The sequence below is a fragment of the Streptomyces sp. NPDC086023 genome, assembly GCF_044540325.1.
Taxonomy (GTDB): Bacteria; Actinomycetota; Actinomycetes; order Streptomycetales; family Streptomycetaceae; genus Streptomyces.
The window spans coordinates 167,101-392,673 of sequence record NZ_JBITRX010000006.1; the positions used below are offsets into that span (position 1 = coordinate 167,101).

At 71.8% G+C, this 225,573-nt stretch carries 220 protein-coding genes and 2 pseudogenes (1 of these 222 only partly in view); 156 read left to right on the plus strand and 66 right to left on the minus strand.

What is annotated here, in order from left to right; genetic code table 11:
- The 5 genes from rplA to ACIF6F_RS14480 all read left to right on the plus strand — a co-directional run.
- Positions 1-80 carry the 3' portion of a 50S ribosomal protein L1 gene (gene rplA, locus ACIF6F_RS14460; protein ID WP_399945992.1) on the plus strand. Its footprint begins 649 nt before the window's first position, so only the last 80 of its 729 coding nucleotides appear in the window; its start codon lies beyond the left edge, outside the window; it ends in the stop codon at positions 78-80.
- A gap of 303 nt (positions 81-383) precedes the next feature.
- The gene (rplJ, locus tag ACIF6F_RS14465) at positions 384-914 is read left to right on the plus strand and encodes a 50S ribosomal protein L10 (RefSeq protein WP_399945995.1); all 531 of its coding nucleotides are present in this window, start codon (positions 384-386) and stop codon (positions 912-914) included.
- Positions 915-1,028: 114 nt separating this feature from the next.
- Positions 1,029-1,412, plus strand: coding sequence for a 50S ribosomal protein L7/L12 (gene rplL / locus ACIF6F_RS14470; RefSeq protein WP_399945999.1), 384 nt, complete (start codon positions 1,029-1,031; stop codon positions 1,410-1,412).
- 566 nt (positions 1,413-1,978) lie between these two features.
- The gene (gene rpoB / locus ACIF6F_RS14475) at positions 1,979-5,461 is read left to right on the plus strand and encodes a DNA-directed RNA polymerase subunit beta (protein ID WP_399946000.1); all 3,483 of its coding nucleotides are present in this window, start codon (positions 1,979-1,981) and stop codon (positions 5,459-5,461) included.
- A 99-nt stretch (positions 5,462-5,560) separates the two neighbouring features.
- Positions 5,561-9,460 (plus strand): DNA-directed RNA polymerase subunit beta', encoded by a 3,900-nt coding sequence (locus ACIF6F_RS14480; RefSeq protein ID WP_399946002.1) that lies wholly within the window; start codon positions 5,561-5,563, stop codon positions 9,458-9,460.
- Positions 9,461-9,551: 91 nt separating this feature from the next.
- Here the strand turns inward: ACIF6F_RS14480 and ACIF6F_RS14485 are convergent, their stop codons facing one another.
- Both ACIF6F_RS14485 and ACIF6F_RS14490 read right to left on the minus strand, forming a co-directional pair.
- Entirely contained in the window at positions 9,552-10,319 is a 768-nt protein-coding gene (locus ACIF6F_RS14485; protein WP_399946004.1) for a hypothetical protein, read from the minus strand.
- A 66-nt stretch (positions 10,320-10,385) separates the two neighbouring features.
- The gene (locus tag ACIF6F_RS14490) at positions 10,386-10,568 is read right to left on the minus strand and encodes a hypothetical protein (protein WP_399946007.1); all 183 of its coding nucleotides are present in this window, start codon (positions 10,566-10,568) and stop codon (positions 10,386-10,388) included.
- 390 nt (positions 10,569-10,958) lie between these two features.
- Between ACIF6F_RS14490 and rpsL the strand changes: the two genes are divergently transcribed.
- The 35 genes from rpsL to truA all read left to right on the plus strand — a co-directional run bounded on the left by rpsL (position 10,959) and on the right by truA (position 33,127).
- A complete protein-coding gene (rpsL, locus tag ACIF6F_RS14495; RefSeq protein WP_007265893.1) occupies positions 10,959-11,330 on the plus strand; it encodes a 30S ribosomal protein S12 in 372 nt (123 codons plus the stop codon).
- A 2-nt stretch (positions 11,331-11,332) separates the two neighbouring features.
- Positions 11,333-11,803: a 30S ribosomal protein S7 gene (gene rpsG / locus ACIF6F_RS14500; RefSeq protein ID WP_352193902.1), complete on the plus strand. Its 471-nt coding sequence runs from the start codon at positions 11,333-11,335 to the stop codon at positions 11,801-11,803.
- A gap of 39 nt (positions 11,804-11,842) precedes the next feature.
- Complete coding sequence (gene fusA / locus ACIF6F_RS14505; RefSeq protein WP_399946010.1) at positions 11,843-13,969, plus strand: elongation factor G; 2,127 nt, start codon at positions 11,843-11,845, stop codon at positions 13,967-13,969.
- Positions 13,970-14,117: 148 nt separating this feature from the next.
- A complete protein-coding gene (tuf, locus tag ACIF6F_RS14510; protein WP_399946013.1) occupies positions 14,118-15,311 on the plus strand; it encodes an elongation factor Tu in 1,194 nt (397 codons plus the stop codon).
- Between the two features lie 540 nt (positions 15,312-15,851).
- The gene (rpsJ, locus tag ACIF6F_RS14515; RefSeq protein WP_003948644.1) at positions 15,852-16,160 is read left to right on the plus strand and encodes a 30S ribosomal protein S10; all 309 of its coding nucleotides are present in this window, start codon (positions 15,852-15,854) and stop codon (positions 16,158-16,160) included.
- 14 nt (positions 16,161-16,174) lie between these two features.
- Positions 16,175-16,819 carry a 50S ribosomal protein L3 gene (rplC, locus tag ACIF6F_RS14520; RefSeq protein ID WP_365042074.1) on the plus strand — a complete coding sequence of 215 codons (645 nt, stop codon included), beginning with the start codon at positions 16,175-16,177 and terminating at the stop codon, positions 16,817-16,819.
- Positions 16,820-16,824: 5 nt separating this feature from the next.
- Entirely contained in the window at positions 16,825-17,475 is a 651-nt protein-coding gene (gene rplD / locus ACIF6F_RS14525) for a 50S ribosomal protein L4 (protein ID WP_399946016.1), read from the plus strand.
- Positions 17,475-17,798, plus strand: coding sequence for a 50S ribosomal protein L23 (rplW, locus tag ACIF6F_RS14530; RefSeq protein ID WP_399946019.1), 324 nt, complete (start codon positions 17,475-17,477; stop codon positions 17,796-17,798). The genes rplD and rplW overlap by 1 nt, the downstream gene beginning before the upstream one ends.
- A gap of 39 nt (positions 17,799-17,837) precedes the next feature.
- Positions 17,838-18,674 carry a 50S ribosomal protein L2 gene (rplB, locus tag ACIF6F_RS14535; RefSeq protein WP_399946022.1) on the plus strand — a complete coding sequence of 279 codons (837 nt, stop codon included), beginning with the start codon at positions 17,838-17,840 and terminating at the stop codon, positions 18,672-18,674.
- Positions 18,675-18,686: 12 nt separating this feature from the next.
- Positions 18,687-18,968 (plus strand): 30S ribosomal protein S19, encoded by a 282-nt coding sequence (gene rpsS, locus ACIF6F_RS14540; RefSeq protein WP_007265903.1) that lies wholly within the window; start codon positions 18,687-18,689, stop codon positions 18,966-18,968.
- A 43-nt stretch (positions 18,969-19,011) separates the two neighbouring features.
- A complete protein-coding gene (gene rplV, locus ACIF6F_RS14545; RefSeq protein WP_030201575.1) occupies positions 19,012-19,359 on the plus strand; it encodes a 50S ribosomal protein L22 in 348 nt (115 codons plus the stop codon).
- On the plus strand, positions 19,359-20,189 hold the full coding sequence (gene rpsC, locus ACIF6F_RS14550) for a 30S ribosomal protein S3 (RefSeq protein WP_399946025.1): 831 nt from the start codon (positions 19,359-19,361) through the stop codon (positions 20,187-20,189). The genes rplV and rpsC overlap by 1 nt, the downstream gene beginning before the upstream one ends.
- 5 nt (positions 20,190-20,194) lie before the next feature.
- Positions 20,195-20,614, plus strand: a complete 420-nt coding sequence (gene rplP / locus ACIF6F_RS14555; RefSeq protein WP_125540843.1) for a 50S ribosomal protein L16 — start codon at positions 20,195-20,197, stop codon at positions 20,612-20,614.
- Positions 20,614-20,838 (plus strand): 50S ribosomal protein L29, encoded by a 225-nt coding sequence (rpmC, locus tag ACIF6F_RS14560; RefSeq protein WP_114053741.1) that lies wholly within the window; start codon positions 20,614-20,616, stop codon positions 20,836-20,838. The genes rplP and rpmC overlap by 1 nt, the downstream gene beginning before the upstream one ends.
- The gene (rpsQ, locus tag ACIF6F_RS14565; RefSeq protein WP_399946030.1) at positions 20,838-21,119 is read left to right on the plus strand and encodes a 30S ribosomal protein S17; all 282 of its coding nucleotides are present in this window, start codon (positions 20,838-20,840) and stop codon (positions 21,117-21,119) included. The genes rpmC and rpsQ overlap by 1 nt, the downstream gene beginning before the upstream one ends.
- A gap of 127 nt (positions 21,120-21,246) precedes the next feature.
- A complete protein-coding gene (gene rplN / locus ACIF6F_RS14570; RefSeq protein ID WP_003956455.1) occupies positions 21,247-21,615 on the plus strand; it encodes a 50S ribosomal protein L14 in 369 nt (122 codons plus the stop codon).
- A 2-nt stretch (positions 21,616-21,617) separates the two neighbouring features.
- The gene (gene rplX / locus ACIF6F_RS14575; RefSeq protein WP_352193893.1) at positions 21,618-21,929 is read left to right on the plus strand and encodes a 50S ribosomal protein L24; all 312 of its coding nucleotides are present in this window, start codon (positions 21,618-21,620) and stop codon (positions 21,927-21,929) included.
- Positions 21,929-22,480, plus strand: a complete 552-nt coding sequence (rplE, locus tag ACIF6F_RS14580) for a 50S ribosomal protein L5 (protein ID WP_399946033.1) — start codon at positions 21,929-21,931, stop codon at positions 22,478-22,480. The genes rplX and rplE overlap by 1 nt, the downstream gene beginning before the upstream one ends.
- A 5-nt stretch (positions 22,481-22,485) precedes the next feature.
- Positions 22,486-22,671 (plus strand): type Z 30S ribosomal protein S14, encoded by a 186-nt coding sequence (locus tag ACIF6F_RS14585; RefSeq protein ID WP_003956452.1) that lies wholly within the window; start codon positions 22,486-22,488, stop codon positions 22,669-22,671.
- Between the two features lie 222 nt (positions 22,672-22,893).
- On the plus strand, positions 22,894-23,292 hold the full coding sequence (rpsH, locus tag ACIF6F_RS14590) for a 30S ribosomal protein S8 (RefSeq protein ID WP_079429302.1): 399 nt from the start codon (positions 22,894-22,896) through the stop codon (positions 23,290-23,292).
- Between the two features lie 20 nt (positions 23,293-23,312).
- Positions 23,313-23,852, plus strand: a complete 540-nt coding sequence (rplF, locus tag ACIF6F_RS14595; protein ID WP_399946036.1) for a 50S ribosomal protein L6 — start codon at positions 23,313-23,315, stop codon at positions 23,850-23,852.
- Between the two features lie 4 nt (positions 23,853-23,856).
- Positions 23,857-24,240, plus strand: a complete 384-nt coding sequence (gene rplR / locus ACIF6F_RS14600) for a 50S ribosomal protein L18 (RefSeq protein WP_399946039.1) — start codon at positions 23,857-23,859, stop codon at positions 24,238-24,240.
- A 45-nt stretch (positions 24,241-24,285) separates the two neighbouring features.
- A complete protein-coding gene (gene rpsE / locus ACIF6F_RS14605) occupies positions 24,286-24,891 on the plus strand; it encodes a 30S ribosomal protein S5 (RefSeq protein WP_030201551.1) in 606 nt (201 codons plus the stop codon).
- Positions 24,891-25,073: a 50S ribosomal protein L30 gene (gene rpmD / locus ACIF6F_RS14610; protein WP_005313525.1), complete on the plus strand. Its 183-nt coding sequence runs from the start codon at positions 24,891-24,893 to the stop codon at positions 25,071-25,073. The genes rpsE and rpmD overlap by 1 nt, the downstream gene beginning before the upstream one ends.
- 2 nt (positions 25,074-25,075) lie before the next feature.
- Entirely contained in the window at positions 25,076-25,531 is a 456-nt protein-coding gene (rplO, locus tag ACIF6F_RS14615; RefSeq protein WP_399946043.1) for a 50S ribosomal protein L15, read from the plus strand.
- A 339-nt stretch (positions 25,532-25,870) separates the two neighbouring features.
- On the plus strand, positions 25,871-27,184 hold the full coding sequence (gene secY / locus ACIF6F_RS14620) for a preprotein translocase subunit SecY (protein WP_399946046.1): 1,314 nt from the start codon (positions 25,871-25,873) through the stop codon (positions 27,182-27,184).
- Positions 27,184-27,843: an adenylate kinase gene (locus tag ACIF6F_RS14625; RefSeq protein WP_399946049.1), complete on the plus strand. Its 660-nt coding sequence runs from the start codon at positions 27,184-27,186 to the stop codon at positions 27,841-27,843. Before secY ends, ACIF6F_RS14625 begins: the two co-directional genes overlap by 1 nt.
- A gap of 105 nt (positions 27,844-27,948) precedes the next feature.
- Positions 27,949-28,800: a type I methionyl aminopeptidase gene (map, locus tag ACIF6F_RS14630; protein WP_399946052.1), complete on the plus strand. Its 852-nt coding sequence runs from the start codon at positions 27,949-27,951 to the stop codon at positions 28,798-28,800.
- 159 nt (positions 28,801-28,959) lie between these two features.
- Complete coding sequence (gene infA, locus ACIF6F_RS14635; protein ID WP_003956442.1) at positions 28,960-29,181, plus strand: translation initiation factor IF-1; 222 nt, start codon at positions 28,960-28,962, stop codon at positions 29,179-29,181.
- A gap of 72 nt (positions 29,182-29,253) precedes the next feature.
- Positions 29,254-29,367, plus strand: a complete 114-nt coding sequence (rpmJ, locus tag ACIF6F_RS14640) for a 50S ribosomal protein L36 (protein WP_003956441.1) — start codon at positions 29,254-29,256, stop codon at positions 29,365-29,367.
- A 187-nt stretch (positions 29,368-29,554) separates the two neighbouring features.
- Positions 29,555-29,935, plus strand: coding sequence for a 30S ribosomal protein S13 (gene rpsM / locus ACIF6F_RS14645; RefSeq protein ID WP_007265919.1), 381 nt, complete (start codon positions 29,555-29,557; stop codon positions 29,933-29,935).
- Positions 29,936-30,003: 68 nt separating this feature from the next.
- Positions 30,004-30,408 carry a 30S ribosomal protein S11 gene (gene rpsK / locus ACIF6F_RS14650; protein WP_003948617.1) on the plus strand — a complete coding sequence of 135 codons (405 nt, stop codon included), beginning with the start codon at positions 30,004-30,006 and terminating at the stop codon, positions 30,406-30,408.
- A gap of 165 nt (positions 30,409-30,573) precedes the next feature.
- On the plus strand, positions 30,574-31,596 hold the full coding sequence (locus tag ACIF6F_RS14655; RefSeq protein WP_010473911.1) for a DNA-directed RNA polymerase subunit alpha: 1,023 nt from the start codon (positions 30,574-30,576) through the stop codon (positions 31,594-31,596).
- Positions 31,597-31,713: 117 nt separating this feature from the next.
- On the plus strand, positions 31,714-32,178 hold the full coding sequence (gene rplQ / locus ACIF6F_RS14660) for a 50S ribosomal protein L17 (protein ID WP_399946055.1): 465 nt from the start codon (positions 31,714-31,716) through the stop codon (positions 32,176-32,178).
- A gap of 94 nt (positions 32,179-32,272) precedes the next feature.
- Positions 32,273-33,127, plus strand: coding sequence for a tRNA pseudouridine(38-40) synthase TruA (truA, locus tag ACIF6F_RS14665; protein WP_399946058.1), 855 nt, complete (start codon positions 32,273-32,275; stop codon positions 33,125-33,127).
- Positions 33,128-33,178: 51 nt separating this feature from the next.
- Here truA and ACIF6F_RS14670 read toward each other — a convergent pair whose 3' ends face one another.
- Positions 33,179-34,012 (minus strand): hypothetical protein, encoded by an 834-nt coding sequence (locus ACIF6F_RS14670; RefSeq protein ID WP_399946061.1) that lies wholly within the window; start codon positions 34,010-34,012, stop codon positions 33,179-33,181.
- A 79-nt stretch (positions 34,013-34,091) separates the two neighbouring features.
- On the opposite strand from ACIF6F_RS14670, the gene ACIF6F_RS14675 reads away from it, so the two are divergent.
- From ACIF6F_RS14675 to glmM, 5 genes are all read left to right on the plus strand, one after another.
- Positions 34,092-35,720 carry an ABC-F family ATP-binding cassette domain-containing protein gene (locus ACIF6F_RS14675; RefSeq protein WP_399946064.1) on the plus strand — a complete coding sequence of 543 codons (1,629 nt, stop codon included), beginning with the start codon at positions 34,092-34,094 and terminating at the stop codon, positions 35,718-35,720.
- A gap of 26 nt (positions 35,721-35,746) precedes the next feature.
- A complete protein-coding gene (locus ACIF6F_RS14680; RefSeq protein WP_399946067.1) occupies positions 35,747-36,997 on the plus strand; it encodes a glycosyltransferase family 87 protein in 1,251 nt (416 codons plus the stop codon).
- 243 nt (positions 36,998-37,240) lie between these two features.
- Positions 37,241-37,684 carry a 50S ribosomal protein L13 gene (gene rplM / locus ACIF6F_RS14685; protein ID WP_399946068.1) on the plus strand — a complete coding sequence of 148 codons (444 nt, stop codon included), beginning with the start codon at positions 37,241-37,243 and terminating at the stop codon, positions 37,682-37,684.
- 42 nt (positions 37,685-37,726) lie between these two features.
- On the plus strand, positions 37,727-38,242 hold the full coding sequence (gene rpsI, locus ACIF6F_RS14690; protein ID WP_399946071.1) for a 30S ribosomal protein S9: 516 nt from the start codon (positions 37,727-37,729) through the stop codon (positions 38,240-38,242).
- A 132-nt stretch (positions 38,243-38,374) separates the two neighbouring features.
- Complete coding sequence (gene glmM / locus ACIF6F_RS14695) at positions 38,375-39,733, plus strand: phosphoglucosamine mutase (protein ID WP_399946074.1); 1,359 nt, start codon at positions 38,375-38,377, stop codon at positions 39,731-39,733.
- 37 nt (positions 39,734-39,770) lie between these two features.
- On the opposite strand, the gene ACIF6F_RS14700 is transcribed toward glmM, so the two are convergent.
- Both ACIF6F_RS14700 and coaA read right to left on the minus strand, forming a co-directional pair.
- Positions 39,771-40,715 (minus strand): DUF389 domain-containing protein, encoded by a 945-nt coding sequence (locus ACIF6F_RS14700; protein WP_399946077.1) that lies wholly within the window; start codon positions 40,713-40,715, stop codon positions 39,771-39,773.
- A gap of 20 nt (positions 40,716-40,735) precedes the next feature.
- On the minus strand, positions 40,736-41,725 hold the full coding sequence (coaA, locus tag ACIF6F_RS14705; RefSeq protein WP_399946080.1) for a type I pantothenate kinase: 990 nt from the start codon (positions 41,723-41,725) through the stop codon (positions 40,736-40,738).
- A 241-nt stretch (positions 41,726-41,966) separates the two neighbouring features.
- On the opposite strand from coaA, the gene ACIF6F_RS14710 reads away from it, so the two are divergent.
- The 7 genes from ACIF6F_RS14710 (at position 41,967) to tsaE (ending at position 50,325) form a co-directional block, all read left to right on the plus strand.
- Complete coding sequence (locus ACIF6F_RS14710) at positions 41,967-42,737, plus strand: hypothetical protein (protein ID WP_399946082.1); 771 nt, start codon at positions 41,967-41,969, stop codon at positions 42,735-42,737.
- Between the two features lie 117 nt (positions 42,738-42,854).
- The gene (gene glmS / locus ACIF6F_RS14715; protein WP_399946085.1) at positions 42,855-44,702 is read left to right on the plus strand and encodes a glutamine--fructose-6-phosphate transaminase (isomerizing); all 1,848 of its coding nucleotides are present in this window, start codon (positions 42,855-42,857) and stop codon (positions 44,700-44,702) included.
- 156 nt (positions 44,703-44,858) lie between these two features.
- Complete coding sequence (locus ACIF6F_RS14720) at positions 44,859-45,227, plus strand: holo-ACP synthase (RefSeq protein ID WP_399946087.1); 369 nt, start codon at positions 44,859-44,861, stop codon at positions 45,225-45,227.
- A 151-nt stretch (positions 45,228-45,378) separates the two neighbouring features.
- Complete coding sequence (locus ACIF6F_RS14725; RefSeq protein ID WP_399946090.1) at positions 45,379-46,809, plus strand: NAD(P)H-hydrate dehydratase; 1,431 nt, start codon at positions 45,379-45,381, stop codon at positions 46,807-46,809.
- 709 nt (positions 46,810-47,518) lie between these two features.
- Entirely contained in the window at positions 47,519-48,655 is a 1,137-nt protein-coding gene (gene alr / locus ACIF6F_RS14730; RefSeq protein WP_399946092.1) for an alanine racemase, read from the plus strand.
- A gap of 16 nt (positions 48,656-48,671) precedes the next feature.
- Complete coding sequence (locus ACIF6F_RS14735; protein WP_399946094.1) at positions 48,672-49,820, plus strand: alpha/beta fold hydrolase; 1,149 nt, start codon at positions 48,672-48,674, stop codon at positions 49,818-49,820.
- Positions 49,792-50,325, plus strand: a complete 534-nt coding sequence (gene tsaE / locus ACIF6F_RS14740; protein ID WP_399946096.1) for a tRNA (adenosine(37)-N6)-threonylcarbamoyltransferase complex ATPase subunit type 1 TsaE — start codon at positions 49,792-49,794, stop codon at positions 50,323-50,325. The genes ACIF6F_RS14735 and tsaE overlap by 29 nt, the downstream gene beginning before the upstream one ends.
- A 32-nt stretch (positions 50,326-50,357) precedes the next feature.
- On the opposite strand, the gene ACIF6F_RS14745 is transcribed toward tsaE, so the two are convergent.
- Both ACIF6F_RS14745 and ACIF6F_RS14750 read right to left on the minus strand, forming a co-directional pair.
- A complete protein-coding gene (locus ACIF6F_RS14745; RefSeq protein ID WP_399946098.1) occupies positions 50,358-50,552 on the minus strand; it encodes a hypothetical protein in 195 nt (64 codons plus the stop codon).
- A gap of 197 nt (positions 50,553-50,749) precedes the next feature.
- Entirely contained in the window at positions 50,750-51,310 is a 561-nt protein-coding gene (locus ACIF6F_RS14750; protein ID WP_399946100.1) for a hypothetical protein, read from the minus strand.
- A gap of 111 nt (positions 51,311-51,421) precedes the next feature.
- Here ACIF6F_RS14750 and tsaB point away from each other — a divergent pair, with 111 nt between their 5' ends.
- From tsaB to ACIF6F_RS14775, 5 genes are all read left to right on the plus strand, one after another.
- On the plus strand, positions 51,422-52,084 hold the full coding sequence (gene tsaB, locus ACIF6F_RS14755; RefSeq protein ID WP_399946103.1) for a tRNA (adenosine(37)-N6)-threonylcarbamoyltransferase complex dimerization subunit type 1 TsaB: 663 nt from the start codon (positions 51,422-51,424) through the stop codon (positions 52,082-52,084).
- Positions 52,081-52,596 (plus strand): ribosomal protein S18-alanine N-acetyltransferase, encoded by a 516-nt coding sequence (gene rimI / locus ACIF6F_RS14760; RefSeq protein WP_399946105.1) that lies wholly within the window; start codon positions 52,081-52,083, stop codon positions 52,594-52,596. The genes tsaB and rimI overlap by 4 nt, the downstream gene beginning before the upstream one ends.
- A complete protein-coding gene (gene tsaD, locus ACIF6F_RS14765; RefSeq protein ID WP_399946108.1) occupies positions 52,580-53,704 on the plus strand; it encodes a tRNA (adenosine(37)-N6)-threonylcarbamoyltransferase complex transferase subunit TsaD in 1,125 nt (374 codons plus the stop codon). The genes rimI and tsaD overlap by 17 nt, the downstream gene beginning before the upstream one ends.
- A complete protein-coding gene (locus ACIF6F_RS14770) occupies positions 53,701-53,967 on the plus strand; it encodes a hypothetical protein (protein ID WP_399946111.1) in 267 nt (88 codons plus the stop codon). Before tsaD ends, ACIF6F_RS14770 begins: the two co-directional genes overlap by 4 nt.
- A 123-nt stretch (positions 53,968-54,090) precedes the next feature.
- The gene (locus ACIF6F_RS14775) at positions 54,091-54,840 is read left to right on the plus strand and encodes a hypothetical protein (RefSeq protein WP_399946114.1); all 750 of its coding nucleotides are present in this window, start codon (positions 54,091-54,093) and stop codon (positions 54,838-54,840) included.
- Here the strand turns inward: ACIF6F_RS14775 and ACIF6F_RS14780 are convergent.
- The gene (locus tag ACIF6F_RS14780) at positions 54,779-56,059 is read right to left on the minus strand and encodes a methyltransferase domain-containing protein (RefSeq protein ID WP_399946522.1); all 1,281 of its coding nucleotides are present in this window, start codon (positions 56,057-56,059) and stop codon (positions 54,779-54,781) included. The genes ACIF6F_RS14775 and ACIF6F_RS14780 overlap by 62 nt on opposite strands.
- A gap of 30 nt (positions 56,060-56,089) precedes the next feature.
- Between ACIF6F_RS14780 and ACIF6F_RS14785 the strand changes: the two genes are divergently transcribed.
- The 8 genes from ACIF6F_RS14785 (at position 56,090) to ACIF6F_RS14820 (ending at position 62,305) form a co-directional block, all read left to right on the plus strand.
- Positions 56,090-57,028: a polysaccharide deacetylase family protein gene (locus tag ACIF6F_RS14785; protein ID WP_399946116.1), complete on the plus strand. Its 939-nt coding sequence runs from the start codon at positions 56,090-56,092 to the stop codon at positions 57,026-57,028.
- Positions 57,025-57,924: a polysaccharide deacetylase family protein gene (locus ACIF6F_RS14790; protein ID WP_399946118.1), complete on the plus strand. Its 900-nt coding sequence runs from the start codon at positions 57,025-57,027 to the stop codon at positions 57,922-57,924. Before ACIF6F_RS14785 ends, ACIF6F_RS14790 begins: the two co-directional genes overlap by 4 nt.
- 109 nt (positions 57,925-58,033) lie before the next feature.
- Positions 58,034-58,429 (plus strand): WXG100 family type VII secretion target, encoded by a 396-nt coding sequence (locus ACIF6F_RS14795; protein ID WP_399946121.1) that lies wholly within the window; start codon positions 58,034-58,036, stop codon positions 58,427-58,429.
- 23 nt (positions 58,430-58,452) lie between these two features.
- Positions 58,453-58,758, plus strand: a complete 306-nt coding sequence (locus tag ACIF6F_RS14800) for a WXG100 family type VII secretion target (RefSeq protein ID WP_399946525.1) — start codon at positions 58,453-58,455, stop codon at positions 58,756-58,758.
- Positions 58,758-60,542 (plus strand): RNase A-like domain-containing protein, encoded by a 1,785-nt coding sequence (locus ACIF6F_RS14805; protein WP_399946124.1) that lies wholly within the window; start codon positions 58,758-58,760, stop codon positions 60,540-60,542. Before ACIF6F_RS14800 ends, ACIF6F_RS14805 begins: the two co-directional genes overlap by 1 nt.
- Positions 60,543-60,716: 174 nt before the next feature.
- Positions 60,717-61,289 (plus strand): hypothetical protein, encoded by a 573-nt coding sequence (locus ACIF6F_RS14810; protein ID WP_399946126.1) that lies wholly within the window; start codon positions 60,717-60,719, stop codon positions 61,287-61,289.
- Positions 61,290-61,326: 37 nt separating this feature from the next.
- Complete coding sequence (locus ACIF6F_RS14815; RefSeq protein ID WP_399946129.1) at positions 61,327-61,626, plus strand: RNase A-like domain-containing protein; 300 nt, start codon at positions 61,327-61,329, stop codon at positions 61,624-61,626.
- Between the two features lie 13 nt (positions 61,627-61,639).
- Positions 61,640-62,305, plus strand: coding sequence for a contact-dependent growth inhibition system immunity protein (locus tag ACIF6F_RS14820; protein ID WP_399946132.1), 666 nt, complete (start codon positions 61,640-61,642; stop codon positions 62,303-62,305).
- Positions 62,306-62,339: 34 nt separating this feature from the next.
- Here the strand turns inward: ACIF6F_RS14820 and ACIF6F_RS14825 are convergent, their stop codons facing one another.
- The 3 genes from ACIF6F_RS14825 to ACIF6F_RS14835 form a co-directional block, all read right to left on the minus strand.
- Positions 62,340-63,755: an FtsW/RodA/SpoVE family cell cycle protein gene (locus ACIF6F_RS14825; protein ID WP_399946135.1), complete on the minus strand. Its 1,416-nt coding sequence runs from the start codon at positions 63,753-63,755 to the stop codon at positions 62,340-62,342.
- Positions 63,743-65,332, minus strand: coding sequence for an LCP family protein (locus tag ACIF6F_RS14830; RefSeq protein WP_399946138.1), 1,590 nt, complete (start codon positions 65,330-65,332; stop codon positions 63,743-63,745). The genes ACIF6F_RS14825 and ACIF6F_RS14830 overlap by 13 nt, the downstream gene beginning before the upstream one ends.
- Positions 65,333-65,432: 100 nt before the next feature.
- The gene (locus ACIF6F_RS14835) at positions 65,433-66,113 is read right to left on the minus strand and encodes a response regulator transcription factor (RefSeq protein WP_399946141.1); all 681 of its coding nucleotides are present in this window, start codon (positions 66,111-66,113) and stop codon (positions 65,433-65,435) included.
- 658 nt (positions 66,114-66,771) lie between these two features.
- Between ACIF6F_RS14835 and groES the strand changes: the two genes are divergently transcribed.
- Both groES and groL read left to right on the plus strand, forming a co-directional pair.
- Entirely contained in the window at positions 66,772-67,080 is a 309-nt protein-coding gene (gene groES, locus ACIF6F_RS14840) for a co-chaperone GroES (RefSeq protein WP_030230757.1), read from the plus strand.
- A gap of 115 nt (positions 67,081-67,195) precedes the next feature.
- Positions 67,196-68,827 (plus strand): chaperonin GroEL, encoded by a 1,632-nt coding sequence (groL, locus tag ACIF6F_RS14845; protein WP_399946145.1) that lies wholly within the window; start codon positions 67,196-67,198, stop codon positions 68,825-68,827.
- A gap of 108 nt (positions 68,828-68,935) precedes the next feature.
- On the opposite strand, the gene ACIF6F_RS14850 is transcribed toward groL, so the two are convergent.
- The 3 genes from ACIF6F_RS14850 to ACIF6F_RS14860 all read right to left on the minus strand — a co-directional run bounded on the left by ACIF6F_RS14850 (position 68,936) and on the right by ACIF6F_RS14860 (position 71,241).
- Positions 68,936-69,667: an ester cyclase gene (locus ACIF6F_RS14850; RefSeq protein WP_399946148.1), complete on the minus strand. Its 732-nt coding sequence runs from the start codon at positions 69,665-69,667 to the stop codon at positions 68,936-68,938.
- Positions 69,668-69,764: 97 nt separating this feature from the next.
- Positions 69,765-70,538 carry an SDR family NAD(P)-dependent oxidoreductase gene (locus tag ACIF6F_RS14855; protein WP_399946150.1) on the minus strand — a complete coding sequence of 258 codons (774 nt, stop codon included), beginning with the start codon at positions 70,536-70,538 and terminating at the stop codon, positions 69,765-69,767.
- Positions 70,539-70,563: 25 nt separating this feature from the next.
- Positions 70,564-71,241 (minus strand): MOSC domain-containing protein, encoded by a 678-nt coding sequence (locus ACIF6F_RS14860; protein WP_399946152.1) that lies wholly within the window; start codon positions 71,239-71,241, stop codon positions 70,564-70,566.
- Between the two features lie 80 nt (positions 71,242-71,321).
- Between ACIF6F_RS14860 and ACIF6F_RS14865 the strand changes: the two genes are divergently transcribed.
- Positions 71,322-72,224, plus strand: a complete 903-nt coding sequence (locus ACIF6F_RS14865; protein ID WP_399946155.1) for a LysR family transcriptional regulator — start codon at positions 71,322-71,324, stop codon at positions 72,222-72,224.
- A gap of 121 nt (positions 72,225-72,345) precedes the next feature.
- Here ACIF6F_RS14865 and ACIF6F_RS14870 read toward each other — a convergent pair whose 3' ends face one another.
- Positions 72,346-72,669 (minus strand): WhiB family transcriptional regulator, encoded by a 324-nt coding sequence (locus ACIF6F_RS14870; protein ID WP_399946158.1) that lies wholly within the window; start codon positions 72,667-72,669, stop codon positions 72,346-72,348.
- A 379-nt stretch (positions 72,670-73,048) separates the two neighbouring features.
- Here ACIF6F_RS14870 and ACIF6F_RS14875 point away from each other — a divergent pair, with 379 nt between their 5' ends.
- From ACIF6F_RS14875 to ACIF6F_RS14890, 4 genes are all read left to right on the plus strand, one after another.
- On the plus strand, positions 73,049-73,660 hold the full coding sequence (locus ACIF6F_RS14875) for a response regulator transcription factor (RefSeq protein ID WP_003948568.1): 612 nt from the start codon (positions 73,049-73,051) through the stop codon (positions 73,658-73,660).
- Positions 73,661-73,970: 310 nt separating this feature from the next.
- A complete protein-coding gene (locus ACIF6F_RS14880; RefSeq protein WP_399946161.1) occupies positions 73,971-74,600 on the plus strand; it encodes a sigma-70 family RNA polymerase sigma factor in 630 nt (209 codons plus the stop codon).
- A gap of 194 nt (positions 74,601-74,794) precedes the next feature.
- A complete protein-coding gene (gene guaB, locus ACIF6F_RS14885; RefSeq protein WP_399946164.1) occupies positions 74,795-76,300 on the plus strand; it encodes an IMP dehydrogenase in 1,506 nt (501 codons plus the stop codon).
- A gap of 175 nt (positions 76,301-76,475) precedes the next feature.
- The gene (locus ACIF6F_RS14890; RefSeq protein ID WP_399946167.1) at positions 76,476-77,600 is read left to right on the plus strand and encodes a GuaB3 family IMP dehydrogenase-related protein; all 1,125 of its coding nucleotides are present in this window, start codon (positions 76,476-76,478) and stop codon (positions 77,598-77,600) included.
- 124 nt (positions 77,601-77,724) lie between these two features.
- On the opposite strand, the gene ACIF6F_RS14895 is transcribed toward ACIF6F_RS14890, so the two are convergent.
- A complete protein-coding gene (locus ACIF6F_RS14895; protein WP_399946170.1) occupies positions 77,725-78,324 on the minus strand; it encodes a hypothetical protein in 600 nt (199 codons plus the stop codon).
- A gap of 129 nt (positions 78,325-78,453) precedes the next feature.
- Positions 78,454-79,683, minus strand: a complete 1,230-nt coding sequence (locus ACIF6F_RS14900; protein ID WP_399946172.1) for a nucleotide sugar dehydrogenase — start codon at positions 79,681-79,683, stop codon at positions 78,454-78,456.
- Positions 79,684-79,904: 221 nt separating this feature from the next.
- On the opposite strand from ACIF6F_RS14900, the gene ACIF6F_RS14905 reads away from it, so the two are divergent.
- The 7 genes from ACIF6F_RS14905 to ACIF6F_RS14935 all read left to right on the plus strand — a co-directional run bounded on the left by ACIF6F_RS14905 (position 79,905) and on the right by ACIF6F_RS14935 (position 94,533).
- Entirely contained in the window at positions 79,905-81,611 is a 1,707-nt protein-coding gene (locus tag ACIF6F_RS14905; protein ID WP_399946175.1) for a glycerol-3-phosphate dehydrogenase/oxidase, read from the plus strand.
- A gap of 159 nt (positions 81,612-81,770) precedes the next feature.
- Positions 81,771-84,614: a protein kinase gene (locus ACIF6F_RS14910; RefSeq protein ID WP_399946178.1), complete on the plus strand. Its 2,844-nt coding sequence runs from the start codon at positions 81,771-81,773 to the stop codon at positions 84,612-84,614.
- Between the two features lie 148 nt (positions 84,615-84,762).
- Entirely contained in the window at positions 84,763-87,408 is a 2,646-nt protein-coding gene (locus ACIF6F_RS14915; protein WP_399946181.1) for a protein kinase, read from the plus strand.
- A 103-nt stretch (positions 87,409-87,511) separates the two neighbouring features.
- On the plus strand, positions 87,512-89,086 hold the full coding sequence (locus tag ACIF6F_RS14920; protein ID WP_399946184.1) for a serine/threonine-protein kinase: 1,575 nt from the start codon (positions 87,512-87,514) through the stop codon (positions 89,084-89,086).
- A gap of 115 nt (positions 89,087-89,201) precedes the next feature.
- Positions 89,202-90,815: a succinic semialdehyde dehydrogenase gene (locus tag ACIF6F_RS14925; RefSeq protein WP_399946187.1), complete on the plus strand. Its 1,614-nt coding sequence runs from the start codon at positions 89,202-89,204 to the stop codon at positions 90,813-90,815.
- Between the two features lie 128 nt (positions 90,816-90,943).
- Positions 90,944-92,695, plus strand: coding sequence for a GMC oxidoreductase (locus ACIF6F_RS14930; protein ID WP_399946528.1), 1,752 nt, complete (start codon positions 90,944-90,946; stop codon positions 92,693-92,695).
- A 221-nt stretch (positions 92,696-92,916) separates the two neighbouring features.
- Positions 92,917-94,533 carry a peptidase gene (locus ACIF6F_RS14935; RefSeq protein WP_399946190.1) on the plus strand — a complete coding sequence of 539 codons (1,617 nt, stop codon included), beginning with the start codon at positions 92,917-92,919 and terminating at the stop codon, positions 94,531-94,533.
- A gap of 602 nt (positions 94,534-95,135) precedes the next feature.
- Here ACIF6F_RS14935 and ACIF6F_RS14940 read toward each other — a convergent pair.
- On the minus strand, positions 95,136-95,441 hold the full coding sequence (locus tag ACIF6F_RS14940) for a chorismate mutase (RefSeq protein WP_399946193.1): 306 nt from the start codon (positions 95,439-95,441) through the stop codon (positions 95,136-95,138).
- 335 nt (positions 95,442-95,776) lie between these two features.
- Here ACIF6F_RS14940 and guaA point away from each other — a divergent pair, with 335 nt between their 5' ends.
- The 4 genes from guaA to ACIF6F_RS14960 all read left to right on the plus strand — a co-directional run bounded on the left by guaA (position 95,777) and on the right by ACIF6F_RS14960 (position 100,212).
- On the plus strand, positions 95,777-97,363 hold the full coding sequence (gene guaA / locus ACIF6F_RS14945) for a glutamine-hydrolyzing GMP synthase (protein ID WP_399946196.1): 1,587 nt from the start codon (positions 95,777-95,779) through the stop codon (positions 97,361-97,363).
- Positions 97,364-97,512: 149 nt separating this feature from the next.
- On the plus strand, positions 97,513-98,307 hold the full coding sequence (locus ACIF6F_RS14950; RefSeq protein ID WP_399946197.1) for a class II aldolase/adducin family protein: 795 nt from the start codon (positions 97,513-97,515) through the stop codon (positions 98,305-98,307).
- Between the two features lie 80 nt (positions 98,308-98,387).
- Complete coding sequence (locus ACIF6F_RS14955; protein ID WP_399946200.1) at positions 98,388-99,656, plus strand: hypothetical protein; 1,269 nt, start codon at positions 98,388-98,390, stop codon at positions 99,654-99,656.
- A gap of 19 nt (positions 99,657-99,675) precedes the next feature.
- Complete coding sequence (locus ACIF6F_RS14960; RefSeq protein WP_399946203.1) at positions 99,676-100,212, plus strand: TQO small subunit DoxD; 537 nt, start codon at positions 99,676-99,678, stop codon at positions 100,210-100,212.
- Here the strand turns inward: ACIF6F_RS14960 and ACIF6F_RS14965 are convergent.
- Positions 100,206-100,451: a hypothetical protein gene (locus ACIF6F_RS14965; RefSeq protein WP_399946206.1), complete on the minus strand. Its 246-nt coding sequence runs from the start codon at positions 100,449-100,451 to the stop codon at positions 100,206-100,208. The genes ACIF6F_RS14960 and ACIF6F_RS14965 overlap by 7 nt on opposite strands.
- A complete protein-coding gene (locus tag ACIF6F_RS14970; protein WP_399946209.1) occupies positions 100,438-101,802 on the minus strand; it encodes a PspC domain-containing protein in 1,365 nt (454 codons plus the stop codon). Before ACIF6F_RS14970 ends, ACIF6F_RS14965 begins: the two co-directional genes overlap by 14 nt.
- Positions 101,803-101,933: 131 nt before the next feature.
- Here ACIF6F_RS14970 and ACIF6F_RS14975 point away from each other — a divergent pair, with 131 nt between their 5' ends.
- Both ACIF6F_RS14975 and ACIF6F_RS14980 read left to right on the plus strand, forming a co-directional pair.
- Entirely contained in the window at positions 101,934-103,226 is a 1,293-nt protein-coding gene (locus ACIF6F_RS14975) for a PspC domain-containing protein (RefSeq protein ID WP_399946211.1), read from the plus strand.
- 14 nt (positions 103,227-103,240) lie between these two features.
- The gene (locus tag ACIF6F_RS14980) at positions 103,241-103,936 is read left to right on the plus strand and encodes a LuxR C-terminal-related transcriptional regulator (protein WP_399946531.1); all 696 of its coding nucleotides are present in this window, start codon (positions 103,241-103,243) and stop codon (positions 103,934-103,936) included.
- 21 nt (positions 103,937-103,957) lie between these two features.
- Here ACIF6F_RS14980 and ACIF6F_RS14985 read toward each other — a convergent pair whose 3' ends face one another.
- The gene (locus tag ACIF6F_RS14985; protein WP_399946214.1) at positions 103,958-104,440 is read right to left on the minus strand and encodes a MarR family winged helix-turn-helix transcriptional regulator; all 483 of its coding nucleotides are present in this window, start codon (positions 104,438-104,440) and stop codon (positions 103,958-103,960) included.
- A 123-nt stretch (positions 104,441-104,563) separates the two neighbouring features.
- On the opposite strand from ACIF6F_RS14985, the gene ACIF6F_RS14990 reads away from it, so the two are divergent.
- Complete coding sequence (locus tag ACIF6F_RS14990) at positions 104,564-105,127, plus strand: NADPH-dependent FMN reductase (protein WP_399946217.1); 564 nt, start codon at positions 104,564-104,566, stop codon at positions 105,125-105,127.
- Positions 105,128-105,160: 33 nt separating this feature from the next.
- Here the strand turns inward: ACIF6F_RS14990 and ACIF6F_RS14995 are convergent, their stop codons facing one another.
- Positions 105,161-106,243: an NlpC/P60 family protein gene (locus ACIF6F_RS14995; protein ID WP_399946220.1), complete on the minus strand. Its 1,083-nt coding sequence runs from the start codon at positions 106,241-106,243 to the stop codon at positions 105,161-105,163.
- Between the two features lie 192 nt (positions 106,244-106,435).
- Here ACIF6F_RS14995 and ACIF6F_RS15000 point away from each other — a divergent pair, with 192 nt between their 5' ends.
- Entirely contained in the window at positions 106,436-106,789 is a 354-nt protein-coding gene (locus ACIF6F_RS15000; RefSeq protein ID WP_399946223.1) for a hypothetical protein, read from the plus strand.
- A gap of 107 nt (positions 106,790-106,896) precedes the next feature.
- Here ACIF6F_RS15000 and ACIF6F_RS15005 read toward each other — a convergent pair whose 3' ends face one another.
- Positions 106,897-108,000, minus strand: a complete 1,104-nt coding sequence (locus tag ACIF6F_RS15005; RefSeq protein ID WP_399946226.1) for an NlpC/P60 family protein — start codon at positions 107,998-108,000, stop codon at positions 106,897-106,899.
- Between the two features lie 171 nt (positions 108,001-108,171).
- Between ACIF6F_RS15005 and pcrA the strand changes: the two genes are divergently transcribed.
- Positions 108,172-110,709 carry a DNA helicase PcrA gene (gene pcrA, locus ACIF6F_RS15010; RefSeq protein ID WP_399946228.1) on the plus strand — a complete coding sequence of 846 codons (2,538 nt, stop codon included), beginning with the start codon at positions 108,172-108,174 and terminating at the stop codon, positions 110,707-110,709.
- 123 nt (positions 110,710-110,832) lie between these two features.
- Here pcrA and ACIF6F_RS15015 read toward each other — a convergent pair whose 3' ends face one another.
- On the minus strand, positions 110,833-112,440 hold the full coding sequence (locus tag ACIF6F_RS15015) for a M23 family metallopeptidase (protein WP_399946231.1): 1,608 nt from the start codon (positions 112,438-112,440) through the stop codon (positions 110,833-110,835).
- 264 nt (positions 112,441-112,704) lie between these two features.
- On the minus strand, positions 112,705-113,520 hold the full coding sequence (locus tag ACIF6F_RS15020; RefSeq protein WP_399946234.1) for an esterase/lipase family protein: 816 nt from the start codon (positions 113,518-113,520) through the stop codon (positions 112,705-112,707).
- A gap of 222 nt (positions 113,521-113,742) precedes the next feature.
- On the opposite strand from ACIF6F_RS15020, the gene ACIF6F_RS15025 reads away from it, so the two are divergent.
- Positions 113,743-114,156 (plus strand): cobalamin B12-binding domain-containing protein, encoded by a 414-nt coding sequence (locus tag ACIF6F_RS15025; protein ID WP_399946236.1) that lies wholly within the window; start codon positions 113,743-113,745, stop codon positions 114,154-114,156.
- A gap of 532 nt (positions 114,157-114,688) precedes the next feature.
- Here the strand turns inward: ACIF6F_RS15025 and ACIF6F_RS15030 are convergent.
- Positions 114,689-116,263, minus strand: coding sequence for a DUF5691 domain-containing protein (locus ACIF6F_RS15030; protein WP_399946239.1), 1,575 nt, complete (start codon positions 116,261-116,263; stop codon positions 114,689-114,691).
- A gap of 89 nt (positions 116,264-116,352) precedes the next feature.
- Positions 116,353-117,699, minus strand: coding sequence for an SWIM zinc finger domain-containing protein (locus tag ACIF6F_RS15035; protein ID WP_399946241.1), 1,347 nt, complete (start codon positions 117,697-117,699; stop codon positions 116,353-116,355).
- 124 nt (positions 117,700-117,823) lie between these two features.
- On the opposite strand from ACIF6F_RS15035, the gene ACIF6F_RS15040 reads away from it, so the two are divergent.
- The 5 genes from ACIF6F_RS15040 to sucD all read left to right on the plus strand — a co-directional run bounded on the left by ACIF6F_RS15040 (position 117,824) and on the right by sucD (position 125,437).
- Positions 117,824-118,930, plus strand: coding sequence for an AAA family ATPase (locus tag ACIF6F_RS15040; RefSeq protein WP_399946244.1), 1,107 nt, complete (start codon positions 117,824-117,826; stop codon positions 118,928-118,930).
- Positions 118,927-121,200 carry a DUF5682 family protein gene (locus tag ACIF6F_RS15045; RefSeq protein WP_399946246.1) on the plus strand — a complete coding sequence of 758 codons (2,274 nt, stop codon included), beginning with the start codon at positions 118,927-118,929 and terminating at the stop codon, positions 121,198-121,200. The genes ACIF6F_RS15040 and ACIF6F_RS15045 overlap by 4 nt, the downstream gene beginning before the upstream one ends.
- Positions 121,201-121,846: 646 nt before the next feature.
- The gene (locus ACIF6F_RS15050) at positions 121,847-122,998 is read left to right on the plus strand and encodes a VWA domain-containing protein (protein WP_399946533.1); all 1,152 of its coding nucleotides are present in this window, start codon (positions 121,847-121,849) and stop codon (positions 122,996-122,998) included.
- A 351-nt stretch (positions 122,999-123,349) separates the two neighbouring features.
- On the plus strand, positions 123,350-124,528 hold the full coding sequence (gene sucC, locus ACIF6F_RS15055) for an ADP-forming succinate--CoA ligase subunit beta (protein WP_399946249.1): 1,179 nt from the start codon (positions 123,350-123,352) through the stop codon (positions 124,526-124,528).
- Positions 124,529-124,549: 21 nt separating this feature from the next.
- The gene (sucD, locus tag ACIF6F_RS15060) at positions 124,550-125,437 is read left to right on the plus strand and encodes a succinate--CoA ligase subunit alpha (RefSeq protein WP_399946252.1); all 888 of its coding nucleotides are present in this window, start codon (positions 124,550-124,552) and stop codon (positions 125,435-125,437) included.
- 136 nt (positions 125,438-125,573) lie between these two features.
- Here the strand turns inward: sucD and ACIF6F_RS15065 are convergent, their stop codons facing one another.
- Complete coding sequence (locus tag ACIF6F_RS15065; protein WP_399946254.1) at positions 125,574-127,178, minus strand: helix-turn-helix domain-containing protein; 1,605 nt, start codon at positions 127,176-127,178, stop codon at positions 125,574-125,576.
- Between the two features lie 125 nt (positions 127,179-127,303).
- Between ACIF6F_RS15065 and ACIF6F_RS15070 the strand changes: the two genes are divergently transcribed.
- Positions 127,304-128,998: a DUF6350 family protein gene (locus ACIF6F_RS15070; RefSeq protein WP_399946537.1), complete on the plus strand. Its 1,695-nt coding sequence runs from the start codon at positions 127,304-127,306 to the stop codon at positions 128,996-128,998.
- A 385-nt stretch (positions 128,999-129,383) separates the two neighbouring features.
- Here the strand turns inward: ACIF6F_RS15070 and ACIF6F_RS15075 are convergent, their stop codons facing one another.
- Positions 129,384-129,953, minus strand: coding sequence for a hypothetical protein (locus ACIF6F_RS15075; protein WP_399946257.1), 570 nt, complete (start codon positions 129,951-129,953; stop codon positions 129,384-129,386).
- A gap of 205 nt (positions 129,954-130,158) precedes the next feature.
- Here ACIF6F_RS15075 and purN point away from each other — a divergent pair, with 205 nt between their 5' ends.
- Positions 130,159-130,773 carry a phosphoribosylglycinamide formyltransferase gene (gene purN / locus ACIF6F_RS15080; RefSeq protein ID WP_399946260.1) on the plus strand — a complete coding sequence of 205 codons (615 nt, stop codon included), beginning with the start codon at positions 130,159-130,161 and terminating at the stop codon, positions 130,771-130,773.
- The gene (purH, locus tag ACIF6F_RS15085) at positions 130,770-132,338 is read left to right on the plus strand and encodes a bifunctional phosphoribosylaminoimidazolecarboxamide formyltransferase/IMP cyclohydrolase (RefSeq protein WP_399946263.1); all 1,569 of its coding nucleotides are present in this window, start codon (positions 130,770-130,772) and stop codon (positions 132,336-132,338) included. Before purN ends, purH begins: the two co-directional genes overlap by 4 nt.
- Positions 132,339-132,421: 83 nt before the next feature.
- On the opposite strand, the gene ACIF6F_RS15090 is transcribed toward purH, so the two are convergent.
- Entirely contained in the window at positions 132,422-133,150 is a 729-nt protein-coding gene (locus ACIF6F_RS15090) for an RDD family protein (protein WP_399946265.1), read from the minus strand.
- A 247-nt stretch (positions 133,151-133,397) separates the two neighbouring features.
- Here ACIF6F_RS15090 and ACIF6F_RS15095 point away from each other — a divergent pair, with 247 nt between their 5' ends.
- From ACIF6F_RS15095 to ACIF6F_RS15120, 6 genes are all read left to right on the plus strand, one after another.
- Positions 133,398-134,306 (plus strand): bifunctional methylenetetrahydrofolate dehydrogenase/methenyltetrahydrofolate cyclohydrolase, encoded by a 909-nt coding sequence (locus tag ACIF6F_RS15095; RefSeq protein ID WP_399946268.1) that lies wholly within the window; start codon positions 133,398-133,400, stop codon positions 134,304-134,306.
- Positions 134,296-134,724 carry a DUF3017 domain-containing protein gene (locus ACIF6F_RS15100; protein ID WP_399946271.1) on the plus strand — a complete coding sequence of 143 codons (429 nt, stop codon included), beginning with the start codon at positions 134,296-134,298 and terminating at the stop codon, positions 134,722-134,724. Before ACIF6F_RS15095 ends, ACIF6F_RS15100 begins: the two co-directional genes overlap by 11 nt.
- A 206-nt stretch (positions 134,725-134,930) precedes the next feature.
- Positions 134,931-135,920 carry a malate dehydrogenase gene (locus ACIF6F_RS15105; protein WP_399946274.1) on the plus strand — a complete coding sequence of 330 codons (990 nt, stop codon included), beginning with the start codon at positions 134,931-134,933 and terminating at the stop codon, positions 135,918-135,920.
- Between the two features lie 124 nt (positions 135,921-136,044).
- A complete protein-coding gene (locus ACIF6F_RS15110) occupies positions 136,045-137,829 on the plus strand; it encodes a hypothetical protein (protein WP_399946277.1) in 1,785 nt (594 codons plus the stop codon).
- Positions 137,816-138,208: a hypothetical protein gene (locus ACIF6F_RS15115; protein WP_399946279.1), complete on the plus strand. Its 393-nt coding sequence runs from the start codon at positions 137,816-137,818 to the stop codon at positions 138,206-138,208. The genes ACIF6F_RS15110 and ACIF6F_RS15115 overlap by 14 nt, the downstream gene beginning before the upstream one ends.
- A gap of 300 nt (positions 138,209-138,508) precedes the next feature.
- Complete coding sequence (locus tag ACIF6F_RS15120; RefSeq protein ID WP_399946281.1) at positions 138,509-139,372, plus strand: serine/arginine repetitive matrix protein 2; 864 nt, start codon at positions 138,509-138,511, stop codon at positions 139,370-139,372.
- 130 nt (positions 139,373-139,502) lie between these two features.
- Here ACIF6F_RS15120 and ACIF6F_RS15125 read toward each other — a convergent pair whose 3' ends face one another.
- Complete coding sequence (locus ACIF6F_RS15125) at positions 139,503-140,351, minus strand: DMT family transporter (RefSeq protein WP_399946284.1); 849 nt, start codon at positions 140,349-140,351, stop codon at positions 139,503-139,505.
- A gap of 108 nt (positions 140,352-140,459) precedes the next feature.
- Here ACIF6F_RS15125 and ACIF6F_RS15130 point away from each other — a divergent pair, with 108 nt between their 5' ends.
- Complete coding sequence (locus tag ACIF6F_RS15130; protein ID WP_399946286.1) at positions 140,460-140,768, plus strand: hypothetical protein; 309 nt, start codon at positions 140,460-140,462, stop codon at positions 140,766-140,768.
- Between the two features lie 8 nt (positions 140,769-140,776).
- Positions 140,777-141,961 (plus strand): glutathionylspermidine synthase family protein, encoded by a 1,185-nt coding sequence (locus tag ACIF6F_RS15135; protein ID WP_399946289.1) that lies wholly within the window; start codon positions 140,777-140,779, stop codon positions 141,959-141,961.
- A 77-nt stretch (positions 141,962-142,038) separates the two neighbouring features.
- Here the strand turns inward: ACIF6F_RS15135 and rocD are convergent, their stop codons facing one another.
- Positions 142,039-143,241 carry an ornithine--oxo-acid transaminase gene (rocD, locus tag ACIF6F_RS15140; RefSeq protein WP_399946292.1) on the minus strand — a complete coding sequence of 401 codons (1,203 nt, stop codon included), beginning with the start codon at positions 143,239-143,241 and terminating at the stop codon, positions 142,039-142,041.
- Between the two features lie 237 nt (positions 143,242-143,478).
- On the opposite strand from rocD, the gene glyA reads away from it, so the two are divergent.
- The 4 genes from glyA to ACIF6F_RS15160 all read left to right on the plus strand — a co-directional run bounded on the left by glyA (position 143,479) and on the right by ACIF6F_RS15160 (position 148,157).
- On the plus strand, positions 143,479-144,756 hold the full coding sequence (glyA, locus tag ACIF6F_RS15145) for a serine hydroxymethyltransferase (RefSeq protein WP_399946294.1): 1,278 nt from the start codon (positions 143,479-143,481) through the stop codon (positions 144,754-144,756).
- Positions 144,757-145,160: 404 nt separating this feature from the next.
- A complete protein-coding gene (gene trpS / locus ACIF6F_RS15150) occupies positions 145,161-146,174 on the plus strand; it encodes a tryptophan--tRNA ligase (protein WP_399946297.1) in 1,014 nt (337 codons plus the stop codon).
- Positions 146,175-146,310: 136 nt separating this feature from the next.
- A complete protein-coding gene (locus ACIF6F_RS15155) occupies positions 146,311-146,892 on the plus strand; it encodes a 2'-5' RNA ligase family protein (protein ID WP_399946300.1) in 582 nt (193 codons plus the stop codon).
- 185 nt (positions 146,893-147,077) lie between these two features.
- Positions 147,078-148,157, plus strand: a complete 1,080-nt coding sequence (locus tag ACIF6F_RS15160) for a YihY/virulence factor BrkB family protein (RefSeq protein WP_399946303.1) — start codon at positions 147,078-147,080, stop codon at positions 148,155-148,157.
- Here the strand turns inward: ACIF6F_RS15160 and ACIF6F_RS15165 are convergent.
- A complete protein-coding gene (locus ACIF6F_RS15165; protein ID WP_399946306.1) occupies positions 148,108-149,334 on the minus strand; it encodes a D-alanyl-D-alanine carboxypeptidase family protein in 1,227 nt (408 codons plus the stop codon). The two genes, ACIF6F_RS15160 and ACIF6F_RS15165, sit on opposite strands and share 50 nt — an antisense overlap.
- A 121-nt stretch (positions 149,335-149,455) precedes the next feature.
- Between ACIF6F_RS15165 and ACIF6F_RS15170 the strand changes: the two genes are divergently transcribed.
- The 3 genes from ACIF6F_RS15170 (at position 149,456) to ACIF6F_RS15180 (ending at position 152,691) form a co-directional block, all read left to right on the plus strand.
- Complete coding sequence (locus ACIF6F_RS15170) at positions 149,456-149,701, plus strand: SCO4848 family membrane protein (RefSeq protein WP_399946309.1); 246 nt, start codon at positions 149,456-149,458, stop codon at positions 149,699-149,701.
- Positions 149,698-151,011 (plus strand): metallophosphoesterase, encoded by a 1,314-nt coding sequence (locus ACIF6F_RS15175; protein WP_399946311.1) that lies wholly within the window; start codon positions 149,698-149,700, stop codon positions 151,009-151,011. The genes ACIF6F_RS15170 and ACIF6F_RS15175 overlap by 4 nt, the downstream gene beginning before the upstream one ends.
- A gap of 126 nt (positions 151,012-151,137) precedes the next feature.
- Positions 151,138-152,691: an ABC transporter substrate-binding protein gene (locus ACIF6F_RS15180; RefSeq protein WP_399946314.1), complete on the plus strand. Its 1,554-nt coding sequence runs from the start codon at positions 151,138-151,140 to the stop codon at positions 152,689-152,691.
- Positions 152,692-152,698: 7 nt separating this feature from the next.
- Here the strand turns inward: ACIF6F_RS15180 and ACIF6F_RS15185 are convergent, their stop codons facing one another.
- The 3 genes from ACIF6F_RS15185 to ACIF6F_RS15195 are packed head-to-tail and all read right to left on the minus strand — an operon-like array spanning position 152,699 to position 154,230.
- On the minus strand, positions 152,699-153,412 hold the full coding sequence (locus ACIF6F_RS15185) for a TetR family transcriptional regulator (protein WP_399946316.1): 714 nt from the start codon (positions 153,410-153,412) through the stop codon (positions 152,699-152,701).
- An 11-nt stretch (positions 153,413-153,423) separates the two neighbouring features.
- Complete coding sequence (locus ACIF6F_RS15190; RefSeq protein ID WP_399946319.1) at positions 153,424-153,807, minus strand: thiol-disulfide oxidoreductase DCC family protein; 384 nt, start codon at positions 153,805-153,807, stop codon at positions 153,424-153,426.
- Positions 153,808-153,825: 18 nt separating this feature from the next.
- Entirely contained in the window at positions 153,826-154,230 is a 405-nt protein-coding gene (locus ACIF6F_RS15195) for a hypothetical protein (protein WP_399946322.1), read from the minus strand.
- Between the two features lie 195 nt (positions 154,231-154,425).
- Here ACIF6F_RS15195 and ACIF6F_RS15200 point away from each other — a divergent pair, with 195 nt between their 5' ends.
- Positions 154,426-154,998, plus strand: coding sequence for a hypothetical protein (locus tag ACIF6F_RS15200; RefSeq protein ID WP_399946324.1), 573 nt, complete (start codon positions 154,426-154,428; stop codon positions 154,996-154,998).
- A 66-nt stretch (positions 154,999-155,064) separates the two neighbouring features.
- On the opposite strand, the gene ACIF6F_RS15205 is transcribed toward ACIF6F_RS15200, so the two are convergent.
- From ACIF6F_RS15205 to ACIF6F_RS15230, 6 genes are all read right to left on the minus strand, one after another.
- The gene (locus ACIF6F_RS15205) at positions 155,065-155,673 is read right to left on the minus strand and encodes a Uma2 family endonuclease (protein WP_399946326.1); all 609 of its coding nucleotides are present in this window, start codon (positions 155,671-155,673) and stop codon (positions 155,065-155,067) included.
- A 151-nt stretch (positions 155,674-155,824) separates the two neighbouring features.
- Positions 155,825-156,583, minus strand: a complete 759-nt coding sequence (locus ACIF6F_RS15210; RefSeq protein WP_399946329.1) for a succinate dehydrogenase iron-sulfur subunit — start codon at positions 156,581-156,583, stop codon at positions 155,825-155,827.
- On the minus strand, positions 156,583-158,337 hold the full coding sequence (gene sdhA, locus ACIF6F_RS15215; protein WP_399946331.1) for a succinate dehydrogenase flavoprotein subunit: 1,755 nt from the start codon (positions 158,335-158,337) through the stop codon (positions 156,583-156,585). The genes ACIF6F_RS15210 and sdhA overlap by 1 nt, the downstream gene beginning before the upstream one ends.
- A 26-nt stretch (positions 158,338-158,363) precedes the next feature.
- Positions 158,364-158,843: a succinate dehydrogenase hydrophobic membrane anchor subunit gene (locus ACIF6F_RS15220; RefSeq protein WP_399946334.1), complete on the minus strand. Its 480-nt coding sequence runs from the start codon at positions 158,841-158,843 to the stop codon at positions 158,364-158,366.
- Between the two features lie 5 nt (positions 158,844-158,848).
- Positions 158,849-159,229 carry a succinate dehydrogenase, cytochrome b556 subunit gene (sdhC, locus tag ACIF6F_RS15225; RefSeq protein WP_226737533.1) on the minus strand — a complete coding sequence of 127 codons (381 nt, stop codon included), beginning with the start codon at positions 159,227-159,229 and terminating at the stop codon, positions 158,849-158,851.
- A gap of 234 nt (positions 159,230-159,463) precedes the next feature.
- Entirely contained in the window at positions 159,464-159,991 is a 528-nt protein-coding gene (locus tag ACIF6F_RS15230) for a 2-oxo-4-hydroxy-4-carboxy-5-ureidoimidazoline decarboxylase (RefSeq protein ID WP_399946540.1), read from the minus strand.
- Between the two features lie 419 nt (positions 159,992-160,410).
- On the opposite strand from ACIF6F_RS15230, the gene ACIF6F_RS15235 reads away from it, so the two are divergent.
- Together ACIF6F_RS15235 and ACIF6F_RS15240 are read left to right on the plus strand one after the other, a co-directional pair.
- Entirely contained in the window at positions 160,411-161,076 is a 666-nt protein-coding gene (locus ACIF6F_RS15235) for an RNA polymerase sigma factor (RefSeq protein ID WP_399946336.1), read from the plus strand.
- Positions 161,076-162,173, plus strand: coding sequence for a hypothetical protein (locus ACIF6F_RS15240; RefSeq protein WP_399946338.1), 1,098 nt, complete (start codon positions 161,076-161,078; stop codon positions 162,171-162,173). The genes ACIF6F_RS15235 and ACIF6F_RS15240 overlap by 1 nt, the downstream gene beginning before the upstream one ends.
- Before the next feature lie 169 nt (positions 162,174-162,342).
- On the opposite strand, the gene ACIF6F_RS15245 is transcribed toward ACIF6F_RS15240, so the two are convergent.
- The gene (locus ACIF6F_RS15245; protein ID WP_399946340.1) at positions 162,343-163,206 is read right to left on the minus strand and encodes a peptidoglycan-binding protein; all 864 of its coding nucleotides are present in this window, start codon (positions 163,204-163,206) and stop codon (positions 162,343-162,345) included.
- Positions 163,207-163,336: 130 nt separating this feature from the next.
- Between ACIF6F_RS15245 and ACIF6F_RS15250 the strand changes: the two genes are divergently transcribed.
- The 3 genes from ACIF6F_RS15250 (at position 163,337) to ACIF6F_RS15260 (ending at position 166,386) form a co-directional block, all read left to right on the plus strand.
- Positions 163,337-164,917 carry a methylmalonyl-CoA mutase gene (locus ACIF6F_RS15250; RefSeq protein WP_399946343.1) on the plus strand — a complete coding sequence of 527 codons (1,581 nt, stop codon included), beginning with the start codon at positions 163,337-163,339 and terminating at the stop codon, positions 164,915-164,917.
- 120 nt (positions 164,918-165,037) lie between these two features.
- A complete protein-coding gene (leuE, locus tag ACIF6F_RS15255; RefSeq protein ID WP_399946345.1) occupies positions 165,038-165,685 on the plus strand; it encodes a leucine efflux protein LeuE in 648 nt (215 codons plus the stop codon).
- Positions 165,686-165,798: 113 nt separating this feature from the next.
- Positions 165,799-166,386, plus strand: coding sequence for a Uma2 family endonuclease (locus ACIF6F_RS15260; RefSeq protein ID WP_399946346.1), 588 nt, complete (start codon positions 165,799-165,801; stop codon positions 166,384-166,386).
- 1 nt (position 166,387) lies between these two features.
- On the opposite strand, the gene ACIF6F_RS15265 is transcribed toward ACIF6F_RS15260, so the two are convergent.
- From ACIF6F_RS15265 to ACIF6F_RS15275, 3 genes are read right to left on the minus strand one after another with little or no spacing between them, the layout of a single operon-like run.
- Positions 166,388-167,518: an acyltransferase family protein gene (locus ACIF6F_RS15265; protein ID WP_399946348.1), complete on the minus strand. Its 1,131-nt coding sequence runs from the start codon at positions 167,516-167,518 to the stop codon at positions 166,388-166,390.
- Positions 167,515-168,864, minus strand: a complete 1,350-nt coding sequence (locus tag ACIF6F_RS15270) for a polysialyltransferase family glycosyltransferase (protein WP_399946350.1) — start codon at positions 168,862-168,864, stop codon at positions 167,515-167,517. Before ACIF6F_RS15270 ends, ACIF6F_RS15265 begins: the two co-directional genes overlap by 4 nt.
- The gene (locus tag ACIF6F_RS15275; RefSeq protein ID WP_399946353.1) at positions 168,864-169,838 is read right to left on the minus strand and encodes a glycosyltransferase family 2 protein; all 975 of its coding nucleotides are present in this window, start codon (positions 169,836-169,838) and stop codon (positions 168,864-168,866) included. The genes ACIF6F_RS15270 and ACIF6F_RS15275 overlap by 1 nt, the downstream gene beginning before the upstream one ends.
- A 197-nt stretch (positions 169,839-170,035) precedes the next feature.
- On the opposite strand from ACIF6F_RS15275, the gene ACIF6F_RS15280 reads away from it, so the two are divergent.
- From ACIF6F_RS15280 to ACIF6F_RS15335, 12 genes and pseudogenes are all read left to right on the plus strand, one after another.
- A complete protein-coding gene (locus ACIF6F_RS15280) occupies positions 170,036-171,373 on the plus strand; it encodes a DUF6716 putative glycosyltransferase (protein WP_399946354.1) in 1,338 nt (445 codons plus the stop codon).
- Positions 171,370-172,104: pseudogene (locus tag ACIF6F_RS15285) on the plus strand (cytidylyltransferase domain-containing protein); the annotation flags it as partial. The gene ACIF6F_RS15280 and the pseudogene ACIF6F_RS15285, both read left to right, overlap by 4 nt.
- Before the next feature lie 118 nt (positions 172,105-172,222).
- Complete coding sequence (locus tag ACIF6F_RS15290) at positions 172,223-173,143, plus strand: N-acetylneuraminate synthase family protein (RefSeq protein WP_399946357.1); 921 nt, start codon at positions 172,223-172,225, stop codon at positions 173,141-173,143.
- A gap of 43 nt (positions 173,144-173,186) precedes the next feature.
- Positions 173,187-174,320 carry a hypothetical protein gene (locus ACIF6F_RS15295; protein WP_399946359.1) on the plus strand — a complete coding sequence of 378 codons (1,134 nt, stop codon included), beginning with the start codon at positions 173,187-173,189 and terminating at the stop codon, positions 174,318-174,320.
- Positions 174,321-174,478: 158 nt separating this feature from the next.
- The gene (locus tag ACIF6F_RS15300) at positions 174,479-175,723 is read left to right on the plus strand and encodes an amidohydrolase (protein WP_399946542.1); all 1,245 of its coding nucleotides are present in this window, start codon (positions 174,479-174,481) and stop codon (positions 175,721-175,723) included.
- Positions 175,724-175,940: 217 nt separating this feature from the next.
- Positions 175,941-176,999, plus strand: coding sequence for a BMP family protein (locus ACIF6F_RS15305; RefSeq protein WP_399946361.1), 1,059 nt, complete (start codon positions 175,941-175,943; stop codon positions 176,997-176,999).
- A 208-nt stretch (positions 177,000-177,207) separates the two neighbouring features.
- On the plus strand, positions 177,208-178,827 hold the full coding sequence (locus tag ACIF6F_RS15310; RefSeq protein WP_399946545.1) for an ABC transporter ATP-binding protein: 1,620 nt from the start codon (positions 177,208-177,210) through the stop codon (positions 178,825-178,827).
- Positions 178,824-179,939 carry an ABC transporter permease gene (locus tag ACIF6F_RS15315; protein ID WP_399946363.1) on the plus strand — a complete coding sequence of 372 codons (1,116 nt, stop codon included), beginning with the start codon at positions 178,824-178,826 and terminating at the stop codon, positions 179,937-179,939. The genes ACIF6F_RS15310 and ACIF6F_RS15315 overlap by 4 nt, the downstream gene beginning before the upstream one ends.
- Positions 179,936-181,201: an ABC transporter permease gene (locus ACIF6F_RS15320; protein ID WP_399946365.1), complete on the plus strand. Its 1,266-nt coding sequence runs from the start codon at positions 179,936-179,938 to the stop codon at positions 181,199-181,201. Before ACIF6F_RS15315 ends, ACIF6F_RS15320 begins: the two co-directional genes overlap by 4 nt.
- A gap of 5 nt (positions 181,202-181,206) precedes the next feature.
- Positions 181,207-181,599 carry a cytidine deaminase gene (locus tag ACIF6F_RS15325; protein ID WP_399946547.1) on the plus strand — a complete coding sequence of 131 codons (393 nt, stop codon included), beginning with the start codon at positions 181,207-181,209 and terminating at the stop codon, positions 181,597-181,599.
- Positions 181,600-181,721: 122 nt separating this feature from the next.
- Positions 181,722-182,999 carry a thymidine phosphorylase gene (locus ACIF6F_RS15330; protein WP_399946368.1) on the plus strand — a complete coding sequence of 426 codons (1,278 nt, stop codon included), beginning with the start codon at positions 181,722-181,724 and terminating at the stop codon, positions 182,997-182,999.
- Positions 183,000-183,111: 112 nt separating this feature from the next.
- Positions 183,112-183,456, plus strand: coding sequence for an STAS domain-containing protein (locus tag ACIF6F_RS15335; protein ID WP_399946371.1), 345 nt, complete (start codon positions 183,112-183,114; stop codon positions 183,454-183,456).
- On the opposite strand, the gene ACIF6F_RS15340 is transcribed toward ACIF6F_RS15335, so the two are convergent.
- From ACIF6F_RS15340 to ACIF6F_RS15350, 3 genes are all read right to left on the minus strand, one after another.
- On the minus strand, positions 183,370-184,347 hold the full coding sequence (locus ACIF6F_RS15340) for a sigma-70 family RNA polymerase sigma factor (protein WP_399946373.1): 978 nt from the start codon (positions 184,345-184,347) through the stop codon (positions 183,370-183,372). The genes ACIF6F_RS15335 and ACIF6F_RS15340 overlap by 87 nt on opposite strands.
- A gap of 73 nt (positions 184,348-184,420) precedes the next feature.
- Positions 184,421-185,158 carry a L,D-transpeptidase family protein gene (locus tag ACIF6F_RS15345; RefSeq protein ID WP_399946376.1) on the minus strand — a complete coding sequence of 246 codons (738 nt, stop codon included), beginning with the start codon at positions 185,156-185,158 and terminating at the stop codon, positions 184,421-184,423.
- Between the two features lie 100 nt (positions 185,159-185,258).
- A complete protein-coding gene (locus ACIF6F_RS15350) occupies positions 185,259-186,530 on the minus strand; it encodes an MFS transporter (protein ID WP_399946378.1) in 1,272 nt (423 codons plus the stop codon).
- Between the two features lie 134 nt (positions 186,531-186,664).
- Here ACIF6F_RS15350 and ACIF6F_RS15355 point away from each other — a divergent pair, with 134 nt between their 5' ends.
- A complete protein-coding gene (locus ACIF6F_RS15355; protein ID WP_399946550.1) occupies positions 186,665-187,570 on the plus strand; it encodes a LysR family transcriptional regulator in 906 nt (301 codons plus the stop codon).
- Between the two features lie 322 nt (positions 187,571-187,892).
- On the opposite strand, the gene ACIF6F_RS15360 is transcribed toward ACIF6F_RS15355, so the two are convergent.
- On the minus strand, positions 187,893-189,020 hold the full coding sequence (locus tag ACIF6F_RS15360) for a LuxR C-terminal-related transcriptional regulator (RefSeq protein ID WP_399946380.1): 1,128 nt from the start codon (positions 189,018-189,020) through the stop codon (positions 187,893-187,895).
- Positions 189,021-189,175: 155 nt separating this feature from the next.
- Between ACIF6F_RS15360 and ACIF6F_RS15365 the strand changes: the two genes are divergently transcribed.
- The 4 genes from ACIF6F_RS15365 (at position 189,176) to ACIF6F_RS15380 (ending at position 191,780) form a co-directional block, all read left to right on the plus strand.
- A complete protein-coding gene (locus ACIF6F_RS15365) occupies positions 189,176-189,865 on the plus strand; it encodes a hypothetical protein (protein ID WP_399946382.1) in 690 nt (229 codons plus the stop codon).
- The gene (locus tag ACIF6F_RS15370) at positions 189,862-191,037 is read left to right on the plus strand and encodes an RNA-guided endonuclease InsQ/TnpB family protein (protein WP_399946385.1); all 1,176 of its coding nucleotides are present in this window, start codon (positions 189,862-189,864) and stop codon (positions 191,035-191,037) included. Before ACIF6F_RS15365 ends, ACIF6F_RS15370 begins: the two co-directional genes overlap by 4 nt.
- Before the next feature lie 96 nt (positions 191,038-191,133).
- A complete protein-coding gene (locus ACIF6F_RS15375; protein WP_399946387.1) occupies positions 191,134-191,625 on the plus strand; it encodes an acetyl-CoA carboxylase biotin carboxylase subunit family protein in 492 nt (163 codons plus the stop codon).
- A complete protein-coding gene (locus ACIF6F_RS15380) occupies positions 191,622-191,780 on the plus strand; it encodes a hypothetical protein (protein WP_399946389.1) in 159 nt (52 codons plus the stop codon). The genes ACIF6F_RS15375 and ACIF6F_RS15380 overlap by 4 nt, the downstream gene beginning before the upstream one ends.
- 99 nt (positions 191,781-191,879) lie before the next feature.
- Here the strand turns inward: ACIF6F_RS15380 and ACIF6F_RS15385 are convergent, their stop codons facing one another.
- On the minus strand, positions 191,880-192,581 hold the full coding sequence (locus tag ACIF6F_RS15385; RefSeq protein ID WP_399946391.1) for an alpha/beta hydrolase: 702 nt from the start codon (positions 192,579-192,581) through the stop codon (positions 191,880-191,882).
- A gap of 436 nt (positions 192,582-193,017) precedes the next feature.
- Between ACIF6F_RS15385 and ACIF6F_RS15390 the strand changes: the two genes are divergently transcribed.
- The 3 genes from ACIF6F_RS15390 (at position 193,018) to ACIF6F_RS15400 (ending at position 195,427) form a co-directional block, all read left to right on the plus strand.
- Complete coding sequence (locus tag ACIF6F_RS15390) at positions 193,018-194,166, plus strand: adenosine deaminase (protein ID WP_399946393.1); 1,149 nt, start codon at positions 193,018-193,020, stop codon at positions 194,164-194,166.
- 139 nt (positions 194,167-194,305) lie between these two features.
- On the plus strand, positions 194,306-194,575 hold the full coding sequence (locus ACIF6F_RS15395; RefSeq protein WP_399946394.1) for a hypothetical protein: 270 nt from the start codon (positions 194,306-194,308) through the stop codon (positions 194,573-194,575).
- Positions 194,576-194,701: 126 nt separating this feature from the next.
- The gene (locus ACIF6F_RS15400; RefSeq protein ID WP_399946398.1) at positions 194,702-195,427 is read left to right on the plus strand and encodes a hypothetical protein; all 726 of its coding nucleotides are present in this window, start codon (positions 194,702-194,704) and stop codon (positions 195,425-195,427) included.
- A gap of 10 nt (positions 195,428-195,437) precedes the next feature.
- Here ACIF6F_RS15400 and ACIF6F_RS15405 read toward each other — a convergent pair whose 3' ends face one another.
- Genes ACIF6F_RS15405 through ACIF6F_RS15415 form a run of 3 tightly spaced genes read right to left on the minus strand, consistent with a single transcriptional unit; the run spans position 195,438 to position 196,940 of the window.
- Complete coding sequence (locus tag ACIF6F_RS15405; protein WP_399946401.1) at positions 195,438-195,641, minus strand: PspC domain-containing protein; 204 nt, start codon at positions 195,639-195,641, stop codon at positions 195,438-195,440.
- Positions 195,642-195,677: 36 nt separating this feature from the next.
- Positions 195,678-196,265 carry a VanZ family protein gene (locus tag ACIF6F_RS15410; RefSeq protein ID WP_399946404.1) on the minus strand — a complete coding sequence of 196 codons (588 nt, stop codon included), beginning with the start codon at positions 196,263-196,265 and terminating at the stop codon, positions 195,678-195,680.
- 51 nt (positions 196,266-196,316) lie between these two features.
- Complete coding sequence (locus ACIF6F_RS15415; protein ID WP_399946407.1) at positions 196,317-196,940, minus strand: PH domain-containing protein; 624 nt, start codon at positions 196,938-196,940, stop codon at positions 196,317-196,319.
- Between the two features lie 150 nt (positions 196,941-197,090).
- Here ACIF6F_RS15415 and deoC point away from each other — a divergent pair, with 150 nt between their 5' ends.
- The 3 genes from deoC to ACIF6F_RS15430 are packed head-to-tail and all read left to right on the plus strand — an operon-like array spanning position 197,091 to position 200,378.
- Entirely contained in the window at positions 197,091-198,050 is a 960-nt protein-coding gene (deoC, locus tag ACIF6F_RS15420; protein WP_399946553.1) for a deoxyribose-phosphate aldolase, read from the plus strand.
- A 5-nt stretch (positions 198,051-198,055) separates the two neighbouring features.
- Positions 198,056-199,492 carry an aldehyde dehydrogenase family protein gene (locus tag ACIF6F_RS15425; protein WP_399946409.1) on the plus strand — a complete coding sequence of 479 codons (1,437 nt, stop codon included), beginning with the start codon at positions 198,056-198,058 and terminating at the stop codon, positions 199,490-199,492.
- Entirely contained in the window at positions 199,485-200,378 is an 894-nt protein-coding gene (locus ACIF6F_RS15430) for an aldehyde dehydrogenase family protein (protein WP_399946412.1), read from the plus strand. The genes ACIF6F_RS15425 and ACIF6F_RS15430 overlap by 8 nt, the downstream gene beginning before the upstream one ends.
- Before the next feature lie 73 nt (positions 200,379-200,451).
- On the opposite strand, the gene ACIF6F_RS15435 is transcribed toward ACIF6F_RS15430, so the two are convergent.
- Positions 200,452-200,793, minus strand: a complete 342-nt coding sequence (locus tag ACIF6F_RS15435) for a hypothetical protein (RefSeq protein WP_399946415.1) — start codon at positions 200,791-200,793, stop codon at positions 200,452-200,454.
- A 53-nt stretch (positions 200,794-200,846) separates the two neighbouring features.
- On the opposite strand from ACIF6F_RS15435, the gene ACIF6F_RS15440 reads away from it, so the two are divergent.
- The gene (locus tag ACIF6F_RS15440; RefSeq protein ID WP_399946418.1) at positions 200,847-201,563 is read left to right on the plus strand and encodes a uridine kinase; all 717 of its coding nucleotides are present in this window, start codon (positions 200,847-200,849) and stop codon (positions 201,561-201,563) included.
- A 148-nt stretch (positions 201,564-201,711) separates the two neighbouring features.
- Here ACIF6F_RS15440 and ACIF6F_RS15445 read toward each other — a convergent pair whose 3' ends face one another.
- Positions 201,712-202,407 (minus strand): SigE family RNA polymerase sigma factor, encoded by a 696-nt coding sequence (locus ACIF6F_RS15445; protein ID WP_399946420.1) that lies wholly within the window; start codon positions 202,405-202,407, stop codon positions 201,712-201,714.
- 191 nt (positions 202,408-202,598) lie between these two features.
- On the opposite strand from ACIF6F_RS15445, the gene afsQ1 reads away from it, so the two are divergent.
- The 4 genes from afsQ1 to ACIF6F_RS15465 all read left to right on the plus strand — a co-directional run bounded on the left by afsQ1 (position 202,599) and on the right by ACIF6F_RS15465 (position 206,278).
- On the plus strand, positions 202,599-203,276 hold the full coding sequence (gene afsQ1, locus ACIF6F_RS15450; RefSeq protein WP_399946423.1) for a two-component system response regulator AfsQ1: 678 nt from the start codon (positions 202,599-202,601) through the stop codon (positions 203,274-203,276).
- Positions 203,273-204,763, plus strand: coding sequence for an ATP-binding protein (locus ACIF6F_RS15455; RefSeq protein ID WP_399946425.1), 1,491 nt, complete (start codon positions 203,273-203,275; stop codon positions 204,761-204,763). The genes afsQ1 and ACIF6F_RS15455 overlap by 4 nt, the downstream gene beginning before the upstream one ends.
- Positions 204,760-205,365 carry a hypothetical protein gene (locus tag ACIF6F_RS15460; protein WP_399946428.1) on the plus strand — a complete coding sequence of 202 codons (606 nt, stop codon included), beginning with the start codon at positions 204,760-204,762 and terminating at the stop codon, positions 205,363-205,365. Before ACIF6F_RS15455 ends, ACIF6F_RS15460 begins: the two co-directional genes overlap by 4 nt.
- A 121-nt stretch (positions 205,366-205,486) precedes the next feature.
- Positions 205,487-206,278 (plus strand): VOC family protein, encoded by a 792-nt coding sequence (locus tag ACIF6F_RS15465; RefSeq protein WP_399946431.1) that lies wholly within the window; start codon positions 205,487-205,489, stop codon positions 206,276-206,278.
- Between the two features lie 128 nt (positions 206,279-206,406).
- Here the strand turns inward: ACIF6F_RS15465 and ACIF6F_RS15470 are convergent, their stop codons facing one another.
- Entirely contained in the window at positions 206,407-206,844 is a 438-nt protein-coding gene (locus tag ACIF6F_RS15470; protein ID WP_399946433.1) for a CBS domain-containing protein, read from the minus strand.
- Between the two features lie 218 nt (positions 206,845-207,062).
- Here ACIF6F_RS15470 and ACIF6F_RS15475 point away from each other — a divergent pair, with 218 nt between their 5' ends.
- Positions 207,063-207,299 carry a hypothetical protein gene (locus ACIF6F_RS15475; RefSeq protein ID WP_399946561.1) on the plus strand — a complete coding sequence of 79 codons (237 nt, stop codon included), beginning with the start codon at positions 207,063-207,065 and terminating at the stop codon, positions 207,297-207,299.
- Positions 207,284-207,613, plus strand: a pseudogene (locus ACIF6F_RS15480) (transposase); the annotation flags it as partial. The gene ACIF6F_RS15475 and the pseudogene ACIF6F_RS15480, both read left to right, overlap by 16 nt.
- Before the next feature lie 58 nt (positions 207,614-207,671).
- Here ACIF6F_RS15480 and ACIF6F_RS15485 read toward each other — a convergent pair.
- The 3 genes from ACIF6F_RS15485 to ACIF6F_RS15495 form a co-directional block, all read right to left on the minus strand.
- The gene (locus ACIF6F_RS15485; protein ID WP_399946436.1) at positions 207,672-209,321 is read right to left on the minus strand and encodes a phospho-sugar mutase; all 1,650 of its coding nucleotides are present in this window, start codon (positions 209,319-209,321) and stop codon (positions 207,672-207,674) included.
- Positions 209,322-209,362: 41 nt separating this feature from the next.
- On the minus strand, positions 209,363-210,169 hold the full coding sequence (locus ACIF6F_RS15490; RefSeq protein WP_399946438.1) for a purine-nucleoside phosphorylase: 807 nt from the start codon (positions 210,167-210,169) through the stop codon (positions 209,363-209,365).
- Positions 210,170-210,326: 157 nt separating this feature from the next.
- Positions 210,327-210,764 carry a gamma-glutamylcyclotransferase gene (locus ACIF6F_RS15495; RefSeq protein ID WP_399946441.1) on the minus strand — a complete coding sequence of 146 codons (438 nt, stop codon included), beginning with the start codon at positions 210,762-210,764 and terminating at the stop codon, positions 210,327-210,329.
- A 209-nt stretch (positions 210,765-210,973) separates the two neighbouring features.
- Between ACIF6F_RS15495 and ACIF6F_RS15500 the strand changes: the two genes are divergently transcribed.
- The gene (locus ACIF6F_RS15500) at positions 210,974-212,413 is read left to right on the plus strand and encodes an NAD(P)H-quinone dehydrogenase (RefSeq protein ID WP_399946444.1); all 1,440 of its coding nucleotides are present in this window, start codon (positions 210,974-210,976) and stop codon (positions 212,411-212,413) included.
- A gap of 165 nt (positions 212,414-212,578) precedes the next feature.
- Positions 212,579-213,520 carry a DeoR/GlpR family DNA-binding transcription regulator gene (locus ACIF6F_RS15505; protein ID WP_399946447.1) on the plus strand — a complete coding sequence of 314 codons (942 nt, stop codon included), beginning with the start codon at positions 212,579-212,581 and terminating at the stop codon, positions 213,518-213,520.
- 67 nt (positions 213,521-213,587) lie between these two features.
- On the opposite strand, the gene ACIF6F_RS15510 is transcribed toward ACIF6F_RS15505, so the two are convergent.
- Complete coding sequence (locus tag ACIF6F_RS15510) at positions 213,588-215,351, minus strand: acetyl/propionyl/methylcrotonyl-CoA carboxylase subunit alpha (protein WP_399946448.1); 1,764 nt, start codon at positions 215,349-215,351, stop codon at positions 213,588-213,590.
- Positions 215,352-215,736: 385 nt separating this feature from the next.
- On the opposite strand from ACIF6F_RS15510, the gene ACIF6F_RS15515 reads away from it, so the two are divergent.
- On the plus strand, positions 215,737-216,177 hold the full coding sequence (locus ACIF6F_RS15515; RefSeq protein WP_399946451.1) for a hypothetical protein: 441 nt from the start codon (positions 215,737-215,739) through the stop codon (positions 216,175-216,177).
- A gap of 90 nt (positions 216,178-216,267) precedes the next feature.
- Here ACIF6F_RS15515 and ACIF6F_RS15520 read toward each other — a convergent pair whose 3' ends face one another.
- The 4 genes from ACIF6F_RS15520 to ACIF6F_RS15535 all read right to left on the minus strand — a co-directional run bounded on the left by ACIF6F_RS15520 (position 216,268) and on the right by ACIF6F_RS15535 (position 218,994).
- A complete protein-coding gene (locus tag ACIF6F_RS15520) occupies positions 216,268-216,879 on the minus strand; it encodes a Maf family protein (protein WP_399946454.1) in 612 nt (203 codons plus the stop codon).
- Positions 216,880-216,890: 11 nt separating this feature from the next.
- A complete protein-coding gene (gene mmpB, locus ACIF6F_RS15525; RefSeq protein WP_399946457.1) occupies positions 216,891-217,019 on the minus strand; it encodes a morphogenic membrane protein MmpB in 129 nt (42 codons plus the stop codon).
- Positions 217,020-217,168: 149 nt separating this feature from the next.
- Complete coding sequence (locus ACIF6F_RS15530; RefSeq protein WP_399946460.1) at positions 217,169-217,375, minus strand: acyl-CoA carboxylase epsilon subunit; 207 nt, start codon at positions 217,373-217,375, stop codon at positions 217,169-217,171.
- Positions 217,376-217,398: 23 nt separating this feature from the next.
- The gene (locus ACIF6F_RS15535) at positions 217,399-218,994 is read right to left on the minus strand and encodes an acyl-CoA carboxylase subunit beta (protein ID WP_399946465.1); all 1,596 of its coding nucleotides are present in this window, start codon (positions 218,992-218,994) and stop codon (positions 217,399-217,401) included.
- Between the two features lie 107 nt (positions 218,995-219,101).
- Between ACIF6F_RS15535 and ACIF6F_RS15540 the strand changes: the two genes are divergently transcribed.
- The 5 genes from ACIF6F_RS15540 to hutH all read left to right on the plus strand — a co-directional run bounded on the left by ACIF6F_RS15540 (position 219,102) and on the right by hutH (position 225,106).
- Positions 219,102-219,974 (plus strand): biotin--[acetyl-CoA-carboxylase] ligase, encoded by an 873-nt coding sequence (locus ACIF6F_RS15540; protein WP_399946468.1) that lies wholly within the window; start codon positions 219,102-219,104, stop codon positions 219,972-219,974.
- A gap of 167 nt (positions 219,975-220,141) precedes the next feature.
- Positions 220,142-221,308: an adenylate/guanylate cyclase domain-containing protein gene (locus ACIF6F_RS15545; protein ID WP_399946470.1), complete on the plus strand. Its 1,167-nt coding sequence runs from the start codon at positions 220,142-220,144 to the stop codon at positions 221,306-221,308.
- A 25-nt stretch (positions 221,309-221,333) separates the two neighbouring features.
- Complete coding sequence (locus tag ACIF6F_RS15550) at positions 221,334-222,149, plus strand: enoyl-CoA hydratase/isomerase family protein (protein ID WP_399946472.1); 816 nt, start codon at positions 221,334-221,336, stop codon at positions 222,147-222,149.
- Between the two features lie 214 nt (positions 222,150-222,363).
- The gene (locus ACIF6F_RS15555) at positions 222,364-223,479 is read left to right on the plus strand and encodes a diguanylate cyclase domain-containing protein (RefSeq protein ID WP_399946475.1); all 1,116 of its coding nucleotides are present in this window, start codon (positions 222,364-222,366) and stop codon (positions 223,477-223,479) included.
- Positions 223,480-223,531: 52 nt separating this feature from the next.
- On the plus strand, positions 223,532-225,106 hold the full coding sequence (gene hutH / locus ACIF6F_RS15560; RefSeq protein WP_399946556.1) for a histidine ammonia-lyase: 1,575 nt from the start codon (positions 223,532-223,534) through the stop codon (positions 225,104-225,106).
- 112 nt (positions 225,107-225,218) lie between these two features.
- On the opposite strand, the gene ACIF6F_RS15565 is transcribed toward hutH, so the two are convergent.
- Positions 225,219-225,500 (minus strand): hypothetical protein, encoded by a 282-nt coding sequence (locus tag ACIF6F_RS15565; RefSeq protein WP_399946478.1) that lies wholly within the window; start codon positions 225,498-225,500, stop codon positions 225,219-225,221.
- Between the last annotated feature and the right edge of the window lie 73 nt (positions 225,501-225,573).

Below are 225,573 nucleotides of genomic sequence, written 5' to 3' on the forward strand. Positions count from 1 at the left end.
CCACCATGGGCCCCGGCATCCAGCTGGACCCGAACCGCACCCGCAACCTCCTCGTCGAGGAGGACCCGGCCGCGGTCTGAGCCTGAGCGCTCGCAAAGTGGCAGTCGGGCCCCGCACCTCTCGGAGGTGCGGGGCCCGATTTGTATTTCCGCGCCCCCTTCCCGTACTCTTTCGAAGAAGCCAAAGACCGCTGGTCGTTGCTGTGCCCGACAGGGCGCGGCGGCCGAAGGATCCGTTGCATGACGGACGACCCGCGCAGGTGACAGTGGAGATGCTCCCGGACTCGTCTGGTCGAGCAAAGCCCCGTGCGCCTGCGCCGGGGCGTTTTGTTTGTTCAGCCCCTTCTGAGCGGTCCTCATCACCCGGAAGGAGGCCGACGCTCTATGGCAAGGCCCGACAAGGCTGCCGACGTAGCCGAGCTCAAGGACATGTTCCAGAGCTCGTCTGCCGCCGTGCTGACCGAGTACCGGGGTCTCACCGTGGCGCAGCTCAAGACGCTGCGTCGTTCGCTCGGTGAGAACGCCCAGTACGCCGTGGTGAAGAACACGCTGACCAAGATTGCGGCCAACGAGGCTGGGATCACCGCACTGGACGAGCACTTCGCTGGTCCGACCGCGGTCGCCTTCGTCACCGGGGACCCGGTGGAGTCGGCGAAGGCTCTGCGTGACTTCGCCAAGGAGAACCCGAACCTGATCATCAAGGCCGGTGTCCTTGATGGCAAGGCTCTCTCCGCCGACGACATCAAGAAGCTTGCGGACCTCGAGTCCCGCGAGGTTCTGCTCAGCAAGCTGGCCGGCGCGTTCAAGGGCAAGCAGTCTCAGGCTGCCTCGCTCTTCCAGGCGCTGCCGTCGAAGCTCGTCCGCACCGTGGACGCGCTTCGCGCCAAGCAGGCCGAGCAGGGCGGTGCCGAGTAATTCGGCTCGCGCATTGATCCGCGCCGCCTAGTGCGCGGGTCGTAGCGGGCCGTAAGTACGCCCGCCTTTCGATACATACGGCACCTGCCGGAATTAGTGGAAGGATCGCCCATCATGGCGAAGCTGTCTCAGGAAGACCTGCTCGCGCAGTTCGAGGAGATGACCCTCATCGAGCTCTCCGAGTTCGTGAAGGCGTTCGAGGAGAAGTTCGACGTCACCGCCGCCGCGGCCGTCGCCGTTGCCGCCCCGGGTGCCCCCGGCGCCCCGGTCGAGGCCGTCGAGGAGAAGGACGAGTTCGACGTCATCCTCACCGGCGCCGGCGACAAGAAGATCCAGGTCATCAAGGTCGTCCGCGAGCTGACCTCCCTGGGCCTCAAGGAGGCCAAGGACCTGGTCGACGGCACCCCGAAGCCGGTCCTCGAGAAGGTCAACAAGGAGGCCGCTGACAAGGCCGCCGAGGCCCTCAAGGCCGCCGGTGCCGCGGTTGAGGTCAAGTAAGACCGCTCCGCAGGTCCGCTGACCGCAGAGCGCCCCTGAGGGGCCGCTGCGGGAGCTGCTTGTGAACGAAGGGCGATCACCCGTAAGGGTGGTCGCCCTTCGGCGTTCCCGTGACGCTTGGCTTGCCGTGGGGCCTTTGGGGGGTATGGTGATCTTCGTTGCCCCGCGGCAGGGGTCCGGTGATGATCCGCACGGGGCCGGGGGCCTTGACGAACGGCACGCGGCGCGCAATTCTCAGGACGCGTCGCTACGTCGGTCCAGATTCGAGGCATGGATCGACTACGAAGAGGGCAGTATCGATACGCGCTCTGCACACGAGGGCCGCAGCGTTGAACAACAAGGGGAAGGCCTGTTGCCGGACTCCAGAAACCTGGTCTGGACATCAGTGAGCCAAGTGGCTACACTGACCCTTTGCGCTGCCTGTTAGCTGCCTCCTGCCCGTCGCCAGGGGCATGCCCACGCTTGAGCACACGTGATAGATCCTCCCTGACCTGGGGTTTCTCATCTTTGTGTCAGCTGGGACCGGTACGCGCGTAGTGAGTCCGAGCCCTCGGAAGGACCCCCTCTTGGCCGCCTCGCGCAACGCCTCGACCAATACGAACAACGGCGCCAGCACTGCCCCGCTGCGCATCTCCTTTGCAAAGATCAAGGAGCCCCTCGAGGTTCCGAACCTCCTGGCGCTGCAGACCGAGAGCTTTGACTGGCTGCTCGGCAACGCCGCCTGGAAGGCTCGCGTCGAGTCGGCTCTCGAGAGTGGACAGGACGTCCCCACCAAGTCCGGTCTGGAAGAGATCTTCGAGGAGATCTCGCCGATCGAGGACTTCTCCGGGTCGATGTCGCTGACCTTCCGCGACCACCGTTTCGAGCCGGCGAAGAACTCCGTCGACGAGTGCAAGGAGCGCGACTTCACGTACGCCGCGCCGCTCTTCGTCACCGCCGAGTTCACCAACAACGAGACCGGGGAGATCAAGTCCCAGACGGTCTTCATGGGCGACTTCCCGCTCATGACGAACAAGGGCACCTTCGTCATCAACGGCACCGAGCGTGTCGTGGTGTCGCAGCTCGTCCGTTCGCCCGGTGTCTACTTCGACTCCTCCATCGACAAGACGTCCGACAAGGACATCTTCTCCGCCAAGATCATCCCGTCCCGGGGTGCCTGGCTGGAGATGGAGGTCGACAAGCGCGACATGGTCGGTGTCCGTATCGACCGCAAGCGCAAGCAGTCCGTGACCGTACTCCTGAAGGCGCTCGGCTGGACCACCGAGCAGATCCTGGAGGAGTTCGGCGAGTACGAGTCCATGCGCGCCACCCTGGAGAAGGACCACACCCAGGGCCAGGACGACGCGCTGCTCGACATCTACCGCAAGCTGCGTCCGGGCGAGCCGCCGACCCGTGAGGCCGCGCAGACGCTGCTCGAGAACCTGTACTTCAACCCGAAGCGCTACGACCTCGCGAAGGTCGGCCGCTACAAGGTCAACAAGAAGCTCGGGGCCGACGAGCCGCTCGACGCCGGTGTGCTCACCACCGACGACATCATCGCCACGATCAAGTACCTCGTGAAGCTCCACGCGGGCGAGGTCGAGACCGTCGGCGAGAACGGGACGAACATCGTCGTCGAGGTCGATGACATCGACCACTTCGGCAACCGTCGTCTGCGCAACGTCGGCGAGCTCATCCAGAACCAGGTCCGCACGGGTCTGGCTCGTATGGAGCGCGTCGTCCGCGAGCGCATGACCACCCAGGACGTCGAGGCGATCACGCCGCAGACCCTGATCAACATCCGGCCGGTCGTCGCCTCCATCAAGGAGTTCTTCGGCACCAGCCAGCTGTCGCAGTTCATGGACCAGAACAACCCCCTGTCTGGTCTGACCCACAAGCGCCGTCTCTCCGCGCTCGGCCCCGGTGGTCTGAGCCGTGAGCGGGCCGGCTTCGAGGTCCGTGACGTGCACCCGTCCCACTACGGACGCATGTGCCCGATCGAGACCCCCGAAGGCCCGAACATCGGTCTGATCGGTTCGCTCGCCTCGTACGGCCGCGTCAACGCGTTCGGCTTCATCGAGACGCCGTACCGCAAGGTCGTCGACGGCCAGGTCACCGACGAGGTCGACTACGTCACCGCCGACGAGGAGGACCGCTTCGTCATCGCCCAGGCCAACGCGCGCCTGGACGACGAGCTGCGCTTCGCCGAGGGCCGCGTCCTCGTCCGCAAGCGTGGTGGCGAGGTCGACTACGTCGAGCCGTCCGACGTGGACTACATGGACGTCTCGCCGCGCCAGATGGTGTCCGTCGCGACCGCGATGATCCCCTTCCTCGAGCACGACGACGCCAACCGCGCCCTCATGGGCGCGAACATGATGCGCCAGGCCGTTCCGCTCATCAAGGCGGAGGCCCCGCTCGTCGGCACCGGCATGGAGTACCGCTGTGCCGTCGACGCCGGCGACAGCATCAAGGCGGAGAAGGACGGTGTCGTCCAGGAGGTCTCGGCCGACTACATCACCGTCGCCAACGACGACGGCACGTACACCACGTACCGCGTCGCGAAGTTCTCCCGCTCCAACCAGGGCACCTCGGTCAACCAGAAGGTCGTCGTCAACGAGGGCGACCGCGTGATCGAGGCTCAGGTCCTGGCCGACGGTCCGGCGACCGAAGAGGGCGAGATGGCCCTCGGCAAGAACCTGCTCGTGGCGTTCATGCCGTGGGAGGGTCACAACTACGAGGACGCGATCATCCTGTCGCAGCGCCTCGTGCAGGACGACGTCCTCTCCTCGATCCACATCGAGGAGCACGAGGTCGACGCCCGTGACACCAAGCTCGGCCCGGAGGAGATCACCCGGGACATCCCGAACGTCTCCGAGGAGGTCCTCGCCGACCTCGACGAGCGCGGCATCATCCGTATCGGTGCCGACGTCGTCGCCGGCGACATCCTGGTCGGCAAGGTCACCCCGAAGGGTGAGACCGAGCTGACCCCGGAGGAGCGCCTGCTCCGCGCGATCTTCGGTGAGAAGGCCCGTGAGGTCCGTGACACCTCGCTGAAGGTGCCCCACGGCGAGATCGGCAAGGTCATCGGCGTCCGCGTCTTCGACCGCGAGGAGGGGGACGAGCTTCCCCCGGGCGTGAACCAGCTGGTCCGCGTCTACGTCGCTCAGAAGCGCAAGATCACCGACGGTGACAAGCTCGCCGGACGCCACGGCAACAAGGGCGTCATCTCCAAGATCCTCCCGATCGAGGACATGCCCTTCCTTGAGGACGGCACCCCGGTCGACATCATCCTCAACCCGCTCGGTGTCCCGTCCCGAATGAACCCGGGACAGGTCCTGGAGATCCACCTCGGCTGGCTCGCCAGCCGCGGCTGGGACGTCTCCGGCCTCGCGGACGAGTGGGCCCAGCGTCTGCAGGCCATCGGCGCCGACAAGGTCGCCCCCGGCACCAACGTCGCCACCCCGGTGTTCGACGGTGCCCGTGAGGACGAGCTCGCCGGCCTCCTGCAGCACACGATCCCGAACCGCGACGGCGAGCGCATGGTGCTCCCGTCAGGCAAGGCGCGCCTGTTCGACGGCCGCTCCGGTGAGCCGTTCCCGGACCCGATCTCGGTCGGGTACATGTACATCCTCAAGCTCCACCACCTGGTCGACGACAAGCTCCACGCCCGTTCGACCGGTCCGTACTCGATGATCACGCAGCAGCCGCTGGGTGGTAAGGCGCAGTTCGGTGGCCAGCGCTTCGGTGAGATGGAGGTGTGGGCGCTCGAGGCTTACGGCGCCGCGTACGCCCTCCAGGAGCTCCTGACCATCAAGTCCGACGACGTGACCGGCCGCGTGAAGGTCTACGAGGCCATCGTCAAGGGCGAGAACATCCCCGAGCCGGGCATTCCCGAGTCCTTCAAGGTGCTCATCAAGGAAATGCAGTCGCTCTGCCTCAACGTGGAGGTGCTGTCCTCGGACGGCATGTCCATCGAGATGCGCGACACCGACGAGGACGTCTTCCGCGCGGCGGAGGAGCTCGGTATCGACCTGTCCCGGCGCGAGCCGAGCAGCGTCGAAGAGGTCTGACGGGCCTGACGGGGGCTCCCACAAGGAGCCCCCGTCACCCCCGGGACCGTTCAGACCACTGATCAAGAGACACGACCCCGAAAGAGGGATTGACGCACAGTGCTCGACGTCAACTTCTTCGACGAGCTGCGGATCGGCCTTGCCACCGCGGACGACATCCGAACCTGGTCGCACGGCGAGGTCAAGAAGCCGGAGACCATCAACTACCGCACCCTGAAGCCCGAGAAGGACGGACTCTTCTGCGAGAAGATCTTCGGTCCGACCCGGGACTGGGAGTGCTACTGCGGCAAGTACAAGCGTGTCCGCTTCAAGGGCATCATCTGTGAGCGCTGTGGCGTCGAGGTCACCCGCGCCAAGGTGCGCCGTGAGCGGATGGGCCACATTGAGCTGGCCGCTCCCGTCACCCACATCTGGTACTTCAAGGGCGTCCCGTCGCGCCTGGGCTACCTGCTGGACCTGGCGCCGAAGGACCTTGAGAAGGTCATCTACTTCGCCGCGTACATGATCACGTTCGTGGACGAGGAGCGTCGTACCCGCGACCTGCCGTCCCTGGAGGCCCACGTCTCCGTCGAGCGCCAGCAGATCGAGAACCGCCGTGACGCGGACCTCGAGGCCCGCGCCAAGAAGCTCGAGTCCGACCTGGGCGAGCTGGAGGCCGAGGGTGCCAAGGCCGACGTGCGCCGCAAGGTGCGCGAGGGTGCCGAGCGCGAGATGAAGCAGCTGCGCGACCGTGCGCAGCGCGAGATCGACCGCCTGGACGAGGTCTGGAACCGCTTCAAGAACCTCAAGGTCCAGGACCTTGAGGGCGACGAGCTCCTCTACCGCGAGCTGCGTGACCGCTTCGGCACGTACTTCGACGGCTCGATGGGTGCCGCGGCGCTGCAGAAGCGCCTGGAGTCCTTCGACCTGGAGGAGGAGGCCGAGCGCCTCCGCGAGATCATCCGCACCGGCAAGGGCCAGAAGAAGACCCGCGCGCTGAAGCGTCTGAAGGTCGTCTCCGCGTTCCTGCAGACCAGCAACAGCCCCAAGGGCATGGTCCTGGACTGCGTCCCGGTCATCCCGCCGGACCTGCGTCCGATGGTGCAGCTGGACGGTGGCCGCTTCGCGACCTCCGACCTGAACGACCTGTACCGCCGCGTCATCAACCGCAACAACCGTCTGAAGCGCCTGCTCGACCTCGGTGCCCCCGAGATCATCGTGAACAACGAGAAGCGGATGCTCCAGGAGGCGGTCGACGCCCTCTTCGACAACGGCCGCCGCGGCCGCCCGGTCACGGGCCCCGGCAACCGTCCGCTGAAGTCCCTCAGCGACATGCTGAAGGGCAAGCAGGGTCGATTCCGTCAGAACCTGCTCGGCAAGCGAGTCGACTACTCGGCGCGTTCCGTCATCGTCGTCGGCCCGCAGCTCAAGCTGCACCAGTGCGGTCTGCCCAAGGCCATGGCGCTGGAGCTCTTCAAGCCGTTCGTGATGAAGCGCCTGGTCGACCTGAACCACGCGCAGAACATCAAGTCGGCCAAGCGCATGGTCGAGCGCGGCCGCACCGTCGTGTACGACGTCCTCGAAGAGGTCATCGCCGAGCACCCGGTGCTGCTGAACCGTGCGCCCACGCTGCACCGCCTCGGCATCCAGGCCTTCGAGCCGCAGCTGGTCGAGGGCAAGGCCATCCAGATCCACCCGCTCGTCTGCACCGCGTTCAACGCGGACTTCGACGGTGACCAGATGGCCGTCCACCTGCCGCTCTCCGCGGAGGCGCAGGCCGAGGCCCGCATCCTGATGCTGTCCTCGAACAACATCCTCAAGCCCGCCGACGGCCGTCCGGTGACGATGCCGACCCAGGACATGGTCCTCGGTCTGTTCTTCCTCACCACCGACGGCGAGCTCCGCGACGTCAAGGGCGAGGGCCGCTCCTTCGGCTCCACCGCCGAGGCGATCATGGCGTTCGACGCCGGCGAGCTGTCGCTGCAGTCGGCCGTCGACATCCGCTTCCCGGTGGGCACCATCCCGCCGCGCGGCTGGGTCCCCCCGGTCGCCGAGGAGGGCGAGCAGGAGTTCCAGCCGGGCGACAGCTTCCGTCTGAAGACCACGCTGGGTCGTGCGCTCTTCAACGAGCTGCTGCCGGAGGACTACCCGTTCGTCGACTACTCGGTGGGCAAGAAGCAGCTCTCCGAGATCGTCAACGACCTGGCCGAGCGCTACCCCAAGGTCATCGTGGCGGCGACGCTCGACAACCTGAAGGCGGCCGGCTTCCACTGGGCGACCCGTTCCGGCGTCACCGTGGCCATCTCCGACGTCGTGGTCCCCGAGGCCAAGAAGGAGATCGTCGCGGGCTACGAGGCCCAGGACGAGAAGGTCCAGAAGCAGTACGAGCGCGGTCTGATCACCAAGGACGAGCGCACGCAGGAGCTCATCGCGATCTGGACCAAGGCGACCAACGAGGTCGCCGAGGCGATGAACGCGAACTTCCCCAAGACGAACCCCATCTTCATGATGGTTGACTCGGGTGCCCGAGGAAACATGATGCAGATGCGGCAGATCGCCGGTATGCGTGGTCTGGTGTCGAACGCGAAGAACGAGACCATCCCGCGTCCGATCAAGGCCTCGTTCCGCGAGGGCCTCTCCGTGCTGGAGTACTTCATCTCCACCCACGGTGCCCGTAAGGGTCTCGCGGACACCGCCCTGCGTACCGCCGACTCGGGTTACCTGACCCGTCGTCTGGTGGACGTCTCGCAGGACGTGATCATCCGCGAGGAGGACTGCGGCACCGAGCGCGGTCTGAAGCTGAAGATCGCGGTCCGTGGCGAGGACGGCGTCCTGCGCAAGGCCGACGACGTCGAGACCTCCGTGTACGCCCGCATGCTGGCCGAGGACGTCGTCATCGACGGCAAGGTCATCGCGCCGGCCAACGTGGACCTCGGCGACGTGCTGATCGACGCCCTCGTCGCCAACGGCGTCGAGGAGGTCAAGACCCGCTCGGTCCTGACCTGTGAGTCCGCCGTCGGCACCTGTGCCTTCTGCTACGGCCGCTCGCTGGCCACCGGCAAGCTGGTCGACATCGGTGAGGCGGTCGGCATCATCGCCGCCCAGTCCATCGGTGAGCCCGGTACCCAGCTGACGATGCGTACCTTCCACACCGGTGGTGTGGCCGGTGACGACATCACCCAGGGTCTGCCGCGTGTCGTCGAGCTCTTCGAGGCCCGTACCCCGAAGGGTGTCGCCCCGATCTCCGAGGCCGCCGGCCGCGTGCGGATCGAGGAGACCGAGAAGACCAAGAAGATCGTCATCACGCCGGACGACGGCTCCGACGAGACCGCCTTCCCGATCTCGAAGCGTGCGCGCGTCGAGGTCTCCGAGGGCGACCACGTCGAGGTCGGCCAGAAGCTGACCGCCGGTGCCACCAACCCGCACGACGTGCTGCGCATCCTCGGCCAGCGTGCGGTCCAGGTCCACCTGGTCGGCGAGGTCCAGAAGGTCTACAACTCGCAGGGCGTGTCGATCCACGACAAGCACATCGAGATCATCATCCGGCAGATGCTCCGCCGCGTGACGATCATCGAGTCCGGCGACGCCGAGCTGCTCCCGGGCGAGCTCGTCGAGCGCTCGCGCTTCGAGTCCGAGAACCGTCGTGTGGTCACCGAGGGCGGTCACCCCGCCTCCGGCCGTCCGCAGCTGATGGGTATCACCAAGGCCTCGCTGGCGACGGAGTCCTGGCTGTCGGCCGCCTCCTTCCAGGAGACGACCCGAGTCCTGACGGACGCGGCGATCAACGCCAAGTCCGACAGCCTCATCGGCCTCAAGGAGAACGTCATCATCGGTAAGCTCATCCCGGCCGGTACGGGCCTGTCCCGCTACCGCAACATCCGGGTGGAGCCCACCGAGGAGGCGAAGGCCGCGATGTACTCGGCCGTCGGCTACGACGACATCGACTACTCGCCCTTCGGCACCGGCTCCGGCCAGGCCGTCCCGCTCGAGGACTACGACTACGGCCCGTACAACGGCTAAGGGTCACCGAGAAGCCCCCCGCAGCTCCGAGAGGAGCGGCGGGGGGCTTCTCTGTTTCCGGGGTCCGGCGTGCGTTCATGCGTTCGGCGGGTTAGAGCCGGTGGATCCGGTCGACACCGTAGAACTCGGATACGCACCGCGCGGCCCAGTCGCTGCGGTACACCCGCGTGTAGAAGGGCTCGGCCAGGTTGCCGATCGGCAGCGGCCGGTACCCGACGTCCCGGGCACCGTCGGCCACCTGGGCGCGGATCCGGGCGTTCTGCCGGTCCCAGGCCAGGCCCCGGTCCACGGTGTCGGAGGTCAGCTGACGCAGGGCCGGCACCAGGGCCGCCAGGGTGACCAGCGCCACCGCGGGCCCGCCCGTACCCGCTGCGCAGCCCGAGAGCCACCAGGAACACGGAGGCCAGGACCAGGAGGGGCGGCAGCACGAACAGGGCCCGTCCGGCCCAGCGCGGGGCGGCGCCGAGGGTGCCCGGGCCCGAGGTGCCGCAGAGGGCGACGGCCAGTCCCAGCAGGAGGCCCAGGGCCACGGCGGCCAGGTAGGCCTCCTGGGTGGCGATGGTCCGCAGGATCCGCCCCGCGTCGCCCAGGGTCCCGGCCAGCTCCTCGGGGGAGAGCGGGAGGCCTTCTCGGGCTGCTGGGCGCGGCGCCAGCGGGCGCCGGGGGAGGTGTGGAGGATGGCCAGGCCCAGGGGCACCCCCAGGCACCAGGCCGTGCACCAGGCGAGCGGGTAGCGGTGCCGCGCCAGCCCGAACCGGGGGACCGCCAGTACCCCGGCGGTCGCCGCGAACGCCCAGACGACCAGGAGGGGCACGCCGCCGAAGCCGAGCAGGCGCAGGGCCTCGCGGAGCAGCAGCACCAGGCACAGGCCGAGGGCGAGGGCGAGGAGGGAGGGCAGCAGCCGGGGGCCGGTGAGCCCGTCGGCTTAGACGACCCCGGTGACGAGGGCGTTGGTGACCCGGCCGTTCTGGGTCAGGTAGAAGTCCTTGGCGAGGCCGAGAACGCCCAGGTCACGGGCCTTGTAAACGGGGCACCAGTCGTCCGACGTGGGCCGGACGTACAGCTGCAGGAAGATGCCCTCGGACAGCAGCGCGCCGGCTGCTGCCACCAGGACGGCACCGCAGCGGACGAGCAGCCGCCGAGCGGTGCCGGGGACGGAATCGCGGCTGATGCGTCGACTTCCTGGAGGGGGAGGAGACACCTGTCGTCCAGTACATTGACGGGTTCTTCCGCCGGAGCCGGGGACCTTGCCACCAGGACGGCCGGGCGTGGGCATTTGTTTTGACCGGAGTGGATGCGATAGGTACGCTCAGACCTTGTGCCTGGGGTGTGCCTGGGCTCCCGTGCGTGTCCATCACCGCACGCGAGCGCCATCGGTCACCGCAATCCGTACGTTTCCGCGTCTCGCGGAGGTCTGCCGGATTCGACACACCCGACCGCGTGGGTCGGAGTTGTTTCAGGTTAGTTTCACCAACGGCACACAGAAACCGGAGAAGTAGTGCCTACGATCCAGCAGCTGGTCCGTAAGGGCCGGCAGGACAAGGTCGAGAAGACGAAGACGCCCGCGCTTGAGGCCTCGCCCCAGCGCCGTGGCGTCTGCACGCGTGTGTTCACGACCACCCCGAAGAAGCCGAACTCGGCGCTCCGCAAGGTCGCGCGTGTGCGTCTGACCTCCGGCATCGAGGTCACCGCTTACATTCCGGGTGAGGGACACAACCTGCAGGAGCACTCGATCGTGCTCGTGCGTGGTGGCCGTGTGAAGGACCTGCCGGGTGTTCGTTACAAGATCATCCGCGGTGCGCTTGACACCCAGGCTGTCAAGAACCGCAAGCAGGCCCGCAGCCGCTACGGCGCCAAGAAGGAGAAGTAAGAATGCCTCGTAAGGGCCCCGCCCCGAAGCGCCCGGTCATCATCGACCCGGTCTACGGTTCTCCTCTGGTGACCTCGCTCATCAACAAGATCCTCCTGGACGGCAAGCGCTCCACCGCCGAGCGCATCGTCTACGGCGCCATGGAAGGCCTCCGCGAGAAGACCGGCAACGACCCGGTCATCACGCTGAAGCGCGCGCTGGAGAACGTCAAGCCCTCCCTCGAGGTCAAGTCCCGCCGTGTCGGTGGCGCGACCTACCAGGTCCCCGTCGAGGTCAAGCCGGGTCGTCAGTCGACCCTGGCCCTCCGCTGGCTCGTGGGCTACTCCCGCGCCCGCCGCGAGAAGACCATGACCGAGCGCCTGATGAACGAGCTGCTCGACGCCTCCAACGGCCTCGGTGCGGCCGTGAAGAAGCGCGAGGACACGCACAAGATGGCCGAGTCCAACAAGGCCTTCGCGCACTACCGCTGGTAGTCGCAACCCACATCGAGACCGAGAGAAGACTGAAGCCTTATGGCTACCACTTCGCTTGACCTGGCCAAGGTGCGCAACATCGGCATCATGGCCCACATCGACGCGGGCAAGACGACCACCACCGAGCGCATCCTGTTCTACACCGGTGTGTCTTACAAGATCGGTGAGGTCCACGACGGCGCCGCCACGATGGACTGGATGGAGCAGGAGCAGGAGCGCGGCATCACGATCACGTCCGCCGCGACGACCTGCCACTGGCCGCTCGAGGACGTCGACCACACGATCAACATCATCGACACCCCGGGTCACGTGGACTTCACGGTCGAGGTGGAGCGTTCGCTCCGCGTCCTCGACGGTGCCGTCACCGTGTTCGACGGCGTTGCCGGTGTTGAGCCGCAGTCCGAGACGGTGTGGCGCCAGGCCGACCGTTACGGCGTGCCCCGCATCTGCTTCGTGAACAAGCTCGACCGCACGGGCGCCGAGTTCCACCGCTGCGTCGACATGATCAAGGACCGCCTGGGTGCGGTTCCGATCGTCATGCAGCTCCCGATCGGTGCCGAGGCGGACTTCCAGGGCGTTGTCGACCTGGTCCGCATGAAGGCGCTCGTCTGGTCCGCCGAGGCGACCAAGGGCGAGATGTACGACGTCGTCGACATCCCGGCCTCCCACGCCGAGGCTGCCGAGGAGTGGCGCGGCAAGCTGGTCGAGACCGTCGCCGAGAACGACGACGAGATCATGGAGCTGTACCTGGGCGGCGAGGAGCCGACCGAGGAGCAGCTGCACGCCGCCGTCCGCCGCATCATCCTCGGCTCCGGCAAGGGCCAGGGCTCCACGGTCACCGCGGTGTTCTGTGGCACGGCGTTCAAGAACAAGGGTGTTCAGCCCCTGCTCGACGCCGTCGTCCGCTACCTGCCGTCGCCGCTCGACATCGAGGCCATCGAGGGCCACGACGTCAAGGACGCCGAGACCGTCGTGAAGCGCAAGCCGTCCGACGAGGAGCCCCTCTCGGCGCTGGCGTTCAAGATCATGAGCGACCCGCACCTCGGCAAGCTCACCTTCGTCCGGGTTTACTCGGGCCGCCTGGAGTCCGGCTCTTCGGTGCTGAACTCCGTCAAGGGCAAGAAGGAGCGCATCGGCAAGATCTACCGCATGCACGCGAACAAGCGTGAGGAGATCGACTCGGTGGGCGCCGGCGACATCGTCGCCGTCATGGGCCTGAAGCAGACCACCACCGGTGAGACGCTGTGCGACGAGAAGTCCCCGGTCATCCTGGAGTCCATGGACTTCCCGGCGCCGGTGATCCAGGTCGCCATCGAGCCCAAGTCCAAGGGTGACCAGGAGAAGCTGGGTGTCGCCATCCAGCGTCTCGCGGAGGAGGACCCCTCCTTCCAGGTCCACTCGGACGAGGAGACCGGCCAGACCATCATCGGCGGTATGGGCGAGCTGCACCTCGAGGTGCTGGTCGACCGCATGCGCCGTGAGTTCAAGGTCGAGGCCAACGTCGGCAAGCCGCAGGTGGCCTACCGCGAGACGATCCGCAAGGCCGTCGAGCGCGTCGACTACACGCACAAGAAGCAGACCGGTGGTACGGGTCAGTTCGCCAAGGTCCAGATCGGCATCGAGCCGATCGAGGGCGGCGACTCCTCGTACGAGTTCGTGAACAAGGTCACCGGTGGCCGCATCCCCAAGGAGTACATCCCCTCGGTGGACGCGGGTGCGCAGGAGGCCATGCAGTTCGGCATCCTGGCCGGCTACGAGATGACCGGCGTCCGCGTCATCCTCCACGACGGTGCGTACCACGAGGTCGACTCCTCCGAGCTCGCCTTCAAGATCGCCGGTTCGCAGGCCTTCAAGGAGGCCGCGCGCAAGGCCAGCCCCGTGCTGCTCGAGCCGATGATGGCCGTTGAGGTCACCACGCCCGAGGACTACATGGGTGAGGTCATCGGCGACATCAACTCCCGCCGTGGCCAGATCCAGGCCATGGAGGAGCGCCACGGTGCTCGCATCGTGAAGGGCCTCGTGCCGCTTTCGGAGATGTTCGGCTACGTCGGAGACCTCCGCAGCAAGACCTCGGGTCGCGCAAGCTACTCGATGCAGTTCGACTCCTACGCCGAGGTTCCGCGGAACGTCGCCGAGGAGATCATCGCGAAGGCCAAGGGCGAGTAACTCTCCCGAGTTCACGCTTTAGGCTTGTCACCGGATCCCTGGGGCAGTCGGGCAACCGCTTCGGTTGCCCCGGGGGGCCGGCATTCCAGCAAAGATCACCTGGCGCCGATGAGTAAGGCGTACAGAACCACTCCACAGGAGGACCCCAGTGGCGAAGGCGAAGTTCGAGCGGACTAAGCCGCACGTCAACATCGGCACCATCGGTCACATCGACCACGGTAAGACGACCCTCACGGCCGCCATTACCAAGGTGCTGCACGACGCGTACCCGGACCTGAACGAGGCCTCGGCCTTCGACCAGATCGACAAGGCTCCCGAGGAGCGCCAGCGCGGTATCACCATCTCCATCGCGCACGTCGAGTACCAGACCGAGGCGCGTCACTACGCCCACGTCGACTGCCCGGGTCACGCGGACTACATCAAGAACATGATCACCGGTGCCGCGCAGATGGACGGCGCCATCCTCGTGGTCGCCGCCACCGACGGCCCGATGCCGCAGACCAAGGAGCACGTGCTCCTGGCCCGCCAGGTCGGCGTTCCGTACATCGTCGTCGCCCTGAACAAGGCCGACATGGTGGACGACGAGGAGATCCTGGAGCTCGTCGAGCTCGAGGTCCGCGAGCTCCTCTCCGAGTACGACTTCCCGGGCGACGAGCTCCCCGTCGTGCAGGTCTCGGCGCTCAAGGCGCTCGAGGGCGACAAGGAGTGGGGCGAGAAGCTCCTCGGCCTCATGAAGGCCGTCGACGACTCGATCCCGACCCCGCCGCGTGAGACCGACAAGCCGTTCCTGATGCCGGTCGAGGACGTCTTCACGATCACCGGTCGTGGCACCGTCGTCACCGGTCGTATCGAGCGTGGTGTCCTGAAGGTCAACGAGACCGTCGACATCATCGGCATCCGCCCGGAGAAGACCACCACCACGGTCACCGGCATCGAGATGTTCCGCAAGCTGCTCGACGAGGGCCAGGCCGGCGAGAACGTCGGTCTGCTCCTCCGTGGCATCAAGCGCGAGGACGTCGAGCGCGGCCAGGTCATCATCAAGCCCGGTTCGGTCACGCCGCACACCGAGTTCGAGGCCACCGCGTACATCCTGTCGAAGGACGAGGGTGGCCGTCACACCCCGTTCTTCAACAACTACCGCCCGCAGTTCTACTTCCGTACCACGGACGTGACCGGCGTCGTGACCCTCCCCGAGGGCACCGAGATGGTCATGCCGGGCGACAACACCGACATGACCGTCGCGCTGATCCAGCCCGTCGCCATGGAGGAGGGCCTGAAGTTCGCCATCCGTGAGGGTGGCCGGACCGTCGGCGCCGGCCAGGTCACCAAGATCACGAAGTAATTCGTGTTCTGACCTGGTAGCTCTCCAGAGCTGCTGAGAAGGGCCCCGGCCCGCCGCGCGAGCGGTGGACCGGGGCCCTTCCGTCATGACTGCGGGGTTCGTCGCGCGTGGCGGATGCGCCTGCGAAATGTGAGATGGGGTACGCTCCCCGCTTGCGATTGGCGCCCTCTGCGTCATGTATGGCAGACTGTTCAAGTTGCTCGGTTGAGTACCGATGCTGCGCGCCTCCCGCCGGGAGGACCGGAAGCGAGTCCCACAGTACTCGTCGCCTTTATCTGCCCTTCGGGGCAGCAATGGGGCGGACGTACGGGAATCTTCCGGGAAGCGTCAGCGGGGTGCCGGCCAGGCACTCGGTGGGTGTTCTTCCCCCGAAGCGCGGTCTCGGACCGCACCCCCTCTGGCAGGGAATTTCCGTATGGGAATTTTCAGAAGCGGGAGTGCGACACGCCCGACCGCGTGGGTCGGAGGAGAGCGGCGCGGAAACGCGCAGCCGACCGAGTTCCAGAGCGTTCCACAGAGACAAAGGACTACGAAGTAGCCATGGCGGGACAGAAGATCCGCATCCGGCTCAAGGCCTACGACCACGAGGTCATCGACTCCTCGGCGAAGAAGATCGTCGAGACGGTGACGCGCACTGGTGCGTCGGTCGCGGGCCCGGTGCCGCTGCCCACTGAGAAGAACGTGTACTGCGTCATCAAGTCGCCGCACAAGTACAAGGACTCGCGCGAGCACTTCGAGATGCGCACGCACAAGCGCCTGATCGACATCCTCGACCCGACGCCCAAGACCGTTGACTCGCTGATGCGCCTGGACCTTCCGGCCGGCGTTGACATCGAGATCAAGCTCTGAGAGGCGCGGAGAAGATGGCTAAGCAGATCAAGGGCGTCCTGGGCGAGAAGCTCGGCATGACCCAGGTCTGGGACGAGAACAACCGTGTCGTCCCGGTTACCGTCGTCAAGGCCGGGCCCTGTGTCGTCACCCAGGTCCGCACCAACGACATCGACGGCTACGAGTCGGTCCAGATCGCCTTCGGCGAGATCGACCCGCGCAAGGTGAACAAGCCCCTCAAGGGCCACTTCGCCAAGGCCGACGTGACCCCGCGCCGCCACCTGGTGGAGCTCCGTACCTCCGACGCCAGCGAGTACACGCTCGGCCAGGAGATCACGGCCGAGGTGTTCGAGTCCGGCGTCAAGGTCGACGTCACGGGCACGAGCAAGGGCAAGGGCTTCGCCGGTGCCATGAAGCGCCACAACTTCCGTGGTGGCAAGGCGTCGCACGGTGCCCACCGTGTCCACCGCAAGCCGGGTTCGATCGGTGGCTGCGCCACCCCGGGCCGTGTCTTCAAGGGTATGAAGATGGCCGGCCGCATGGGTAACGACCGGGTCACCACCCAGAACCTGACCGTTCACGCCGTTGACGCGGAGAAGGGCCTGCTGCTCATCAAGGGCGCGGTTCCTGGTCCGAACGGCGGCCTCGTCCTGGTCCGCACCGCGGCCAAGGGGGCCTGAGGACTATGAGCACCATTGACATTCTGTCGCCCTCCGGCGACAAGACCGGGACCGTCGAGCTCCCGGCCGAGATCTTCGACGCCAAGGTCAGCGTTCCGCTGATCCACCAGGTCGTCGTCGCGCAGCTGGCCGCCGCCCGTCAGGGTACGCACAAGGTCAAGACGCGTGGCGAGGTCCGTGGTGGTGGCAAGAAGCCGTACCGCCAGAAGGGCACCGGCCGCGCCCGTCAGGGTTCGACCCGTGCGCCGCAGTTCGCCGGCGGTGGCGTCGTGCACGGCCCCGTGCCGCGTGACTACTCGCAGCGGACCCCCAAGAAGATGAAGGCCGCCGCCCTCCGCGGTGCCCTCACCGACCGGGCCCGTCACTCCCGCATCCACGTCGTCTCCGGCGTGGTCGAGGGTGCCGCCTCCACCAAGGCCGCCAAGACGCTGTTCGGCAAGATCTCGGAGCGCAAGAACCTGCTCCTGGTCGTCGAGCGCGCCGACGAGGCCGCGTGGCTGTCCGCCCGCAACCTGCCCCAGGTGCACATCCTGGAGCCGGGCCAGCTGAACACGTACGACGTGCTCGTCTCCGACGACGTGGTCTTCACCCAGGCCGCTCTCGAGTCTTTCGTGTCTGGCCCCAAGGCCGTTGAGACCGAAGGGAACGAGGCCTGATGTCTGAGGCAACCGTTACCAGCAAGACCTTCACGGACCCGCGCGACCTGCTGATCAAGCCGGTCGTCTCCGAGAAGAGCTACGCGCTGCTGGACGAGAACAAGTACACGTTCATCGTCGCGCCCACCGCCAACAAGACCCAGATCAAGCAGGCCGTCGAGGCGGTCTTCTCGGTCAAGGTCACCGGGGTCAACACGATCAACCGCCAGGGCAAGCGCAAGCGCACCCGCACCGGTTTCGGCAAGCGTGCCGACACCAAGCGCGCCATCGTGACCCTCGCTGAGGGCGACCGTATCGACATCTTCGGCGGCCCGGTCTCCTAAGGGAGTCCGTGTCGTCCGGAATCGGACGAGGACTGAGAAATGGGTATCCGCAAGTACAAGCCGACGACCCCGGGCCGTCGTGGCTCCAGCGTCGCCGACTTTGTCGAGATCACGCGGTCCACGCCGGAGAAGTCGCTGGTCCGCCCGCTGCACAGCAAGGGCGGCCGTAACAACGCCGGTCGTGTGACCGTTCGCCACCAGGGTGGTGGCCACAAGCGCGCCTACCGCGTGATCGACTTCCGTCGTCACGACAAGGACGGCGTGCCGGCCAAGGTCGCTCACATCGAGTACGACCCGAACCGCACCGCGCGCATCGCCCTTCTGCACTACGCGGACGGCGAGAAGCGCTACATCATCGCTCCGCGCGGCCTGAACCAGGGCGACCGGATCGAGAACGGCCCCGCGGCCGACATCAAGCCCGGTAACAACCTGGCGCTCCGCAACATCCCGGTCGGTACCACGATCCACGCGATCGAGCTCCGTCCCGGTGGCGGTGCCAAGTTCGCCCGTTCCGCGGGTGCCTCCGTGCAGCTGCTGGCGAAGGAAGGTGCCATGGCGCACCTCCGTATGCCGTCCGGTGAGATCCGTCTGGTCGACGTGCGCTGCCGCGCCACGATCGGCGAGGTCGGCAACGCCGAGCAGTCGAACATCAACTGGGGCAAGGCCGGCCGCATGCGCTGGAAGGGCGTCCGCCCGACCGTCCGCGGTGTCGCGATGAACCCGGTTGACCACCCGCACGGTGGTGGTGAGGGCAAGACCTCCGGTGGTCGCCACCCGGTCTCCCCGTGGGGTCAGAAGGAGGGTCGTACTCGTTCGCCGAAGAAGGCTTCGAACAAGTACATCGTCCGCCGCCGCAAGACGAACAAGAAGCGCTAGGAGCGGGTTTAGATGCCGCGCAGTCTCAAGAAGGGGCCCTTCGTCGACGACCACCTCGTAAAGAAGGTGGACGCCCAGAACGAAGCCGGCACCAAGAACGTCATCAAGACCTGGTCCCGTCGCTCGATGATCATCCCCAGCATGCTGGGTCACACGATCGCGGTGCACAACGGCAAGACCCATGTCCCGGTGTTCGTCACCGAGTCCATGGTCGGCCACAAGCTCGGCGAGTTCTCGCCGACTCGCACCTTCCGCGGCCACGTCAAGGACGACCGGAAGTCGAAGCGCCGCTAACCGCGGGGTGGGAACGACTATGACTTACACCGAAGGGACAACCATGGAAGCCAGGGCTCAGGCGCGGTACATCCGTGTCACGCCCATGAAGGCCCGCCGTGTGGTGGACCTCATCCGTGGCATGGACGCCACGGAGGCCCAGGCGGTCCTGCGTTTCGCTCCGCAGGCCGCGTCTGTGCCGGTGGGCAAGGTGCTTGACAGCGCCATCGCCAACGCCGCGCACAACTACAACCACACGGACGCCTCCTCGCTGTTCATCAGCGAGGCGTTTGTTGACGAGGGTCCGACCCTGAAGCGGTTCCGTCCGCGCGCCCAGGGCCGTGCCTACCGGATCCGCAAGCGGACCTCCCACATCACCGTGGTCGTCAGCAGCAAGGAAGGAACCCGGTAATGGGCCAGAAGGTAAACCCGCACGGGTTCCGGCTCGGCATCACCACCGACTTCAAGTCGCGCTGGTACGCCGACAAGCTGTACAAGGACTACGTCAAGGAAGACGTCGCCATCCGTCGGATGATGACGTCCGGCATGGAGCGCGCCGGCATCTCGAAGGTTGAGATCGAGCGCACCCGTGACCGTGTCCGCGTGGACATCCACACCGCCCGTCCGGGCATCGTCATCGGCCGCCGTGGCGCCGAGGCCGACCGCATCCGCGGCGACCTCGAGAAGCTCACCGGCAAGCAGGTCCAGCTGAACATCCTCGAGGTCAAGAACCCCGAGGTCGACGCTCAGCTCGTGGCCCAGGCCGTTGCCGAGCAGCTGTCCTCCCGCGTCTCCTTCCGTCGGGCCATGCGCAAGAGCATGCAGTCCGCCATGAAGGCCGGCGCCAAGGGCATCAAGATCCAGTGTGGCGGTCGTCTCGGCGGCGCCGAGATGTCCCGCTCGGAGTTCTACCGCGAGGGTCGTGTGCCGCTGCACACGCTGCGCGCGAACGTCGAGTACGGCTTCTTCGAGGCCAAGACCACCTTCGGCCGCATCGGCGTGAAGGTCTGGATCTACAAGGGCGACGTCAAGAACATCGCCGAGGTTCGCGCCGAGAACGCTGCGGCCCGCGCGGGCAACCGCCCGGCCCGTGGTGGCGCTGACCGCCCCGCCGGCCGTGGTGGCCGTGGCGGCGAGCGTGGCGGCCGCGGCCGCAAGCCGCAGCAGGCTGCTGCGACCGAGGCCCCCAAGGCCGAGGCCGCTGCCGCCGCTCCGGCTGAGAGCACCGGAACGGAGGCCTGACCGACATGCTGATCCCTCGTAGGGTCAAGCACCGCAAGCAGCACCACCCGAAGCGGGGCGGTGTCTCCAAGGGCGGTACCGAGGTCGCATTCGGCGAGTACGGCATCCAGGCGCTGACCCCGGCCTACGTGACGAACCGCCAGATCGAGGCGGCTCGTATCGCGATGACCCGCCACATCAAGCGTGGCGGCAAGGTCTGGATCAACATCTACCCGGACCGTCCGCTCACGAAGAAGCCCGCCGAGACCCGCATGGGTTCCGGTAAGGGTTCCCCCGAGTGGTGGATCGCGAACGTGCACCCGGGCCGGGTCATGTTCGAGCTGTCCTACCCGAACGAGAAGATTGCGCGTGAGGCTCTGACTCGTGCGGCCCACAAGCTGCCGATGAAGTGCCGGATCGTCAAGCGCGAGGCAGGTGAGTCGTGATGGCGGCCGGTACCAAGGCGTCGGAGCTGCGCGAGCTGGGCAACGAGGAGCTCGTTGCCAAGCTGCGCGAGGCCAAGGAGGAGCTGTTCAAGCTCCGTTTCCAGGCGGCCACGGGGCAGCTGGAGAACAACGGCCGGCTCAAGTCCGTCCGTAAGGACATCGCTCGCATCTACACCCTGATGCACGAGCGTGAGCTCGGTATCGAGACGGTGGAGAACGCCTGATGAGCGAGAACAACGTGACTGAGAAGACCGAGCGCGGCTTCCGGAAGACCCGCGAGGGTCTGGTCGTCAGCGACAAGATGGACAAGACCGTCGTCGTCGCCGTTGAGGACCGCGTCAAGCACGCGCTGTACGGCAAGGTCATCCGCCGTACCAACAAGCTCAAGGCGCACGACGAGGCCAACGCCGCGGGCGTCGGCGACCGCGTCCTCCTGATGGAGACCCGGCCGCTGTCCGCGACGAAGCGCTGGCGCGTCGTCGAGATCCTCGAGAAGGCCAAGTAAGGAACTTCCCGCAAGGGAAGTCCAAAGAATCAACCTGAGGGGTTTCCCTCAGGTCAGTTCCGCCAGGCTCGGCAGGGGCTGAGGAATCAGCCCCTGCCGGGAACCGGCAGACAAACAGGAGATAGACGTGATCCAGCAGGAGTCGCGGCTTCGTGTCGCCGACAACACTGGTGCCAAGGAAATCCTTTGCATCCGTGTTCTCGGTGGCTCCGGCCGCCGCTACGCGGGCATCGGTGACGTCATCGTCGCCACCGTCAAGGACGCGATCCCCGGTGGCAACGTGAAGAAGGGTGACGTCGTCAAGGCGGTCATCGTTCGCACCGTCAAGGAGCGCCGCCGCCAGGACGGCTCGTACATCCGCTTCGACGAGAACGCCGCTGTCATTCTGAAGAACGACGGCGACCCTCGCGGCACCCGCATCTTCGGCCCGGTCGGCCGTGAGCTGCGCGAGAAGAAGTTCATGAAGATCATCTCGCTCGCGCCGGAGGTGCTGTAAGCATGAAGATCAAGAAGGGCGACCTGGTCCAGGTCATCACCGGCAAGGACAAGGGCAAGCAGGGCAAGGTCATCCAGGCCATGCCCGCTGAGAACCGCGTTCTGGTCGAGGGTGTCAACCGGGTCAAGAAGCACACCAAGGCTGGTCCGAACCAGGCCGGCGGCATCGTGATCACCGAGGCCCCCGTCCACGTTTCGAACGTCCAGCTGGTCGTGGAGAAGGACGGCAAGAAGGTCGTCACCCGCGTCGGTTTCCGCTTCGACGACGAGGGCAACAAGATCCGCGTTGCCAAGCGCACGGGTGAGGACATCTGATGGCTACCACTCCGCGTCTGAAGACGAAGTACCGCGAGGAGATCGCGGGCAAGCTGCGTGACGAGTTCAAGTACGAGAACGTCATGCAGATCCCCGGCCTCGTGAAGATCGTGGTCAACATGGGTGTGGGCGACGCCGCCCGCGACTCCAAGCTGATCGAGGGCGCCATCAAGGACCTCACCACGATCACCGGTCAGAAGCCGGCCGTCACCAAGGCCCGCAAGTCCATCGCGCAGTTCAAGCTGCGCGAGGGCCAGCCGATCGGTGCCCACGTCACCCTCCGTGGCGACCGCATGTGGGAGTTCCTGGACCGCACCCTGTCGCTCGCGCTCCCGCGCATCCGCGACTTCCGTGGTCTGTCCCCGAAGCAGTTCGACGGCCGGGGCAACTACACCTTCGGTCTCACGGAGCAGGTCATGTTCCACGAGATCGACCAGGACAAGATCGACCGCGTCCGGGGTATGGACATCACCGTGGTGACCACGGCGACCAACGACGACGAGGGCCGTGCCCTTCTGCGTCACCTCGGCTTCCCCTTCAAGGAGGCGTAAGCGAGATGGCGAAGAAGGCTCTCATCGCGAAGGCTGCCCGCAAGCCCAAGTTCGGCGTGCGCGCGTACACCCGCTGCCAGCGCTGCGGTCGTCCGCACTCCGTCTACCGCAAGTTCGGCCTGTGCCGCGTGTGCCTTCGTGAGATGGCTCACCGTGGCGAGCTGCCGGGCGTGACCAAGAGCTCCTGGTAAATCCCCTTCACCCTTTGGGTGTTGAGGTTTTCCAGACGCTCTCGGTAAGCATCAGGTCGGCGGACCGCCCGTCCCGCATGCCGTAGGCTTGTGGGGTTGGGCGTCCGCCGCCCTACCGACTTACTACGCCGTAGGTCCCCGCACCGCACCCGTCCCGCCTCTGTGTGGGGAGAGGGATGGCGCATACAGGAAACCCCGGCGAGAGAGGCCGAAGGCCGATTCATGACCATGACTGACCCGATCGCAGACATGCTGACTCGTCTGCGTAACGCAAACTCGGCGTACCACGACCAGGTCGTGATGCCGCACAGCAAGATCAAGTCGCACATCGCGGAAATCCTCAAGCAGGAGGGTTTCATCACCGGCTGGAAGGTCGAGGACGCCGAGGTTGGCAAGAACCTCGTCCTCGAGCTGAAGTTCGGTCCGAACCGCGAGCGCTCGATCGCCGGCATCAAGCGCATCTCGAAGCCGGGTCTGCGCGTGTACGCGAAGTCCACCAACCTGCCGAAGGTCCTCGGCGGCCTGGGCGTGGCGATCATCTCCACGTCCCACGGTCTCCTGACCGGCCAGCAGGCGCAGAAGAAGGGCGTGGGTGGGGAAGTCCTCGCCTACGTCTGGTAGTCGGGAACGGAGGAAAAGCTATGTCTCGCATTGGCAAGCTCCCCATCCCGGTTCCCGCCGGCGTGGACGTCACCATCGAGGGCCGTACGGTCACCGTCAAGGGTTCCAAGGGCACCCTGACGCACACCGTCGCCGCTCCGATCGAGATCGTTAAGGGCGAGGACGGCGTTCTGAACGTCACCCGTCCGAACGACGAGCGTCAGAACAAGGCCCTCCACGGCCTGTCCCGCACGCTGGTGGCCAACATGATCACCGGTGTGACCACGGGATACACCAAGGCGCTCGAGATCAGCGGTGTCGGTTACCGCGTTGCCGCGAAGGGCTCCGACCTGGAGTTCCAGCTCGGCTACAGCCACCCGATCCTGGTGGAGGCGCCCGAGGGCATCTCCTTCAAGGTCGAGTCGCCGACCAAGTTCTCGGTCGAGGGCATCGACAAGCAGAAGGTCGGCGAGGTCGCCGCCAACATCCGCAAGCTGCGGAAGCCCGACCCGTACAAGGCCAAGGGCGTCAAGTACGCGGGCGAGGTCATCCGCCGCAAGGTCGGAAAGGCTGGTAAGTAAAGCCATGGCATACGGTGTGAAGATCGCCAAGGGCGACGCTTACAAGCGGGCTGCCAAGGCCCGCCGCCACATCCGCATCCGCAAGACCATCTCCGGTACGGCCGAGCGTCCGCGCCTGGTCGTCAACCGGAGCAACCGCGGCATCACCGCCCAGGTGATCGACGACATCAAGGGTCACACCCTGGCGTCGGCGTCCCACCTGGACGCGTCGATCCGCGGTGGCGAGGGTGACAAGTCCGCGCAGGCCAAGCAGGTCGGTGCCCTGGTCGCTGAGCGCGCCAAGGCCGCCGGCGTCGAGGCCGTCGTGTTCGACCGTGGTGGCAACAGGTACGCCGGGCGCATTGCCGCTCTGGCTGACGCCGCCCGCGAAGCCGGGCTGAAGTTCTAAGCCCCGGTTCCGGGACTAACGGACGTAACAGAGAGAGGTAATCCAATGGCTGGACCCCAGCGCCGCGGCAGCGGTGCCGGTGGCGGCGAGCGGCGGGACCGGAAGGGTCGCGACGGTGGCGCTGCTGCCGCCGAGAAGACCGCGTACGTTGAGCGCGTAGTCGCGATCAACCGCGTCGCCAAGGTTGTCAAGGGTGGTCGTCGTTTCTCCTTCACCGCGCTGGTCGTGGTGGGTGACGGTGACGGCACCGTGGGTGTCGGTTACGGCAAGGCCAAGGAGGTGCCGGCCGCCATCGCCAAGGGTGTTGAGGAGGCCAAGAAGCACTTCTTCAAGGTCCCGCGTATCCAGGGCACCATCCCCCACCCGATCCAGGGTGAGAAGGCTGCGGGCGTCGTCCTGCTGAAGCCTGCTTCCCCCGGTACCGGTGTTATCGCCGGTGGCCCGGTGCGCGCCGTCCTGGAGTGCGCCGGCGTTCACGACATCCTGTCGAAGTCGCTCGGCTCCGACAACGCGATCAACATCGTGCACGCGACCGTGGAGGCCCTGAAGGGCCTGCAGCGTCCCGAGGAGATCGCGGCTCGCCGTGGTCTGCCGCTCGAGGACGTCGCCCCCGCGGCTCTGCTTCGTGCGCGTGCGGGAGCGGGTGCGTAATGGCTCGCCTCAAGATCACGCAGACGAAGTCGTACATCGGTAGCAAGCAGAACCACCGCGACACCCTGCGTTCGCTCGGGCTCAAGCGCCTGAACGACGTGGTCGTCAAGGAGGACCGTCCCGAGTTCCGCGGCATGGTGCACACCGTCCGCCACCTCGTGACGGTTGAGGAGGTCGACTGATCATGGCGGAGAACAACCCGCTCAAGATCCACAACCTCCGTCCCGCCCCGGGCGCCAAGACCGCCAAGACCCGTGTGGGTCGTGGTGAGGCGTCGAAGGGTAAGACGGCCGGTCGTGGTACCAAGGGCACGAAGGCCCGTTACCAGGTTCCGGAGCGCTTCGAGGGTGGCCAGATGCCGCTCCACATGCGCCTCCCGAAGCTGAAGGGCTTCAAGAACCCGTTCCGCACCGAGTACCAGGTCGTGAACCTGGACAAGCTGGCCGAGCTCTACCCGCAGGGTGGCGAGGTCACGGTGGCCGATCTGGTCGCCAAGGGCGCGGTGCGCAAGAACAGCCTCGTCAAGGTCCTGGGCCAGGGCGAGATCTCCGTGGCGCTGCAGGTGACGGTTGACGCCGTCTCCGGCTCCGCCAAGGAGAAGATTGCCGCCGCCGGCGGCACCGTCACCGAGCTCGTCTGAGCTCTGAGCTGACAGCGAGAGCCCGGTCGGCCCCCTCAGGGGGTGCCGACCGGGCTCTCTCGCGTTCTCGGTCCCGGAAGAGGAAACCCGCCGTTGGTCCGGCCGGTGTCATCCGTTGGGGGAACAGATCCGGACGAATGTCCGGGAGGGCGCCGATCGCGGGCCGTAAACGGCCTGGACGTGCACCGGCGACGTTTCCGCTCGTGGTGACGGCCGGGTATGGTAAGCGCTGTTAGCTTCCCCGGCAGTCTGCGCTCATCCGCTAGGCTGCCGTGTTCTGTAATCGCTCACTTACAAGCCGTCACCCTCACGCGAAACGCGGGGGTCGCAGGAGGCACCGTGCTCACCGCGTTCGCCCGGGCGTTCAAGACGCCCGACCTGCGCAAGAAGCTGCTCTTCACGCTCGGCATCATCGTGCTGTTCCGGCTTGGGTCACACGTACCCGTACCCGGCGTGGACTACTCAGCCGTCCAGTTCTGTGTGAACCAGGCGGGCAGCAGCAACAGCCTGTTCGGCCTGGTCAACATGTTCAGCGGCGGCGCCCTGCTGCAGATCACGATCTTCGCGCTCGGCATCATGCCGTACATCACGGCGAGCATCATCCTGCAGCTGCTGACCGTGGTCATTCCCCGTCTGGAGAACCTCAAGAAGGAAGGACAGGCGGGCACCGCGAAGATCACCCAGTACACGCGGTACCTGACGGTCGCCCTCGCGATCCTCCAGGGCACGGGCCTCGTGGCCACCGCCCGCAGCGGCGCCCTGTTCTCGGGCTGCGCGCAGGCCAACCAGATCGTTCCTGACCAGTCGATCTTCACCACGGCCGTCATGGTGATCACCATGACCGCCGGCACCTGTGTCGTCATGTGGCTCGGTGAGCTGATCACCGACCGCGGCATCGGCAACGGCATGTCGATCCTGATGTTCATCTCGATCGCCGCCGGCTTCGTCGGCGCCCTCTGGACCATCAAGCTCCAGGGCAAGATCGCGGACGGCTGGGTCGAGTTCGGCGTCGTGATCCTCGTAGGCCTCGCGATGGTGGCCCTCGTGGTCTTCGTCGAGCAGGCCCAGCGCCGCATCCCGGTGCAGTACGCGAAGCGCATGATCGGCCGCCGCGCCTACGGCGGTACGTCGACCTACATCCCGCTCAAGGTGAACCAGGCGGGTGTGATTCCCGTCATCTTCGCCTCGTCGCTGCTCTACATCCCGGCACTGATCGTTCAGTTCAGCGGATCCCAGGCGGGCTGGGCCAACTGGATCCAGAAGTACTTCGTCAAGGGCGACCACCCGTACTACATCGCCGCCTACTTCCTCCTGATCGTCTTCTTCGCGTTCTTCTACGTGGCGATTTCGTTCAACCCCGAGGAAGTCGCGGACAACATGAAGAAGTATGGTGGCTTCATCCCGGGCATCCGGGCCGGCCGACCTACTGCCGAGTACCTGAGCTACGTGCTCAACCGGATCACCTGGCCGGGGTCGCTGTACCTGGGTCTCATCGCTCTTGTGCCGACGATGGCGTTGGCGGGCTTCGGCGCGAACCAGAACTTCCCGTTCGGCGGGACGAGCATCCTGATCATCGTGGGTGTGGGTCTGGAGACCGTGAAGCAGATCGAGAGCCAGCTCCAGCAGCGTAATTACGAAGGGTTCCTCCGCTGATGCGTATCGTCCTCGTCGGGCCGCCCGGTGCGGGCAAGGGAACGCAGGCCGCGTTCCTTGCCAAGAACCTGTCGATCCCGCACATCTCCACGGGCGACCTCTTCCGGGCCAACATCAGCCAGGGCACCGAGCTCGGCAAGCAGGCGAAGGCGTACATGGACGCCGGCGACCTGGTGCCGGACGAGGTCACCATCGGCATGGCCAAGGACCGGATGGAGCAGTCGGACGCCGAGGGCGGTTTCCTCCTCGACGGCTTCCCTCGCAACGTCTCGCAGGCCGAGGCGCTCGACGCGATGCTCCAGGCCGAAAGCATGAAGCTCGACGCCGTGCTCGACCTCGAGGTTCCCGAGGACGAGGTCGTCAAGCGCATCGCCGGCCGCCGGATCTGCCGTAACGACTCGGCGCACGTCTTCCACGTGACGTACACCCCGCCGAAGACCGAGGGCGTCTGCGACGCCTGCGGTGGCGAGCTGTACCAGCGCGGTGACGACACCGAGGCCACGGTCCGCAACCGGCTGGACGTGTACCACACCCAGACCGAGCCGATCATCGACTACTACAAGGCCCAGGGCCTGGTCGTCACGATCTCCGCGCTCGGCGAGGTCCAGGACGTCACGCAGCGCGCGATGGACGCCCTGAAGAAGACCGACGAGGTCTGACCCACCCCGCAGTACCCCCGTACGGCCGCGGTGTCCCCTGGACGCCGCGGCCGTACTGTTGAGCAGAGACACCCGAGAACCCGTACACCCGGAAGGCAAGAGGGCATGGTCCAGATCAAGACCCCGGAGCAGATCGCGAAGATGCGCGAGGCGGGGCTGGTCGTCGCCGCCATCCACGCGGCGACCCGTGAGGCGGCCGTGCCCGGCGCCACGACCAAGGATCTGGACGAGGTCGCCCGCAAGGTGATCGCCGACCACGGCGCGAAGTCGAACTTCCTCGGGTACGGCGGCTTCCCCGCGACCATCTGCACCTCGGTCAACGAGGTCGTCGTCCACGGCATCCCGGACGAGAAGACCGTGCTCAAGGACGGCGACATCATCTCCGTCGACGCCGGCGCCATCATCGACGGCTGGCACGGCGACGCGGCCTTCACGTGCTTCGTGGGCACCGGGCACGCGCCCGAGCTGCTGGAGCTCTCCCGGGTGACCGAGGAGTCGATGTGGGCCGGCATCGCCGCGATGAAGCTGGGCAACCGGCTGGTGGACATCTCGAAGGCGATCGAGTCCTACATCAAGCGGCAGCCGCGCCCGGCCGCCGGCGACCACAGCCTCGGCCGGTACGGGATCATCGAGGACTACGGCGGCCACGGCATCGGTTCCGAAATGCACATGGACCCGCACCTGCTGAACTACGTCTCCCGCAAGCGCGGCAAGGGGATCAAGCTGGTCCCGGGCGTCTGCCTCGCGATCGAGCCGATGGTCTCGCTGGGCACGGCCCAGACCGAGGTGCTGGCGGACGACTGGACGGTCATCACCACCGACGGCACCTGGTCCTCCCACTGGGAGCACTCGGTCGCCCTCACGGAGCAGGGCCCGATCGTCCTGACCTCCCCGGACTGCGGCAAGGCGAAGCTGGCGGAGTACGGCATCACGACGGCGCCGGACCCGCTGGGCTGAGCCCGGCCCCCCTTGCTTAATGATCTACGCTGTAGGGCAGACTTTCCGGATTCGTCTTTCTGGGTGCCCTGACGTAGACTGACTCGTCGGCTCCTTTGCACCCGCATGTCTTCATGCGCGCGAGGAGCTGATCAAGGTAGCCGATTCGAAAGGCGAAGCGTGGCCAAGAAGCAAGGTGCCATCGAAATCGAGGGCACCGTGATCGAGTCCCTCCCGAACGCCATGTTCAAGGTGGAGCTCCAGAACGGTCACAAGGTCCTCGCGCACATCTCCGGCAAGATGCGGATGCACTACATCCGTATCCTCCCGGACGACCGGGTCGTGGTGGAGCTCTCTCCCTACGACCTGACGCGTGGCCGGATCGTCTACCGGTACAAGTAGATCTTGTCGCAGTCCCGCGCGAGCGTCCGCTCCCGCGGGGTGGTGGCACTGACCCGGAGAACCTCACATCCCATGAAGGTCAAGCCGAGCGTCAAGAAGATCTGCGACAAGTGCAAGGTGATCCGCCGTCACGGCCGGGTCATGGTCATCTGCGACAACCTGCGCCACAAGCAGCGCCAGGGCTGACGCACGCCGACCGACCTGCAACTTCGCAGTTCTTCGCGCGACGCAAGCAATACGTACATACGCAGAGCCCGTCCGGCCGTGTTCACGGCTGACGGCACCTCCGGCGGGGGCCGGGGACCCGATTCGTACCTCGTACGGCGGTCGGGATCGGCTCTGCTGAAGACCCCCGAACACACAGGAGCCATTAGTGGCACGCGTTTCCGGTGTTGACATCCCGCGCGAAAAGCGTGTGGAGATCGCACTCACCTACGTCTTCGGTATCGGGCGCACCCGGTCCAAGGAGATCCTCGCCTCCACCGGCGTGAACCCGAACACCCGCGTTCGTGACCTGGCCGAAGAGGACCTCGTCAAGATCCGCGAGTACGTGGACGCCAACCTCCGCACCGAGGGTGACCTCCGCCGCGAGATCCAGGGCGACATTCGCCGCAAGATCGAGATCCAGTGCTACCAGGGCATCCGCCACCGTCGTGGCCTGCCCGTGCACGGTCAGCGCACCAGCACGAACGCCCGTACCCGCAAGGGCCCGCGTCGCGCCATCGCCGGTAAGAAGAAGCCGGGCAAGAAGTAGTCCTCAGCGGACACGCTTTCCAGCGGTCTTGCGCTGTAGGACCGACCACCTCCCTGTAGGAGTAAGAGATGCCCCCCAAGGGTCGTCAGGGCGCTGCCAAGAAGGTGCGCCGCAAGGAAAAGAAGAACGTCGCTCACGGCCACGCGCACATCAAGAGCACGTTCAACAACACGATCGTGTCCATCACGGACCCGACCGGCAACGTGATCTCCTGGGCCTCCGCCGGCCACGTCGGCTTCAAGGGCTCGCGCAAGTCCACCCCCTTCGCCGCGCAGATGGCCGCCGAGTCGGCCGCCCGCCGCGCGCAGGAGCACGGCATGCGCAAGGTCGACGTCTTCGTCAAGGGTCCCGGCTCCGGCCGTGAGACCGCGATCCGCTCCCTCCAGGCCACGGGCCTCGAGGTCGGTTCGATCCAGGACGTCACCCCCACCCCGCACAACGGCTGCCGTCCGCCGAAGCGCCGCCGCGTCTGACCCCCGCCGGGTCACCGCAGCGCGTTTCGACGCACTGAGCTGAGGTTTCGGGCGGTACGTCCCCTCCGGGGGCCGTGCCGCCCGTACCCTTGCTAGTACCGCTGTACTCCGTACAGCACCGTCGGGCGTCAAATAGTGGGCGTCCACGACTGAAGGAACACAGACATGCTTATCGCTCAGCGTCCTTCGCTGACCGAAGAGGTCGTCGACGAGTACCGCTCGCGGTTCGTGATCGAGCCGCTGGAGCCGGGCTTCGGCTACACCCTCGGCAACTCCCTGCGCCGTACCCTCCTGTCCTCGATCCCGGGTGCCGCTGTCACCAGCATCCGCATCGACGGTGTCCTGCACGAGTTCACCACCGTGCCGGGCGTCAAGGAGGACGTGACCGACCTCATCCTCAACATCAAGCAGCTGGTCGTCTCCTCGGAGCACGACGAGCCGGTCGTGATGTACCTGCGCAAGCAGGGCCCCGGCCTGGTGACCGCCGCCGACATCGCGCCCCCGGCCGGTGTCGAGGTGCACAACCCGGACCTCGTCCTCGCCACGCTGAACGGCAAGGGCAAGCTGGAGATGGAGCTGACGGTCGAGCGCGGCCGCGGTTACGTCTCCGCCGTCCAGAACAAGCAGCTGGGCCAGGAGATCGGCCGCATCCCGGTCGACTCCATCTACAGCCCGGTCCTCAAGGTCACCTACAAGGTCGAGGCGACCCGAGTCGAGCAGCGCACCGACTTCGACAAGCTCATCGTCGACGTCGAGACCAAGCAGGCCATGCGCCCGCGCGACGCCATGGCGTCCGCCGGCAAGACCCTGGTCGAGCTGTTCGGTCTGGCCCGCGAGCTCAACATCGACGCCGAGGGCATCGACATGGGCCCGTCCCCGACGGACGCCGCCCTGGCCGCCGACCTGGCGCTGCCGATCGAGGAGCTGGAGCTCACCGTTCGGTCGTACAACTGCCTCAAGCGCGAGGGCATCCACTCCGTGGGTGAGCTCGTCGCCCGCTCCGAGGCCGACCTGCTCGACATCCGCAACTTCGGTGCGAAGTCGATCGACGAGGTCAAGGCGAAGCTGGCCGGCATGGGCCTGGCCCTCAAGGACAGCCCGCCCGGGTTCGACCCGACCGCCGCGGCCGACGCCTTCGGCGCCGACGACGACGCGGACGCCGGTTTCGTCGAGACCGAGCAGTACTAAGCAGTACCCGTAAGGCTCGCGGGGGGCGCAAGCCCCCCGTGCACCCTGCCCGCACAAGCGGGTGGGAACTGACACCGGTACCTGACACGGCCGGTGCAGCACAGAAGGAGAAACACCATGCCGCGTCCCGCCAAGGGTGCCCGTCTGGGCGGCAGCGCCGCGCACGAGAAGCTGCTGCTCGCCAACCTGGCGAAGTCGCTCTTCGAGCACGGCCGCATCACCACGACCGAGGCCAAGGCCCGCCGCCTGCGTCCGGTCGCCGAGCGTCTGATCACCAAGGCGAAGAAGGGCGACATCCACAACCGTCGCCTGGTCCTGCAGACGATCACGGACAAGGGCGTCGTCCACACGCTCTTCACCGAGATCGCTCCGCGGTACGAGAACCGCCCCGGTGGTTACACCCGCATCACCAAGATCGGCAACCGTCGTGGCGACAACGCCCCGATGGCGGTCATCGAGCTGGTCGAGGCCCTGACCGTGGCCCAGCAGGCCACCGGTGAGGCCGAGGCCGCGACCAAGCGTGCGGTGAAGGAGGCCGAGGCCAAGTCCGAGGCCGCCGCCGAGGAGACCACGGAGGCCTGATCCTCGGATCGCCTTCATGGACGGCTCTGAACGGGCCCGCCCCCTCCGGGGCGGGCCCGTTCTGCTTTTGTGAGTTTCTGAGAGGATCTGTCGCGTGAGTGACGAGGTGGAGCCCGGTTTCGTCCGGGTGCGGCTGGACCTGTCGTACGACGGCAAGGAGTTCTCCGGCTGGGCGAAGCAGACGGCGCGGCGGACGGTGCAGGGCGAGCTGGAGTCGGCCCTGCAGACGGTGATGCGGCTGGCCGAGCCGGTGGACCTGACGGTGGCCGGCCGTACGGACGCGGGCGTCCACGCGCGCGGCCAGGTGGCGCACCTCGACCTGCCGGGGGAGGTGTGGGCCGAGCACTCCGACAAGCTGCTGAGGCGGCTCGCCGGGCGGCTGCCGCACGATGTGCGGGTGTGGCGGGTGGCGGAGGCCCCCGCGGGGTTCAACGCCCGCTTCTCGGCCGTCTGGCGCCGGTACGCCTACCGGGTGGGCGACCACAAGGGCGGTGTGGACCCGCTGCGCCGCGGACACGTGCTCTGGCACGACTGGCCGCTCGACGTCGACGCGATGAACGAGGCCGCGCAGGCGCTGCTCGGCGAGCACGACTTCGCCGCGTACTGCAAGAAGCGCGAGGGAGCCACCACGATCCGCACGCTCCAGAAGCTGAGCTGGGAGCGGGACGCGGAGGGCATCGTCACGGCGACCGTCCGGGCGGACGCCTTCTGCCACAACATGGTGCGCTCGCTGGTGGGCGCGCTGCTGCACGTCGGTGACGGGCACCGGCCGGTGGAGTGGCCCGGGAAGGTGCTGGCCGCCGGGGTCAGGGACTCCTCCGTGCACGTCGTGAAGCCCCACGGGCTGACGCTGGAGGAGGTCGGCTACCCGGCGGACGACCAGCTGGCCGCCCGCAGCCGCGAGGCGCGCAACGTACGGACGCTGCCGGGGGCGCCCGGCTGCTGCTGAGGCTGCTGCCGAGGCCCGGCGGGCCGTGCGTACGGCCGCCGGGCGGGGGCGTCAGCCCTTCTTCTCGGCGGCCTCGGCCGCGGCCCGGCCGCGGTGCACGATGCGCTGGAAGGTGTATTCGGCCAGGTCGTCGCCGGTGCCGACGACGGTCTGGTCGCCTTCCGAGGCGTCCTTGTTGCCGGTGAGACCGGTCAGGGTCAGGTACAGGTAGCGGCCGTACGAGTTCGCCGTGCGCCGGCAGACGGTGCCGACCGCGCAGAACGGCTTCGCCGCCGATGCCGGCAGCGCGGTGACTCCGCCGCTGACCCCGGCCTTGGCCGCGGTGGCCTGCGCCGCGGTGGGGAAGACCGCCACACCCACGGTGACCTGGGCGTCGTCGCGGGAGTAGCTGGCGCGCATGAAGAGCGTGCAGCCCTGCTTGCGGAGCACGGCGCCGAGCGCCGGGTCGACCCGCCTGGTGCAGTCGGGCGTGGTGTCGCCGTCGCTCAGGTCGTACCTGTGGTCGCCGACCTTGACGTCCTTGGTGCCGAAGAGCAGGCCGGCCCGGAGCGGGGCGGTGTCCTTGCGGGCGTCCGAGAGGTACACGAGCGGGTCCGGCGTGTCCGAGGTGTCGGCGAAGTCGGGCATGGCGTCCGCGGCCGGGTCGTGCTTCTGCGTCGGCGTGGCGACGGGCCCGCCTTTGGCGTCCGCCCCGTCCTCGGACGTACCTCCGGTGACGATCAAGGTCGCTACGCCCGCGGCCACCGCGGCGGCCGCGAGGACCCCGCCGCCGCCCCACAGCAGCCGCTTCCTGCGGCGCCGGCCGGCGGCGTGCGCGTCGGCCAGTGCGTCCCAGTCCGGGCTCGTGGGGACCCGCCCCGGAACCCGCTCCTCCCCAATGCTCATGGCGCGCATCCTAGGGGTGTCCCGGGGGCCTTCGGATAACGGGTTGGGCACCTGCCCCGGGGCCGGTCAGAATGCGGGCATGGGACATCTGGAAGCCGGGCACCTGGAGTACTACCTGCCGGACGGGCGGGTGCTGCTGTCGGACGCCTCGTTCCGTGTCGGTGAGGGCTCCGTGGTGGCCCTGGTCGGCGCGAACGGCGCGGGCAAGACGACACTGCTGAAGCTGATCTCCGGGGACCTGCAGCCGCACGGCGGAGCCGTGACGGTCAGCGGCGGGCTCGGCGTGATGTCGCAGTTCGTGGGGTCGGTACGGGACGAGACGACGGTGCGGGACCTGCTGGTGTCGGTCGCGCAGCCGCGGATCCGCACGGCCGCGAAGGCCGTGGACGAGGCCGAGCACCTGATCATGACCGTCGACGACGAGGCCGCGCAGATGAAGTACGCGCAGGCCCTCAGCGACTGGGCGGACGTCCAGGGCTACGAGGCGGAGACGCTCTGGGACGTGTGCACGATGGCCGCGCTCGGGGTGCCGTACGAGAAGGCGCAGTTCCGCGAGGTGCGCACCCTCTCGGGCGGTGAGCAGAAGCGGCTGGTGCTGGAGGCGCTGCTGCGCGGTCCCGACGAGGTGCTGCTGCTCGACGAGCCGGACAACTACCTCGACGTACCGGGCAAGCGGTGGCTGGAGGACCAGCTCAAGGCCACCCGCAAGACGGTGCTTTTCGTCTCCCACGACCGGGAGCTGCTGTCCCGGGCCGCGGAGAAGATCATCAGCGTGGAGCCGGGCCTGGACGGCTCGGACGTGTGGGTGCACGGCGCCGGCTTCGACACCTTCCACGAAGCGCGCAAGGAGCGCTTCGCCCGCTTCGAGGAGCTGAAGCGGCGCTGGGAGGAGAAGCACGCGCAGCTGAAGAAGCTGGTGGTCACGCTGCGCCAGGCGGCCGCGGTCTCCCACGAGATGGCCTCGCGGTACGCGGCCGCCCAGACACGGCTGCGGAAGTTCGAGGAGGCGGGACCGCCGCCCGAGCCGCCGCGCGAGCAGGAGATCACCATGCGGCTCAAGGGCGGGCGTACCGGCGTACGGGCGCTGACCTGCGAGAAGCTGGAACTGACCGGCCTGATGAAGCCCTTCGACCTGGAGGTCTTCTACGGCGAGCGGGTCGCGGTGCTGGGCTCGAACGGCTCGGGCAAGTCGCACTTCCTGCGCCTGCTGGCCGGGGACACCGAGCGGCCCGTGCCGCACGAGGGCGTCTGGAAGCTCGGCGCGCGGGTGGTGCCCGGGCACTTCGCGCAGACGCACGCGCACCCGGAGCTGTTCGGGCGCACGCTCGTCGACATCCTGTGGACGGAGCACGCCAAGGACCGGGGCGGCGCGATGTCGGTGCTGCGGCGGTACGAGCTGGAGCGCCAGGGCGACCAGGTCTTCGACCGGCTGTCGGGCGGCCAGCAGGCGCGCTTCCAGATCCTGCTGCTGGAGCTGTCGGGCACGACGGCGCTGCTGCTGGACGAGCCGACGGACAACCTGGACCTGGAGTCGGCCGAGGCGCTCCAGGACGGCCTGGAGGCGTACGAGGGCACCGTGCTGTGCGTGACGCACGACCGCTGGTTCGCGAAGTCGTTCGACCGTTACCTGGTCTTCGGCTCGGACGGGGTGGTCCGGGAGACCACCGAGCCCGTCTGGGACGAGCGCCGCGTCGAGCGCAAGAGGTGATCGCCGGGCGCCCTAGTCTCTGACCCATGCGCTGGCACTGGCACAGGAGAGGCGAGGGCGCCTTCGGGACGTGGCTGCTCGGGCGCGCCCCGTGGATCCTGCAGATCGCGGCGGCGGGTGTGGTGCTGGCCGGGGCCGTGTCGGCCTCGGTGCGCACCGCAGACGGGGGCATGGACAACGCCTTCGTGGTCCGGGCGGCGGACGCGCTGCTGGACGGCAGGTCCCCGTACGCCGACAAGCGCTTCCTGTACCTCCCGAGCGCGGTGCTGCTGGCCGTGCCGGAGGCGCTGGTGCCGGTGGGCGTCCAGCGGGTCCTGGTCCCGCTGGGGACGTCGGCGCTGCTGGCCGTCGGCTGGTGGGCGGCGCTGCGGATCTTCTCGGTGCCGCTGCGCAGCCGCTTCGGGGTGCTGGGCTTCGCCGTACTGGCACTGGGCCACAGGCCGTACGCCAACCTCGTGCAGCTGGGGAACTGGACCTGCCTCTCGGCCGCCGCCCTGCCGTTGGCCCTGCTGGCCGCGCACCGGGGCCGCTGGGTGCGGGCCGGGCTGATCGTCGGCGTGGCGATCGCGGCGAAGCCGATGCTGGTGCCGGTGGCCCTGCTCTTCGTCTTCGCCCGGCAGTGGCGCGGGCTGGCCGCCGTGGTGCTGGTGCCGCTGGGGGCCTCGCTGCTCGGCGCGGCCCTGATGCCGCGGCCCTCGCTGTTCTTCACCGGGACGCTGCCCTTCCTGCTCCGGGGCCAGGACTCCTTCGCGCTGCCCTGGGACGCCTCCCCGGTCGCGGTGCTGCCGCGGCTCGGCGTGCCCCAGCCGGTGGCGGTGGCCGTCGCCGGGTTGCTGGCGGCAGTGGGGCTCTGGTGCGCTTGGCGGCGCTGGCGGCGCGCGGACGAGGGGCCCGAGCGACTGGTGGAGACGGCCTGCATGGTGATGCTCGCCGCATTCCTGGTCTCGCGTCCCTCCTTCGACCACTACCTCCTGGTGGTGCTCCCGCTGCTGCTGGCCTCGGGGGTCCGGGACGGCTCGATGCCGCGCTCCCCCTGGTTCTGGCTGGCCCTGGTGCCCCAGACGGCGGGCATTCCGTGGCCCTCGGAGTTCGAGAACAAGAATCGGGCATTTCGGGACATGATGACCCTCTGTTCGCTCGCGGGTCTGCTGGCCGGTCGTGCGCTGCGCCCGCGTCGGGTTACTCTGGAGCCCGTAACAACTGCGGGGTCCCCACCCAGGACCGAACCGGAGTGCGCCGCGACGCCAGTTCCACCGGCATCGCGGACCGCGTTTTGACCCGTATGGGTCCTCATGGGTATCCTGCTGGTTTGTTATGCGTATGGGCTGTCTCATTCTCACGTGATAGGTCCTTACGCCGGTCCACCGGACCGATGACCAGCAGTTCAAACCGTTCGTACGGGTTGCGTCCCCGATGCGAACGAGGGCTGTCGTGATCGTCCGTGGTGACCCTGTCAGGACCCGTCTCGCGGGGCTAGCGCCCCAGGGGCGACCCACCACTGAAGAAGCGAAGGCATACGCGTGCGTACGTTCAGCCCCAAGCCCGGCGACATCTCGCGCCAGTGGCTCGTCATCGACGCCCAGGACGTCGTCCTCGGCCGTCTGGCGACCCAGGCCGCTGCCCTCCTGCGCGGCAAGCACAAGCCGACCTATGCGCCTCACATGGACATGGGCGACTTCGTGATCATCGTCAACGCCGACAAGGTCCACCTGTCCGGCAACAAGGCCGCGCAGAAGATGGCCTACCGCCACTCCGGCTACCCGGGCGGTCTCCGCAGCGTCCGCTACGACGACCTGCTGGCGAACAACCCGGAGAAGGCCGTCGAGAAGGCCGTCAAGGGCATGCTCCCGAAGAACTCCCTGGGCCGTCAGATGCTCTCGAAGCTGAAGGTCTACTCGGGCGACCAGCACCCCCACGCTGCCCAGCAGCCGGTGCCGTTCGAGATCACCCAGGTCGCGCAGTAGTTCCGGCCACCCCCTAAGACGTAGAGAATTCTGAGGAGAATCGTGGCCGAGACCACCGTCGAGACCCCGCTTGAGGGCGACGAGACCTACGACGCTGTTACCACCTTCGAGTCCGAGGTTCCGGAGGGTGACTACACCTCCGAGTCCCTGGCCTCGCGCTTCGGCGACCCGCAGCCGGCTGCCGGCCTGGGCCGCCGCAAGAACGCCATCGCCCGCGTCCGGATCGTCCCGGGCACCGGCAAGTGGAAGATCAACGGTCGCACCCTTGAGGACTACTTCCCCAACAAGGTGCACCAGCAGGAAGTCAACGAGCCCTTCAAGGTGCTCGAGCTCGACGGCCGCTACGACGTCATCGCCCGCATCTCGGGTGGCGGCGTCTCCGGCCAGGCCGGCGCCCTGCGCCTCGGCGTTGCCCGTGCCCTGAACGAGGCCGACGTCGAGAACAACCGCGGCCCGCTGAAGAAGGCCGGCTTCCTCTCCCGCGACGACCGTGCGGTCGAGCGCAAGAAGGCCGGTCTCAAGAAGGCCCGTAAGGCCCCGCAGTACAGCAAGCGCTAATCTCCGCCTGCTGCTCTGCACGATTCCGCCCCGGCGGCACACGACCTGTGCTGCCGGGGCGGTTCGTTTACCGCCACAAGCGACGTATATCTGATAACAAGCGGACCTTTCAGCGCGATCTCGGAGGACACAGTGGGACGACTCTTCGGTACGGACGGCGTACGCGGTGTCGCCAACGCGGATCTGACGGCTGAGCTCGCGCTCGGCCTCTCCGTGGCGGCCGCCCACGTGCTCGGCGAAGCGGGCACGTTCGAGGGCCACCGGCCGACGGCCGTGGTCGGCCGCGACCCGCGGGCGTCCGGAGAGTTCCTGGAGGCGGCCGTCGTGGCCGGCCTCGCGAGCGCGGGCGTGGACGTCCTGCGCGTCGGTGTGCTGCCCACCCCGGCCGTGGCGTATCTCACCGGTGCGCTGGGCGCCGACCTCGGCGTGATGCTCTCCGCCAGCCACAACGCCATGCCCGACAACGGGATCAAGTTCTTCGCCCGCGGCGGTCACAAGCTCGCCGACGAGCTGGAGGACCGGATCGAGTCCGTGTACGAGGAGCACCGCACCGGCGCCCCGTGGGAGCGCCCGACCGGTGCCGGCGTCGGCCGCGTCACCGACTACGACGAGGGCTTCGACAAGTACGTCGCCCACCTGATCGGCGTGCTCCCCAACCGCCTCGACGGCCTGAAGGTGGTCCTGGACGAGGCGCACGGCGCGGCCGCCCGCGTCTCGCCCGAGGCCTTCACCCGGGCCGGTGCCGAGATCGTCACCATCGGTGCGGAGCCGGACGGCCTGAACATCAACGACGGCTGCGGCTCCACCCACCTGGACCTGCTCAAGCGCGCCGTCGTCGAGCACGGCGCCGACCTCGGCATCGCCCACGACGGCGACGCCGACCGCTGCCTGGCCGTGGACGGCGAGGGCAACGAGGTCGACGGCGACCAGATCCTCGCCGTGCTGGCCCTCGCCATGCGCGAGGCGGGCGGGCTGCGCCAGAACACCGTGGTCGCCACCGTCATGTCCAACCTCGGCTTCAAGCTGGCGATGGAGCGCGAGGGCATCCAGTTCGTGGAGACCGGCGTCGGCGACCGCTACGTGCTGGAGTCGATGAAGGAGCACGGCTACGCGCTCGGCGGCGAGCAGTCCGGCCACGTGATCATCCTCGACCACGCCACCACCGGCGACGGCACCCTGACGGGCCTCATGCTGGCCGCCCGGGTCGCCGCGACCGGCAAGTCCCTCGCCGAGCTGGCCGGGGTCATGAACCGGCTGCCGCAGGTGCTGATCAACGTCAAGGACGTCGACAAGTCGAAGGTGTCGACCTCCGCCGAGCTGGCCACCGCCGTGGGCGAGGCCGAGCGCGAGCTGGGCTCCACCGGCCGGGTGCTGCTGCGCCCCTCCGGCACCGAGCCGCTCGTACGGGTGATGGTCGAGGCCGCCGACCTGGAGCAGGCACGCTCCGTGGCCGGCCGCCTCGCGGACGCCGTGAAGTCGGCGCTCGGCTAGGGGAGTCCGGCCGGACCGTACGGGCAATCCGCCCGGATCACCTGCCCTGGCGCACCCAGCGTCCCCGCTGGGTGCGCCAGAGCAGTTTCTGGGCGTACAGGGTCAGCAGGCCGGCGAGCACGATCCCGCCCAGGTTGAGTGCCAGCTGCGCGCCCGAACCCCACATCTGGCCGAAGTCGCCGTAGCTGAGCGCGACGGCCGCGTTGGCGGCCGCCGGGACGGTGGTCACCGAGATGGCCACGCCGACCAGTGCCCCGGACTTGGCGGAGGTCAGGGAGAGCACCCCGGCGGTGCCGGCGAGCAGGGCCACGACGAACGAGAACGGGTCCGGCTGCCAGATGAAGCTGGTGTTCGGCCGCGGGTTCTCCAGCATGTTCTCGTTGAACAAACCGAGCGCGTCCATGACCAGGCTGAAGACGGTGGTCGCGACCATCGCCGAGGTGAAGCCGACCACCAGGGCCAGCAGCGAGCGGCCGACCGCCTGGGGCACGCGCTGCACGATGCCGGTGCAGATGCCGGCCAGCGGCCCGAACTCCGGGCCCACCGCCATCGCGCCCACGATCAGCACGGCGTTGTCGAGCACCACACCGCAGGCCGCGATCATGGTCGCGAGGATCATGAAGGCCGCGTAGGTGATCGTGAGGGTGGACTCCTCGTGGGTGGCCTCGGTCAGCTCCTCCCACAGCACGGCGTCCGCGGCCTCGCCCGGCGCCTCCTCCTCCGCGGCCTCGGCGCGGGTCGACAGCGAGATGTCGATGTTCTCCACGGCGATCGAGCCGTCCTTGTGGATGCCGAGCTCGCGCAGTTCGTGCAGCAGCTCGTCACCCGCCTCGCGGGCCACGTCGCAGAGCACCAGGTCGCCCAGCGGGTCGCGGGCGGCTCCGGCCAGGACCACCAGGTGGGTGGTGCCGACCGTCCGCTCGACGACGGCGACCACGGCCTCGGTCCGGTCCGGCGGGGTGATCATCCTCAGGTGCAGCATGGCCGCACCCTATGGGGTGACTACAGCTTGCGCAGGCTCAGGCGCTGCACCTTGTGGTCCGGACCCTTGCGGATGATCAGGTTGGCGCGGCCGCGGGTGGGTGCCACGTTCTCCAGGAGGTTGGGCCGGTTGATGGTGCGCCACATCGTGCGCGCGTAGTCCATCGCCTCCTCCTCCGAGACCTGCGTGTACTTCCGGAAGTAGGAGAAGGGATTCTGGAAGGCGGTCTCGCGGAGCTTGCGGAAGCGGTTGAGGTACCAGCGCTCGATGTCCTCGGGGCGCGCGTCCACGTACACGCTGAAGTCGAAGAAGTCGGCGAGGCCCACCCGGGTCCGGCCGTCCTTGCCGGGCAGGGCCGGCTGGAGCACGTTGAGGCCCTCGACGATCAGGATGTCCGGGCGGCGGACCACCAGGCGCTCGCCCGGCACGATGTCGTAGATCAGGTGCGAGTAGACGGGCGCGGTGACCTCTTCCTTGCCCGCCTTGATGTCGGCGACGAAGCGCGTCAGGGCACGCCGGTCGTACGATTCCGGGAAGCCCTTGCGCGAGGTCAGGCCGCGCTCCTGGAGCTCCTTCATCGGGTAGAGGAAGCCGTCGGTGGTGACCAGTTCGACGCGCGGGTGCTCCGGCCAGCGGGCGAGCAGGGCCTGGAGCAGACGGGCCACGGTGGACTTGCCGACCGCGACGGAACCCGCCACGCCTATGACGAACGGGGTGCCCTGCTGGGCGCCGTGGCCGTTGCCCGCGTCGCCCAGGAAGGTGTTCAGCGCGCCGCGCAGGTTGCTGGTCGCGCCCACGTACAGGTTGAGCAGGCGGGAGAGCGGCAGGTAGACGTCCCGCACCTCGTCGAGGTCGATGACGTCCCCGAGGCCCCGGAGCCGCTCCACCTCGTCCGCGGTCAGGGGCAGGGGGGTGCGCTCGCGCAGGGCGCTCCACTCGTCGCGGGTGAGGTCGACGTAGGGCGAGCCCTCGGCCCGGCGGGGCGTGCTTCGTGGCGGCGAAGTGATCACACCCTCATTGTCTGCGCTGCGGGGCCCTCGTGGGTGGTGGGCTCGGTCACTGGGCCTGGAGGGTTGTACGACGGGATGTACCGATCCTGCGGACGTGCTGTGACGCGATGGTCACGATTGCGGGGAGTCGCCGTAATTCGGGAGCGGGGCGCGGGTGAATCGAAGATCATCGTTCGGTCCGCGTGGGACGCGATGAACGCCGCGCGGGGGGGATTTTCCAGACTTCGTGAGAGATGGGTTCATGCGCACCGTCATCCGCCGTACCGCCGTGGCCGCCACCGCCGCCTCCCTGGCCCTGCTCGTGACCGCCTGCGGTTCCGACAAGCCGGACGCCAAGAAGGAGGGGCCTGCCGGGGACAAGGGCGCCCAGAGCAGCGCCCCGGCCGCCAAGGCCCTGACCACCGCCGAGCTGGAGAAGCTGCTCGTCGAGCAGGCCGACGCGCCGGACTACACGCTGAAGGCGGACGCCAAGGCCGCCAAGCCGGTCGCCGCAGCCGGCTCGGCCAAGGCGGACAAGGCCGCCTGTCAGCCGCTCGCCGACGCGATCGGCGGCACCATCGGCACGCCCGCCGGACAGGCCGTCCGCACGGCCGTGCTCACCCCCAAGGACTCCGGCAAGAAGCAGACCCCGGAGGAGAAGGCGCTCGCCGGGCTGAACGCCCTCAAGTCGCCCGCCACCCGCGTACTGCTCGGCTCGTACGACGGTGACGGCGCGTCCGAGACCCTGAACACCGTCAAGAACTCGGGCGGCGAGTGCTCCGGCGGCTTCACCGTCACCCAGGACGGCGAGAGCAGCAAGTTCACCGCCGTCACCCCGCTCACCCTGGACGCCGCCGAGGGGGCCACCGCCTGGAAGCTGACGATGGACGTGGACGGCGACCCGGTCTCGTTCAACGTGGCCCTCATCCGCCAGGGCTCCACGGTCGCCAGCTTCTACACCTTCAGCCTGGGCGGCTCCGTCGAGGAGCTGCCCCTCAAGCTGATCGACGCCCAGGAGAAGAAGCTCGCCTGAGCCTGACTCCGCGCGGCTCCCTGAGCCGTCTCCGCGTCAACCCGCCCCGCCCGGGCCGTCGCCCGGGCGGGGTTTCGCTTCTTCGGCAGCCCGCCGCGAGCGCATAGGCTGCGGCGCATGTGCGGAATCGTCGGTTACGTAGGAGCGCAGTCCGCGCTCGAAGTCGTCATCGCAGGACTCAAGCGGCTCGAATACCGGGGTTACGACTCGGCCGGGGTCGCCGTGCTCGCCGACGGCGGCCTGGCCGCCGCCAAGAAGGCGGGCAAGCTCGTCAACCTGGAGAAGGAGCTGGTCAGCAGGCCGCTGCCGACCGGGGCCACTGGCATCGGACACACCCGCTGGGCCACCCACGGCGGGCCCACGGACACCAACGCCCATCCTCACCTCGACAATTCGGGGCGCGTGGCCGTCGTGCACAACGGCATCATCGAGAACTTCGCCGCACTGCGCGACGAACTGGCCGAGCGCGGCCACAAGCTCACCTCCGAGACCGACACCGAGGTGGTCTCGCACCTGCTCGCCGAGCAGTTCTCCTCCACCGGGGACCTCGCCGAGGCCATGCGGCACGTCTGCCGGCGCCTGGAGGGCGCCTTCACCCTCGTCGCCGTGCACGCCGACGAGCCGGACGTCGTGGTCGGCGCGCGGCGCAACTCCCCGCTGGTGGTGGGCATCGGCGAGGGCGAGTCCTTCCTCGCCTCGGACGTCGCCGCCTTCATCGCCCACACCCGGTCGGCCATCGAACTCGGCCAGGACCAGGTCGTCGAGCTGCGCCGCGAGGGCGTGACGGTCACCGGCTTCGACGGCGCGCCCGCCGAGGTCCGCGCGTACCACGTGGACTGGGACGCCTCGGCCGCCGAGAAGGGCGGCTACGACTACTTCATGCTCAAGGAGATCGCCGAGCAGCCCAAGGCCGTCGCCGACACCCTGCTCGGGCGGATCGACGCCAGCGGCACCCTCTCCCTCGACGAGGTGCGGATCCCCGACTCCGAGCTGCGCGAGGTCGACAAGGTCGTCATCGTCGCCTGCGGTACGGCCTACCACGCGGGCATGATCGCCAAGCTGGCCATCGAGCACTGGACCCGGATCCCCTGCGAGACGGAGCTGGCCAGTGAGTTCCGCTACCGCGACCCGATCCTCGACCAGCGCACGCTGGTCATCGCCATCTCGCAGTCCGGCGAGACCATGGACACGCTGATGGCCCTGCGCCACGCCCGCGAGCAGGGCGCCAAGGTGCTGGCCATCTGCAACACCAACGGCTCGACCATCCCGCGGGAGTCGGACGCCGTCCTCTACACCCATGCCGGACCCGAGGTGGCCGTCGCCTCGACCAAGGCGTTCCTGACCCAGGTGGTGGCCTGCTACCTGGTGGCCCTGTACCTGGGGCAGGTGCGCGGCACCAAGTGGGGCGACGAGATCCAGGCCGTGATCCGCGAACTGTCCGCCATCTCCGGGGCCGTGGAGCAGGTGCTGGAGACGATGGAGCCGGTACGGGAGCTCGCGCGCTCCCTCGCCGACAAGAACACCGTCCTCTTCCTGGGCCGGCACGTCGGCTACCCGGTGGCCCTGGAGGGCGCGCTCAAGCTCAAGGAACTCGCGTACATGCACGCCGAGGGCTTCGCCGCCGGCGAGCTCAAGCACGGGCCCATCGCGCTGATCGAGGAGGACCTGCCGGTCGTCGTGGTGGTGCCCTCGCCGCGCGGCCGCTCGGTGCTGCACGACAAGATCGTCTCCAACATCCAGGAGATCCGGGCCCGCGGGGCGCGCACCATCGTGATCGCCGAGGTGGGGGACGAGGCGGTGGTCCCGTACGCCGACCACCTCGTGCGCATCCCGGCCACGCCCACGCTGCTCCAGCCGCTGGTGGCGACGGTCCCGCTCCAGGTCTTCGCCTGCGAGCTGGCCACCGCCCGGGGCAACGAGGTGGACCAGCCGCGGAACCTGGCGAAGTCGGTGACGGTGGAGTGAGGCCGGGCTCGTGATCGGCCGGGAGAATGCGGGGTCGTGGTGGTGGGCGGCCGGGTGAGGGCGGGGTCTGGCTGTGAGCGGCCGGGTGAGGGCGGGGTCTGGCTGTGAGCGGCCGGGTGAAGGTGCGGTCGTGGGCGTGAGAGGACGAGTGGGTTCGTGATCATCGGGGTGGGCATCGACGTCGCCGAGATCGACCGGTTCGAGGAGGCGCTGGCGCGCACGCCGGCGATGGCCACGCGCCTCTTCATCGACCGGGAGCTGCTGCTGCCCAGCGGCGAGCGGCGCGGCATCGCCTCGCTCGCCGCCCGCTTCGCGGCGAAGGAGGCACTGGCCAAGGCCCTCGGCGCGCCGCCGGGACTGCTGTGGACCGATGCCGAGGTGTACGTCGAGGACAGCGGGCAGCCGAGGCTGCGGGTGTCCGGCACCGTCGCGGCCCGGGCGGCGGCGCTCGGGGTGAAGTCCTGGCACATCTCGCTCAGCCACGACGCGGGCGTGGCCTCCGCGGTGGTGATCGCGGAGGGGTAGGCGTGCGGGCGGCCGTGCGCGGTGGTCGTGGAGGGGGCGGTGCGGGCGGCCGTGCGCGGTGGTTGTGGAGGGGGCGGTGCGGGCGGCCGTGCGCGGTGGTGATCGCGTGAGGGAGGCCGCGCGGGCCGCCCGGCGTGCCAAGCTGGCGGTCATGCGTACCGCTTACAGCGTGGAGACCGTACGGGCCGCCGAGCGCGAGCTGATGGACCGGCTGCCGGAGGGCGCCCTGATGCAGCGCGCCGCGGCCGGGCTGGCCGCCGCGTGTGCCGGGCTGCTGGGACGGGTGTACGGGGCGCGGGTCGCCCTGCTGGTCGGGCCCGGCGACAACGGGGGCGACGCCCTCTACGCCGGTGCGCGGCTGGCCCGCCGGGGGGCCGGGGTCGTGGCCGTGCCGATGGATCCGGAGCGCGTGCACGAGGGCGGGCTGGCGGCGCTGCGGGCCGCGGGCGGCCGGGTTGCCGGGCGCCTTGAGGGACGGTTCGACCTGGTCGTCGACGGGCTGCTCGGGATCGGCGGCCGGGGCGGTCTGCGGCCCGCCGCCGCGGAACTGGCCCGGCAGGCGGCCGCGGCGCGGGACGCGGGGGCGCTGGTCGTCGCCGTGGACCTGCCGAGCGGCGTGGACGCGGACACCGGGGAGGTGGCCGGAGACGCGGTCACCGCGGATGCCACGGTCACCTTCGGGGCCTGGAAGCCCGGGCTGCTGGTGGACCCGGGGGCCGGCCGCGCGGGTGCGGTCCGGCTGGTCCCGATCGGGCTGGAGCTCGGGGAGCCGCCGGTGCTGGAGGCGCTGCAGTACGCGGACGTGGCCGGGCGGCTGCCCGAGCCGGGTGCCGCGAGCGACAAGTACCGGCGGGGCGTCGTGGGCGTCGTCGCCGGGTCCGCGCGCTACCCGGGGGCGGCTGTGCTGGCGGTCGCGGGGGCGCTGCGCGGAGGTGCGGGCGCGGTCCGGTACGTGGGTCCCGCGGGCGACGAGGTGCTGGCCCGGTATCCCGAGACGCTGGTCCACGACGGGGCTCCCGGGAAGGCCGGCCGGGTCCAGTCCTGGGTCGTGGGTCCCGGCCTCGGGGACGACCGTTCGGCCGTGGGCGAGGTGCTGGCCTCGGACGTGCCGGTGCTGGTGGACGCGGACGGGCTGCGGGGCCTCGATCCGGATGCGGTGCGCGCCCGGCCCGCGCCAACGCTGCTGACCCCGCACGCGGGGGAGGCCGCGGCGCTGCTGGGCGTCTCCCGGGACGAGGTCGAGTCCGGCCGGCTGGCCGCGGTGCGTGAGCTGGCGGGGCGGTACGGCGCGGTGGTGCTGCTGAAGGGTTCCACGACGCTGGTGGCGGGGCCGGCCGGGGGCCCGGTGCGGGTCAACCCGACGGGTACGCCGTGGCTGGCCACCGCGGGGAGTGGTGACGTGCTGTCCGGGCTGGCGGGCTCGCTGCTGGCCGCGGGGCTGACGGCACCGGACGCCGCATCCGTCGCCGCCCACCTCCACGGCCTGGCGGCCCGCCTCGCGTCCTCGGGCGGGCCGGTGCTGGCGCACGAGGTGGCGGAGGGGCTGCCGAGAGCCTGGCGGGAGGTCGGGCGGCGGGGGTAGGGGGTGGTTGGCCGGGGTGCTTGGGGCGGGTGGGGGCCGTGCGGGCTGTGTGGGCCGTATGGGCCGTTCCTGGCCTGGCGGCCAGGGGCGGTGGTCAACGGTGGGCCCGTGGACATGTCTTCTGGGGTGCGCCTCCCGGTATGCCCACTGCTTCAACCGGAATGGCGGCTACAGGCCTTCGTTCGCCTCCCGGCACCATCCCTCTTTAGCCGGCTCATGCGTTCAGAACAGCGTGGCTGAGCCGGGTGATGGGCTGATGGAGGCTCCCGTGCACCGGATACCGCCTGACCGTCTCGTTTGGGCGCACCTTCTGTGGCTGATGTTCACGACTACCGGATTCCGATGGTTGCTGCCGGCTCGGACCTCAGCCACCGAAGGTGCGCCCACGCGAAAGGCGCGGACGATATCCGGCGCACGGGAGCCTCCCTCAGCCACCCACCATCAGCAACCACGCTTCTCTGAACGCATGAGCCGGCTACGGAAGGTAGGACGGCGAGGCGCATCAAGGCCTGTAGCCGCATTGCCGGGCACGCCAATCGCGGTACGGGGAGGCGCACTCCAGAGGACATGTCCACGGGATCACCGTTGACCACCGACCCCGGCCGCCAGGCCGGGCACGGCCCGCACCACCCAGCAGCCACCCCCACCCCGTACGGGACACGTGGCGCCCGGGCGGAGGGCGGCGGGGGGTTCTGAGAGACTGGGCGGGATGAACGAGACACCGCCGCGCGTCCGCGCCGAGATCGACCTGGCTGCCGTACGGGGAAACGTGCGCGCGCTGCGCGACCGGGCGCCCCGGGCCGAGCTGATGGCCGTCGTGAAGGCGGACGCCTACGGGCACGGGGCCGTGCCCTGCGCCCGCGCGGCGCTCGATGCCGGGGCCGGGTGGCTCGGGACGGCGACCCCGCAGGAGGCGCTGGCCCTGCGTGAGGCCGGGATCACCGCACGGACGCTCTGCTGGCTGTGGACCCCCGGGGGGCCCTGGCGCGAGGCGATCGAGGCGGACGTCGACGTGGCCGTCAGCGGCATGTGGGCGCTGCGGGAGGCCGTGGCCGCCGCCCGCGCGGCCGGGCGTACCGCCCGCGTGCAGCTCAAGGCCGACACCGGGCTCGGGCGCAACGGCTGTCAGCCCGCCGACTGGGCCGAGCTGGTCGGCGAGGCGCTCGCCGCCCAGAGCGAGGGGACGATCCGGGTCACCGGTCTGTGGTCCCACTTCGCCTGTGCCGACGAGCCCGGCCACCCGTCCATCGCCGCTCAGCTAGCGCTCTTCCGTGACATGGTCGAGTACGCGGAGAAGGAGGGCCTGGAGCCGGAGGTGAGGCACATCGCCAATTCCCCCGCGACCCTGACCCTCCCCGAGACCCACTTCGACCTGGTGCGCACCGGCCTCGCCGTGTACGGCGTGTCGCCCGCTCCCGAGCTGGGCACCCCCCGTCAGCTGGGCCTGCGCCCGGCCATGTCGCTCAAGGCATCGGTCGCCCTGGTCAAGGCCGTTCCCGCGGGGCACGGCGTGAGCTACGGGCACCACTACGTCACCGGGCACGAGACCAACCTGGGGCTCATCCCCGCCGGGTACGCCGACGGCATCCCGCGGCACGCCTCGGGCCGGGGCCCGGTCCTCGTCGGAGGAAAGGTGCGGACGGCCGCCGGCCGGGTGGCCATGGACCAGTTCGTGGTCGACCTCGGCACCGACACGGTCGGCCCGGGCGACGAGGCGGTCCTCTTCGGCCCCGGCGACGGGGGCGAGCCCACCGCCGAGGACTGGGCGCAGGCCGCCGGCACCATCGCGTACGAGATCGTGACGAGGATCGGGGCGCGCGTCCCGAGGGTCTACCTGAACCCCTGAGCAGAGGTGAGGTGCCGTGAGCGAGAACTGGCGCAAGGCCGGCTTGGCCGGCGCCGCGATCGGCGTCATAGCCGCCGGGGCGGCAGCCGGGGTGGCCGTGGAGCGGCTCACCGTCGGGCGCGGCATGCGCAGGAAGGCCCGTCTCGCCCTGGACGCCTCGGGCCCGTACGGATCCCTGCGCGGCACCCCCGGCAAGGTGCGCGCCGATGACGGCACCGAGCTGTACTACGAGGTGGACGAGGCCCCGGAGGCCAAGCGCTCCCGCTTCCGCCGCAAGGCGGCCCCGACGGTGGTCTTCTGCCACGGCTACTGCCTGAACCAGGACTCCTGGCACTTCCAGCGCGCCGACCTGCGCGGGCTGGTGCGCACGGTCCACTGGGACCAGCGCAGCCACGGCCGCTCCGAGCGGGGGCTGGCGCAGGCCGACGGCAGCCCGCTGACCATCGAGCAGCTGGGCCGGGACCTGAAGACGGTGATCGACGCGGCCGCGCCCGAGGGCCCGCTGGTGCTGGTCGGCCACTCCATGGGCGGCATGACGATCATGGCGCTGGGCGAGCTGTTCCCCGAGCTGGTGCGGGACCGCGTGGTCGGCGTGGCCTTCATCGGCACGTCCAGCGGCCGGCTGTCCGAGGTGACGTACGGGCTTCCCGCGGCCGGCGTCGGCGTGGTGCGCCGCGTGCTGCCGGGGGTGCTGCGCGCCCTGGGCGCGGAGGTGGAGCTGGTCGAGCGTGGCCGCCGGGCGACGGCGGACCTCTTCGCCGGGATGATCAAGCGGTACTCGTTCGGCTCGAAGGACGTCGACCCCGCGGTGTCCCGCTTCGCGGAGCGGATGATCGAGAACACCCCGATCGACGTGGTCGCGGAGTTCTACCCGGCCTTCCAGGAGCACGACAAGACGGCCGCCCTGGCGAACCTCGACCACGTGCCGGTGCTGGTCCTGGCCGGTGACAAGGACCTGATCACCCCGTCCGGGCACAGCGAGATCATCGCCGAGCACCTGGCGGACCCGGAGCTGGTGGTCGTGCCGGACGCGGGGCACCTGGTGATGCTGGAGCACCCGGAGACCGTCACCGGGCGGCTCAGGGAACTGCTCGCCCGGGCCGGTGCCCTCCCGGCAGCGGCTAACGTGGGCGCTTATGGAAGCACCGCACATCCGGCCCGCTGAGGCCGAGCCCCGGCCGGTCACCCGGGTCACCGTCGACTCCCCCGAGCGGATGCAGGAACTGGGCCGGCGGATCGCCGGGCTGCTGCGCCCGGGCGACCTCGTGCTGCTCACCGGAGAGCTGGGCGCCGGCAAGACCACCCTGACGCGCGGCCTCGGCGAGGGCCTGGGCGTGCGCGGGGCGGTGACCTCGCCGACCTTCGTGATCGCGCGGGTGCACCCGTCGCTGGTCGACGGTCCGCCGCTGGTGCACGTGGACGCGTACCGGCTGGGCGGCGGTCTGGACGAGATGGAGGACCTGGACCTCGACGTCTCGCTGCCGGACTCCGTGGTGGTCGTGGAGTGGGGCGACGGCAAGGTCGAGGAGCTGTCCGACGACCGGCTGCACGTGGTGATCGCGCGGGCGGTCGGCCACGAAGAGGTGCTGGACGACGTGCGCGAGGTGTCGGTGACCGGCGTCGGCGCGCGCTGGGCCGACGGCCGGCTGGCCGAGCTGGCGAAGGTCTGAGCCCGCCCTGCGGTACGGGCTCCGGTACGGGGTCAGGCGGCTTCCGGCGGTGCCGGGGCGGCCTCCTCGGCGGGGTCCGGCGCGGGAGCCGGCCGGCGCGGCGGGGTGGAGACGGCGGTCGCCGCGGCGCAGGACGCCAGCAGGTCCCGTACCGACGGGCCGGCCAGGGGTGCGGCGCGGCGCGGAGTGCGGTCGCCGTGGGGTTCTTCGCGCTCTGCTGCGGGCATGGCTGCCTCCTGGCCGATGCCGAAGTTAGGGTGCCCTAACCAGGTCTCGTCACCATGTCACCACGCGCGCCTGTACCCGCGCAATATCTTGCCGACGACTTGTCGGAAACGATCCGGGTACGACGGACAGGCCCGGGCGCGAGCGCCCGGGCCTGTCGTCCGTTCGAGTGGAGTCGGCTGATCTTCGCCGGAGCCCCCTACGGGACCACGACCACCTTCGAGCCGATCGTCGCGAAGGTCCACATCGCGTCGCCGTCGGCCCGGGCCATCCGGATGCCGCCGGTCTTCCGGGAGGGGTCGGGCTCCGGCAGCCTGCCGTCCACGCGCGCGCTGAAGCCGATCGCGACGCCGGCGGAGTTGGCGAACCGTACGACGTGCTCGATCGGCACGTTGTCGGAGCCCGTCACCTGACCCGAGCGGGAGGTGACGGTGTACGAGCCCGGCGCCGGGTGGACCGTCGAGGGCACCACGGTGAACGTCTTCGGTTTGCGGCCGGCCTCGCCGACCAGCCAGACCCGCTTCGCGCCGACCGCGTACACGACCCGCACGCCCGTGCCCGAGTTCGCGGGCAGCGCGAACTCCTGCTGCTTGCCCTGGGAGTTGCCGGTGCCCTTCTCGGGCGCCACCGCGCCCGGCTGCCGGGGGGCCACGGCGCGCATGGCGGGGGCGCTCGCCGACGCCTGGTACGCGAGGAAACCGACGGCGGCCACCGCCGCGGCCGTGAGCCCGGCCACGATTCCCGAGCTGCTGCGTGCCACCCTGTCCCACCTTCGCGCCGCACACCGTCAATGCCTGTGGTGACGGTAGCAGCCGGGGTCCCCGGGAACGGGCCCGCCATCGCCCGGTCCCCGGAGTCGTAGGCTGTTCGCGTGCTCTTGCTCGCTGTGGATACCGCTACTCCCGCCGTCACCGTCGCCCTGCACGACGGCCGGTCCGTCGTCGCCGAGGCCCACCAGGTCGACGCCCGCCGTCACGGGGAGCTGCTGCTCCCCTCCGTCGACCGGGTGCTCGCCGAGGCCGGCCTGAAGCTCGACGCCGTCACCGGCGTCGTGGTCGGCGTCGGCCCCGGCCCGTACACCGGCCTGCGCGTCGGCCTGGTCACGGCCGCGACCTTCGCCTCCGTGCTCGACGTGCCGCTGCACGGCCTGTGCACGCTCGACGGTCTCGCGTACGCCGCGGGGCAGACGGGCGTCGAAGGCCCCTTCGTCGTCGCGACCGACGCGCGGCGCAAGGAGGTCTACTGGGCCCGCTACGAGGACCCGCGCACCCGGACCGGCGGCCCCGCCGTGGACCGCCCGGCCGAGATCGCCGAGCAGGTCGCCGGCCTGCCCGCGGTCGGCGCCGGCGCGCTGCTCTACCCCGAGGTCTTCCCGGACGTCCGCGGGCCCGAGCACCAGTCGGCCGCGGCCCTGGCCTCGCTCGCGGCGGAGAAGCTCGCCGCGGGGGAGGAGTTCCTGCCGGCGCAGCCGCTCTACCTGCGCCGTCCCGACGCCCAGGTCCCGAAGAACTACAAGGTGGTCACCCCCAAGTGACCGCGGGCACTGCCGTACTGCGTGAGATGCGCTGGTGGGACATCGAGCCGGTGCTGGAGCTGGAGCACGAGCTGTTCCCCGAGGACGCCTGGTCCGCCGGGATGTTCTGGTCCGAACTCGCCCATGCCCGCGGCCCGCAGGCCACCCGCCGCTACGTCGTGGCGGAGGAGCCCGCGCCGGACGGGGGCGGCCGGATCGTCGGGTACGCGGGCCTGGCCGCCGCCGGTGACCTGGCCGACGTACAGACCATCGCCGCCGCCCGCGACCAGTGGGGCACCGGGCTCGGCGCCCGGCTGCTGACCGACCTGCTGCGCGCCGCCACCGCCTTCGAGTGCGCCGAGGTGCTGCTGGAGGTGCGGGTGGACAACACCCGCGCCCAGCGGCTCTACGAGCGCTTCGGCTTCGAGCCCATCGGCTTCCGGCGCGGCTACTACCAGCCCGGCAACGTCGACGCGCTGGTGATGCGACTCTCCGACCCTGCTACTTCCGTACGAGATGAGAACCATGGCTGACGAACCGCTCGTCCTCGGCATCGAGACCTCCTGCGACGAGACCGGCGTCGGCATCGTCCGCGGCCACACCCTGCTCGCCGACGCCGTCGCCTCCAGCGTCGACGAGCACGCCCGTTTCGGCGGTGTCGTCCCCGAGGTCGCCTCCCGCGCGCACCTGGAGGCGATGGTCCCCACGATCGAGCGCGCGCTGAAGGAGGCCGGGGTCTCCGCCCGCGACCTCGACGGCATCGCGGTGACCGCGGGGCCCGGCCTCGCGGGCGCGCTGCTGGTCGGCGTGTCGGCGGCGAAGGCGTACGCCTACGCCCTCGGCAAGCCGCTGTACGGCGTGAACCACCTGGCCTCGCACATCTGCGTGGACCAGCTGGAGCACGGCGCGCTGCCCGAGCCGACGATGGCGCTGCTGGTCTCCGGCGGGCACTCCTCGCTGCTGCTGGCCCCCGACATCACCTCGGACGTCCGGCCGCTCGGCGCGACCATCGACGACGCGGCGGGCGAGGCCTTCGACAAGATCGCCCGCGTGCTGGACCTCGGCTTCCCGGGCGGCCCGGTGATCGACCGGCTCGCCAAGGAGGGCGACCCGAACGCGATCGCCTTCCCGCGGGGCCTGACCGGGCCGCGCGACGCGGCGTACGACTTCTCCTTCTCCGGCCTCAAGACCGCCGTGGCGCGCTGGATCGAGGCCAAGCGGAACGCCGGCGAGGAGGTGCCGGTGCGCGACGTGGCCGCGTCCTTCCAGGAGGCGGTGGTCGACGTGCTGACCCGCAAGGCGATCCGCGCGTGCAAGGACGAGGGCGTGGACCACCTGATGATCGGCGGCGGTGTGGCGGCCAACTCCCGGCTGCGCTCGCTGGCGCAGGAGCGGTGCGACGACGCGGGGATCATCCTGCGCGTGCCGCGCCCGAAGCTGTGCACGGACAACGGCGCGATGGTCGCGGCGCTGGGCGCCGAGATGGTCGCGCGCGGGAGGGCGGCCTCGGACTGGGACCTGTCGGCGGACTCCTCGCTGCCCGTGACGGACCCTCACGTGCCGGGAGTGTCACACGGTCACGCCCACGGACACGACCACGACCACGTGCACGAGCTCAGCAAGGACAACCTGTACTCATGAGCACGGTCGCGCTGATGTGGGAGGCCCGCGCCGTCGACGGGCGCGGTGCCGAACTCCTGGAGTGGGCCCGGGCGCAGGCACAGGTGCTGGCCGCGGAGCCGCTGCGGCGCGAGGTGTTCCGCGCGCCGCAGGACCGGGTGCTGGTGATCACCTGGTGGGCGGCGGAGTTCGGGGACGGACTGCCGGAACTGCCGGAGCCGGCGGCGGACCTGATCACGCGTCCGGTGCACCGCTGGCGGTTCGAGTCGGTCGACGGGGGCTGACGGCTCCGGGCGGGGCCCGCGGCTCGGGGCCGTCGCGGCTCCGAGCCGGTGGGGCGTCCGTGCCGCGGGCCGGCGGGGGCCGAGAGTCGACGGTGGGCGGCGGAGGGCCGTTAAGGTCGGCGCATGCGCCGTCGTGATCTTCCCCCGCCGCCGCCCGCGCACATATCGCCCTGGCCGGACGCGACCGCGGCCCGGGCCGAACGCGGCCGGATCCTCGGGGAACTCGTGCGGCACAGCCTGGGGATCTGGACGCTGCTGGCACTGTGGACGGTGGCCGGGGTCTGCGCCCTCGGCTGGTCGTTCGTCGGAATGGCGCTGATGTCCTTCGAGCGGGGCGGCGGGGAGAACCTGCTCGGGCTGCTGTTCCTGGTGGTCGGTACGGGCGTGCTCGTGCCGGGCGGCTTCCTGCTGGCCGCCGGGGCGCGCCGGGACCGCCGGGTGCGGCTGCTGCTGGGCGCGTGGGCGGCATCGGGGCACGATCCCGTGACCGACCCGGAGCACCGGGCGGCCGGCCGGAGCCTGGGCTGGCTGCTGGCCTCCTTCGGGGTGTGCGCGCTCGGGCTGTGGGTGACCTTCGGGGTGGCCGTGGGGGCGGGGCCGGGCGGTGCCGGCCCGGGGAGGGTCGCGTACTGCATGGGCCTGGGCCTGATCCTGTGGATCACCGGGCTGCTGGGCGTGGCCAAGGCGGCCGTGCACTACCGGTGGGCGGTACGTGCCTTCGCGCGGCCGGGGGGCCGGGCGGCGGGCTCGGCTGCCGGCCCCGGCACCGCGACGGCCGGGCCGGATCCGGTCACGGGCGGGCCGGATCCGGTCACGGGCGGGCCGGGGCGGGAGCGCCGATCAGCACCGACGGAGCCCCCGCCACGCGGGTGAGGAACACGGTGGCGGAGTTCGGGCCCTGCGGCTTGACCTTCTTGCGCAGCTCCTCGGGCTCGACCGCGGAGCCGCGCTTCTTGACGGTGAGGATGCCGACCTCGCGCTCGCGCAGCAGCGCCTTGAGCTTCTTCAGGTTGAAGGGCATCACGTCGGTGATCTCGTACGCGGTGGCGTAGGGCGTGGGCCGCAGCTCGTCGGCGGTGACGTAGGCGATGGTCGGGTCGATCAGCCGGCCGTCCAGCTCGGCGGCGACCTCCGCGACGAGGTGGGCGCGGATGACGGCGCCGTCCGGCTCGTACAGGTAGCGGCCCACGGGGCCGGGCTGCGGGTCCGGCAGCGGATCGGCGGTCCGCAGGGAGGTGCCGCCGGGGAGCAGGGTGGCGCGTACGGAGCCGGGCCCGGTGCCGAACCAGAGCACGGCCTCCTTCACGTCCCCGCCGTCCGAGATCCACTCGGCCTCCGCCTCGGCAGGCACGGCCTCGTGGGGGATGCCGGGGGCGATCTTGATGGCCGCGTGCCGGGCCGTACGGGCGGCGGTCACGGCCCAGGAGAGCGGCGGGGAGTAGGCCTCGGGGTCGAAGGTGCGGCCGCGGCCGCCGCGCCGCGCGGGGTCCAGGAAGACCGCGTCGTACCCGGTCGTGTCCACCTCGGTGACGTCCGCCTCGCGCACCTCGATCAGCTCCGACAGGTCCAGTGCCGCGGCGTTGGCCCGTGCGACCGCGCAGGTCAGCGGGTCCCGGTCGACGGCCAGTACCCGGATCCCGGCGCGGGCCAGGGCCAGGGCGTCGCCGCCGATCCCGCAGCACAGGTCGGCGAGGCTGCGTACGCCGAGGGCGGCGAAGCGCTCGGCGCGGTAGGCGGCGACGGTGGCGCGGGTGGCCATCTCGACGCCGCCGGGGGTGAAGTACATCCGGTACGCGTCCTCGGCGCCGAACTTGGCGACGGCGCGCTGGCGCAGCCGGGCCTGGCCGAGGGCGGCGGAGACCAGTTCGGCGGGGTGGTCCCGGCGCAGCCGGGTGGCGGTGGCCAGCTCCTTCGCGGGGTCGTAGTCCCGCAGCGAGTCGAGCAGGGCGCGGCCCTCGTCGGTGAGCAGGGCGGCGAAGGAGTCGAGGTCGTTCACCGGCCCATTGTCGGCCAGTCGGTGGAAGGTGCGCGCCCGCCCGAGGTGTCGTGGGGGTGCGGCGGCTTCCGGATGACAGGATCCGGCGCCATGCAGCTAGTAGGAAAAAAGGAACAAAAGCCCTGCGTGGGCGTGGGTGTGGCGACCGGTGGCTCGGCCCCGGGCCGGGTACGCGCGGGTGCGCGCGGACGGTACCGCGTCGCGCTGGTCGCCCTCCTGGTCGCGGCCCTCGGTACCGCCTGCAGCACGTCGTCCGGCACGGATGCCGCCCAGGAGGAGAAGGCGAAGGCCAAGTCCCTCGCCGGCCCCGCGGGCGCCGAGAACCGCGCCCGACAGCTCCGGGAGGCCGAACTGGCCCGGATCGCGGCGGCGAAGAGGTGGGGCCTGGACAGGACCCCGCTGCTGCCGCCCGCCCCGCCGACCGAGAAGCCGAAGATCACCACGCGGAAGGGCTTCGAGGTCGACGGCGGGGAGGACCTGCCGCCCGTCTTCACCACCGTCCCCACCGAGCAGAAGGTCGTCTTCCTGACCATCGACGACGGTGCCGAGAAGGACCCCGAGTTCCTCCGGATGATGGACGAGCTGAAGATCCCCTACACGGCCTTCCTCAGCGACTACCTCGTCCGCGACAACTACGGGTACTTCAGGAAGATGCAGGACCTCGGCGTCAGCCTGAACAACCACACCCTCAACCACCGCTACATGCCCGCCCTCTCGTACGAGAAGCAGCGGCAGGAGATCTGCGGCCAGCAGGACACCATCCAGAAGCAGTTCGGCAAGCGGCCCAGACTCTTCCGCCCGCCGTACGGCAACTACAACGAGGACACCCTGCGCGCCGCCAAGTCCTGCGGCGTCACCGCGGTCCCGCTGTGGAACGCCGAGGCCTTCACCGACCGGATGGACTGGCGCGAGTGGGACCGGGACCTGCACCCCGGCGACATCATCCTCACGCACTTCCGGGGGCGGGAGGACTGGAAGGGCACGATGCCTGACATGATCCGTCAGGTCATGAAGACCGTCACGGCCAAGGGGTACGCCGTGGCAAGACTGGAGGACTACCTGTGACCAAGGCGCGCCGGCTGCTGGCCGGGACGGTGGCTGCCGGTGCGCTGGCGCTCTCCCTCGCGGGGTGCGCGCAGAGTGTGGACCCGATCGAGAGGCTGGGGCGGAAGGCGACCGAGGGGGTGCAGGGCGGCCAGAGCTCGCGGCAGCCCGGGGCATCGGCCTCCGCCTCCGCCCCGCCCGCCGGGGGTACGGACCGCGTCGCCGCGGACGCCCACCGCAAGTGGGGCCTGGCGAAGCCGCTGGAGTTCGCCCCCCGGCCCGCCCGCCGGCCCGCGCTGCCGCGGGCCGGGGCCGGCCGGGTGCCGGTGGTGGACCGAATACCCGTACCGGCGGGGGAGAAGACCGTCTTCCTGACGTACGACGACGGGGCCGAGCGGGACCCCGAGTTCCTGCGCATGGTCGCCGACCTGAGGCTGCCGGTCAGCATGTTCCTGACGGACAGTGTGGCCTCCGCCGGCTACGGGCACTTCGAGCAGCTGCGGAAGGCCGGCCCGGGCAGCGCGATAAACAACCACACGCTCACCCACCCGAACCTGCGCACCCTCTCGTACGAGCGCCAGCGCGCCGAGATATGCGGCCAGCAGGAGCGCCTGCAGAAGCGCTTCGGCACCAAGCCCCGCCTCTTCAGGCCCCCGTTCGGCAACTACAACGACGACACGCTCCGCGCCGCGAAGGACTGCGGCGCCGAGGCGCTCGTGCTGTGGCGGGCCTCGATGCAGATACACGACATCCGGTACGCGGAGGGCAGCGGCCTGCGGCCCGGCGAGATCGTGCTCGCGCACTTCCGGGGCCCGGACGAGCTCAAGGGCACCACGCTCACGCAGATGACGACCCGGATGCTCCGGAAGATCCAGGAGCAGGGCTACCGCATCGGCCGCCTGGAGGACTACCTCTGACAGGGCCTCAGTGGTGCGCTTGCGCACCCGCGGTCCCGTCCGTGTCGGCGGCAACTCCTAGGATGTACGTCCGAACACGCGCACGAGGGCGGACGGACGGGGGCCCGGGATGGACAGAGCTCACCTCGACGTGTCGGAGGACGGGCTGACCAGGCTCGCCGACGACATGGACGCGATGCAGGCGTACCTGGAACAGCAGACGCGGCGCATGGACGCCGTCGTCGACGGCATCGAGAGCGGCTGGGCCGGCCCGACGGCCACGGCGTACCGCAGCCTGCACCAGGGCGTCGCCGAGGACGCCGTACGCATCCGGCAGGTGCTCGTCCTGCTCGAACAGGCCACCAGACTCTCGCGCGACGGCTTCACCGAGCAGGAGCTCGACACGCTGGGCCGGCTCAAGAAGATGCAGGACAGCGAGAACGTGCCGGAGGCCGCCCGCGAGATGGCGGACGGGAACCGGGCACCGGTACCGGAGCGTCCGCAGAGCCGGATCCTGGACATATGAATCACGGGGGGACGCGCACCACCATGGCCGGCGACGACCGCATCACCGTCGACTTCGCGACGCTCCGCCGCCTCTCCGGGGAGCTGGAGGACATCCTCCGCAACCTGACGACGCGGCTGGACGCGCTGTACGACCGCGCCGAGAAGACCGTGCTGAGCTGGGAGGGCGAGGCGCGCGACGCCTTCATCGACGAGCTCGACAAGTGGGACCGCTCGGCCCAGGACCTCAAGGCCGCCCAGGCCTGGCTCCACGAGGTGGTGGTCAAGGGCCACCTGAACTACGACGCGGCCAACCGCTCCGTCCTCCAGGGCTGGGGAGGCGGTGCCTGATGGCCGGGCCCACGACCACCCCGGCCCCGGCCCAGCCGCCGGGCGGCAACGGCACGATCGACGTCAAGCCGAGCGACCTGTGGCGGGTCTCCGGGAACATCGCGGCGCAGCAGGGCATGTTCGACAAGGGCGCCAAGGACCTGCTGTCCGGCCTCCAGAAGTACCCGGACGCGGGCGGCAACGGCGACGCGGCCCGGAAGTTCGCCACGGCGTACATGAAGGTCGGCAACCGCTGGCTGGAGGTCTGGGCGAAGGGCGTCTCCGGCGTCGGCGGTGTCGCGGTGGGCTTCACCGAGACGGCGAACGCGTACACGAAGGCGGATGCGGCGGCGCACCCGAAGCCGGGGCAGTCGGCGGAGCAGCGTACGCCGCCCGCGGTGATCGAGAAGATACCGTCCTACGGCAAGGTCCCGGACCTGAAGTGGGGCGACGACGACGGCGGGGACGACTTCATACGGTCGGTCCTGGAGGCCATCCCCGAGATGGTGCGGGGCGTCCTGGCCGAGGTGATCCGGACCGCGTTCCGGGCGGGCCGGCTGGTCGAGGTCTACCCGTACCCCCAGCAGCACTACCTCAACTCGCTCTCCCAGACCTGGGCCGACACCACGATCTGCCTGAGCACGGTGTCCGGCTCGCTGATGGGCGAGGTCAGCACCATCACGAACCCGCAGGAGGCGGACTGGCACAAGGCCATGACCGTGTTCTGCAGCGCGTTGTGGGGCGGGACGGACTGGGGTCAGTCGCGTCACGGGCTCCAGTGGGGGCACACGACCCCGCACGCCCCGGGCACGCAGCGGGTTCCCACCGGCAGCCAGCCGGTGATGACGGTCCTGATGGACACGGCGAAGAAGATCAGCGACATCCTCCGCGAGTACGCCGAGGCCGCCGTCGAGCTGAACGGCGACATCTGGGACGAGTACGTGGAGGCCGCGAAGGAAGCGGCCAAGGAGGTCATCAAGGACGTCAACCTCAAGGACGGGGTGGACGTCAAGGACGCCTGGGGGCTCATCAAGGGCATCGGCAAGTCGGCCAAGAACCTGCTGCTGGAGTGGGAGGTCAACGTCGTCCTGAAGCTGGACACGGCGGAGATCAACCGGATCGTCCAGCGGTACATAGACAAGCTCAACGCCCTCACGGCCCGGTTCGACGCTCTGATGGAGCCGCTGGACGAGGCCTACCTGAGCGCCCCGAAGTACGAGGCGGGCGTCGCTCGGGCCCAGGGGTACGGCGCCCGGGCGCTGGACGAGTTCAAGAACCCGCAGCGCTGGATCTCGCAGGATCCGGGCAGTGGCGCGTACACCCTGGACCTGGCCAGCAACGAGTGGTTCAACAACGGCCACACGCTGGACAAGCACGTGGGCAAGACGGACGAGCAACTGCTCCAACGCCTGCGCGACCAACAGCGGCCGAACGCGGACCCGAACCTCTGGCCGGAGGGCAAGCCCATTCCCAGTGCTTCCTCCTCGTTCAAGAACTATGCGGAAGCACAGCGGCTCACCCAGTACAACCTCAACCGGCACAAGGCGGAGATAGAGAAGTGGCTTGCCGGTCCGCCGGACCCGGCCACCACCCCGATGCCGCCCTTGGTGTCCCCGTCGCCAAACGGCGAGGTCACCGGTCGCAGCGTGCAGCGCAACGCAGACCCGAACGACGCGGAGAAGGGCTGGCAGTACAACGGCATGAACGCCAAGGTCGAGGACGTGAACCGGATCCAGACGATGATCCGTTACAGCCCGAACACCGACCCGAAGTTCACCGTCGTCACGTCGATGCCGACGAAGTAGGCGAAGCCGCGCGCGTCCGTCATGGCCACGGGTCCGCGCCGGCACGCCGACCGGCGGCTCGACCTGCCGGCGACGACGGGCCCCGGGCCCGTCGTCGTCTCCGACACGGAGACCGGCGTGTACTGGACCTTTGACGACTGACTCCCACTCCGCACCCACAGAGGATCCGTGAGCATGCCCGTCGACCAGGCCACCTGGGAAGCCGCCGTCCGCAAGCTGTACGGCGGGACCTTCGCGTACGTCGCCACCGCGCCCCGTAGGCACGAGGACTGGCGGCTCGACGTGCTGGACGTGATGCGGCGCGCGGTGGACGATCCGCGTGGCTGGACGGGGCTGGACGACTGCCCCGAGGGGTACTCCGCGGACGGGGAGGAGGGGCCGTCGTACCCCTTCAAGGAGCTCACGGCCGACGTGCTCGGCGCGCGGCTCTACGAGATCGAGCCCGAGGCGGCCGCCGAGCAGTTGGTCGCCATGGCCTCACCCGGCTGCAGGCTGTCGAACGCCCTGCCCCTCTTCGCAGAAGGGCTGGACGAGCTCCTCGGCCTCGCGCGCAGCCTCGTCTCCCGGCACGGCGAGGCCCCGGCGTTCTTCACCAACGTCGCCCAGGCCTACGACGACCGGCACCCCGACTACGACGCCGCGTTCCGCACCTGGCACGACCTGACGGTGTACGTGCAGGACATCGGGCTCGTGGCGGTGTCCGACGCCGAGGTCGGCCTCTACTGGACCTTCGCCCCCGAGTACTGACCCCGCCGCCCGCTCACCCGTACGAGAGAATTCGAGCATGCTGACCCGATCCGCCACTTACCCCGACCGGGAGACCGCGCAGTGGGCCACCCAGATGGTGGTGACCGCCAACGAGCAGGCGGTGCACCGCTGGCTCGCCCAGGGCACGCGGCCGCGGCTGACCATCGAGGCCGCCTGGCCCTCCCGTGAGGAACCGGTCGGCCGGGTGCTGCTGGAGGCGATGATGCTCGCCGGCCGCGAGCCCGTCGACGTACGGGCCGCCCGCGTCGTGCTGCGCCGCGAGCCCCGCAGCCCGCACGGCTTCGTCGTCCAGACCACCCTCCCGATCTACCTGTAGAGGCGCCGCGACCGTGCCCATGAAGCCCCTCGACCACGACCGCCGCTACGGCGAGCTCGACCAGGTCATGCGCGCCTACCTCGGCCAGGCGGCCGACGACACGCCGGAGCGGCGCAGCACCGCGCTCGACGCCTACCTGCGCCACACCTGGCACACCCGTCCCTGGGCCATCGCCGAGGCGGAGCGCCAGCTGCGCGAGTACAGCCGCAACCCCCCGGGCCGGCTGCGGATCAACCTCGGCGAGTTCTACGCCGTCCCCGACACCGGGCTGCCCGAGTCCGCGATCGGCGACTGGCTGCTGGTCGTCGCCGACCACCTCAAGCAGAGCATCGAGGGCGGCGACGTGCCCGCGCCCGCCAGCCCGCAGACCCACTGGGAGTGGCACGCCCGCTTCCCGGAGACGGCGCAGCTGCTGGGCGGGTGGTTCTCGCAGGACATCGTGGACGAGTTCCCCGACCACGAGGCGGCCGTCCGGGACTACGCCGACGGGACCGACCCGCAGCTGGTGGCGCGGCTCGTCGGGGAGCTCCACGAGCTGCTCGCCCTGCCGCTGGACGAGCCCGACTACGCCCTCGCGGCCGCGGAGCTCGGCATGGAGGTCGGGCCGCCGGAGCCGTTCTCGTACGTGGTCTGGTTCCGCGTGGTCGCCGAGCAGCTGGCCGCGCCCCGAGGGGAGTGAGCCGAGGGGCGGGGGAGTTCCCCCGCCCCTTCCGTCAGCTTCCCGTCGGAGCCGCGACCACCGGGGTGATCGTGGTTTCCACCGGGCCCCGGGCGTCCGCCTCGCGCTGGCGTTCCGCGCTGTCGGAGATCCGCAGCAGCAGCGCCACCATGATCCAGTTGGCCACCAGGGAGGAACCGCCCTTGGCCAGGAACGGCAGCGCCTTTCCGGTCAGCGGGATCAGGCCCGTCACGCCGCCCGCGACCACGAAGACCTGGAGGGCCAGCGCCGCCGCCAGGCCCACGGCCAGCAGCTTGCCGAAGGGGTCGCGCGCCCCCAGCGCCATCCGCAGCCCCCGCTGCGCCAGCAGCGCGTACAGCAGCAGGACCACCATGACCCCGGCCAGGCCCAGCTCCTCGCCGATCGTGGTGAGGATGAAGTCGCTGCGGCCGGCGAAGCCGATCAGCTCCGGGTGGCCCTGGCCGAGGCCCGTGCCGGTGATGCCGCCGCTGCCGAAGCCGAACAGCGCCTGGGCCGACTGCTCCGAGACGATGCCGGGCGGCCGCTGGTCCTCCGGCAGGTAGATCGCCAGCGGGTCCAGCCAGGCCGCCACGCGCCCCTTCACGTGCGGTTCGGTCGAGCCGACCACGAAGGCGCCCAGCGCGGCCATCAGCAGGCCGCAGACGATCCAGCCGGTGCGCTCGGTGGCGACGTACAGCATCACCACGAAGACGCCGAAGAAGATCAACGAGGTGCCGAGGTCGCGCTCGAAGACCAGCACCAGCAGCGAGACGATCCAGACGGTGATGATCGGTCCGAGCTGGCGCATCGGCGGCAGCCGCACGCCCAGGACCTTCCGCCCGGTCAGCGAGAGCGAGTCGCGGTGGGTGACCAGGTAGCCGGCGAAGAAGACCGCGATCATGATCTTCACGAACTCGCCCGGCTGGAGCGACTGCCCGCCGATGACGATCCACCGCTTGGCGCCGTACATGTCCGCGCCGAAGAACATCGGGGCCATCAGCAGCACCAGTGCCACCAGCATGGTGATGTAGATGAACCGCCGGAGGTGGCGGTGGTCGCGCAGCACCATCAGCACGACGATGCAGATCGCGGTGCCCACCACGGTCCACATCAGCTGGTTCGGCGCGGTCGCCCCGGACTTCGGCCACTTGGCCAGGTACGTCGTGTCCAGGCGCGCCAGCAGCACCAGACCGATGCCCGACAGCAGCAGCGTGATCGGGAGGATCAGCGGGTCGGCGTACGCGGCGAAGCGGCGCACCGCCAGGTGCCCGACCAGGGCCAGCAGGCTCATGCTGATCGCGAAGTCCGCGAGGTTGTCCGGCAGCCTGCCGGTCATCGACAGGCCCACGCTGGCGTGCCCGCCGACCGTGATCAGTACGACGAAGGCCAGCAGCAGCGCCTCGGTGCGCCGTTTGGCGCCCGCCACCGTCAGGGGGGTCAGTCCACGCACGGAATGCCGCCGCCGTCGATCGCGGAGCTCGCGCTGCCACCGCCGTCCCGCGTGCTCGGGGCGGGGGAGGAGGCCGGGGCGGGGGAGTGGGCCGGCGCGCCGGGGGCGCCGGAGGAGTCGGGGCCGGCAGCGGCCTTGGGCCCGATCTGCTCGGCTATGAGGCGCTTTATCTTCATATCATCAACGACGTTGACGTCCTCGCCGTGGTTCCTCGCGAACCCTTTGATGGGAAGTGTCACAAACTCGACGTCCCCGCCGGAGAGGTTCTTCGCCTGCCCGACGAAGGACAGCAGGTCCCAGCCCTCGTCCGTGACGAGGTCCTGCCTGGCCGTGTCCAGCAGCCGCACCAGCTTCGCCGGATCGGTGAAGGTCCCGGCCTGGCTCAGCTCGTACCGCGCCCCCGCGAGGAAGGCCTGCTGCCGCCTGGTGCGGTCCAGGTCGCCCATGGGCAGCCCGTGCCGCTGGCGGACGAACGCCAGCGACTGCCGCCCGTCGAGGGTGTGGTGGCCCGCGGTGAAGTCGGCACCCGAGTACCGGTCCTTCACGTCGTGCTTCAGACAGACGGGTACGCCGTCCAGCGCGCCGGCGAGGTGGTGGAAACCGGCCAGGTTCAGCTCGGCGAAGTGGTCGACCGGCACGCCGAGGAAGTTCCGTACCGTCTCGATCTCGGCCTTCCGGCCCGCCTCGCGGCCCTCGCGCTCCCAGGCGGGCCGCTGCGCGGGGAGCCGGAGGGTCAGCCGGGCACCGCCGCCCGGTGCCGTGCCCGAGGTCAGCGCGCCGCCGTGCGCCAGGGCGATCTCGCGGGCGATGGCCAGGCCGAGGCCGGTGCCGCCGCGGTCCCGGGAGCGGGCCCCGTCCAGCCGTACGAAGCGCTCGAAGACCCGCTCCCGGTCCGCCGCCGGGATGCCGGGACCGTCGTCCGCCACCTCCAGCACCGGGTCGCCGCCGGGGCCGGCGGCCGCGTGGACCCGCACCTCGGTGCGGGCGTGCCGCAGGGCGTTGTCGACCAGGTTCGCGAGCAGCCGGGCCAGCTGTCCGGGGTTCCCGTACGCCGGTACGGGCGCCCCCGCCACCACCCTCACCGGCACCCGCGGGGCGGGGCGCCGGGCCAGGTCCTCGGCGGCCAGCAGCGCCAGGTCGACCGGTTCGGCTGCGAGCGGGGGCCGGCCGTCGAGGCGGGCCAGCAGGAGCAGGTCGGCGGCGACGTGCTGGAGCCGCTCGGTGTCGGCGAGGGCGGCCCGTACCGACTCCTGGTCCGGGCGGGCCAGTGCCACCTCCAGGCGGGCGCGGACGGCGGAGAGGGGGTTGCGCAGCTCGTGGGAGGCGTCGGCGGTGAACCGGCGCTGCCGCTCGTCGGCCAGCTCCAGCCGGTCGAGCGTGGCGTTGACGGTACGGGCCAGCCGGGCGAGTTCGTCGGCGCCGCCAGGGTCGGGGAGCACGGCGGGGAGCGTGCCGGTGTCCACCTGCGCGGCGGTCCGGCGGGCGGCCGGCTCGGTGCGGCCGGTGGTGTTGTCGAGCAGGTTCGCGCGCAGCAGCCCGTACAGCCAGAGCCCGCCGGCACCGAGCACGGCCGCCATGGCCAGCCCCCCGGCCAACGCGGCCCGCCCCCGCAGCCCGTACCGCGCGCGGCGGGGACCGGGGACCGGCGCGGCGTGGCCCGGCTGTGGGCGCCGTGCCTCAGCCGCCATCGGGGACCACGCGGTACCCGTGGCCGTGCACGGTGCGGATGGAGCGGCGGCCGAAGGGTGCGTCGACCTTCTTCCGGAGGGAGGAGACGTAGACCTCGACGATGTTCGGGTCGATGCCGTCGGGACCGTCCCAGACCTCGCCCAGGATGTCCCGCTTGGCCACCGCCTCGCCGGGGGTGCGCAGCAGGCAGGCCAGGACGCCCAGCTCACGGGCGGTCAGCTCGATCTCGTACGGGCCCCGGCGGCAGCGCCGGGCCACGGGGTCCAGCACCAGGTCACCGGCCTGGAGGGTGGTGGCGGGGGCGGTGCCGGCGCGACGCTGGAGGGCGCGGAGGCGGGCCGACAGGACCACGAAGGAGAAGGGCTTGGTCAGGTAGTCGTCCGCCCCGGCGTCCAGGCCCTCGGCCTCGTCGTACTCGCCGTCCCTGGCGGTCAGCATCAGTACGGGGGTGGTGTCGCCGTGGCGCCGCATGCGGGCGCAGATCTCGTACCCGCCGGGGCCGGGCAGCATCAGGTCGAGCACGACAGCGTCGTACGGGCCGCCGGCGAGCGCGAGTTCCAGGCCGCGGTGGCCGTCGTGGGCGAGCTCGACCCAGTGCCCTTCGGCGCCGAGGCCACGCCGAAGCGACTCGGCCAGCCCGACTTCGTCCTCCACCACCAGAATCCGCACGCCGCCCAGCGTCACATACCGCCCAAATCCCCCCGAACCCGGGGTCCCGCCGACCCTCCGGGGTCCCGCAGCCCTCCGGGGTTAGGCAGCCCTCCGGGGTCCGGCAGCCCCGCGGGGCTCGGCCCCCTGCGGGCTCGCGCCGCCCCGCCGGGCTCCCGCCACCCTCCGGGGTTACGCCGGCCACCCGAGTCCGGCCCCGCGCCCGAGTCCCGGCCCGCATCCGGACCAGCCCGCATGCATCCAGGCCCGGCCGTACCCGGGTCCAGGCGGCCCGCACCTGAGGTCGTGGGTGGTCCAGGGGGTAAGCCCCGGGGTGGGCCCGGCGGTCGTCCCCGGGGCATCCGGGGGGCAGGGCCCGCGAGTGACGGTCCCGGGGTGTCCCCGGCGGCCCGCCCCCGGGGCCTGGGGACGGCGTCCGCGGGCCGGGTCCGGGGCCGCCGGCCCGGGGCGGTGCGGGTGGATTCCGGGGGGCGCCGCGCAGTGAATTGGCACTCCGCTTGACCGAGTGCTAATCGCCGGAATAGTCTCGGCCCTGGCACTCGCCCATGGTGAGTGCCAACACAGCGACGGGCAGATCCGGCACCCGCGACGACGGATCGACCTGGTCGCCACCTCAGACAGTTAACCCCGTGAGATCTCCGAAGGGGGAGGTCGGATCGTGACGACCGCCAGCTCCAAGGTTGCCATCAAGCCGCTCGAGGACCGCATCGTGGTCCAGCCGCTGGACGCCGAGCAGACCACGGCCTCTGGCCTGGTCATCCCGGACACCGCGAAGGAGAAGCCCCAGGAGGGCGTCGTCCTCGCCGTGGGCCCGGGCCGCTTCGAGGACGGTCAGCGCCTGCCGCTCGACGTCTCCGTCGGCGACATCGTGCTGTACAGCAAGTACGGCGGCACCGAGGTGAAGTACAGCGGCGAGGAGTACCTCGTCCTCTCGGCTCGCGACGTGCTCGCGATCGTCGAGAAGTAGTTCACCCAAGCACCGCACTGAAGCAGATGCTTTGACCTGCGCCCCGGGCCCCAGACCTCCATATCAGGGTGCCCGGGGCGCAGTTCGTCTCACCGAAGAGGACTGAAACGCTCCCATGGCGAAGATTCTGAAGTTCGACGAGGACGCCCGTCGCGCCCTCGAGCGCGGCGTCAACAAGCTTGCCGACACCGTCAAGGTGACCATCGGCCCCAAGGGCCGCAACGTCGTCATCGACAAGAAGTTCGGTGCCCCGACCATCACCAACGACGGCGTCACCATCGCCCGTGAGGTCGAGATCGAGGACCCGTACGAGAACCTCGGCGCCCAGCTCGTGAAGGAGGTGGCGACCAAGACCAACGACATCGCGGGTGACGGCACCACCACCGCCACGGTCCTGGCCCAGGCCCTGGTCCGCGAGGGCCTGCGCAACGTCGCCGCCGGCGCTTCCCCGGCCGCCCTGAAGAAGGGCATCGACGCCGCGGTCAAGGCGATCTCCGAGGACCTCCTCGCGACCGCCCGCCCGATCGAGGACAAGTCCGACATCGCCGCCGTGGCCGCGCTCTCCGCGCAGGACCAGCAGGTCGGCGAGCTCATCGCCGAGGCGATGGACAAGGTCGGCAAGGACGGTGTCATCACCGTCGAGGAGTCCAACACCTTCGGTCTCGAGCTCGAGTTCACCGAGGGCATGGCCTTCGACAAGGGCTACCTGTCCCCGTACTTCGTGACGGACCAGGAGCGCATGGAGGCGGTCCTGGAGGACCCCTACATCCTGATCAACCAGGGCAAGATCTCCTCCATCCAGGACCTCCTGCCGCTGCTCGAGAAGGTCATCCAGGCCGGTGGCTCCAAGCCGCTGCTGATCATCGCCGAGGACGTCGAGGGCGAGGCCCTGTCGACCCTGGTCGTGAACAAGATCCGCGGCACCTTCAACGCCGTCGCCGTCAAGGCGCCCGGCTTCGGTGACCGCCGCAAGGCGATGCTGCAGGACATGGCCACCCTCACCGGTGCCACCGTCATCGCCGAGGAGGTCGGCCTCAAGCTCGACCAGGCCGGTCTGGACGTGCTGGGCTCCGCCCGCCGCGTGACCGTCACCAAGGACGACACCACGATCGTGGACGGCGCCGGCTCCTCCGAGGACGTCCTCGGCCGCGTCAACCAGATCAAGGCCGAGATCGAGTCCACGGACTCCGACTGGGACCGCGAGAAGCTCCAGGAGCGCCTCGCGAAGCTGGCCGGCGGCGTGTGCGTGATCAAGGTCGGCGCCGCCACCGAGGTGGAGCTGAAGGAGAAGAAGCACCGTCTGGAGGACGCCATCTCCGCGACCCGCGCCGCGGTCGAGGAGGGCATCGTCTCCGGTGGTGGCTCCGCTCTGGTCCACGCCGCCAAGGTCCTCGCCGACAACCTGGGCAAGGACGGCGACGAGGCGACCGGTGTCGCCGTCGTCCGCCGCGCCGTGGTCGAGCCGCTGCGCTGGATCGCCGAGAACGCCGGCCTTGAGGGCTACGTCATCACCTCGAAGGTCTCCGAGCTGGAGAAGGGCCAGGGCTTCAACGCCGCCACCGGCGAGTACGGCGACCTGGTCAAGGCCGGCGTCATCGACCCGGTCAAGGTGACCCGCTCCGCCCTGGAGAACGCCGCCTCCATCGCCTCGCTGCTGCTCACGACCGAGACCCTGGTCGTCGAGAAGCCGGCCGAGGAGGAGGACAACGGCCACGGTCACGGCCACGGTCACGGCCACAGCCACTGACCCACGCGCTGACACGCAGGCCCCCGTCGCACGCGGCGGGGGCCTTCCCGTGTCTCGGCCCCGGCTCTCGTGCCCGGGCCGGCGGACCCTGCCCGTGGTGATGCGGCGTCAGCCGGCGGCGCCCGTCCCCTTGTCCGCGCTCATGTTCATGTCCATGCCCATCTCGCGCATGAGGCGCATGATGTCGTAGTGCCACCAGCCCTCGGAGATCATGCCGTCCGTGCAGCGGAAGGTGGTGGTGCCGGTGGTCTCGTGGGTCTTACCGGTGGGGGGCATGCCCATGAACTCGCCCGTGTGCTTGCCGCGCCACGTCCACACGGTGGTGACGAGGTCGTCCTGGGCGAGCTGCGCGTCGACGGCGAAGGACATCTCGAAGCCGCCGCGCCACATCTGAATGTCCTTCATCACCTCGTCGCGCCCCACGACCGTCTGCTCCGGCTTGCTGACGTCGTGGTCGATGTAGTTCGTGGCGAAACACTCCTCGAACACGGCCATGTTCCCGTTCAGCATGACCTCCTCGAACACCCGGTTGACCAGCATGGTGTTGAGGTGTTCGTCGCGGACCACGTCGAGGTTGGTGAACTTCGGCATGCCGTCGCACAGCGCGACCATCTCGTGGAACATGCGGTCCGTCTCGGGGAGGTTCGAGTTCTTCATGGCCTCCTCGTACGAAGGGAACTCCACGACGTCGACGTAGTGGTCGTTCGTGTCGCGGTCCTTGCCCACGATGCTGTGGGTCAGCGTGCGCCTGCCGTGGCTCTGGGCGACGTACTTGTCGAGCAGGTCGTTCATGGCCTCGGGCTGGTGCGTCGTGTAATCGACCAGTTGTACGAATGTCATGGCGGTCTCCCGGGCTGGAAAGGACAGTCCCAATTTTAGTGAAGAACCACCCATTCGGCTGGTTTGGCGCTTTTCAGCCGCTCCCCGGCTGGCGCCCTCATTGGGGTCCGTACTTGCGCCCGGTGCGCGAGGACACCCCGCCCAGCAGCCCGCGCGGCGTCAGCTTCACGACGCCCATCAGGGCCTTGTACCGCGGGTCGGGGATCGAGACGGTGCGGCCCCTGGCCAGGTCGGCCAGGGCCGCCGTGACCAGCTTGTCGGCGTCCAGCCACATCCAGTTCGGGATGTTGTCCGTGCCCATGCCGGCCCGCTCGTGGAACTCCGTACGCACGAAGCCGGGGCACAGGGCCATCAGCCGCACCCCGGAGCCCGCCATGTCCCGTGCCGCGCCCTGCGTGAACTGCACGACCCACGCCTTGCTCGCGCCGTAGGTACCGCGCGGTACGAAGGCGGCCACCGACGCCACGTTGACGATCCCGCCCCGGCCGCGCTCGCGCATGCTCGCGGACGCCGCCGAGGTCAGCCGCAGCACCGCCTCGACGTGCACCTTCAGCATCGTCAGCTCGTCGGCCATCGAGACTTCGAGGAAGCGGCCCTTGTTGCCGAACCCCGCGTTGTTGACCAGCAGGTCGACCGGGTCGCGGCGGTCGCCGAGCCGCTGCTCGACCGCCGCGATGCCCTCCTCCGTCGACAGGTCGGCGGTCAGCACCTCGGCCTCGATCCCGTGCCGGTCGTGCAGTTCGGTGGCCTGCTCGCGCAGCCGCTTGGTGTCCCGGGCCACCAGCACCAGGTTGTTCCCCTGGGCGGCCAGCTTGCGCGCGAAGGCGGCGCCGATGCCCGCCGTGGAACCCGTAATCAGAGCAGTCGTCATGTGCGCAACCTAGCCGCCGCAGGTTTCAGCCCGTCGTCCCGCCGTGCTTCTCCAGGTACGCGCGGACCTTTTCCCGCGCCTCCGGCTCCATGGCGTCACCGGCGGCGAGGGTGCGCGGCAGCAGCTCCCGCTCGGTGGTGAAGGCGCGGAACCAGAAGGCGACCGTGACCTCGTGGTCCGGGCGGTCTACGACCTCCACGGCGTCGCCGGGCGACACCTCGCCCCCCTGGACCACTCGGAGGTACGCCCCGGGCTTCGCGGCCTGCGTGAAGCGCTTCACCCAGCCGCCCTCGTCCAGGTGGCCCGCGAAGGTGCGGCACGGGATGCGGGCCGAGGCCACCTCCAGGACCAGGTCCCGGCCGACCCGCCAGCGCTCGCCGATCAGCGCGCCGTTCACGTCGACGCCCGAGGTGGTGAGGTTCTCGCCGAAGATCCCGCCGGGCAGCTCGCGGCCCAGCTCGCGCTCCCAGGCGTCGAGGTCCTCGCGGGCGTAGGCGTAGACGGCCTGGTGGTCGCCGCCGTGGTGGCGCAGGTCGCAGACCGCGTCGCCTTCGACGCCGCTGCCGCCGACGCCCTTGGGTCCGGGGGCGAAGACGCGTACGGGCCCGGGCACGGGCGCCTTGCCGATGCCCGTCACGCCCACGGACGGGTCGGTGTGGTCCACGGCGACGGCGCGGCCCAGGTTCACGGAGATCAGATGCATGCTCGAACGCTAGCCCAGGGTTTCCCAAAGGGGCAGACCAATATTCACAGCGGCGTCAAAGGGGGGCTTATGCTCGAAGGGTGATCGAGGCACGTCATCTCCGAATCCTGCGCGCCGTCGCAGCCACGGGCTCCTTCTCCGCCGCCGCCCGCGAGCTGGGCTGCACTCAGCCCGCCGTCTCGCAGCAGATGAAGGCGCTGGAGCAGTCGGCCGGCACCCCGCTGCTCATCAGGACCGGCCGCGAGATGCGGCTGACCCAGGCCGGCGAGGCGCTGGTCCGCCACGCCGCCGGCATCCTCGCCGGTCTGACCGCGGCCGAGGAGGAGGTCGCGGCGATCGCGGGTCTGCGAGCCGGGCGGGTCCGCCTGGTGTCCTTCCCCAGCGGCAGCTCGACGCTGGTGCCCAAGGCGCTGGCGGCGATGCGCGCCGACCATCCCGGCACCCGCGTCTCGCTCGTGGAGGCCGAGCCGCCGCGTTCGGTGGAGATGCTGCGCGAGGGCGACTGCGACGTCGCCCTGGCGTTCCGGTACACCGGGGCTGCGGGGAGCGGCCCCGCCGAGTGGGCGGACCTCGTGGTCCGGCCGCTGCTCACGGACCGGCTGGTGGGCCTGGTCCCCGAGGAGCACCCGCTGGCCGGGGCGGAGCGGGTGGGCATGGCCGAGCTGGCCGGCGAGCCGTGGATCGCCGGCTGTCCGCGCTGCCGCCGCCATCTGGTGGAGGTCTGCGAGGGCGTGGGCTTCACGCCGCGCATCGACTTCGCCACCGACGACTACCCCGCGGTGGTGGGTCTGGTCGGCGCCGGGCTCGGCGTGGCCGTGCTGCCGGAGCTGGCCGTGGAGTCCGTGCGGACCGGGTCGGCCAGGACCGTGACGGTGGAGCCCGCCGTCGAGCGCGAGGTCGTCGCCCTCACGCTGCCCGACCTCGCGCGTGTGCCCGCCGTCGCGGCCATGCTGGACCGGCTGGAGCACGCCGCGGCGCGGTGAGGTGTCCCGGGCGCGGGCCCGTGACGGCCCGCGCCCGCACGACACGCCCGGGGGCGGCCACGGATTCCCGCCCCCGGCAGGATTAGCGGAATCGTTCCTTCAGCGCCTTTCGAACACTGGTTCAGTGGGCGGCTGTGCCACCCGCTCCCGAAGCGGAGATGAGCCGGTGCCGGGCGCGGCCCATCAGCTCCTCGCGCTCGTCCTCGGTCAGCCCTCCCCATACGCCATAGGGCTCGCGTACGGCGAGAGCGTGCGCGGCGCATTCGGCACGCACCGGGCATCGCATGCAGACCTCTTTAGCCGAGGCCTCGCGCGCGCTCCGGGCCGCGCCCCGCTCGCCCTCCGGGTGGAAGAAGAGGGAGCTGTCGACCCCCCGGCAGGCGGCCAGCAGCTGCCAGTCCCAGAGGTCGGCGTTCGGTCCGGGGAGGCGGGAGAAATCTGCCATGGGTAGTCCTCTTGAAGCCGGTACTGAGGCGGATACGGTCCATGTCTCCACATCTACTATCCGAGTAGATGTAAATATGACTCATTGGGAATCTAGCCTCAGACACAGGCCGAACGGAAGAAAAGCCGCCAAATAGGGCATAGCTCCAGATGGAGGACAGACGGCCTGTCATGCCAGCGCTGTGTTCGCTTCCTCACGTAGAGTGCCGAAGGTGTCCGTCCGACCCGTAACTCTTTCGAGTGACCATCGTTGAGAGTGCGAAGGCGGTTGAAAGAACAAGTTCCCGGACAGGTGTCCGAGGGCATCGACCGCACAGGTGACGATACGTACCAGCCTGGAGGCTCAAGGTGACGTGCATCAGCAGCTGCGGAGGGCGGCCATGACTTCCGTCCTCGTCTGCGACGACTCCCCGCTCGCCCGAGAGGCGCTCCGCCGCGCGGTTGCCACCGTGCCCGGCGTCGAGCGCGTGACGACGGCCGCCAACGGCGAGGAAGTCCTCCGCCGCTGGGGTGCCGACCGGTCCGACCTGATCCTGATGGACGTACGGATGCCCGGCCTCGGCGGCGTCGAGACCGTGCGCCGCCTGCTCTCGGCCGACCCCGGGGCCCGCATCATCATGCTGACGGTCGCCGAGGACCTCGACGGCGTGGCCCTCGCGGTCGCCGCCGGCGCCCGCGGGTACCTCCACAAGGACGCCTCCCGGGCCGAGCTGCGCGCGACGGTGACCCAGGCGCTGGCCGACCCGACCTGGCGGCTCGCCCCGCGGCGGCTGCGCTCGGCCGAGATGGGTGCCGCGCCCACCCTCACCGCGCGCGAGATCCAGGTGCTCGAGGGCATGAGCCACGGCCGGTCCAACGCGGAGATCGGGCGCGAGCTGTTCCTCTCCGAGGACACCGTCAAGACGCACGCGCGCAGGCTCTTCAAGAAGCTGGGCGCCTCGGACCGGGCGCACGCCGTGGCACTCGGATTCCGGTGGGGCCTCGTCCGTTGAGGCGTCCGCCGCATCCGATCTGACCACAGCCCCCTCGACTCGGCCGGAACCGGTGTGCGCGAGGGGGTTGGCGGGGCAGAATCGGGTGGGGGAACCTCCCAGCGGCAGCTGGGGGAGTGTCGCTTCGGACGCGATGCCGCATGCTTGAGGAATACCGCATTCTTGAGATGTGGCGGTCCTCGGGGACCATTCGGCCGAGCGGGAGGGGAGGGCGCAGACGATGACTTCAGGCGCGCCCGCTCATAACGCTTCGATGCACAACACGGGCCAGGGTGCCGCAGAAGGCCCGGCGTCGGGGCACCATGGATCGATGCGCGACGACGAGGCCCTGGGGTCCCCCACGGCCACCGGCCCTGCGGGGCCCCCCAAGGAGGGCGGCCAGGGGGCCGTCGGCGCACTGGTACGCCGGGCCGTCGAGGGGGACGAACAGGCCACCCACGACCTGCTCGCCCACGTGCACCCGCTCGCGCTGCGCTACTGCCGCACCCGGCTGTCCCGGCTGCCCGGGGACGCGCGGCACTTCGTGGAGGACCTGGCGCAGGAGGTCTGCGTCGCCGTCCTGATGGCCCTGCCGCGGTACCGCGACACGGGCCGGCCGTTCGAGGCCTTCGTCTTCGCCATCGCCGCGCACAAGGTCGCAGACCTCCAGCGGGCCGCCATGCGGCACCCCGGGAGCACGGCCGTGCCGTCGGACGAGATGCCCGAGCGGCCGGACGACTCGCTGGGCCCGGAGGAGCGCGCGCTGCTCAGCAGCGACGCCGCCTGGGCCAAGAAGCTGCTGGCCAACCTCCCCGAGAACCAGCGCGAGCTGCTCGTACTGCGGGTGGCCGTCGGTCTGACGGCGGAGGAGACGGGTCAGATGCTCGGCATGTCGCCGGGGGCCGTCCGGGTGGCGCAGCACCGCGCGCTCAGCCGGCTGCGGGCGCTCGCGGAGCAGTGAGCGCCCGCCGGGCGGTGCGTGCGCCGGGAGGGCGGACGAACCCGCACGCGGCGAATACCACAAGACGGCAATTTCTGCGCCCAAACTTGTAGCAAGGTACGAAAATTGTGGTCGATCTTCATCGTGGAATGAGACGCGCCGCGATCCCGTTAGCATGGACATCTGCGCTGAGCAAGACCATCTGGGAAGGTGTCATGACTGTCAACGTCGACGGAGTGCCCGACAAATTCGCCTCGCTCGGGCTGACTTACGACGACGTCCTGCTGCTGCCGGGCGCGTCGGACATGGCCCCGGACGAGATCGACACCTCCTCCCTCATCTCCCGGAACGTCCGTGTGAACGTCCCGCTGCTCTCCGCGGCGATGGACAAGGTCACCGAGGCGCGCATGGCCATCGCGATGGCCCGCCAGGGTGGCGTCGGCGTCCTCCACCGGAACCTCTCGATCGCCGACCAGGCGAACCAGGTGGACCTGGTCAAGCGCTCCGAGTCCGGCATGGTCACCGACCCGATCACCGTCCACCCCGACGCGACCCTGCGCGAGGCGGACGAGCTCTGCGCGAAGTTCCGCATCTCCGGGGTGCCGGTCACCGACCCCGCGGGCAAGCTGCTCGGCATCGTCACCAACCGCGACATGGCCTTCGAGTCGGACCGCAGCCGCCAGGTGCGCGAGGTCATGACCCCGATGCCGCTGGTCACGGGCAAGGTCGGCATCTCCGGCGTCGACGCCATGGAGCTGCTGCGCCGCCACAAGATCGAGAAGCTGCCGCTGGTCGACGAGGCGGGCACCCTCAAGGGCCTCATCACCGTCAAGGACTTCGTCAAGGCGGAGAAGTACCCGAACGCCGCCAAGGACAAGGACGGCCGCCTGCTGGTCGGCGCCGCGGTCGGCGTCGCCGGTGACGCGTACGAGCGGGCCCAGGCCCTGATCGAGGCGGGCGCCGACTTCATCGTCGTCGACACCGCCCACGGCCACTCGCGCCTGGTCGGAGACATGGTCTCCAAGATCAAGTCGAACTCCTCCGTCGACGTCATCGGCGGCAACGTCGCCACCCGCGACGGCGCCCAGGCGCTCGTCGACGCCGGCTGCGACGGCATCAAGGTCGGCGTCGGCCCCGGCTCCATCTGCACCACCCGCGTGGTCGCCGGCATCGGCGTCCCGCAGGTCACCGCGATCTACGAGGCCTCGCTGGCCGCCAAGGCCGCGGGCGTCCCGGTCATCGGCGACGGCGGCCTGCAGTACTCCGGCGACATCGCCAAGGCGCTCGTCGCCGGCGCGGACACGGTCATGCTCGGCTCGCTGCTCGCGGGCTGCGAGGAGTCCCCGGGCGAGCTGCTCTTCATCAACGGCAAGCAGTTCAAGTCGTACCGCGGCATGGGCTCGCTGGGCGCCATGCAGTCCCGCGGCGACCGCAAGTCGTTCTCCAAGGACCGGTACTTCCAGGAGGGCGTCGGCGGCGACGACAAGCTGATCCCCGAGGGCATCGAGGGCCAGGTGCCCTACCGCGGCCCGCTGTCCGCGGTCGTGCACCAGCTGGTCGGCGGCCTGCGCCAGTCGATGTTCTACGTCGGCGGCCGCACGGTGCCGGAGCTCCAGGACCGCGGCCGGTTCGTCCGCATCACGTCGGCGGGCCTCAAGGAGAGCCACCCGCACGACATCCAGATGACGGTCGAGGCGCCGAACTACTCCCGCAAGGGCTGAGCAGGCACGGAGGGGGCGGACCCGGGTGACGGGTCCGCCCCCTCCGGCGTGCCCGGCCCCGCGGGCCGGGGCGTGTGCCGGGCGCGCGTGCGTCCGTACAGCGGTCACGGGAACGCGACCGTCCGCCCTTCGGGGATACTGGACGGGCAGAGTCAAGAGGGAAAGGCCACCACACGTGACTGAGATCGAGATCGGGCGCGGCAAGCGCGGCCGCAGGGCGTACGCGTTCGACGACATCGCCATCGTCCCGAGCCGCCGTACGCGGGACCCGAAGGAGGTCTCGATCGCCTGGCAGATCGACGCCTATCGCTTCGAGCTCCCCTTCCTGGCCGCCCCGATGGACTCGGTCGTCTCCCCGCAGACCGCGATCCGCATCGGTGAGCTCGGTGGCCTGGGCGTCCTCAACCTCGAGGGCCTGTGGACCCGGTACGAGGACCCGCAGCCGCTGCTCGACGAGATCGCCACGCTGGACGAGGAGACCGCGACCCGCCGTCTCCAGGAGATCTACTCCGCCCCGATCCAGGCGGACCTGATCGGCCGGCGCATCAAGGAGGTGCGCGACTCCGGCGTCGTCACCGCCGCGGCGCTCTCCCCGCAGCGCACCGCGCAGTTCTCCAAGGCCGTGGTCGACGCGGGCGTGGACATCTTCGTGATCCGCGGCACCACCGTCTCCGCCGAGCACGTCTCCGGCGCGGCCGAGCCGCTGAACCTGAAGCAGTTCATCTACGAGCTCGACGTCCCGGTCATCGTGGGCGGCTGCGCCACCTACACCGCGGCCCTGCACCTGATGCGCACCGGCGCCGCGGGCGTCCTGGTCGGCTTCGGCGGCGGCGCCGCGCACACCACCCGCAACGTGCTGGGCATCCAGGTCCCGATGGCGACCGCGGTCGCCGACGTGGCCGCCGCCCGCCGCGACTACATGGACGAGTCCGGCGGCCGCTACGTCCACGTGATCGCCGACGGCGGCGTGGGCTGGTCCGGCGACCTGCCCAAGGCCATCGCCTGCGGGGCGGACGCCGTGATGATGGGCTCCCCGCTGGCCCGCGCCACCGACGCGCCCGGCCGCGGCCACCACTGGGGCATGGAGGCCGTCCACGAGGACGTGCCGCGCGGCAAGAAGGTGGACCTGGGCACGGTCGGCACCACCGAGGAGATCCTCACCGGCCCGTCCCACAGCCCCGACGGCTCGATGAACCTCTTCGGTGCCCTGCGCCGCTCGATGGCGACCACGGGCTACAGCGAGCTCAAGGAGTTCCAGCGCGTCGAGGTGACGGTCGCGGACTCGCAGCACCGCCGCTGACCCGTCCCGCACGGGAGGAGGCCCGGCACCCCCCACGGGGTGCCGGGCCTCCGGCGTGTCCGGGCTCGCCGCCGCCGACCTCGGGTGGCCGGCCCTCGGGGCGGTTGCGCGGTGGGGCCGGGTGTCAGGCCGAGGTCTTGCGGGCGGTCTGGTAGGCGACGACCGCGCCGATGGCGAAGAAGAGGAAGTCCATCGGGCCGATGGCCTCCTTCCACGCCGCGTGCAGCATGGAGAGGCCGACCGAGGAGACGAGGTCCAGCGTCGTGGTGTGGAGCTCCTCGGCGCCGAGCATGGCGACGCCGTACAGCTGGCCCGCGTACACGGCGCCGAGCGCCAGGATCGCGCTGAGGACCGGGGTGACCGGGTTCGGGCCGCCGAGCTTGCCCGCGGCCAGGCCGATCAGCAGGCCGACGCCGACCGCCGCGTAGCCGACCTGGTACTCGGTGGTGCCGATGATCAGGCCGTAGAGCGCGGCGGTGACCAGGGCCGCCAGCACGGCGGCGGCGATGCCGAGGCCGGCGTTGCCCTTGCGGGCGGGCGCGGCCGGGGCGTAGGCCCAGCCCTCCACGCCAGGGGCCGGTGCCTGGCCGGGCACCGGCGCCGCGGACGCGGTGGCGTCGGCGGCCGGGGCCGCGGGGGCCTCGGCGGCGGTGACGGCCTCGGCGGTGGCGGCCGGGGCAGGGGCCGCGTCGGGTGCGGCGGGCTGCGGAGCGGTGTCGCTCATGGGTGAAATCCCCCCCAGGGATTTGCGGCACGGCTGTCCCTGGGAACAGGCGTGCGGAGAAAAATGTCGCCGAAGGCTAGCAGCATCGGCCCGGTGCGGAAGAGGGGATTTCGTGGGCGTCCCGCGGGGTCACAGGCGGTGGGCCGTGCCCACCGGGGTGGCGCCGCGGGTGTCGAGCAGCAACTGCGCCTTCACCGCCAGGCCTTGGAGGTCGTACGTGCGGTGGTGCTGGAGCAGGATCGTCAGGTCGGCGTTGGCCGCGGCCTCGTAGAGGGAGTCGGCGCGCGGGACCGGCTGGTCCCGGACGCGCCAGCCGGTCACGTACGGGTCGTGGTAGCTGATCAGTGCCCCGAGGTCGAGCAGCCGGGAGGCGATCTCGCGGGCGGGGGAGCCCTCCTGGTCGGCCAGGTCCGGCTTGTAGGTGACGCCCAGGAGGAGGATGCGGGCGCCGCGGGCCGACTTGCCGTGCTCGTTGAGGAGCGTGGCGCAGCGCTGGATGACGTACTGCGGCATGCGGTTGTTGACCTCCTGGGCGAGGCCGACCATGCGCAGGGGGTGGCCGGGGGTGCGGGTGGGCACGGCGAGGTAGCCGGGGTCGAGCGGGACGCCGTGGCCGCCCACGCCGGGGCCCGGGCGGAAGGCCTGGAAGCCGTACGGCTTGGTCTCCGCGCAGCGGATGACGTCCCAGAGGTCGACGCCGAGGTCGTGGCAGAGCACCGCCATCTCGTTCACCAGCGCGATGTTGACGTGCCGGTAGTTGGTCTCCAGCAGCTGGACGGTCTCGGCCTCGCGCAGGCCCCGGGCGCGCACCACCTTGTCGGTGAGGCGCGCGTAGAAGGCGGCGGCCGACTCGGTGCAGGCGGGGGTGAGGCCGCCGATCACCTTGGGGGTGTTGGCGATCCCGTGGCTGCGGTTGCCGGGGTCGAGGCGGCTGGGGGAGTAGGCCAGGTGGAAGTCGCGGCCGGCCCGCAGCCGGGAGCCGGATTCGAGCAGGGGTCTGAGGTAGTCCTCGGTCACGCCGGGGTACGCGGCGGACTCCAGGATCACGGTGGTGTGCGGCCGCAGCCGCGCGGCCAGGGCACGGGCCGCGTCGCCCACGGCGGACAGGTCGAGGGCCCGGTCGGCGCCCAGGGGGGTGGGCGCGCAGATGACGGCGGTACGGACCCTCCCGAGCTCCGCGGGGTCGGTGGCGACCCGGAAGCCGGCCGCCGACATGCGGCGGATCTCGGCGGCGGTGAGGCTGCTGTCGGTCGCTGGGCCGGTGTCGTAGCCGACGGTCTCGATCCCGGCGGCGACGGCGGCCTGGGCGAGGGGCAGGCCGAGGTGGCCGAGGCCGATGACGGCGAGATCTGCGGGCATGGGGGTGGCCGTCCTTCCCTAACCGGAGGTGGCTGGGTGCGCAAGTCCTGTGGATAAGGAGAGCTGGCGCTATGTCAGACTAGGCGTATATATGACCGATCTGCGGCATTGTGAGACGGCGGCCACCTTGTGTTGTCCACAGGCGGTGGCCGGCCGGGGAGCGCGCGGTCAGAATCGAGGTGGGTCATGTGGGCGACCACCCCGACCAACGGGAGGCAGCGGTGAGGACGGCGACACTCGGACCCGCGCAGCGCACCGAGGCGCTCGCTCGGATGGCCGAGCGGGAACTGGACGTGCTGGTCGTGGGCGCGGGCGTGGTGGGCGCGGGCACCGCGCTCGACGCGGCCACCAGAGGCCTCGCGACCGGCCTGGTGGAGGCGCGGGACTGGGCTTCGGGCACCTCCAGCCGGTCCAGCAAGCTGATCCACGGCGGGCTGCGCTACCTGGAGATGCTCGACTTCGCGCTCGTACGGGAGGCGCTGAAGGAGCGCGGGCTGCTGCTGGAGCGGCTCGCGCCGCACCTGGTGAAGCCGGTGCCGTTCCTTTACCCCCTCCAGCACAAGGGCTGGGAGCGGTTCTACGCCGGGTCCGGCGTCGCGCTGTACGACGCGATGTCGGTGTCCAGCGGCCACGGGCGCGGACTGCCCGTACACCGCCACCTCACCCGCAAGCGGGCGCTGCGGGTCGCGCCCTGCCTGCGCAAGGACGCCCTGGTGGGCGCCCTTCAGTACTACGACGCCCAGATGGACGACGCGCGGTTCGTCGCCACGCTGGTGCGCACGGCCGCCGCGTACGGCACCCTCGCGGCGAACCGCGCCCGGGTGACCGGCTTTCTCCGGGAGGGCGAGCGGGTGGTCGGCGCCCGGGTGAAGGACGTCGAGGCCGGCGGGGAGTACGAGATCCGGGCCAAGCAGATCGTGAACGCCACGGGGGTGTGGACGGACGACACCCAGGCGCTCATCGGCGAGCGCGGCCAGTTCCACGTACGGGCGTCCAAGGGCATCCATCTGGTGGTGCCGAAGGACCGCATCCATTCGTCCACCGGGCTGATCCTGCGGACCGAGAAGTCGGTGCTCTTCGTCATCCCGTGGGGCCGGCACTGGATCGTCGGGACCACGGACACGGACTGGGACCTGGACAAGGCGCACCCGGCGGCGTCGAGCGCGGACATCGACTACCTCCTGGAGCACGTGAACTCGGTGCTGGCCGTGCCGCTCACCCGGGAGGACGTGCAGGGCGTGTACGCGGGCCTGCGGCCCCTCCTGGCCGGCGAGTCGGACGCGACCAGCAAGCTCTCGCGGGAGCACACCGTGGCGCATCCGGCGCCGGGGCTCGTGGTGGTCGCGGGCGGCAAGTACACGACGTACCGGGTGATGGCCAAGGACGCGGTGGACGAGGCGGTGCACGGGCTGGACCAGCGGGTCGCCGAGTGCGTCACGGAGGACATCCCGCTGGTGGGCGCGGAGGGCTACCGCGCGCTGTGGAACGCGCGGGCGCGGATCGCCGCCAGGACCGGGCTGCACGTGGCGCGGGTCGAGCACCTGCTGAACCGCTACGGCTCGCTGGCGGAGGAGGTGCTGGAGATGATCGAGCGGGACCCGGGGCTCGCCGCGCCGCTGGGCGGGGCGGACGACTACCTCCGGGCGGAGGTGGTGTACGCGGCGTCGCACGAGGGAGCGCGGCACCTGGACGACGTACTGACCCGGCGGACCCGGATCTCGATCGAGACCTTCGACCGCGGCACCCGGTCGGCGCGCGAGTGCGCGGAGTTGATGGCACCGGTACTGGGGTGGGACGAGGGACAGGTGGAGCGGGAGGTCGAGCACTACGAGAAGCGCGTGGAGGCGGAGCGGGAGTCGCAGCGGCAGCCGGACGACCAGACCGCCGACGCGGCCAGGCTGGGGGCACCGGAGATCGTTCCGCTCTAGTGGGAGTGTCGTATCACGGGTGTTCCGGGGAACCACGGACCCGGGACACCCGTCCGTGCCGGAGTGAGGAACAATAAGGGTCCTGCCGGGGCGGGTTGCCGTGGTCTCCGGCGGACGCCGGTCAACCCGGAGCAGGCGGCACGATCGTTGAGGGGACGCATGTCGAAGCCGGAGCACACCACTTCCGCTGGCGCGGATGCCGCCGGTTCCGAGGGTTCCGCCCGTGCGGACGGCGGTGCCGCCCGTACGGAGGCCGCTTCCCCCGGGACGGATGCCGCGACGACCGCAGCCGCGAAGTCCGCTTCCGCAGCGGGCCGTTCCGCGGTCGAGGCGCCGGCGGGCCGGCCGAACGGCTCCGGGCCCGCGGACGCGGACGCCGGTTCCGTGCCCGAGCAGAAGGACGCGCGTTCGTCCGCGACGGGTGGCGGGGCGGAGTCCGGTTCCTCCGACGCCGCGGCGGCTGACGCCTCCGCAGGTTCCGTGGACACGCCTTCCGGTTCTGCGGCCACGGCCGCCGATCTGGTGGATGCGGCCTTCGGGCCGGCTGACGCCGCCGCAGGTGCGAAGGACAGCGGCGACCGGTCGGCTGACGCCGCTGCAGCGGCGAAGGACAACGGTGTCCCGGCGGCCGGCGCTTCCGCAGGTGCGGAGAAGCGGGACCCGAGGCCGGCCGCGGCGGGTGCCGGTTCCGTTTCCGGCTCCGGTGCCCGCTCGGACCGTGCGGCGAAGCCGGCCGCGCCCGAGTCCGGTTCGCCGGCGCCCGAGCCCGTACGGTTCGGCAAGGCGGCCCGTGACACCTCCGCGCCGCCCGCGAAGCCCGAGGCGCGCCCCGAGAACCGGCCGGGCACCGCCGACGCTCCGGCCGCCCCCAAGGCCGTGGCCCTGGGCAAGGACGCCGAGGGCGCCAAGGGCGCCGTCCGGCCCGCCCCCGCGAAGCCGGCTTCCGCCGCCGCTGCTGCGGGCTCCGCAGGCTCCCCCAAGGACGGCGCGCGCCCCGCCGACGGCACGGCCGCGCCGGCCGGCCCCGCGGGCCGCGAGGCCAAGGCCGCCGACCCGGCGCCGCGCGGCGGCTCGGCCGCCGCCGGCAGCGCCGCGCGCGAGGCGCGGGACAACGGGCCGGTCGGGACCGGCGGCGGGACCGAGGACCAGGAAGGCCGGCTGCTCGCCGGCCGGTACCGCCTCGGCCGCGTGCTCGGCAAGGGCGGCATGGGCACCGTATGGCGGGCCGTGGACGAGACGCTCGGCCGTACCGTCGCCATCAAGGAACTCCGGTTCTCCTCCGGCGTCGACGAGGACGAGAAGCGCCGCCTGGTCACCCGCACCCTGCGCGAGGCCAAGGCCATCGCCCGGATCCGGAACGACGGCGCCGTCACCGTCTTCGACGTGGTCGACGAGGACGGCCGCCCCTGGATCGTCATGGAGCTCATCGAGGGCCCGTCCCTGGCCGAGTTCGTCCGAGAGCGCGGCACCCTGACGCCCCGCCGGGCGGCCGAGGTCGGCCTCGCCGTGCTCGACGTGCTGCGCGCCGCCCACGGCCAGGGCATCCTGCACCGCGACGTGAAGCCCTCCAACGTGCTCATCGCCGAGACCGGCCGCGTCGTCCTCACCGACTTCGGCATCGCGCAGGTCGAGGGCGACCCCTCCGTCACCTCCACCGGCATGCTCGTCGGCGCGCCCTCCTACATCTCGCCCGAGCGCGCCCGCGGCCAGAAGCCCGGCCCGCCGGCCGACATGTGGTCGCTCGGCGGTCTGCTCTACGCCGCCGTGGAGGGCGTGCCGCCGTACGACAAGGGCTCCGCCCTGGCCACGCTCACCGCGGTGATGACCGAGCCCGTGGACCCGCCGAAGAACGCGGGGCCGCTCGCGGAGGTCATCTACGGCCTGCTGGTGAAGGACCCCGAGCACCGCCTCGACGACGCGGGCGCCCGCGCCCTGCTCAACGAGGTCATCGAGATGCCCGAGCCCGAGCCGGAGCCCCCGGCCGACGAGACCCGGGTCATCGCGCTGCCCGTCGTACCCGAGGACAAGCCGAAGGCGGCCGTCCAGGAGCAGGGGGCCGCGCCCAAGCCGAAGGCGAAGCCCAAGGCCAAGAAGCCCAAGGCCAAGCCGAAGCCCAAGCCCGTCCCGCAGCAGTCCGGGCCGAAGTCCCCGGTGGCCGCCCCGCTCACGGACGTCGTCCCGCGCCAGACCATCGCGCTGGCCGTCGTCGCCGTCGTGGCCGTCCTCGCGCTGATCGGCGGGGCGATCGGCTGGGCGCTGAGCGGCGACGACAAGCCGGACGAGAACAAGAACGGCAAGAACGGGCGGGCCGCCTCCCCGGGCGCGTCCCGGCCGGCCGGTTCCGCGGGCGCCTCCGCCTCCGGCGGAAACGGCAACAGCAGTGGCGCCAACGGCCAGGGCAGCCAGACGAGCCAGGGCCAGGGCGCCAAGCCCTCGGCCGGCCCCGGCGGCAAGGGCACGGACGCGACCGGCGGCAACGGCAGCGACACCGGCGGCACCGGCGCGACCGGCTCCACGACGGCCGGCCAGGGCACCGGCACCGGCCTGCCCGCCGGTTACGTCAAGATCAGCGACGCGCGCTTCCACTTCTCGATGGCGATGCCGGCCGACTTCAGGCGCAACGCCATAGCGGGCAGCAACTCGGGCGGCATCTACAACCGCGACGGCGGCTACCCCCGGGTCCAGGTCGACTACAACGACAGCCCCACCGACGACGCCCGCCTGGCCTGGCTGCAGCTTGCCGGCGCCGTCGCGGGCAGCAGCGACGGCTACCGGCTGCTGGGCATCGCCGAGCAGGAGTACCGCGGCTACCCGACCGTCGCCGACTGGCAGTTCGAGCGCGAGGAGAACGGCAGGACCGTCCGCGTCCTCAACCGCGGCTTCAAGGTCGACGCCACCCACGGCTACGCGATCATGATCACCTGCGCGAAGGACGAGTGGGACGGCGCCGCGTGCAAGACCCTGCGCGACACCGCCTTCGCCACCTTCCAGCCCCTGGACTGACCCCGGCGGCGCCGCGCACGGACCACGGCGCCAAATCCCCTGACCAGCACGACGGGTGAGCTCGCCGGACCCGGCGACGCGAGTGGGTGCTGCGACGTATCGTGAGGGTGCGGTGACGGGGGAACGGCACGCTGAGGGGGTAGGCGTCGTGGAGGAGTACGCGGGCAGGGTGCTGGCCGACCGCTATCGCCTGCCCCTGCCTCCCTCCGACGAGTACGAGCTCGTCGAGACGCGTGCCTTCGACACCCACAGCGGGCAGGAAGTGCTGGTCCGGCAGGTCCCGTTGCCGGAGATCGTGGACGCGGAACTGCTGGAGGCGGACGGCCGTACGGCGCCGCCCGCGCCCCGCCGGGCCGCCGGCGGTGCCACCCGGCGGCCCACCGACCCGGCCGTGCGCCGGGCGATCGAGGCGGCCCAGGCCGCTGCACGTATCCCCGACCACCCGCGGCTGGACCAGGTCTTCGACGTGTTCGCCGAGGCCGGGTCCCTCTGGATAGTGAGTGAACTCGTCGCCGCCCGGCCGCTGGCGGCGCTCCTCGCGGACCGCCCGCTCAACGCCTACCGTGCGGCCGAGGTCGCCTCGGACGTGCTGACCGCCCTGCGGGTGCTGCACGCGCACGGCTGGACCCACCGCAACATCACCGTGCGGACGGTGCTGGTCTGCGAGGACGGCCGCGTGGTGCTCACCGGCCTGGCCGCCGGCGCCGCCGAGGAGGCGCTGTGCGGGTACGACCCGGTCCCGCCGGCCGACTCCGGCGGTACGGGGCTCCCCGCGCCCGTACCCGGTTCCGCCCCGCCCCCCGCGGGCCCGACGACCAGCACCACCGCAGCCGTTCCCGCTCCGGGCACCCCGCCGCCGCCCTCCCGTACGGCCCCGGCCCCGGCACCCGACCCGCGGCCCCCCGTCGCCCCCGGCTACGGCACCCCCGGCGGCGCCGACCTCAAGGCGGCCGCCCGCGCCGGGGCCATCGCCGCCTACCGCGCCGGCGCCCAGGCCGCCGCCACCCGCCGCGTACCCGAGCCCGAACCGCCGCGCCCCCAGGGCTCCAACCTCCCCCAGGGCTACTCGTACCCGTACGGCGGCCCGGACACGGCGGACCGGCGCCTGCCCGCCCGCCCGGCACTCCCGCAGGGCTACACCCCGGCCGCGGTCCCGCCCCAGCCCCCGGCCCCCGAGCCGTCGGCACCCCGGCCCCCGGCCTCCGAGCCGCCGCAGCTCCCGGCCCCGCACCAGCCCCACCCGCCGGCCCGCACGCAGGACCCGGCCCGCACGCAGGACCCGGCCCGCACGCAGGACCCGGCCCACACGCAGGACCCGGCCCGGCAGCCGGCCCGGCCCCCCGCCGCCGACCCGGCACCGCGTCCCGCCGCCCCCTCGGGCTGGGACGACCCGGCCCCCGCCCCCGGCCGCGGCCCCGGCACCCCGCTGGCCGCCGAGCGCGCCCGGCAGACCCGGATCGCCGTGGTGGGCGCGGTCACCGAGCGCTGGGCGCCCGAACAGGCCCACCCCGTGCACGAGAACTGGCAGCTGGCGGCACCCGTCGGCCCCGCCACGGACCTGTGGGCGCTCGGCGCGCTCCTCTACCGCGCGGTCCAGGGCCACGCCCCGTACCCCGAGGACAGCGGGGCAGAACTGGTCGAACTGGTCTGCTCCGAGCCCCCGGCGTTCGCCGAGGAGTGCGGCCCGCTGCGCCCGGTCGTCGAGTCCCTGCTGCGCCAGGACCCCACCGAGCGCCCGGACTTCGAGGAGCTGCGCGGCTGGCTGCGCTCCCTGGTGCGGTCCGCCCCCGAGCCCGAGGCCGGCACCCGCGCGGTGCCGCTGCCCGCTCCCGACGCAACGAAGCTGCCGATCGTGCGGCGCCGGGGCGAACTCGTGCGCAAGCGGCGTCCGGGGCGCGAGGGTTCGGGCCACGGCAGGCACCGCCAGCCGGCCCCGTCCAAGCGCGGCGCCGCCAGGGGCACGTCCAAGGGCACCTTCGAAGGCCCGTCCGGGAAACCCTCCAAGGCCGCCAGGTCCGCCTACCGCAACACCTCCACCGGCGCCACGACCGCCATGCCCCGGACCCCGGGCGGCACTTCGGCCCGGCCCGCCCGGGCGCTGGGCCGCACCCTGCTGCTGGTGATCCTGCTGGCGCTGGCGGCCTGCGTGGCGTACGCGATGGTGTTCATGCCCAAGGCGGAGCCCACCGCGCAGAACGTCCCCCAGCGGCCCGGTGGCACGTCCGCCGACCCCGGCACACCGACCACCCGGGCGCCGAGCCCCGCACGGAGCAACTCCCGTCCGCAGCCGCAACCACAGACCACGGCCCCGGCCACCGCTCCCGCCCCGACCGGTGCCGCCGTGCCCGCGGGCTACACGCTCGCCAAGGACACCGAGGGCTTCGAGGTCGCCGTACCGCAGGGCTGGCAGCGGCGGCCGCTGAACGACAGCGGCCAGGTGCGTTACTCCAACGGGGACTTCGAGCTGATCCTGGTGCCCGGCCGGGACGCGGCGCCCGGCGCCGGCGACCCGCTCGGCTACCAGCGGGACAGGGAACGCGAACTGGAGCCGGTCCGCAGCAGCAGCTGGGGCACCCAGACCGGGGTCCGCGAGATCACCGTGGGTAACCGGAAGATGGCCGAAGGGCAGTACACCTGGACCGACGGGAGCGGCCGTTCGGTCTACGTCCGCAACCGTGTGTACGTGCTCGGCGGTCGCTACCACGTGCTGATGGTGATCGGTCCGGATTCCGGACGCGACAAGGTCACCGAGATCTACGAGCGTGCCACGGCCAGTTACCGCAGTACGCGTTGAACCGACAGTTGCGTCACAGTGCGGTCTCGCAGGCCGCTCGTGGTACCTGGACGGTGACTTCGCTCCGTAACCTGGCTCAAGTTGCACAGAGTGGCGGGAATTCGTGAATCAGAGGACAGGCGCGGGCTCGGTTCTCGCGGGCCGGTACCGGCTCGGCGAGCCCATCGGCAGCGGCGGCATGGGCAAGGTGTGGCGCGCGCACGACGAGCTCCTGCACAGGACGGTCGCCGTCAAGGAACTGACGGCGGGTCTGTACGTCGCCGAGGCCGACCGGGCGGTCCTCGTGGAGCGGACGCGCAAGGAGGCCAGGGCGGCCGCCCGCATCCAGCACCCGGCCGTGGTCACCGTGCACGACGTGCTGGAGCACGACGACCGGCCGTGGATCGTGATGGAGTACATCGACGGTCCGTCGCTCGCCGACGCGGCGAAGGAGACCGGGCACATCGACCCGCGCGAGGCGGCCAGGATCGGGCTGCACGTGCTGGGCGCGCTGCGTGCGGCGCACGCCGTCGGCGTCCTGCACCGGGACGTGAAGCCGGGCAACGTGCTGCTGGCCAAGGACGGCCGCGTCCTGCTGACGGACTTCGGGATCGCGGCGATCGAGGGCGACTCCTCCATCACCCGCACCGGCGAACTCGTCGGCTCCATCGACTACCTGGCCCCCGAGCGCGTCACCGGCGGCGCCCCCGACCCGGCCTCCGACCTGTGGGCGCTGGGCGCGACGCTGTACACGGCGGTCGAGAACCGGTCGCCCTTCCGGCGGACCTCGCCGCTGTCCAGCCTGGCGGCCGTGGTCAACGACGAGCTGCCGCCGCCGCGTCAGGCCGGCGCGCTGGGCCCGGTCATCACGGCGCTGCTGTGCAAGGACCCCGCGCAGCGGCCGAACGCGGCCGAGGCCGAGCGGATGCTGCTGGAGGCGATGGAGGGCCGGGCGCCCAAGGCCGCGCACGCGTACGTGCCCACGCAGCGGATCACCGCCGACCAGGTGCCGGTCGGTGCGCCCGGGGGCACCGCACGGCTGCCGGAGCAGCACCAGTTCGTCCGCACGGACGCCCCGCCCGCGGCCGGGCCGCTCCGCCGGGCCGTGCTGGTGGCCGTCGTGGCGGCACTGCTGGGCGGCGGCATCGCCTTCGGGATCCTGCGGTACGCCGACCGCAGCGCCACGGACGGCCCCTCGGGTGGGCCCACGGCCAGCGGGAGCGCGAAGACGGCCGGGGCCGTGGAGACGCTGCCGGCCGGGTGGGTCAGGGTCGACGACCCCGAGGGCTTCAGCCTGGCCGTGCCGAAGGGCTGGAAGCGGCAGACGGACGGCGACCAGATCGACTACACCCCGGACAACGGCAGGCACCGCATCCGGATCAGCCGGGACGCCACCCCGGACTTCGAGAACCCGTACATGCACCTCCTGGACGTGGAGAAGACGGTGCGGACGCGGCTGCCGAAGTACCACCGGGAGACGCTGCACGCGAACACCTTCCGGGGGCAGACCCAGGCCGGCATCTGGGAGTTCACCTGGACGGAGAAGAAGGACAACCCCGGTCCGAAGCGGGCGATCGACCAGATGTACGTGGCGCCCGACGGGACCGAGTACGCGATCTACATGTCGTCCCCGGTCAGGGACTGGGACACCACCCGCCAGCAGTTCGACACGGTGCTCAGGACCTGGAAGATCACCTGAGCCCGGGGCCGGTGAGGGCCTGAGCTGGGATGTTGCCAGTGGATGCTGGCATTGATGGCAAAATGTGGTTACCGGCGGGTACCCAAAGGCTTGCGTTCCGCATACCCTCACGGCCATGACGGACTCGCTGGCCCAGGCCACCGCCCCCACCAATCCCGTGGCTCCGACCCCGGCAGGCGTACGCACCGCAGCCGACGTCGTGACCCCCGACCTGGTAGCCCGCCTCACCCGCGGAGTGGCGGGCTCCGGCCGGACCGCCAACCACACCCCCTTCACCGGGGAGAAGCTGGCCGACCTGCCCGAGTCCACCCCCGAGGACGTGGCCGCCGCCTTCGAGCGGGCGCGCGCCGCCCAGCAGGCCTGGGCAGCGGTGCCCGCCCGCCGCCGGGCCGCCGTCCTGCTGCGCTTCCACGACCTGGTCCTCGCCCGCCAGTCCGAGGTGCTCGACCTCATACAGCTGGAGACCGGCAAGGCCCGGCTCCACGCCCACGAGGAGGTCCAGGCCGTCGCGGTCGCGGCCCGCCACTACGGCCGCAAGGCGCCCGCCTACCTGCGCCCCAAGAGCCACACCGGCGCCATGCCCACCCTCACCAAGGTCACCGAGCTGCGCCAGCCCCGCGGGGTCGTCGGCCAGATCGCGCCCTGGAACTACCCGCTGGAGCTGTCCGTCGGCGACGCCCTGCCCGCCTTCGTCGCGGGCAACGCGGTCGTGATGAAGCCGGACACCGAGACCGCGCTGACCGCCCTGTGGGCCCGCGACGTGCTCATCGAGGCCGGACTGCCCGCCGAGGTCTTCCAGGTCGTGCTCGGCGAGGGCCCGGTCGTCGGCCCCGAGGTCGTCAAGCACGCCGACTACGTCTCCTTCACCGGCTCCACCCGCACCGGCCGCGAGGTCGCCCAGGGCGCCGCCGCCCGCCTGGTCGGCGTGTCCCTGGAGCTCGGCGGCAAGAACGCGATGCTCGTCCTGCACGACGCCGACGTCGAGAAGGCCGCCGCCGGCGCCGTCCGCGCCTGCTTCTCCTCCGCCGGCCAGCTCTGCATCTCCATCGAGCGGCTGTACGTCCACGCCTCCGTCGCCGACGAGTTCGTCGCCCGCTTCGCCGCCCGCACCAAGGCCATGCGCCTGGGCAGCGCCCTCGCGTACGGCGCGGACATGGGCTCGCTGGTCGGCGAGCGCCAGTTGGAGACCGTCAAGCGGCACGTCGAAGAGGCCGTCGAGAAGGGCGCGAGGCTCGTGGCGGGCGGCGTCCACCGCACCGACATCGGCCCGCTCTTCTACGAGCCCACCATCCTCGACGGCGTCGAGTCGCCCATGGCCGTCTGCGCCGAGGAGACCTTCGGCCCGGTCGTCTCGATCTACCGGTTCACCGACGAGGACGAGGTCATCACCCAGGCCAACGCCACCGCCTACGGCCTCAACTCCAGCGTCTGGACCAAGGACGCCCGGCGCGGCCACCAGGTCGCGGCCCGGCTGCGCACCGGCACGGTCAACATCAACGAGGGGTACGCGCCCGCCTACGGCAGCGTCCAGTCCCCGATGGGCGGCATGAAGGACTCCGGCCTCGGCCGCCGCCACGGCTCCGAGGGCATCCTCAAGTACACCGAGGCCCAGACGGTCGCCCACCAGCGACTGCTGCCGATGGCCCCCTCCCTCGGCATGGACGACGACCGCTACGCGGCGTTCATGACCCGCAGCCTGCGGGTCATGAAGGCCCTCCGGATGCGCTAGGAGTACCGGTGACCGACCAGCACGAGAGCGGCACCCCCGCCGGCCCCGAGGGCACCCCCGCCGGTCCCGGCGCCACCCCCGGCGGCGAATCCGCGGGCGACGCCGCCTACGACTACGACGTCCTCGTCATCGGCTCCGGCTTCGGCGGCTCCGTCTCCGCCCTGCGCCTGACCGAGAAGGGCTACCGCGTCGGCGTCCTGGAGGCGGGCCGGCGCTTCACCCGGGAGACCCTCCCGAAGAACTCCTGGGACCTGCGCAACTACCTGTGGGCGCCCGCCCTCGGCCTGTACGGCATCCAGCGCATCCACCTGCTCGGCAACGTGATGGTGCTGGCCGGTGCCGGGGTCGGCGGCGGCTCCCTCAACTACGCCAACACCCTCTACGTGCCGCCGAAGGCCTTCTTCCAGGACCGGCAGTGGGCCGGCATCACCGACTGGCAGGAGGAGCTGGCCCCGTACTACGACCAGGCCAAGCGGATGCTCGGGGTGCGGCTGAACCCGACCATGACGCCCTCCGACGTCCACCTCAAGGCGGCCGCCGAGAAGATGGGCGTGGGCGACAGCTTCCACATGGCCCCGGTCGGCGTCTTCTTCGGCGACGGCCAGGACGCCGAGGGCGCCTCCCGCGCGAAGGCCGGCCAGGAGGTCCCCGACCCCTACTTCGGCGGCGCCGGACCCTCCCGCAAGGCCTGCACCGAGTGCGGCGAGTGCATGACCGGCTGCCGGCACGGCGCGAAGAACACCCTGAACGAGAACTACCTGCACCTCGCCGAGCGCGCCGGGGCCGTCATCCACCCGATGACCACCGTCACCGCGCTCTCCGAGCACCCCGATGGCGGCTACCGCGTCCGCACCGTCCCCACCGACGGCCGCCGCAAGGGCAGGGCGTCCGTACTGCGCGCCCGGTACGTGGTCGTCGCCGCCGGCACCTACGGCACCCAGACCCTGCTGCACACGATGAAGGACCGGGGCGAACTGCCCCGCCTCTCGCCGCGGCTGGGCGAGCTGACCCGCACCAACTCCGAAGGCCTGGTCGGCGCCCAGACCGACGACCGCCGCTACCGCAAGCGGCACGGCAGGAAGGCCGACTTCACCCGGGGCGTCGCGATCACCTCCTCGGTGCACCCCGACGCCGACACGCACATCGAGCCGGTGCGCTACGGCAAGGGCTCCAACGCCATGGGCTTCATGACCGTGCTCCAGGTGCCCTACTCCAGGCACCGGGTCGCCGCCTGGTTCGGCAGGACGGCCCGGCACCCCCTCCAGCTGCTGCGGTCGATCTCCAACCGGCGCTGGTCCGAGCGCACCATCATCGGCCTGGTCATGCAGTCCCTGGACAACTCCCTGACCACCTACCGCAAGCCGGGCGGCATCGGGAAGGGCCTGCTCACCGCGCGGCAGGGCCACGGCGCGCCCAACCCGACGCAGATCGCCGAGGCGACCCGGGCCGCGACGCTGCTGGCCGAGGAGATCAACGGCTTCCCGGGCAGCAACGTGGGCGAACTGATGGGCACCCCGCTCACGGCGCACTTCCTGGGCGGCTGCCCGATCGGCGGCTCCGCCGAGGAGGGCGTGGTCGACCCGTACCACCGGCTGTACGGCTACCCGGGCGTCTTCGTGGTGGACGGCGCGGCCGTCTCCGCCAACCTGGGCGTGAACCCCTCGCTGACCATCACCGCGCAGGCGGAGCGGGCGATGTCCTACTGGCCGAACAAGGGCGAGGCCGACCCGCGTCCGGCGCAGGGCGAGGCGTACGTACGGCTCTCCGCGGTGGAACCCGCGAGCCCGGTGGTGCCGAAGGACGCCTTCGGCGCGCTGCGGTTGCCCTTCCTGGCGGTGCCCGAGGTGCCGAAGCTGTCCGGGGCGGGGACGCAGGAGTAGCGGCGGGAAAAGCGAAAGGGGCTGCACCCCCCTCCTGGTGCAGCCCCTCACGCCGGAGCGTTGGTTCCGCATAGGTGACACGTGATCGGCGGGGATGGTTGTAGCCGGATCCAGGAAATGTCGTGTGACCCAGGTCACGCGCGCGGGTCGTTCGGTCATCGTCCTCAATTCGTGACCTCCCGGTACGCAACTCTGTTCGGGATTCGCGGGTCGAAGCGGGCATGAGACGAATCTCCCTGCTGGCTGCGGCGGGCCTCGTGGCCCTTGGGCTGACCACCCCCGCACAGGCCGCCGGCCCCGACTACACCCTGAGCGGCACCACCGAGGTCGGCCTCTCCCCGTACTCCGGAACCGGCGCGCCCAAGCCGTCCACCGCCGACATCCGGGTCACCAACCCGACGGAGACGGACTACGAGGGCGCGTACACCGTCACGTTCGACCTGAGCGCGCTGAAGGGCGTCGCCGACGTCAGCGTGAAGGAGGAGGGCGGCCGGGACTGCGAGCGCACCGGTGACCGGCTCGTCTGCCGTGACGACCGCCTGTACGCCGGCCTGCAGAGCGTGGTGGCGCTGAAGCTCACCGCCGCCAAGGGCAGCAAGCTCGGCGACCACGGCGCCATCAAGGCGACCGGCCAGGCCGCCGGCATCACCTTCACCTCCTTCTCCACCGAGGTCACCGTCGGCGGCCCGGACCTGGTGATGCAGCGGCTGAAGCTGAAGAGCGCGATGAAGGTCGGCGACAAGCAGGCCACCCCGGTCGCGTTCGTCAACCAGGGCACCCGCCCGGCCAACGGCGTGGTCCTGGAGCTGATGACCACCCGAGGCCTGGAGTTCGTCGAGAAGTACGACAACTGCGAGTTCCGCCCGGACGGCCCCCAGGCGCACGGCTGGGGGACCACCGTCTGCACCTTCGAGGGCTCCTTCGAGCCGCACTACGTCTACCAGCTCGACCAGCCGCTGAACCTGCGGGCCACCAACCGGGCCTGGTACGACTCCTTCATCTACCGCATCCACGAGACCCCCCACGGGGCCGCCCCGCTGAAGGCGCCCGGCACGGGCGCGAGGCTGGGCCTGAAGCCGGCCGCCTCGAAGTTCTCCGGCGACCTGAACCCGTGGGACAACCAGCAGGAGTTCGACTTCCGCACCGCCAACACGGCCGACTTCACCGCCACCCCGGTCTCCCTCAAGGCCGCGGCGGGCCAGACGGTCCGCGCCTCCTTCGGCTTCCGCAACCACGGCCCGGCGTGGATCGCGAACCTCCGCTCCGGCGAGCCGGCCGCGACCGTCGACGTCAAGATCCCCACGGGCGCCCGGGTGACGAAGAAGCCCGAGGGGTGCTCGGCCCTCAACGCCGACTACAGCCGGCGCGAGCAGCCGCTCGGCGCCCCGCTCTACCGCTGCGGCACCGGCCACATCGTGGACGAGAACGAGAGCGTCTCCTTCCCCTTCGAGCTGAGGGTCGACGCGGTGGTCCCCGACGCCGCGGGCTCCGTGACCGCCGGCTCGTGGCGGGGCCCCGAGGCGCTCGGCAAGCTCCCGTTCGACCCGAACCACGCCAACAACGCGGCCGTCTTCCTGCTGAACCCCTCCGAGACCGACCCGACGACGGACCCGAGCACGTCCCCGACGCCGACCGCCTCCGCCACGGCCTCCGCGAGCCCCTCGGCGAGCGCGTCCCCGTCCGGTTCCGCGACGCCCTCCGCGTCGGCCACGCCGGGCGGCCAGCTCGGTAACACCGGCAGCAACGCGGGTCTGCTCGCGGCCGGTGCGGCGGCCACCGTCGCCGGCGGTGCGGCGATCTTCTTCGCGGCCCGCCGCCGCCAGGGGCAGCGTCACTGACGCGTCCCGGTGGGGCGCAGGCCCGTACGCCGTTGCGCACGAAGGGCCCCGCGGATCGTGTCCGCGGGGCCCTTCGTGCGTCGGCCCGGCGTCAGGGCAGCGCCGGAACCGATCCGCGGCGCCGGGGGGTGCGCCGCGTGGCAGGTGACTGCATGGTGCTCGACGGACCGGCGCCCCGCAACCATTTCCGCCGGGGTGACCGTTTGCGGCCAGCCACTGGGGGCGCCATGGTCACGGAGGGTGTCCGCGTGGGCCGGGGAGCGGAACGGAGGGGGAATCGGACCGGCCGGCTCCGGGCGTCCCCGGAACCGGCCGTCCTTTTGGGGTGACCGGGCTGCTGTCCCCTGCCGACCGGTCACGCGCTGGGGCGAGGTCCCACGACGTACGCTCCACGGGCCGTACGCCTCATCGCTCCAGCGGAGCCACGCGTGGTGTGTGCGGCCCGCGGCTGGCTGGCGCGGACTACCCACACCAACGAAGGGCCCCGGGGGCGGTCACGGTCCGGACGGGTGACAAACGCGTGGCCGCGTGGGCCCGCATGCGCGCCCGCATGGGCCCGCTCGCGGGGCAGCCCGCGCCGGTGCCCCGGCCTCGTACGCCCGTCACACCCGGCCGCGGCACAGCTCCAGCAGCGTCATCGCCAGTGCGGTGCCGGGCTTGCCCAGGGCCTCGCTGTAGTGCGACAGCACCTCCATCTCGCGCGAGAGGTTCACGCGGCGGCCGCCCGAGGTGATCCGGGCCTCCTGGATGACGGCCGAGACGGCCATCCGCTCCTGGATCAGGCCGATGATCCGGTCGTCGAGCGCGTCGATGCGGTCCCGCGCGCCGGTGATCAGCTCGGCGGCGTCGGCGGTCCGGGCACCGGTGGCCTCGGCGCGGGTCTGCGTGGCGGTGGCGGTGATCGTCATGGGGTGTCTCCTGTCGGGGTGTGGCGGCCGACAGTCCGCGAACGACAGAGCGCCCCGGGCCTGTCGGCCGGGGGCGCTCTGGGGGTTCAGTGGCTCAAGCGGAGCATCACGAGGACCCATGGCGACCGGACCGGCCGGTGCCATAGGTAAAGAGGAAGCTCAGCTGCTTGCGCATGGCACGGATTATTGCCGTACGCGGCGCCCGGAGCCAAGCGGGTTCGGATGCTGAGACGAGAGCCGACCCCCGCCCGCTTCGGATGGTGAGACGAAGACGCCCGCACGGCCCCCGTTAGAATCGACAAAACAACACCCTCTTTCCCGCCGGAAGGCCCGCCGTGCCAGAAGCACCCTCCGCCGCCCCGGACGTCGTCCTCGTTGTCGACTTCGGCGCGCAGTACGCCCAGCTCATCGCCCGCCGCGTCCGTGAGGCCCGGGTCTACAGCGAGATCGTGCCGAGCACGATGCCCGTCGCCGAGATGCTGGCCAAGAACCCGAAGGCGGTCATCCTCTCCGGCGGTCCGTCCTCCGTGTACGAGGAGGGTGCCCCCACCCTCGACGCCGCCCGTGACCTGTTCGACTCCGGTGTTCCGGTGTTCGGCATGTGCTACGGCTTCCAGCTGATGGCCACCACCCTCGGCGGCACCGTCGACAACACCGGCGCCCGCGAGTACGGCCGTACGCCGCTGTCCGTCAGCAAGACCGGCTCCACCCTCTTCGAGGGCACCCCGGAGCACCAGTCGGTGTGGATGTCGCACGGCGACGCCTGCTCCGCCGCGCCGGAGGGCTTCACCGTCACCGCCTCCACCAACGTGGTGCCGGTCGCGGCCTTCGAGAACGACGCCCGGAAGCTGTACGGCGTGCAGTACCACCCCGAGGTCATGCACTCCACGCACGGCCAGCAGATCCTGGAGCACTTCCTCTACCGCGGCGCGGGCCTGAAGCCCGACTGGACCACCGGCAACGTCATCGAGGAGCAGATCGCGGCCATCCGCGAGCAGGTCGGCGACAAGCGCGCCATCTGCGGCCTCTCCGGCGGCGTCGACTCCGCGGTGGCCGCTGCCCTGGTCCAGAAGGCCATCGGCTCGCAGCTCACCTGCGTGTACGTCGACCACGGTCTGATGCGCAAGGGCGAGACCGAGCAGGTCGAGAAGGACTTCGTGGCCGCCACCGGCGTCCAGCTGAAGGTCGTCGACGCGCAGGAGCGCTTCCTCGCCGCCCTCGCCGGGGTCTCCGACCCCGAGGAGAAGCGGAAGATCATCGGCCGCGAGTTCATCCGCGTCTTCGAGCAGGCCCAGGCCGAGATCATCGCCGAGGCGCCGGGCGACCAGCCCGTCGAGTTCCTGGTCCAGGGCACCCTGTACCCGGACGTGGTCGAGTCCGGCGGCGGCACCGGCACCGCGAACATCAAGTCGCACCACAACGTCGGCGGCCTCCCCGAGGACCTCGAGTTCAAGCTGATCGAGCCGCTGCGCAAGCTGTTCAAGGACGAGGTCCGGATGGTCGGCCAGGAGCTCGGCCTGCCCGAGGAGATCGTCCAGCGCCAGCCCTTCCCGGGCCCCGGCCTCGGCATCCGCATCGTCGGCGAGGTCACCAGGGAGCGCCTGGACCTGCTGCGCGAGGCCGACGCGATCGCCCGCGCCGAGCTGACCGCCGCCGGTCTCGACCGCGAGATCTGGCAGTGCCCGGTGGTCCTCCTCGCCGACGTCCGCAGCGTCGGCGTGCAGGGTGACGGCCGTACGTACGGCCACCCGATCGTGCTGCGCCCGGTCTCGTCCGAGGACGCCATGACCGCCGACTGGACCCGGATGCCGTACGAGGTGCTCGCCCGCATCTCGACCCGCATCACCAACGAGGTCAAGGACGTCAACCGCGTGGTCCTCGACTGCACCAGCAAGCCGCCGGGCACCATCGAGTGGGAGTAGTCCCACCCGGTCCCCCTCCCGGGCGGGCCTGACACGGCGAGGCCGCCGTCCGCTTCCGCAGCGGGCGGCGGCCTCCGTCGTATCTCTGGCCACCTTCGGAGGCCGCCGGTACGTTGCGCCGCGAGCCGAGCCGTCTCGAAGGAGCGCCGATGCCAGAGCTGCCCCCGCCCGTGCCCGTCGACCGGCTGCGGTTCGCCCTGCCGCCCCGGCACGCGACCGCCGAGGAGGAGCGCGCGTACCGCAAGGAGCGGCTGGCCGGGGCGCTCCGGCTGTTCGGCGCGCTCGGCTTCGAGGACGGGGTGTCCGGGCACATCACCGCCCGGGACCCCGAATTCACCGACTGCTGCTGGGTCAACCCCTTCGGCACGGCCTTCTCCCTGATCGGGCCCGACGACCTGCTGCTGGTCGACGGCGCCGGGCGGGTGCTCCGGGGGGAAGCGCGGGTCAACGAGGCCGCGTTCGAACTGCACGCCGCCGTCCACCGCGCCCGGCCCGAGGTGGTGGCCGTGGCCCACGCCCACTCCGACCACGGGCGGGCCTTCGCCGCGCTCGGCGCACCGCTCGACCCGATCACCCAGGAGGCCTGCGCCTTCTACGAGGACCACGCCCTGCTGCACCGCTACACCGGGGTGTCGGCGGGCGAGGCGGAGGGCCGGCTGATCGCCGAGGCGCTCGGGCCGCACAAGGCGCTGGTGCTGCGCAACCACGGGCTGCTGACGGTGGGCGACTCGGTCGACGCGGCCGCCTGGTGGTTCGTTTCCATGGACCGGTGCTGCGGGATCCAGCTGGCCGCCAGGGCCGCCGGGCGGCCGGTGCTCATCGACCACAAGAACGCGGTGCTCACGCGGGAGCAGCTGGGCTCCGACCTGGTCGCGTGGATCAGCTACCAGCCCCTGTGGCAGCGGCACGCGTCAACATCACGTACGCAAGCTCACCCGCTCTGACATCGCTCGCAATCCGGAGCACTCCCGGCGTGGTGCACAATTCGCAGGCACTGCACGGTAGTTAGAGAGGCGGCACGTTCGTGGCTGTCCAAGAGATCCACCACCGAAGTACGCACGGCGGCGGCTGCACCTGCGACGACTGTCCGCACGGCGCCCGTGAGGGCCACCGCAGGGCCGTCGCCGCCTTCCTGGAACAGCGCGACGAGTTCGCCGCCGGCCAGGGGCTGCCCGCCGCCGTCGCCCGGTCCGCCGGAGCCTCCCGCCAGTGGGTCTCCGACGAGCTGACCCAGGCCGCGCGCACCGTGGCCGAGCGGGGCCGGGAGGCCGGGCACTCCTGGCTCTACCTGCTGTCGCGGCGCGCGGTGCTGGCCGTGTGGATCGCGGCCGGGGTGCTGCTGCTGGTCCAGGTCGGCACCGCCCTCGGGACCGGCTGGTCCACCGCCCGGACCGCAGGGCTGCTGTCGGCGCTGGTGCTGGCGGGGCTGCTCACCGTGGCCGCGCGGGCCCAGACCCTGCGGGGCGGGCTGCTCGCGCCGCTGGTCGGCGAGGACAACCGGCTGTCCACGTCCAAGGCGGTGCCCTGCGCCTGGGTGCTGGTGACGGCGTTCGCCGCGCTGCTGCCCGCGCTGCGGCTGGCCGCCAGCCCGCCCGGGCCCGAGCGGGACGCGCTGTACGCCGGGCTGGAGCTGCCGCGGGCGCTGCCGCTGCTCGCGGTGCTGGCGCTGACCTCGGCCGTCGCCGTGCTGGTGCGGCGCGTGGTCTCCGTACGGATCCTGTCGCAGCGGTTGCAGAAGCTGCCGGCCGACCGGCCGCGCGGGGCGGACCTGCTCACCGACGACGCCGGGCGGGGGAGCCTGCCCGACGCGCAGTACGTGCTGGTGGCCACCGTGACGCTGGGCTTCGTGGCCGTGTCCCTGGCCCGCTACCCCGACCGGCTGCCGCACCTGCCCTGGTCGCTGGCGGTGCTGACGGCCCTGTCGGCCGGGGTGTACCTGGCCGCCAAGTACGCCGAGGGCTCGCGGCCCATGGTGCTGTCCGTGGTGCGCACGCGGGAGCCCGGGGACCTGGACGCCGCGATCCGCACCGGCGACGACATCGAGATCCGGGGCGTCGGGTTCGTGCCCGCCGGGGCGCAGACGCCGGAGATGCTGGCCCGGCTGGTGGTACGGATCGGCGCGGTGCACGTGCACGTCCCGCTGGTACCGGTGGCGGGCGGCTTCGCCAACCCCTCGGACCAGGTGCTGACCGTTCCGGTGCCCGCCGACGTGGAGCCCGGGCGGGTGGACGTGCAGGTGGTCACCGCGGCCGGGGTGGAATCCAACCGCTGCACCATCGACGTGGCCGAATAGAGCGGGTAGACATGGTGGCGTGACCGGACTCAAGCTCTCCGACCTCGCCGCACTCCGAGCGCGGGCCGCGCGCCACGCTCTCCTGCCGCTGCGCGTCTTCCTCGGCGTGACGTTCGTGTACGCCGGGCTGGACAAGCTGACGGACCCGGCCTTCCTGAAGGCCTCCGGCTCGGGCTCGATCGGCGAGCTGATGGACTCCGTGCGGGACAGCTCCGCGATCCCGGCCCTGGTCGACCTGGCACTGCTGTCGCCGGTGGGCTTCGCCGTGGTCCTCGCGATCGGCGAGATCCTGGTGGGCCTGGGCACCCTCGCCGGGCTGTTCGCCCGGGTGGCCGCCGCCGGCGGAGCGCTGATCTCACTCAGCCTCTGGCTCACCGTGAGCTGGCAGTCCGACCCGTACTACTACGGCAACGACCTGATCTACCTGATGTCCTGGCTGCCGCTGGTGCTCGCCGGGGCGCCCACCTTCTCGCTCGACGCCCTGCGCGCCGCACGCACGGGTGACCGGCCCCTGCCCCCGGCCGACGAGGCCGCTCCCGGCCCCGGGCCTCAGTAGCCCCGGCCCGGTCCGGAGGGCACGCCCTCGCCCGCCTCCGCCCGGCGCTGCCCGCGGCGCACGATGTACGCGGCCCAGCCGGCCAGCGCGGCCAGGGACAGACCCGCGCCGATCATCGGCACCAGCACCCACCAGGGGATCTCCAGGCCGCCCCGGGCGTCCACGGCGAACAGCACGCCGGCCACCAGCAGCACGATCCCGGCTATCAGCCGTCCCGGCTGGAACTCATGACGCCGCACGGGCCACCTCCACCTGTCCCACTCCTGCCTTCAGGTCCAGCTCGATGGTCCCGCCCGGCCGGCTCCCGGCAGCGGGCTCCAGCGTCACCGACTTCCGCTGGTCGGGGTGGACCTGGATGTCGTCGGCCTTCTCGCCGGGGAGCCGGATGTCCCCGAGGCCCAGGTCGATCTCGGTCCTGGCGGTCACCCCGGGCGGCAGGACGACCTTGAGCTTCCCCGCGCCGATCTCCACCGACACGGCCCGGGTCTGGCCCTTCGGCACCTCGATCCGGCTCAGGTCCAGTGTCGCCACGCCGGTGTCCGCCTCGTACCGCGGCTGCACCTGCGCCGCCGTGGCCGGGCGCCAGTACGTCCGCATCCACTCCGTGCCGATCTCGCGCGGCAGCGCCATGGACCCCATCAGCAGGCCGGCCGTGACGAGCGCCAGGAACATGCTGCCGAACCCGGTGCGGCCCTTGACCGAACTGACCGCGATGCCGAGCCCGAAGACCGCCAGCGCACAGGCCAGGCCTGCCTGCAGGGCGGTGCCCAGCGGGCTGGTGTCCCAGGTCAGGCCGGTGCCCAGGCCGCCCGCGAGGAGTGCGAGCAGGAAGATCCGGCCGCCGATACCGCCCGGCCGGGGCTCCGCCTCGCGCGGCGGAGCGGCCGCGGTCCCGCCCCAGGACGGCGTCGGCTCCTCCGCGCTGCGGTCCACGCCGGCGGCGTCCGGCGGCCCCCAGAGGTAGCCGACGCCCACGGGCCCGGTCGTGCCGTCCTTCACCAGCGGGTCCCGCCACCAGGACATGACGCCGCCCGGGACGGGCGGAGCCTGGGTCTCCGGCGGGGCCTCGGCGCGCACGTGCGCGGCGACCGACGCCTCCAGGCTGGTGTCCCCGGAGTCGGCGGGGCGCTTCTGCGACCAGTAGGCGGCGCCGACCATCGCCAGGACGACCAGCGCCGAGAAGACGCCCAGCCCGCCGTTGTCCAGCATCGACAGGAACACCGCGCAGCCCACCAGGGCCGCCAGCAGCGCGGCCAGCGTGGAGCCCTCGACCCGGCCGGTCAGCAGCCGGCGCGCCTCGTTCTCCTCCTCGCCCTCGGCGGGCAGCAGCAGCCAGGCGAAGCCGTAGAAGATGAGGCCCACGCCGCCGGTGACCGCCAGCACGCCCAGCACGACCCGGAAGACGACGGGGTCCATGTCGTAGTGACGGCCCAGGCCGCCGCAGACGCCCGCCAGCACGCGATTGCCGCGCGACCGGCGCAGAGGGGCGCGGTCTGCCGGCGCGCGGCCCGCCGGCGCGCGGCCCGGTTCGCGGCCCGGCGGCGGGGCACCGGCGGAAGCCGGGGTCGGGGAGTCGGAAGGCTCGGTCATGGCTCCATGGTGACGGGCGCGCGAACCACGGGACATCAGGCCTGACCCTGGCGCAACCCTGATATCCCCCGGGGAGAACTGGGGGGATGCCCTGATGCCCCGGGCCGCGCACACGTGTGACCATCGGTGCCATGCCAGCAGCAGCGCCGCGCGTCGCGCACCCCGTGCCCGAGCCCGAAGAGCAGCCACTGCGCAAGCTGTACCGCAGCGCCGACGGGCGGATGCTGGGCGGCGTCGCGCGGGGGCTCGCCGGGCACCTCGGGCTGCCCGTCCTGTGGGTGCGCCTGGCGTTCCTGGCCCTGTTCCTCTTCGGGGACGGGCTCGGTGTGCTGCTGTACGCCGCGTTCTGGGTGTTCGTACCGCTGGGCGTGGGCGGCTCCGCGGGGAAGGACCGCTCCCCGTTCGAGCGGCTGCCCGACGGGCGGCGCAGGCTCCGCCGGCCCGAGCGCGGCCAGGTCGCCGCGCTGATAGCCCTGGCCGTCGGCGCCGCGATCTTCATCTCCAAGGTGCAGTTCGGCGGCCAGTCGGGCCGGTACGTCTGGCCCGCCCTGCTCGTCGCCGCGGGCGTCGTCCTGGTCTGGCGGCAGGCGGACAACGCGAGGCGGGCCCACTGGAGCGACGTGTCGCGCCGCCACAGCAGGCTGCTGCCCCTGGCCCGGGCGCTGGCCGGGGTGGCCCTCGTCGGGGTCGGCGTCACCGTGTTCATCGTGGTCCGCGGCTCGGCGGCCCAGCTGGGGAACGTCCTGACCGCGGCCCTCGCCGTCCTCGTCGGCATCGCGCTGCTGGCCGGTCCCTGGCTGATCCGGATGACCCAGGACCTCTCCGAGGAGCGCCTGATGCGCATCCGCGCCCAGGAGCGAGCAGAGGTGGCCGCCCACGTCCACGACTCGGTGCTGCACACGCTCACGCTCATCCAGCGGAACGCGGAGGACGCGGGCGAGGTGCGGCGGCTGGCCCGCGCCCAGGAGCGCGAGCTGCGCAACTGGTTGTACAAGCCGGAGGGCACGGGCAAGGACGAGGCCGAGGCGCCGGAGACGCTGGCGGAGGCGGTCAAGAAGACGGCCGCGGAGGTCGAGGACCACCACGGCGTCCCGATCGAGGTCGTGGTGGTCGGCGACTGCCCGCTCGACGAACGCCTGGGCGCCCAGGTCCAGGCCGCGCGCGAGGCGATGGTGAACGCCGCGAAGTACGGTGGCCAGGGCGGCCCGGTACAGGTGTACGCAGAGGTCGAAGGGGACACGGTCTTCGTGTCGGTCCGCGACCGGGGACCCGGTTTCGACCTCGACGCGGTACCGGACGACCGGATGGGCGTACGAGAATCGATCATCGGCCGGATGCAGCGGAACGGCGGGACCGCGCGGCTGCGGTCCGTGCCGGACGGCGGCACGGAAGTCGAGCTGGAGATGGAGAGGGCGCCGCAATGAGCGGGGTAGAGGGCATGAGCGAGGACGGCACGGCGACGGGCGGGACGGACCGCAGGGTCCGGGTGGTGCTCGTCGACGACCATCGGATGTTCCGCGCGGGCGTCCAGGCGGAGATCGGTGAGACCGGGCGGACCGGCGTCGAGGTCGTCGGCGAGGCGGCCGACGTGGACCAGGCGGTCACGGTCATCACGGCCACCCGCCCCGAGGTGGTCCTGCTCGACGTCCACCTGCCGGGCGGCGGCGGCGTCGAGGTGCTGCGGCGGTGCGCCCCCCTGATGGCGGCGGCCGAGCGGCCCGTGCGCTTCCTGGCGCTCTCGGTCTCGGACGCGGCCGAGGACGTCATCGGCGTGATCAGGGGCGGCGCCCGCGGGTACGTCACCAAGACGATCACGGGCACCGACCTGGTCGACTCGATCTTCCGGGTGCAGGACGGGGACGCTGTGTTCTCGCCCCGCCTGGCGGGCTTCGTGCTGGACGCCTTCGCCTCGACGGACGCGCCGCCGGTGGACGAGGACCTCGACCGGCTGACGCAACGGGAGCGCGAGGTGCTCAGGCTGATCGCGCGCGGGTACGCGTACAAGGAGATCGCCAAGCAGCTGTTCATCTCGGTCAAGACGGTCGAGTCGCACGTCTCCGCGGTGCTGCGCAAGCTCCAGCTCTCCAACCGGCACGAGTTGACCCGCTGGGCCACCGCCCGCCGGCTGGTCTGACCGGGAGGCCCGGCCCGGGCCTCAGGACTTCCTCCGCACCCCCAGGCGCCGCGCGATGTTCTCGCCGATGCCGGCCAGCGCGTCCAGTTCCTCGGGGGTGAGCAGGTCGATCAGGTGGCGCCGGACCGAGGCGACGTGCAGCGGCGCCGCCTCCCGGATGGTGGCCAGGCCGGCATCGGTCAGCACCACCTCGGCGCCCCGCCCGTCCCCCGCGACCTCCTCACGGCGGACCAGCCCGCGCTGCTCCATCCGGGTGAGGTGGTGGGACAGCCGGCTCCGCGACCACTGCATGAGTTCGGCCAGCGCCGTGATCCGCATCCGGGTGCCGTCGGTCCCGCTGAGCACGGACAGTACGTCGTAATCCGGCTCGGAGAGGTTGCTGTCCGTGCCGAGATCGCGCGAGATCTCCGCGTTGACCAGGGGAAACATCCGCCGCCACGCGTACCACGCGTCCTGCTCCCGGCTGGTCAGCCAGCGGGGCTCGGGGGAGGCGGATTCGGTCATGCTTTCACTCTAGCCCAGTAGGTGACGTGTCACCTATCTAGTTGACATGTCATCAAGTTCGGGATTCCATGGGCTCGATCAGTTGGTGACACGTCAACAATCTTCTGCACCCGGAGGGCTCCCATGCCGCGCCTGCTCGTTCTGTCCGCCAGCACCCGCACCACCTCCAACGGCCGCCCGTTCGCCCGCTGGATCGCCGACACCGCCCGCGCCCACGCCGGCTTCCAGGTGGAGTTCACGGATCTCGGCGAGCTGGCCCTGCCGCTCCTCGACGAGCCCGAGTACGCCTCCACGGGCATCTACCACCACGAGCGCACCCGCGACTGGAGCGCCGTAGCCGGCGCGGCCGACGCCTTCGTCTTCGTCATGCCGATGTACAACGGCGGCTTCACCGCGCCCCTGAAGAACGCCCTCGACCACCTCTACGCGGAGTGGCAGGGCAAGCCGGTCGGCCTCGTCAGCTACACCGCCGGCCCCACCGGCGGCACCCCGGCCGTCGAGATGATCCTTCCGGTCCTCGGCAACCTCGGCCTCAAGCCGGCCGGCCGCCGGATCGCCGTGCCCGCCATCCACGAGCACGTCGTCGGGGGCGCCTTCACCGCCCCCGACGGCCTCGCCGACGAACTCGGCGCCCTGCTCGACGAGCTGGCCAAGCGGACCGTCAGCGAGACCGTCGAGGCGAAGTAGCGCCCCGCGGGGAGGGGCGCCCGGCCCGGCCCGTCAGACGGGCCGGGCCGCCCCCGCCCAGGGCATGTCGTCGATCGACGCCACCCGCACGGTGCTGCCCGGGCGCGGGGCGTGGATCATCTTGCCGCCGCCGATGTACAACCCCACATGGCTCACCCCGGAGTAGAAGAACACCAGGTCACCAGGGGCGAGTTGGCTGCGCGAGATCCGGCTCCCCGTATTGATCTGCGTGTACGTCGTCCTGGGCAGCGTCACCCCGGCCGACCGCCAGGCGGCCTGGGTCAGCCCGGAGCAGTCGTACGCGTTCGGGCCGGTCGCCCCCCACACGTACGGCTTGCCGATCGCCCCGTACGCGAAGGCCACCGCCTGGGCGGCGCGCGAGCTGGGCGCCGCGACCGCCTTGGCCGGGGGCGGCGCCACGGTCCGGCCGGCCGAACGGGCCGCACGGGCCGCCGGATCGGCCGAGCCGCCGCCGTGGCCGTCCTCGGCCTCGATCCGGGCGCGCTGCTCGGCGGTGAGCCGGTTCAGCAGTCGCTTGGCCTCGGCCAGTTTGCCCTCGACGGTGGCCTTGTGGCGGGCGAGCCGGGTCTGCTGGGTGCGGAGGTCGGCCAGCGTGGCGGCGGCCTTGTCCTGGAGGGCGCGCACCTCGTGCACCTGACGGCGCACGGCGGCGATCTCGGCGGCGTTCCGGTCGCCCGCGCGCTCGATCAGCGCGGCCCTGGCCAGGTACTCCTCGGGGTCGTCCGCGAGGGCCAGCTGCATGGCCGGGCCGAGGCTTCCGCTGCGGTACTGCGAGGCGGCGAGCGAACCGAGGGCGTTCCGCGCCGTGTTGAGCTTCGCCGTCTTCCGGGCGGCCTCGTCGCGCAGCGCGTCGAGCGAACGCTGGGCCCTGCCGGTCTTCTCCCTCGCCCCGTTGTACTGCTCGGTGGCCGCTTCGGCCTCCTCGTACAGGCGGTCCACCTTGGCCTTGACCTGGGCCGGAGTGAGGCCGGGCTCCGCCTGTGAGGAGCCGTCGAACAGGGTGGCGGTCGCAGCGCCCGCGAGGGCGAGGGTGGCGGCGGTCCGTACGGTGCCGCCGGTCAGCGGGCGCTGCCTGGGCTTTCGATGGCTGGCCACGAGGGCATTCACGTCCTTCCGTAGGCGCGGCGCCCCGAGGGGCACGGCTTCTTGGGGGAGGACGCTAAACCTCCAGGTAACGGCCGGATGACGAGTTGACCGGAAGTGATCCAGTCCTAGGGGTGGATGACCGGAACTGACGGAACCGACCCCTGCGCGGGCCCGGAATCGCCCGGACCGTAGGCTCGCCGCATGGACGTACTCACCAATGTCTTCGTCGGGCTCCACATCGTCGGCATCGCCTCGCTGCTGGGCGGGTTCCTCACCCAGATGAAGGCGATGGGCGCCGGCACGGCCAGGTTCGTCCCCGCGATGCTGCACGGCGCGCTGACGATGCTGGTGACGGGCGTGGCCCTGGTCGGCTTCAACGAGATGCAGGACCACAGCCTCAACAACATCAAGATCGGTGTGAAGCTGGCGATCCTGTTCGTCATCCTCGCGCTGGTCTACGTCAAGCGGGACGAGGAGAGCGTGCCGAAGGGCATGTTCGGCGCCGTCGGCGGCCTGACCCTGGCCAACGTCTTCATCGCCGTCCTCTGGACCTGAGCACGCCCCCGCCGGGCGCGACGGTGCCGGGCGCGACGGTGCCGGACCGGCGTCCGCACGTGGCGGGAGATGCCCCTCGCCGTCGGCGATGAGGAGGGCCGCCGCCCTCAGAAGGGCCGGACCCTGCCGTACATCGGCTGGTAGTGGATCGAGTCCTCGCGGACGTACGCGCCGGGGCGCGGCGCGTGGATCATTCGGCCGCCCCCGATGTACAGCCCCACGTGCGAGATGTCGTCGTAGAAGAAGACCAGGTCGCCCGGGACCAGGTCCGCCGTCGCGATCCGGGGTCCCGCCTCGGCCTGCTCCCAGGTGGTGCGCGGCAGGTCCACGCCGGACGCCCGCCAGGCGGCCTGGGTCAGCCCGGAGCAGTCGTACGAGGTCGGGCCGGTCGCCCCCCACACGTACGGCTTGCCCAGCTGCGCCCGTGCGAAGGCGACCGCTCGCGCCCCGCGCGTCGAGGGCGTGGGTGCCGGGGTGCCCGGGTCCCGCCGCTCCCGCTGCGCCGCCGCCTCGCGCCGCGCCGCCTCGCGCCGCGTGTCCGCCCGCCGCCGGGCCTCCTCCGCCCGCTCCAGCTCCGCGAGCCGGGCCCGCTCCTCGGCCGTCAGCCGGGCCAGCAGCCCGCGCGCCGCGGACAGTTTCGCCTGCACCTCCGCCTTGCGCCGCCGCAGCTCGGTCTGGGAAGCGCTCAGCTCCGCGAGCCGTTCCGCCGCCTCGGCACGCTCCCGCGAGGCCGCCGCCTGCCGGGTGGCGAGACCCGCGAGGGCGTCACGCTCCTCGCCGCCGAGCCGGGCCAGTACGTGCTGCTGCGCGAAGTACGCCTGCGGGTCGTCGGCCAGCAGCAGCGTGGCCGTACCGCCCAGGCCGCCGCTGCGGTACCGGGCGGCCGCGAGGCTGCCGAGCCGGCGCCGGGCCTCGTTGAGCCGCTGCGCGTTCCGGGCCACCCGCTCCATCACGGCGTCCGCCGCGGCCCGCTGGGCGTCCGTACGCTCCTTCGCGGCGTCGTAGCGCTGCGTCGCCGCGCCCGCCTGCCGGTACAGCCCGTCCACCTGCTGCCGCACCTCCTCCACCGACGGGCGCGGCCCCGGCACCGCGGGCGCCGCCGCGGCGGTCTGGGACAGCAGGCCCAGCGAAGCCAGGGCGGCAGAGGCGCCGAGGGCGGGGGCGGTGGTGCGTATCGGGGTGTGCGGCTTGCGGTGGGACACGGCCGGCACGTCCTTCCGGGGCGACTTGGCGGAGCACGCTAGCGCCGGGCGGGACGGCTGGGAAGGGTCCGCGCGGAGGGTCACGCAACCGCCCCGCACCGTCGCCGTCCGTGTGTGACGCGTCTCCCCTCCCGGAACACGGGCCACGCTGTCGGTGCGGGCCCCTAGACTCGGAAGGCGATGAGCAGCCTCTTTGACGACAGCTTCCTGGCGGACCTGAGCCCCTCCGGCGAGGAGCCCCCGCCGCCCCCCGAGGAATACGGCCCGGAGGAGCCCGCGGACGACCTGTTCGGCGGGAAGTTCGACGTGCCCATGACCGGCGACGCGTACTACCGCGACGGCGCACCCAAGCCGGTCATCGACCCGGCCGCGCTGCTCGACGGGCTGAACGAACAGCAGCGCGCCGCCGTCGTGCACGCGGGATCGCCCCTGCTCATCGTCGCCGGCGCCGGCTCCGGCAAGACGCGCGTGCTCACCCACCGGATCGGCCACCTGCTGGCCGCGCGCAACGTCCACCCCGGCCAGATCCTCGCGATCACCTTCACCAACAAGGCCGCCGGTGAGATGAAGGAGCGCGTCGAGGGCCTGGTCGGCCCGCGGGCCAACGCGATGTGGGTGTCCACCTTCCACAGCGCCTGCGTCCGCATCCTGCGCCGCGAGTCCAAGCGGCTCGGCTTCACCTCGTCCTTCTCGATCTACGACGCGGCCGACTCCAAGCGCCTGATGGCCTTGGTCTGCCGCGACCTGGACCTGGACCCGAAGAAGTTCCCGCCGAAGTCCTTCAACGCCAAGATCTCGAACCTCAAGAACGAGCTGATCGACGAGGAAGCCTTCGCCGACCAGGTGGCCGGGGGCACCTCCCAGACGGAGTCTGGGGGAGGGTTCGAGAAGACCCTTGCCCAGGCCTACGCGATGTACCAGGCCCGGCTGCGCGAGGCCAACGCCCTGGACTTCGACGACATCATCATGACCACGGTCCACCTCCTCCAGGCCTTCCCGGACGTGGCCGAGCACTACCGACGCCGCTTCCGGCACGTCCTGGTCGACGAGTACCAGGACACCAACCACGCCCAGTACACGCTCGTACGCGAACTGGTCGGCGCGGGCTACGACGACCTGCCCCCGGCCGAGCTGTGCGTGGTGGGTGACGCGGACCAGTCCATCTACGCCTTCCGCGGCGCGACCATCCGCAACATCCTTCAGTTCGAGGAGGACTACCCCGAGGCCACGACGATCCTGCTGGAGCAGAACTACCGCTCCACACAGACGATCCTCTCCGCGGCCAACGCGGTCATCGAGCGGAACGAGAACCGCCGCCCGAAGAACCTGTGGACCGACGCAGGCACCGGCGCGGGCATCACGGGCTACGTCGCGGACACCGAGCACGACGAGGCGCAGTTCGTCGCGGACGAGATCGACCGCCTCACGGACGCGGGCCACGCGAAGGCCGGCGACGTGGCGGTCTTCTACCGCACCAACGCCCAGTCCCGTGTGTTCGAGGAGATCTTCATCCGGGTCGGCCTGCCGTACAAGGTCGTCGGCGGCGTGCGGTTCTACGAGCGCAAGGAGGTCCGGGACATCCTGGCCTACCTGCGGGTCCTCGCCAACCCCGAGGACAACGTCCCGCTCCGCCGGATCCTGAACGTCCCCAAGCGCGGCATCGGCGAGCGCGCCGAGGCGATGATCGACGCCCTCGCCCACCGTGAGCGGATCACCTTCCCGCAGGCCCTGCGGCGCGTGGACGAGGCGTACGGCATGGCCGCGCGCTCGGCCAACGCCGTCAAGCGCTTCAACGTGCTGATGGAGGAGCTGCGCACCATCGTCGAGTCCGGCGCGGGCCCGGCCACGGTGCTGGAGGCGGTCCTGGAGCGTACGGGCTACCTCGCCGAGCTGCAGGCCTCCACCGACCCGCAGGACGAGACCCGGATCGAGAACCTCCAGGAACTCGCGGCCGTGGCGCTGGAGTTCGAGCAGGAGCGCGGGGCGGCCGCGGAGGCGGCGGAAGCGGACGGCGCCGCGGCCGGTGGGACGACGACCGGGACCCTGGCCGAGTTCCTGGAGCAGGTTGCCCTGGTCGCCGACTCCGACCAGATCCCCGACGAGGACGAGGAGGGCAGCGGCGTCATCACGCTGATGACGCTGCACACCGCCAAGGGCCTGGAGTTCCCCGTGGTCTTCCTGACCGGCATGGAGGACGGCGTGTTCCCGCACATGCGGGCCCTCGGCCAGGTCAAGGAGCTGGAGGAGGAGCGGCGGCTGGCGTACGTCGGCATCACCCGCGCTCGCGAGCGGCTGTACCTCACGCGCTCGTCGATGCGCAGTGCGTGGGGCACGCCCTCGTACAACCCGCCCTCGCGCTTCCTGGAGGAGATCCCGGAGAAGTACCTGGAGTGGAAGCGCACCGGCGCGCAGAAGCCGGCCGGTCCCGTGTCGGGGCTGGGCTCGCGCGGCGGCCGAGGCTCTTTCGGGACCTCGCCGGAGGCCTTCCTGTCCAGCTCGCGGACCAAGGCCGGGCCCTCCGGCTTCGCCACGCGCCGGGCCGCCGACAAGCCGGTGATCTCGCTGTCGGTGGGGGACCGGGTCACCCACGACCAGTTCGGGCTGGGCACGGTCATGGAGGTCAAGGGGGCGGGCGCGGACGCGCAGGCCACCATCGACTTCGGGGACGCCAAGCCCAAGCGGCTGCTGCTGCGGTACGCGCCGGTGCAGAAGCTCTGACGCGCAGGACGCGGAAACGGGGGAGGGCCCGGGCTGGGAAGCCCGGGCCCTCCCCCATTGAGGTCGTGAACCATGCGGTCGGCGAACCCTGCGGTCGGCGGTCCGTGGGGTCGGCGGTCCGTCCTACGTCGGGTCGAGACCGTGGCTGCGCAGCCACGTCAGCGGGTTGATCGACGCGCCGCCGCCCGGACGCACCTCGAAGTGGAGGTGCGGGCCGGTGGAGTTGCCGGAGTTGCCCGAGTACGCGATGACGTCACCGGCCTTGACGGTGCCGGACCGGAAGCGCGTGCTGCTCAGGTGGCAGTACCAGGTCTCGGTGCCGTCGGGGGCGGTGACTATGGCCATGTTGCCGTAGGCGCTGTTCCACTGGGTGCGCACGGTGCCGTCGGTGGCGGCCATGACCGGGGTGCCGTACGAGACCGGGAAGTCGATGCCGGTGTGCAGCGACATCCAGTTGACGCCGGACTGGCCGTACATGGCGCTCAGGCCGTGCCGGGCCACCGGGAGCGCGAACTTGGGGCGCAGCGCCTCCTTGCGGGCCGCCTCCTCCGCGCGCTTCTTGCGCTCCTGCTCGGCGCGTTCGCGCAGGTCGATACGTTCCTGTGTGCGGCTCGCGCGGTCCGCGAAGTCACCCGCGTCGGCGCTGAGCGCGGCGAGCTGGGTGTCGAGCTTGCTGTTGGCGGCGACCGGCTTGACCGAGGCCGGGTCGGGCGCGGAGAGGGTCTTGGCCTCCTCGACGGGGGCCTGGCCCGTCAGCCCGCCGACCGAGGCGGCGGCGACGCCGGCCACGCCCATGACACAGGCCGACGGCACGGCGACGGTCAGCAGCGCGGAGCGCTTGGCGGGGGTGCGGCGGCGGCCCCGGCCGCCGTTCTGGGCGGCGGCCGTGCGGCGGGCGGCGCGGGGCGCGGGGGTGAGGATCTCGGGAGTGGTGTCCGCGGCCTCGGGGGCCGCGTCCTCCGCCTCGAAGTCGAAGTCCAGCTCGATCTCGCCGACCATCGTGGCGGCGGCCGCGAAGGCGACCTGGTCGGCGGACGGGCCCTCGACCGCGGGGCCCTCGGACTCGGGGGCGGGCGGTGCGGCCGGCGTCGGCTCGGAGTACTCGGAGTACGCGGAGAGGTCGACGTAGGTCTGCGTGGCGTCGTACTGCGGGGTGGGCTGGTGCTCCGGGTACTGCTGCTGCGCGTACGGGTCGGCCGACGTGTCGTAGGCCGTCGCGGCCGTGTCGTAGGCGGCCGTCGTCGTGTCGTACGCGGGCTCGTAGCCGCCGTTCCAGGCGGTGGCGTCGTACGCGCCGGTCTCGGAGCCCGGCGTCGCCCAGTGGCCGGAGTGCTGGCCCGAGGGGTCGTACGCGAACGGTTCGGGCTGCTGCTGGTGCGCGGTCTGCCAGGCGTTCGCGGCCCACTGGCCGGTGGCGTCGTCCGGGGTCAGCTGCGCCGGGATGGCGCCGAGGTGGTTCTCCTGCGAGGTCCAGGCGGTGGCGTCGTAGTGGCCCGACTGCCCGGCGTCGTAGCCGGTCGCGTAGGCCGTGTCCTGGGTGCCGTAGGCCTCGTGGGGCTGCTGCGTGCCGTACGCCGCGTAGGGGTCGTACTCGTACGAGGGGTAGGCCGCCTGCTGCGTTCCGTAGCCGCTGTCGAGGGACCCGAAGAGCGGGTCACCGGCGAAGGTGCTGGTGGAAAGGCCGTCGTACCCGGCATGCGGGTAGTGGCCCGACGATGGGCGGTCGTTCACCAACTTCTCTTTCGCCTCGGCGGTGGGGGCCTGGGTGGCCGGGGAGGTGAGAGGTTCCCCGGAGGAGAGCAGTGGCGTGACTGTACCCGGCGGTTACAGGCATCGACAATCTTCGGCAGGTTTTGGGCATTCAGGAACCGGGCATTCAGCCGCCTTTCGGCCGACCCGAAGTCGAGGCTTGGCCTGAGGTTCGAATCACGTTCGAACGATTTTTGCTGGGTGTTGGCCGAAAAGCGCCGGATGGTCCCGGGTGTGCGGGGGGAATCAGGCGACCGAGATCGAACCGGACGCAGCCCCCGGCTCCAGGAGCGTCCCGGGCGCGTCGCCGGACAGGATCCGGCGGACGTGCGCCGCCACGGCGGGGTGTGCCGGCAGGGCGAGGTGGCCGATGCCGGTGACCTGGATGTTCTCGGTGATCAGGTCGGGGTGGTCGAGGCGGGCGGTCGTCACCGGCACCATCAACTGGTCCAGATCGGTCCAGAAGGAGGCGAACCGGGTCTGGCAGCCGGGGGCCGGGGCCGCAAGCTCCGTGAGGAGCGCGGAGTCCGGGCGCATCTGACGCACCAGCGGGTGGGCGTCCATCAGGGGTGCGATCCGGGTGCCGTGGTGCGGAGTGCCCAGGGTGACCACCGCGCGGACCCGTGCGTCGCCGCCGAGCCGCTGGACGTAGTACCGCGCGACCAGGCCGCCGAGGCTGTGGCCGACCAGGTCCACGCGGTCCTGCCCGGTGTGGACGAGCACTTCCTCGACCTGCCTGGCCAGCCGGCGGGCGGCGGCGCGGAGGTCGGTGGTGAGCGGGGAGTAGTTCAGCGTCTCGACGTGGTGGCGGCCGCCCTCCGCGAGGACGCGGCGCAGCAGGAGGAAGACGGATCGGTTGTCCGTGAAGCCGTGCAGCAGGACCACCGGCGGGCGCGGCGTGCCGCGCAACGAGACCTCGTCCGGGTGCGGGGGCCGGGGTGCGGCGGGTCGGCGCTCCGCGAGCACGCCCGTCGGGTACACCAGCAGGTGGGCGGCGAGGATGGCCAGTTCCAGCACGGTGGCACGGAGCGCGGTCGTCGGCAGCTTGTGTGACAGGCCCATGGCCGACCTCCCGAAATGATCTCCGGAGTTCGGCATCGGCATGCCGCGCCACCGCGCCGCGCGGCTGACGGCACGGTGGCGTGGCGACCTCGTCGCGGCTCCCCTTGCGATCGTGTCCCACCGTGTGATTTCCCCCTCGGGGAGTGCCGCGAAACGGTGGCGTGCGGGATGCTGTCCTTAACGTTCGTTTACTTCGACAGCGCAGTCGGCATGGAGGCAGTGATGGGTGTGACCGGTCCGATCCGTGTGGTGGTGGCCAAGCCGGGTCTCGACGGCCACGACCGCGGCGCGAAGGTGATCGCCCGTGCGCTCCGTGACGCGGGCATGGAGGTCATCTACACGGGTCTCCACCAGACCCCCGAGCAGATCGTCGACACCGCGATCCAGGAGGATGCGGACGCGATCGGCCTGTCGATCCTGTCCGGCGCGCACAACACGCTCTTCGTGAAGGTGATCGACCTGCTCAAGGAGCGCGACGCGGAGGACATCCTGGTCTTCGGCGGCGGCATCATCCCGGAGGCCGACATTCCGCCGCTGAAGGCGAAGGGCGTGGCCGAGATCTTCACGCCGGGCGCCACCACGACGTCGATCGTCGACTGGGTTCGCGCGAACGTCCGCCACCCGGCCGAGGCGTAACCCCTCCCGGGCGGTCCGGGGTTCACGCCGAGCCGAGCCGAGCCGAGCCGAGCCGAGCCGAGCCGAGCCGAGCCGAGCCGAGCCGAGCCGAGCCGAGCCGAGCCGGGCCGTGGCGCGGCCCCGGCCGGGAAACACCGGGCTGTCCCGGGCGTCCCCGCCGGCCGGAACGCGCCGGCCCGCCGGCACCCCGATGCCGTGTGGCTCCCGATCGTGGGTGCGGCCCCTCGACGTGAGACCGCCGTAGCCGTAGCCGTGGACGCGGCGGGCTCGGGACCCGGGCCTGCCGCGACCTTCGCCGGAACGGCACGGCGTGGCTTGGGCCGGGCGAGCCACTCGCCGCGCGGCGCGCGTACGGGCCCAGGGCCGCGAGCGCACGGGCGACGCGAGGGCGGCCGCCCGGGCGGAGGCCACGCCGGCCCGTCCCCCGCGCCGCGCGGGTGCTGACCCGGGGGCGTGAGCCCCTGCTGCGACGAACCGGTCCCGGCGGGCGCGTTGCCGTGTGTGGCGGGTAGGGCGCGCTTCGGGGGTGGGGTCAAGAGAGTTCGGTCAGCATCGTGGCGCGGAGCCGCAGGGTCGAGACGAGGCGCTGGAAGGCTTCGGTCCAGTAGCCGCCGGCGCCGGGGGCCGTGCCGTCCGGCTCCTCCGGAGCCGCCGTCAGCGCCTCCAGGCGCACCGCCTCCGCCGGGTCCAGGCAGCGCTCCGCCAGGCCCATCACCCCGCTGAAGCTCCACGGGTAACTCCCCGCGTCCCGGGCGATGTCCAGCGCGTCCACCACCGCCCGCCCCAGCGGCGGGGCCCATGGCACCGCGCACACCCCCAGCAGCTGGAACGCCTCCGAGAGCCCGTGGGCCGCCACGAACTCGGCCACCCACCCGGCGCGTTCCCCGCCCGGCAGCGCCTCCAGCAGCTTCGCCCGCTCCGCCAGCGACGCGGTGCCAGGACCGGCCGCGGGCGGCGCCGCGGGGGAGCCCAGCAGCGCCCGGGACCAGTCGGCGTCCCGCTGCCGCACCGCAGCCCGGCACCACGCCGCGTGTACGTCCTCGGCCCAGCCGTCGGCTATCGGCAGCGCCACGATCTCCGCCGGGCCCAGCCCCCCGAACCGCTCGCGCCAGCAGTCCAGCGGCGCCGCCTCGACCAGCTGCCCCAACCACCAGGACCGCTCCCCGCGCCCCGCCGGAGGACGCTCCACCACGCCGTCCCTCCGCATCCCCGCATCGCACTCCGTCGGCGCCGACACCCCCTCGGGCCCCACGCAGGCCAGCGCCCGCTCCGCCATCCGCGCGGCCAGCGCCGACCGCGGCAGCGCGGACAGCAGCTCCGCGGCCGTGGCCCGGACGTTCCGGCTGCGGTCGCCCAACGCCCGCTCAAGGAAAGGCTCGTCCGCATCCGAAAGACCCGCCCGCAGCGAGTCCAGGAACATCAGCCGGTCCTCGGCCCGCTCGGCCCCCCACGTCGTCTCCAGCAGCTCCCGCGCCGCCGCCGCGTCGTAAGCCCGTACCGACGCCAGCAGCGCCACGCGCTCCGCGAACAGCCCCTCCTCCCACAGCTGCGCCACCGCCGCCGCGTCCGACGGCTCCGGCAGCCCGGTGCCGCCCGCCCCGCTGCGCAGCGCGAACCGCCAGTCGGAGTTCAGCCGGGCCAGCCACCGACCCCGCGCGCCCGCCAGCTCCAGCGCCGCCGGCCGCAGGTCCGTACGGGCCCGCGCCGCGTCCAGCAGCGCCGGCAGCAGCGCCGCCGGGGCCTGATAGCCCCGCGCGTTCGCCGTCGCGAGCCACTGCGGCAGCAGCTCCGTCAGGTCCGGCAGCACTCCCCGCCCGGCACCGCCCCCGCCCGTCCGGCCCGCCAGCAGCTGCCCCAGCCGCCGTCGCGCGGCCTCCGGCAGCTCCGGCCGCGGATCCTCGGCCGCGGGCTCCGGCCGCGGCCGGGCCGGCGCGGGCCGCAGCCCCGCCCTGCGTCGCACCGTCTGCAGGGCCGCCGCGTCCAGCAGCCCCTCGGGCGAGCCCCCGCCGGCCCCCTCGCGCCTGCGCTCGGTGCCCAGCAGCGCCGCGGTGACCAGGCCCTCCCAGTCCGTCGCCCGCCACCCGTCCACGACCGCGTCCGCCGCCATCGCGTCCTCCCCTCGTCGTCCCTGCGTATCAGTCCGCCCCCGGCCCCGCCCCGGTCCGGCCCCCTCCTCCGGGCCGGGGCGGGAGCCCCTCACACCAGCGCCACGGCGTCGGCCGAACCCGGCGTCCACGCCGTCAGCGGTGTGAAGCCCTGGTGCCCGCACTCTCCGAACACCGTCAGCGGCCCGCCCCCCGACAGCGCCGCCAGTTGCCACTGCCCGGTCCGCGAGCGCACGTCCCGGCTCAGCGGCAGCGCCGATTCCCCGTCCCTGTCGGCCAGTTGCCAGGCGGGCTCGCCCGGCACGGGTATGACCCCCGCCAGCACCACCGGCCAGGCGTCCAGCCACGGGTCCTCGCGCAGCGCCGCGCCGTACAGGTCGAGCGCCGCCCCCGTGCTCACCCCCGGCGGTGCCCCCGCATCCGCCACCGGCGCGCCGGACCGCTCGCCCAGGTCCACGCGGAGCTGCCCCGCCCCCGCGTGGTACGTCGCCTCCGCGTCCAGCACCAGCCCCACGGGCAGCGACAGCCGCGGTGGCCGGCCCGCCGGGCCGAAGTCCAGCACCATCGCGGCCCGCCCCGAAGCCACCCCCCGCAGCCACACGCGCCGGGTCGTCAGCCGCCCGTCCGGCGAGACCGAGTCGTACTGGGACAGCACCTGCCACCGGTCCCGCACCACCGGGCCCGTCGCGACCCCCGGCAGCCCCACGCGCGTCCGCACCGTGGCCGCCAGTGGCTCCGGCAGCGCGGACACCCCCATCCAGGCCCGGTCCAGCAGGTGCAGCAGCGCGCACTCCTCCAGCATCCGCACCGGCCAACCCGGCCCGGACGCCGGCACCGTGCCCAACTCCCGCACCCGTGCCGCCAGCCCGGGAGCCTGCGCGTCCACCATGCGGGCCGCCGTCTCCTCCCACAGCGCGTACCCCGCCCGTTCCTGGCCGGCCAGGCCGCCCCGCAGCAGGTCGGCGAGCCGCTGCTCCAGCTCCGCGACGCCCGCCCCGATCCGCTCCGCACGCCGCGCGGCCCGTCGCCTGGCCGCCTCCGGATCGGCCGGCCCGTCCCCCGCGTCGCCCTCCTTCCGCTTCGCCGCCCGCTCCGCGCGCGCCCCGAGCCACTCGCCCGCCCAGTCCGGTGCCTCTGCCGCCTCCGGCACGGCGTCCCCGTCCGCCGCCCAGAGCAGCAGCAGCCCGATCGCGTGCTTGCACGGGAACTTCCGGCTCGGGCACGAGCACGAGTACGCGGGCCCGGTCAGGTCCACCACCGTGCGGTACGGCCTGCTGCCGCTGCCCTTGAACTGCCCCCAGACGGCACCGGAAGCGGAACCTCCGGTCTCTGACCACGGCCCCGCTCCGCCGAGCCTGCTTCCCGCCTTGCGCGACGCCTCGTCAGGAGCCAGAGACAGCACCTGTTCCGACGTCCAGCGCACCCCCTGCTGAGTCATGCCAACGACCGTAGGCCCGGCCACTGACAATCGCCCTGACCTGCAACGACGCCTGGAACGAAGGGTGTTGTCAGTGGGGTGGTGCACCGTGGAAACCACACGGCACGACTTGGAGGGGGAAGCCATGACCACGCCCGAGAACAGCACCGGCGCACAGGCGCTGCGACCGCATGCCGAGGACGCCTTCGCGGCGGAACTGAAGGCCCTCGCGGCCGCCGACGACCGGGCCCGGCCGGCCCGCTGGAAGCTGTCCCCGTGGGCCGTCGCCACGTACCTGCTCGGCGGCACGCTGCCCGACGGCACGGTCATCACACCCAAGTACGTCGGACCGCGCCGCACCGTCGAGGTCGCCGTCACCACCCTGGCCACCGACCGGGCCCTGCTGCTCCTCGGCGTGCCCGGCACGGCCAAGACCTGGGTGTCGGAACACCTCGCGGCCGCCGTCAGCGGCGACTCCACCCTGCTCGTACAGGGCACGGCGGGCACCCCCGAGGAGGCCATCAGGTACGGCTGGAACTACGCCCGGCTCCTCGCCCACGGCCCCAGCCGCGAGGCACTCGTGCCCAGCCCCGTCATGCGGGCCATGGCCGAGGGCATGACCGCGCGCGTCGAGGAGCTGACCCGCATCCCCGCCGACGTCCAGGACACCCTCATCACCGTCCTGTCCGAGAAGACCCTGCCCATCCCCGAACTCGGCGAAGAGGTGCAGGCCGTACGCGGGTTCAACCTCATCGCCACCGCCAACGACCGCGACCGCGGGGTCAACGAGCTGTCCAGCGCGCTGCGCCGCCGCTTCAACACCGTCGTGCTGCCGCTGCCCGCCACCCCCGAGGCCGAGGTCGACATCGTCGCCCGCCGGGTGGACCAGATGGGGCGCTCGCTCGACCTCCCCACGGGGCCCGACGGCATCGACGAGATCCGGCGCGTCGTCACCGTCTTCCGCGAGCTGCGGGACGGCGTCACCGCCGACGGCCGCACCAAGGTCAAGACCCCCAGCGGCACCCTGTCCACCGCCGAGGCGATCTCCGTCGTCACCAACGGCCTCGCGCTGGCCGCCCACTTCGGGGACGGCGTGCTGCGCCCCTCGGACGTGGCCGCCGGCATCCTCGGCGCCGTCGTCCGCGACCCGGCGGCCGACAAGGTCGTCTGGCAGGAGTACCTGGAGGCGGTCGTCCGCGAGCGCGAGGGCTGGAAGGACTTCTACCGCGCCTGCCGGGAGGTGACCGTATGACCGGGCCCGCCCTGCTGGGGGTGCGGCACCACGGTCCCGGTTCGGCCCGGGCGGTGCGGGCCGCGCTGGACGCCGTACGGCCCGCGGCCGTGCTGATCGAGGGCCCGCCCGAGGCCGACGACCTGCTGCCGCTGGCCGCCGACCCCGGGATGCGTCCCCCCGTCGCGCTGCTCGCCCACGTCGTGGACGACCCCGCCCGGGCCGCGTTCTGGCCGCTGGCCGAGTTCTCGCCCGAGTGGGTCGCCATCCGCTGGGCCCTGGACGTCGGCGTGCCGGTCCGCTTCATCGACCTGCCCGCCGCCCACACGCTGGCCGCCCGGCCGGACGGGGGCTCGGGCCCCGATCCGGAGGAGGCGGGGGCCGAGGGGGCGGAGGCCGAAGGGGCGGCCCTGCGGCTGGACCCGCTCGCCGTGCTCGCCGACGCCGCCGGTTACGACGACCCCGAGCGCTGGTGGGAGGACGCCGTCGAGCACCGCACCGGCGCCGGGCTCGCCGCCTTCGAGGCCGTGGGCGACGCCATGGCCGCCCTGCGCGAGGAGTACGGCCACGGCGGCGACCGGCGCGACCTGGTCCGCGAGGCGTACATGCGCCAGCGGATGCGGGCCGCCCGCCGCGAGTTCGGCGACGACTACGCCGTCGTCTGCGGCGCGTGGCACGTCCCCGCGCTGCGCGCGAAGACCACGGCCACGGCCGACCGGGCGCTGCTCACCGGGCTGCCCAAGGCCAAGGTCGAGCTGGCCTGGGTCCCGTGGACGCACCGCAGGCTCGCCCGCTCCTCCGGGTACGGCGCGGGGATCGCCTCCCCGGGCTGGTACGGACACCTCTTCGCGGCACCGGACCGGCCGGTGGAGCGCTGGCTGACGAGGGTCGCGGGGCTGCTGCGCGCGGAGGACAGGCAGGTCTCCTCGGCGCACGTCATCGAGGCGGTGCGGCTGGCCGGGACGCTCGCCGCCGTGCGGGACCGGCCGCTGCCGGGGCTCTCCGAGACCATGGACGCGGTGCGCGCGGTGATGTGCGAGGGCTCGGACGTCCCGCTCGCGCTGATCGAGGACCGGCTGGTCGTCGGCGACGCGCTGGGCGAGGTCCCGGACAGCGCGCCCGTGGTGCCCCTCCAGCGGGACCTGACCAAGCGCCAGCGCACGCTGCGGCTCAAGCCCGAGGCGCGCGACCGCGAGCTGGAGCTGGACCTCCGCGGCGAGACCGACGCGGCCCGCAGCCTGCTGCTGCACCGGCTCCGGCTGCTCGGAGTCCACTGGGGCGAGCCGGCGGCCTCGCGGGGCGGCACGGGCACGTTCCGGGAGACCTGGCGGCTGCGCTGGGAGCCCGAGCTGTCGGTGCGGGTGGCGGAGGCCGGCATCTGGGGCACCACCGTGCAGGCCGCCGCCGTGGCCAAGGCCGAGGCGGACGCGACAGCGGCGCAGGAGCTGGGCGAGGTCACCGCCCTCGCGGAGCGGTGCCTGCTGGCCGGGCTCGGCGAGGCGCTGCCGGCCGTCCTGCGGGTGCTCGCGGATCTCGCCGCGCTCGACACCGACGTGGCGGGGCTCGCCAAGGCGCTGCCCGCACTGGCGCGTTCGCTCAGGTACGGCGACGTACGGGGCACGGACACGGCCGCGCTGGGCACGGTCGCGGCGGGCCTCGCCGAGCGCATCTGCGTGGCCCTGCCCCCGGCCTGCGCGGCCGGCCTGGACGCCGACGCCGCGGAGGCGCTGCGGGGGCACGTGGACGCCGTGCACGGCGCGGTGGCCCTGCTGGAGACCGAGGGACTGCGGGAGCGGTGGGCCGCCGTGCTGAAGGGGCTCGCGGGGCGCGACGCGATACCCGGGGTGATCCGCGGCCGGGCGGCACGGCTGCTGCTGGACGAGGGGCGGCTGGAGCCGGATGAGACGGCCCGTCTGATGGGCCTGGCGCTCTCTCCGGCCACGCCGCCGGCCGACGCCGCGGGCTGGATCGAGGGCTTCGCCGGCGGCGCGGGGGGCGGCGGCACGCTGCTGGTCCACGACGAGCGGCTGCTGGGCCTGATCGATGCGTGGCTGACCTCCGTACCGGCGGGCGCGTTCACCAACGTACTGCCGCTGCTGCGGCGGACGTTCGGCGCGTACGAGCCGGGGGTGCGGCGCACGCTGGGCGAACTGGTACGCCGCGGCCCGGGCGCGGCCCCGGCCGCCACCGGAGCGGGCGCCGAGGGCTTCGCCGCTGACCTCGACCCGACCCGCGCCGACGCGGTGGTCCCGCTGATCACGCTGCTGCTGGGGGCGGGAGCCGCGGCCTGACGCGGGGCCCTGCGGGGCCGCCGGACGGGTGCGGCCGGGACCGCCCGGCGGGGGTGCGGGCGAGGAGTGGGGGCCGGACGGTCCGCCGGGGTGGCCGGGCAGGCCGCCGCCCCGGTGCCCGGGCAGGCCGCCGCCCCGGTGCCCGGGCAGCGGACCCGGGGCGGCTGCCTTCGCAGCAGGCGGCGGAAGACGAGCACGAACGCGAAACACGCAACGAACACGACGCAGGACGGCGCACGGAGGACGTGCGGACGACCCAGAGGGGGACGAGCGGATGAAGCACGCCGAGAACCACGCGGGCTTGTGGAGCGAACTGCCGACGGTGAATCCGGTGGGCGCGGGTGCGGCCATGGCCGGGGCGGGCACCCCGGGGTTCGCGGGTCCGGCGGCCGGCCAGGCGGGGGCGGGCAACGCCGGGGACGCCCCGGCCGGCGGGGCTGTGACGGCCCTGCCGGGGTCCGGGGGGACGGGCGTGCTGCCGGACGCGGCGGAGAGACCGCGCGCAGGTGGCGCAGGTGGCGTCGGCAGTGCCGGTGGCACCGGCAAGGCGGGCACTGCAGGTGGCACCGCCCCGGACCGGGGTGCCGGCGCGGGTGCCGGTACCGGCGGGGGTGCGGACGCGTCCGGTGCCGGTGGGACCGCGGGCGTGTCCGGTGGCGGCGATGCCGCCGGGGAGCGGTTGCGGCGGTGGCGGCTCGTGCTCGGCGGCGCGGGCGGGGACGGGACGGGGTGCCGGCTGGACGGGCGGGACGCCGGGATGGACGCGGCGCTGAGTGTCCTCTACGGCGGTGGCGGCGGGCGGAAGCGGTCCGGCGACCGTTCGGCCGGGCTCGGGGGGTCCGCGCCGGCCGTGGCCCGCTGGCTCGGGGACATCCGTACGTACTTCCCCGCCTCGGTCGTCCAGGTGATGCAGCGCGACGCCATCGACCGCCTCGGCCTGTCCACCCTGCTCCTGGAGCCGGAGATGCTGGAGGCCGTGGAGGCGGACGTCCACCTCGTCGGCACCCTGCTCTCCCTCAACAAGGCGATGCCGGAGACCACCCGCGAGACCGCGCGGGCGGTGGTCCGCAAGGTGGTCGAGCAGTTGGAGAAGCGCCTGGCCACCCGGACCCGCGCCACCCTGACCGGCGCGCTCGACCGGTCCGCCCGGGTCAGCCGGCCCCGCCACCGGGACATCGACTGGGACCGCACCATCCGGGCGAACCTCAAGAACTACCTGCCCGAACACGGCACCGTCGTGCCCGAGCGGCTGGTCGGGTACGGCCGGGCGGCGCAGTCGGTGAAGAAGGACGTGATCCTCTGCATCGACCAGTCAGGTTCCATGGCCGCGTCCGTCGTGTACGCGTCCGTCTTCGGCGCGGTCCTCGCCTCCATGCGGTCCATCGCCACCCGGCTCGTCGTCTTCGACACCGCGGTGGTGGACCTGACCGACCAGCTCGACGACCCGGTGGACGTCCTCTTCGGCACCCAGCTCGGCGGCGGCACCGACATCAACCGCGCCCTCGCCTACTGCCAGTCGAAGATCACCCGGCCCGCGGACACCGTCGTCGTCCTCATCAGCGACCTCTACGAGGGCGGGATACGCAACGAGATGCTCAAGCGCGTCGCCGCGATGAAGGCCGCCGGCACGCAGTTCGTCACCCTGCTGGCCCTGTCCGACGAGGGCGCGCCCGCCTACGACCACGAGCACGCGGCGGCGCTGGCCGCCCTCGGCGCGCCCGCCTTCGCCTGCACGCCCGACCTGTTCCCTGAGGTGATGGCCGCCGCGATCGAGAAGCGGCCGCTGCCCGTTCCGTGACGGGCCGTACGCGCCGGAACGCCGGGCGTGGTGACGGAGGGTGGCCGGGGCGCCCTCCGGCCGGCCGACCGCGGGCGGCGCGAGCGCGCGGTACGGCCTACCGTAAATGGTGAGATCACACGAAGTCGCAGCTCAGATGTGAGGCGATCTGTGAGGCGAATCACCGCTCTGTTGTGACATGCGATTTAGGGACCTACGTCCCACGGGGATAACCTGCCGGACGGACATGCCGCGTCCACGGTCACCGTGTGCGCTTCCCTTGTGACAGCGCCGTCACGTTGCCCTTCGCGGCACGCCCACGCAGACAACCGCGATCACTGCGAAATCTTTGAAGACAAGGGACGGACGCGCGTGGACCTGTTCGAGTACCAGGCGAGGGACCTCTTCGCCAAGCACGGTGTACCGGTGCTGGCCGGTGAAGTCATCGACACGCCTGAGGCGGCGCGCGAGGCGACCGAGCGACTGGGCGGCAAGTCGGTCGTCAAGGCGCAGGTGAAGGTCGGCGGCCGCGGCAAGGCCGGCGGCGTCAAGCTGGCCGCCACCCCGGACGAGGCCGTCGCCCGAGCGACGGACATCCTGGGCATGGACATCAAGGGCCACACGGTCCACAAGGTGATGATCGCGGAGACCGCTCCGGAGATCCTCGAGGAGTACTACGTCTCCTACCTCCTCGACCGCACCAACCGCACCTTCCTGGCCATGGCCTCGGTCGCGGGTGGCATGGACATCGAGGAGGTCGCCGCGACGACCCCCGAGAAGCTCGCCAAGGTCCCGGTCGACGCCAACGAGGGCGTCTCCATCGAGAAGGCCCGCGAGATCGTCGCCCAGGGGCAGTTCCCGGCCGAGGTCGCCGAGAAGGTCGCCGAGGTCCTCGTGACCCTGTGGAAGACCTTCGTCGCCGAGGACGCGCTCCTCGTCGAGGTCAACCCGCTGGCCAAGGTCGCCTCCGGTGACGTCATCGCCCTCGACGGCAAGGTCTCGCTCGACGAGAACGCCGAGTTCCGTCAGCCGTCCCACGAGGAGCTCGTGGACAAGGCCGCCGCGAACCCGCTTGAGGCCGCGGCCAAGGCCAAGGGCCTCAACTACGTCAAGCTCGACGGCGAGGTCGGCATCATCGGCAACGGCGCGGGTCTCGTCATGAGCACCCTCGACGTGGTCGCGTACGCCGGTGAGAACCACGGTGGCGTCAAGCCCGCCAACTTCCTCGACATCGGTGGCGGCGCCTCCGCCGAGGTGATGGCGAACGGTCTCGAGATCATCCTCGGCGACCCGGACGTCAAGTCGGTCTTCGTCAACGTCTTCGGTGGCATCACCGCGTGCGACGAGGTCGCCAACGGCATCGTCCAGGCCCTCGCCCTGCTGGAGAAGAAGGGCGAAGAGGTCACCAAGCCGCTCGTCGTCCGTCTCGACGGCAACAACGCGGAGCTGGGTCGCAAGATCCTGTCGGACGCCAACCACCCGCTGGTCCAGCGCGTGGACACCATGGACGGCGCGGCCGACAAGGCCGCCGAGCTCGCGGCTGCGAAGTAAGGAAGAGGGGAACACAAAGCCATGGCTATCTTCCTCACCAAGGACAGCAAGGTCATCGTCCAGGGCATGACCGGTGCCACCGGCATGAAGCACACCAAGCTCATGCTCGGTGACGGCACCAACATCGTCGGCGGCGTGAACCCGCGCAAGGCCGGCACCTCCGTCGACTTCGACGGCACCGAGGTCCCGGTCTTCGGCTCCGTCGCCGAGGCCATGGAGAAGACCGGCGCCGACGTCTCCGTCCTCTTCGTGCCGCCGGCGTTCGCCAAGGCCGCCGTGGTCGAGGCCATCGACGCCGAGATCCCGCTGGCCGTCGTGATCACCGAGGGCATCGCGGTGCACGACTCCGCCGCCTTCTGGGCGTACGCGAAGGCCAAGGGCAACAAGACCCGCATCGTCGGCCCGAACTGCCCCGGCCTGATCACCCCCGGCCAGTCCAACGCCGGCATCATCCCGGGCGACATCACCAAGCCCGGCAAGATCGGTCTCGTGTCGAAGTCCGGCACGCTGACCTACCAGATGATGTACGAGCTCCGTGACATCGGCTTCACCTCCGCCGTCGGCATCGGTGGCGACCCGGTCATCGGCACCACGCACATCGACGCCCTGGAGGCCTTCGAGGCCGACCCGGAGACCGAGCTGATCGTCATGATCGGTGAGATCGGCGGCGACGCCGAGGAGCGTGCGGCCGACTTCATCAAGGCCAACGTCACCAAGCCGGTCGTCGGTTACGTCGCGGGCTTCACCGCCCCCGAGGGCAAGACCATGGGCCACGCCGGCGCCATCGTCTCCGGCTCCTCCGGCACCGCCCAGGCGAAGAAGGAGGCCCTTGAGGCCGCCGGTGTCAAGGTCGGCAAGACGCCGACCGAGACCGCGAAGCTGGCGCGCGAGATCCTCGCGGGTGCCTGATTCCTGCGGCGCCTGATGGGTGCCGATGCCTTGATGCCTTGATGTCTTGAGGCAGAGCGCGGCCGCGGCCTGCATCCCTGAACGGGGTGCGGGCCGCGGCCGTTTTTTCGGTGCTGGGGGGGGAGGTGGCTGGTGGTCAGGTGCTGCTCGGGACCAGGCGTTCCGGGCCCGGGGCCGGCTCCGAGCGGAGCTTCTGGCGCAGTTCCACGTCCTGTTCGGTGAGCTGCTGGGGGCCGCCGTGTGGGGGGACGCCGGATACGGCCGTGCCGGGGGCCTCCTTGGGCACGTACTCCCTCGGCGCGGTCGCGGTCGTGTAGGCCGTGGCCGCCGCGATCACCGCCGTCAGCCCGATCACGGCGCGGGTCCACCGCCGGGTGCGGTGCTCGCCCGCCGTCCGGACCATCGCCGCCGGCCGCGGCTCCAGCCGTACGGACGGCACGACGGAACCCAGCCTGTGGTGCAGGGCCCCCGGTGCGGACAGCTCCGGCAGCCGTTCTGTGAGCCGGGCGTGCGCGTTGAGCAGCCGCTGCCCCGTGGCCGGCGTACTGGCCTCGGTCTCCGCTGCCGTCTCGGGCAGGTCCAGGCCCACGCCGTCGTACAGCAGCACGGTCCTGCGGTGCACCGGGGTCAGATCGAGCATCGCGTCCATCAGCGCCCGGTCCGCGGGAGAGGCGGGGGGCTGGTCGGGGTGCTTGTGGGCGCGGCGCAACTGGTGCCAGGGAGAGAGCGCGTACTCGTGCGCCACCGCGCGCACCCAGCCCACCGGGTCCGGGTCGGTGGCGACCTCGGGCCAGCGTTCCCAGGCCTGCTGGAAGGCCCGTTCGACCGCCTCATGGGCGAGTGCGCGGCGGCCGGTGAGCAGGTAGGCCTGCCGGATGAGGGCGCCGGCGCAGTAGGCGTAGAGGGCGTCGAAGGTCTGTTCCGGGGTCAGGGCGGGTGGGGTCGGGGGTGGGGTGGGGGTGGCGTCGGGGTCGGGGTCGGCGTCGGCGTCGGGGTCGGCGTCGGCGTCGGGGGGCAGGGGTGGTTCGGAGGGAGCTGCCTGGTGCTCCTCGATGCCCTCCTCGATGCCCTCCTGGTCGGCCGACGTGGGGGCCGGAGAGTCGGCGGGTGCGGGTGCGGGTGCGGGTGCGGGTGAGGGGGGCTCAGGTGCCGTCTGCCGGGACGTTTCTGCGGGGGCCGACATGCCTACCGAGGCCCGTTCGCGGGCTGCCGCGAAGGCTGCCGCCAACTGGTCCCTGCGGGGCGGGTTGTGGCGGGCCACCAGCATCGGTGGTCGCACGGCACGTTTGGCGGCCGGCTTGGGCCGGGTGCTGGGGGAGGCCGGCTTGGCGGGCGGCAGCGGCCTGCCCCACCCGGCCCGGGGGCCGGACGGGGGAGGCTCGGGCTGGTCGGGTTCGGGGTGCGTGGGTTCGAGGTGCCCGGGTTCGAGGTGCCCGGGTTCGGGGTGCCTGGGTTCCGGCCCGGGTTCCGGCCGTGTGGCTTCCGCTTCGGGCGGTGCCGGTTCCGTGTCCGTTGGTTCTTCCGCGAGCGAGCCCAGCCGGTCCAGGATCTTCGCGTACGCCTCGCGCTTGCGGCCGCGGGGCTCGGTGCGGCCCGTCTCCCACGAGCGGACCGTCGTCGGGGTCACGCCCAGCGCCGCCGCGAGCTCCTCCGGGGTGAGGTCCCCGGTCTCGCGCAGCCGCCGCCGCTCCTTGGGGGAGGGCAGGGACAGGTCGGAGGCGGTGTCGACGCTTTGTGTCATGCCGGACTCCCCGGAACGCTCCCTTGGCCGAAAAAGTACATAACCGTATATTGCGAGACACTACGATCATTCGCCTGTTACGCGGCCTCAGCGCGTGTCGTTGGGACCATGTCCGCGTGACCCACGTGTCGTCCGGCCGTCGCCGCCGCTCCCCGGCGGCCGCCGCCTGCGTACTGGGCGGCGCACTCGCCGCCGGCCTGGGCCTGGGTGCCCTGGCCGTCCTCGTCATGGTGCTGTGGATCAGCTCGCCCTACCCCGACAGCGGGCCCGGTGCCGCGCTGCACGTGGCGGCGGGGCTGTGGCTGCTGGCCCACGGCACCGAGCTGATCAGGTACGACACCCTGTCCGGGGTGCCGGCCCCCGTCGGGCTCACCCCGTTGCTGCTCGTCGCGCTGCCCGTGTGGTTGGTGCGGCGCGCGGTGCGGATCGCCCTGTACGAGGGGGAGGGTGAGGGTGAGGGGCACCTGGCGGGTGAGGTGCAACGGGAGGGCGAACCGGGGGAGGCCGGGGCCGGGGTCGGGGCTGGGGCTGGGGTCGGTGGGGTGAGGGCTGGGCTTGGTGCTGGTGCTGGTGCTGGTGCTGCTGGTGGTGGTGGTGCGCGGGGCGAGTCGTTGTCCGCTGGAGCTGTTTTCTCCGCTGTGGTGTGTGGGTACCTGCTCGTCGCCGCGGCCGCCACGGTGTACGCCGCCGGCGGTCCGATGCCGGCCGACCCGCTGAGTGCGGCCTGGCACGTGCCGATGGTGGTGGTGTTCGCCGCCGCCGCGGGGGTGTGGAGCTCACGGGGACGCCCGTACGGGCCGCCGCCGGGCTGGCTGCCGAGGGGCGTGCGCCGGCACCTGATGCGCCCCGGTTTCGAGACCGCGCTGCGTTCGGGCGCCGCTGCGACCCTCGTACTGGTGGGGGGCGGCGCCCTGCTGGTCGGTGCCTCGCTGGTGTGGCACGCGGGGGACGCGCAGCGCTCGTTCCTGGAACTCACCGGCGTCTGGTCGGGCCGCTTCGCGGTGCTGCTCCTGGCGCTCGCGCTGATTCCGAACGCCGCTGTCTGGGGGGCCGCCTACGGACTCGGGCCCGGGTTCGCGCTCGGGGCCACCGCGACCGCGACGCCCCTGGCCTTCGCGGGCGCGCCCGCGCTGCCCGGCTTTCCGCTGCTCGCCGCGCTGCCGCCGGCGGGTTCCGGGTCTCCGGCCACTTGGGCCGCGCTGGGGGTGCCGGTGGTCGCGGGTGTGGTGCTGGGGTGGTTCGTGGGTCGCGACGCGGACGAGGACACCTGGGGGGAGGCCGCCCTCACCGCCCTCTACGGGGCGCTGGTGTGCGGCGGTGCGCTGGCGGCGCTGGCCGCGGCGGCCGCGGGCTCGCTGGGCTCCGGGCGACTGGTCTCCCTCGGGCCGGTGTGGTGGGCCGTCGGCGCTGCCGCCGCGGGGTGGACCGCGCTGCTCGGCGTACCCGTGGCGCTGGGGGTACGGGCCTGGCGGCTGCTCCCGGCCGAGCTGGTGGGCGGGGAGGACGAGGACGGGGAGGGCGGCGCCTGGGACGCGGGCACCTGGCACGACAGCGGGGTGCGCGAGGTCCGGTGGGAGGCCTTGCGGAGGTCGGCGGGGGATTTGATTCCGGAGATCGAGGGTGGGGTTGGGGTTGGGGTCGGGGTTGGCGTGAGGGAGGAAGGGCGGGACGACGCGTTTGCCCTGGAGGAGGCTCTCGAAGAGGTGCGGGCCCGTGCCCTTCCCCCGTTGACGCCGGTGGGCCTGACCGGTACCCGGATCGTCCCGCGCGTGCAGCGGGTGCCGGAGGACGAGGGGCCGGTGCCCGGCGGCGCGCCGTAGCTGCGCGCCAGGCCCGGTCCGGTACCCGGGCGCCCCGCGCCGGCCACCGCCGCGGTGTCGGGTCGTCCGCCTGCCGAGGGTTTCCGGGACGCACCGGGCCGTCAAGGGCGCTCCTCCGTCGCGTCGCCTGCGGCGATTCCGCTGCGCTCCACCCTTGACGGCCCGGCGCGTCCCGGAGGTGAAGACCTCGGCGGACGACCCCGGGAGGAACGCCCGGGGGGACGGCGTGCGCCGGGCCGGGAGCGGGTTCGTTGCCCCGTGGTGCGTTGATTCGCGGTCTCGGTGTGGGGGCTGGGATTGGTTCGGCGGGTGCGGGGTGGGTGCGGGGTGGGTGCGGGGTGCGGGTGGGTGTGGGTACGGGGGCGTGGTGGGTGGGCCCGGGTGGCTACTTCTTTACGCCGATCAGGTCGCGGAGGGGGTCCGGGAGAAGGTCGTTGCACTTCAGTTCCGCGGACTTCGTCAGGGCGTCGTCGCGGCAGACGTAGAAGTCCTTGTAGACCAGCTGCATCGCGTACGTGCCCGCCGTGAGGAGGAGGGCCAGGACCGCCGTCAGGAGGCCGCTGACCGCTGCCGTCGTCTGGGGGCGGATCGGGCCTTCGGGCGCGGGGGCGTTGGGGGCCGGCTTGGCGCGGAGCGAGCTGATGCCCCAGTACATGGCGAGGGACCCCAGGAGGAGGCCCATCGCCGGGATGCCGAAGAGGGTGAAGAAGAAGGCCCACATGCCCGACAGGAGTGCGTAGCGGGCGCGGCGCTGGACCGGGTCCGTGGGGTCCCAGCGGCCCCGCTGCTGGTCGGGGTCCTTGCCGGGGCCCTCGGGGTCGCCGCCCTTGCCGTGGTCCGTCACGCGCCGCGGCTCCCACGGCTGGTCGGGACGTCCCTCCGGCGGCGCCGCGAAGGGGTTGTCTTCGCCCTGGGGCGCGGGCGGCTGGGCGGGGGACTGGCGTGGGTCCGGCATCGGGTGAGTTTCTTCCCCTGGGCGACTGGTCGGGTGAGCGCTGTACGCCAGACGCTACCGCCCGGCCATCCCCCCGTCCCTCGGGGGCCGTCCGGTGTGCCGGTATCGTTGCAGGCGGTCAGTCGCTTCGTATGGTTCCCCGTAAAACGGGGTCTTACGTTTTTGTACGACCACACAAGACGCACCCCGTGAGAAAGGGCCTGTCATGGCCTCCTCCCGCCTGGTCGTGCTGGTCTCCGGTTCCGGCACCAACCTCCAGGCCCTGCTCGACGCCATCGCCGCCGACCCCGAGGGTTACGGTGCCGAGATCGTGGCCGTCGGGGCCGACCGTCCCGGGATCGCCGGTCTGGAGCGTGCGGAGCGCGCAGGGATCCCCACCTTCGTGTGCCAGGTCAAGGACTACGCGAGCCGCGAGGAGTGGGACGCGGCGCTGGCCGCGGCCACCGCCTCGTACGAGCCGGACCTGGTGGTGTCCGCCGGGTTCATGAAGATCGTGGGGAAGGAGTTCCTCGCGTCGTTCGGCGGGCGGTTCGTCAACACCCACCCCGCCCTGCTGCCGTCCTTCCCCGGCGCGCACGGCGTGCGGGACGCGCTGGCCTACGGGGCCAGGGTCACCGGCTGCACCGTCCACTTCGTGGACGACGGCGTGGACACCGGTCCGATCATCGCCCAGGGTGTGGTCGAGGTCCGGGACGGGGACGACGAAGCCGCTCTCCATGAGCGCATCAAGGAAGTCGAGCGCAGGCTGCTCGTCGATGTCGTGGGGCGTCTGGCCCGCAACGGCTACCGCATCGAGGGACGAAAGGTAACGATCCAGTGACCGCCGAAGGTACGAACAAGCGGCCCATCCGACGCGCGCTCGTCAGCGTCTACGACAAGACCGGGCTGGAAGAGCTGGCCCGCGGGCTGCACGAGGCGGGCGTCACGCTGGTGTCGACCGGTTCGACGGCGTCGAAGATCGCCGCCGCGGGTGTGCCCGTCACCAAGGTCGAGGAGCTGACCGGCTTCCCCGAGTGCCTGGACGGCCGGGTCAAGACCCTGCACCCGCGCGTGCACGCCGGCATCCTGGCCGACCTGCGGCTGGAGAGCCACCGCGAGCAGCTCGGCGAGCTGGGCGTGGAGCCGTTCGACCTGGTGGTCGTCAACCTGTACCCGTTCCGCGAGACCGTGGCCTCGGGCGCGACCCCCGACGAGTGCGTCGAGCAGATCGACATCGGCGGGCCCTCCATGGTGCGCGCCGCCGCCAAGAACCACCCCTCGGTGGCCGTGGTGGTCAGCCCCGAGCGGTACGGCGACGTGCTGGAGGCCGTGCAGGGCGGCGGCTTCGAGCTGGGCGCGCGCAAGCGGCTGGCGGCCGAGGCCTTCCAGCACACCGCCGCGTACGACGTGGCCGTGGCCTCCTGGTTCACGAACGCGTACGCGCCCGAAGAGGGCGCCGTACTGCCGGAGTTCCTGGCCGGCGCCTGGGAGCGCAAGGCGTCGCTGCGCTACGGCGAGAACCCGCACCAGGGTGCCGCGCTGTACACCGACGGGCAGCCGGGCGGGCTCGCCAACGCCGAGCAGCTGCACGGCAAGGAGATGTCCTTCAACAACTACGTGGACACCGAGGCCGCCCGCCGCGCCGCCTACGACCACGACGAGCCGTGCGTGGCGATCATCAAGCACGCCAACCCGTGCGGCATCGCGGTCGGCGCGGACGTCGCCGAGGCGCACCGCAAGGCGCACGCGTGTGACCCGCTGTCCGCGTTCGGCGGCGTCATCGCCGTCAACCGTCCGGTGACGGTGGAGCTGGCCGAGCAGGTCGCCGAGATCTTCACCGAGGTCATCGCGGCCCCGGCGTACGAGGACGGCGCGCTGGAGGTCCTGGCCAAGAAGAAGAACATCCGCGTGCTGAAGGTCGACGGCGACGGCCGCCCGGTGGGCGACCTGCGTCAGGTCTCCGGCGGCGTGCTGCTCCAGCAGGCCGACGTCTTCCAGGCCGAGGGCGACGACCCGGCGAACTGGACCCTGGCGACCGGCGAGGCGCTCTCGGAGTCCGAGCTCGCCGAGCTGGCCTTCGCGTGGAAGGCCTGCCGTGCGGTGAAGTCGAACGCCATCCTGCTGGCCAAGGACGGCGCCTCGGTCGGCGTCGGCATGGGCCAGGTCAACCGCGTGGACTCCGCGAAGCTCGCGGTCGAGCGGGCGGGCGAGGAGCGCGCTCGGGGCTCGTACGCCGCCTCCGACGCGTTCTTCCCGTTCCCCGACGGTCTGGAGATCCTCACCGAGGCCGGCGTGAAGGCCGTGGTCCAGCCGGGCGGTTCGGTCCGGGACGAGCAGGTCGTCGAGGCCGCGAAGAAGGCCGGGGTGACCATGTACTTCACCGGCACCCGTCACTTCTTCCACTGACGGACCCGGAAGACGGCGAAGGCCGCGTCCCGCACTGCGGGACGCGGCCTTCGGCCTTTACGCGGTGTGTACGCGCGGAATGGTTACTTCGTCTTGACGACGAGGGTGCCCGCGGCGCGGTCGTGCCAGCCCTGGAGCTTGCCCGAGTTGTCGAAGAACGGCGACAGGTAGACGAGCACGGCGCCGATGTAGCAGAGGAAGGCACCGACGATCGGGATGATCCAGCGGATGAAGCCGCCGCCCAGGCCGGGGGCCTGACCGGTGTTCTCCTTGACGACCTTCAGGCCCAGGGCCATCTTGCCGAGGGTGGCGCCGACGAAGGCGATCATCAGCCACTCGTAGAGCAGGGTGATGAGGAAGAACAGCAGCATCATGCCCAGGAAGGTCATGACGAAGCCGGCCGCGGCCTCGTTGGCCTCGTTGAGGCAGTCCGAGTAGGCGGAGGACAGCGGGTCGTAGCCCGAGCAGTCGTCGATGGTCTTCGAGGCGCCGAAGACGCCCGCGATGCCGATCGCGCTGAAGATGGCGTACAGGATGCCGATGGCGACGCCGTCGATCAGACGGGCACCGAAGCGGCGGCCCATGGTCGCCACCTGGACGGTGCCCAGGCCGGCGACGTTGATGTAGCCGTTGTTGGCCTGGAGGGTGCCGGGGGCCTGCGGAGGCACGGCGCCGTAGGCGGGCTGGCCCTGCTGCGGGTAGCCGTAGCCGCCCTGCGGCGGGACACCCTGGGGGGCCTGCTGCGGGTAGCCGTAGCCGGGCTGGCCCTGGGGCTGCTGCCCGTACGGGTTGTTCGGGTCGCCGAAGCTCATCTTGCGAGTTCCTCCGTTGGGAAGTGCGGGGACGCAAGGCCGCGCGAGGAGGAAACTGTCGATCTGAGCGGTCGGCCCCCCCGGCACTGCCCGCGGCACTACTATCCGGCCATCGTGGTCGGAGCGGCTCGCTCTTGTCCAGTCGGTTGCAGCTCCCGTTGTGCAAGTGCAACCTCCCTTCACACCACCCACATCCCGTGTACGGGCGGAAGTGGAACCGGGCGACTCCATCCGGGAGGATGGGGTCATGACTGCCCAGATTCTCGATGGCAAGGCCACCGCAGCCGCTGTCAAGTCCGAACTGACCGCCCGCGTAGCGGCTCTCAAGGCCGGCGGAATCACCCCCGGCCTGGGAACGCTGCTGGTCGGCGACGACCCGGGCAGCCGCTGGTACGTCAACGGAAAGCACCGGGACTGCGCCGAGGTCGGCATCGCGTCGATCCAGCGCGAACTGCCCGACACCGCCACGCAGGAGGACATCGAAGCGGTCGTACGTGAACTCAACGCGAACCCCGAGTGCACGGGCTACATCGTCCAACTCCCGCTCCCCAAGGGCATCGACACCAACCGCGTGCTGGAGCTGATGGACCCGGCCAAGGACGCCGACGGGCTCCACCCGACCAACCTCGGACGCCTCGTCCTCAACGAGCCCGGCCCGCTGCCCTGCACCCCCTACGGGATCGTGCACCTGCTCCGCCACCACGGCGTCGAGCTGAACGGCGCGCACGTCGCGGTCGTCGGCCGCGGCGTCACGGTCGGCCGCTCCATCGGCCTGCTGCTCACCCGCAAGTCCGAGAACGCGACCGTGACCCTGTGCCACACCGGTACGCGCGACCTGTCCGCGCAGCTGCGCCAGGCGGACGTCATCGTCGCCGCGGCGGGCGTCCCGCACCTGGTCAAGCCCGAGGACGTGAAGCCGGGCGCGGCCGTGCTGGACGTCGGCGTCAGCCGCGACGAGAACGGCAAGATCGTCGGGGACGTCCACCCGGGCGTCGCGGAGGTGGCCGGCTGGCTCTCCCCGAACCCGGGCGGCGTCGGCCCCATGACGCGGGCCCAGCTGCTGGTGAACGTGGTCGAGGCGGCCGAGCGGTCGGCGCGCGACGACGAGGCGGAGGCGGCCGAGCAGGCGGAGCGGGACGAGCACCGTGCTGGCTGAGCGCAACGGACAGGGGGAACAGCAGGGGCAGCAGACCTCCCGCCGCTTCCCCCAGGTCACGCGCGACACCGCCCGGCCCGAGGGCGGTGGCCGCGCCGCGCCCGGCGACGCTCCCGCCCCCGCGCGGCAGTGGCCGATGCTCAGCGTGCTCGGGGCCACCGCGGTCGGGCTGCTGCTCACCGCACTGGACTACTTCCGGGCGGGCTGCCTGACCATCGGCGTGGCGCTCATCGTGGCCGCCGTGCTGCGGCGGGTGCTGCCCTCGGTGGGCATGCTGGCCGTCCGCTCCCGGTTCACCGACATGGTGACGTACGGGGTGCTCGGCGCGGCGATCGTGCTGCTCGCGCTGGCCGTGGAACCGAAGCCCCTGCTGGAGCTGCCGTTCCTCGAGGACGCGGTCCGGTTCACGGTGCGTTGATCTTCTGATCGACGGCGGAACGTACGCCATTCCTTCGAACCCCCGACCCGTGTGCGACGGACCACACGGGGTCGGGGGTTGGACGTGTCCCGGGTCGGATAGCCTGACCCGCGGATGTCTCTTCACGTCAAGATTCACAGGGAAGCGGCGTCCTCCAGCACATGGGGCCGGGAGGCCCCACCGCCAGCTGTCTAACGGAGAAGGCCATGACCCGCACTCCCGTGAATGTCACCGTCACCGGCGCCGCCGGCCAGATCGGCTACGCGCTGCTCTTCCGCATCGCCTCCGGTCACCTGCTCGGCGCGGACGTGCCGGTCAACCTGCGCCTCCTGGAGATCCCGCAGGGCCTGAAGGCCGCCGAGGGCACCGCCATGGAGCTCGACGACTGCGCCTTCCCGCTGCTGCGCGGCATCGAGATCACCGACGACGCCAACAAGGCGTTCGACGGCGCCAACGTCGCCCTCCTGGTCGGCGCCCGCCCGCGTACGGCCGGCATGGAGCGCGGTGACCTGCTCTCCGCCAACGGCGGCATCTTCAAGCCGCAGGGCAAGGCCATCAACGACCACGCCGCGGACGACATCAAGGTCCTGGTCGTCGGCAACCCGGCCAACACCAACGCCCTGATCGCCCAGGCCGCCGCGCCGGACGTACCGCGCGAGCGCTTCACCGCGATGACCCGCCTGGACCACAACCGCGCGATCTCGCAGCTGGCCGCCAAGACCGGTGCCGCCGTCTCCGACATCAAGCGCCTGACCATCTGGGGCAACCACTCGGCGACCCAGTACCCGGACATCTTCCACGCGGAGATCGCCGGCAAGAACGCCGCCGAGGTCGTCAACGACGAGCAGTGGCTGGCCGACACCTTCATCCCGACCGTCGCCAAGCGCGGCGCGGCCATCATCGAGGCCCGTGGCGCCTCCTCGGCCGCCTCCGCCGCCAACGCCGCGATCGACCACGTCCACACCTGGGTCAACGGCACCGCCGAGGGCGACTGGACCTCCATGGGCATCCCGTCGGACGGCTCCTACGGCGTCCCGGAGGGCCTGATCTCCTCCTTCCCCGTCACCTGCAAGGACGGCAAGTACGAGATCGTCCAGGGCCTGGACATCAACGAGTTCTCCCGCACCCGCATCGACGCCTCGGTGCAGGAGCTCTCCGAGGAGCGCGACGCGGTCCGCGAGCTCGGCCTGCTCTGACCCGGCACCCGGCGCGCTGACGCGCCGTGAACCGGCACCACCGAACGCCCCGGCAAACCCTGCCGGGGCGTTTTGGCGCGTTTGACGCTGTCACCGCCCGCAGGGCCGGTCCTAGGGTGCGCGGATGACCCAGTCGGCCCACTTACCGCCCCAGCCGCCCCGGCCCCCGGACCCGCTGCTGCTCGGCAAACCGCCGGTCGCGCCGGCCGCCAGCGAGGCCGGCCGCCTCATGTGCGCCGGCGTCTACCTCGACCCCGCCTTCCGGGACCAGGTCATCGACGAGCTGTACGTCCACGAGGAGCGCCTCGTCGCGCCCAGCCACGGCTTCGACGCGGCCCGGGTCCTCGCCCACGCCCTGCGCGCCAGACGGACCGAACTGCGCTACGCCGCGGCGGTCGTCGCGGTCTGGCTGCTGGCCTGGAAGCTCACCGGCGGGCTGTTCCTCGCGTACTTCCTGCTGCCCTGCCTGCTGCTGGCCCTGGCCGCGCGGATCAGCCGCGACAAGAAGAACCCGCCGCTGCGTTTCGTCGGCGGGCTGGTGCGCTGGTACGCGCGGCTGCTGATGGCCCTCGCCTTCTTCGGCCTGGGCGTCAACCTGTACGCCGGCACGCACTACGAGCGGTACGACAACGCGCTCGTCGAGTTCGTCTTCGAGAACGGCCGCCTGGTCGACCTGGAGCAGCTCGCGCTCCCGGACGACTGGCAGTACTGGTACACCGACTACGAGGGCGGCTTCCTGGAGAACGCCTGGGGCGTCGCGCTCTTCTTCCTGCTGCTGGCCGGTCTCGCCGGGCTCCAGCGCGGCCGGTTCTCCCGGATGATGGCCGGCGAACTGTCCCCGCAGCGCTACCCCGACGTCCGCTCCGACCCCGCCGACGGCCAGCCCGGCGTACGCTTCCGCCGCATCCAGCGGCTGATCCGCGCGGAGCAGCACTCGCCCCTGATCATGTACGACACGGCGGCGCCCTTCCGCGGCGCCGGCTGGCCCTGGGACGTCTGGCACCTCTCGGTCGAACTCAGGCCGCGCACCGACCTCGGCACCCGCAAGCCGGAGCAGCTCGACAACGAGCAGCTGCTCGGCCGGATCGTGAAGCTGGTCGAAGCGCTCAGGGTGCCCTCGCCGCGCCGGGACCCCGCGGTCGCCGCGGCCGTCCTCGACCGGCTGCGGGAGCTGGTGGTCGACGAGTGCGTGTTCCTGCCGGCCGCCGGGCTGCCGACGCGCGATGCGGCGCCGACCCGGCAGGGCGACTTCGAGCTCCACCGGGCCGGGTCGGTGGAGGAGGGCGGCGAGAAGCGGCGCCACTTCCTGCGCATCCGGGTGGGCGGCTGGGACGAGGACATGGTCGTCACCGTGTACGTACGAGTGCACACCCAGGGCGGGATGCTGATGCTGGAGTTCGCCCCGCACGTGCTGCCGCCGGTGCGCGAGGCGTTCCAGAGGGCCGACGACATCGCGCAGCGCTACCGGAACAACAACCGCTTCGGGAAGCTGGTCTGGGCGCTCTCCCACGCCCCGCGCTCGCTGACCGCGGCCCTCGCCACGCTGGGCCGCGGGGTGGTGAGCCTCTGGCGGGTGCTGACCGCCGGGCACGGCGGGGCCCGCCCGGCGGGGCCGGAACGGGCCGTCCGGGAGCTGGCCACCGACTTCAGGCTGTCGCTGTTCCAGCGGATGGACCACGACCGGTACCGCAAGACCATCCAGGACCGGGTGACGGAGGGGGTGAAACTGGCGCTGTACGAAGCGGGTTGGCAGACGGGCGAGTTCGAGCAGAAGATCGTCAACCTGAGCGCGGGCTCGACGTACGTCGACTCGGTCAGCCACAGCGCGGTCAACTTCGGGGAGAAGGGCACCGCGAGCAACACCAACACCGTGAGCGGAGCCAAGGGGGCCAAGGGTGGCGGCAGGTAACGGGGAACACGGGCCGGAGCCCGCGGGCCCGGTCCGGATCGGCCGGATCGAGGGCAGCGCGGTCAACTTCGGCGCGGGCGGTACGGCGAACAACACCAACGTCTTCCACGGCGCCCCGCGCGACGCCGCCCAGGAGGAGCTGCTGCGGGCGGTCCGCGAGCTGCGGGCGGACCTGGCGCGGGTGCGGCGCACCGGGCCCACGGAGGTGCTGGAGGCCGAACTGGTCGGTGCGGAGGACGAGTACGAGGCCTCCGGCGAGGTGACGCGGGGCCGGCTGACCCGGCTCCGCGACGCGCTCGCCGACTCCGGGCCGGTCCTGGAGCTGCTGGCCTCCGGCGGTGCCCTGGCCGCGGCCGTCGCGCAGCTGCTGGGGGGCTGAGGCGTGCCGGAAAGCGGTCCCCGCTGGAACCCCCAGACCCAGAGCTGGGAATTCGGCCCGCCGGAGGAGCCGGCGGGCCACGCGGAGCGTGAGCAGCACCGGGCAGCCGCGCCGCCGCCCGGCCCCGACGCGCCGCCGCCCGGCCCCGACGCACCGCCGGCTCCGGGTGCCGGTCGGGCTTCCGCCGACGAGGCGTCGGGGTCCGGTCGGGTACCCGGCGCCCGGCCGGAGCCGGCTGCGGAGGCCTGGCCCGGTACCGGGCAGGCGGCGGGGCACGGCGGGGGTGTCGGGTTCGGGCCGGTGGCCGGGGGCGGGCCCGCGTACGACCCGCTCGGCGGGGCCGCTTCGGTGGCCGACGCCGAGACGCGGGCGGCGGGGGCGTGGCCCGGCCACCCCGGTTCCGGCGCCCTGCCCGCGCTGCCGCCGCACCCGTCCGTGCCGCCCCGGTACGGGCCCACCGGCGGGCCCTTCGTACCGCCCCCGCCTCCGCCGCCGCCCCGGCCCGCCGGCCAGGGCTGGCTGACCCCGCTGACCGCCGGCGTCGCGGTGGCGGCCCTCGCGGCCGGGGCGGCGGTCGTGTGGTTCGTACAGCGCGGCGACGGGGCGCCCGCCCCGCGCCCCAGCACCACCCTGTCCTCCGCACCCGTCAGCCCGACGGAAGCCACGGGGGAGGCCTCTCCGACGCCCTCCGACCCGCCGTCGGACCAGGCTTCGCCCTCTCCCTCGCCCTCCGCCCCGGCGGGGTACCGCGTGGTGGACGACCCGGCCGGCTTCCGCATCGCCGTCCCGGAGGGCTGGCGGCGGGAGGAGCTGAAGGCCGGCGTCTTCTACCGCTCCGCCGACCGGACCTCCCTCGTGCAGGTGTTCCGCGTGAACGAGCCCGGCATGACCCCGCTCGAAGCGGTACAGGGCGCGTCCGAACAGCTCTCCGCCAACCCGGGCTTCACGCAGATCGAGATCGGCGACCGCGGCGACGGTTCGGCCGAGCTGGTCTACGAGTACGACAGCGCCGAGACCGGCAGCCGCCGGCGCGGCGTCGAGCGGGTCCTGACCACCCCGGACGGGCGGATGTACGCCGTCCTGGTCGCGGCCCCCGCGAGCGAGTGGCCGGTGCACCGCGAGGTCCAGGCGGCCGCCCTGAAGGACTTCGCCCCCACCTCCTGACGGCCCGCCGGAGCGCGGGGTCCGGGCCTCGGCCCCTGCCCCGCGCCCCGCGCCCGCCGAGCCGGTACCGGGTGCACGGCCGGACCCGGAGCCGCCGGCCGTGCACCCGGTACCGGCGCCCCGCAGCCCCTCACCCCGCCCCCGCGGCCTCCGGTTCCCCCTCCGGTTCCGGCTCCGGCGGTTCGCCGAAGCGGGCCAGGGCCAGGGCGCCCGAGACGGCGACCGCGAAGCCCAGTACGGCCAGCCAGGTCAGGCCCTCACGCGGCTCGTCGCCGAGGCAGACCACGCCCACCACCGACGGCCCGATGGTCTCGCCCAGCACCAGCCCGGCCGTGGCGGTGGTGACCGAACCGCGCTGGAGGGCCGAGGTCAGCAGCAGGAAGCCGGCCGCCCCGCCCAGCAGCAGCGCGTACAGGGCGGGGCTGGTGAGCGCCGACCACCCGTCGACCAGCCGCACCGCGACCTCGACCACTCCGAAGCCGGTGCCCGAGGCCAGACCCAGTACGAGCGCCCGCGGCCGGTCCGGCAGGCGCCCGGCGGCAGCGCCCAGCACCAGCACCGCCACCGCCGCGGCCAGCAGGGCCCATTCCAGGGCGGGGGTGCCGGGCCGGTCGCCCTCCGGCCCCGAGGACAGGCCCAGCATCGCCAGCCCGGCGCACACCATCCCGACGGCGGCCCACTCGGTCCGCGTCAGCCGTGTGTGCATCAGCCGGGCCGCCACCACCGCCGTGACGGCCAGGCTGGAGGCGAGGGCCGCGCCCACGGCGTAGATGGGGATGGACCGCAGGGCGATGATCTGGAGCACGAAGCCGAGCCCGTCCAGGCCCAGACCGGCGAGATACCGCCACTGCCGCAGCACGCGCAGCATCAGCGCCGGATCCACTCCCGAACCCGTTCCCGGCCCGGTGGCACGAGCCGCGACCGCCTGAAGGACGGAGGCCGTGCCGAAGCAGACCGCCGAACCGAGGGCGCAAAGCATCCCAATGAGCACAAAGAGACCTTAGTGCAGCACCTGCGCACCGGCCGGATTCCATCGGTCCCCGGACGGTTCTACCCTGTGGGCGAGACACCCCAGGGGGAGGACAGGATGGACAGCAAGAACAGCCGGCGGATGCGCTCCGGCGCCGTCGTGCTCGGCGGCATGGGCCTGCTCGCGGCGACTCTGGTCGCCTGCGGCTCGGACTCGGACCCGGACCGCCGCTGCGCCGACCGGAAGACGCTCAAGGTGCTGCCCGGCAAGGAGTGCAAGAAGGGCGGCAGCGGCTCGTACTACTACGGCGGCAGCACGAAGAGCGGCAAGCTGAGCGGCGGCAGCTTCGACAAGTCCGCGGTCACCCGCGGCGGCATCGGCAAGTCCGGCGGCGGCTCCGGCAAGTCCGGCTCCAGCGGAGGCTGAACCGTACCGTGGAGCGCCACCGCATCACCCCGCGTCCCGACTGGCAGCGGATCGTGGAGGAGCAGGGTCTGATCTACCCGCTCACCCGCCAGCCCGACGGCTCGCTCACGCCCTACTGGGACGAGAGCGCGTACTACTCCTTCAGCCTCCCCGAGGTCGAGGCCCTGGAGGAGTCCGTCGAGGAACTGCACGCCATGTGCCTGAGGGCGGCGGAGCACATCGTCGAACAGGATCGTTTCGCCGACCTGGGGATCACCGATCCCCGGCTGCGGGACCTGATCGCGGAGTCGTGGCGGCGGCGCGCCGAACTCCCGTCGCTGTACGGGCGGTTCGACCTGCGCTACGACGGCACCGGACCCGCCAGGATGCTGGAGTACAACGCCGACACCCCCACCTCGCTGGTGGAGGCGGCGAGCCCCCAGTGGTTCTGGATGGAGGACCGCTTCCCGGGCGCCGACCAGTGGAACTCGCTGCACGAGCGGCTGGTCGACGCCTGGCGGCGCCAGGCCGAGCTGCTCCCGCCCGGGCCGGTGCACTTCGCGCACTCCGAGACCGACGAGCTCGGCGAGGACCTGATGACGGTCGCGTACCTGCGCGAGACCGCCGAGCAGGCCGGGCTGGTCACCAAGGCCCTCTCGGTGGAGCGGATCGGCTGGGACCGGCTCAGCGGCCGGTTCGTCGACGAGCAGCTGGCGTTCATCCGCAGCTGCTTCAAGCTCTACCCCTGGGAGTGGCTGGCCACCGACGCCTTCGGCCCCCAGGTGCTGGACACCCTGGACAACGGCGGCGGCTCGGGCACCACCTGCTGGATCGAGCCGGCCTGGAAGATGCTGCTGTCCAACAAGGCGCTGCTGGCGGTGCTGTGGGAGCTGTTCCCCGGCCACCCGAACCTGCTCCCGGCCTACCTCGACGGCCCGCGCGAGCTGGCGTCGACGACCGGGTACGTGTCCAAGCCGCTGCTGGGCCGGGAGGGCGCCGGGGTCTCCGTGCACGAGCCGGGCGCCGAGCCCGTCGTACGCGAGGACGAGCCCTGCGTCTACCAGGAGCTGGCGGCGCTGCCCGACTTCGACGGCAACCGCACCGTGCTGGGCGCGTGGGTGGTCGAGGACGAGGCCGCGGGGCTCGGCATCCGGGAGTCCGCGGGGCTGGTGACGGACGAGTACGCCCGCTTCCTGCCCCACGTCATCCGCTGAACCGGCGATCCGCTGAACCGGCGCGCGGCCGGGCCCGCCGGCCAACCGGCACCGGGCCCGGCCGCGCTCCGTATGGCTCAGGCCAGGACCGCCCGCAGCTGGTCCAGGCCCCAGTCCAGGTCCTCCTTGGCGATCACCAGCGGCGGGGCGATCCGGATGGTCGACCCGTGCGTGTCCTTGACCAGTACGCCCCGCTCCATCAGCCGCTCGGAGACCTCGCGCCCGGTGCCGTGCCCGGGGGCGATGTCCACGCCCGCCCAGAGGCCCCGGCCGCGCACCTCGGTCACCGCGCCCCCGCCCACCAGCAGGTTCAGCTCGCGGTGCAGGTGGTCGCCCAGCTCCGTGGCGCGCTGCTGGTACTCGCCCGTGCGCAGCATCGCGATGACCTCCAGCGCCACGGCGCAGGCCAGCGGGTTGCCGCCGAAGGTCGAGCCGTGCTCGCCCGGCCGGAAGACCCCCAGCACGTCCCGGTCGGCGACCACCGCCGAGACCGGGATCACGCCGCCGCCGAGCGCCTTGCCCAGCACGTAGACGTCCGGGACCACGTCCTCGTGCTCGCAGGCGAAGGTCTTCCCGGTGCGGCCGAGGCCGGACTGGATCTCGTCCGCCATGAACAGCACGTTCTTGCGCCGCGTCAGTTCCCGCACCCCCGCCAGGTATCCGGACGGCGGCACGAGGACGCCCGCCTCGCCCTGGATGGGTTCGAGGAGCACCGCCACGGTGTGCGCGGTGACGGCCGCGTCGAGCGCGGTCAGGTCGCCGTACGGGACGATCTCGAAGCCGGGGGTGTAGGGGCCGTAGTGGTCGCGGGCCTCGTGGTCGGTGGAGAACGACACGATGGTCGTGGTGCGGCCGTGGAAGTTGTTCGCCGCCACCACGATCTTGGCGTGGCCGTCCGGGACGCCCTTCACCTCGTAGCCCCACTTGCGGGCGGTCTTGACGGCCGTCTCGACCGCCTCGGCCCCCGTGTTCATCGGCAGGACCATCTCCTTGCCGCACAGCGCCGCGAGTTCGGTACAGAAGTCGGCGAAGCGGTCGTGGTGGAAGGCCCGCGAGGTGAGCGTCACCCGCTCCAGCTGCGCTCTGGCCGCGTCGAGCAGACGGCGGTTGCCGTGCCCGAAGTTGAGCGCGGAGTAGCCCGCGAGCATGTCGAGGAACCTGCGCCCCTCGACGTCCGTCATCCACGCGCCCTCGGCCGAGGCCACGACGACGGGCAGCGGGTGGTAGTTGTGCGCACTGTGCGCCTCGGCGGAGCGGATGGCGTCTGCTGTAGTCGACACGGGGTCTCCGTTCGTCCTGCTGCGGGTGAGGGGGGTGGGCCTCCTTTCTTATCGTCGCTCGGATGCTGGACGAAGAAACCTTGGAGCGCGTCGTGCCCGCTAGGCTGTGCGCACGCGCGGCGACTGGCGTACGGAGAAGGAACTCCGGGGGAGCCGTGCGCGTACGACCGCACCAGCGGGCCGCTCGCCTGGGCCGCCGCGGGGACGAACCGCCATCGACCCCACGGAGGAGCGCCCATGAGCACGCGCCACCCCGCACTCGCCGCCACCGACCCCGCCCTGGCCGCCCTGGTCGGCGCCGAGGAGCGGCTGCAGGCCGAGACCCTGCGTCTGATCCCCAGCGAGAACTACGTGTCCGCGGCCGTTCTGGAGGCCTCCGGCACGGTCCTCCAGAACAAGTACAGCGAGGGCTACCCGGGCCGCCGCTACTACGAGGGCCAGCAGAACATCGACCAGGTCGAGTCCCTGGCCATCGAGCGCGCCAAGGCCGTCTTCGGCGTGGACCACGCCAACGTCCAGCCGTACTCCGGCTCGCCCGCGAACCTCGCCGTCTACCTCGCCTTCGCGCAGCCCGGCGACACCGTGATGGGCATGGCGCTGCCGATGGGCGGCCACCTGACGCACGGCTGGGGCGTCTCGGCCACCGGCTCCTGGTTCCGGGGCGTGCAGTACGGCGTGCGCGCCACCGCGAATCCCGAAACGAATGGTCTGATCGACTTCGACCAGGTGCGGGAGATCGCGCTCAAGGAGCGGCCGAAGGTGATCTTCTGCGGCGGTACCGCGCTGCCCCGCACGATCGACTTCGCCGCGTTCGCGGAGATCGCGAAGGAGGCGGGCTCGGTGCTGGTCGCCGACGTCGCGCACATCGCGGGCCTCATCGCCGGTGGCGCGCACCCGTCGCCCGTACCGCACGTGGACGTCGTCTCCACGACCACCCACAAGACGCTTCGCGGCCCGCGCGGCGCCATGCTGATGTGCCGCGAGGAGCACGCGAAGGCGATCGACAAGGCCGTCTTCCCGGGCCTCCAGGGCGGCCCGCACAACCAGACCACCGCGGGCATCGCGGTCGCGCTCCACGAGGCGTCGCAGCCGGCCTTCCGGGAGTACGCGGCCCAGGTGGTCGCCAACGCCAAGGCGCTGGCCGCGGGGCTGCTGGAGCGGGGCTTCGACCTGGTCTCCGGCGGTACGGACAACCACCTGATCCTGATGGACCTCACGCCGAAGTCCGTGCCGGGCAAGGTGGCGGCCAAGGCCCTGGACCGGGCGGGGATCGTGGTCAACTACAACACGGTGCCGTATGACCCGCGGAAGCCGTTCGACCCGTCCGGGGTGCGGATCGGTACGCCCTCGCTCACGTCGCGGGGTCTGACCCCGGACCACATGCCGCTGGTGGCGGAGTGGATCGACCGGGGCGTGGCGGCGGCGGCGAAGTCCGACGAGGAGGCCCTGTCGGCGGTCCGCGCCGAGGTGGCGGACCTGATGTCGGCCTTCCCGGCCCCGGGCCTCCCCGCCTGACGCCCTTCGCGAAGCCGTTCCCCCACCCCGCGCCTCAAACGCCGGCGAGCCATGTCCAGCCCCTCCGGCGTTTGAGGAGCGGGGGTCCGGGGGCGGAGCCCCGGGAAACGGAGAAAGGGCGGGCGTAGGGGAACAGCCCCGCAGGGCAACGGCCCGCACCCGGCACGGGACCCGCACCCGGCACGGGACCGGCACGGGACCCGCACCCGGCACGGGACCGGCACGGGACCCGCACCCGGCACGGGGCCGGCATCGGGTGGCGGGATCCGGACGAGTCGCGGAGCCACGGGTACCGTTCCGTCCCCGGACCGCGGATGTGATCCCCGCCTCACCCGGCCGCCGGGCCGGCGGGGATCAGGCCACGGACGGCCGAAGACCCGCGCCGCACCTGAGAGAATGGCTCCATGCCCTTCGACCGTCCTCGCGCGCTCTCCGGTATCCAGCCCACCTCCGGTTCGTTCCACCTCGGGAACTACCTCGGTGCCATCCGCCAGTACGTCGCCCTGCAGGAGTCGCACGACGCCTTCTACATGGTCGTCGACCTGCACGCGATCACCGTTCCGCAGGATCCCGCGGCCCTGCGCGAGAACACCCGGCTCTCCGTCGCGCAGCTGCTCGCGGCCGGCCTCGACCCGGACCGCTGCACCCTCTTCGTGCAGAGCCACGTCCCCGAGCACGCGCAGCTCGGCTGGGTGATGAACTGCCTGACCGGCTTCGGCGAGGCCAGCCGGATGACCCAGTTCAAGGACAAGTCGGCGAAGCAGGGCGCGGGCAACGCCACCGTCGGCCTCTTCACGTACCCGATCCTCCAGGTCGCGGACATCCTGCTGTACCAGGCGGACGCCGTCCCCGTCGGCGAGGACCAGCGCCAGCACATCGAGCTGACCCGCGACCTCGCGGAGCGGTTCAACCAGCGCTTCGGCCAGACCTTCACCATCCCGGCCGCGCACATCGTCAAGGAGGTCGCGAAGATCTACGACCTCCAGGACCCGACGGCGAAGATGAGCAAGTCCACCGCCAACCCCAAGGGTCTGATCAACCTCCTCGACGAGCCCAAGGCCACCGCGAAGAAGATCAAGAGCGCGGTCACCGACACCGACACGGTGATCCGCTTCGACGCGGAGCAGAAGCCCGGCATCAGCAACCTGCTGACCATCTACTCCACGCTCACGGACACCCCCGTGGCCGAGCTGGAACAGAAGTACGAGGGCAAGGGCTACGGCGCGCTGAAGACGGAGCTGGCCGAGGTCGTGGTCGACTTCGTCACACCCTTCAAGCAGCGCACGCAGGAATACCTGGACGACCCGGAGACGCTGGACTCGATCCTGGCCAAGGGCGCCGAGAAGGCCCGCGCAGTCGCCGCGGAGACGCTCGCGCAGGCCTACGACCGGCTCGGGTTCCTCCCGGCGAAGCACTGATACAGCCCTGGTACGCCAGTGGGACAGCACTGGCGACCAAGGCCCCTGGCCGGATCGGGGGTGCTGGCCCCACACTGGGGTCGGCACACCCCGCGGCCCACAGGCCGCACACCGCAGACGATCACGAGGAGACCACGTGGGGACCGTAACGCTCGGCGTTTCGATCGCGGTCCCGGAGCCGTACGGCAGCCTGCTCCAGGAGCGGCGCGCCGGCTTCGGGGACGCCGCCGCGCACGGCATCCCCACGCACATCACCCTCGTGCCGCCCACCGAGGTCGAGGCGGACCGGCTGGCGGAGATCCGGGCGCACCTGTCCGAGGTGGCCGCCGCGGGCCGTCCCTTCGTGGTGCGGCTGGCCGGCACGGGCACCTTCCGCCCGCTCTCGCCGGTGGTCTTCGTCAAGGTCGTCGAGGGCGGCGAGGCCTGCGCCCGGATCCAGGGCGAGGTCCGGGACCCGGACGGCCCGCTCCGGCGGGACCTGCAGTTCCCGTACCACCCGCACGTGACCGTGGCGCACGGCATCGCCGAGGAGGCGATGGACCGGGCCTACGGGGAACTCGCCGACTTCGAGGCCGAGTGGGTCTCCACCGGCTTCGCGCTGTACGAGCAGGGCTCGGACGGCGTCTGGCGCAAGCTGCGGGAGTACCCCTTCGGCAGCGGCGCGACCGGCGTGCCCGCGCAGTGCGCTCACCGGGACGAGCCGACGCTCCAGGCGTAGCCGTAGAACCTGCGAGCGCGGAACTTCAGGCTCCGCAGCACCAGGGAACGGAACGGGCGCGTGCTGTCGGTGGTGGTCATGGCACCGAACGTATCCGCCCCAAGTGACGATTCGGGTGATTTCGCACGACGGGCCGGTGATCACCCTTCGTTCTTTTTCCGTGCCCCCGCCCCTACGGTGAGCGCATGGACTGGCTGAGGAACCTTCCCGTCGTCGGGCCGGCGGCCGGCCGCCTCATGCGGACGCACGCGTGGCGTTCGTACGAGCGGCTCGACCGGGTCCACTGGACCCGCCTCGCCGCGGCGATCACCTTCATCAGCTTCCTCGCGCTCTTCCCGCTGATCACCGTCGCGGCCGCGGTGGGCGCGGCCCTGCTCAGCGACGACCAGCTGGACGAGCTGGAGAAGAGCCTCTCCGAGCAGGTGCCCGGCATCTCCGAGCAGCTCAACATCGGCGGACTGGTCGACAACGCCGGCACGGTCGGACTCGTCGCGGGCGCGCTGCTGCTCTTCACCGGCATCGGCTGGGTCGGCTCGATGCGGGACTGCCTCCGGGCGGTCTGGGAGCAGGACGACGAGGACGAGGGCAACCCGGTCGTCCGCAAGGGCAAGGACGGGCTGGTGCTGCTGGGGCTGGGCGCCGCGGGCCTCGTCTCGGCCGCCGCGTCGGTCTTCGGGTCCAGCGCCGTGGGCAGGACCGCCGAGTGGCTGGGCGTGCCCCAGGGCGGCGTGGGCGGGGTGGTGCTGCGGGCCGCCGCCTTCCTGGTGGGCGTGCTGGCGGCCTTCCTGCTGCTGCTCTACGTGCTGACGCTGCTGCCCGGCGTGCAGCCGCCGCGCCGCCGCCTGGTCGTGGCCGCGCTGATCTTCGCGGTGGGCTTCGAACTGCTGAAGCTGCTGCTGAGCGGCTACTTCCAGGGGGTCGCGACCAAGAGCATGTACGGGGCCTTCGGTGTGCCCGTCGCCCTGCTGCTGTGGATCAACTTCACCGCGAAGCTGCTCCTGTACTGCTCGGCCTGGACGGCCACGGGCCCCGCGGAGGCCGCAGAGGCTCCAGGGGCGTCAGAGGCCCCGGGGGAGCCGGAGGCGTCCGGGGCCCCCGAGGACGGCGCGGAGCGGTCCGGGGGGCCCGCGGGGGCCCGTACGGAGCCGGACCCGGGCAGCCGTGGGGAGGCGGACCCGGGCGACCGTACGGAGCCGGACCCGGGCGGCGATCCGGTCAGGCGTCGGGGCGAGGGTCCCGACGGCGGCGCGGCCAGCGGCGGTTGACGAGGAAGGCGCCGCCCGCCAGCACGGCCAGCGCGCCGCCGGTCACCGCCGCCGCCGTGCCCATGCCGCCGGGGGTCTCCGCCTCGACGGCCGCCGGCTTGGACTCGTGGCTCTGCGCGGGGGAGCCGAGGTTGGTGGTGTCGGCGCTCTTCGGCGGGACCAGCTCGCCGACCGGGGTGACCTTTCCGGCGGCCGAGAAGCCCCAGTCCAGCAGGGCGGCGGTCTCCTCGTAGACGGTGTTGCCGCCGCCCTCGCTCGGGTTCATCACCGTGACCAGCAGCTTCCTGTCGCCGCGCTGCGCCACGCCGGTGAAGGTGGAGCCGGCCATGGTGGTGTTGCCGTTCTTGACGCCCGCGATGCCCTGGTACGGGGTCATGCCGTGCGCACCGGTCATCAGCCGGTTGGTGTTCTGGATCTCATAGCTCGCGCGGGGCTTGCCCGGCTTCTGCTCGCCGGGGAACTTCGCGGTCGCCGTCGCGCAGTACTCGCGGAAGTCCTTCTTCTGCATCCCGGAACGGGCGAACAGCGTGAGGTCGTACGCGCTGGAGACCTGGCCGGGGGCGTCGTACCCGTCGGGCGAGACCACCTGGGTGTCCAGGGCCTGGAGCTCCTCGGCGTGCGCCTGCATGTCGGAGACCGTCTTCTCGATCCCGCCGTTCATCGCGGACAGGACGTGCACCGCGTCGTTCCCCGACATCAGGAACACCCCGAGCCACAGGTCGTGGACCGAGTACTCCAGGTCCTCCTTGAGCCCGACCGTGCTGCTGCCCGGACCCACCTTGGCCAGCTCCTGTTCGGTGACCTTGTGCATCTGCTCCTTGGGCAGGCTGGGCAGCACGGTGTCCGCGAAGAGCATCTTCAGCGTGGAGGCCGGAGGCAGCCGCCAGTGCGCGTTGTGCGCGGCGAGCACCTCGCCCGACTCCGCGTCGGCGACGATCCAGGACCGGCCCGACAGCTGCTTGGGCAGCGCGGGCGCGCCCGGCCCGAGCTGCACCTGGGTGCCCGGCTTGCCCAGCAGGGTCCCGCCCACCGTGGACATCGAGGCGGGGGGAGCGGGCTGCAGCTTTCCCTGGCCCTTGCTGCCGGGCTTGTCGTCGGCGAGGGCGGGACCCGCGGTGAGGGCGGGCAGCAGCAGCGCGGCGGAAAGGACCGTCAGCGCGGTCTTCTTGGCAGACACGCAGGTGAAAGTACATGCAGTCCGCGTGCTTGCCGACCCGCTCGGTCCAAACCGCCGGAACTGCCGCCGGGACAGCCCACCCCGACGCCGCCGTCCTGGGGACGGAGCCGATACTGGGCCCATGAGACTGAGCCGAGCCGCCTCCTGGTTCCTGCTCGCCTTCGGGGCGTGGAGCTGGGTCATCTGGATCACCTTCGTCAAGAACCTGTGGAAGGACGGCAGTGGCCTCGCCTTCGACGACGCGGGTGACCCGACCGGCTACTTCTGGGTCCACCTGGTGCTGGCCATCACGTCGTTTCTCCTGGGGACGGGCGTCGGTCTGATCGGGTTGCGCGGCGTCCGTGCTCTGCGGCGTGAATCACGATGACGGTCCTCGTGTTCGTCCTCGTCGCGCTGGCCGTCCTGGCGCTCCTGGCGCTGGTGCACCGCTGGCTGTGGATCCGCCTGGTCCGTGACACGGGCCTCACGGGATGGGCACGCCGTACGGGCACGGCCGCCTTCATCGCGCTGCCGCTGCTCTCCGTGGCGGCGCTGACCGCGGGCCGCGCCGGAGCCCCCTTCCTGCTCCAGCAGGTCGTCTCCTGGCCGGGTTACCTCTGGCTGGCGGTCCTGCTGTACCTGACGCTGGCCATGCTGGCGCTGGAGCCGGTACGGGCGGTCTGGCTCCGCCGGTTGCGGGCGGCGTCCCCCGCGCCCGCAACCGCCCCCGCCCCCGCCCCCGAGCCGGTCCGGGTGCCGGACACGGCACCGGACCCCCAGTCCCGCCCCGCGTCCCGCCCCGAGTCCCGCCCCGAACCCGACCGCGAGCCAGCCCCGGCGGCGTCCGAGGGCACCGCGAGCGGCGCGACCGGCACCACCCGCTGGGTGTTCGTGGCCCGGACACTGGGCGGCGTGGCCGCGGCGGCGGCCCTCGCGACCGTCGGCCAGGGCACGTACGGCGTGCTGCGCGGCCCCCGCGTCAAGCGGGTCACCGTCCCGCTGGCCCGGCTGCCCCGCGCCCAGCACGGCTTCCGCATCGCCGTCGTCAGCGACGTCCACCTCGGGCCGGTGCTCGGCCGGGCCCACACCCAGCGCATCGTCGACACCATCAATTCCACCCAGCCCGACCTCGTCGCGGTCGTCGGCGACCTGGTGGACGGCGACGTCGCCGACCTCGGTCCCGCGGCCGAGCCCCTGGCCCGGATCCGCTCCCGGCACGGCAGCTTCTTCGTCACCGGCAACCACGAGTACTTCTCGGGCGCCCAGCAGTGGGTCGACCACGTCCGCGAACTCGGCCTGCACCCCCTGGAGAACGCCCGCACCGAAATGCCCGGCTTCGACCTCGCCGGGGTCAACGACGTGGCCGGCGAGCGGGAGGGCCACGGCCCCGACTTCGCCAAGGCCCTCGGCGACCGGGACCGTGCCCGGGCCTCGGTGCTGCTGGCCCACCAGCCGGTCGTCATCCACGACGCCGTCCGGTACGGCGTGGACCTTCAGCTGTCCGGGCACACCCACGGCGGCCAGATGTGGCCGGGGGAGTACCTCGCGGATCTGGCCAACCCGACGGTGGCCGGTCTGGAGCGGTACGGCGACACACAGTTGTACGTGTCGCGCGGCGCCGGTGCCTGGGGCCCGCCGGTTCGTGTCGGTGCGCCCTCGGACATCACCGTCGTAGAGCTTGCGTCTTATCAGACGTAATCTGCCGGAACCTGTGCCGACACGCCCTTCCACTTGTGAAATTTCCGTGATTGAGTGAGCGGCGTTTGCAGGAGCCGACGGCAATAGGGGGCCGCCGGCTCGGTGGGGCATGGAGGATTTCGCGTCATGCGACGTGTGGCTATTGGGGCCCTCGCGGCCGGATCTGTTTTGTTGGTCGCGGGCGTGGGGGCTTGGCAACTCCTGCCCTCAGACGGGAGCAAAAAGGACGCGATCGTGGTCGGGACGACCGACGTCGTGTCCAATCTCGACCCCGCCGGCGCCTATGACGCCGGCTCGTGGGCGCTGTACAGCAACGTGTACCAGTCGCTGCTGACCATCAAGAGCGGCGCGGACCAGCCGGTCCCGGACGCGGCCAGCTCGTGCAAGTTCATCGGCACGAAGCTCACCACCTACCAGTGCGAGCTCCGCCCCGGCGTCACCTTCTCCAACGGTCGCGAGGTGACGGCGGAGGACGTGAAGTTCTCCTTCGACCGCATCAAGGCGATCGCCTCGGACCAGGGTCCGCTGCCGCTGCTCAACACGCTGAAGTCGGTGACGGCGCAGGGCCGTACGGTCACCTTCAACCTCAGCGCCCGGGACGCCACCTTCCCGTTCAAGATCGCGACCGGTGCCGGTTCGATCGTGGACAAGGAGAAGTACCCGGCGAAGTCGCTGCGCACCGGCGGCGCCCTCGACGGCTCGGGCCCGTACGTGCTCAAGGCCTCCACCAAGGGCCAGATCGAGCTGACGCCCAACGAGTCCTACAAGGGCGACGCCAAGCAGCCGTCCGTCCCGGTCACCATCAAGTACTACGAGGACTCCGACGAGCTCAACGATGCCTGGGAGTCGCGGGACGTCGACGTGGCCCACCGCGAGCTGCCGCCCAAGGTGCTGGCCGGCCTCAACCCGGGCATGAAGGACACGCGTTACCACGAGTCCGGCGGCTCCGAGATCCGCTCGATGGTGTTCAACGTCCGCAAGAAGTCCGCGTTCGCGGACCGCGAGGTGCGGCAGGCCGTCGCGGCCGTCATCGACCGCAACAAGCTGGCCAGCCTGACCTTCGAGGGCACCGTCCAGCCGCTGTACTCGCTGATCCCGAAGGGCATCGGCGGCCACACCACGCCGTTCTACGACACCTGGCCGCAGCCCAGCACGGCCACCGCCAAGGCCCTGCTGAAGGACGCGGGCGTGGACACGCCCGTCTCCTTCACGCTCGGCATCAACAAGCGCGGCGCGAACGTGGCCGAGGCCGAGGAGATCAAGCAGCAGCTGGAGGAGACCGGGCTGTTCAAGGTCACCGTCGACGTCCAGCCCGACTGGACGGCCTTCCAGAAGAAGTACGCGGCCGGCGGCTTCGACGCGTACACCATCGGCTGGATCGCGGACTTCCCGGACCCGGACAACTTCACCGCCCCGCTCGTCGGCGCCGACTCCAGCATGAACAACGGCTTCTCGGACCCCGCCGTCCAGCAGCTGATCACGCGCACCCAGTCCTACAGCGACCGCGGCATGGCCGCGAACGACTTCCGCGAGCTGCAGCGGCTGATCGCGCAGAAGGTCCCCATGATGCCGATCTGGCAGAAGAAGGACTACGTGATCAGCCGCGACGCGGTGACCGGTGCCCAGAACCTCTCCGACGGCACCGGGGTGTGGCGCCTGTGGGACCTGAACTGGCTCTGACCGGCCCTCAGTCCTTCGCGGACCCCTTCCGGGCGGTGGCGGCCTGCGCCATCCCCGGGAGGAAGTCCGTGAAGAGCTCGTGCACTTCCCGCACCAGCGGCCGCAGTACCCGGAAGCGGGCCAGCACGATGCCGCGGGTGGTGAGCTGGGCGCCGCGCTGGGCGAGCCTGCGGGTCCGCTCGCTGTTCTCGGACCGGTCGAAGACCCAGTAGAGGACCAGGCCCATCTGCGAGAGCCACATCAGCTCGGGCAGTACGTCGGCCAGTTCCTCGGGCACCTTGGTCTTCGCGCCCGCCAGCACCTCCCGGTGCATGTCGATCGCCTGCTTGCGGGCGGGCTCCGACTCCGGGGAGAAGGGGCTGAGCGGACTCTCCGGGTCCGCGGCGTTCTTGAAGAACTGCGCCGCGAACTCGTGGTACGGCGCCGCGATGTCGAGCCAGGAGGTCAGCACCCCGGTGAGCCGGGTCTGCAGGTCCGTCTCCTGCTCCAGGATCGGCCGGACCGCCGCCTGGTGCTCGGCGCCGATCCGGTCGTAGAACCCCTGGACCAGGTGCTCCTTGGACTCGAAGTAGTAGTACGCGTTGCCGACGGAGACCCCGGCCTCCTTGGCGATGGCCCGCATGGTCGTCTTGTCGTAACCGCGCTCCTGGAAGAGCCGGAGCGCGGTCTCCAGGATGAGCGTGCGGGTCTGCTCGCTCTTGGCGGGCTTTGCTTCAGTCACGGTGTCCGAGCCTATCCGGGTACCGCGCACCGATCATCACAGCGCGTCGTGCTTTCCCGCACCTTGGCCGCGGCGAGCATCGTGGCGCGGGCGAAGGGCATGCCGGCCGGGGTGGCCAGCCAGCGGGCCCGGGGCCGGTGTTCGGCCAGGGCCCACAGGCACATGATGAAGGCGTGGGTGCCGGTGTAGACGGCTCCCTGGTCGCTGACCACCGTGATCTCGCGGAGCGTCGACTCGTGGTCGAGCTGCGGGAAGCGGCGCCTGGCCTCGAAGGAGGCGGCCGGCACCAGGGCCAGCGGGACCAGGCGGCGCTGGCCGAGCAGCCAGTTGCGCAGGTGCACGCAGAGCGGGCACTGGGCGTCGTAGAGGACCGTCAGGTTCCGTACGGGCCTCACCCGGGCCGCGGTCACGGCTCAGGCCCCGGCCGGAGCGGTCCAGCCCTGCGGCTGCACCGGCGGGGTGTTGTCCCGCTCCATGATCCCGCGGCGGCGCATCTTGTTGAGCACCCAGACGTTGCCGAGGTGCATCACGCCGAGGACGAGCAGGACGACTCCGAGCTTGGCCGAGAGCGCCTCGAAGAGGCGGGCCGCGTCGGGGATGTCCTCCGCGGCCTTGAGGTAGAGGCTGACGAAGCCGAGGTTGACCAGGTAGAAGCCGACCACCAGCAGGTGGTTCACGGCGTCCGCGAGCTTCTCGTTGCCCTGGAGCACGTCGGCGATGAAGATCCTGCCATTGCGGCTGAGCGTGCGTGCCACCCAGACGGTGAGCCCGACGCTGATGAGCAGGTAGGCGATGTAGGCGACCACAGTGAGGTCCATGACCCCACCCCCCTCTTGAACGTGTTCAAAGTGCTTGCAGGAAGGACTCTAGCCCCGTCTTTGAACACGTTCAAGCCCGGAGTTGAACATGTTCAGGGGAGGGGGTCGCAGAAGGGGCGGAACCGGGATGCATATGATCAACCCGCCTCGCGCGCCGACCACGCGCGGGTCGACCGTCCACACCCTGGGGGAACCATGAACCTTCGCCGTGCCTTCGCGGGCCTCGCCGTGCCCGCCCTGCTCCTCGGCGCGCCCGGTGCGGCCGGCGCCGCCGCCGCGCCCGAGCCGCCCGCCGACCCCTTCGCGGCCTGCACCGCGCACGACGCCTACCCGAAGACCCGGATGACCACCGAGCTGGTGGGCCTGCCCGAGGAGGTGCCCGCCGGCACCTGGACCCCGTTCACCTTCCGGGTGACGAACACCTCCGCCGGCAGGCTGAAGGCGGTGGGCGTACAGGTGGACGCCGGCGCCACGCAGTACAGCCCGGTCCGCGAGCAGCGGAAGACCGTCGTGCAGTGGTGGGACGGGACGGCCCGCCGCTGGCAGCCGCTGACCATCAGCCACCTGGCCTTCCAGGCGGTGCCGGTTTCCGTGAAGGCGGGTGCCGTCAAGGACGTCAGGATGCGCATCAAGGTCGCCGGCGGGGCCGGTGAGGGCCTCGGCGAGGCCATCGAGGCGGGCCGCTACATCACCTCGGGCAACACCTGCGGGTACGCCAACACCATGCACCTCTACACCTTCACGGTCCCGCCGAAGCCGGCGGCCTGACGGTCAGGCGGAAGGCCCCGCCCCCGGTGGACCGGGGGCGGGGCCTTCGCGTTGGGTCAGGGGCCGCTACGTGGCGCGCGGGGTCGCGGCCCGCAGGATCTCCCCGACGTCGAGGGTGACCTTGGCGCCGATCGACTCCGGCAGGGTGACCAGCTCGCCGGGGGCGTGGACGCGGTGGGTGCCGTACCCGTCGGCGACCGGATCGGTCAGCACGTGCAGGCGGTTGTGCCTGCGGTCGACGATCACGTAGACGGGGACCTTGGCGTTGCCGTAGGCGCGGACCTTGCCGCGCAGGTCGTTCTCGTAGTTGCTCGACGTCACTTCGAGGACGAGCCGGAAGACCGCGGGGTCGTAGCAGTTGTTCTCGATGAGGTGCTCGTCGAAGTCCGCATCGACGATGCACAGGTCGGGGATGGCGTAGTCCGACGGCCCGGCGGGCAGCCAGAGGCCGATGGCCTGGACCACCTCGGACTCGCCGTCGTCCAGGCCCTCGTTCAGGAAGGGGCGCATGAGCTTGGTCAGACCCCTGGCGTGGGCGCCGTCCGCTGGTGGGCTCACGACGATGACCCCTCCGATGATCTCGACGCGGTAGCCGGGAAGCCGCTCCATGATTCGGTTCGCCTCATGGAGCAGGGACCGGTCGCCGTAGGGCTGCTCAGCGGGTGCTGCGGACATCACGTGCCTCCCGTGGGCTGCTGTCGAGAGCATCATCGTAGGACGGGGAGGGGCCAGAGGCCGGATGCGGTGCCCTCACCCGAACGGGCGAGGGCCCCGCACCCGGCCTGAAGCCGGGTGCGGGGCCCTCGTACGAGCGGGACCGGGAAGGTCAGAAGCGGCGCGTGATCAGCGCGCGCTTGACTTCCTGGATCGCCTTGGTGATCTCGATGCCGCGCGGGCACGCGTCGGTGCAGTTGAAGGTCGTGCGGCAGCGCCACACGCCGTCCTTGTCGTTCAGGATCTCCAGGCGCTGCTCACCCGCCTCGTCACGCGAGTCGAAGATGAAGCGGTGCGCGTTGACGATCGCCGCCGGGCCGAAGTACTGGCCGTCGTTCCAGAACACCGGGCACGAGGACGTGCACGCGGCGCACAGGATGCACTTGGTGGTGTCGTCGAAGCGCTCGCGGTCCTCGGCGGACTGCAGGCGCTCGCGCGTCGGCTCGTTGCCCTTGGTGACCAGGAACGGCATGACGTCGCGGTAGGCCTGGAAGAAGGGCTCCATGTCGACCACGAGGTCCTTCATCACCGTCAGGCCCTTGATGGCCTCGACCGTGATCGGCTTCTCCGGGTTGATGTCCTTGATCAGCGTCTTGCAGGCGAGCCTGTTCTTGCCGTTGATCCGCATCGCGTCGGAGCCGCAGATGCCGTGCGCGCACGAGCGGCGGAAGGTCAGCGTGCCGTCGAGCTCCCACTTGATCTTGTGGAGGCCGTCGAGCACCCGCTCCTTCGGGTCGATCTCGATCTGGAAGTCCTGCCACTCCGCCTCGGCCGAGACCTCGGGGTTGTAGCGGCGGATCCGGAAGGTGACCGTGATGTACGGGGAGGCGGCGGACTCCGCCTCAACCTTGTCCAGGGTCGGGGTAGCCATCAGTACTTACGCTCCATCGGCTGGTAGCGGGTGGTGACGACCGGCTTGTAGTCGAGGCGGACCGAGTCCGTGCCGTCGTCGCCGACCTCGCGGTACGCCATGGTGTGGCGCATGAAGTTGACGTCGTCGCGGTTCGGGTAGTCCTCGCGGTAGTGGCCACCGCGGGACTCCTTGCGGGCCAGGGCGGACACGGCCATGACCTCGGCCAGGTCGAGCAGGTTGCCCAGCTCGATGGCCTCCAGCAGGTCCGTGTTGAACCGCTTGCCCTTGTCCTGGATCGAGACGTTCTTGTACCGCTCGCGCAGCTCGGCGACCTTCTCGACCGCGGTCTTGATGGTCTGCTCGGTGCGGAACACGGACACGTTCGCGTCCATCGTCTCCTGGAGCTCGTTGCGCAGGTCGGCGACCCGCTCGTGGCCCGTGGAGGAGCGCAGCCGCTCGACGAGGTCGACCACGAGCTGGGCCGGGTTCTCCGGCAGCTCCACGTAGTCGTTCTCGGCGGCGTACTTCGCGGCGGCGATGCCGGAGCGCTTGCCGAACACGTTGATGTCCAGCAGCGAGTTGGTGCCCAGGCGGTTGGCGCCGTGCACCGACACGCAGGCCACCTCGCCGGCGGCGTACAGGCCCGGGACGACCGTGGTGTTGTCCGAGAGGACCTCACCCTGGACGTTGGTCGGCAGGCCGCCCATGGCGTAGTGCGCGGTGGGCTGGATCGGGATCGGGTCCGTGTACGGCTCGATGCCGAGGTACGTACGCGCGAACTCGGTGATGTCCGGGAGCTTGGCGTCCAGCTGCTCCGGCGGGAGGTGCGTCAGGTCCAGGTAGACGTGGTCGCCCTCGGGACCGCAGCCGCGGCCCTCGCGGATCTCCGTGTAGATGGAGCGCGAGACGACGTCACGGGACGCGAGGTCCTTCATGACCGGCGCGTACTTCTCCATGAAGCGCTCGCCGTCCTTGTTGCGGAGGATGCCGCCCTCACCGCGGGCGCCCTCCGTCAGCAGGATGCCCATGCGCCAGATGCCCGTCGGGTGGAACTGGAAGAACTCCATGTCCTCCAGCGGCAGGCCGCGCCGGTAGCAGGCCGCCTGGCCGTCACCGGTGAGGGTGTGCGCGTTGGAGGTCACCTTGAAGAACTTGCCGTTGCCGCCGGAGGCGTAGATGACGGCCTTCGCCTGGAAGACGTGGATCTCGCCGGTGGCCAGCTCGTACGCGACCACGCCGGCCGAGTGCTTGACGCCGTCGACCTCGGTGATCAGCTGGTCCAGGACGTAGAACTCGTTGAAGAACTCCACGCCCTCCTTGACGCAGTTCTGGTACAGAGTCTGGAGGATCATGTGGCCGGTGCGGTCCGCGGCGTAGCAGGACCGGCGGACCGGCGCCTCGCCGTGGGCGCGGGAGTGACCGCCGAAGCGGCGCTGGTCGATCATGCCGTCCGGGGTGCGGTTGAACGGCAGGCCCATCTTCTCCAGGTCGAGGACCGCGTCGATGGCCTCCTTCGCCAGGATCTCGGCGGCGTCCTGGTCGACCAGGTAGTCACCGCCCTTCACCGTGTCGAAGGTGTGCCACTCCCAGTTGTCCTCCTCCACGTTCGCCAGCGCGGCGGCCATGCCGCCCTGCGCGGCGCCCGTGTGGGAGCGGGTGGGGTAGAGCTTCGTCAGCACGGCGGTGCGGCTGCGCTTGGTGGCCTCGATGGCGGCGCGCATGCCGGCGCCGCCGGCGCCGACGATGACGGTGTCGTACTTGTGGATCTTCATGAGATTTTTCGCCTCAGCCCCGTTGCCTAGCGGATGTTCGGGTCGAAGGTGAAGATCACCAGCGTGCCCAGAAGGATGGTGAACACCGTGGCGGTGTAGAGCAGGCCCTTCAGCCACAGCCGCGTGTTGGCGCGCTCCGCGTAGTCGTTGATGACGGTACGCAGGCCGTTCGCGCCGTGCAGCATCGCCAGCCACAGCATCAGCAGGTCCCAGACCTGCCAGAACGGCGAGGCCCAGCGGCCCGCGACGAACGCGAAGCCGATCTTCGAGACGCCGCCGTCGAGCACCAGCTGGATCAGCAGGTGGCCGATGACCAGGACGACCAGGACGATGCCCGAGAGGCGCATGAAGAGCCACGCGGCCATCTCGAAGTTGCCGCGGGTCGCGCGGGGCGTCTTGGACGTGCGCTTGCGCGGGGCCTCGATGTACGGGGCCGGGTTCTCGGCGTCGTACAGGCCCACGGCCTCGACGTCACCGAGCGCGGAAGAAGAGGTGTCAGCAGACATCAGTGTCACTTCCCGAACAGTTCGGCAGCTGCGTGACCAAGCACGGGGTACAGAGCCCCGGCCATCAGCACGACCCAGACGCCCACGACGGTCCAGAGCATCTGCTTCTGGTAGCGGGGGCCCTTGGACCAGAAGTCCACGGCGATGACACGGAGTCCGTTGAGCGCGTGGAAGAGGATGGCGGCCACGAGGCCGTACTCCAGCAGCGCGACAATCGGGGTCTTGTAGGTAGCCACGACATCGTCGTACGCCTCGGGGGAGACGCGGACGAGAGCGGTGTCGAGGACGTGTACGAACAGGAAGAAGAAGATGAGGACGCCGGTGACTCGGTGAGCCACCCACGACCACATGCCTTCCCGGCCGCGGTACAACGTTCCAGCCGGCACGGAAAACCCTCCGGAAGCGAGGCGAGGGCCGCCGGCTTCGTTGTCGGTCGGGCCCGGCCGGGTACGGTCCACCGGCCCCCGACATCGTAGCGACGAGTTGTCGGTTCCCTCGCCCGGGGTCCGACGGTGTGATCAAACCGGCAGCCAAAGCGCCCCGGACGGACCATCCGACCAGTGCATAACGGGCACTTCCAGGGCAAGCCACCCTCGAATCCGCCACGTGAGTCCGTCAGGTCAGCGTGCCGGTGTGTCAGGTCCGCAGAAGGTCAGGTCCGCGCCGAGCGTCGCCCTCAGCCGGCCGCGCGCCAGCCGCCGCAGTTCGTCCGCCGCGACCGACCGCTCCTCGTCCTTCTCGTGGCCGAGCCGCGCCCTGATCCCGGCCAGCACCTGGGCCGGGTGTTCCGCCGCGGGGATCCCGTCCAGGCAGATGACGAAGGCGTACCCGAAGGTCGCCTCGTACGCCGCGTGCGCCGCCCGCAGCGCCAGGTGCGCCGCGGGCGGGGCGCCGTGGTGCAGGTCGGCCGAGGCCTCGTCGGCCAGGGCCTCCGCGAGATCCGCCGGCGAGAGGTCGTACCCGGCCTCGTCGGCGGCGGCCAGCAGCGCCTCCAGGTCCGGGTAGGGCCGGTGCGCCGCCACCCGGTGCGCCCAGCGGCGGCTGCCGCAGCACTCCAGCAGCGCGGCCTCGGCGGCCTCGGCGGAGGCGGTGTTGAACCAGGCGAGCCCCGGGGCGCCGCGGACCTGTGCCGGAATCGGACTGGACAGCGGGGGGCTCCTCGGGGCGAGACGGGGGTGTGCCGCAACGCTATCGAGGGCCCGAGGAGGTCATGCGTCCGATCCGGGGATTTCACTCGGAAGAGTCCGGAGGTCCGCCGGAGCGGGGGAACCTGCTGCCCGGGTGGCCGTGATCATGGCCGGGTCCGTACGGTGGTCCCGCCGGGACGTGAGAGGGTCCGGAAGGCGACCGAGGCCGCCACCCCCCACAGGAGAGGCCCCGGCCGCCGTCCGTTACGGGCTCGTGCGACAAGCCCGTATACCTGTCAGCGTCCGGACTGCGTTTTGTGTCACACCTCGCTTCGCGCACACATGGTTGCTGGTTGTACAAGTCGTGGACGAGAGGTACTTGAAAGCCGTAACGTGCTGATTTGCGCAGGACGTACTGGGACAGTGAACGGGTTGGGGACTTGCTGGGGGACGACGCGGAGCTGACCGCCGCGGTGCTCGCGGCACAGGACGGCGACGAGAGCGCGTTCCGGACTGTGTACCGCACGGTGCACCCGCGCCTGCTCGGGTACGTACGCACACTCGTCGGCGACGCGGAGGCCGAGGACGTCACGTCGGAGGCGTGGCTCCAGATCGCCCGCGACCTCGCCACCTTCAGCGGCGACGCCGACCGGTTCCGGGGCTGGGCCGCGCGCATCGCGCGCAACCGGGCCCTCGACCACATACGCATGCGCGGCAGACGCCCCGCGGTGGGCGGCGACGAGACCGAGCTGACCGGCCGGGCCGCCGACTGCGACACCGCGGGCGAGGCCATGGAGGCGCTCGCCACCGGCAACACCATGGCCCTGATAGCCCGGCTGCCCCAGGACCAGGCCGAGGCCGTCGTCCTCCGCGTGGTGGTCGGACTCGACGCGAAGAGCGCCGCCGAGACCCTCGGGAAGCGCCCCGGAGCCGTGCGCACCGCCGCCCACCGCGGGCTGAAGAAGCTCGCCGAACTGATGGGCACCGAGTTCGGCGATAATGCCGGGGATCTGGATGCCGTACCGGCGCAGCGCGGCCCCGGCCGCGGCGACGGGGGGCGGACCGGTGTGACGCATTCCCGTTGGCGGACGCAGAAGGACATGTGATGGCCGACGATCGCTACGACTGGCTCGACGGGGCCGCGGCGGAACAGCTGCTGCGCGGCGAACCCGTCCTGCCCGCGGGCGACGCGCACGGCCGAGCCGAAGCCGTCCGCCTGGCCGAAGCCCTCGCCTCGCTCGTACCGCCCGCCCGCCCCGGCGTCGAACTGCCGGGGGAGGCCGCCGCCGTGGCCGCCTTCCGGGCCGCGCGCGCCCAGGACGCGGCCGGAAGCCCGGCCGTACGCCTGGTCCCGGCCCCGGTGGAGACGGCCGAACTGGCCCCGCTGACCGGCCGCCCCGCCGGCGACCGGCGCCCCCGGACCCGCTCCGCGCGCCGCTCGCTGCGCTTCGGACTGGCCGCCGCCGTCGCCGGACTGACGATCGGCGGCGTCGCCGCGGCCGCGACCACCGGTCTGCTGCCCGACATGCCCGTGATCGCCGGCCCCGCCCCCTCGGTCTCCGTCTCCCTGGAGCCCTCTCCGGAGCCGACCGGACCCACCGCGGACACCATCGGCGGTACGGGCGAACCGGTCACCCCGCGCCTGCTCCCCGACACCCCCGGCGCGGACCCCTCGGGCACCCCGTCCGCCGGCGGCGCCACCACGGGACCCGGTGCGACGGCCGGCACCCCGAGCCCCCAGGACCCCAAGGCCAAGGACGCCGGCGGTACGAGCGCGGGCTCCACCCAGGAGTCCACCACCAGGCTCCGCGCCAGCTGCAAGGACCTGCAGGCGGGGCGGCTCGACCGCGCCGGCCGGCTCGACCTGGAGAAGGCCGCCCGCGGCACCCGGCTGGAGAGCTACTGCGCGAAGCTGCTCGGCACCGGCGGCACGGGCGACCGTGACGGCGAGGGCGACCGCGAGCGCCCCGGCGGCGAGACCGGCGGCGGCACCGGCGAGACCGGCGGCGGCTCGGGCGGCGGCACGGGCGAGACCGGCGGCGGCAAGGGCGGCTCCACCACCCTCGGCTTCTCCACGAAGCTCAGCAGGACCACCGTGCGCGAAGGCGCCGGGGCCGCGGGCGCCACGGCGGAGAACACCGGGCAGCCGACCCCGGAACCGAGCGCCACGGCATCCTCCGCGCCGGCTTTCGCGAGCCGGTGACGAGGGGCTGTAACACTTTTCGAGTCCCCGGCGCAGTACATAACGAGCCGACTGGTCATCGGCGGCGCGTGAGCCGGGGTTCCCCCCGTACCCCTGGGCTCCGCGCACCCGGCGCGGGCGGGGCACGTTCCCCCGGCCCCGTCCGCGCCACTAATTCAGACCTTCTCCGTCACCAGTAGACGACCACCTTGTCGCCGACCTTCACCTGGTCGAAGAGTGACGACAGCTTCGCCTTGTCCCGCACGTTCACACAGCCGTGCGAGGCGCCCGCGTAGCCGCGGGCCGCGAAGTCGGCCGAGTAGTGCACGGCCTGGCCCCGGCTGAAGAACATCGCGTACGGCATCGGCGTGTGGTACAGCGTCGACGTCCACTCCCGCGCCTTCCACTCCACGCTGAACTGACCCTCGCGGGTGGGCGTGTTCTCGGAGCCGAAGCGCACGTCGAAGGCCATCTGGACCTTGCCGTCGATCATCCAGGCGAGGGTCCGGCTCTCCTTGCTGATGCACATGACGCGGCCCGACATGCAGCGCGGGTCCGGCGTGTCCAGCTCGTTGGTGGTCGGCGGCCGCAGCTCGTGCTCGGTCGGCTTGCGCGTCATCGCGACCAGCTTGTCCCAGGTGGCCTGGTCGACGCTGCCGGTGGCCGGAAGCGTGCGCTTCTCCTGGAAGCCGCGCACCGCGGTGCTGGTGATGGAGCCGTAGAAGCCGGTGGGGGAGCGCTTGAAGTAGTCCAGCTGCTTCAGCCGCGCCTGGAGCTCGCGGACCTGCTCGTTCTCCGTGCCCTCGGCCATCAGGGCCTTGGGCGCCGGGGAGGAGGAGGCCGACGGTGACGCGGACTCCGACGGGGTCGCGGACGCGGAGGGCCCCGGCTTGTCGTCCTGGGAGGGGCTCGTGCTCGGGGCGGCCGTCTCGCTGCGGCCCGCGCTCGGCTTCGCCGTGCCCGCGCCCTCCGCCTTCTGCGGCCCGCATCCGGCCGCGACCGCGACGGCCATCGCCGCGACGAGCGCTCTTCCCATGACTCTCTGGCGGTGCATGTGTTGCCCCCCGATTTCTGCGTGTTTGTACGTAGGGATGCTTCCCGGGCGCGCGTGGTTGCGAACGGCGCCGTAGCGGGACAGGTTGTACCAGTACGCGGCTCATGAGCTCTACGGAGGAGCGATAACAATGGCGCGGCAGTCGGAGTCGGGCATCCCCATCGAGCCGGTGTACGGGCCGGAGGCGCTGCGGGACTGGGACCCGGCGGAACGCCTCGGCGAGCCGGGCGCCTACCCGTTCACCCGCGGGGTCTACCCGACGATGTACACCGGACGGCCCTGGACCATGCGCCAGTACGCGGGGTTCGGCACGGCCGCCGAGTCCAACGCGCGGTACCGCCGGCTGATCGAGGCGGGCACGCACGGACTGTCCGTCGCCTTCGACCTGCCCACCCAGATGGGCCACGACTCCGACGCGCCGATCGCGCACGGCGAGGTCGGCAAGGTGGGCGTGGCCGTCGACTCCGTCGAGGACATGGCGGTGCTCTTCGACGGCATCCCGCTCGACCGGGTCTCCACCTCGATGACCATCAACGCGCCCGCCGCCGTGCTCCTGCTGCTCTACCAGCTGGTGGCGGAGGAGCAGGGCGTGCCCGCCGACCGGCTGACCGGCACCGTCCAGAACGACGTGCTCAAGGAGTACATCGCGCGCGGGACGTACATCTTCCCGCCCAAGCCGTCCCTGCGGCTGACCGCGGACGTCTTCCGGTACTGCCGGGCCGAGATGCCGAAGTGGAACACCATCTCCATCTCCGGGTACCACATGGCGGAGGCCGGGGCCACGCCCGCGCAGGAGATCGCCTTCACGCTGGCGGACGGGGTGGAGTACGTACGCACCGCCCTCGCGGCCGGCATGGACGTCGACGACTTCGCCCCGCGCCTGTCCTTCTTCTTCGTGGCCAGGACCACCCTCCTGGAGGAGGTGGCCAAGTTCCGGGCGGCCCGGCGGATCTGGGCCCGGCTGATGCGCGAGGAGTTCGGGGCGCGCGACCCCAAGTCGCAGATGCTGCGCTTCCACACCCAGACGGCCGGCGTCCAGCTGACGGCCCAGCAGCCGGAGGTGAACCTGGTCAGGGTGGCGGTCCAGGGACTCGCGGCGGTGCTCGGCGGCACCCAGTCCCTGCACACGAACTCCTTCGACGAGGCCATCGCCCTGCCGACGGACAAGGCGGCGCGGCTGGCGCTGCGCACCCAGCAGGTGCTGGCGTACGAGACGGACGTGACCGCGACCGTCGACCCCTTCGCCGGGTCCTACGTGGTCGAGCGGATGACCGACGACGTGGAGGCCGCGGCCCTCGCCCTGATGGAGCGGGTCGAGGAGATGGGCGGCGCGGTGGCCGCCATCGAGCGCGGCTTCCAGAAGGGCGAGATCGAGCGCAGCGCGTACCGGATCGCACAGGAGACCGACCGCGCCGAGCGGGTGGTGGTCGGGGTGAACCGCTTCACGCTGGACGAGGAGGAGCCGTACGAGCCGCTGCGCGTCGACCCGGCCATCGAGGCCCGGCAGGCCGAGCGGCTGGCCCGGCTGCGCGCCGGGCGGGACGGCGCTGCGGTCGCGGCGGCGCTGGCGGAGCTGCGGCGGACGGCGGCCGGCACGGACAACGTGCTCTACCCGATGCGGGAGGCGCTGCGGGCCCGGGCCACGGTCGGGGAGGTGTGCGGGGCGCTGCGGGAGGTGTGGGGCACGTACGTGCCGGCGGACGCGTTCTGAGCCGCGGCGCGGGGCGGTGCCGACGCTCCGGGGCACGGCTCCGGCCTGCCGCTGTACAGGTGCGTCTCACGTGATGGAAATGTCTCCGGGGGTGTCGTACCCGCGTGCGACACTCGCGGAATGCTGGGTGTGACCGATCTTCCGACCTATCTCGCCGGCCTGGTGCTGATCATTCTGCTGCCGGGGCCCAACTCGCTGTACGTGCTGTCCGTGGCCGCCCGCCGCGGCGTGCGGACGGGCTTCAAGGCGGCCGCCGGCGTGTGGACCGGCGACACCGTGCTGATGGTGCTGGCCGCGGCCGGGGCGGCCTCGCTGCTCCAGGCCAACCCGGTGCTGTTCGGCGTCGTGAAGTACCTGGGCGCGGGTTACCTCGCGTGGCTGGCCGTCGGCATGATGCGCGGAGCCTGGGCGATGTGGCGGGAGCGGAAGGCCCGGCAGGAGGAGATCATGACCGGCGAGCCGCCGGCCGAGTCCGAGCGCCCGTACCGGCGCGCGCTGCTGATCAGCCTGCTCAACCCCAAGGCCATCCTCTTCCTGCTGTCCTTCTTCGTGCAGTTCGTGGACCCGGACTACGCCTACCCCGCGCTGTCCTTCCTGCTGCTCGGCGTGCTGACGCAGGCGGCCAGCGTCCTGTACCTCTCGGTGCTGATATTCGGCGGCACCCGCCTGGCCGCCGCCTTCCGCCGCCGCAAGCGACTCTCCGCCGGCGCCACCTCCGCCGTGGGCGTCCTGTTCCTGGGCTTCGCGGCCAAGCTGGCCACGGGCTGACGCCTCCCTGCGGGGGCATGTGCCAGCGGCATAACCCGTACGGGTGAACAGGGGCGGAACCCCGACGGGCGCGGATACGCTCGTGAAGGATGAGCCCCCAGAAGGAGGACGCCATGGCCGTGATCCAGCACGAGATGACGATCGGCGAGGCTGCCGATCAGCTCTCCAGCGCGCTGCCGGGGCATCGGGTCGAGATCCTCCAGGGGAGGCTCACTGTGACACCACCCGCCGACGTGGAGCACGCCCTCTCGCTGACATGGGTGATGCGTGCCTTCTTCGTGGCAGGCGACGAGGAGGCCGGGCTTCGCGCTGTCCAGGGCGTGGGATTGTGGCTCCCCTCAGGTCCTGAGGACTACGCAGTCCCGGATCTCGCCCTGGTCGAGGAGGACATCCGCGACGCGAAGGTGCGGAAGAACTGCTACGCGCCGCACGTCTTCCGCCTGGTCATCGAGGTCACCTCGTCGAACTGGGCCGACGATCTCGGTACGAAGGTCGACTGCTATGCCCAAGCGGGCGTTCCCGTGTACCTGATCGCCGATCGCCGGCACCAGGAGGTCTTGCTGTACACGCAGCCGCGCAGCGGCGTGTACGCGTCCCGGGAGATCTTCAAGCGGGGCATGAGCGTTCCGCTCCCCGAGACGCTCGGCATGACGGTCGAACTGCCGGTCGACCGTCTCCTCGACGGCGAGCAAGAGCGCTGAACTAGCCCAGCGCCTTGCGCAGGCGCGGGGTCAGCGGGCGTTCCACCCAGCGGTGGAGGAGCCAGGCCAGGGCCAGCATGCCGGTGACGGTGGTCCAGAGGACCAGGGCCGGCGGGAGGTCCAGGTGGCGGCGCAGGACGCGGATGGCCACCCAGCCCAGGTGCTCGTGGACCAAGTAGAAGGGGTACGTCAGGGCCCCGGCGACGGTCAGCCACCGCCAGTCCGCCCAGCCGAGGCGGCCCAGCGCGATCAGGGCCACCGCCACGAAGCCGGCCGTCACCACCGCGACGATCACCGCCGCGCTGCGGTACGAGAAGAACCGCGGGTCCGGCGCGTGCCACAGGCCCGCCACCGCGTAGTGCTGGCCGATCAGCCAGCCGCTCGCCGCCACTCCCCAGGCCAGGACGTCCCGCCGGTCGCGGTGCACCAGGTACAGCCCGATGCCGCCGACGAAGAACGGCGCGTACTCCGGCATCAGCGTCTGCGTCAGGAACGGCTGGTCGGCGGCGTCCGCCAGGGCCGCGGCCAGCGTCCACACCCCGCAGAACAGCAGCGTCCGGCGGCGCCCTCCACCCGGCAGCACCACGCACAGCGCGAAGAGCGCGTAGAAGCGCAGCTCCGCCCAGAGCGTCCAGCACACGCCCAGCACGCGCTCCGCGCCCACCGGCTGCTGGAGCATCGTCAGGTTCACCAGCACGTCGCTGAGCCCCAGCCGCTCGTACGGCAGCCAGGGCAGCGCGAAGACGGCCGTCACCAGCACGACCGCCGCCCAGTAGGCGGGGTAGAGCCGGGCCACCCGGGAGGCCAGGAACGACCGCAGCGGCCGCTGCCAGGCGCTCATGCAGATCACGAAGCCGCTGATCACGAAGAAGACCTGGACGCCGAGGCAGCCGTACGCCAGCCAGGGCGAGGCCGTCGGGAACAGCTCCCGCGGCGAGGCGCCCCAGGACCCGGCGACCTCGCCGCCCCGGCCGGCGTAGTGGTACCCGGCCACCATCAGGGCGGCCAGCAGCCGCAGCCCGTCCAGGGCCCGCAGCCGGCCGACCCGCGTCGTCGCCGCCGCGGGTGCGGGCCGCCGGTCCGGTATCGCCGCGGGCGCGGCGGCGGCCGTCGCCCGAGCCGGGGCCGTCACCCCAGCGCCGCCCGTCGCAGGTGCCGCACCCGGCGCACCACGCGCCGCACGGCAGGGCTGCGCGGGATGAACGCCAGCTGCGCGGGCACCGCGCCCGGCAGCCCCAGCGCGGTCAGCCGCCGGCGCTTGAAGTACCGCCAGGTCCGGTCGTCCAGGCGCGTGGCGAGGTACCGCTCCGCGTCGGCCCGCCGGCCGGTCAGGATCTGCGCCTGCATCGCGTACCCCACGGCCGTCACCAGTGAGGACAGCTCGGCCACCGCGGCCGGCCCCGGCGGGGTCCAGCCGTGCACGGCGGCCGGCTCGGCCAGCTCCGGCAGCAGCGCGTCCACGATGGTCAGCGGCACCCGGTTGCTGTTCTGGTACGGGGTGACCCGGTCCAGCAGCGGTGCCGTCCCGGTCCTGGCGACCGGGATCCCGTACAGGGTCGAGGCGGTCAGCAGCCCGGTCGAGAAGCAGCCGGCCACCAGCGCCGGGCGCAGCCGCTGGTACAGCACCTCGGCCAGCACCGGGGTATCGACCACCGTCAGCCGGGCGCCCAGGCGCTCGGCCTCCTCCTCGACCCGGCGCGACCAGCGGGCCGGGGCGCTGGGGTGGGGCTTGAAGACCAGCTCGCCGTGGCCCAGCGCGTGCGCGCCGCGGACCAGCCCGACGTGCAGCTCCTCCTCTTCCTCGGGAGTGAGCAGCCCGATCGCGGACAGGTACTGGCCGAGCAGCAGCGCCGGGGCCTGGCCCACCCCGAAGTCCTGAACGCCCTCGGCGAGTTCCGCCAGCACCTTCAGGAAGGACTCCGCCGGCACCAGCTCCGCGGGCACCCCGAACTCGGTGAGCAGCAGCGGTTCGAGGCCCGGCACCAGATCGAGGTGGAGCAGCCGGCGCACCCGGCCGCCGATCTGCGGGTCCAGCTTGTTGCGGGTGGGCCCGTAGCTCATCAGCCCGTCGGCGTACACCTCGACGGGGGCGCCGGGAAAGAGCTGGACCACCGCCTGCGCCGGGGCGACCTGGATGGACTCGACGACCAGCTCGACCCGGTCCTCGCCGAGGCCCCAGAGCCGGCGCAGCTGCCGCTCCCACAGCGGGGCGTCCTCGGGCCGGGGCAGCCAGCCGGACGGGTGGAAGGGCTCGATCGTCGCGTTCCAGTCGAGTACGTCGTCGAAGCGCGTCCGCAGCCGCTCGAAGCCCGGCATCGCGGCCGGCCCCGGCGTGGTCTCGGGCACGGCCGCGTTGTTGCTGACCAGCAGCACCCGGCGCTCGGCGGTCCGGAAGCGGCCCGCGTCCAGGGCCGCGGCGAGCGTGGCGACGCCGTACAGGGTCGAGGCGAGGAAGACCTGGGTGGTGCGCGCGGCCATCAGGCGGCCACCCCCGCCAGGGGGCGGCGGCGCAGCCGGCGCAGCAGCACGGCACGGGGCACGTCCATCGAATCCAGCGCCTCGTCGAGAACGTCCTGCGGCATTCGTTTCAGGGCGGCCGCGCTCATGCTGCGGAGTTTTCTGGCCACGGCCGGTTCGAACCTTTCGATGGAACCCACGTGGTGGGAAATGATGGCGCAATACGTTCGAACTGCCTTCGGCAGCAGAAGGGCGGCATCGGGGTCCTCGGCGGTTTCCGTCAACACCTGGTCGAATGCCCGGATGAAATCGAGCTGGCGTACGTCGCCGATCTGCGTCAGCGAGGTCGCGACCCCCCGCCGGTAGAAGATCCCCGGCAGGCCGACCGCCGCGAAGGACTCCGCCTCCCGGTGCAGCCGCCAGATCCACGGCCGGTCCTCCGCGGTGCGCAGCCCGTCCGTGAAGTGCAGCAGTCCCCGGTCCACCAGCCGCCGGTGGTACATCCCGGCCCAGGCGTACGGGTAGTCCACCGAGGTCGACCGGTCGGCGGGCAGGATCGCCGCCCGCGGGGAGGTCACCTCGCCCTGCGGCCCGTGCGGGATGCGCTGCACCAGCCGTGCCGTACCCGTGCACCGGACATGGTCGATGCGGACGAAGTCACAGCTCAGAGCCTCGATCGCGGCCAGTACGCGGGCCAGGTGGCCCGGCGCCAGCCAGTCGTCGCCGTCCATGAAGGTGAGGTACTCGCCGCGGGCGGCGTCGATGCCGGTGTTCCGGGCGGTCGCCAGGCCGCCGTTCACCTCGTGTCTGACGTACACCGCCCCGGGCAGCTCGCGCGCCGCCCGTTCCAGCAGCTCGGGCGTCCCGTCCGTGGAGCGGTCGTCGACGAGGACGAACTCGAAGTCCTCCCGCGCGTTCGCGCGCAGGCTTCTGATGGCGTCTGGTGCGTATGTCTGCACGTTGTAGAACGGCACGACGACGGAGAGCTTGACCACCCACGTGACACTAGGACTTGGCGCGGCATTCACCATGGACCGTGCGCGGACGGCGCGTGAACGAAGAATGGCAGAACGGTTAACCTGCCCGCCCGCCCGGCAATTCACGGCCCTATTCGCATCTCGTCGACGGGCTGTTAACCCTCTGTTGAGCGCTCGTTGGGCCGATCACCGGAATTCCCGCATAGCTTCGCACCGTGCCAGAAAGTACCAGCGGCGTAACTGCCACCGGAAAGACGCGGGTTGCCGTACTCGCCGATTCCGACACGCGATGGAAATGGGGCGCACTCACCGCGCAACGCCTCGCCCCCGACCTCCACCTCACCGGATTCCTGCTGCGCGGCCGGGCCACCCCCACCGCGCGCCAGCTCGGCGAAGTGGGTGTCCGGGCCGACCGGCTGACCGAGGTGACCTGCGCCGAGTTCCTCGCGGAGATCGAGGACGGCGGATACGACGTCGTGGTCCTCGCCCTCGTGGGCGGCGCCGTCCAGGCGGTGCTGCACGGCGCCCGCGCCCTCTGGCCCACCCCCGCGAAGCGGCCCGTACTCGTCACCGGCTACGTGGGCGTCGTGTACGAGAAGCTCGCCGACGGCCTGCTGCTGCGCCACGGCGCCGACCTCGTCCTCGCCAACTCCCACCACGATGCTCGACGTTTCCGCGCCGTGTACGACGGGGTCGGCGCCGACGCCTCGGCCGTCACGGAGACCGCGCTGCCCTTCCTCGGCGGCAGCCCGTACGAGCAGCGCACCAGCCGTGCCCACACCGTGGTCTTCGCCGCGCAGCCCTCCGTGCCGGAGAGCCGCGCCGACCGCACGTACCTGCTGCGCCGCGCCGCCGAGCACGCCCGCCGCCATCCGGACCGCGAGGTGCTGGTCAAGCTGCGGAGCAAGCCCGGCGAGCACACCACGCACCTCGAAGAGCTGCCCTACCAGCGCCTCGCCGAGAAGCTCCCCGGCGGTCTGCCCGCCAACTGCCGGCTGGTGTACGGGAACATGGGCGAGGTCCTGGACCGCACCGACCTGCTGGTCACCGTCAGCTCGACGGCCGCGCTCGAAGCCCTCCACCGGGGCGTCCCCACCGCGGTCCTCACCGACCTCGGCATCCGCGAGGCCCTCGGCAACCACCACTTCCTCGGTTCCGGCTGCCTCGCCTCCTGGGACCAGCTCGACGCGGGCCTGCGCCCGGTGGCCGACCCCGCGTGGCTGGCCGGGCAGGGCGTCGTCGCCGAGGGCCTGTACGAGCGCGCCTTCGACACCGCGCGGGAGCGGCTCGCCGAGCTGGCCGCCCGGCCGGAGCTTCCCGCGCCCGCCCCGTACTACACCCTCGCCACCGCACCCGGGTACCTGCCCGGCATCCTCGCCCGCCACCACCTCGGCACCGACGGCACCCCGCTGCCCGGCACCGCCCGTCCCGCCGCCGCGGACTCCCGCGTACGCCGCGCCGTGCGCGGCTGGCTGCGCGACGCGGCCCGCGGCGCGTACCGGCACGGGGTGCAGCGCGTGGCGCCCGTCATCCGACGCCTGGGAGAACTGTGAACCCCGCCGACCGCGCACCCCGTCCGCACGTCCTGGCCGTGATCCCCGCCCGGGGCGGTTCCAAGGGCGTGCCCGGCAAGAACCTCGCCCCCGTGGGCGGCCTGCCCCTGGTCTCCCGCGCGGTGCAGGCCTGCCGGTCCGCCGGGCACGTCAGCGCCGTCGTGGTCTCCACGGACGACCCGGCCATCGCGGCCGCCGCCCGCGAGGCCGGCGCCGAGGCCGTACCGCGCCCGGCGGACATCGCGGGCGACACCGCGACCAGCGAGTCCGCCGTGCTGCACGCCCTCGACGTGTACGAGGCGCTGCACGGCCGGACCGTGGACGTGGTCCTGCTCGTCCAGGCGACCAGCCCCTTCCTGACCGCCGCCGACGTCGACGCGGTGGCCGCCGCGGTGGCCGCCGGGGGCGCCGACAGCGCGCTGGCCGTGGCCCCCTTCCACGGCTTCCTCTGGCGCGAGTCCGCCGTCCCGGCCGGCCGCGCCGGATACGGCGTGAACCACGACGAGTCCCACCGGCCCCGCCGCCAGGACCGCCCCGAGGACCTGCTGGAGACCGGCGCCGCGTACGCGATGTCCGTACCCGGCTTCCGGGCCTCCGGGCACCGGTTCTTCGGCCACATCGTGCCCGTGCGCACCGACCCGGCCCGCGTCCTGGAGATCGACGACCCGCACGACCTGGCCCGGGCCCGCGCCCTGGCCCCACTCCTCGACCCGGCCGCGGCGACCGGCTCCCCGGTCGCGCACCCCGCGCACCCCGAGCCCGCACACCCCTGACCCGAGCCACGAGCCCCACCCCACCTCACCCCCCGCTCCAGCACCCCACGCACCGACACGAAGGACGTCACCTGCCATGACCGCCTCCTCCGCCTCCCCGCGCCTGCGCACCCTCGGCTCCCGCACCGCCGGCCCGGGGCAGCCCGTCTACGTCGTCGGCGAGATCGGCATCAACCACAACGGCGACCTCGACAACGCCTTCGCCCTGATCGACGCCGCGGCCGAGGCCGGCTGCGACGCCGTGAAGTTCCAGAAGCGCACCCCCGAGATCTGCACCCCGCGCGACCAGTGGGACATCGAGCGCGACACCCCGTGGGGCCGCATGACCTACATCGACTACCGCCACAAGGTCGAGTTCGGCGAGGACGAGTACCGCGCCATCGACGAGCACTGTGCCAAGCGCGGCATCGACTGGTTCGCCTCCCCGTGGGACACCGAGGCCGTCGCCTTCCTGGAGAAGTTCGACGTCCCCGCCCACAAGGTGGCCTCCGCCTCCCTGACCGACGACGAGCTGCTGCGCGCCCTGCGCGCCACCGGCCGCACCGTGATCCTCTCCACCGGCATGTCCACCCCGCGGCAGATCCGCCACGCGGTGGAGGTGCTCGGCAGCGCCAACATCCTGCTCTGCCACGCCACTTCCACGTACCCGGCCAAGGCCGAGGAGCTCAACCTGCGCGTGATCAACACGCTCATGGACGAGTACCCGAACGTCCCGATCGGCTACAGCGGCCATGAGACCGGCCTGCAGACCACCCTCGCGGCCGTCGCCCTGGGCGCCACCTTCGTCGAGCGCCACATCACCCTCGACCGCGCGATGTGGGGCTCCGACCAGGCCGCGTCCGTCGAGCCCGGCGGCCTCGCCCGCCTGGTCCGCGACATCCGCACCATCGAGACCGCCCTCGGCGACGGCGTCAAGCGCGTGTACGAGTCCGAGCTCGGCCCGATGAAGAAGCTCCGCCGGGTCCAGGGCGAGGTCCCCGAGCTCGCGGCCGTCTGAGCCGCCCCGCCCCGCCCCACGACCAGCAGACGAGGAGAACGTGGTGAGTGAGAGCAGCGCGTCCATCCTGGCCCTCGTGGAGAGCCCGGTACAGCTCCTGAACGTCCTGGAGTGGGCCCATGCGGAGGCGGTGGCACAGGCGGAGTGGCCGCTCCTCGCCGCCATGCCCGCCCAGCCCACCCGCGGCGGGCGCCGCGTCCCGCCCCTCGAAGGGCTGCGGATCGTGGTCCTGCCGCCGGTGGACCCCATGTCGCGCGGCCAGCTGCGGCGGATGGCCGCGCTGGCCCGCGACGAGGGGCACCAGGTGCGGTGGCAGGAGGCGCGCGGCGGCCGGCTCGCGCCCCTCCGGGCCGTGGGGGCCCTGGCCCGGGACATGCGCCGGGCCGACCGGATCGTGGTCGGCGACCCCTTCTCCCGCTTCGTCCAGCTGCTGCTGACGCTGGTGCGGGCGCCGGAGCTGGTCGTCGTGGACGACGGCACGGCCACCATGGAGTTCGCCGGCCAGATCGCGCGGGGCGAGCGGCTGGTGCGCTGGCACCGGGTCGGCGCCCAGGGCCTGCCGGGAAAGGTCAAGGAGCTCGCGTACGCGCCGGTCTCCTCTACCGCCCGGCGCCGCTTCACCCCCGCCCGCACCGGCCGGCGGGTCGAGGTCTTCAGCTCGATGCCCGTCACCGTGCCCGAGGGCGTGGAGCTGCGGGTGAACGAGTTCGCCTGGACCCGGTCCGCCTTCGGGCCGCCCCGGCTCACCCAGGGCACCGACCTCGTCGGCACCTCGCTGGTGGAGACGGGGGTCGTGGAGCCCGAGCGGTACGTGGCGGCCGTACGCTCCCTCGCCGCGGCCTACGGGGCCACCCGGTACTTCGCGCACCGCCGCGAGAGCCCCGAGAAGCTGCGCACCCTGAGCGAGGCGACCGGCCTGGAGATCGTCCGTCCGGACCTGCCGCTCGAACTCATCGCACGGCGTGGACCCATCGGACGTACGATCGTCAGCTTTCCGTCCACGGTCGTCCACACGCTGCCCTACGCACTGCGCGGCACCGGCGTGACCGTCGCGGTCTGCGACGTCGACCCGGCCTGGCTCACCGGAGGGGCCTCGCCGAGGGCCCGGAGTTTCCTCGCCGGGGTCACCGACACCGCCCGTGACGTGCGCAGGCTCGCCGCGAGCGCGGCATCGTGAACCGCCGTGTCGGCCGAGTGACCGGCGGAGTTTACCCCCCCGACACATAGGTCATGCACCCAGCAGCCGGTTTTTCTTCCCCTAACGGGCTGAACTTTTCCTGATCTCCAGCCAGTTGGGTGCTGGGTGCGCCTACCCTTCAACGGGTGAACCAGTTGATGTCCCGCGAGTCCCAGACCGTCCTTTCCGGCAAGCCCGTCGAACCCGCGCTGCCCGGCAAGCTCCCGGAGAACCTGCGAGCCGAACTGATCGCGTTCCGCCGGGACTTGCACATGCATCCGGAGCTGGGCCACCAGGAGTTCCGGACCACCGCAGCGATCAAGGCCAGACTGGAGAAAGCCGGCCTGCGGCCCCGCGTACTGGAGACCGGTACGGGGCTGATCTGCGACATCGGGAGCTGGGACGGCCAGCGGCCGATGCTGGGGTTCCGTGCGGACATCGACGCCCTGCCCATCCCGGACGCCAAGGTCGGCGTGCCGTACCGGTCCACCGTCCCCGACCGGGCGCACGCCTGCGGCCACGACGTGCACACCACCGTGGTCCTCGGCACCGGCCTGGTGCTGGCCGCGCTGCACCGCCAGGGGCTGCTGCCCAGGCCCGTGCGGCTGCTGTTCCAGCCCGCGGAGGAGGTGCTGCCCGGCGGCGCCAGCGACGCCATCGAGTCCGGGGTGCTGGACGGGGTCGGACAGATGATCGCCGTGCACTGCGACCCGCGCGTCGACGCCGGGAAGATCGGCCTGCGGCCCGGGCCGATCACCTCGGCCTGCGACCGCCTGGAGATCACCCTGGAGGGTGCCGGCGGCCACACCGCCCGTCCGCACCTGACCACGGACATGGTCACGGCGGCGGCCCGGGTCGCCGTGGACGTGCCCGCGCTGCTGGCCCGCCGGGTCGACACCCGCGCGGGGCTGGCCGTCACCTGGGGCAAGATCGCTTCCGGCCACGCGTGCAACGTCATCCCGATGACCGCGGAGCTCAGCGGCACCGTGCGCTGCCTGGACCTGAACGCGTGGCACGAGGCGCCGGACCTGATCCACGCCGCCATCGACGAGGTCGCAGGGATGCACCGGGCCAAGACGGAGATCAACTACGTGCGCGGGGTGCCGCCGGTCGTCAACGACCCGGTGGTGACCGAACTGCTCCGCGACGCCATGGCCGCCCGCTGCGGAGCCCACTCGGTGGAGGACACCGAGCAGAGCCTGGGCGGTGAGGACTTCTCCTGGTATCTGGAACACGTGCCCGGTGCGATGGCCCGTCTGGGTGTCCGCACTCCGGGCGATCCCGTCAAGCGCGACCTGCACCGCGGCGACTTCGACGTGGACGAGTCCGCCATCACCACCGGTGTCGAGATGTTCACGGCCGCGGCCCTGCTCGACGGGCGCCGCGCCCGGGGCAACGGGTAGATCTCGCACGAGGCCTTTCCCGGCCGTACACGTCCGGGAAAGGCCTTGTGCAACAAGGTTTCGGGCCAGTTGGGTTACCGATCGGTCACTGTCCGGTTCGCGACGATCCGATAACGACTCCTGAAGGGGCCTTTAACTGACATCTACGCGCGTTACGATCGCGGCGAAACCAGCGCCGGTCAGTGGCGCTTCGGTCAGGTTTTGAAGGAGCCTCCCCTTGCGCCGGATCACCAGGATCGCCACCGTGGGCGTCGCGTCCGCGGCCCTCGCGCTTACCGCCACCGCCTGTGGTGGCAAGAAGTCCACGGACGCCGGGTCCTCTGACTCGACGACCGCCGCCTCCACCGCCGCCATCGCCTACGACATCGGCGGCCGCGGCGACCAGTCCTTCAACGACGCCGCGTACGCGGGCGCCGAGAAGGCCCAGGCCGACCTCAAGGTCAAGGTCAAGGAGGCCGAGCCGACCGAGGGTGAGAGCGACGCCGACAAGGTGCAGCGCCTCACCGAGCTGGCCCGCTCCGGCGCCAACCCGGTCATCGGTGTCGGCTTCGCCTACGCCCCGGCCATCAAGAAGGTCGCCCCGAAGTTCCCGAAGACCACCTTCGGCATCATCGACGACACCTCGGTGACCGGCGCCAACGTCGCGAACATGGTCTTCAACGAGGAGCAGGGCTCCTACCTCGCGGGCGTGGCCGCCGCCAAGGCGTCCAAGACCGGCAAGGTCGGCTTCATCGGCGGTGTCGAGGTTCCGCTGATCAAGAAGTTCGAGGCCGGTTACGTCCAGGGCGTCAAGGACACCAACCCCAAGGCCGAGGTGCTGACCCAGTACCTGTCGCAGCCGCCGAACTTCGAGGGCTTCGCCAAGCCGGACCTCGGCAAGGCCGCCGCCCAGGGTCAGATCGCCAAGGGCGCGGACGTCGTCTACGCCGCCGCCGGTCTTGCCGGCTCGGGCTCCATCGAGGCCGCCTCCACCGCGGGCAAGTGGGCCATCGGCGTCGACTCGGACCAGTACAACCAGGCCGGTCTGGCGAAGTACAAGGACAAGATCCTGACCTCCGTCACCAAGGACGTCTCGGACGCGGTCTTCAACCTGATCAAGTCCGTCAAGGACGGCAAGCCGCAGACCGGTGAGGTCCGCTACGGTCTGGACAAGGACGGCGTCGGCCTGGCCGACTCCAACCCGCAGTACAAGAGCATGACCGAGCTCATCGCCGCCGTCGAGAAGGCCAAGGCCGACATCATCGCCGGCAAGGTCAAGGTCAAGACCGCTCCGTAAGGACGCGTTCAGACGGGGTCCGGAGAGGCAGGCGGTGCCGCCTCCCGGGCCCCGGGCCGCGTTTGCGGCTCAATCTTTTCTTTTTCGGCAGTGCTACGCGCGTAGAGGTGTCGTGGACGCGATACCTTCTCTCACCGCCCTCCCAGCCCTGCCCCCCGTCACCGCCAGACCCTGCCTTCCCGCTCCTTCGCGCCAAGGAGAGTGCGTCATCAACGCGTCCAGCCCGCCCCCCGCCGTAGAACTGCACGGCATTACCAAGCGCTTCCCCGGCGTCGTCGCCAACAAGGACATCGCGATCACCGTCCGCAAGGGCACCGTGCATGCCCTGATCGGTGAGAACGGCGCCGGCAAGTCGACCCTGATGAAGATCCTCTACGGCATGCAGAAGCCGGACGAGGGCACCATCGCCATCGACGGGGAGCAGGTCACCTTCAACACGCCCGGCGACGCCATCGCCCGCGGCATCGGCATGGTGCACCAGCACTTCATGCTCGCCGACAACCTCACCGTCCTCGAGAACGTGGTCCTCGGCGGCGAGAAGCTGTACGGCATCGGCGCCAAGGCGCGGAAGAAGATCCAGGAGATCTCCGACGCGTACGGCCTGGGCGTGCGCCCGGACGCCCTGGTCGAGGACCTCGGTGTCGCCGACCGCCAGCGCGTGGAGATCCTCAAGGTCCTCTACCGCGGCGCCCGGATCCTCATCCTCGACGAGCCGACCGCCGTGCTCGTGCCGCAGGAGGTGGACGCGCTCTTCGACAACCTGCGGGAGCTCAAGTCCGAGGGTCTGACGGTCATCTTCATCTCCCACAAGCTGGGCGAGGTGCTGAAGGTCGCCGACGACATCACCGTCATCCGGCGCGGCACCACCGTCGGCACCGCCGACCCGAAGACCGCCACCACCAAGCAGCTCGCCGAGCTGATGGTCGGCAGCGAGCTGCCCTCGCCGGAGACCCGCGAGTCGACGGTCACCACCACCCCGATGCTGACGGTCTCCGACCTGAAGCTGACGGCGACCGACCCCGACGGCGTGGTCCGCGAGGTGCTGGCCGGCATCGACTTCACCATCCACAAGGGTGAGGTGCTCGGCATCGCCGGCGTCGAGGGCAACGGCCAGACGGAGCTCATCGAGGCCCTGATGGGCATGAGCATCCCGGACGGCGGCGTCATCACGCTGGACGGCCAGGACATCTCGACGACGCCCACCCGCAAGCGGCGCGAGGGCGGCATCGGCTACATCCCCGAGGACCGGCACCGGCACGGCCTGCTGCTGGAGTCCCCGCTGTGGGAGAACCGCATCCTGGGCCACGTCACCGAGCGCCCGAACTCCAAGGGCGGCATCCTCGACCCGAAGGCGGCCCGCAAGGACACCGAGCGGATCGTGCGCGAGTACGACGTCCGCACCCCCGGCATCGAGGTCACCGCGGCCTCGCTCTCCGGCGGCAACCAGCAGAAGCTGATCGTCGGCCGCGAGATGAGCCACGGCCCGAAGTTCCTGATCGCCGCCCACCCCACCCGTGGTGTGGACGTCGGCGCGCAGGCGCAGATCTGGGACGCGATCCGCGAGGCCCGCCGCGAGGGCCTGGCAGTCCTGCTGATCTCGGCCGACCTCGACGAGCTCATCGGCCTGTCGGACACGCTCCGCGTGATCTACCGGGGTCGTCTGGTCGCGGACGCCGACCCCGCGACCATCACCCCGGAGGAGCTGGGCACCGCCATGACCGGCGCAGCCCGGGGCCACCTGGAGGCCGGCGAGAACGGCACCCAGACCGAGACCGAGAACAACGACTCCGCCGCGGGCGCCGATTCGCCGGAGGACGAGGGCCGATGAAGAAGATCGACAAGGACAAGCTGATCCTGGGCGCCGCCGGACCGGTGCTCGCCCTGGCCAGCGCGTTCGTCCTGACCTCGCTGGTGCTGCTGGCGACCGGCGTGAACCCGATCGAGCCGATCCGGCTGATGATCGAGAACGCCGGTTACGAGGACGTCCAGGTCCTGATCCTGAACCAGACCGGCACGTACTACCTGGCAGCCCTGGCCGTCGCCATCGGCTTCCGGATGAACCTCTTCAACATCGGCGTCGACGGCCAGTACCGCCTGGCCGCGATGCTCTCGGCCGTCGTCGGCGCCTCGGTGACGCTGCCCGGCCCGCTCCAGATCCTGCTCATCGTGGTCGTCGCGATGTGCGTCGGCGCCTTCTGGGCCGGCATCGCCGGCGTGCTCAAGGCCAAGCGCGGCGTCAGCGAGGTCGTCTCCACGATCATGCTGAACGCCATCGCGACCAGCCTGATCGCCTGGCTGCTGCTGCCGAAGAACCTCGGTGTGCAGCCCGAGGGCTCGAACGACCTCACCACCGGTGACATCCCCGAGTCGGGCTGGTTCCCGGCCGTCAGCATGGGCGACTCCGGCGAGATCTACGGCTTCACCTTCGTGGCCTTCGCCCTGGGCGTCGTCTACTGGTTCGTCCTCAACCGGACCCGCTTCGGCTTCGACCTGCGCGCCACCGGCGCCAGCGAGTCCGCGGCCCAGGCCTCGGGCGTGGACGCCAAGAAGATGATCCTCACCTCGATGCTGATCTCGGGCGCCGTCGCCGGACTGGCCGGCATGCCCACGCTGCTGGGCGACACCCACACGTACAGCCTGTCGTTCCCGGTCGGTGTCGGCTTCACCGGCATCACCATCGCGCTGCTGGGCCGAAACAACCCGGTCGGCATCTTCTTCAGCGCCCTGCTGATCGCGTTCCTGGACAAGGCGTCCGCCTCCCTGGACCAGTACGGGTACGCCAAGGAAATCGCCACGATCATGAAGGGCCTGATCGTGATCGCGGTCGTCGTCTCGTACGAACTCGTCCGCCGCTACGGCATCCGCCGCCAGCAGCAGAAGGTCGGCGAGGAGCTGGCCGCCGGTGGCGCCATGAAGACCGATAAGGAGGTCGCGGCGTGAGCACCAGCACCGTCTCCGCGACGAGCGCCGCGCCCAAGGGGAGCGGCGGCCGCAAGAAGCTGACCCTGCCGTGGATCCTGCTGATCATCGCGGGCGGCCTGGCCCTGGTGTCGCTGGTCCGGCTGATCAGCGGCGCCAACGACCTGACCTCCGTCGGCCAGGTGTCCGGCGCGCTCCAGCTCGCCGTCCCGATCGGCCTGGCCGGCCTCGGCGGTCTGTGGGCCGAGCGCGCGGGCGTGGTCAACATCGGCCTCGAAGGCATGATGATCCTCGGCACCTGGTTCGGCGCCTGGGCCGGCTACCAGTGGGGCCCCTGGACCGGTGTGGTCCTGGGCATCGTCGGCGGCGCGCTCGGCGGCCTGCTGCACGCGATCATCACCGTGACCTTCAACGTCAACCACATCGTCTCCGGTGTGGCCGTGAACATCCTCGCGGTCGGCATGACCCAGTACCTCTCGAACTACACGTTCGCCGAGGCCGAGGGCGGCTCCTCCAAGCAGTCCCCGCGGATCGAGCCGATCACGAACATCACGGTCCCCGGGCTCTCGGACTGGCTGGCCGACCTCCAGGCCAAACACTGGTTCCTCGTCTCGGACGTCGCCGGCGTGCTCGGCGGCCTGGTCACCGAGCTGTCGCTGCTGACCGTCGTGGCCCTGCTGCTGATCCCCGCCACCTGGTGGGTGCTGTGGCGGACCGCCTTCGGCCTGCGCCTGCGCTCCTGCGGTGAGAACCCGATCGCGGCCGAGTCCCTCGGCGTGAACGTCTACAAGTACAAGTACATCGCCGTGGTGGTCTCCGGCGGCCTGGCCGGCCTCGGTGGCGCCTTCCTCGCGATCGTGTCCACCGGCATCTACCAGGAGGGCCAGACCGGCGGTCGCGGCTACATCGGTCTCGCCGCGATGATCTTCGGCAACTGGATGCCGGGCGGCATGGCGCTGGGCGCCGGCCTGTTCGGCTTCACCGACAGCCTCAAGCTGCGCGGCGGTGCCGAGAACGTCCACGCGATGCTGCTGCTGGTGGGCATCCTGCTCGTGCTGGCCGCGGCCTGGCAGCTGTACAAGCGCAAGCACTGGCAGGCGGGCATCGCGCTGGCCGTCGGCGCCGGCGTCTTCGCCTGGTACGCGCTCACCGACGTGCTGCCCAGCCAGTTCGTGGACGCCGCGCCGTACGTCACCACGCTGCTGGTGCTCGCCCTCTCGGCGCAGCGCCTGCGCATGCCGAAGGCCGACGGTCTGCCGTACCGCAAGGGCCAGGGCAAGTGACCCCGGTGACCGGCACGGTCGACTGGGAGGCCCTGCGGGCCGCCGCCCGGGACGCGATGTCCCGGGCGTACGCCCCCTACTCGGGCTTCCCGGTCGGCGTGGCCGCCCTGGTGGACGACGGACGCACGATCACCGGCTGCAACGTGGAGAACGCCAGCTACGGCCTGGGCCTGTGCGCCGAGTGCGGGCTGGTCTCCACCCTCGCCGCCACGGGCGGCGGCCGGCTCACGCACTTCACCTGCGTGGACGGCCAGGGCAGCCTGCTCGTCCCGTGCGGCCGCTGCCGCCAGCTGCTGTTCGAGTTCGGCGGGCCCGAGCTCCTGGTCGACACCCCGGAGGGCATCCTGCCGCTCTCCGAGATGCTGCCGCAGGCCTTCGGCCCCGGCCATCTGAAGTAAGCACCCCCGACGGCCCTTTCGCCCCGAGCGCGGAAGGGCCGTCAGGTTTCCGAGTCTCTATGCGCGTAGAGTCGCGCATCAGTACGACGATGTACGAGTACCGCCGGAAAGGTAGTCATCCCATGGACGTCATCTCCGTCATCCGCACCAAGCGCGACCGCGGCGAGCTGAGCCCCGAGCAGATCGACTGGGTCATCGACGCGTACACGCGCGGCGTGGTGGCCGACGAGCAGATGTCCGCGCTCGCCATGGCGATCCTGCTCAACGGCATGAACCGCGGTGAGATCGCCCGCTGGACCGCCGCGATGATCGCCAGCGGCGAGCGCATGGACTTCTCCTCCCTCTCCCGCCCCACCGCGGACAAGCACTCCACCGGCGGCGTCGGCGACAAGATCACCCTGCCGCTCGCCCCGCTCGTCGCCGCCTGCGGCGCGGCCGTCCCGCAGCTCTCCGGCCGGGGCCTCGGCCACACCGGCGGCACCCTCGACAAGCTGGAGTCCATCCCCGGCTGGCGCGCGCTGCTCTCGAACGAGGAGATGCTGCACGTCCTGGACACCACGGGCGCCGTCATCTGTGCCGCGGGTGACGGTCTGGCCCCCGCCGACAAGAAGCTCTACGCCCTGCGCGACGTGACCGGCACCGTCGAGGCCATCCCGCTGATCGCCTCCTCGATCATGTCCAAGAAGATCGCCGAGGGCACCGGCTCCCTGGTCCTGGACGTGAAGGTCGGCTCCGGCGCCTTCATGAAGAACATCGAGGACGCCCGCGAGCTGGCCCGCACCATGGTCGGCCTCGGCACCGACTCGGGCGTCAAGACCGTCGCGCTGCTGACCGACATGTCGACCCCGCTCGGCCTGACCGCGGGCAACGCCCTGGAGGTCCGCGAGTCGGTCGAGGTCCTCGCCGGCGGCGGCCCGGCCGACGTCGTCGAGCTGACCGTGGCCCTGGCCAAGGAGATGCTGGACGCGGCCGGCATCAAGGACGCCGACCCGGCCGGGGCCCTGAAGGACGGCTCCGCCATGGACCACTGGCGCCGCATGATCTCCGCCCAGGGCGGCGACCCGGACGCGGCCCTGCCGGTGGCCCGGGAGCAGCACGTCGTGACCGCCTCGGCCTCGGGCGTGCTGACCCGCCTGGACGCGTACGCGGTGGGCGTCGGCGCCTGGCGCCTGGGCGCCGGCCGGGCGCGCAAGGAGGACCCCGTGCAGGCGGGCGCGGGCATCGAGCTGCACGCCAAGCCGGGCGACTCCGTGACGGCCGGCCAGCCGCTGATGACGCTCCACACGGACACCCCGGAGAAGTTCGAGTACGCCCTCTCCGCGCTGGAGGGCTCGTACGACGTCTCCCCGGCCGGCACCGCCTTCTCGGCGACGCCGATCGTCCTGGACCGCATCGCGTAGTCCTGCGCTTCCGGTCGCCGGCGGGGCCGGGACCCGCACCCGCGAGTCCCGGCCCCGCCGGCGTTCCGTGCCCCTGCCGATGAGTTCCGGCGGCGCCACCGGTCAATCCTGCGTGACGATCACGGAAGAGATGAGCCTCCCGGGCCCCGGGGTGCCCCCGGAGGCGGTACGGGCCCTGTGCCAGGACCTGGCGGCCCGGTACCGCCGCGGCGCGCACACCGTCGTGTGCGACCTCAGCGCCCTGACCCGCCCCGGCCTCCCCACCCTCGACGCCCTGGCCCGCCTGGCCCTCACCGCCCGTCGGCACGGCGGACGGCTCCGCCTGGCCGGCACCCCGCCCGCGCTGGCCGCCCTCCTGGAGCTGACCGGTCTACGGGAGACGCTCGGGGAGCCCGAAGAGCGGGAACCACCGCGCGGTGTCGAGGAAGGCGTTGAGCCCGGTGATCCGCCCGGCTGACACCTCCAGCACCTGCAGCGCCCACGGCTCGTGTCCGCTGCCCGACGCGCTCGGCCGGTACTGCCCGAAGGCCGGCATGCCGTTCGCCGTGGTCGGGACGAGCCGCGAGCCCTTACAGCCGATGCCCTGTTCCAGGTGCCAGGCGGCGATCTCCGCCGGGCCCTGGATCCACAGGTCGTACGGCGGCATCGACAGCACCGCGTCCTCGTGCAGCAGGGTGGTCAGCTTCGCGATGTCGTACGCCTCGAAGGCCGAGAGGTACCGGGCCAGCAGGTCCCGCTGCTCCTCGTCGAGCGGGTCGGCCGACTCGCTCTCCTTGATCTGCTGCGCGGACATGGTGGCCCGCGCCCGCTGGAGCGCGCTGTTCACCGAGGCCACCGAGGTCTCCAGCAGCTCCGCGACCTCGTCGGCCTTCCAGGCCAGCACCTCGCGCAGGATCAGCACGGCCCGCTGCCTGGCCGGCAGGTGCTGGAGCGCGGCCATGAAGGCCAGCCGCACCGACTCCTTGGCCAGGGCCGTCTCCGCCGGGTCCGCGGTCTGCGGCAGCACCCGCCCGTCCGGCACCGGCTCCAGCCAGGTCACCTCGGGCCGGCTGTTGAGCACCGCGGTGGCCTGGTGACCCTGGTCGGTGAGGTCCATCGGGCGGGCCCGCCTGTTCCCCGCGTTCAGCTGGTCCAGGCAGACGTTGGTCGCGATGCGGTAGAGCCAGGACCGCAGCGAGGAACGGCCCTCGAACCTGTCGTACGAGCGCCAGGCGCGCACGAAGGTGTCCTGGACCGCGTCCTCCGCGTCGAACGACGAGCCGAGCATGCGGTAGCAGTACCCGGTCAGTTCCCGCCGGTACTGCTCCATCGCGGCGTCGAGTTCAGGTCGTGTCGCCAGATCGCTCATGCCTGCCGTCCCCCAGGTAGGTCCTCTCCTCCGGAACCTACCCGAGGGCACTGACAGCGGCAGCCCGAAAGGCTCAGGTGCCCGGCTTCCGCCCGTACACGAACACGTCCTCGCCGTTCTTGAGCAGGTTCCAGTACGCCTTCGCGTCCGCGGGCCGCATGTTCACGCACCCGCCGGAGCCCGGCGGGTTCCACATGGACTTGTTCGTGGAGTGGAAGGCCTGCCCGCCGTCGAAGAACTGCGAGTACGGCATCCACACCTTGTAGATCGTCGACCAGTGGTTGATGTTGCGGTAGTAGATCTTCTTCAGACCGGTCCTGGTCTCGGTGCCGTCCTTGCCCGTCCGCACCGGCACCGGCCCGTACTTGAGCGTCCTGCCGTCCTGGATCCAGCTCAGCTGCCGGGTCAGGTCGACGCACGCGATGCGCCCGCGGTTCACCGGGCAGGTGCCCGCCTTGTTCGGGTTGTTGCCCGCCGCGCGCTGCGCGAGCATCGTGCTCATCGTGCGCCAGGTGAGCGGCCCGGCGTACCCCACGGTCGGGGTGATGCCGTGCTTCGCCTGGAAGGCCCTGATGGCCTCGCAGTCCCCGAGCGACTGCCGGCCGTCGACCGGCCGCCCCAGGAACTTCTCCACCTGCGACTGGTACGGGCCCGTGCTCAGGTTGCACGAGGCCGCCTGTGCCGGGGTGCCCCCGGCCACCACCGCGAGCGGCGCGGCGAGCGCGGCCACCGCGCCCGCCAGCCCGGCCCTGCGCCCCAGCCGTGTCCTCCGCCCCGTCCGCACCGTACGTATCGCCGCCAACGCCCCCATCGCGTCCTCCCGTCCCCGCACACCCTGATAGGTCTCGGGGGTTGGACGCGCGGGGGAGCGGGGGCAGTTGCGCGGCGAACGGCCGTAGATGTGCCCGTACTTACGCGGTACGCGGGCCCAGACGCTCCAGCCGGGCCACCCGGGACCCGTACAGCGTGATCGACACGACGCCCAGCACCGCGCCCAGCCCCAGCGCGACCGTCGCCCCCCATCCGGCGGCGTGGTAGGCCACCGCGCCGAGCGTGCCGCCCGCGCTGGACCCGAGGTAGTACGCCGACTGGTACAGCGCCGAAGCCTGCGCGCGCCCGGTCTTCGCCGCCCGGCTCACCGACGAGGACGCCACCGCGTGCCCGGCGAAGAACCCGGCGGTGATCAGCACCAGCCCCACCAGGATGGCGGCCAGCGCGTCCGAGAGGGACAGCAGCAGGCCCGCGGTGGTGGTCGACACCGCCAGGTACAGCGCGCCGCGCCGGCCCATCCTGGCCACGAGCTGCCCGGCCGCCGCCGAGGACGCCGTACCGACCAGGTAGACCAGGAAGACCGAGCCCACCACGCCCTGCGGCAGCGAGAACCCGTCCACCAGCCGGTAGCCGATCACCGTGTAGACCGCGCCGAACACGGTCATGAACAGCGCGCCGATCCCGTACAGCCGCAGCAGCAGCGGGTCCCGCAGGTGACCGGCGACGGTACGGCCCACCGCGCGCGGGTCGAGGGAGGCGGGCGAGAAGAACCGCGCCCGGGGCAGCAGCAGCCGGAAGGCCACCGCGCACGCCAGCGCCAGCACGCCGACCGCGGCCAGCCCGGCCCGCCAGCCCCACAGCTGCGCCGCCCAGCCGGTCACCAGGCGGCCGCTCATCCCGCCGATGGAGTTGCCCGCGACGAACAGGCCGATCGCGCCGACCAGGGCCCTGGGCCTGACCTCCTCCGCCAGGTACGCCATCGCGCTGGCCGGCAGCCCCGCGAGCGCGGCGCCCTGCACGGCCCGCAGCGCCACCAGCCACTCCAGGTTCGGCGCGAACGGCACGAGCAGCCCCACGCCGACGGCCACCGCGAGGGAGGCGGTCATCATCCGGGTCCGGCCGAACCGCTCCGACAGGGCGCTCAGCGGCAGGACGAACAGCGCGAGCGCGCCGGTCGCGGCGGACACCGTCCAGCTGGCCTGACCGGCCGTCACCCCGAAGGACGCGGAGACGGCGGGCAGCAGCGCCTGCGTGGAGTAGAGGAGCGCGAAGGCGGCGAGACCGGCTGCGAAGAGCGCGAAGCTCATCCGGCGGTAGCCGGGGGCGCCGGGGTCGAGGGGGGCGGGCGAGCCGGGGGACGACGGGGTGGAGGCACCCAGGGTGGAGGGTGCCCCGGTATGAGCGGGAGGCATGCCCCAAAACTAGGCCCGCCCATTTCATGCGTCCAATGCGTGAATTCGGGATAATCGATGCACTGACGTATGAGCTGAGGTCACAGGGGCGGGTGTCGATGAGTCGTTACGAAGAAGACATCGCGGTGACACAGATGCTGGCCCCCCGCCTCGCCTGGTTCGAGGCCGTCGCCCGCCACGAGCACGTGACCCGGGCCGCCCACGAACTGGGCGTCCCCCAGCCGACCTTGTCCCGCGCGATGGTGCGTCTGGAGGCCGACCTCGGGGTGGCCCTCTTCGCCCGCAAGGGCCGCAGCGTCTCCCTCACCCCGGCCGGGCGGGCCTTCCTCGCCGGCACGGAGAAGGCCCTGGCCGAGGTCGGCCGGGCCGCCGACTCCGTACGGGCGGACGCCGACCCGTCCACCGGCAAGGTCGCCTTCGGCTTCCTGCACACCATGGGCTCGGAGACGGTACCCGCCCTGCTCCGGGCCTTCCGGGTGGACCACCCCGGGGTGCGGTTCTCCCTCGTGCAGAACTACGGGGAGGCGATGATCGAACGCCTCAGGGCCGCCGAACTGGACCTGTGCCTGACCTCCCCGGTGCCGGAGGCCCCCGACCTGGTGGCCCGGCGGCTGGACGAGCAGCGGCTGCGGCTGGTCGTCCCGGACGACCACCGCCTGGCCGGGCGCAAGCGGATCCGCCTCGCGGAGGCCGCGGAGGAGACCTTCGTGACCCTCGAACCGGGGTACGGCCTGCGCCGGATCACCGACGACCTGTGCGCCGAGGCCGGCTTCAAGCCGCGGGTGGCGTTCGAGGGCGAGGAGGCCGAGACGCTGCGCGGGCTGGTGGCGGCCGGACTGGGCGTCGCCCTCCTGCCGCCGCCCGCGGTGCCGCGGCCGGGGGTGGTCGAGCTGACCGTCACGGCTCCCCGGGCCGCCCGCGAGATCGGGGTGGCCTGGCTCGACGGCCACCCCGACACCCCGCCGGTGGCCGCCTTCAAACGCTTCCTCCTCTCCCGCCGGGGCTCCCTCCTCAGGGACGTCCAGCTCCCCCACCCCTGACGGCCGCCCCGCCGCCGAAACTGCCCCGGCCCCACCCTGCTCCCTTCTCCCGGGGCTCAGCCCCGGACTCCCGGCTACCGCTGGGGTGACCCCGCGCCTCGAACGCCGGAGAGGCTGCAAGCAGCCCCGGGGGCATATCCAGCCCCTCCGGCGTTTGAGGAGCGGGGGTGCGGGGGCGGAGCCCCCGAAGGGTCAGGGGCGGAGCCCCTGGGAACGGAGGAAGGGCGGGCTGGGGAGAAGGCCATCACCCAGCGCTGGCTGGGGGAGGCAACCCCCCGCACCCGGCACGGGACCGGCACCCGGCACGGGACCGGCAGTGCGCCTACTCCGCCCCCGGCACGGGACCGGGGGACGACCCGGCACGGATCAGGTAGCCCGCCTGGAAGCGGCTCTTCGCCCCCACAGCCCGCATGATCTCCGCGATGTGCCGCTGGCACGTCCGCTCCGACATCCCCAGCCGCCGCGCGATCGCCTTGTCCTCCAGCCCCTCCGACAGCAGCCGCACGATCGTCCCCCGAAGCTCGTCCGAGATCGAGCGGGCCAGATCGGGCCCCACCGTCGTGGGGAACGGCTCCGCCCCCAGCCAGGACCGCTCGAAGGCGCCGGTCATGAAGTGGACGACGTTCGGCTCCCGCACCACCAGCGCCGCGCCCCGCGTGTCCCGCACCGCCATCAGCCCGGTGTGCCGGTCGAAGATGATCATCCGCATCAGTCCGTCGCCCAGGGTGCGGACCTGCGCCCCCAGCGCCGTCACCCGCTCCACGTACGCCGCCGTGGGCCGCGAGTAGCGCGCCGTGTGCTGGTAGATCGTCCGCATCCGCACACCCCGGGCCAGCATCGACTCGTCCCGCCCGATGGCCTCCTCCAGCGCGTCCACCGGCCGGCCGCCGCCCGGCTGCGAGGTGAGCAGCTCGTGCTCGCAGGACTCCGCCAGCTCCGCGATGATCCCCCGGACCGTGCCCAGGTCGGTCACCAGCTCCAGCGGCCCCGCCCGGCCCGCGTCCCGCTGCGCCGCGCCCGCCTCGTACGCCGGCACCAGCGCCTCCAGCGCCGCGCTCAGCCGGTCCATCTCGCCCTGCGTCTCCCGCACCCGCCGCGCCAGCGGGGCCAGCGCCCGGGCCGCGGCCGCCCGCGGCGCCACGGCGCTCCAGCGGTCACCGCCGCCCGGCGCGCGCTGGAGCAGGTGCCCGGCGGTCAGCTCGGCCAGCGCCCCGTCCGCGTCCGCGCCGAAGGCGCACACGGCCTCCTGGGTGGCGAAGGAGTGCCGGTCGACGGCCCAGGCGTACAGGCGCCGGGCCTCCGGGCTCAGCAGCGGCTCCGCCGCGTCCTCCGGCGGCGGCGGACCGGCGGGCGGCTCGGCGGGTGGCTCGGCGGACGGCTCGGCAGGGGACCCGGCGGAGCGCTCGGCGTGGGTCCCGGCAGGGGCCCCGGCGGGCAGGTCGGCTGGCATATGCGTATTGGTCCCGGTATCGGATGCTTTGTAAACCCCTCGTGTTCCCGTCAGACGCGAACCTGACGCCTGGATCCGACACGACGGCATATGACACCGGGGCAGAGTGGTCGCACGGCGTGAGGGGGGAGCGCGGTATGCGACGAGGACGGCCCGTGGCGGTTCTGCTCAGCCCGCGCCCCGCCGTGCTGGCGGCGGCCCGCCGGGCCGGCGCACAGCCCGTGGTGGTCGCGCCCGACCTGTCCGTGCCATCCGACCGCGAGGGGGCGGAGCGGCGGGTACGGACGGACTGGCGCGACCACCCCCGGCTGGTCGGCGCGCTCGGCGGCCTCGCGGAGGTGCGCGCCGGGCGCGCCGCGGTCTTCGGCTTCGGTGCCGCCAGCGCGCTCGCCGCGGCCCGGGCCAACGAGGAACTGGGCCTGCCGGGCACACCCTCCTCGGCCGTCACCGCCCTGATGGACAAGGCCTCGCTGCGGGCCCGGGTCAACGGCCTGGGCGGCCGGCCGGTCTCCTTCGCCCGCTGCGGGCGCGCCGACCTGCTGCCCTTCATCGCGAACCTCATCGGCTACCCCTGCGTGGTCAAGCCCCGGGCGGGCGCCGACGGCGAGGGAGTGCGCCGGATCCTCGACCCGGCGGACGCGGTGGCCGCCGCGCCGGGCCACCCCGCGATCACCCTGATTTCTCCCGGGATGCCCCGGCCTCCAGGCTGGGTGGGGGTACCTCCCGCTTGCGGGGGAGTACGGGTCCTTGGACCGGAGGCGCGGAGCGCCGGAGTTCTCTTCGCATCTGCTCTGACCTGCACTCTCTTTCGTTGTCAGTGGCGGGTGTTAGCTTGCGGACCATGACGATGGCAGCGATAGCCGAGACGGTGGCCGGGCACGCCCGGTACACCTACCGGCTGCGCCTGTCATCCACCGCCCGTACCGCTCTGGAAACGGAGTGGGGGCGGTGCAGGTGGGTGTGGAACGAGTGCGTGGCGATGTCCCGCAAGATCCACCGGCTCAACAAGGACGCCGAGACGAAGAAGACGTGCGGCCCGGCGCAGCTCGACGAGATGCTGACCGAGGCCCGCCGGTCGATGGCGTGGCTGCGGGAAGGCGCGTCCGTGCCCCAGCAGCAGATCATCCGGGACTTCGCGAAGTCCCGTGCGAAGGCATTGAAGGACATCAAGGCCGGGTTGCCGATGCGGCAGCGGGCCGGGATGCCCCGTATCAAGCGTAAGCGGGACGCGCTGCCGTCGCTGAATTACACGACCCGTGGCTTCCGCCTCCAGGACGGCCGCCTGCACCTGGCCGGTGGGATCGCCTTGACGGTGGTGTGGTCGCGGGACCTGCCCAAGCCTCCGTCCTCGGTGCGGGTGTACCGGGACAGCCTCGGGCATTGGTACGCCTCGTTCGTCGTCGCCACCGTGACCGAAGCGCTGCCGGAGACCGGAGCGGCGGTCGGCATCGACTGGGGCGTGACCGAGACGGCCACCACTACCTCCGACGCCCACGACCTTCCGCACGCCGAGTACGGCAAGACGGCCGCCGCGAAACTCGCGCACTACCAGCGGATGATGGCCCGGCGCCGCACCCCGAAGAACAAGCCCGACACCAAGGGATACAAAAAGGCCCGACGGGCAGCCGCGAAGGTGTCCAAGAAGATCGCCCGGCAGCGGCAGGACACCGGTCGCAAGTGGGCCAAGCGGCTCGTCCGGGACTTCGACCACCTCGCCGTGGAGGACTTCCGCCCGAAGTTCCTCGCGAAGACCACCATGGCCCGCAAGGCGGCCGACGCCGCGATCGGCGCCACCAAGACCGCACTGGTCGAGATGGCCCGCAAGCACGGCAAGGCCGTGCACCTGGTCAACCCCGCGCACACCACCATGGACTGCGCGCACTGCGGAGCGAGAGCCAAGCACCGCCTCCCGCTTGCCGAGAGAACGTACACGTGCACCGCGTGCGGAGCGATGTCCCCCAGGGACAAGAACTCCGCCCGCGTGATGCTCGTCCGGGCTGGTCTCGTACCCGGCTAGTGCTGATCTTGTAAGACCTGCACTCCCGCCGGGGGTCAGGCGAAGTGAGCTGGGAATCCCCCTCCTTCAGGAGGGGGAGGGGTCAAGGACCTGCTGGTGGAGGAGTTCCTGGAGGGGCCCGAACTGACCGTCGAGGCGTTCTCGCGCGGCGGCCGGCACCGGATACTCGGCTGGGCGCGCCGGCTGCCCGCGGGCGACGACCGCCTCGCCGCCACCGGGCACGAACTCCCGTACTCCCTCGCCCCGTCGGTCCGCGCCGCGGTCCACCGGCTGGTGGCCGCCGTACTGGACCTGACCGGGCACCGCGACGGCCCCTCGCACACCGAGCTGATCATCACCGAGCACGGGCCCCGTCTGGTGGAGACCCACGCCCGGCCCGGGGACGAGGAGCTGGCCGCCCTGTTCCGCCTCGCCCACGGCACCGACCCGCTGGCCCTGGCCCTGGCCGCCGGCCTCGGGCTGCCCGAGCCGGTACGCCGCCCCGGAGCCCCGCACGTGGGCCTGCGCTACCTGGACTTCCCGCCGGGGCACCGGACCTCGCAGCGGGAGCTGGCCCGGCCCGCGCGGTGCCGGGGGTGGTCCGGGTGACCCTCCGGGTCCCGGTCGGGGCGACGGTACGCCGGCCACCCTCGGGCTCCTTCCACCACGCGTACGTGCTGGCCGCGGCCGCCACCGCCCCGGCCCTGGCCGCCACGCTCGCCCGCGCCTCGGCCCTGCTGCACCCGGTCGCGAGCCGGCGCTAGGGCCTGCCCGGAGCCGCGGCCGAAGGAACCGCGGTGGGGGCACGTGCGCCCGCCCGGGCCCCACCCGCGTGCCCCCACCCGCGCCGCGGCCGCCCCCGCCTACCCCCGCAGCGAGCGGCCGAAGCCCGAGGCCAGCGGCATCCGCAGGCCCAGCGGCGGCGGGGCGGCCAGCGCGTCGGTCACCGGGCGCGAGTACCGGCGGGCGAGCACCGCGCCCAGGACGAAGTCCACGGCCAGCGCCACCACTTCGGCCCGGTGCTCGCGCAGTCCGTGTCCGTCGGAGTGCACCTCGAAGCGGGCCGTGCTGCGGTTCGCCTTCTTCGCGCGGGAGGCCAGCCGGAACGACAACTCCGGGTCCGTGCGGGCGTCGTCGGTGCCGTGCACGATCAACACCTGCCGCCCGGAAAGGTGTTTCACCGGTTCAGGGGAGGGCCCCGCCTCGCCCTCCGGTACGCAAGGCGCAAGCGCCAGAGCCGAGTTGACGGCCCCGTGTCCGGCCGCGCGCAGTGCCGCCAGTCCGCCCGCCCCGAAGCCGGCCAGGCATATCGGCACGTCGCCGTAGCGCCGTACCGCCTCGTCCGCGCCCCACTCCGCGTCGCGGGCCAGGTCCCCGCGCCGGTCCGCGTACCGCACGACGTGGGTGACCAGGCCCTCGGCCGCCCCGGCCCGCGCCAGCTCCCGGGCCAGAGACCGGACGGGACCGGGCACCAAGGGGGAGGCGCCCGGCAGCAGGAGCACCACACCGCTGACCGCCCGTGCCGTGCCGTTCGCCCGTCCGAGACGGGTCGCATGCCGATCCATCAGACCTTCTTTCGAGGGGATCACCGGCCTCGGTCGGTGAGGGGAGTCGAGTCCGTGACCCGGAGCGTGCAGCGCCGGAGGTCACCGCGTCGCCGGTGTCGCCGGGCACGGCGCCGCCCGGGCGGTGACCGGCAGGCACGGGGAGGGCAGCGATCTTGCCGTGCGTACGTGTTCCTCCTCCGCCCCGCCGCCCGGCAGGCGCACGCCCTGACGGAGATGCTCGCCGATCAGTGCTCGCACCACAACGGAGCGGAAGGCGGGCATCGAGTCCGCCTGGCCGGCGGTCCAGGAAGCCCGCCGCTTCGGCGGTGGGTGGAGTCACGGCCGAACAGTCTCGGACCGGGAGGTGTACGCCACCCGTCCGCACGGTCACTGTTACGTATCGACCGACACTGCTGCCCCAGCGCTCTACGCGCGTAGGCGTTACAGTGCGGAGATGACGAGCGAGACCCCCAACCTGCCCACGCCGGATCAGATCCGCCGCTCCCCGAAGGTGCTGCTGCACGACCACCTGGACGGCGGGCTGCGCCCCGGGACGATCATCGAGCTGGCCGCCGAGGCGGGCTACGAGAACCTCCCCGAGACCGACGCCGACAAGCTCGGCATCTGGTTCCGCGAAGCCGCCGACTCCGGCTCCCTGCCGCGCTACCTGGAGACGTTCGCGCACACGTGCGCCGTCATGCAGACCCGGGACGCGCTCTTCCGTGTCGCCGCCGAGTGCGCCGAGGACCTGGCCGAGGACGGCGTGGTCTACGCCGAGATCCGCTACGCGCCCGAGCAGCACCTGGAGGGCGGTCTGACCCTCGAAGAGGTCGTCGAGGCCGTCAACGAGGGCTTCCGCGAGGGCGAGCGCCGCGCCAAGGCCAACGGCCACCGCATCCGCGTCGGCGCCCTGCTGACCGCGATGCGCCACGCGGCCCGCGCCCTGGAGATCGCCGAACTGGCCAACCGCTACCGGGACAACGGCGTCGTCGGCTTCGACATCGCCGGTGCGGAGGCGGGCTTCCCGCCCACCCGCCACCTCGACGCGTTCGAGTACCTCAAGCGCGAGAACAACCACTTCACGATCCACGCGGGCGAGGCATTCGGCCTGCCGTCGATCTGGCAGGCGCTCCAGTGGTGCGGCGCCGACCGGCTCGGCCACGGCGTGAAGATCATCGACGACATCGAGGTCGCCGCCGACGGCAGCGTGACGCTGGGCCGCCTGGCCTCGTACGTGCGCGACAAGCGCATCCCCCTGGAGATGTGCCCCACCTCGAACCTGCAGACCGGTGCGGCCGCCTCGTACGCCGAGCACCCGATCGGCCTGCTGCGCCGGCTGCACTTCCGGCTGACGGTCAACACCGACAACCGACTGATGAGCGGCACCAGCATGAGCCGCGAGTTCGAGCACCTGGTCGACACGTTCGGCTATTCGCTCGACGACATGCAGTGGTTCACCGTCAATGCCATGAAGTCCGCGTTCATTCCTTTCGATGAACGACTTGCGATGATCAACGACGTGATCAAGCCCGGCTACGCCGAGCTCAAGTCGGAGTGGCTCTTCCGCCAGACCGCCTCCACCAGCGGTTCTGTCTCCGCCTAGCGGCCGGACGGCTGACGCGGGGAAGCGCCCGGGATCCAATTCCCGGGCGCTTCCTCGTATTTAAGGATGTTTGCGGGACGTGGTTTGGCATGGCTAGTTTGCGGAGCCGCTCAATTCCCCGTCGCAAGGACTGGATTTCATGAAGCAGTCAGCTGCCAAGACCCTCGGTGTCGCCGTCCTCGGCGCCGCCTTCGCCGCGGCCGCCGCCGGCACCGCCTCCGCGACCCCCGCCGTGGGCGTCGCCGACGCGCTCGGCACCGTCGCGGGTGTCGCCGGTCCGCTCCAGAACACCCTGAACCACACCCAGGACGCCGAGGGCGGTCAGGTGTCCCAGAGCGACGCCTCCGACCCGGTCGCCGGCCTCACCGGCCTGCTCGGCGGCGTGCCGCTCGGCGGCCCCCTCGGCTGACGTTGCCGCGCTCGAACGCGGGCACCCTGGGGCGCACACCCTTTCGACCGGGTGTGTGCCCCACCGTGCACTGTGCCACCATCGCCCCCAACTTCCGCTCTACATCCGGATGATGAGGTCACCATCATGCGCGTGAAGGCCAGGGGCGCGGCGGCGCTCCTCACCGTCCCTGCCCTGCTGCTCGCCGCGGGATGCGGCGGCGGTACGGAGAACCGTCCCGAGGGCAAGAGCTCCGGAAGCCCCGGCGCGAGCGCCGCCGCCGGCGCCGCGACCCCGGCCCGCACCCCGCTGGAACGGGCCGCGCTGGTCCAGGGCGACCTGGCCGGATACCAGATCTCGGCACAGGCCAAGAACCCCTCGGCACCGGACGGCCAGCCGCAGGCCGACAAGAAGGCCTGCCAGCCGCTGGCGGACGTCATGGGCGACAAGCCCGACCCGGCCGCGGGCGAGACCGTGAACCGTGGCATCGGCTCGCAGAAGCAGGTCGGCCTCGCGGTCTCGGCCTCCCTCAGCAGCTATGCCGAGGCCGACGCGAAGCGTCTGGTCGACCGGCTGCGCGAGGCCGTGGCGGCCTGCGGCGGAGGGTTCTCCGCCACGGTCGAGAAGCAGACCGGCACCTACACCGAGGTGCGGGCCGCCGACTACCGGGTGGGCGGCGACGAGAGCATCAGCTGGACCACCACCGCGGCCGCCGAGGGCGTCTCCGCGCCGGTGCACCTGGTCGTCGTACGCAAGGGCTCCACCGTCGTCCGGATGATGGCGCTCAACGTGGCCGCCGCGGGCAAGAAGGCCGAGGTCCCCCACGAGGTGGCGGACAAGCAGCTGGAGAAGCTGGCCCACACCGCCCACTGAGCGGCGCGTCCTACCAGGCGGTCTTCGGGCTCTTCTCCGAGGGCAGCAGCGCCCACAGCGCCAGGTACAGCAGGAACTGCGGACCCGGCAGCAGGCACGACACCAGGAAGATCACCCGCATCGTGGTCGCCGAGGTGCCGAAGCGTCGCGCCAGCGCGGCGCAGACGCCGCCGATCATTCGTCCCTCGGACGGGCGGATAAGAGGCGCGCTCATGGTCACTCCTTGTGTCGGCTCGCTTTCTGCGATGCCTCAATACTCCCGCGGCACCGCGGACAGCACCTCGCTCCACGGGGCGATCCCGACCCTGGAAATCCTCGGGGTCGACCCCTGAGGTCCGGGCCCGGCGGGCGGCTCGGCGGCCCGCGCCGCCGCCCGCGCACGCCGCAGCCGGGCCCGTAGCACCGGTACGACGGCCAGGTGCGCCAGCGCCACTCCGGCGGTGTTCAGCAGCAGCGAGTCCACGTCCACCACCTGCCCCGGCACCCCGGTCTGCAGCAGCTCGATCGCGGCCGAGACGAGCGCCCCGGCGGCGGTGGTACGGACGAACGAGGCCAGCGGCGAGACGGCCAGCCGCCCGCCGGCCAGCGGGAGCAGGACACCGAGCGGCGCCAGCAGGACGAGCCCCTCGCCGATCCTGCGCGCCGCCTCCACGGGCCCGTACGCGAGGTCCGCCCGGATCCCCTCCAGCGGGCTCAGGTTCGCGGCCGCCGCCCACGGCACGTCGAGCGGGCGCAGCGTCACCCAGCCGACCAGCGCGAGGTGCGCGAGGAGCAGCACGCAGCTCAGGGCGCGGAGTCGTATGGCGGCACTGCCGCCCAGCTCATGACGGTGTTGCACGCCTTGAGGGACGCCGGGTCCGCCCGGCGCGGTTCCGGGTGGTTGCCCGGGTCACCCTGTGGCGAGCAGCACCACGAACATGACCACGCCCGCGGCGAGCGGTACGAGGATCTCGTAAGCCCAGCGGACCGTGATCCCACCCTGCGCGCTCGGCCGCCCGGCGTTCCGCTCGTGGAGCTCGTTCAGCTCCGCGATGGTGCGGTCGGCGGTGGCCCGGCGGTCCTCCCGGGGCGCCGCGGCCGACCCGGCCGAGGTGCCGGTGATCGCGTCGCGGCGGCTGAAGGTGCGGTTGGCGCGCTTCCGCTGGCGCAGGGAGACCGGGACCGACCACAGCTGGTACTTCTTCCCGCCCGCGAGCAGCTCCGCGGAGTACGCGGCGCGCAGCGCGTCGACGGCCCCCCAGGGGGCCACGATCAGCCGGAACGGGTTGCGCACGCGCAGCCGGTCGTCGTTGGCGAAGACCACCGGCCGCAGGGTGAAGGCGACGATCAGCGGCACGCCCAGCAGCAGCGAGGCCCCGGCGAACCAGGGAGCCCGCCCCGTGCCGCGCACGATCGCGTCCCCGCACAGCCAGCCGAGGAGGGCCAGCAGCAGGACGCCGGCCACCAGCGCGGCGGGGGACCGGTAGGTGCGGTCCGCGTAGACGGGCTCGGCCGGGGGCGGGGGAGTGGTCATGTGCGCGATTCTGCCTCACCGCGCCCCGCGGGACGCAGCGGAGCGGCCCCGTCGGCGGCCCCCACCCATCACAGATGTGTCACGTCGGGCTCGGAGGAGCGGTGGGGGGTGACAGGTCGCTACGCGCGTAGATATGCTCATCTGGTGACCATGCCCACCATCACCGCATTCGCTGACGTGACGACGTCCGACAGCGCACTGCGCCGCTTCCTCCACGGGCTGCCCGGCGTGGACGCCGTCGGCCTGGAAGCGCGCGCTGCCGCGCTCGGCACCCGTTCGATCAAGACCACGGCCAAGGCGTACGCCATCGACCTGGCCATTTCGATGATCGACCTGACGACGCTGGAAGGCGCTGACACCCCGGGCAAGGTCCGGGCGCTCGCCGCCAAGGCCGTCAACCCCGACCCGACCGACCGCACCACCCCGATGACCGCCGCCGTCTGTGTCTACCCCGACATGGTGGCCACGGCCAGGGAAGCGCTGAACGGCGCCGACGTGAAGGTGGCCTCCGTGGCCACGGCCTTCCCCGCCGGCCGCGCGGCCCTCCCGGTGAAGCTCGCCGACACCCGCGACGCCGTCGCCGCCGGTGCCGACGAGATCGACATGGTCATCGACCGCGGCGCGTTCCTCGCGGGCCGCTACCTGGAGACCTACGAGCTGATCAAGGCCGTCAGGGAGGCGTGCGTCCGCGAGGACGGCAGCGCCGCCCGGCTGAAGGTCATCTTCGAGACCGGCGAGCTGTCGACGTACGACAACATCCGCCGCGCCTCCTGGATCGGCATGCTCGCGGGCGCCGACTTCATCAAGACCTCGACCGGCAAGGTCGGCGTCAACGCCACCCCCGCGAACACCCTGCTCATGCTCGAAGCCGTTCGGGACTTCAGGGCGCAGACTGGAATCCAGGTGGGCGTGAAGCCCGCCGGAGGCATCCGGACCACCAAGGACGCCATCAAGTTCCTGGTCCTGGTCAACGAGACCGCGGGCGACGACTGGCTGACCAACGAGTGGTTCCGCTTCGGCGCGTCCAGCCTGCTGAACGACCTGCTCATGCAGCGCCAGAAGCTGAGCACCGGCCGTTACTCCGGCCCCGACTACGTGACGGTGGACTGATTCCCATGGCATCCGCATTCGAGTACGCACCGGCGCCGGAATCGCGTTCCGTCGTCGACATCGCACCGTCGTACGGCCTGTTCATCGACGGCGAGTTCACCGAGGCCGCCGACGGCAAGGTCTTCAAGACCGTCTCGCCGTCCTCCGAGGAGGTCCTCGCCGAGGTCGCCCAGGCCGGTGCCGCCGACGTCGACCGCGCCGTGAAGGCCGCCCGCAAGGCCTTCGCGTCCTGGTCCGCGCTGCCCGGCTCCGAGCGCGCCAAGTACCTCTTCCGGATCGCCCGGATCATCCAGGAGCGCAGCCGCGAGCTCGCCGTCCTGGAGACCCTGGACAACGGCAAGCCGATCAAGGAGACCCGCGACGCGGACCTCCCCCTGGTCGCCGCGCACTTCTTCTACTACGCGGGCTGGGCCGACAAGCTCGACCACGCCGGCTACGGCGCGAACCCGCGCCCCCTCGGCGTGGCCGGCCAGGTCATCCCGTGGAACTTCCCGCTGCTCATGCTGGCCTGGAAGATCGCCCCGGCGCTCGCCACCGGCAACACCGTGGTCCTCAAGCCCGCGGAGACGACCCCCCTCTCGGCGCTGTTCTTCGCGGACATCTGCCGCCAGGCCGGCCTGCCCAGGGGCGTCGTCAACATCATCCCCGGCTTCGGCGACACGGGCGCCGCCCTCGTCGAGCACCCGGACGTCAACAAGGTCGCCTTCACCGGCTCGACCGCGGTCGGCAAGGCCATCGCCCGCCAGATCGCCGGCACCGACAAGAAGGTCACCCTGGAGCTGGGTGGCAAGGGCGCCAACATCGTCTTCGACGACGCCCCCATCGACCAAGCCGTCGAGGGCATCGTCAACGGTATCTTCTTCAACCAGGGCCAGGTCTGCTGCGCGGGCTCCCGCCTGCTGGTCCAGGAGTCGATCCACGAGGAGCTGCTGGACTCCCTCAAGCGCCGCCTGTCCACCCTGCGGCTGGGCGACCCGCTGGACAAGAACACCGACATCGGCGCCATCAACTCCGCCGAGCAGCTCGCCCGCATCACCGCCCTCGCCGAGACCGGCGAGGCCGAGGGCGCCGAGCGCTGGTCCCCGGCCTGCGAACTGCCCTCCGCCGGCTACTGGTTCGCCCCGACCCTGTTCACCAAGGTCACCCAGGCCCACACCGTCGCCCGCGACGAGATCTTCGGCCCGGTGCTGTCCGTGCTGACCTTCCGCACGCCGGACGAGGCCGTCGCCAAGGCCAACAACAGCCAGTACGGCCTGTCCGCGGGCATCTGGACGGAGAAGGGCTCCCGCATCCTCGCCGTCGCGAACAAGCTGCGCGCCGGCGTCGTCTGGGCCAACACGTTCAACAAGTTCGACCCGACCTCGCCCTTCGGCGGCTACAAGGAGTCGGGCTTCGGCCGCGAGGGCGGCCGCCACGGCCTGGAGGCTTACCTCGATGTCTGAGTCGACCCGTCTGAACGTCTTCAAGACCTACAAGCTGTACGTCGGGGGCAAGTTCCCCCGCTCCGAGAGCGGCCGGGTGTACGAGGTGACCGACAGCAAGGGCAAGTGGCTGGCCAACGCTCCCCTCTCCTCCCGCAAGGACGCCCGTGACGCCGTCGTCGCGGCCCGCAAGGCCTTCGGCGGCTGGTCCGGCGCGACCGCGTACAACCGCGGCCAGATCCTCTACCGCATCGCCGAGATGCTGGAGGGCCGCCGGGACCAGTTCGTGCGCGAGGTCGGCGAGGCCGAGGGCCTGTCGAAGTCCAAGGCCGGCGCGGTCGTGGACGCGGCGATCGACCGCTGGGTCTGGTACGCGGGCTGGACGGACAAGATCGGCCAGGTCGTGGGCGGCGCCAACCCGGTCGCGGGTCCGTTCTTCAACCTGTCCACCCCGGAGCCGACCGGCGTCGTGACCGTCGTCGCCCCGCAGGACTCGTCCTTCCTGGGCCTGGTCTCGGTGATCGCCCCCGTGATCGCCACCGGCAACACCGCCGTCGTCATCGCCTCGGAGAAGTCCCCGCTCCCCGCCCTCTCCCTGGGCGAGGTGCTGGCCACCTCCGACCTGCCCGGCGGCGTGGTCAACATCCTCTCCGGCAAGGCCGCGGAGATGGGCCCGCACCTGGCCGCGCACCAGGACGTCAACGCGATCGACCTGGCGGGCGCCGACGCGGCCCTCGCCAAGGACCTGGAGGTCGCGGCGGCGGACAACCTGAAGCGCGTCCTCCGTCCACAGCCTGTGGACGACTGGGCGGCCGACCCGGGCACGAAGCGCATGACGGCGTTCCTGGAGACGAAGACCGTCTGGCACCCCACGGGCTCCCTGGGCGCCTCCGGCTCGTCGTACTGACCCGCAGCACTCCGTACGGAGCCCCCGGCCGCGCACACCGCGGCCGGGGGCTCCGCCGTATCCGGTACGGACCTCAGCCCGGCAGCAGCGGCGAGAGCAGCGCGACCCCCGGCAGCTCGCCGATCTTCGCGCCCTTGGTGATCGTGTCCGTCACCGCCGTGGTGCTGACCGGCTTGAACCCGCCCACGGAGGTGCCCACCCCGTTGTCGAGCGGGTCCACCCCGGTATTGGCCAGCGGGTCCACCTGCAACCCCTTCAAGGGGCCCACCGCCCCCGCCAGCGCGTGCGGCACGGAGACCTCGTCCGCGTGCGCCGCCGTGCCCGCGATGCCGAGCGCCGCCCCTGCCATCGAGACCGTCAGTCCCGCGCCGAGCAGCGCGCGCCGGGTGTTTCCTGGGAGTGCGTGACGTGCCATGGGATCCCACCTGATCGGGTAATCGGATGCGCACGCAGCGTAGTTGACATGTGATGCTGAATACCAACCGGGCCTCCGGTGGGTCCCCTACGCGGGGTAATGCCGCACACTGGTGTTCCGTGAGCTGTTCATCTCCCCTTCCCACGCGTGTCGTCCTGCTGACGGGTCCCTCGGGGTCCGGCAAGTCCTCGCTGGCCGCCCGGTCCGGGCTGCCCGTGCTGCGCCTGGACGACTTCTACAAGGAGGGCACCGACCCCTCCCTCCCCCTGGTCGAGGGCAGCTCCGACATCGACTGGGACTCCCCGCTCTCCTGGGACGCCGACACGGCCGTCGCCGCCGTCGCCGCGCTCTGCCGCACCGGGCGCACCGAGGTGCCGGTCTACGACATCTCGACGAGCTCGCGCACCGGCACGGAGACGCTGGACATCTCCCGGACCCCGCTGTTCATCGCCGAGGGCATCTTCGCGGCGGACATCGTCGCCCGGTGCCAGGAGCTCGGGCTGCTGGCCGACGCGATCTGCCTGCGCGGCCGTCCGTCGACGACGTTCCGCCGCCGGCTGCTGCGCGACCTGCGCGAGGGCCGGAAGTCCGTGCCGTTCCTGCTGCGCCGCGGCTGGCGGCTGATGCGGGCCGAGCGCGGGATCGTCGCCCGGCACACCGCCCTGGGGGCCCACGCGTGCGCCCGGGACGAGGCGCTGGGCCGCCTCGCCGCGGCGGCCGCCGGCCGCCACCGCTCCACGGCCGACAGCACCACCACCGCCGCCGCGTAGCCGCGTCCGTACGGAAACGCGAAGGAGCGGGACCTTCAGCCGACCCCCGACGGCTTCCGGTCCCGCTCCCTCATCCCCCATGGCCCCCGTCCCACCCCCGTAGGACGGTCCCCCGTGGCCCGTGGTACCCAGCTGGTGGCGTGTGCGACTACGCCACCAGCTCGCCGAAGGACTCCGCCTCGGACTGGCCGAAGCTCAGAGTCTCGTCGTCGCGCAGCCGGCGCAGGGAGCGCCAGATGCTCGACTTCACGGTGCCGACGCTGATGTCCAGGATCTCCGCGATCTCCGGGTCGGTGCGGCCCTCGTAGTAGCGCAGCACCAGCATCGTGCGCTGCGGCTCGGGCAGCTTCGCCAGCGCCTGCCAGAGCACCGCGCGCAGCTCGGTGCCGCGCATCGCGTCCGTCTCGCCGACCGTCTCGGGCAGCTCCTCGGTCGGGTACTCGTTGAGCTTGCGCCGGCGCCAGGCGCTGATGTGCAGGTTGGTCATCGTGCGGCGCAGGTAGCCGCCGACGGCCGCCTTGTCGCTGATCCGGTCCCAGGCGCGGTACGTGGAGAACAGGGCGCTCTGGAGCAGGTCCTCGGCCTCGTGGCGGTCGCCCGTCAGGTGGTACGCGGTCGCGTAGAGCGAGGCGCGGCGCTCCTGGACGTAGGCGGTGAACTCGGCCTCGGCCGTCGAGGAGAGCTGCTCCTCGACCGGGACCTGGTACGTGTTCGCGTCGATGGCCACCACGTGTGCGGCCCGCTGGCGGATCCCGGTACGGACACCCGCACCCCCCGCTCGACGGGTCGCATCGTGCAGCCGCGTGACAACCGCGCTGGTGGTGGTGCTGTGCAGCGTGTTCATCTCGCGCCCCCCGTCTTGGAGTCTGTTCGTTCCGTTGACCAGAAGCCTGCCCGCCCGACTTAACCGGGGTGTCCGTCGACTGTCACAGGCCTGTCACAGCGGCCGGCGCGTCCCCGCGCGGCGCGGCGCGGCGGCGGGAAGGGGCGTCCTGACGGTCGAAAGGGGAACGGCCCATGGGACAGAATGAGCGCGTGCCTTTCCTGTTGCTGATCGAGGACGACGACGCCATCCGCACGGCCCTCGAACTCTCCCTGTCACGCCAGGGCCACCGTGTGGCCACCGCGGCGACGGGCGAGGACGGCCTGAAGCTGCTGCGCGAGCAGCGGCCGGACCTGATCGTGCTGGACGTGATGCTGCCCGGGATCGACGGCTTCGAGGTGTGCCGCCGGATCCGCCGCACCGACCAGCTGCCGATCATCCTGCTCACCGCGCGCAGCGATGACATCGACGTGGTGGTCGGGCTGGAGTCCGGGGCGGACGACTACGTCGTCAAGCCCGTCCAGGGCCGGGTGCTGGACGCCCGTATCCGTGCCGTGCTGCGCCGCGGCGAGCGCGAGGCCAGTGATTCCGCGGTCTTCGGGTCGCTGGTGATCGACCGGGCCGCCATGACCGTGACCAAGAACGGCGAGGACCTGCAGCTCACGCCGACGGAGCTGCGGCTGCTGCTGGAGCTGAGCCGCAGGCCGGGACAGGCGCTGTCGCGCCAGCAGCTGCTGCGGCTGGTCTGGGAACACGACTACCTGGGTGACTCGCGCCTGGTGGACGCGTGCGTGCAGCGGCTGCGCGCCAAGGTCGAGGACGTGCCGTCCTCGCCCACGCTGATCCGGACCGTGCGCGGCGTCGGCTACCGCCTGGACTCCCCGCAGTGATCCGCCCGCTGCTCGCGGGCAGGCGCTGGACCAGCCTGCGACTGCGGCTCATCATCGTGTTCGCGCTGGTCGCGCTGACCGCCGCCGTGTCCGCCTCCGGGATCGCGTACTGGCTCAACCGCGAGGCCGTGCTGACCCGTACCCAGGACGCCGCCCTGGGGGACTTCCGGCAGGAGATGCAGAACCGTGCCGCCGCGCTGCCCGGCGACCCGACGCCGGAGGAACTCCAGCGCACCGCGGAGCTGATGGCGGGCAGCAGCCCGGGCTACAGCGTGCTGCTGGTCGACGAGAAGAAGGACGGCCGGAAGGTCTTCGGCTCGGCGGGTCCCGATGCGTTCTCGCTGGCCGAGGTGCCCAAGTCGCTCCAGCACGCGGTGAACGACCGCCAGAAGGTCACCGCGGGCAACGACTCCGAGTACCACGTGTACTGGCAGCGTACGAAGCCCCGGGGCAACCCGTACCTGGTCGGCGGCACCCGGATCGTCGGCGGCGGGCCGACCGGCTACATGTACAAGTCGCTGGCGCAGGAGCGGGCGGACCTGAACTCCCTGGCCTGGTCGCTCGGCATCGCGACGGCGCTCGCGCTGCTGGGTTCCGCGCTGCTCGCGCAGGCGGCGGCCACCACCGTGCTCAAGCCCGTGCAGCGGCTGGGCGACGCGGCCAGGCGGCTGGGCGAGGGCGAGCTCGACACGCGGCTCGACGTGTCCGGCACCGACGAACTCGCCGACCTCTCGCACACGTTCAACAAGACGGCGGAGGCGCTGGAGAAGAAGGTCGCGGACATGAGCGCCCGCGAGGAGTCCAGCCGCCGGTTCGTGGCCGACATGTCGCACGAGCTGCGCACGCCCCTGACGGCCCTGACCGCGGTCACAGAGGTGCTGGAGGAGGAGGTCGACGGCCTCGACCCGATGATCGCACCCGCGGTGACGCTCGTGGTGAGCGAGACGAGGCGGCTCAACGACCTGGTCGAGAACCTCATGGAGGTCACCCGCTTCGACGCGGGCACGGCCCGCCTGGTGGTCGACGACGTGGACGTCGCGGACCAGGTGACGGCCTGCATCGACGCCCGGGCCTGGCTGGACGCGGTCGAACTCGACGCGGAGCGCGGGATCGTGGTGCGCCTGGACCCGCGCCGCCTCGACGTGATCCTGGCCAACCTGATCGGCAACGCCCTCAAGCACGGCGGGTCCCCGGTGCGGGTGTCCGTGCGCACCGAGGCGGCCCGGGACGGCGACACGCTGGTCATCGCCGTGAAGGACAACGGCCCCGGCATCCCGGAGGACGTGCTGCCGCACGTCTTCGACCGGTTCTACAAGGCCAGTGCCTCCCGGCCGCGTTCGGACGGCAGCGGTCTCGGGCTCTCCATCGCGATGGAGAACGCCCACATCCACGGCGGTGACATCACCGCCGAGAACGCGCCGGAGGGCGGCGCGCTGTTCACACTGCGGCTGCCGGTGCCGCCGCTCGGAGAGGCCGGTGCACGATGAGGGCCCGCTGGGTGTGGGGCGTGGTCGCCTCGGTGGTGGGCGTGGGCCTGCTCGGTTCCGGGTGCGGGATCCGGGCCACCACCGTGCCCGTCGACGTGGGCGCGGCCCCCTCGCGGGTCTCGTGCGACACGCCGGCGGACCACGTGCGCCCGGTCGGCGACGAGGTGACGGCCGACGTCGAACTGGTCTGCGGCTCCCAGCTGGTGGGCGTGAAGCGGGTGCTGCCGGGCGTCGAGAAGAAGCCGGTGCGCGAGGCGCAGGCGCTGCTGGCCGAGCTGCAGAAGGACCCGACCGCGGAGGAGCGGGACGCCGGGTTCTCGACCGGGGTGCCGGACGGGCTGGGCGTGGCGCCCGCGCGGGCCGGTGACCCCAAGGGGACGCTGCGGCTGAGCCGCAAGCCCGAGGACCTGCCGCCGCTGGCGCTGGCGCAGATCGTGTGCACCTTCGCCGACACCGCCGCGCGGCCCGGGGGCCCGGTGGTGCTGGGCGGCCCCGACGCCGACCCGCCGCGCGCGTGGGAGTGCACGGAGGCGGTGCGGGCCCGGCCCGAGGCCGTGCCGACGCTCGGCGAGATCGTACGGGCGACCCCCTCGCCTACGTAGGACGCCGTGGCCGGAGGTCCTCCGAGGGGATGACCCCGCGGGGAGTCGGGGGCGCGGGGAGTGCCGTTTCCGCCAGGGTGGCCGGGGACATCCGCACCCGGAACCCCTGGAGGGATCCCGCATGCTCGGTACCGCATTCGTGCACGGCTCGCCCAGCTGGCTCGACCTCGGTTCGCCCGACACCGACGCGACCGCCGCGTTCTACGGCGCCGTCTTCGGCTGGCACTTCGTCTCCGCGGGCCCCGAGGCCGGGGGTTACGGCTTCTTCGAGCTGGGCGGCAAGACGGTCGCCGCCGTGGGCCCGCTCACGGAGGAGGGCGCCCGGCCGGCCTGGATGGTGTACTTCGGCACCGACGACGCCCAGGCGACGGCGGAGGCCGTGACCAAGGGCGGCGGCACGGTCCGCGCCGAGCCGATGGACGTCATGGGGGAGGGCTGGATGGGCCAGTTCACCGACCCCCGCGGTGCCCAGTTCGCCGTCTGGCAGCCGGGCAGGACCAGGGGTCTCGGCAAGACCTCGGAGGACGACACGCTGGTGTGGGTCGAGCTGTTGTCCGACGACCCGGTCGCCTCGATCGAGTTCTACGGCTCCCTGTTCGGCTGGCGGTCCCAGGACATGCCCGCGCCCGGGATGACGTACCGCGTGCTGTCGACGGCCGACGGCGACATCCAGGACGCCTCCTTCGGCGGGGTCGCGCCCTCCGAGGCGGTGCCGCACGCCGAGGAGGTGCCGGCGCGCTGGATCCCGTACTTCGCGGTGGCGGACGCGGCCGCGACGGCCGCGAAGGCCGAGGCGGCGGGCGGCTCGGTGCTGATGCCGCCGACGGACCTGCCGGACGTCGGCACGATCGCCTGGCTCGCGGACCCGCACGGGGCGCCCTTCGCGGTGCTCAAGCCCGCCCCGATGCCGTAGGGCACGCGGGGCCGGCGTGGGGCACGCGCGGCCGGCCGCGCGGCGGTGCGGCCGCCGGCCGGGGCGCGTGTGCGGGACGTCCCGGCCGGCGTGGGGGTGTGGTTCCGGTGTGGCGGCGCGGCGTGCCGTCAGTGGGCCACGTACACGCGGCTCACGAAGGCGGCGATCTCCGCGTCCGACAGGTTCTTCGCCACGTTGGCCTCGGTGATCATGCCGATCAGACGGTGGCCGTTCGACACGTCGATCACCGGCAGGCGCTTGATCTGGTGGACCTCCATCGTGTCCACCGCCTCCTGGGCGCCGGCCTCGGCGGACACCCAGTGGAGGGTGCCGGCCAGCTCTCCGCACTTCATCGTGGCCGGGTCCAGGCCCTCGGCACAGCACTTCATCACGATGTCCCGGTCGGTGATCAGGCCCTGGAGGCGCTGGTCGTCGCCGCATATGGGCAGACAGCCGACGTCGAGGTCCCGCATCATGCGCGCGGCGTCGAGCAGCGTCTGGTGCTCGCCGCAGCACTGCACACCCGCGGTCATGATGTCGCGGGCCCGCAGGTTCTTGGTCGCCATGGTTCCTCCCGTGCTCGCGGGGCTTTCCCACTTACGAGCACAGCACGGTCCGGCACGGCACGCGCGCCGGGACGCGGAAGGGCCCCGGACCGGCAGGATGCCGTTGGTCAATTCGGGGGTTCGCGTGACGTCGGTCTTCAAGAGCCGGTTGGGTCCTTGAAGACCGACGTTGTCGTTTGGGGCGGGTGCAGGTGTCGATGCAGCCGAAGGAACCGGTGGTGGTTCCCGCGGAGACAGTGCGGGTGGCGCGGGCCGCGTTCCCGAAGGGGAGTCTGGCGATCCGGGTCCGGGACGAGCTGGGGCCGCTGTTCCGCGACGAGGAGTTCGCGGATCTGTTCCCGTCGCGGGGGAAGCCTGCCTGGTCACCAGGCCGCCTGGCGCTCGTGCTGGTGCTGCAGTTCGTGGAGGGACTCACCGCGAGCAGTGCACCACCTCCAGCGTCGGCCGGCGCCTGACCCTGCGACCCCGCGAGGAACACGAGGCCCTCCGCCAGTCCCGCGCCGACCAGGACACCGACACCTGGAAGGAGCGATACAAGACCCGCGCCGGCATCGAGGGCACCATCGCCCAGGCCGTCGGACGCTGCGGCCTGCGCCGATCCCGCTACCGCGGCCTGGCGAAGACCAGCCTCCAGCACCAGCTCACCGGCGCCGCCATCAACCTCGCCCGCATCGACGCCCACCTCACCGGCACACCCCGGGCCCGCACCCGCACCAGCCACTTCGCAGCACTTCGCCCCGCCGACCAAACGATCGACGGGGCGAAGTAGAAGGACCCGAATAAACCAACGGCATCCGGCAGGTCCGGGGCCCTTCCGCAGGCCGGGGTCAGATGCCCGCGGCGGCCGCGAGGTCCTTCTTGATGCCCGCCAGCACCTCGGCGCCGCGCACGCGGGCCGGGGCCAGGTCGGCGGCGTCGGCCACCGGCACGACGACCTCCAGGTAGCACTTGAGCTTGGGCTCCGTGCCGGACGGGCGGACGATCACCCGCGCCTTGTAGGTGCCGTCGAGGTGGTAGCGCAGCCCGTCCGTGGGCGGCAGCTTGCCGGCGCCCTCCGACAGGTCCTCGGCCGAGACCACCCGCAGGCCGGCCAGGGAGACCGGCGGCCGCTCGCGCAGGGCGCGCATCGCGTCCGCGATCACCGACAGGTCCTGGACCCGCACCGACAGCTGGTCGGTGGCGTGCAGGCCGTGCTCCATGGCCAGGTCGTCCAGCAGGTCGGTGAGCGTGCGGCCCTGCTCCTTGAGCACCGAGGCCAGCTCGGCGACCAGCAGGGCGGCCGTGACGCCGTCCTTGTCGCGGACGCCCTCGGGGTCCACGCAGTAGCCGAGCGCCTCCTCGTACCCGTAGCGCAGGCCCTCGACGCGGCTGATCCACTTGAAGCCGGTCAGCGTCTCCTCGTACGGCAGGCCCGCGGCGTCCGCGATCCGGCCCAGCAGCGAGGAGGACACGATCGACTCGGCGAACGTGCCCTGCGCGCCCTTGTGCACCAGGTGGGCCGCCAGCAGCGCGCCGACCTCGTCGCCCCGCAGCATCCGCCAGCCGCCCTCGGCCGCGTCGTCCGGGACCGCGACCGCGCAGCGGTCCGCGTCCGGGTCGTTCGCGATCACGATGTCCGGGTTCACGCGGGCGGCCGTGGCGAACGCCAGGTCCATGGCGCCCGGCTCCTCCGGGTTGGGGAAGGCCACCGTGGGGAAGGCCGGGTCGGGCTCGGCCTGCTCCTCGACCAGCACGGGCGCGGGGAACCCGGCCCGGTCGAAGGCGGCCAGCACCACGTCCTTGCCGACGCCGTGCATGGCCGTGTAGACGGTCCGCACGCCCCGGGGGGACCCGGGGGTCAGGACGGCGTCCGTACGCGCCAGGTAGGCCTCCAGGACCTCGTCGCCGAGCTGCTGCCAGCCGTTGTCCGGCCGGGGTACGGAGGCCAGCGCGCCGACCGCCGCGATCTGCTCGGCGATCTCCGCGTCCGCGGGGGACACGATCTGCGAGCCGTCGCCCAGGTAGACCTTGTAGCCGTTGTCCCGGGGCGGGTTGTGGCTCGCGGTCACCTCGACGCCGGCGACGGCGCCCAGGTGCCTTATGGCGTACGCGAGGACGGGCGTGGGCAGCGGGCGCGGCAGCACGGCCGCCCGCAGCCCGGCGCCGGTCATCACGGCGGCGGTGTCGCGCGCGAAGTCGGCGGACTTGTACCGCGCGTCGTAGCCGACGACGACGAGGCCGCCGTCGTGGCCCTGGGCCTTGAGGTACGCGGCGAGACCGGCCGCGGCGCGGATCACCACGGCGCGGTTCATCCGCATCGGGCCGGCGCCGAGCTCGCCGCGCAGTCCCGCGGTGCCGAACTGGAGGGTGCCGGAGAACCGGTCGGCCAGCTCCGCGGTGTCACCGGCGTCGACGAGCGCGGCCAGCTCCGCCGCGGTCTCCGGGTCCGGGTCCTCGGCCAGCCAGGCCCGGGCCCGGGTGATCAGGTCGTCCTGCACTACATCCGCCTCTTCTCGTACGTCGCGTCGCGTCCTGCGGCTCAGATCCGGGCGAGGACCTGGGTGAGCAGCTGGCCCATGCGGGCGGCCGAGTCGCGGCCCGCCTGCAGGACCTCCTCGTGGTTCAGGGGCTCGCCGGAGAGGCCCGCCGCCAGGTTGGTGACCAGGGAGATGCCCAGGACCTCGGCGCCCGCCTCACGGGCCGCGATGGCCTCCAGGACGGTCGACATGCCGACCAGGTCGGCGCCCAGGACGCGGATCATGTTGATCTCGGCCGGGGTCTCGTAGTGCGGGCCGGGGAACTGCACGTAGACACCCTCCTCCAGGGAGGGGTCGATCTCCTTGCACATCGCGCGCAGGCGCGGCGAGTACAGGTCGGTCAGGTCCACGAAGTTCGCGCCGACGATCGGCGAGGCCGCGGTGAGGTTCAGGTGGTCGCTGATCAGGACCGGCTGGCCGGGCTTCATGCCCTCGCGCAGTCCGCCGCAGCCGTTGGTGAGGACCACGGTCTTGCAGCCGGCGGCGACGGCCGTGCGGACGCCGTGGGCGACGGCGGCGACGCCGCGGCCCTCGTAGTAGTGGGTGCGGCCGAGGAAGAGCAGCGCGCGCTTGTCGCCGATCTTGTACGAGCGGATCTTGCCGCCGTGTCCCTCGACGGCCGGCGGCGGGAAGCCGGGCAGCTCGGTGACGGGGAACTCGGACTCGGGGGCGCCCAGGGCCTCGGCGGCGGGGGCCCAGCCGGAGCCCATCACCAGGGCGACGTCGTGCGTCTCGGCGCCGGTCAGCTCGCGCAGACGGGCGGCGGCGTCGGCGGCGGCAGCGTGGGGGTCGGTAACAGATGCGTTCACGCGGACGAGGGTAGCCGCTCAATCCCTACGCGCGTAGATGGCACAGCTCACGGTGTTCCGATCGTTGCTTTGTCGTTTCCGACGATTTGCCGCTTGTGGCGTTCCGGGAGGGCTCCCGGAGGGGCGGGAAGGCCCGCCGGGGCCTTCCCGCGGGCCGTCAGCAGGGGCGCTTGCGCAGCTCCATCACGTAGTCGTGGGGGGCGCCGGCGGACTCGGCGGCGTCGGCGATCTCCCCGAGGTAGCGGGCGGAGGGCAGGCCGCCCTCATAGCCGTTCAGCACGTACACCCAGGCCGGTTCCTCGCCGTCCAGCGTGTCCACGCGGACCCGCATCCGGCGGTAGATGTCGAGGCCGACGCCCTCCCACCGGTCCATGGAGTCCTCGTCGAGCGGCGCGATGTCGTACAGGGCGACGAAGACCTGGGAGCGGGGGGCCTCGACGATCGTCGCGAGGGCGCCCTCCCAGCCCATCTGCTCACCCCCGAAGGTGAGCCGCCACCCGTTGAGCCACCCCGTGCCACGCAGCGGGGAGTGCGGTGCGCGGCGGGTCATCAGCCGCGCGTCGAGGTTGCCGGCGTACGCGGCGTAGAGCGACATGGTGTCGAGGGTACGGGAGGGGCGGCCGTGGGTGCCGTCCGAGTGTGCCGCGGATGCGTACGGGCCGGGTCCCGGAAGGAGGGGCGGCGGGCCGTGCGGAAGCACCTTGAAGCGTGCGGGAGAATGGGGTACGGACAGCATCCCCCGGGGTTCACCCCGGACCCCGGCCGGGGCGGCAGCCGGCCGGGTTGACGTGAGGCGGCTTTTTCGTGACCCGGATCGTGATCATCGGCGGCGGACCCGGCGGGTATGAGGCGGCGCTGGTCGGCGCCCAGCTCGGTGCGGAGGTGACCGTCGTCGACTGCGACGGTCTGGGCGGGGCGTCGGTGCTGACCGACTGCGTTCCGTCGAAGACCCTCATCGCGACGGCCGAGGTGATGACCACCTTCGACTCCTCCTACGAGGAGCTCGGCATCATCGTCGCCGACGACACCCCTCCGCTGGAGGAGGCGGCCCGGGTGCACGGCGTGGACCTCGGCAAGGTCAACCGGCGTGTGAAGCGCCTCGCGCTGGCCCAGTCCCACGACATCACGGCCTCCGTCACCCGCGCCGGCGCCCGCGTCCTGCGCGGCCGCGGCAAGCTCGGCGGCCCGCAGGGCATCGACGGCACCCGGGACGTCATCGTCACGGCCGCCGACGGCACCGAGACCATCCTGACCGCCGACGCCGTGCTGATCGCGACCGGCGGCCACCCGCGCGAGATCCCCGACGCGCTGCCCGACGGCGAGCGGATCCTCAACTGGACCCAGGTCTACGACCTGGAGGAGCTGCCCGAGGAGCTCATCGTGGTCGGCTCCGGTGTCACCGGTGCCGAGTTCGCCGGCGCGTACCAGGCGCTGGGCTCCCGCGTCACGCTCGTCTCCTCCCGCGACCGCGTGCTGCCGGGCGAGGACCCTGACGCGGCCGCCGTGCTGGAGGACGTGTTCCGCCGCCGCGGCATGAACGTCATCTCCCGCGCCCGTGCCGAGTCCGCCAAGCGGGTCGGCGACCGGGTCGAGGTCACGCTGGCCGACGGCCGGGTCATCTCCGGCACGCACTGCCTGATGGCGGTCGGCGCGATCCCGAACACCAAGGACATGAACCTGGAGGAGTCCGGCGTCCGCCTGAAGGACTCGGGCCACATCTGGACCGACAAGGTCTCCCGCACCTCCGCCCCGGGCGTGTACGCGGCCGGCGACGTCACCGGCATCTTCGCGCTGGCGTCGGTGGCGGCCATGCAGGGACGCATCGCGATGTACCACTTCCTGGGCGACGCGGTGGCCCCGCTGAACCTCAAGACGGTCTCCTCGAACGTCTTCACCGACCCGGAGATCGCCACCGTCGGCTACACGCAGGCCGACGTGGACGCGGGCAAGATCGAGGCCCGTACGGTCAAGCTGCCGCTGCTGCGCAACCCGCGCGCCAAGATGCAGGGCATCCGGGACGGCTTCGTGAAGCTGTTCTGCCGACCCGGCACGGGCATCGTGGTCGGCGGCGTGGTCGTTTCCCCGCGCGCGAGCGAGCTGATCCACCCCATCTCGATCGCGGTCGACAACAACCTGACGGTCGAGCAGATCGCAAACGCGTTCACCGTGTACCCCTCGCTGTCGGGTTCGATCGCGGAGGTCGCCCGCCAGCTGCACACCCGCAAGGCGACCGGAGAGGTCTAACCACCCCTTTCCGCAAGGGCGTTGGGGCGGGGCGACGAGCCGCCGCGGGCGGTACGCACAGTCTTTGGCTTGCGTATACCACTAGTTGCCCCGCCCTGCGAACAACTCCTGTAATTCGGCGCAAAGAGCTGAAAGCAGACGGTCGTTGGGGTTACTGTCAGTTTCGTGTTCGCTGCTGAACGTCGCCAACTGATCCTCGAAATGGTGCGTGCCAACGGAGCGGTATCGCTCCGTGAGCTCGCCCGCGTCGTCCAGACCTCCGAAGTGACCGTACGGCGGGACGTGCGGGCACTGGAGGCAGAAGGACTCCTCGACCGCCGGCACGGCGGTGCGGTCTTGCCGGGCGGTTTCACGCGGGAGTCCGGCTTTCCGCAAAAGTCCCATCTCGCGACGGCGGAGAAGACCGCCATCGCCGATGTCGCCGCGGGTCTCGTCGAAGAAGGCGAGGCCGTGGTCGTCGGCGCGGGCACCACGACCCAGGAGCTGGCCCGCCGGCTCGCCCGGGTGCCCGGACTCACCGTCGTCACCAACTCCCTCCTGGTGGCCCAGGCGTTGGCCCACGCCAACCGGGTCGAGGTCGTGATGACCGGCGGCACCCTGCGGGGCTCCAACTACGCCCTGGTGGGCAGCGGTGCCGAGCAGTCCCTCCAGGGGCTGCGGGTCTCGCGGGCCTTCCTCAGCGGCAGCGGGCTCACCGCGGAGCGCGGCCTGTCGACCTCCAACATGCTCTCCGCGAGCGTGGACCGGGCGCTGGTGCAGGCGGCGGCCGAGGTGGTGGTCCTCGCCGACCACACCAAGCTGGGCACCGACACCATGTTCCAGACCGTGCCGACCGACGTGATCACCAGGCTGGTCACGGACGAACCGCCGGCGCACGACGACCGGGCGCAGACCGAGCTCCAGGCGCTGGCCGACCAGGGCGTCCAGATCACCGTGGCGGGCACCGCGGTGCCGTCCGGCGGCGAGGGCCTGCCGGGCCGCCGCCCGCGCCGGGAGTCACCGCTGCCCGTCCAGCGGCGCGGCGGGCCCCAGCTGCGCAGCGCGGTCTCCCTCCCGGAGCCGGGAGCGGCCGACCGGCCCCGCGTGGCGGACATGCGGCGGCGCTGAGAGCGGTACGCGAAGGCCCCGGCCGGGAGAGATCCCGGCCGGGGCCTTCGTACGGCTGCTGCGGAGGTCAGTCCTTGATCTCGCAGATCGCGGCGCCGGAGGTGATGGAGGCGCCGACCTCGGCCGCGAGGCCCTTGATCGTGCCGGAGCGGTGCGCGTTCAGCGGCTGCTCCATCTTCATCGCCTCGAGTACGACCACCAGGTCGCCCTCCTTGACCTCCTGGCCCTCCTCGACCGCGACCTTCACGATCGTGCCCTGCATCGGGGAGGCCAGCGTGTCGCCGGAAGCGGCCGGGCCGGACTTCTTCGCGGCGCGGCGCTTCGGCTTGGCGCCGCCGGCGGCGGCGGTGCGGGCCAGCGTCATGCCGAGCGAGGACGGCAGGGAGACCTCAAGGCGCTTGCCGCCGACCTCGACGACCACGGTCTCGCGGCCCGGCTCCTCGTCGGCCTCCTCGGCCGCCGGGGCGGTGAAGGCCGGGATCTCGTTGACGAACTCGGTCTCGATCCAGCGGGTGTGGACCTTGAACGGGGTGCCGTCGGTCGGCGCGAACGCCGGGTCGGACACGACCGCGCGGTGGAACGGGATGGCGGTGGCCATGCCCTCCACGTTGAACTCCGCCAGCGCGCGGGCGGCACGCTGCAGCGCCTGCTCGCGGGTGGCGCCGGTGATGATCAGCTTGGCCAGCAGGGAGTCCCAGGCCGGGCCGATGACCGAGCCGGACTCGACGCCGGCGTCCAGGCGGACACCCGGGCCGGTCGGCGGCGCGAAGACGGTGACGGTGCCGGGCGCGGGCAGGAAGTTGCGGCCCGGGTCCTCGCCGTTGATGCGGAACTCGAAGGAGTGGCCGCGCAGTTCGGGGTCTCCGTAGCCCAGTTCCTCGCCGTCGGCGATGCGGAACATCTCGCGGACCAGGTCGATGCCGGTGACCTCTTCGGTGACCGGGTGCTCGACCTGGAGACGGGTGTTGACCTCCAGGAAGGAGATCGTTCCGTCGAGGCCGACCAGGAACTCGACGGTGCCGGCGCCGACGTAGCCGGCCTCCTTGAGGATGGCCTTGGAGGCGCGGTACAGCTCCGCGTTCTGCTCGGCCGTCAGGAACGGCGCGGGGGCCTCCTCGACGAGCTTCTGGTGGCGGCGCTGGAGCGAGCAGTCACGGGTCGAGACGACCACGACGTTGCCGTGGCTGTCGGCCAGGCACTGGGTCTCCACGTGGCGCGGCTTGTCGAGGTAGCGCTCGACGAAGCACTCGCCGCGGCCGAAGGCGGCCACGGCCTCGCGCACGGCGGAGTCGTACAGCTCCGGAACCTCTTCGAGGGTGCGCGCGACCTTCAGACCGCGGCCACCGCCGCCGAAGGCGGCCTTGATCGCGATCGGCAGGCCGTGCTCCTCGGCGAACGCGACGACCTCGTCCGCACCCGAGACCGGGTCCGGGGTGCCCGCGACGAGCGGGGCACCGGCGCGCTGCGCGATGTGACGGGCGGCGACCTTGTCACCGAGGTCGCGGATGGCCTGCGGCGGCGGGCCGATCCACGTGAGGCCCGCGTCGATCACGGCCTGGGCGAATTCGGCGTTCTCGGAGAGGAAGCCGTATCCGGGGTGGACGGCGTCGGCTCCGGAATCGGCTGCGGCCTGGAGCACCTTGGCCATGTCCAGGTAGCTGGCGGCCGGGGTGTCACCGCCCAGCGCGAAAGCCTCGTCGGCCGCGCGGACGTGCAGAGCGTCCCGGTCCGGGTCGGCGTAGACGGCTACGCTCGCGATCCCGGCGTCCCGGCAGGCCCGGGCAACGCGGACAGCGATTTCGCCTCGGTTGGCGATGAGCACCTTGCGCACGATGTCTCCCTCCTTGAAACAAGCTGAGTTTAGGGACTGCCGACACGGCCTTTCGACCCGTCCCCAACGGTGACCTTGCCCACATGGAGTGTCCATCGAGGCTCTCTCGAGGCGCGAAAACCCTTGTGGCGACACGGACCAGGGAAATCCCCAACTGCACAGTAACCCCGTCGTGTGGCCAAGGTCTCTGTCCGCGCGCGCAGCGGCCCGGTGGGTTTCTTTGTGGGGACCCTACGAAGCCCCTGATCAATCTTTGCCATCGGGACGAACCTTGGGGAAGTCATAACGAAGCCGTGCGCACCCCTTGTACCGGCGTTTACTCGTTAGTAGCCTCCGGGGCGTCGAACAAGCGGACATGGACATGCCCGGACGGGGGTGGGGCGCTGTGGCACGGAGACTCGTGGCCGTCGTGGCCGCGATCGTGCTGTTCCTCGAGGCCGCCGGCCTCGTGCTGGTGAACGTCGTCCTCGGCACCGCCGTCGACCGGCAGTCGATGTCCATCGCCGGCATGGACCCGGACCTGATGTCCGGCGCCACCTACGGGCTCGGCGCCTTCATGGGCGCCTTCCTGGCCGCCAGCGCGGTCGTGCTCCTGCTGGTCGCCGCGCGCGACCGGGCCCCCGGCCGGGCCGCCCGCCTCCTGCTGGTCGCCTGCGCGCTCACGCACGGCGTGCTGGGCGCCCTGGTCGTCGGCATGGTCGGCTGGGCCGCCTTCGCCGCGATGATGGTCATCCTGTCGCTCGTCGTCCTCACCCTCATGGCGTACGCCAAGGAGGAAGACGACAACGCGGCGGCCGAGGAGGTACCCCCGCCCGCCGCGGTCTGAGCCCCGCCGGACACCGCCCGAGTCCGTCAGATCGGCCGAACACCAGTCAGGCCGTCGGTCCGTCAGGTCCCGGGCATCGGGCCGGTCGGGTCAGGTCCACAGGTCCGTGATCGACACGCCCAGCTCGCCCAGCAGGGAGCGCAGCAGCGGCAGCGACAGGCCGATCACGTTCCCGTGGTCGCCCTCGATGCGCTCGATGAACGGTGCGGAGCGGCCGTCCAGCGTGAAGGCGCCCGCGACGTGCAGCGGCTCGCCGCTCGCCACGTACGCGGCGATCTCCGCGTCCGTCGGCTCGCCGAAGCGCACCGTGGTGGACGCCGTGGCCGACACCTGGCGGCCGGTGGCCGTGTCGATCACGCAGTGGCCGGTGCGCAGTACGCCCGTACGCCCCCGCATCGACGTCCAGCGGGCGGTCGCGTCCGCCGCGTCGTCCGGCTTGCCCAGCGCCTCGCCGTCGAGCTCCAGCACCGAGTCGCAGCCGACCACCAGCGAGCCGCCGGCCTCGGGCAGCCCGGCGACCACCGCGGCCTTGGCCTCGGCGAGGACCAGGGCCAGCTCGGACGGGGTGTCGGCGCTCAGCGCGTCCTCGTCGACCCCGCTGACGATCACGTGCGGGGCGAGGCCCGCCTGCTGGAGGAGGTTGAGCCGGGCGGGGGAGGCGGAGGCGAGCACGAGTCGGCGGGGTTCAGTCATGCGGCCCATCGTAGGAGCCGTCACGGCACCCCGAGGACGTAGACCACCACCACCATCGCCAGGACGAGGACCAGGGTCATCCGGCGGAGCATCGCCTGGGCCGCGCGCATGTCCTTGGGCGGCTCGTTCTCGGGGTCGGACCAGAGCATGCTCCGATCCTGCGCCGGAAGACGCCGGTGGCGCCTGAGTACGGGTACTCAAGCGCCACCGGTCCCGGCCCCGGACGAGGTCCGGGAACGCACGCGCCGTCACCGCACGGACGACGCGGGCGGGTACGTGCGGGAACCGCCCCACGGCCTCACGCGGGCCAGTACGTACGGCCCCACGCGCCCGGACCCGGGCGGGGCATCCCCGCCCGCGCCACACGGGCCGGGTCCGACCACCCGTCGGCGACCCTGGGAGCGCCCGACGGCGCCGAGGCCAGCGCCGCCGCGCGCGCTTGGACCACCGCCAGTGCGGCGGCCAGCTCCTCCGGGGTCGGGTTGCCCTTGACGACCCTGATCATGGTGAACTCCCTCTCCAGGCGTCCTACAGGGGGATGTTGCCGTGCTTCTTCGGCGGCAGGGACTCGCGCTTGGTGCGCAGCTGGCGCAGGCCCTTCACGATGTGCTGGCGGGTCTCCGACGGCATGATGACGGCGTCGACGTACCCGCGCTCGGCCGCGATGTACGGGTTGAGCAGCGTGTCCTCGTACTCGGTGATCAGCCGCGCCCGGGTGGCGTCGCCGTCTCCGGCGGCCTCCGCCTCCGCGATGGTGCGCCGGTGCAGGATGTTCACCGCGCCCTGCGCGCCCATGACCGCGATCTGCGCCGTGGGCCAGGCCAGGTTCAGGTCCGCGCCCAGGTGCTTGGAGCCCATGACGTCGTACGCGCCGCCGAAGGCCTTGCGGGTGATGACGGTGATGAGCGGGACGGTGGCCTCGGCGTACGCGTAGATCAGCTTCGCGCCGCGGCGGATGATGCCGCCGTACTCCTGGTCCACGCCGGGCAGGAAGCCCGGCACGTCCACGAAGGTCAGGACGGGGACGTTGAAGGCGTCGCAGGTGCGGACGAAACGCGCCGCCTTCTCCGAGGCGTTGATGTCCAGGCAGCCGGCGAACTGCATCGGCTGGTTGGCCACGATGCCGACCGGGAAGCCCTCGACCCGCCCGAAGCCCGTGACGATGTTCGGTGCGAACATCCCCTGGGTCTCCAGGAACTCGCCGTCGTCCAGCACGTGCTCGATGACCGTGTGGATGTCGTACGGCTGGTTGGCGCTGTCCGGGACGATCGTGTCGAGCTCGCGGTCCTCGTCCGTCTTCTCCAGGTCCGCCTCCTCCGGGAAGGCCGGCGGCTCCGAGAGGTTGTTCGAAGGGAGGTAGGACAGGAGGGACTTGACGTACTCGATCGCGTCCTTCTCGTCGGCGGCCATGTGGTGGGCCACGCCCGAGGTCGCGTTGTGCGTGCGCGCGCCGCCGAGCTCCTCGAAGCCGACGTCCTCGCCGGTGACGGTCTTGATGACGTCGGGACCGGTGATGAACATGTGCGAGGTCTTGTCGACCATGACGGTGAAGTCCGTGATGGCCGGCGAGTAGACCGCGCCGCCGGCACACGGGCCGACGACCAGCGAGATCTGCGGGATCACGCCGGAGGCGTGGGTGTTGCGGCGGAAGATCTCGCCGTACATGCCGAGGGCCATGACGCCCTCCTGGATGCGGGCGCCGCCGGAGTCGTTGATGCCGATGACCGGACAGCCGGTCTTCAGCGCGAAGTCCATGACCTTCATGATCTTCTGGCCGAACACCTCGCCGAGCGAGCCGCCGAGGACGGTGAAGTCCTGGGAGAACACCGCCACGGGGCGGCCGTCCACCGTGCCGTAGCCGGTGACGACACCGTCTCCGTACGGGCGGTTCTGCTCCATGCCGAAGTCGGTGGAGCGGTGCCGGGCGAACTCGTCCAGCTCGACGAACGAGCCCTCGTCCAGCAGGAGGTCGATCCGCTCACGGGCCGTCAATTTGCCCTTGGCGTGCTGCTTTTCCACCGCACGCTCGGAGCCGGCGTGCACCGCCGCGTCGATGCGGCGCTGGAGATCGGCGATCTTCCCCGCGGTGGTGTGGATGTCGATCGGCTCTGAGGGTTCTGACATCGGGGTCGCGGCTCCCTGCCTGGTCAACCGGATGGCTACTGCCACGTAGCGTAGTGGCGCGCATGGCGCTCGGCAGTGCGGCGTTTCCCACACCTAATGTGGCTTGCATGACGCCCTCAGATGCCTCAGCTCCCGCCTCCGACGGCCGCTGGTCCAGCCTCGACCGGCCGCCCCTCAACGCCCAGGCCCTGCGCCAGGCCCTCGTCCGGCCGGGCGGGCTCTGGACCTCCCTGGAGGTCGTGGAGTCCACCGGGTCCACCAACTCCGACCTCGCCGGACGTGCCGGGGGCCTGCCCGAGGGGGCCGTGCTGGTCGCCGAGGAGCAGACCGCCGGCCGCGGCAGGCTGGACCGGAGCTGGGCGGCGCCCGCCCGCTCCGGCCTGTTCTTCTCCGTACTCCTGAAGCCCGAGGAGGTGCCGTCCGCGCAGTGGGGGTGGCTGACCCTGCTCGCCGGGGTGGCGACGGCCGAGGCGGTCTCCCGGACCGCCGGCGTGGACACGGCCCTGAAGTGGCCGAACGACCTGCTCGTCACCGTGGAGGGGGAGGAGCGCAAGGCCGGCGGCATCCTCGCCGAGCGGGTGGCGGGCGACCCCGGCGGCGTGGTGATCGGCATCGGCCTCAACGTCACGCTCGGTGCCGGCGAGCTGCCCGTGCCGAACGCCGGGTCCCTCGCGCTCGCCAAGGCCGCCGTCACGGACCGCGACCCGGTGCTCAGGTCCGTACTGCGGTCGATCGAGGGCTGGTACGAGCACTGGCGCGCCGCGGACGGCGACGCGGGCCGCAGCGGACTGCTGGAGGCCTACACGGCCGGCTGCGCCACCCTCGGGCGCGAGGTGCGGGCCGAGCTGCCCGGCGGCCGGTCGCTCACCGGTACGGCCGAGGCGCTGGACGAGGACGGCCGGCTGGTGCTCCGTACGGCCGAGGGCACCCGGGAGGCGGTGGGCGCCGGGGACGTCGTCCATCTGCGCGGTCTGGCGTGATCCGTCCGCCCGCTGCTGCCGGCCGGTCTCCGGAAGTAGCGTGGAAGTCGTGATGAGTGAGGAGTGAGCTACGGCACACCTGCCGTATGGTTTAGGCGGTCGCCGGTCCCCCCGGTGATCACCCGGCTCGGTGGGGCAGTGCGCACGGAATGGACAGGAGGCGGCCCTTGACCGTCGACGACACGGCTTCCGGTGCGTCCAACTCTCCTGTTACCGGCGGGAACGGCCACGGTGCCCCCATCGGGCGTGACCAGCACACTCCCCACCACGAGGTCGACCACACGGTCGAACCGACCGCCGACCCGCTCGCGATCCGGCTGGAACAGCTGATCCTGGGCGCCGAGCGCCGGTACACCCCCTTCCAGGCGGCCCGCAGCGCCGGGGTCTCGATGGAGCTCGCCTCCCGCTTCTGGCGGGCGATGGGCTTCGCGGACATCGGGCAGGCCAAGGCCCTGACGGAGGCGGACGTGCTGGCGCTGCGGCGCCTGGCGGGCCTGGTGGAGGCCGGGCTGCTGAGCGAGCCGATGGCCGTGCAGGTGGCGCGGTCGACCGGGCAGACCACCGCCCGGCTGGCCGAGTGGCAGATCGACTCGTTCCTGGAGGGGCTCACGGAGCCGCCGGAGCCGGGGATGACCCGTACGGAGGTCACGTACCCCCTCGTCGAGCTGCTGCTGCCGGAGCTGGAGGAGTTCCTGGTCTACGTCTGGCGGCGGCAGCTGGCGGCCGCCACGGGCCGCGTGGTCCAGGCGGCGGACGACGAGGAGATGGTCGACCGGCGGCTGGCAGTGGGCTTCGCGGACCTGGTGGGCTTCACGCGGCTGACCCGGCGGCTGGAGGAGGAGGAGCTCGGCGAGCTGGTCGAGGCCTTCGAGACCACTGCGGCCGACCTGGTGGCCGCGCACGGCGGTCGGCTGATCAAGACGCTGGGCGACGAGGTGCTGTACGCGGCCGACGACGCCGGCACGGCCGCCGAGATCGCCCTGCGGCTGATCGAGACGCTGGGCGCCGACGAGTCGATGCCCGAGCTGCGGGTCGGGATCGCGTTCGGCACGGTGACGACGCGCATGGGTGACGTCTTCGGCACGACGGTGAACCTGGCCAGCCGGCTGACCTCGATAGCTCCGAAGGACTCGGTGCTGGTCGACGGGGCCCTGGCCGAGGAGCTGGGGCGTACGGGTGACGCGCCGGTCTCGGAGAAGTCGGCGGAGCTGGAGGGCGAGGCGGGGGCCTCGTACCGCTTCGCGCTGCAGCCGATGTGGCAGCGGCCGGTGCGCGGTCTCGGAGTCGTGGAGCCCTGGCTGCTCACGCGGAGGGCGCCTAGGATCCCCGGGTAACGCTCGTTAACCGGGAGGCTCTGTCGTGGGTGCAGTACGTGTCGAGGACCAGCGGTTCGGCGAGTTCGTCGCGGTGACGCGGCACGGCGAGGGCCATGTCGTGGAGCTGGCGCTGGACCGGCCGAAGGCGATGAACGCGGTGTCCTCGGAGATGGCGCGGTCGATCGGGGCCGCGTGCCGGGCGCTGGGCGAGGACCCGTCGGTGCGGGTGGTCGTGCTGACCTCGACGCACGAGCGGGCCTTCTGCGTGGGCGCCGACCTCAAGGAGCGGAACTCGTTCACGGACGCGGAGCTGGTGCGGCAGCGGCCGACCGCGCGGGGCGCGTACACGGGCGTGCTGGAGCTGCCGGTGCCGACGATCGCGGCGGTGCACGGCTTCGCGCTGGGCGGCGGCTTCGAGCTGGCGCTGTCCTGCGACGTGATCGTGGCGGACGAGACCGCGCTGGTGGGCCTGCCCGAGGTGTCGGTGGGCGTGATCCCGGGCGGCGGCGGTACGCAGCTGCTGCCGCGTCGGGTCGGGGCGGCCCGGGCGGCCGAGTTGATCTTCTCGGCGCGCAAGGTGGAGGCCGCGGAGGCGCGTGAGCTCGGGATGGTCGACGAACTGGTGCCGGCCGGGCAGGACCGTACCCGTGCGCTGGAGCTGGCCGGGGTCATGGCCGGCAACTCCCCGGTGGGGCTGCGGGCCGCGAAGCGGGCGCTGCGGCTGGGGCACGGGCTGGACCTCAAGGCGGGCCTGGAGGTCGAGGACGCGGCCTGGCGGTCGGTGGCCTTCTCGGGCGACCGCGCCGAGGGCGTGGCGGCCTTCAACGAGAAGCGCCGGCCGAACTGGCCCGGGGAGTGACCCGGTGGGGGCCGGCGGACTGCCGGCCCCCGCGTGTGCTCCGGTGACCGCCGGCCTCCCGCGTACGTTGCCGGGGCCGGCCGGTCCCCGCGCGTGCTCCGGTGACCGGCCGGCGTTCCCCTCGCGCGGGGGTGCGTAACCAAACGTGAGGCCGCGACCACCGAATGTCCCCTCAATCACTCCATAATCGGACAATATTCCCTAACCTGGAGTGATGGGTGTGGACGGGCGGCTGCGGGCCGTGGTGGGACTCGCGCAGGCGATGGCTGCGGCGCAGACGGCGAGGGATTCCGTGCGGGCCGCGGCGCGGGGGGCCAGGCTGGCCATGGACGGCTCCTTCGCCGCGATCTCCTCCTGGGAGCGCGAGCGGGGGCGCCTCCGCGTGCTGGTGAACGAGGGCGAGCGGACCGCGGGGGAGGAGGAGTTCCCGCAGGACGAGTCCTATCCCGTCCACGACTTCCCGGAGATCACCGAGTTCCTGCACGAACGGTGGGCCGGCGGCGGGGGCCCACATGCCTGGGTCGAGGTCGCCGGCGGCTCCGGCAACCGCGCCGCGGGCCTCAAGCGGCGCGGGCGCGGCAGCTGCGTCGTCGCGCCCGTCGTGCTGCACGGCCGGGCCTGGGGCGAGCTGTACGTCGCGCGCAACGAGGGCCTGCCCCTCTTCGACGGCGAGGACACCGAGTTCGCCACCGTCCTGGCCGCCGTCATCGCCGCCGGGCTCGCCCAGAGCGAGCGGCTGGAGGAGGTCCGCAAGCTCGCCTTCACCGACCCCCTGACCGGCCTCGCCAACCGGCGGGCCGTGGACCTCGCACTGGACGAGGCGCTGGAGCGGCACCGGCTGGACGGGACCGTGGTCAGCCTGGTGGTGTGCGACCTCAATGGGCTCAAGCGGGTCAACGACACCCTGGGCCACGCGATGGGCGACCGGCTGCTGGAGCGGTTCGGGTCCGTGCTCTCCCTGTGCGGGGCCATGCTGCCCGGCGCGCTGGCCGCGCGCCTCGGCGGCGACGAGTTCTGCCTCGTCTCCGCCGGACCGGCCGCGGACGCGGTCGTCCAGGCCGCCGAGCAGCTCTGCGCCCGGGCCGCCGACCTGGAGCTGGGCGAGGGCGTGGCCTGCGGGATCGCCTCCACCGGGGACCCCATCGGGCCCGTGAAGTCCTCTCGGCGGCTCTTCCGGCTGGCCGACGCCGCCCAGTACAAGGCCAAGGCCGCCCGGTCCCCGAAGCCCGTCGTCGCGGGCCGCGACACGGCCGTGGTGCCGCTGGCGGACACCCCCGTACCCGGTACGCCCGAGCGGCGACGCTTCCGAGGACGGCTGGGAGACGAGTGACGGGCGACTAGTGACAGGAAGGCATTCAGTCCGTAGGGTGCTGAATATGGATATGCACACTGTCGTGGTGGGGACGTCCGGTACCACCGCCGAGGACGTCATCGCCGTGGCCCGCGGCAACGCTCGCGTCGAGCTGTCCGCCGAGGCCCTGGACGCCCTCGCCCGCGCCCGCGAGATCGTGGACGCCCTGGCCGCCAAGCCCGAGCCCGTCTACGGGGTGTCGACCGGGTTCGGTGCCCTCGCCACCCGGCACATCAACCATGACCTCCGCGCCCAGCTCCAGCGCAACATCGTCCGCTCGCACGCCGCCGGCATGGGCCCGCGCGTCGAGCGCGAGGTGGTCCGCGCGCTGATGTTCCTGCGCCTGAAGACCGTGGCCTCGGGACACACCGGCGTACGCCCGCACGTCGCCCAGACCATGGCCGACCTGCTCAACGCCGGCATCACCCCGGTCGTCCACGAGTACGGCTCCCTGGGCTGCTCCGGCGACCTCGCGCCGCTCTCCCACTGCGCCCTCGCCCTGATGGGCGAAGGCGACGCGGAGGGCCCCGACGGCACCGTCCGCCCCGCCGGCGAGCTGCTCGCCGAGCACGGCATCACCCCCGTCGAGCTGCGCGAGAAGGAGGGCCTGGCCCTCCTCAACGGCACCGACGGCATGCTCGGCATGCTCGTGATGGCCATCGCCGACCTCAAGAAGCTGTACAAGTCGGCCGACATCACCGCCGCGCTCTCCCTGGAAGCCCTCCTCGGCACCGAGAAGGTCCTCGCCCCCGAGCTGCACGCCATCCGCCCCCACCCGGGCCAGGGCGACTCGGCTGCGAACATGCTCGCCGTCCTCCAGGGCTCCGGCCTCACCGGCCACCACCAGGACGACTCGCCGCGCGTCCAGGACGCCTACTCCGTGCGCTGCGCCCCGCAGGTCGCCGGCGCCGGCCGCGACACGATCACCCACGCCGAGCTGGTCGCCTCCCGCGAACTGGCCGCCGCGGTCGACAACCCCGTCGTCCTGCCTGGGGGTACCTCCCAGGCCGGAGGCTCTGGGGGAGGGCGGGTCGAGTCCAACGGCAACTTCCACGGCGCGCCCGTCGCGTACGTGCTGGACTTCCTGGCCATCGCCGCCGCCGACCTCGGCTCCATCGCCGAGCGCCGCACCGACCGGCTGCTCGACAAGAACCGCAGCCACGGCCTGCCCGCCTTCCTCGCGGACGACGCCGGCGTGGACTCCGGTCTGATGATCGCGCAGTACACCCAGGCCGCCCTGGTGAGCGAGATGAAGCGGCTGGCCGTCCCGGCCTCCGCCGACTCGATCCCCTCCTCCGCCATGCAGGAGGACCACGTCTCGATGGGCTGGTCCGCCGCCCGCAAGCTGCGCACCACGGTCGAGAACCTCACCCGGATCATCGCCATCGAGATGTACGCGGCCACCCGCGCGATCGAGATCCGCACCCACGCGCACCTCACCCCGGCGCCCGCCAGCCGGGCCGCCATCGACGCCGCCCGCGCGGCGGGCGTCCAGGGCCCCGGCCCGGACCGCTTCCTGGCGCCCGACCTGGCCGCCGCCGAGGCCTTCGTACGCGCCGGCGGCCTGGTCGCCGCGGTGGAGCAGGTGACCGGCCCGCTGGCCTGACACCCGGGCCCGACCGGGCGGTGCAGAACCGCCTGACCGGCGCCGCAGAGACGCGGAAGGGCCGCCCCGGACGAATCCGGGGCGGCCCTTCCGCGTGCGCGGGTACGGGCGGCTACGCGGCCCGGGAGCGGCGGGCGGAGAAGGTCACGAAGCCCGCCCCGATGCCCAGGAAGAGGGTGCCGCCGAGCAGATACGGAGTGGTGTCCACGCTGCCGGTGTCCGCGAGCGCGAGCTGCGGCGTGGACGCCTGGGGCGCGGTCGAGGGGCCGTCTCCGGCACCGGAAGCGGAATGAGCAGGGTGCTCCTGGGTGGCGTTCGCCGAGGGGACGAACCACAGGGCGGTGAGGAGGGTGCCCGCTCCTATGGCGGTGAGAAGCGGTCGACGTGCGGACACGGTGCGATCCCCCTTGTGGCAGCAGCGAATTGGCCGTGTGCGCCGATGCTAATGAAAGGGGCGGGTCGTGGGA

Coding starts and splice junctions, on each gene's coding strand:
- ACIF6F_RS15170 (WP_399946309.1), top strand. CDS start 149,456: ATGAGACTGAGCCGAGCCGCCTCCTGGTTCCTGCTCGCCTTCGGGGCG.
- rplE (WP_399946033.1), top strand. CDS start 21,929: ATGGCTACCACTCCGCGTCTGAAGACGAAGTACCGCGAGGAGATCGCG.
- ACIF6F_RS15415 (WP_399946407.1), bottom strand. CDS start 196,940: ATGACCACTCCCCCGCCCCCGGCCGAGCCCGTCTACGCGGACCGCACC.
- rplV (WP_030201575.1), top strand. CDS start 19,012: ATGGAAGCCAGGGCTCAGGCGCGGTACATCCGTGTCACGCCCATGAAG.
- ACIF6F_RS14700 (WP_399946077.1), bottom strand. CDS start 40,715: ATGCTGCACCTGAGGATGATCACCCCGCCGGACCGGACCGAGGCCGTG.
- ACIF6F_RS15270 (WP_399946350.1), bottom strand. CDS start 168,864: ATGGCCGCGCGCACCACCCAGGTCTTCCTCGCCTCGACCCTGTACGGC.
- ACIF6F_RS15095 (WP_399946268.1), top strand. CDS start 133,398: ATGACTGCCCAGATTCTCGATGGCAAGGCCACCGCAGCCGCTGTCAAG.
- ACIF6F_RS15240 (WP_399946338.1), top strand. CDS start 161,076: ATGGCCGACGATCGCTACGACTGGCTCGACGGGGCCGCGGCGGAACAG.
- rpsS (WP_007265903.1), top strand. CDS start 18,687: ATGCCGCGCAGTCTCAAGAAGGGGCCCTTCGTCGACGACCACCTCGTA.
- ACIF6F_RS15330 (WP_399946368.1), top strand. CDS start 181,722: ATGGACGTCATCTCCGTCATCCGCACCAAGCGCGACCGCGGCGAGCTG.
- ACIF6F_RS15065 (WP_399946254.1), bottom strand. CDS start 127,178: ATGACACAAAGCGTCGACACCGCCTCCGACCTGTCCCTGCCCTCCCCC.
- ACIF6F_RS15345 (WP_399946376.1), bottom strand. CDS start 185,158: ATGGGGGCGTTGGCGGCGATACGTACGGTGCGGACGGGGCGGAGGACA.
- ACIF6F_RS14725 (WP_399946090.1), top strand. CDS start 45,379: ATGCGTACCGCTTACAGCGTGGAGACCGTACGGGCCGCCGAGCGCGAG.
- rplP (WP_125540843.1), top strand. CDS start 20,195: ATGCTGATCCCTCGTAGGGTCAAGCACCGCAAGCAGCACCACCCGAAG.
- tsaE (WP_399946096.1), top strand. CDS start 49,792: ATGGAAGCACCGCACATCCGGCCCGCTGAGGCCGAGCCCCGGCCGGTC.
- mmpB (WP_399946457.1), bottom strand. CDS start 217,019: ATGCTCTGGTCCGACCCCGAGAACGAGCCGCCCAAGGACATGCGCGCG.
- ACIF6F_RS14950 (WP_399946197.1), top strand. CDS start 97,513: ATGCCAGAGCTGCCCCCGCCCGTGCCCGTCGACCGGCTGCGGTTCGCC.
- ACIF6F_RS15210 (WP_399946329.1), bottom strand. CDS start 156,583: ATGGCTACCCCGACCCTGGACAAGGTTGAGGCGGAGTCCGCCGCCTCC.
- ACIF6F_RS14815 (WP_399946129.1), top strand. CDS start 61,327: ATGCTGACCCGATCCGCCACTTACCCCGACCGGGAGACCGCGCAGTGG.
- ACIF6F_RS14810 (WP_399946126.1), top strand. CDS start 60,717: ATGCCCGTCGACCAGGCCACCTGGGAAGCCGCCGTCCGCAAGCTGTAC.
- sucD (WP_399946252.1), top strand. CDS start 124,550: ATGGCTATCTTCCTCACCAAGGACAGCAAGGTCATCGTCCAGGGCATG.
- rpsE (WP_030201551.1), top strand. CDS start 24,286: ATGGCTGGACCCCAGCGCCGCGGCAGCGGTGCCGGTGGCGGCGAGCGG.
- rpmJ (WP_003956441.1), top strand. CDS start 29,254: ATGAAGGTCAAGCCGAGCGTCAAGAAGATCTGCGACAAGTGCAAGGTG.
- ACIF6F_RS15125 (WP_399946284.1), bottom strand. CDS start 140,351: ATGCTTTGCGCCCTCGGTTCGGCGGTCTGCTTCGGCACGGCCTCCGTC.
- ACIF6F_RS15430 (WP_399946412.1), top strand. CDS start 199,485: ATGTCTGAGTCGACCCGTCTGAACGTCTTCAAGACCTACAAGCTGTAC.
- leuE (WP_399946345.1), top strand. CDS start 165,038: ATGCTGGGTGTGACCGATCTTCCGACCTATCTCGCCGGCCTGGTGCTG.
- rplO (WP_399946043.1), top strand. CDS start 25,076: ATGGCGGAGAACAACCCGCTCAAGATCCACAACCTCCGTCCCGCCCCG.
- ACIF6F_RS15090 (WP_399946265.1), bottom strand. CDS start 133,150: ATGAGCTTCGGCGACCCGAACAACCCGTACGGGCAGCAGCCCCAGGGC.
- ACIF6F_RS15250 (WP_399946343.1), top strand. CDS start 163,337: ATGGCGCGGCAGTCGGAGTCGGGCATCCCCATCGAGCCGGTGTACGGG.
- ACIF6F_RS15245 (WP_399946340.1), bottom strand. CDS start 163,206: ATGCACCGCCAGAGAGTCATGGGAAGAGCGCTCGTCGCGGCGATGGCC.
- ACIF6F_RS14850 (WP_399946148.1), bottom strand. CDS start 69,667: ATGACATTCGTACAACTGGTCGATTACACGACGCACCAGCCCGAGGCC.
- ACIF6F_RS15445 (WP_399946420.1), bottom strand. CDS start 202,407: ATGAACACGCTGCACAGCACCACCACCAGCGCGGTTGTCACGCGGCTG.
- ACIF6F_RS15105 (WP_399946274.1), top strand. CDS start 134,931: ATGACCCGCACTCCCGTGAATGTCACCGTCACCGGCGCCGCCGGCCAG.
- rplC (WP_365042074.1), top strand. CDS start 16,175: ATGGCTAAGCAGATCAAGGGCGTCCTGGGCGAGAAGCTCGGCATGACC.
- groL (WP_399946145.1), top strand. CDS start 67,196: ATGGCGAAGATTCTGAAGTTCGACGAGGACGCCCGTCGCGCCCTCGAG.
- rpsH (WP_079429302.1), top strand. CDS start 22,894: ATGACCATGACTGACCCGATCGCAGACATGCTGACTCGTCTGCGTAAC.
- ACIF6F_RS15030 (WP_399946239.1), bottom strand. CDS start 116,263: ATGGCGGCGGACGCGGTCGTGGACGGGTGGCGGGCGACGGACTGGGAG.
- rplW (WP_399946019.1), top strand. CDS start 17,475: ATGTCTGAGGCAACCGTTACCAGCAAGACCTTCACGGACCCGCGCGAC.
- ACIF6F_RS14925 (WP_399946187.1), top strand. CDS start 89,202: ATGACGGACTCGCTGGCCCAGGCCACCGCCCCCACCAATCCCGTGGCT.
- ACIF6F_RS14710 (WP_399946082.1), top strand. CDS start 41,967: ATGCGCACCGTCATCCGCCGTACCGCCGTGGCCGCCACCGCCGCCTCC.
- ACIF6F_RS15300 (WP_399946542.1), top strand. CDS start 174,479: ATGTCCCGCGAGTCCCAGACCGTCCTTTCCGGCAAGCCCGTCGAACCC.
- ACIF6F_RS14895 (WP_399946170.1), bottom strand. CDS start 78,324: ATGAGCGACACCGCTCCGCAGCCCGCCGCACCCGACGCGGCCCCTGCC.
- rpmD (WP_005313525.1), top strand. CDS start 24,891: ATGGCTCGCCTCAAGATCACGCAGACGAAGTCGTACATCGGTAGCAAG.
- ACIF6F_RS15405 (WP_399946401.1), bottom strand. CDS start 195,641: ATGAGCGCGCCTCTTATCCGCCCGTCCGAGGGACGAATGATCGGCGGC.
- ACIF6F_RS15460 (WP_399946428.1), top strand. CDS start 204,760: ATGAGGGCCCGCTGGGTGTGGGGCGTGGTCGCCTCGGTGGTGGGCGTG.
- ACIF6F_RS14830 (WP_399946138.1), bottom strand. CDS start 65,332: ATGGCGGCCGTGCTCGGTGCCGGCGGGCTCTGGCTGTACGGGCTGCTG.
- sdhA (WP_399946331.1), bottom strand. CDS start 158,337: ATGAAGATCCACAAGTACGACACCGTCATCGTCGGCGCCGGCGGCGCC.
- ACIF6F_RS14985 (WP_399946214.1), bottom strand. CDS start 104,440: ATGACCGAATCCGCCTCCCCCGAGCCCCGCTGGCTGACCAGCCGGGAG.
- ACIF6F_RS15535 (WP_399946465.1), bottom strand. CDS start 218,994: ATGTCAGAACCCTCAGAGCCGATCGACATCCACACCACCGCGGGGAAG.
- ACIF6F_RS15260 (WP_399946346.1), top strand. CDS start 165,799: ATGGCCGTGATCCAGCACGAGATGACGATCGGCGAGGCTGCCGATCAG.
- rplQ (WP_399946055.1), top strand. CDS start 31,714: ATGCCGCGTCCCGCCAAGGGTGCCCGTCTGGGCGGCAGCGCCGCGCAC.
- purN (WP_399946260.1), top strand. CDS start 130,159: ATGGCCTCCTCCCGCCTGGTCGTGCTGGTCTCCGGTTCCGGCACCAAC.
- ACIF6F_RS14990 (WP_399946217.1), top strand. CDS start 104,564: ATGCCGCGCCTGCTCGTTCTGTCCGCCAGCACCCGCACCACCTCCAAC.
- ACIF6F_RS14775 (WP_399946114.1), top strand. CDS start 54,091: ATGCGCCGTCGTGATCTTCCCCCGCCGCCGCCCGCGCACATATCGCCC.
- ACIF6F_RS15390 (WP_399946393.1), top strand. CDS start 193,018: ATGACGAGCGAGACCCCCAACCTGCCCACGCCGGATCAGATCCGCCGC.
- rpsK (WP_003948617.1), top strand. CDS start 30,004: ATGCCCCCCAAGGGTCGTCAGGGCGCTGCCAAGAAGGTGCGCCGCAAG.
- alr (WP_399946092.1), top strand. CDS start 47,519: ATGAACGAGACACCGCCGCGCGTCCGCGCCGAGATCGACCTGGCTGCC.
- ACIF6F_RS15315 (WP_399946363.1), top strand. CDS start 178,824: ATGAAGAAGATCGACAAGGACAAGCTGATCCTGGGCGCCGCCGGACCG.
- ACIF6F_RS14805 (WP_399946124.1), top strand. CDS start 58,758: ATGGCCGGGCCCACGACCACCCCGGCCCCGGCCCAGCCGCCGGGCGGC.
- ACIF6F_RS15220 (WP_399946334.1), bottom strand. CDS start 158,843: ATGTCTGCTGACACCTCTTCTTCCGCGCTCGGTGACGTCGAGGCCGTG.
- ACIF6F_RS14860 (WP_399946152.1), bottom strand. CDS start 71,241: ATGCATCTGATCTCCGTGAACCTGGGCCGCGCCGTCGCCGTGGACCAC.
- rplL (WP_399945999.1), top strand. CDS start 1,029: ATGGCGAAGCTGTCTCAGGAAGACCTGCTCGCGCAGTTCGAGGAGATG.
- ACIF6F_RS15470 (WP_399946433.1), bottom strand. CDS start 206,844: ATGGCGACCAAGAACCTGCGGGCCCGCGACATCATGACCGCGGGTGTG.
- ACIF6F_RS15110 (WP_399946277.1), top strand. CDS start 136,045: ATGACCCAGTCGGCCCACTTACCGCCCCAGCCGCCCCGGCCCCCGGAC.
- ACIF6F_RS15495 (WP_399946441.1), bottom strand. CDS start 210,764: ATGTCGCTCTACGCCGCGTACGCCGGCAACCTCGACGCGCGGCTGATG.
- ACIF6F_RS15180 (WP_399946314.1), top strand. CDS start 151,138: ATGCGACGTGTGGCTATTGGGGCCCTCGCGGCCGGATCTGTTTTGTTG.
- trpS (WP_399946297.1), top strand. CDS start 145,161: ATGCCCTTCGACCGTCCTCGCGCGCTCTCCGGTATCCAGCCCACCTCC.
- ACIF6F_RS14935 (WP_399946190.1), top strand. CDS start 92,917: ATGAGACGAATCTCCCTGCTGGCTGCGGCGGGCCTCGTGGCCCTTGGG.
- rplR (WP_399946039.1), top strand. CDS start 23,857: ATGGCATACGGTGTGAAGATCGCCAAGGGCGACGCTTACAAGCGGGCT.
- ACIF6F_RS15020 (WP_399946234.1), bottom strand. CDS start 113,520: ATGGGCCTGTCACACAAGCTGCCGACGACCGCGCTCCGTGCCACCGTG.
- ACIF6F_RS15040 (WP_399946244.1), top strand. CDS start 117,824: ATGACCACGCCCGAGAACAGCACCGGCGCACAGGCGCTGCGACCGCAT.
- ACIF6F_RS15025 (WP_399946236.1), top strand. CDS start 113,743: ATGGGTGTGACCGGTCCGATCCGTGTGGTGGTGGCCAAGCCGGGTCTC.
- rplX (WP_352193893.1), top strand. CDS start 21,618: ATGAAGATCAAGAAGGGCGACCTGGTCCAGGTCATCACCGGCAAGGAC.
- ACIF6F_RS15290 (WP_399946357.1), top strand. CDS start 172,223: ATGACCGCCTCCTCCGCCTCCCCGCGCCTGCGCACCCTCGGCTCCCGC.
- ACIF6F_RS15130 (WP_399946286.1), top strand. CDS start 140,460: ATGGACAGCAAGAACAGCCGGCGGATGCGCTCCGGCGCCGTCGTGCTC.
- ACIF6F_RS15355 (WP_399946550.1), top strand. CDS start 186,665: ATGCTGGCCCCCCGCCTCGCCTGGTTCGAGGCCGTCGCCCGCCACGAG.
- ACIF6F_RS15555 (WP_399946475.1), top strand. CDS start 222,364: ATGGGTGTGGACGGGCGGCTGCGGGCCGTGGTGGGACTCGCGCAGGCG.
- ACIF6F_RS15465 (WP_399946431.1), top strand. CDS start 205,487: ATGCTCGGTACCGCATTCGTGCACGGCTCGCCCAGCTGGCTCGACCTC.
- glmS (WP_399946085.1), top strand. CDS start 42,855: ATGTGCGGAATCGTCGGTTACGTAGGAGCGCAGTCCGCGCTCGAAGTC.
- ACIF6F_RS15395 (WP_399946394.1), top strand. CDS start 194,306: ATGAAGCAGTCAGCTGCCAAGACCCTCGGTGTCGCCGTCCTCGGCGCC.
- ACIF6F_RS15425 (WP_399946409.1), top strand. CDS start 198,056: ATGGCATCCGCATTCGAGTACGCACCGGCGCCGGAATCGCGTTCCGTC.
- ACIF6F_RS15400 (WP_399946398.1), top strand. CDS start 194,702: ATGCGCGTGAAGGCCAGGGGCGCGGCGGCGCTCCTCACCGTCCCTGCC.
- hutH (WP_399946556.1), top strand. CDS start 223,532: ATGCACACTGTCGTGGTGGGGACGTCCGGTACCACCGCCGAGGACGTC.
- rpsG (WP_352193902.1), top strand. CDS start 11,333: ATGCCTCGTAAGGGCCCCGCCCCGAAGCGCCCGGTCATCATCGACCCG.
- ACIF6F_RS14585 (WP_003956452.1), top strand. CDS start 22,486: ATGGCGAAGAAGGCTCTCATCGCGAAGGCTGCCCGCAAGCCCAAGTTC.
- ACIF6F_RS14800 (WP_399946525.1), top strand. CDS start 58,453: ATGGCCGGCGACGACCGCATCACCGTCGACTTCGCGACGCTCCGCCGC.
- ACIF6F_RS14625 (WP_399946049.1), top strand. CDS start 27,184: ATGCGTATCGTCCTCGTCGGGCCGCCCGGTGCGGGCAAGGGAACGCAG.
- ACIF6F_RS15370 (WP_399946385.1), top strand. CDS start 189,862: ATGACGATGGCAGCGATAGCCGAGACGGTGGCCGGGCACGCCCGGTAC.
- ACIF6F_RS14680 (WP_399946067.1), top strand. CDS start 35,747: ATGCGCTGGCACTGGCACAGGAGAGGCGAGGGCGCCTTCGGGACGTGG.
- ACIF6F_RS15035 (WP_399946241.1), bottom strand. CDS start 117,699: ATGACTCAGCAGGGGGTGCGCTGGACGTCGGAACAGGTGCTGTCTCTG.
- ACIF6F_RS15000 (WP_399946223.1), top strand. CDS start 106,436: ATGGACGTACTCACCAATGTCTTCGTCGGGCTCCACATCGTCGGCATC.
- ACIF6F_RS14910 (WP_399946178.1), top strand. CDS start 81,771: ATGTCGAAGCCGGAGCACACCACTTCCGCTGGCGCGGATGCCGCCGGT.
- ACIF6F_RS15435 (WP_399946415.1), bottom strand. CDS start 200,793: ATGGCACGTCACGCACTCCCAGGAAACACCCGGCGCGCGCTGCTCGGC.
- rplF (WP_399946036.1), top strand. CDS start 23,313: ATGTCTCGCATTGGCAAGCTCCCCATCCCGGTTCCCGCCGGCGTGGAC.
- tsaD (WP_399946108.1), top strand. CDS start 52,580: ATGAGAACCATGGCTGACGAACCGCTCGTCCTCGGCATCGAGACCTCC.
- ACIF6F_RS14670 (WP_399946061.1), bottom strand. CDS start 34,012: ATGAGCATTGGGGAGGAGCGGGTTCCGGGGCGGGTCCCCACGAGCCCG.
- ACIF6F_RS14795 (WP_399946121.1), top strand. CDS start 58,034: ATGGACAGAGCTCACCTCGACGTGTCGGAGGACGGGCTGACCAGGCTC.
- ACIF6F_RS15340 (WP_399946373.1), bottom strand. CDS start 184,347: ATGAGCGATCTGGCGACACGACCTGAACTCGACGCCGCGATGGAGCAG.
- rpsQ (WP_399946030.1), top strand. CDS start 20,838: ATGAGCGAGAACAACGTGACTGAGAAGACCGAGCGCGGCTTCCGGAAG.
- rpsC (WP_399946025.1), top strand. CDS start 19,359: ATGGGCCAGAAGGTAAACCCGCACGGGTTCCGGCTCGGCATCACCACC.
- ACIF6F_RS15195 (WP_399946322.1), bottom strand. CDS start 154,230: ATGGACCTCACTGTGGTCGCCTACATCGCCTACCTGCTCATCAGCGTC.
- ACIF6F_RS14770 (WP_399946111.1), top strand. CDS start 53,701: ATGAGCACGGTCGCGCTGATGTGGGAGGCCCGCGCCGTCGACGGGCGC.
- ACIF6F_RS15350 (WP_399946378.1), bottom strand. CDS start 186,530: ATGCCTCCCGCTCATACCGGGGCACCCTCCACCCTGGGTGCCTCCACC.
- ACIF6F_RS14900 (WP_399946172.1), bottom strand. CDS start 79,683: ATGCCCGCAGATCTCGCCGTCATCGGCCTCGGCCACCTCGGCCTGCCC.
- rpsJ (WP_003948644.1), top strand. CDS start 15,852: ATGGCGGGACAGAAGATCCGCATCCGGCTCAAGGCCTACGACCACGAG.
- ACIF6F_RS14870 (WP_399946158.1), bottom strand. CDS start 72,669: ATGGCAGATTTCTCCCGCCTCCCCGGACCGAACGCCGACCTCTGGGAC.
- rplJ (WP_399945995.1), top strand. CDS start 384: ATGGCAAGGCCCGACAAGGCTGCCGACGTAGCCGAGCTCAAGGACATG.
- ACIF6F_RS15075 (WP_399946257.1), bottom strand. CDS start 129,953: ATGCCGGACCCACGCCAGTCCCCCGCCCAGCCGCCCGCGCCCCAGGGC.
- map (WP_399946052.1), top strand. CDS start 27,949: ATGGTCCAGATCAAGACCCCGGAGCAGATCGCGAAGATGCGCGAGGCG.
- ACIF6F_RS15530 (WP_399946460.1), bottom strand. CDS start 217,375: ATGATCAGGGTCGTCAAGGGCAACCCGACCCCGGAGGAGCTGGCCGCC.
- ACIF6F_RS15440 (WP_399946418.1), top strand. CDS start 200,847: ATGCTGAATACCAACCGGGCCTCCGGTGGGTCCCCTACGCGGGGTAAT.
- ACIF6F_RS14675 (WP_399946064.1), top strand. CDS start 34,092: ATGGGACATCTGGAAGCCGGGCACCTGGAGTACTACCTGCCGGACGGG.
- ACIF6F_RS14975 (WP_399946211.1), top strand. CDS start 101,934: ATGCCAGCAGCAGCGCCGCGCGTCGCGCACCCCGTGCCCGAGCCCGAA.
- ACIF6F_RS15520 (WP_399946454.1), bottom strand. CDS start 216,879: ATGGGCCGCATGACTGAACCCCGCCGACTCGTGCTCGCCTCCGCCTCC.
- deoC (WP_399946553.1), top strand. CDS start 197,091: ATGCCCACCATCACCGCATTCGCTGACGTGACGACGTCCGACAGCGCA.
- pcrA (WP_399946228.1), top strand. CDS start 108,172: ATGAGCAGCCTCTTTGACGACAGCTTCCTGGCGGACCTGAGCCCCTCC.
- glyA (WP_399946294.1), top strand. CDS start 143,479: ATGAGCACGCGCCACCCCGCACTCGCCGCCACCGACCCCGCCCTGGCC.
- ACIF6F_RS15360 (WP_399946380.1), bottom strand. CDS start 189,020: ATGCCAGCCGACCTGCCCGCCGGGGCCCCTGCCGGGACCCACGCCGAG.
- ACIF6F_RS14980 (WP_399946531.1), top strand. CDS start 103,241: ATGAGCGAGGACGGCACGGCGACGGGCGGGACGGACCGCAGGGTCCGG.
- ACIF6F_RS15540 (WP_399946468.1), top strand. CDS start 219,102: ATGACGCCCTCAGATGCCTCAGCTCCCGCCTCCGACGGCCGCTGGTCC.
- ACIF6F_RS15045 (WP_399946246.1), top strand. CDS start 118,927: ATGACCGGGCCCGCCCTGCTGGGGGTGCGGCACCACGGTCCCGGTTCG.
- ACIF6F_RS14880 (WP_399946161.1), top strand. CDS start 73,971: ATGCGCGACGACGAGGCCCTGGGGTCCCCCACGGCCACCGGCCCTGCG.
- ACIF6F_RS14970 (WP_399946209.1), bottom strand. CDS start 101,802: ATGACCGAGCCTTCCGACTCCCCGACCCCGGCTTCCGCCGGTGCCCCG.
- ACIF6F_RS14855 (WP_399946150.1), bottom strand. CDS start 70,538: ATGACGACTGCTCTGATTACGGGTTCCACGGCGGGCATCGGCGCCGCC.
- guaB (WP_399946164.1), top strand. CDS start 74,795: ATGACTGTCAACGTCGACGGAGTGCCCGACAAATTCGCCTCGCTCGGG.
- ACIF6F_RS14940 (WP_399946193.1), bottom strand. CDS start 95,441: ATGACGATCACCGCCACCGCCACGCAGACCCGCGCCGAGGCCACCGGT.
- ACIF6F_RS15200 (WP_399946324.1), top strand. CDS start 154,426: ATGAACCTTCGCCGTGCCTTCGCGGGCCTCGCCGTGCCCGCCCTGCTC.
- ACIF6F_RS15205 (WP_399946326.1), bottom strand. CDS start 155,673: ATGTCCGCAGCACCCGCTGAGCAGCCCTACGGCGACCGGTCCCTGCTC.
- rpmC (WP_114053741.1), top strand. CDS start 20,614: ATGGCGGCCGGTACCAAGGCGTCGGAGCTGCGCGAGCTGGGCAACGAG.
- ACIF6F_RS15160 (WP_399946303.1), top strand. CDS start 147,078: ATGGACTGGCTGAGGAACCTTCCCGTCGTCGGGCCGGCGGCCGGCCGC.
- ACIF6F_RS14745 (WP_399946098.1), bottom strand. CDS start 50,552: ATGCCCGCAGCAGAGCGCGAAGAACCCCACGGCGACCGCACTCCGCGC.
- ACIF6F_RS14875 (WP_003948568.1), top strand. CDS start 73,049: ATGACTTCCGTCCTCGTCTGCGACGACTCCCCGCTCGCCCGAGAGGCG.
- ACIF6F_RS15175 (WP_399946311.1), top strand. CDS start 149,698: ATGACGGTCCTCGTGTTCGTCCTCGTCGCGCTGGCCGTCCTGGCGCTC.
- ACIF6F_RS15385 (WP_399946391.1), bottom strand. CDS start 192,581: ATGGATCGGCATGCGACCCGTCTCGGACGGGCGAACGGCACGGCACGG.
- fusA (WP_399946010.1), top strand. CDS start 11,843: ATGGCTACCACTTCGCTTGACCTGGCCAAGGTGCGCAACATCGGCATC.
- rplB (WP_399946022.1), top strand. CDS start 17,838: ATGGGTATCCGCAAGTACAAGCCGACGACCCCGGGCCGTCGTGGCTCC.
- rplD (WP_399946016.1), top strand. CDS start 16,825: ATGAGCACCATTGACATTCTGTCGCCCTCCGGCGACAAGACCGGGACC.
- ACIF6F_RS14655 (WP_010473911.1), top strand. CDS start 30,574: ATGCTTATCGCTCAGCGTCCTTCGCTGACCGAAGAGGTCGTCGACGAG.